Below are 230,686 nucleotides of genomic sequence, written 5' to 3' on the forward strand. Positions count from 1 at the left end.
TGGCATTTCAATCACGGGCTTCCAGCCCGCTCAATCAAAGCCGCCTTGCGCTGCATCCAATCTCTACCCCACCTGATTCGGCCAATCTAGATGAAAAGTGCTCCAGAGATTGTCTGAAGGCTGATATTTTATCCCGCTTCGCGTGTTACATTGTTGACTCAAAGGCGTGGGTTACAAGCTTGGTGCCTGTGGCAGTTCGTTACAAAAAAAGACGCTCACGCATGCCCCTCTTTCTGGCGGCGGCGTTCATGTTGCTTATCCTCGCTGTCGGGGCTATCTGGTTGATGAATCAATGGAAACCGGAGGACACCGTCACCGAGGCTGCGTTGCTCGATGTGGAGCCAGAACCCGATGCCGAGACTCTGGAGTTGATCCAATACGACAACGCCCCCCGCGACTTGCAGGAGCTCATTGACCGCTACGGCGCAGCGCAGGGCGGCCCGGATAAAATTGACCAAATCCGCAGCCTCCGACTAAAAGGGGTAATCCACCAAAATGACGAGGAACTCGAATTCCAGCAAATCAAACGCGTTCCCAGCAGCAGCCGCTTCAGCATTGCAACAAACGATCTGGAGCTCGTGACCTACACCAATGGCGTTGAAGCCTGGCGCCAATACGGCGGCCATCCCGAAAACTATCGGGTAACCGGCGATGAACGCGACAGTGTGATCCGCGATTCTATCATCATCAGCCCGATCTGGATTTACCGGGATGATCCCAATGTCGTCTCGCGCATGTCTGATGAAATGCTCGATGGCGTCGTTTACCACCGTGTCAAAGTCATCCTTCCCGGCCAACGGGAAGCCGTCTATTGGATCGACCCCGAGACCTATGTCGAAAAGCAGATCGTGACGACCAACGCCGACGGCAAGCAGAACGTGACTCAATTCAAAGACTACCGTAAACTCGGTTGGCTCACGATTCCCTACGAGATTGATTTCACAGTCGACGACAAAGTCATTTCCAAAATCGAACTGGAGAAAGCAGAGCTCAACATCGGCGTTTTCGAGTCGTATTTTGACCCGCCGGAGATGGTCGGGGACTGGCCGCCCCAATCAGGCGCTAATTAATGTCCCCAAGGTAAATCGGATCGACCGACAAGGCGCCTTCACGGATAAATTCCAGTATCTTGCGCGGATAAAAATTCGCCTTAGGCAGGTCCTCCAGCGGAAGCCACTCAATGCCAATCTGGTTCTTGTCGCCGTTGGTGCTCAGGTCGATGGTCACGCCCTCGGGAAGGCGACAGAAGAACACAACCTCCAACTGATGGAAGTGCTTGTGCTTACTGGCAAACGAATGGTTCCGCCCAATGTATTCGCGCACATAGGCGACCGTGCCGACGATCGGCTCGATGCCGATCTCTTCCCGGCACTCACGCATGAGTGACGTCACCAGGGTTTCCCCGTGCTGCTGCCCTCCCCCCGGCAAGATGTAGAAGACCTCCTTTTCGCGAGGACGCTTCATCTTGATCGCCAACAGCTTGCCATCCTCAATGATCAACGCGCGCGATGCGCTGCGCACATTGCGGGAGTTGTACGGGAAGATGTTGTCGCCGGCTGGAGGCATAAGCGATACAGTTCTATGCTTGGCTCGCTGGCTGGCAAGCGTGGATTCCGCCAGCGGCGCAAGCACTCAAGAAAACACGACTTAGGCGTCCAGGATCGCGCCTTCCTTGATCTTGGGCTTCGGGTTGAGCGACTGCCAGCGGTTGACGAATGCCTCCACGCTGTCGGCGAACTTCGGCGTGATTTCAAACGTAATGCTGGGCAAGCCCTTTTCGTCCGTTTCAATGTCCACACCAGCGGCCTTGGCCCAGGCGGCAAACTCCGCCAATTGGGCTTCCTTACAGGTCTGCGGGGAGTCAAGGCCCTCCGCGTTTTTGACCGGGGCAAAATCTTCTTCACGCGCCGTTTCAATGATCACCGGATTCTTGGCGAATGGCAGTGCGTCGAACACAAACATTTCAAACTTCACGCCATTGGGCGTCTCCGGCTTAAAGGGTTCGCCGTTCTCATCCAACGTGGCGACTTTCTTATCGGCGCGGTGGAAAGGCAGCGCGGCGTCGGGGTTGTCCCCCCCCATGCTCTCCACAAATGCCCGATCCAGCACGTGGATCGCGATAGAGCCCGCGATGTAGCGCAGCTCGCCTTTTTCGTTGGTCTGCTCAACGAGCTCATCCGGCATGTCACTGTATTCCACGACGACCGTGCGCCCGTGCTGCTTACAGAAGTGGCCGACTTTTTCCTTCGGGTACGCCTTGGGCAGCATCTTGGAAGACATCTCGCTCCCGACCTGGATGTGGAAGCCGATCAATGCCGGATCGAGGAATTTAACCAGCGGATTGTCCACCTGGAAGTAGGAAATGATGTCGATGCCGGCTTCCTTCATTTTGGCCGTCGCGCCGCTGCGAACCAGGGCGCGTAGGGAGCCGCCATGGCCGTCCGGGCTCATCGCGATCTCATCTTTGTTGGCCAGGATGATCTTGCCCTCCAAATCAACGGCGGGCATCAACCCCTGCTTGAAAAAGCTTACGGTGTCCGAGCCGAGGCCGAAAAAGTCGTTTTCCTCAAAAAATGCGACGGTGGCCTCGTGGTTGAGGTTACTCGTCATCAGGAACCACGGAATGTCGGCGCCATAGCGCGCGCGGGCCGCAAAAATCTTTTCCGCGAATACTTGAAACAGCGTGGCCTCGCGAATCGGCGTCACCGGATAAGTGCCCTTGGGCCCGTCGTATCCCAGGCGCGTTCCCTGGCCGCCCGCCACGGTAAAGGCCGCGACCCGACCGGCTTCCAGCGCCGCCACGCCCTGCATGCGGGCTTTATGCCACTGCTGCGGATCGCCGCCGCGCTCGGGGCGGGGGATGTAAGGCGCGGGGCTCAAATCGCTCAAATCCACACCATGCGCATTGCCACCGAGGACGAGGGTCTCGTTCAGACGGGCGATTTCCTGCAGGTCGATCAACCCGGCTTGCTCGACGAGTGCGGCCTTGCCGGCGTCATCCAAGTCATCCCAATAACGGAACACCTGGCCTTGTCCGGCCTGCTTGAAAGATTCGATGAGGCTATCAGCGGTGGCGGTTTTCATAAACCCCGAAGCTAAAACCTCACGCGCGCCAAGGGCAAGTGAAACGTCACCCGAAACTTTGTCTAAATGGTTAGCGCATTTTCACTTTGCATTGCCGGACCAAGCCGCAGCGACCTTCAAGAATGCAGTTGGCGAGGCGTGCCGCCTTAAGCGGAAAGATAAAAAGAGGCCGCGCTAAAATTCGACCACGTCGCCGCATTCCATAATGCAGACTTCGACGCCCGTAGAGGCAGCATTGTCGGCAAACGCCTCCGGATTCTGGTCGATCATGCCCGGAAAGGTATTGTAGTGCATGGGCACCACGTAGCGCGGGCGAAGGAGCTCACAAGCAGTGACGGCGTCGTCCGGCCCCATGGTGAAACGGTCGCCAATCGGGAGCATCGCCAGCTCGATGTCAAACTTGTCGCCGATGAGCTTCATGTCGCCGAACAGGCCCGTGTCGCCAGCGTGGTAAAAGCTTTTCCGCTCGGCCGTGACCACGATGCCAGCAGGTTGCCCCATGTAAATCGGCAGGCCGTTCTCGTCCGGATAACTGGAGCTGTGGTAGGCAAAGGTGAAGCTCACACGACCAAAGGGGAAGTCCACGCCGCCCCCCGGATTCAACGGGCTGATCTTCACGCCGTGCTTGGCGTTGAGAAAGCTCGCGAGTTCGAAATTGGCAATAATCGTCGCGTCATTGGCCAAGGCGATTTCCACCGCATCGCCCACGTGGTCCTGGTGCCCATGCGAGAGCAAAATGAAGTCGCACTTCACGTCCGCTGGAGCGACGTTGCACTTTTCATTGCCCGACAAAAATGGATCAAACAACAGTTTAGCGCCCGCTACTTCCAGCAGGCACGCAGAATGGCCAAGGTATTGAAGTTTCATCGCATGGCGATGTATCACGGAAAAACCCATTGCGCAATGATGGATTCCACCACGGTTTTAAAACGCTCGTTTTGAATTGATTTGCCGGACCAGATCCCTACGATCATTCCTAATGGCAGCGGTAAATTCTACTATGCTCCCCTTGGGAACCCCCGCCCCGGAATTCGCGTTACCCGACGCGGATGGGAACACCGTTTCCCTGGGGCAGTTCGACGGCGCCTCGGCTTACCTCATTGCGTTCATCTGCAATCACTGCCCTTACGTTTTCCACATTCGCCGCGATTTCGCGCGCCTGGCCGACGAATACCACGACCGCGGAGTCGCCGTAATCGCCATCAACGCCAACGACGTGGAGAGCTATCCGGATGACAGCCCGGAAAAAATGAAGTCCCAGATCTTCGAAGCCGGTTACACCTTCCCCTACCTTTTTGACGAATCGCAGGAAGTCGCCAAAGCCTATCGCGCCGCCTGCACGCCAGACTTTTATGTCTTCAACCGCGACCGCTACCTCTGCTATCGCGGCCAGTTTGACGACTCTCGCCCCGGCAACGGCATTTTCGTGACCGGCAGCGACCTGCGCACCGCCTTGGACGCCACCCTCGAGGGCGAACGTATCGTCGACGACGTGCAAAAGCCGTCCATCGGCTGCAACATCAAGTGGAAGCCCGGCAACGAACCGGACTACTTCGCACAAGCTTAGCCTCTGCTGCGCCGCTATCGCGAAAGCTTTAAAATGGCGTCCCGCCACTCTGGATATTCTTCGACCAACGTGTCTGGATCGCCAAGGGCAAAGTCGTCCCAAATAAATTCCGGCGTGACCACCACCGACATGAAGGCGAAACCGTAATACGCGGTGTCATCTGACAAACGCGCACCCTGCCAAACGCCGCGCGGCACAATCGACATTGGCGCATGACCGCAGTCGAAATCATTACCCAGCGTGATCTTTTCGCCGCTCCCATCAGGGTAGAGCAACAGCTGCTCCATCGGGTCGCCCGCGTGCCAGTGAAAAGTCTCGGTGGAGCGGATCAGCCGGTGCATGGCTGAGTAACCCTCGGCCGTGATCAAGTAGTAGATCATCGATGATAAAGCGCCAGGCGGGCCCTTGACTCCACTCGGGATTTGCGCATCGTCGGTATAAATGCGGCGAAACCAGCCGCCCTCATGAGGCAAAGGCTCAAGCCCAAAATTCTGAATGATCGATTCAGCGTCCATGAGAGAAAATACAGTAGTTTTGAATTAAATGCGGCTTGACAGGGGTGGCGGCAACCTATTTTTTCCTCTGTTTTCCATTTAATCCAGCACTCGAAAACACTTTTCAGTCCTCATTTAATCATGGCACTCAAAATCCGACTCCAGCGTCACGGCGCCACCCACAATCCGGTCTACCGCATCGTGGTTGCTGAAGCGAGCAACCGTCGCGACGGCCGTCACAACGAAGTTCTTGGCAACTACAACCCCTGCGCACGCGGGAACGACGCCGAATTGAAGATCAACCTCGAGCGCGTTGACTACTGGGTCAGCGTTGGCGCCAAGGCGACCGACACTGCACGCAGCCTGATCAACCGCGCCCGTCGCGCAGAAGCCGCCGCCGTCGAAGCCTAAGCTTCGATTGCATCAGACTTCCTGTCCTGCATTTCGGCCCCGGCGTTCGCGCCGGGGTTTTTTGTTGGCAAGAGAGGGCTAGACGTTGTTTTAAAACCGCAGAGAACGCGGAGGACGCAGAGACCGCCAGATAAATAACTATGCACACGAGCTTAAAGGATCTGAAATCCGTCGCTCAGCTCGTTGTGCTGGGGCTAATAACGATAGCCAGTTGCATCTTCGTCTTTGATTTTGCAAAAACAATTCTTTGGATCAAGTCTTTTAACGAGACCCCTCTAATCGATTTAATCATGCAGCCAAAATTTATGGTCTGGGAACCAATGGATGGCATCGTGGGCGCAGAACCAGGATTCGCGACCATGCTTTTCTCGGGTCCACCTGAAGGCACAGCTCCAATCATTTCTTTCCCGACATACTACTTGGCGCTAGCGGCATGCCTCTTCATCGCTTGTTTTTGTATATCAATCTGTCCAAATGGCAGTAATCTCCTTAACAGCGCTCAAGAAAAGAAACTTCATCACTGATCCAATCCAACAGCTCTGCGCTCTCCGCGTCCTCTGCGGTTAAAAAAATCGTTCCATCCAGCCACCAATCCACCCATGCGCTTCGACCTAATCACCCTTTTCCCTCGCATGGCCGAGGGCTACTTGCAGGAAAGCATGCTCGGGCAGGCCGCCAAGAAAGGCCTGCTGGAGGTTGGCGTGCACGATTTACGCGATTGGTCCCAAAATAAGCACAAAACCGCCGACGATCGCCCATTTGGCGGGGGCGCGGGGATGCTGCTGTCGCCCGAGCCGCTCTTTCTGTCGATAGAAGAGGTCGCCACGCCGGGCGCGGAGGTCATTTATCTATGCCCCGACGGCGAGCAGCTCAACACGCCGCTGGTGAAGGAACTCGCTCAGAAAGAACACCTTGTGCTCGTGAGCGGCCACTACGAGGGTATCGACCAGCGGGTCCGCGACACGCTGATCACGCGGGAGGTCTCCATCGGCGATTACGTGCTGACCAACGGCACCCTGCCGGCCTGTGTTTTGATCGATTGCGTGGCCCGTTATGTGCCCGGCGTTTTAGGTGAAGAAAAATCCTTGACGCAGGACTCCTTTCACGACACTTTCCTCGGTTTTCCTCAATTCACGCGTCCAGCTGAGTACCGCGGAATGAAAGTTCCCGAAGTCTTGCTTAGTGGCGACCATGCGAAAATCGCAGCGTGGAGGCAGGAACAAAGCTATTTAAAAACCAAAGAACGCCGGCCCGACCTGTTGGAAAACTCCGACACCGAAGGCCACCAGTAATTCCAACACCAGTCATGCAAGCCACACTTGAAGAAGTCACCTCGGACCAACTCGACTCCAGCCGCCTCAATTTCAAGGTAGGTGACGGCGTGCGCGTCCACACCCGCGTTCGCGAAGGCGACAAGGAACGTATCCAGATTTTCGCTGGCATCGTTATCGCCCGCAAGGGTTCCGGCATCCGTGAAACCTTCACGGTCCGCCGCATCAGCTTCGGCGAAGGCGTCGAAAAGGTATTCCCGATTCACAGCCCGAACATCGACCAGATCGAAGTCGACCGTGAGTCCATCACCCGCAAGGCTCGCCTCTACTACCTGCGTGAGCGCATTGGTAAGAAGGCTACCGAGGTTAAGGAAAAGCGCCTCATCGAAGCCGGCCGCAAGAAGTAACCCCCGAGACGCAATTTACCAATGAACCAAGACGTTTTACTCCTCGAGCCCGTCGAGAACCTCGGCCACGAAGGCGACCAAGTCTCCGTTAAGGCTGGTTACGCCCGCAACTTCCTGCTGCCGCGCAAGCTGGCCCTCCCGGTCAACCGCGCCAACAAGAAGCACATCGAAGCCCTCCAGGCCCGCAAGGAAGCCCGCCTCAAGCAAGAGCGCGAGCACGCTGAGCAAGTCCTCGCCCGCCTCGAAACCGTCTCCATCGCCATCGCCGTGAAGACCGGCGAAGGCGGCAAGATGTTCGGCTCCGTCACTTCCCAAGACCTCGTTGACCGCCTCAAGGAAGACGGCATCGAAGTCGAGCGCAAGCAGCTCAACCTCCACACTCCGGTTAAGACTCTCGGCAAGCACACCACCAAGGTGAAGCTTCACCCCGAAGTCTCCTACGAACTCGAATGGGAAGTCGTTTCCGAAAACCCGATCGAGGAAGTTGCCGAAGAAGGCGCCGAGGAAAAGACCGAAGCCTAAGCTTCCGCTTAAATCCTTTCAAAATTGCCGTCTGGAGTCATCCGGGCGGTTTTTTTGCGCCTAGCCGGAAGCGCTTAATCTATAGTTAACATTAGATATGCTACAATAGCGTTCCATTAATCGACCTCCCGCCATCTCAGGGCCACCATGCGACTCCGGCCAACAGGGACATCGATTTAACGCCAAGCACCCCAACCAAACCAGCCAACCATGAGTGAGAACACTACCATCAGCGAAATGCGTCAACGGCTCATCGACCAATCCCTTCATGATCAGTGGTGGTTGGCCACGGACGGCGTCACTCAGCCCGAGCCGATTACCCTGCTGGCCATCGAGTCCGCATTTCGCAGCAGCCCGCGTTGCAAATATCAGCTCTGCCACGCCCAGGATGACGCCGCCAACCCCGATAATTGGCGCAAACTGACACTCCCCTCGCCTCCCCGTCGCAAAATGCTCTCCCGCGGTCATGTCACCGTCTTTCGTGGAGGCATCGGCCATGAAGCGGACACAAAGTCCGTCACCCCATTTCCACAAAACCTGTCGAAGGCTCTGGAAAAACACCAAACCATTCCCACGCAGCTCCATCAGCTCGCGGAAATGGTGGAGTCACTCCACCAGACGATGCAGCACCTGCTCCAGTCCAGCGAGCGGGCACAGCAGTTTGACGAGCGCGAACGCAATCTGCGTGAAATGGAAGACCTGATCTGCGATAAAGCGAAAGAGCTTGAGGAAGAGCGAGTCGAACTCCAGCAATTGCGTGACGAGCTGAAACGCCAAAGCTTCCGCGTCGGCTCAGCCTAATCTTCAGCAACATCAGTGTTATCAGCTAACGAGATTTGCCAGCCATAAAAAAATAGAGGCCCCCCTCTCCCAAGGGGGACCTCCCGCCATCTCTACTGTGTTATCATTCCGTCGGGCTTGCGCCCGAGAAAATTCTCTCTGATGTGAGGATATATCGTCAGTTAGCTCAATAGCTTTAGAGCTGATAGTGACTTTTTTTCAAAATTTGTTTCAACGAGGCTAATTAAACGAACGTTTTGAAGCATGAAGCTAAAGTTTTACTTTTGCACGCATAAAAATGACTTTTTCCCCTAACTTCGATACGGGAACCACATCAGAAAATCTGATCAAATTAAACGCCTTCAGGGCCAATCTCGGCCAATGCAGCACGCACATTAGCGTCGGTTAGCAGCTCTGGCAAAATCACTGGCTTCTCGCGACCAGGGATATATAAAATATTAAAAGGCACTGCGCTGCGATCAAATTCGGACAAGGCGCGGGCAATCTCCGCATTGTGGTCCGTCCAATCCGCCTTCAACGTGGCGACATTGTATTTCTGGAATTCCCGCACGAGGTCCAAGTCGTTGTAGACACGCTTGTTGACTTGGCAGGTTGCGCACCAGCGCGCCGTGAAGTCAATATAGACGGGCCGCCCTTCGGCGAGTAAATCCTGCACCGCTTCCGGCGACCACTTTTCCCAGACCAGGAAGTCCAGTTGCTCGCCGGATTCCTTAGCCTGCTCAATCAGCGCCGCCCGACGCTCGTCTTCGCTGATCTTCGACCACGCAAACGCCAGCGGACCACAAATAAGCAGTAACGCCGCCGCAGTCGCCGTCCACCTCACGGCCTTGGACTTGAGCAGTGTGCCCCAGCGCCCAAAAATCCAGCAGCCCATCGCCGCCAGCACCAGGCCGAACAGCACCGCCAGCAACGTGTAAGGCTCCACCTGATCGGCCAGCACCCACACCAGCGCCGCCACCGTGGCATACAGCAGAAACGCCATCCCTTGCTTAAACGTTTCCATCCAGGCGCCCGGTTTGGGCAGTTTGCGCGTCAGTTGCGGGAAGAACGAAAAGAGCAAATAGGGGAACGCCAGGCCCAGCCCGATCACCGTTAGCAGCACTTCACGCTGCACAAAGGAGGTTTTCACCAAGGCCCCCAGCACGGGCGCCAGAAACGGCGCGGCGCACGGCGCGCCAACCGCCACGGCAAACAGCCCCGAGCAAAATGTGCCCACCAGCCCGGCGCGCGAACTCCACTGCGATCCCAGGCCGACCGCCGAAACGCCGAATTCAAACAGACCGCTCAAACTCAGGCTGAAAACAAACACCAGCACGATGAGGAACGTCACAAACTTAGGCGTCAGCCAGGAGGCCCAACCGCCTGCAATGTCACCCGAGCTCATAAACGTCTGATGCACTGGCTCAAACAACAGCCCAATCGCCCAAAAGCTCACCAGCACGCCCAGCGTGTAGACGAGGCCATGGACAATCACTTTGCGGTGCGACTCGCCCGCCTGGCTCACAAAGCCCATCACCTTCAGCCCGATCACCGGGAACACGCAGGGCATCAGGTTTAAAATCATGCCGCCAATGAACGCCAACGGGATCAGCCCAACCCATGAGGCGCCGCCCTCTCCTGCGGTCGGCGTCGATTCACCGCTCGTCGGCGCAGCATCACCGCTTGGCTCAGCCACCGGCGCACTGCCAGCGCTCAGTGTCGGGTCAACCGACAGGCCAATGACGCCACCATCGGGCAGCCAGCCATTCGCCGCGCGGATGACGCCTGGCAGGGTCGTGGGTTGATCTCCGCCAAAAAATTCACTCTCCGTCAGGCTAATCTTGATGACGCCATCCGCGTCGCGCTGAACGGTCTGCTCTGACGCCGGATCGATGTAGGCGTTGACGGAGAAAAAGATCAGTTCGCCCGGGTCAACCCCTGCTGCAGCGGCCTTGGGCGTCAGGGTTAAAGTCACCACATCGCCACTCTGTGAAGCCGTGGCGGCCCAGGCGTCGGGCATTGGCTGCGGCCAACGTTTTTCACGCGTTTCGTCAAGTTGCGGCGCCCACTCGGTCAGTTCCGGGGACATCTTGGAGATCGGCAAATCCAACGCCAGATCCACGCCGCCCGGCACGCACATTTTGTCATCACATTCCAGCCAATCAGCCCGCGCCTTCAGCGCCAAAGTCCGACCGGCGAGATCTGGCGAGAGCGAAACTTTCATCATCAGGAACACCTCGTCCTCGTAGACGTAATTCATGATGCCTTCCTGGCTGAAAACCTTGGGCGTCGGCCAATGAATTTCACCGATCTCCACCCCCGTCGGCAAATCCTGCCAGGTAACCGTAGTCTTGATGCCCGCGTCACCCGGGTTTTCCCAGTATGTGTGCCAATGCGGGTCCATTTTCATCCGCAGCGCCACCCAAAAAGTCGCTCCTGGCTGCACGCTCGAGACATAGGAAACCAGCTCGGCCTCCACATGCTGACTCCGCTGCGGGGCCGCCGCCAGCGCTACAACTCCCACCAGCCAGAGGGCTAAAATACGCAAATTTTTTTTCATGAATCAGTTACGTCGCATCCTGCTAGAAATCCTGACACGGACCTTAGCCAATTGTTCGACGTTTGTCTAATCCAATGGCCACAATGCGCTCAGACCTTATTCCACAAACTGGATCGCCATACCGCGGAAAATCGAGCGCGAGCGCACGGTGTCCTGATAAATGACGCCCCAGTCCGTGATGTAAGTCGGCGAACTCCAGGTGTCGATGGTCGTCTGCGGGTCCATGATGATGACGCCATCCGCGCCGACCTCCGCCGCCTTCGCCCGGAAATGCTGAAACAACGCCTCCTCGTCAGGCACGCTCTGATAGGTCGGGATGCTGATCACGCCAAGCTCCCGGTAGCGTTTTTCCGGCCGCTGCACCAGAAACAGCGTCACCTCTTGCGGGCTAATCGGCCCACGCGCAGCCATTTGCTGCGCCAATTCCTCGCCAGCTGGCGTCTCAGGGTTATTCAACGGCGCATAGTAGACATTATAAGTGCAACCAGTGAGCCCGAGCATCCCGATGAAAAGCATAAGGCAACGAATCATCCCGCTAAGCTAGCGCATTTTCAGCGAGATGCGAACCGAATTCGAAGTCGAAGTCGTTGATTCCCAACATGGGTTAATAGTCAGAGCCATTCACTAATAAAATGCTCGGGCGTTCACTTTTTAGTTGTGAGCGCATCTTCCATGATTAGTATTCAATCGATCACCTAAGCAAGCAAAGGAAATCTCCCAATTACAGCTCCTGAAGGTTGCGCGGATCGTCTCGATCCGCAGTTACATCCTGTTGGTAAACCGGTGGGGCAACGTAATGCGGATCGAGACGATCCGCGCAACCCTTGCCACTCCAATTCTACACCAATTATAACCACCATGCACCACTCTCCCCATCATCACTCCCACCCGCCATAGCGACCGCCGCTGAGGTATCCCAGTCGACGCCATGCGAGGCCATTCGGACCGCGCGCGCCGCAACGCCATGCAAACGGGCCCATTCGTCAACTGATTGGTGTAAAGAGTCAGTTGAACGACGCCCAAGCTCTGTGTGAATCCGTTGAGCGCGCGACGTCCTATGCCAGCCTGGTCAGCGCCGCGTCGACGTGTCGCAGGCAACCCCTGAGTCGCCTGCACCCCCACCTGCGCCGAATCCCGGCGAACGGGCGGGAATTTTTATGTTCTTTGAAAAGAAAAATCCGGGCCGGAGCCCCCCCCTCCCCGGCGCGAGCGCCGGGAAATTAAAAATTAAAGTGAGCAAATTAAAGTTCAGGCAGGAACTTAAACATGACATGAAATTACCGGGTGGAGCAAATGCAGGCCCTCGTAACCGTCATGCCAACTCTAGCAGAGGAACGATATGCCATATAAAAAGGCCCGGCAATTCAGCCGAGCCCTTCTCTTTAATTTTTAATTTGCTCACTTTAATCTCACTTCGACAGCAAGCTGTCGAAGTAAGGAATCGTCTTCTTCAAGCCTTCTTCGAGCGGGACAGTGGGCTCCCAGCCGAGGTACTGCTTGGCCAGAGTGATGTCCGGCTGGCGCTGCTTGGGATCGTCCGACGGCAGTGGCTTGTAGACGATCTTCGACTTGCCGCCAACGAGCTCGACGACCTTTTCGGCCAACTGCTTGATGGTGAACTCGCCCGGGTTGCCGATGTTAATCGGGCCCGTAATGCCGTCCTTGTTCATGAGGCGCATCATGCCCTCGATGTTGTCGTCCACATAGCAGAAGGAACGCGTCTGCGAACCATCTCCATAGATGGTGATGTCCTCGCCGCGCAGAGCCTGGCAGATAAAATTAGAAACCACACGGCCGTCCTGCGGGTCCATGCGAGGGCCATAGGTGTTGAAAATCCGCATCACGCGGATGTCCACGCGGTTCTGTCGGTGATAATCAAAGAAGAGGGTTTCGGCGCAGCGCTTGCCCTCGTCATAGCAGGAGCGAATGCCGATCGGGTTGACATTGCCCCAATAAGTTTCGGGCTGCGGGTGCACGCTGGGGTCACCATAAATCTCCGAAGTGGAGGCCTGGAGCACACGGGCATTGACGCGCTTGGCGAGGCCGAGGCAATTGATCGCCCCCATGACGGAGGTCTTGATCGTCTTGATCGCGTTGTATTGGTAATGCACGGGCGAAGCCGGGCAAGCCAGGTTGTAGATCTGGTCAACCTCGGCCTTGAAGGGATCGACCACATCGTGGCGCATGAACTCGAACTGGTGGGAGTCCAGCAAGTGGTCGATGTTCTTTTTGCGGCCCGTAAAGCAGTTATCCAAACAGATAACGCTGTGGCCTTCGGCAATCAGTCGTTCGCAAAGGTGGCTGCCTAGAAACCCGGCGCCACCGGTAACAAGAACTCGCATAGTAGTCAGTATTGAGGATTGAAAATTTAGTCGCCGTAGCCGTCTGGATGCGCGGAATGCCACTGCCAAGCGGTTTCCACGATCTTGTCAATGGAGTCAAACTCGACCTTCCAGCCAAGTTCTGTCTGGGCCTTGGTGGAGTCGGCAAAAAGCGCGGGCGGGTCGCCCGGACGACGCACATCTTCCACGACTGGAACGGTCTTGCCCGTAACGCGCTCCACCGCAGAAATAACTTCACGGACCGAGTTCGGCGTGCCTGTTCCCAGGTTATAAAAGAAGGATTGCCCCGGCTCGCTCAGTTTGTCGAAGACGGCAATGTGCGCGCGGGAAAGGTCGTCTACGTGGACATAGTCGCGCAGGCAAGTGCCATCGGGCGTATCGTAGTCCGTGCCGAAAATCTTGATATTCTCGCGCTTGCCAACGGCTGCGTCGATAATGAGCGGGATCAGGTGGGTTTCCGGCTGGTGATCTTCACCAATAGAGCCATCCACCGAAGCGCCAGCGGCATTGAAGTAGCGGAACGCGGCAAAAGACAACCCGTAGGCATGACTCAGCGCCTTGAGAATATTCTCCACATCAAGCTTCGTCTGGCCATAAGGATTAATCGGCGCCTGCGGCAAGTCCTCGGTCATTGGCAAACGCTCAGGCACGCCATAGGTCGCGCAAGTCGAGGAGAAGACAAACTTCTTCACACCGGCTTCATGCATCGCCTCCAGCAGATGCAGTGTCGCGACAACGTTGTTCTCGTAATACTTGAAGGGCTCGGTAACGGACTCGCCTACGTAGCAGTATGCGGCGAAGTGCATGACCAGCTCAATGGACTCGTCCTTGAGCACTTTGCCTACAAACGCTTTGTCGCCAAGGTCGCCCTCGTAGAACGGAACTTCGGGAGTCAGCGCCCCCTTGTGTCCGTAGACCAGGTTGTCCAACACAACTGGTTTATGCCCCGCCGCAATGAGCTGGCGGACGCAGTGACTGCCAATGTAACCAGCGCCTCCTACGACCAAAACTTTCATAAGTCGCTAGTGAATGCCAAACACTCCAGCCCAAGGCAACCCCAAAGGCTGAGTGGCGCCGGATTGACGCGACTAACCGTGAGGATATTAGGAAAACTCACCTGTATGGCGTCAGGCCTCATTCACCTTCAGAGGAGCACTTTTTGGGAAACGTCATTTCGAACTTCGCGCCACCGAGGTTCGAGGCCAAGCAGACGATCTCGCCATCGTGCAGGTGCATCGCGGCGCGCGCCGAAGCCAGCCCCAAGCCAGCTCCTTCCGGGTGTTGCGAATAGTAAGGAGCAAAAATGCTCTCGCGCTCACTCGCGGGCACGCCTGGCCCGTCGTCCTCCACCGTCACGCAGACTGTATCCGCCAACTCGGTAATGCGAATCAGCACCCGGGAACCCTCCCCAGCATGCCGCGCGACATTGGTCAGCAAATTAAGCAGCACCTGGAAGTATAGATGCCGGTTCAGTGGAACGATGCAGTCCCCCTTGGATTGACATTCAATGTTGAGCCGGGACACCGGGTGATCGTGGTCTAAAAAGTGAATCACGCGCTCGGATTCGTTCTTCAGACAGCGCGGCTTCAGCTCTCCTGGCTGATCCGCCCGCCCGCCCCGGACCAAGCGCTGATTAAGGGCCATTAGCTCGTCCAGCGACTCACTGACAGTATTGAGGATGGATAACATCCGCTGGGGGTCGACGCCGCGGCCAAGGATATCCACCGACATGCGCACTGCGGTGAGCAGGTTATTGGCGTCATGCCCGATAGCGCTGGCCAACAACCCGGATGACGCGCGACGGTCAAGCACCTCGATGGAGCGGCGCTGTTTTTCGATTTCCTCATATTGCCGGGCAATCAACGACATCAGGTAACGGCTCACCAAGAAAAGGAACACGCCGGTAATGAAGATGAATATAAGCCCTTTGGCTAATTCGACCTCCGCCATGCCTGAATCCTCATGAAAGGCATTGGCCACCAGCAGCGTGGAAATCACCAGATACAAGCTCGCCAGAACGATATAACCACCTGCCAATATCAGCCCAAGTCGGGTTGGACTGCGTTTGCTTTTTGGCACTGTAGTGGCGTCTTCTATGCGCTTAAGGAAACTAGCCCAAGTTTAGTTTTCAACTGTAATATTAATAATTGAGCGCTTAGGGCATCTGCGACATAGAAAAATGCTCAAACCTTCTCTGGATCATGCACTTCACGCCCATCACTGTAGAGATATTCGGGGAGTATGTCCAGGACTGCAGAGCGGATTTGCTCTGAATCGTTCATTGAGGCCAAGTCCTTAATCTGGGCAAGCAGCCTTGCTGCTTCCTCAGCGGAAAGTGGAGCGGCTGTCAGCCGGTAAACTTTGGGGTGGGTGGTCGTTTCATGAATCTCCGCATCGTAGCTGAGTTCTTCGAAAAGTTTTTCGCCTGGGCGCAGGCCAATAATTTCGATGGTGATATCCCTGCCGGGCTCCAACCCACGCATTTCGATCATCAGGCGCGCGACCTCCATCACCTTCAAAGGCTTTCCCATATCGAGCATGAAGATCTCGCCGCCACTGCCCTGCGTGGCGCTTTGCAGCACCAGCCCAACCGCTTCAGGAATGGACATGAAATAGCGGGTCACATCCTGATGAGTGACCGTCACCGGCCCGCCCCCGGCAATCTGCCGGTCAAAGATCGGGGCCACACTGCCCGACGACCCAATCACATTGCCAAAACGCACCGCCACAAAGGCCGGCCCGCCATTGCCCCGAGGCCGCGACTGCAACAATTGCTCGGCAAGGCGTTTGGAAGCGCCCATCAAACTCGAAGGGTTAATCGCCTTATCCGTGGAAATGAAGACCATCCGCTCAGCGCCATAGCTCGTCGCCAAGTCCGCCAAATCGTTCGTCGCGAGGGTGTTTGTCCGGAAGCCCTCAGCGGGAAAAAGCTCCATCATCGGCACGTGCTTCAAAGCAGCGGAGTGGAAGATAATCTCCGGTCGCTCAGCCTTGAAAATGGCTTCCATGGTCGCCTCATCTCGAACATCCGCCAAGACAGGAAAGACCAAATGCCCATTGTCCTCCTGCCGCAGCCTTTGCTCGATCTGAAACAGCGCAACTTCGGAGTTATCCAGAATCAGGAGTTTGCTGGGGCCCATGGCCAAAATCTGGCGCGCTAACTCGCTGCCAATGCTGCCCCCGGAGCCGGTTACCAACACACGTTTGTTGCCCAGCAACCGGTGAATGCGAGGCAGGTCAATTTCCAGCGAATTGCGCCCCAACACGTCGTCTAGCCCAACGGGGCGAATCGCATCCACCCGCAAGACGCCATTGGGCATTTCCTGCACGCTGGGCACGATGTAAAGCGGCACGTGCAAGCGACGGCATTTCCAGACCAAATCCCGTATCTGCTCCGCAGGCAGCTCTGGATCCGTGATGATGATGCGGTTCGGGTCAAAGCGGCGACATATCTGCTCTAATTGCGCAATCCCCCCACCCACCGGCACGCCTTGCCAATGCTGACCGCTCAGCAGTTTCCGGCGACTGCTGATCAACCCGACAACCCGCATGCCAAAACCACGATGACTACGGGTCTGCTCAATCAGTTGATACGATAAAAAGCCCGTGCCAACCAGCACCACACGTGACGCTTGCACCGGCAGCTCAGCCAAGTTTCCGGTCAGGATTTGCCGCAGGCTCGTGGACAAAGCCATGATAAAGCTCAACGATACAAAAAGAAGCAGCCCGTTGATTAAGATGACCGAGCGCGGAGCCGTTTTATCGCCCGAAAAGATAAACCATAGATAGAGCAAAAAGCAGCTCAACAGGCCTATGGACAAGGTAATGCGCATGAAGTCCCACCAGCGAAAACGAGCCACCAGCGGAGAAAACAAGCCAAAGGCGTAAAAGACAATGTACTCCAGCGGCAAAATCCACTGCATCGTCTCCCACATGCGTGACTGCCAGTTGACTGGCTCCACTGGTAGACTAAACTCGAAACGAATCTGATAGGCTAGAAAGAGCGAAAAAGCGCTGGCTACCAGGATCGAAGCCCAGTGGATGAGTCGGGTTCTGCGGATTCCGCGTTTCATTAAATATCCAATCGAGAAAAAGTATTTCTAGCTCACAGGCAATGTCGTTTCCAACTTCAGCATCAGAGGCCCAGACAACGACCGGCCACAGCGATCACGCGATCCTGCTGTTCAGCGGTCATGCCACCGCCACTGGGCAGGCAAACACCGGTCTCATAAAGCCGGTCCGCCACACTGCCGCCAATAACCTCGAATTCCGCGCAGACCGGCTGCCGATGCATTGGGCGCCACACCGGGCGCGCTTCAATGTTTTCCGCTTCCAGCGCGTCGATTAAGTCACTGGCAGTGCAATGCGCACGCTCCTCTAGCGTCAAACAGGTCAACCAACGATTACAGCGTCCCCAGGGAGCCTCTGGCATGAATGACACGCCATCAACCGCTCCCAACGCTTCCAGATACCGATTAAAGATTGCACGACGCCGGGCAATGATGGCTTCCAGCCGGGACAGCTGGCCTAACCCCAGGCCCGCCAGTAGATTACTCATGCGGTAATTGTAGCCAATTTCGTGATGCAGGTATTCCCGAACCGGCGCACGCGCCTGAGTCGCCAAATGACGGGCATGGGCCGCGATTTTCTCGTCGTTGGTCAACAATGCCCCGCCACCAGACGTTGTCACCAGCTTATTGCCGTTAAAAGACAGAACGGCAGCTTGGCCAATCGAGCCAGCGCCACGCTCACCGTGGGTCGCGCCGAGCGCCTCGGATGCATCCACCACTAGAGTGACGCCATATTCACCACACAGCTTTTCAATCGCATCGTAATCCGCACACTGCCCATAGACATCCACGACCTGTACGGCCTTCGGCAAATGCCCGGAAGCGGCGTCGCGCTTCAGCGCTTCGGCAAGCAGGCCAGGGTCCATCTGCCAACTCCTCGATTCGCAATCGATGAATACCGGTGTGGCCCCGCAGTAGCGGATCGCATTCACAGAAGCCACAAAAGTAAGCGTCGAGCAGTAGACACGGTCGCCGGGCGTCACCCCGCACTCCAAAAGCGCTAGGTGCAGCGCGGCGGTTCCCGAAGCAAGCGCTACGGCATGCCCTGCTCCGGTGATGCGGCACAACGCCTCCTCGAACTCCGTCAAATGCGGCCCCATTGGCGCAACCCAGCCGGAATCGAACGCAGCCAGCAGCGCGTCACGCTCAATCGAAGTCATGTCTGGGGCAGAGAGGTATATGCGATCACTCATGGGAGAGGTAAAAGTTACGGTTGAAAGTTTGGAACCCATGGCCGATAATGCCATCTCTATTTCCAGCTCGTAGCAGCACAATCTTGTTTTCGTCCAATTTCGTCATGCGCAAAATTTTCCTCATTATCGGAGTGTTAGTGGTCCTGCTCAGCGCAGTGGCCTTGGCCTACACGTCCCTGCTCTATACCCCGGCCAAAACGATGTCCGGTGACTTGAAAGAGCAGTTGGTCTCGGAATTTGATGGATGGCAAATCGAAGAAAAGCCATTGGCGGAAACTGAGGCAATGGAAGAGACCGTGGAAGGCATTCTTAATTTTTCTCAGGCCGTTTACCGCACTTACCAACGCGGGGGGACGACGATCGGCGTTTATGTGGCTTATTGGGAACCCAAAATGATGCCAGTGCGCTTGGTCCAATCTCATACGCCAGATGTATGCTGGGTTCGCAGCGGCTGGACCTTGAAGCCCGAAGAGAGTGGTTTCTCGGTTGCCTGCGCCGTGGATGAACAACCAATTTACCCAGCGGAAATGCGCACGCTCGAAAAGGACCATCACACTGAGTACGTTGCGTACTGGCATGTCTTGGGCGACCACCTCTACGTCAATCGCACCAAGCCAGGCCAATGGGACCGCTGGGACCCAATCAAAACACTCTTTACCTACGGTTTGCATCAGCAACGTGAACAATTTTTTGTGCGCATCAACAGCAACAAGCCAATCGATGAAATCTGGGATCTGCCCGTCATGCAGGAAATCCTCAAAGATCTGGCGGACTTAACCCTGACCCCGCCCGCTGCGCCAGAGCAGGCCTAAAGCGGACCGCCGAGTGTATACCACTTGACGAAACGATCCAGCGGGAACAAGCCGTCCCAAGGCGACTCAAAAAACGTCATGCGCCCGATGTCGGGGAAGCGCTCGGCGCCACGGCGAGCCGCCTCGCGCGCAAAGTCCAACCGCTGTTGTCCAGTCAAGGCCAAGCCTACCGTTTGTATGCCATCATGCACCAGCGGCAAAACATCTTCGGCCAGATTCACCTCTCGCACCGTGATCACACGGCCGTAACATGGAGTCGCCAATTCGACGCCGGGCTCCTCTAAAATCACCGTCCAGGCAGTTCCCTCAGAGCGCCAGACTTGCCCGGTTAATTCACCACGTATCCGACGCGCTTCGATGCGTGATGCGTCATCGGGGCCAACCGGAGCCGGAGGGAACCGCACCATCGCTTTTTCAAGCTCTTCAGCCAATTGCTCTGCAAACACTTGGGCGGAAAACGTGTCCCCCCGCTCGATAAATATCGTATGTGGCGAAGCGCAACCGGTCTGTTCAAAGACACAGACATCTGTCGCCGCACGACGAGCCAGTCGCTTGAACGTCCGCTCATTTTTAAGCGCGCTTTGCCCAATCACCATGAAGGATAGTTTTGGTCCGAAAATAATGTCTTCAGCGCTAACTTTGCGGGGTAAAGCAACAACAGCTTCGACGGCCTCTCTCCCCCCCCAAGCCAGACGCACATCTGCCTCTCGGGATATTTTTTCCGCCGCTTTCAAGTCATGCCGGTCGCAGTAAACGACCGCGATGGACTGCAGGATGTCATTGCCTTCCAAAACGCGCCCCCCAGGCGTGGTCACCCGCAAATCACGAAACGCATCCAACAGCATAGGCAACACGCGCGTGAAGCGACTGGCCGCCTTAAGTAAATTCGCATTCCGCGCCAAAATCGACTGCACCAAAGCCAACATGCCCAGCACGGGCACATTTCCCGCCAGCCAATGGACAACGAGTCCACGATGCCGGGCGCCCAACTGACGCACACGGTTACCGCCGATCGGCAACGGGCCATCCAGATACCCACGGCGTCCACGCAAGCTTTCATCGGCCAGACGCGCCAAGCGCTCGGGTCGACACCAAGAGCTTAAAAACAACAAGCCCTGCTGGCGCAATTCGCGCAAAGGTGAATCCGGCGCGGCCCACCGCTCCGCCGCAGCGACGATTAGCGCAATCAAATCATCGACCGAATATTGATCCAATCGTTCGCGCCCACGCATTAATTCCGCAGCCTGCGATTCAACTGAATCCACGGTTGGTAACGAGTTCATGGCCAACGGCGCATTCCACGCTCCGCCGATGGCCGGTGAAGCTGCTGACGAGAACAGCAACCGCACGTCTCCCAGCCCACTGTTTGCTTGCTGGCGTGCAGCCGCAATTTTATCGCCCAGGATATCGCCACAGCCACGGGCCTCAGCTTGTTTGGCGCGGCCAAGCACCCGGAACTGCGTGCCCCGCCACTCTCCATCGCCACGGCGATTGGTGACGACCCCGATATCATCCGTGAGCACAGAGATGCCTGGATAGCTGTGAGGAAGCGGCGTTAGAAACTGCAAAAGGCCGACTTCGCCATCTGGCGTCGGCAGCAAAGTCTGCGGATCTCGCACGATGACTTCCGCAAAAGCCGGAGCGATTTTTTCGCCATTCGGCGCGTCGGGGTACGTCACACCCATCTGCTCTGTGAATCCGTAAAAATCGACGATATTTTCCGCCCGTAAGCCAAACACCAGCTCCGCTTTTTGGGCAAAGACTTCCCGGGAGACAGCTTGGTCGGCAAGCTTCTTCCAGCCACCCAAATGGGCAAGGCGAGATCCCGCGGGCAACGCCAACTTGACGCCCGCGTCTGCCAGCGGCTCAAGCACCATGGAATACACCAGAAACGTAAAACCAAACAGCAAAACGGGCTCATCCGATTTTGCCCAATGCGCAACAAGATCATCCAATACTTTGCGCTGCAAAGTAAGCACGCCATCCTCGGGCGCCATGGAGTAAGTCACCTCACGAGCCAGATTGAGAAAGCCCTGCACCGCTGCACTGCGCGCGCCCATGGCTCCCCTGCCCGACCTTGGGTCGGCGTCGAACACCAGCAAGGGTCGGCGCTTGGGCCCCAAGGACGCCCCCAACACTGAGGCCAGGGCTCGGACTTGACGCTTCGCGGTCAGGGCATCGATCGCCACTGAGCTTGGCGCACCGCTCGTCGCCGATGATTGCAATGTCGTTTTAATCGCCTCATCCGGCGCCGAACGCAGCAAGTCCGCCGAGTCCTTAAACGCCTGCACCGGCAGGTAGGGAAAATCGGCCAGCGCGACGAATTGCGCATCAGCGTCCAAGCCACGCGCTTGGCAAAAACGCCGATATGCCGGACAGTTTTCAAAGTGATGCCGATAAGCCTCATGCATCGCCGCCAAGAGCTGCGCCTGACGCATTTCCTGCGTCAAACTGTAAGGCGGCGTTTTAATCAGATCGTCGATCATCGCGCGTTTTCGAAAACAAAACTCACCGCTTCGCCATCGACGGCTCGCGGATTAAAGCGGGCGCACGGGTCTTCCATCGCACCGATGGTAATTGCTTCCAACTGGTTGAATACTTCAGCAGGAATTGGCGAAATAGGAACTTCTGCCAGCAAAGCATCCACCTGCGCAATCAACGCATCGGAGTCATCCAAATTCAATGCGCCCGCCAGGGAATCATACTTCGCGCGGACTTTTTCATCACCACAATTATAACGCATCGCCGCTGGAAGCAATCGACCGGTCGCCGCCCCATGCGGCATGCCGTAGGCCCCCAACTGATGCGCAATGGCATGCCCGATGCCCGGGATTTTCTGGTTTTGCACCCATCCGGCCAATAACGACGCATGCAGCATTCGCAGACAGGCAGCCTCGTCATCTGGATGTGCAACTAAAGTTGTCAAACCCGCAAAGATTTCCGCTGCAGCCTTCTCCGCAAGGATGTCCGCCAACGGATTCTCCAAGCACGACACATAGCTCTCCAACGCATGCGCCAACGCATCCAGCCCCGATTGCGCAACGACCTCAGGAGGGCAACCAACCGCCAAGCGAGGATCGAGCACGGCGACATCCGGCAGCAGTTCCAACGAAACCAAAGCCTGCTTGCGCCCGGTCTCGTCATCAACCAGTAACGCTGATGAACTGACTTCCGAGCCGGTTCCTGTAGTAGTGGGAACTGCGGCGAATTTTGCTTTGCCACGCAAAGTTGGAATGCCCCCCAGCAGTCGAAGACGCTCACGGTCCACCGCCGGGTGTTCGTAAAGAACCCACGCGATCTTCGCGCCATCGATCACCGAACCGCCACCAATCGCAATGATCCAATCCGGCTGAAAGGTTTCCAGTTCATGCATGACCGGCTGGAGCGACTGCAAGGTTGGTTCGCCCCGTGGCATTTCCACCAACTTGACCGCCTCAGCGCGAATAGAGCGTTCAATAACAGCAGCATGTTTCTGCAATACCGTCGACGATACAAGCACCGCCGCCTTGGACGCATCCAGTGCTCGCAGCGCGCCCAAGGAGCCGCTCCCACTGAAGATTTCTCCAGCCGACACAAAACGGGGCAATGGCAAACGCAGTTGAAGCATTGAGGAATTACAAATTTAGGAGCGATCCACGAAAGGTCAATCGCCAGTAATGTGGAGCTCCCGGCGCTTTAATTTACCACTATCCGTCCGGGGCATTGCTGCAACACGCTGGAACCGTTGCGGCGTTTCATGGACCGGCAGATAGCGGCGGCAATGTTTGAACAACACTTCTGAATCAAGCTCCTCCGAAGCGACATAAAAAGCGCAAAGCGAATCCCCCCCCGTAACGGCTGCTTCACTCAATCCAGGGTATAGTTCCAACACACGCTCCACGTCTCGTGGGTTGATTTTATAGCCGCCCAAGTTAATGATGTCGTCGGCTCGACCGATGATGTAAAGGAACCCCTCGTCATCGAATCGCCCAAGGTCTCCAGTGTGCAGAACGCCATTGGGCAACGCTGCATTGGTCAATTCCGCATCTTGCCAGTAGCCCGGCGTCACCGTTGGCCCGTGGATCAGGATTTCCCCAGACTCGTCCAAGTCAATGCGCACATCAGCCATTGGTTGGCCAACCGATGCATAGCGCTTGGGCCCCTCATGAGTCAGCGAAATAAAAGTCGAGCGCGACGCTTCCGTCAGTCCGTAGTAAACATGGATATCCACCCCCGGCAGCGCATCCTGTAGTTGGGCGGTTCTCTCTGGTGGCAGTGGCGCTGAGTTCACCACCATAAACCGTAAACCCTTTGCGCGCTCAATGAATACCGCGCGGTAGCGATCCAGCAGTAGCGCAACTCCAAGCGGGGTGGTGGGAAATCCCGTGGCGCCGAACAACTCAATCGCCTTTAGGACACGTCCTACGCGCGTCAGCCCCGGTTCCAAATAAACGGCGCCGCCTGAGACTAAATTACACAGCACATGCCCCAAACCGAAGTTATGCGAAAGCGGCAGCGTAATCACTTCCCGATCCTCTGGCCCATAACGCAAAAAGCTCACGATGTTGTGGATCGCGGCAAAGACATTTCTGTGGGTGAGCATCACACCCTTCGGTTGGCCAGTGGTGCCCGTGGTAAACATGAGCGAGGCTAGGTCTTGCGGTTCTCGCTGTGACGATTGCGCTTTCGGTGGAGTTGCAAAGATTGCCTCCCAAGGCGACTCTGCGGTCAATACGCATTTGGCGCCAGTTCGCTCTAGGATCGCCACACGTTGTGACTCCGGCAACGCAGGGTCGAGCGGCGTAGTCACCGCCCCTGCCCATTGCACGCCAAAGAACGCAACAACGTAGCGCACGCTGTTCGGCAACGACAAAACCACCCGGTCTCCTGGCACAATGCCTTGCTGGCCCAACCAAGCGGCAACCCGCATAACCTGCTCGGCCAACTCTGCGTATGTCAGCGTGCAGCCAACATCGGCGACAGCCAACTTTTCCGGCCATTCACAACGACCACGTGCAATGATGTCGGCCAGTTTTTCCACGCTTACTGTGTGCGCAATGCGCCACTCAACAAATTACGAAATCTGATATCGGCGGAGGGCATCCTGAAAATCACCGACCGTTTCCAAATCGACCGCGTCAGCGACATCGAAGGTCACTTTGAACTCACGCTCTACGGCCATAATCAGATTCATATGCGCCAGAGAATCCCACTCGGGAATATCTCCCGCTCCCAAATCATCCGAGTATTGGCTCGGATCGATTTTGAGCTGGGCAATGATGAGGTCGCGAAGCTTTTCTTCCATGAGCTAAGGGAGTGCCGATTCTGCCAGCAGAAGTCAAGCGCGCTAGCCTTTACGCTTACGGGCAAACACTGGACGCCCGGGCATCGTAGCCAGCGTCACGCCGGGTTCGACATCTGTCGCGGCAAAAGTATTGGCTGAGATCCGCGCCCAATCGCCGACCGAAACGCATGGCTGCAACACGGCGTTGCTGCCGAGAAATGCACCCTTGCCCACCCGGCAACGCCCAGTAACCACGGCGCCGGGGCAGAGCTGAGCGCCAGCGCCAATAAAAGCTTCATGGCCAACTACCGCATGCATGTTAATCAAAGCCTGCTCCTCAATGACTGTTTCTGGAGCAATCGACGCAAAGTGCCCGATAAAGCAACCGCTGCCGATTTGAGCGTCGGGAGCAATTTCCGCACGTGGACTAATGAGCGACGCTGGCGACATCCCCAGACCAACACACTCCTCGGCCAAGCGCAGGCGCACCTCGTTATTGCCGATGGCAACGTGGAATGCACAATTTTCGGGCAGTTGCTCCGCCGCCTCAGTCGGTGTGCCGATTACGCGAAAGCCTCCCATCTGCTTACCCGACGCAACCTGCTCATCAGCCAATCCGACCAACTCCCAACTGGCGGTTTTCGCAGCATTCATTGCTTGCGCAATCCAGATGGCTTCGAGTGAAAAGCCACCAGCGCCAATGATAAGGAGGGGTGTAGACATATGCAGAAAATTACAGGCGACGCGTGTGCATTCAATCCAATTGATACGGCCCTTCGCCAGCAGCAATCAGTTCGACTAAGCCTTTGAGCGGATCGTGAAACCACATGATTGTGCGCTGAAACGCGGCGCCAATGACTGGCTTGGACAACGGAAGGCCCCCAGCCGCGCGCAGAGATTGAGCCGACGACATCATATCCTCAACTTGATAGGCGACATGATGTAGGCTTACTTTGCGCTGCAAAGCTCCATGCAAATGGCTTTGTTCAGAGTCTGGTGAAATCAGTTCGATCCAGTGGCGCTCACTCCGTTTGCGTAGCAGCAAAACGCGCGCTTGTTGACCGACATCCTGAATCGTCTGACCATGAGCGTGATAGCCATACGCCTGTTCCCAATGTTGTTGGGCAACGACGAGGTCCTTTACCAAATAACCAATGTGGTGCAGTTGGAGTTCGTCACTTGCGCTCATGCCCGGTCCCCATAAATTCTGGCATCGTCGCCTCCCCGCTAGCCGAAATACCTTCGCGGCGAATAACTTTGGCCAAGGTTGAAAATAAAATTTTCAGATCCAGCAAGAACGACTGATGCTCCACGTACCAAACGTCCAAGCGAAACTTTTCCTCCCAGGAGATTGCATTCCGACCATTGATCTGAGCCCAACCAGTTATCCCCGGGCGCACTTCGTGGCGACGCGCCTGTTCGGGCGTATAGCGCTCCAGATAACGCACTAATAAAGGCCGGGGACCGACGAAGCTCATCTGCCCCCGCAGGATATTGAGCAACTCCGGCAGTTCATCCAGACTGGTTGCGCGCAGCCAGGTCCCAAATGCAGTCAGACGTTCTTCGTCAGGCAAAAGTTCACCCGCACTGTTTTTTTCGTCGGTCATGGACCGGAACTTGATTAGCTCAAAGACCTTTCCATTCAGGCCGGGGCGCGGCTGGCGGAATAAAACCGGGCTGCCCAATTTAACACGCACCAGTAGCGCGAGGACAAGTAACACCGGCCACAATGCCAATAGCAACAGAAGCGCGAAAACGAAATCAAACAGGCGCTTCATGTATCCAGTTAGATTATGCAGTTGATGCGCTACAGGCGCCAGTAATCGAAACCGGCATCGATTGAAGCCTGACGATCAAAAACACCACGCACATCAACTAAGCTGGGCTTTTCGCCCACACAAAGCGCACGGAGTTGAACCGGCGTCAGTTGTTCACAGAACTGCCGATGACGGACGGCCGCCAAAACTCCCTCAAACTGGGTATCGCTGGGCAGCTCTTCCACGATTTCGACGCCATACTCTTCCTGGACTTCTTCTGGATCTGCGAAGGGATCACAGACAACTGGTTCAACGCCAAACTTAGTTAAATGTTGATAGACCTCGACAACGCGTGTGTTGCGGACATCGGGCACGTTTTCTTTAAAAGTCCAGCCGAGGATGAGCACTTTAGCGCCTTTAACCGTGCTGCCTGAACGGATCAGACCGTGAATCATTTGCTGACCGATGTAAGGTCCCATGCGGTCATTGATGCGACGCCCGGCGAGGATCAAGTCCGGGTGATGCCCCACTTCCTGCGCCTTATGCGTCAGGTAATAGGGATCAACTCCGATGCAATGCCCTCCGACCAAGCCCGGCTGAAACGGTAGGAAATTCCACTTCGTGCCAGCTGCCCGCAGCACGGCGTCAGTGTTAATTTCGAGGCGATCAAACAACACCGCGAGTTCGTTCATCAGCGCAATGTTCAAATCACGTTGCGTGTTCTCAATAACCTTGGCGGCTTCGGCGACTTTAATGCTTTCAGCACGGTGAACACCGGCCTCAATCACCGCTCCATAGATTTCAGCAAGATAGTCCAGGGTATCAGCCGTATCGCCCGCCACAACCTTAGTAATTTTGTCGACCGTGTGCTCGCGATCTCCCGGGTTGATTCGTTCAGGTGAGTAACCAACGAAGAATCCGCTCTGCCATTTGTAACCGCTGCTGGATTCGAGGATCGGCACGCACACTTCCTCAGTCAGACCTGGATACACCGTGGATTCATAGACAATGATCGCGCCTTCTTTCATGTGCTTGCCAACCATCTCGCTGGCAGAGCAAACCGCCCTCAGGTCAGGTCGGCGATGCGCGTCGATCGGTGTTGGCACTGTGACGATGAAAACATCAACATCGAGCAAATCTGAGTGGTCTCGCGTAAAGGACATCTTGGATGCCTCGAGCTCTTCCTTCGCGGCTTCGCCCGTCACGTCTTCACCCGATTTCAACTGTGCGATTCGCGCCTCACTGATATCAAAACCAATGACCTGAAACCGGCGCGCCAAACACAATGCCAACGGCAGACCAACATAACCAAGGCCGATAACCGCAATTTTGACTTCGTTCAGAGGGCGAAACATTTTCATAATTCAGCGTAGTAATATTCGTGCATGCAAGTAGCGCTGTAGCCAATCAAGTTAACTTAGGGGAGTTTATCGGGGGATCATCTGCGGCATGAAGGATTTCTTCAAAATTAGTGCTCCAAGCACTCAAGTGCACTCCCTTTCGGGCCGCCAATTCACTCAATCGCTCGCGGTTGGCTTCATGTAGGTCTGCGGTAATGATGATCTCATCGATATCATGCTCTTCAAGCACGGCTTCAAGCTCATCAAGCGCACCGAGAACGCGAACGCCTTGCACATAGCGGCGACGTAAATTGAGATCGTCATCGAGAAAGCCAACAATTTTGCGCGTGGCCATTTCGTCTGGATGAATAAGACGCAATTCCCGCAAGAAAAGCGAACCGCGGTCACCAGCGCCATAAAGCAAAATATGACGCACCACGTAGCGATTGCTGGTGCGCTCTTCCAAGGCGGTGACCAACATCCATTCACGCAAAGTTTGCATGATCACCCGTGGGCCAAATACGCCAAACATCGAAATGTAGGAAAAAGCCACGCATATCTTAATGTTGGCTGTTCGGATGTCCGCCTCCGCTGCTGAAAGGAATGCAAAGGTGAGTAAGATGCCGATGTTCAACGAAAAGAACAGCAACATGTAGTCTCGAAAATTACCACGCGACCAGACGCGAGAATACGTATTGCCCAATACCAACATCAGGAACACTGGCGAAATCCATACCGGCAACAACCTTGCCCAGTCGCCGATTTGTAACTGATGCATTTGCGGGATTTCCAGTAGCATGGCAATCACCAGACTGATGGACAGCCAAACCAAATCCCAAACCGGATAAAAAAGCATGCCATAAAGCGCGCGCCCTGGTCGCTTAATTCCTTGAACCAATAGTCGGCCCGTATCCCAAATTTCAACATGCACCACGTGACGAACCACCACGTACACCCCGGCAATGAAGACGATCAAAAACAAGCCTACCATTGCCTTGTTGATGAAGATGGTGAACAGCCCAATCGTAACTAGCAGGAAATTACCCACATACATCAAGAGGGCGACCTTCCGCTGGGAAAAACCTGCCTCCAAAAGTCGATGGTGCAGGTGGTCCTTATCCGCTCCCATAATTTTCGGGCCATCCTCTTCACCTGACAGCTTCGCAGTAAGCCTTCGTGCAGAACGGCGCCAGATCGCCAGGATTGTGTCCATAATCGGCACCCCAGCTGCCAGGAACGGAACGCCAATGCTCACCAACACCGTGGATTTCCCCGCGCTTTCCATTGCGAGTGAGGCGAGCGTAAATCCCAGGAACATCGAGCCCGTATCTCCAAGAAAAATCTTCGCCGGGTGAAAATTATAACGCAGAAACCCAAGCACCGAACCAATCAAGGCCAATGCCACCAACGAGTCAGACGATTCTCCACGCAGCAAAAAAGCCGCCCCGATACCCAAGCAGGAAATAACCGCTAACCCACCACATAAGCCATCTAAACCATCGATTAGATTAAATGCATTAATCAGCGCTACACACCAGACAATGGTGAGGACCAAATTTAGAAACCAAGGAAGCTCAATGCCCAACACCGTGTTGAACCCCTTATCCGTCAACATAAACAGAACGACACTGGCCAATACCTGCCCACCCAGCTTAATGATTGGCCGTATCCCTTTGATATCGTCCCAGATTCCAATCGCACAGAGAATCGAAGACGCAATGAGGAAGCTCTGCCACCAATCCATATCCAATCGCCCAGTAAACCAACTAACAGCAACATATGAGCTTGGGAAGATATATGCGTACAATATCATCACTGTGAAATTGAACGCCAAAAAGACCGCTACGCCACCTGCTCGTGGAATCGGTTTGGTGTGAATGCGCCGTTCATCCGGCAGGTCGATCATCCCCAAGCGCGGGCCCAGCCAGACCATGACGCGCGTCAAGATCAGAGACAGAATGAAGGCTACGCCAAATACGGCAAAGTATTTGGTTAGATCATTCATTGCAAAATTTAGGGATTTCAGTAAACATGGAAAGCAGAACTCCCTACCTTCGAATGGATACGCGGGGCAAGCCGAAACCACCCTCAATGGCATACATCTCAGAGATGAAAAGCATCATTCTTGACTGCGAAACTGTAAATCCAGGTATTGAATCTCAAGCCAATCGCCTGGATACTGTTCAGCAATGCGGACACCGACACATACGCGCGACGCATCTGTAGGAATTTGAGTCTCCCTCGCCAAAACAAGCCAGTCATCAAACTCCCCTGGATGCAGTCGATCACTGTAGATCGACTCCGAGACTTGGCCTTCAGTATCCATAAAGTAAAGATTGATCTCCACCTGAGCACCAGGACTCACCTTGCCGCGCACCCCTACACTAAGCTTGAATTCACCTGAGATACCAGAGGCTATATCCAACCAACGATATAGATTGAAATAGTCTGCTCCTTCAATCCGAACATGTGGCGCTGGCTCTAACTTGCGTTTCACACTTAATCCCTCGGCATGTGAGGCCAAAACAGCCCAAGCGCGACGAAAACGATCAGGCCCAATGCTATCTGGACCGGCGCCCATAAGATCGCCTTCGAAAATTGGTTCAGCAAAATTCTCCAAATCAACCGTCTCCCAGTCGGAACTCCAGCGTGACAGCGGGTCCAAGCCATCCATGATTTGGATGATGTCCTGGTGCCGCGTAAATGAGCTTTTATCGACCTTAAGCCAATCTGACCGCTTATCTTGAAATTCCGCTATTTCTTCTGTGCTAGGAGCAACGTCTTGACCAGGATAGGGCATTTTCAGCCAAGCATGGTAAAGAACAGCGCCAGCCTCAGTTACCGCCAAGGCACTTTCCGTTTGATTAATTAAATCCAGAACCTGATCGCGAAAGCGCGCATCTTCAATCTCTTCCGCTGCCTGACTGGCCTCAGCCAAGCATTGCCTCATCAACATGCATCGTTCCGCTGGATACAAAGCAAACTGATCCGGATTGTTCCAATATTTCAACCACATGCCCTCACCAGGTTGAGTCAGCCACGCAATTTCCGCCTCTGCAAAAAAACGCTTCATGGCGTCGGCGGCTGGACCATAGGTAATTGCAAAATACTCCGCTAAGAGTTGCTCATAGTCCTGCGAAACATCCCAAGCCAACCTTCCCGCCAACCAATATTTTGGCGCATCATATTCCCATACCGGATGCCCGGAAAAAAAGACTCCACGCGTCCGGTTTTCCCAAAGCCATTTCAAGCTTTCCGCCTCCAAAGAAGGAAAGTATCTCGGAATCAAGTAGGGTTGCCCCTGATAGTATTCCCAAGCTCCAAGCATCAACGGACCAGCCGTCCCCCATGCTTCGATTAATTCCTTATCATCACGGCGATAACGGGGATCGTACCATTGGCTTTGATCCGTGCAGATGTAAGGGATCACGTTTTCAGCCACCGAAAACTTTGGCGGTCGTTCCGTCCACATGTAAGCCAACTGAGTGATGAAAAGTGGATGCGCCGCACTGCCAACTGCCGCCGCGACTTCATTGGTAAAGTTGAAAACGAGATCCGAATAATTTGGCTTCCCACGAAAGTATTCGAGCGGTTGAAGGTATGTCATAGTCGTTTCTGAACCATCATACCGAATTGAATCATTCGTCGCGACAGAGAGCGTCAACAAGTCGGCATCTTGCTCGCGTTGTCCAAGCGCATAATCGGTAGCGAAATCGATAACTTCGCCGTTCAGCAAATCAGGTTGTGCGCCATTCCCCCTGACATCACGTAGTGAAGAACGCTTTCCAAACCGCACCGCCCGCCACTCTGGATTCTCTCGCAATACTTCCTTGGTAAAAATACGATGCAGCGAATGGTTAAAAGAAAAATGGCTACTGGCCCCGTTACGAATCGCCCACAGGCCTTGCTCATTGGGTTTATTGAGTGAGCCTGCGAGTAAAAATTTTCGATCCAGGAAATCCGGTTTCAGATCACGCCAGCCAACTCTTAGCGTGAATCGCGTGCTGTGCGGAATTCGCTCACCGCTCTCCCCAGGGAGTATCCACCGGCAACCCAGCGTCTTCTGCAACAACTGGTAAACGCCATTTCGCGTCGCCTCAGGCGTACTGCCATTAATCACCAATCTACGCGGATGCGCCAAAACAGTCGTCCGATCCCACGATCCACTCGTCAGCAATTCACGACGACTCATACCCGTCGTGGGACGCGCATCCCAGGACCCATAAACGCCATCTAATCGAGAGCGCAATGTATCACCGATGAAAATACCGTCCGCCGCAACTTCCGCACTGGGCTCAGGCAAAACACTCCACTCACAACCAGAAGCAATTTTCAATATACGCCCCAAATCTTCGGCAACGAGCCTGGATGGCGAGTCCGCATCCGCGTTTGCCGGATAATAAATCGGGCCAATCACCGCGTCACCGCTCCACACCACAACAGACTCCACCGCTGCCTCACGATGGTTGGGTGCGGCCATGAGCCATCCAAAGGCAAAAACACAGCAAAGGATGTATGTTTTCATCGTTCAATGATCTCGACAAATCGTTGAATTAAGGCGCGTTTACTCAGGCCTGAATCAACGGCCTGACGCCCTGCATCGCCCTTAGCTTTCACGTCAGACGAGTCATCAACTAGTGATCGAAAAAGGTTTTCCGCTGCGTCTACGTCGCCATGATCCACCCGCCAACCGCAATCATGCTCCTGCAGCACATCGCCGATGTGGCATTCACTGGGACCGATTAATAGTATCGGCTTGGACAGAGATAGCGCATTGTAAAACTTGCAGGGGTGAACCACGCCCACCATTTTTTCCCCCATGCTGACCAAGTGCAAATCCGCAGCCGACAGTGAATACTTGATTTTATCGAGCGGCTGATAAGGAAGCGATACGATGTTGTTCGGCTGATGTTCCGCGATAGCATCCTCCACGTCCTGTTTTCCCAGCCCCCCACCAATGAAAACAAAGACGATCTGCTCACAATCCTGCATGCGCAACGCAGCCTGAATAACGGTCCCGAGCGGATGAACCACCGAATGGTTGCCACTATACATAACCACGAACTTCCCCTCGAAGCCATGCTCTACACGAAAGGGATTTTCTGCATGCTCAACACGCTCCAGGTATGTCTCCATCGGCCAAGGAGGGATTTCATGATAAGCGCATTTCGCTGCAGGTAATTTCCGCTGCATCGATGTCTGCATGAAGCGATCCAACGAAATCACATCCGATGCTGAGGCCAAGGCGCGTCGATTCAGCCAATCGAACGCTTTCACCATAGGATGAGTTTCTGGCAAAATATTCTGCACGACCACTTGGTCCGGGTTGATGTCCATCACCCAAAACTTAACCTTGATGCGGCGCAACAAACGCAGGGCCACAGCCACACCACTGCCCATTGGCGGGGACGTCGTCACCAGCACGGCATCAGGCTTACGCATGAACAAACCATGCAAAAATGCCTGAAAACAAAAGAGCAACTGCCCCGCCAAACGCTGCTTAATGCTCCCCTTCCCCAAAGATGAAAACGGCAAACGCCGGATCTGCACGCCATTGAGGACTTCGCGCTTGGGAAATTGCTCCTCTGGGTTATCGTAGCCCCGGTCAGCTGTGAGCACCACCACTTCCCAGCCACGGGCCGCCATTTCCTCGGCTGCATCCGCCATGTATTGGCCAACTGCCGCAGGGTCCGGCACATAAACCTGAGAAATGAGTAAGAGACGTTTCGACATCAAATTCAGCTTTCGTTTAGAACACGTTCGTAAAGCGACGCATATTGCCCAGCAATCGTCTCGGCCGAAAAACGCTGCGCATTAACAAGTCCCTTTTCGATCAGCGCAGCTCGCAAACGGGCATCATGTAACAATCGCTCAAAGCCTGCGCGCATCGAGCCAACATCCATGGGGTCCACCAAACACGCGCCATCACCAGCGGTGTCGATCATCGGTTCGATATTGGACGTAATGACCACGCGACCGGTTGCCTGCCCTTCCACGATCGGCAAACCGAAACCCTCAAAGGTAGAAACCAGCGAGACAATGTCCGCTGCCCGGTATTCTTCAACGATCTCCTCCGCCAACAAGTTTTGGGCCGTGCTCAGCTTGATCTTATTTTCTCTAAATGCATTCGCCTGTTGCTCAGTTGGCTCGCCAATCAAGCGTAGTTCGACATCTAGCCCGCATAACGCTTCTGCCAGCCGCTCAAGGTTTTTATTCACCTTCGTCCCCAGACACAAAATGCGCGGCGTGTGCTGCGGAAAGGCTTTAGGCTCATAGCAAAATGCTGGCGAAACCGGATCCGGAATTACCTCCGCAAGTGGAATCCGCCGCCCGATCAACTGCTCAGTCGCTCGACGCGAGCTCTCCGAAATAAAGGTAACTGCCTGCGCGCGTCGAATTGGCCCGGTGAACCACAAATATTCGAACACCCGCTTCTTCCACCCACTGAAGGCATTGGTGTCGCCAGTGTCATGAATCGTCAACACGAGCCCCCGCCTCGGTAAAGCCAGCGCCAAATAATGCACCTCGCCAGTGATGTGATTCACCTCGCCAACATGCCGTTTGGCCTGCTGGCAATTTTCCCACATCGCCCGTGGCGCAGCAGCTCGATGCGGACAAAAAAACTCTGACTGCACAATATCCTGCGGCAACGCGCCCCGCAAATCCGCAAACACCTGCTCCATGCTAAACGCACAGCCTTGCTTACGGTAATGGAAAGTAACGTTCATTCAAACTGGAGGGCAGGTTGCTAAGTGGAGTTTTCTCAGCCTGAAGACGCATCATTGAGTAGCATAGGCGTCCCGCCTGTGCCTCGCTCGACGATTTTGATACTTTGCCATCTTTTGCTTGAATCAAACACAGGCGAGACGCCTGTGCTACAACCAGCTACTGCGCCAACTATTTGGCACGTGAGATTGCCCTCCAAAAACGAGAATCCTTACCCTCAATAATAAATTCTTGTTTATTATTTAATATAATAGTAAATTTAGTGAATTCTTAAATACGCAATTAGGCACTTTCGAGTGCAAACCCAAACTAAAATAAACAACACAAACCATAAGACTATACATATGAACCACTAATGCGCAGATTCTCGGCTCCAATCCGACAATCTGCATCCAAATACCACTAAAGCCATGTCACTAAAATACGCACTATTCCCCAACACCCTCACTCCCGAGGGCAACCAGTACCGGGCAATCACCCACGTCAACGACAGCAAGGACCTCCAAGCGGTCGTTGACCGGATGATTCTGCTCGGATCGACCATCACGGAGGCGGACATCCTGGCCGTCCTCACTGAATCGATTCGCGCCGTCGAAAGCCTGCTGATCGACGGCAACCGGGTCAACATGGGCGGCCTCGTCCAACTTTGGCCCGGCATCGTCGGCAACTTCGACAGCAAGAACGACTCCTTCGACGCCACGCGCCACCGCGTGTCCCTGAACGCCTCCGGCAGCCGTCGCCTGCTGGAAACGCTCCGTCGGAAAGCCTCGCCCGAACGCGTGGATGGCATCCCGCCGGCCCCGCTGCTCTTCGACTTCGTCGACGACGGCAGCGGAACCATCAATGAGCAAATCACGCCGGGCGACATTGCGTCCATTGCAGGCAGTCGCCTGAAGTTCAACCCCGACGTCCCGGACGAAGGTCTGTTCTTCATCAACACCGCTGACAGCTCGGAAACCCGTCTGGCCCAGATCAAACGTAACACGCCTAAGGAGCTGATCTTCCGCATCCCGGAAGCCCTCCCCACTGACCAGACTTACCGGGTCGAAGTGCGTGCCCGCATTCGCGGCGGTGAAACCCTGCGAACGGGCGTCCTTGAAGCCGAAGTCGTCAGCTAACTCGACAGTAAACAACATAAGCCAAAGGCTCGCATAGGCTAAACAAGCCCTTAGCACAGCCTAAACAACGGTTTAACACAGACCAAACAACGGTTTAACACAGACCAAACAACGGTTTAGCAGCGCTTAAACAAGCCTTAGACACTGCTCGAACTACACGCAAAGCCACGGACTGGGCAGTCCGTGGCTTTTCTTCGCTCGTGAAAGCTGAAGGGCAACGCTTAGTCGTTGCCGCATCCGTCGAAGTACGCATTGTTGTTAAAGTAAAACAATCGGTCCAGCGGGACGCTGGCGGCAACGACGAAGCGTTGCCCTCCACAAAAACGTTACTCACCACGCTCAACCCACTCGGCTTTGCGCTTTTTGATGAATTTGGCTGGATTTCCACCGACTACTTCATATGGCGCGACTGATTTCACGACCAAGCTACGAGCGCCGACTATCGCGCCTTCCCCCACCGTAACGCCTGGCCCAACAAATGAGCCTGCAAACACCCATGAACCACGCTCCAACCGTATCGGCGCCGTTTTCAAGTCTCGTGACGGGCTTTCGATGTCATGTGATGCTGTGCAGAGATAGACGTATTGGCTAGCGGTTGCATCTACTCCTATGTAGATTTTCGAGACACAATAGCAGTCCACAAAATCCCCCAAACACCCACGATCACCGATTTCTAAATTCCAGGGGGCAAAAATGCGCACCGACGGATACATGTGGACGTCTGCGCCAATTTTCCCACCAAAACAGCGTACTAAAAAACGTCGCCACCCGAACAAGGGCCGGGGACTAGGTCGAAACAGCAACAGCCAAGCAACAGCCCAAGCCACTCGGCCAAGCTTATTTTTCAGGCTTAGCTCAGAACGGTATACTTGTGGATAAAAACATCTATGATTTTGGGCACCCATAGTAGAAACAACTACTCACCAACAAGACAAATAGCAATCCATTGAATAAACATTACAAAATTTATTATCGAAATTTCAACAGAAACCCGAAGCAGTTCATAGAAATCAGCAACGATACACTTAGAGCCTCCATGATGCTAAATCCCTAGAAATTAATTTCTCCAGCTGATCAATGTCACTCTCATAATAGCCATACATTTTTCTCTTAAGACCAGTCGATATATTTGGCTTGGCATTGGAAAACAAACGAGAGGCAATATGACGATCAAAAAGCGTTATCCCCCCTGCAATCAAATAATCGCTTGGTGACATTCGCTTCACGCGCAGCCTTGAATTCCCATCAAAATATTCATACATAAATCGGTTCCTTAGACTAAGCAATTTTAGACGAGAAATATTATACACAACCTTCTGTGGCCTAGAACTCAGGCTAACGGGAGTATAAGCATCATCTACCTCTAAAAATGAATAAGCCTTTCTGATCGCCGCATAAGGATCAGAAAGAATATCTTCATGCAAAAAGCATAACAGTCTGCCTCTATCCAAATAATACAAATATCGCTGCATACACTTTCCATAAAAACCGAACTCCAGTATTTCAGATGCACGCGGAAATCTCGTAAGATAATCGCAATCATCAAAGCACTTCGGAAGTCCAACCTCGGCATCTAGAGGTGGGATAAAACCATAATTAATCAAATGAAAATAGGCAGAAAGAGCTCGTTCAACTGGGTTTCTTAAAACAACTATCAACTTTGCTTCAGGCAAGTGCCGCATCAAACGAGTAGGAACCTCTGTCCTAGCCAGATAGTTTGGTCTTTTGATTCCCAGACACGACTCGTTTCGCCCATTGAATAGAGCTTCAACCATGCTAATATCACCACTTTCATAGTCTGGCGTCTCGAAAAACGGTATTTCTCCGTTCGGCATGTAGATATCTGGATGCTCTGCCAGACAGGACTGAACAAAAGTAGATGCAGATTTTTGCGCACCGATAATAACGAAGTCAGGTAACATAAACATTCCTCCACCAAACTCTACAAGACCTCGTAAGCATAACCTAACCCACGTAACACATCTTGCGACACGATGGAATTGATGTGGTTCACATCACTCTCATCAATGTCAGCTAAATATCTCTTATCCTTATAATACTTCATTCGATCATCGGTAAAGGTAGAAGATTGACCAACCTTCGCCACTCTCTTAGACATTAGGAACGAAAGCAATCGATCTTCCAACCCACATTTTTTCTTAACATCAGAAATCACTGATTCAGGATCAATTAACAAATCGATATAACGTATAAAGAAAACTCTTGAATCTTCACTACCGATATCGAGCCATTTTTTGTAAAACAACTGATACTCTGTTGCATAATGAAAACCCGGTTCCCTCCAGCCACACTTCTTTGCCCACCTCATATAGCTCACTAGCCAACTGTAGGGATCTTTAGACATTATAAAATAAAAACGGGGAATATGACTCAAACCACACTCTAGATCGTTCAACGATTCAATAAACAAATCATTACGATAAAGATCGTCTGGTACTAATTCTTTTTCATCATAGATTCTAAAATGCTTGTTATGCGGACTATTTCGAGCGATTCGATTTCCGTATACCTTCACTCGGAATCGACGCTTCATGAGCGCCTCAAAATAGTTTGTACCGCTGCGTTGCAGGCCATAGTGGGCAATTTGACATACACTCATAAGTCAGATAAAATTAAATACGAATAACGCTCATTCACGCAAGTTTATGACATAAAATCTAATCACCGAAGCTCAAAGCATATTAAAGTTCAAAAATTTTTGTAATCAACTTCTTCAAATGGACATCGCGTGTAAAGTTTCTTAAATACTTATTTCGAGCATCCCGCGACATCTCATCATAAGCCCCACCAGACCAAACAATTTTCTGTATCGCGCTAGCGATAGATGATGGTGATTTACCATCTACCCAAACGCCGTTTTCTCCATCCACAACTAATTCGGGAATCCCTTTATGCTTAGTAGTAACAACAGGCAATGCATACGCCATTGCTTCGATGATACTCAAAGGTTGCCCCTCCCACGGATAATAGGTTGGCAGAAGAAAAACGTCTGCCTCTAAAAAGACTTTCTCTTTTGACGCCCCATCAACTTGCCCATGATAAGTGATCGCCTCACTAAGGCCCAATTCCTCTATATATTCAATCAAAGCAGACTCACTCGTTATAACTTCTTGATCCTCAGTTATAGCGTCCGCAAACCCACCACACAAATCAAATTCGAACATACCGGGAAACTTTTTATGCAAAACAGCCACCGCCTTAATCACATCCAGATATCCCTTACTAGCCATGAGACTCGAAACATAGAGCAACTTTACTGGACGACCTCTTGGCGCGCAGCGCTGTACGCTTTCTGGCTCTTCAACGCCTAAAGTAAGTCCATTGGGCACCACGACCAATTTGCCATCAATATCAACATTTGTAACGCGGAATTGGTCCTTCAGCAACTCACCTAAAACGATTATTTGATCAATTCGCCTAAGATTTGCTTCAATGCGCCGTCGGACCCATGCTCCTTGTGAATTATAAAGGTCAGCAAAACCACCACCATGTAAATGCATTATGACCCGTCGCCCCAAAAGCCTTGCCCCAAGCACACACAAATAGTCGCGCCAAAACCCTGGCAATGATGTCGACATCGTCGCGTACAACCGTTGGCACTTCAGCAGACCAAGCCACACCTGAAAGATCACAACAGCAGTCTCCAGCAAACGCCGAATAGATACCGCTCCGGGCCTACTGGGTGCTCCAGCAAAAGCGGTGTCAACAACAACACAGGGCATATCACGCTCACGAAAGCCTCTCACGAGCAACTCAAATGCTAACGAGACTCCATTCATTTTCTCTTTGAGACGAGGCCCCGAAAGTAATACTTTATCACGCATTTCCATGCCTTTATCAATCAAAAAACATTATGCTTAGTTAATTCAATGATATGGACAAAGGAATTCGACATTGCCTCAAACGAATAACGCTCCTTCGTCCATTCCGCAATTTGCTTCCGTGAGTGAAAGTAGCGATGCAGCATTTCCTTCCCTGCCATTCTCTCCAATCCGAGCGCCAATTCTGTCGGATCATCCGATGCAAAGAACTCAGCATTAAAGCCCTCCAAACAGGCCTCGATTTCTGGAGAATGAAATTCATCCTTAGCGACTAACATCGGTACACCAAAGCTGAATGATTGCGTGGCGGAAAGTCCAACATAACCAGGCGACACCGAGCATATTGCGTTACCGTATAGCACTCTTAACTCTTTCACATCGGACACATGGCCAACAAAAACCACGGAATCGCCACACCCAGAATCATGCGCCTGAGTTTCCAAACGTCGCCGCTCGACACCATCACCAACGAACACCAAGCGAACTTCATCATTAAGTAGCCCAGACTTTTTAGCATGAAGAAAAGCATTCAGCAAGAGTTCAACTTTTTTCTCCGGAACGAGACGCCCTACATACAGAAAGGAATTCAAATCGGAGAGCTGCGATTCAATTGATTGGCAATCCTCAGCATGAACACAAGCATTGGCAGCAACCTGGACTCGCAGCCATTTGTAGCGATCCTCTAAATATTCCGCCTGACTCTCGGTGTAGGCAATAAAGCCAGAACACATTCTTAGGTAAACCCCACGAAACTTATCAGCGAATACACATTGGCCTTTCGCATGCCCCCAAAGCAGCGTTGGACGCCTCAGCATAAACCGCAATACCATGACCACGGTATTGGAAAGCATTCTCATATTCGCATTGAGAATCGCCACATCAGCCTGGACAAGCTTCAGCAAACCACCTTTTTGCCATAAAAACCCACCACCAAAGAGATACAAATTCTGAACCCTTTTAAAATGCCGCCAGGCTTCAGGCGTAGATACAGGAGAACCACCAAAATCAGAAACGCCAGCATAAATCTGAAACCCATCGCCATAGCGCTTCCGCAACAGCAGAAAGACCCCCATCCGGTAGTCGGTAATGATTGGTTGCTGCATTGCGATTTTCATCATGACTTCTTCAGCCCAAAGCATAGCTCAGTATCTACAGCTTCATAAAAGCGCTGGCGGTCAATCTTATATCGTTCAGCGCGGCTCACCACTCGCTCTTGCATAATGTCCCCATCCCACTGCAGCAAACGATGCTCCATTGCTGAGATGACAGAAGCTACCGTTCGCTCCACAGCCACAACGCCCACAAAATCCTCAGCCAAATCCCGACAACCACGTGCATCTGAAGTAATAACCGGCAATCCCATTGCAATTGCCTCCATTACACAAACTGGCATCCCTTCACGATTGCTGGGAAATACCATACAATTTGCAATTGCCATGTATGCAGCGGGATCCTCTTGCCAACCACAGATATGCATTCCTTCGAGTATCATCGGGACACCTTCAGACAAAGGGTGTAGCTCATCGACTTCGCCAACTACAAGCAACTCTACATTTTTGTATTTCCTTCGTAGCTGCACGAAGGCGTCAATCACTAATGCGAAGCCCTTGAACTCAGTAAAGCGACCAAGAAAGATGAAAACAAAAGCATCATTCGTAATTCCGACGCCCTCTCGCAATGACAATCTATCTTCAAAATTGAACCTAGAGTAATCAAAACGATCAATATCACAACCAAACCCGTAGCCCGATTGCACTTGAACTCTAGCCTTCAGCCAACTTGGAACAGCCCGGTAATCATCTTTGGTCAAGACCCAACTAAGATCCAATCTATAAATGCTAAAGCACTCAATGCATTTGTACAAGAACCGACTGAGCCCGGTTACCGGCGGAAAGCGCATGCCTTGAAAGGTGCCAAAATAACGAATCCCTGGCTGCCTTCTTGTCAATGCCAGCACCAGCAGACTAATAGAGAAATGCGCGTGAACAACATCAGGCTTGAGCTGCTGAATAAGCTTCTCCAGCGCTCGACTAGCCTGCAATATCATAATCGGATTTGCGCCTCGCGGCATACAAATCGAGTGCACATCCACACCACACTCACCTACAACTTCTACACCTTGAGCGTCGGTCGCAACATGCACACGCCATCCCCGATCAGCCAACCGATGTGCCATGCCATTTAAAAAAGCAGTATAACTCCGATACACCGGAACGATTAGCAGAATTGTCCCCAATATATCTTGAAACTTTCCTTCCGTCCCCAAAGACAAAACAGCTGTTTGCGCGCTAGACTGCATAGCGCCTCCAACGTAGCCAATAAAACGCAACTAGTGGGCTGAAAAATGTGCGCCTCGAACTGAATCTTGAGAGATTCAGTATAATACGAAGAGCATACAAGCGGTGTAAATGCCATATGCAGGCAAAGCTCCCGAACCGTAATTTATGCTTGATGTACAAACGTCGAAGCCCCCTGTATTTCGACCATAAATTATGCGTTATCTTCCCCGGGCTAGCCAATGCATATGACACCCCAACAATACCACTATACCAAAACTGACTCCGACCAACAATACGCATCCACAAATCCCAGTCCTGCATTGAAACTAGAGCCTCATCAAATCCACCGATATCATCAAATAGCTTTCGCTTAATCAAAAATCCAGAACAGCCAGATACCGCGTTCACAAAGTTTACATCACAGTCCCTTACTCGACGGCGAGTATGCTGGCGTCCTTCACGGTAACTAGGAGCCCACGCCTCAACCTCAGGGTGTGCACGGATTACACCCGCCATTTCTTTTAAATATCCATCCAACAGGATGTCATCATCGTCTAAAAACAATATCCACTCACCGTCACTTAGTCCAACCCCAATATTGCGACAGGCGGCAGCGCCTTTCGCTATATCATTCCTAAACAAGGTTACATTCCGATGGGAATCAGCTAAGTCCGATACGACATTAGCCTCTTCGCTTGCGTCATCAACAACAACGATGCGCTCAACACCAACCAATGAAGCAATGGCGTCCGCCAGAAGACCAATACGATTGCGCGTTGGCACCACCGCACTAATTACAAACATCTTGGAATATATTTATCTAAAACTTGAGTGCAAAAGTCCATCAGTCCTTCTTATTCCGTTATTGTAAAAACTACATTATGCGCGTATCAGCGATTGGGTGCCGGAAGCATGGTGCGATTCTTGGGATTGGATTGAGAGCATAAACATCGCGACCTTGACGTTGGTTGCCCTTGAGGACATTTTCGCAATGCCCTGGTTTCGCCTTAAAAGACTCAAGCCTAAGGGTCTGGTCGAGGTATTCGTCGGGGAGGGATCTGCGCCATAACTCGACAGGAAGAACAACTCGACGCCCTCTTTGCTTTTCTCCAGCCACTGCTTGACCTTCAGTTGACCACTGCTCACAACAGCCCCCCCCCCCCCCCCTGATAAACGCCACGCCACCACAGCCACATGCAGCCGGAAAACATCGAACTGGCGGCGACCGAAACACGCATATGAAATGTAATCTATATTGTTAGCTGGTTAATGTGTATGAATGCGCATAGGCATATTGCGCTTCATTCGCCTACGATTTACAAACATGTACCCTAAAAAATACCCAAAGCCAAGCCACAACGCTCGATTCATGTGTAAACTCAGGCTGCTCATAGATTGCAGATAGGAAAAAACAAATAATGTTGCAATTACGCTATACTCTAAATCTGGGTGAAAGCGAAACCTAAGAGTTCTCCACATTAAATTTGACAGAACCAAAATTGACATAAACAGCATCGGTAGCCCTAAAAGCCCAAAGCGCACAAGCATTTCCAGCCACTGATTATGCGGATAGCCCTGATAATTCCTTTCCCCCAAGAACACCCATTCACTAAGACTATTCAAATAGCTTAGCCACATATACTCCCTAGACATAGAGGAGCCATCCGTCACCGGACCGCCAGCAAGCGATAAAAACATAAGTTCAAACCTATCAATTAAAACATCTATACGTTCAGCAATGCCATAATTAGTCTTATAAAACACAAATAAAATCGGAACGACTATAGCAATTCCAAGAAACAAAAAGCCTAGATTCTTGAGAGAAAAATATCTTCGATGGCGAGTGAGTATAACAAAATAAACAATAGCTCCCGCCCCCCACAACACCGCCCCCTTAGAGGCGGAAGAAAGAACAATAAAGGATGCTAAACTCCCCACAAGGATATACAACACCTTTCGCCAAACACTTTCGCTCAAGACACCAAGAACAAGAAATATCAAACTCAAACACATGTTCGCATATGCAACACCTACTGGGTTCAATCCCGTTTCAGCATAATCTCGAGATGCACCAGCAAAGCTAATCTGTTTTACAAACCTCATAAATGCCATAAGAGCTACAGCAGCAACCAAAGCAACAACAACAAAGGACCAATGTTTAGAACTAAGAAAATCTTCTCCCTTCTCTACTGCTAACACATAACCAGCACAAAACAGCATCAAACACATAATATTAAACACAATCTGCGTTGAATCATAGACTATCGCGTGATTTTGCACTTTTGAAAGTAAAGCTAAAGCGACAAAGTAGGCCCCAGAAAGCAACAGCATTGGTAAATGATTAAGAACCGAAAATTTAGCGCGAATGATAGATGCCAGCATAATTAAAAAGAAGCCTGCAACTATACTACCAACCCGAATAGCGTTACCTGCTACAAAATATATACTTTGACTCCAATACATAAGGACAAGGCCAACGATCACCAACGCACCTGATGAGGCGTAGAGTTTTGCCCAAACAGACAACTGTTTCTTTCCAACATTACGTACCATAAACCACATTCCAACTTAACGAACAAACGAAACTAGCGCAATGCATAAGCTTACAACTCACCGCGCCAATAGCTTAACAAAACTTTCATAATAAAGATCACCAACACTCTGCATTGAAAACTTACTTTCAACTAGCATACGAGAACGCATCCCCATACCACCACGCACAGACCCATCGAATGCAAGCCGATCCAAAGCAGCAGCAAACTCTTGCGAAGTATTTGCAATGAAGCCATTGGAACCATCACACAACAGGCGCGAACTCGAAAATGAAGAAATTACAATAGGCAAACCACATGACATAGCCTCCAACACACCATTCGGCATTCCCTCGCTTAGTGAGGGCAACCCATAAACATCTGCATTCGAATAATAATCGCCTAATTCACGTTGATAGCCCTCGAACTTGACATCATCTTTCATACCGATACATTGGCTAAGTTCTTTAAGCTCTACTAAATAATCCTCTTCCTGAAAAGGCCCAACGAAAATTACGCGCCAAAGAGCTCGAGATTCCGCAAACGACATTGCCTCCAATAACAGATGTGGCCGCTTTCGTCGACACAATGCCCCAGTAAACAACAAACTCAACTTTCGATCAGCGCTTCCATTACAAGGATACGAAGACGATGGCTTGAAACGTCTATGATCCACACCGTTGTATGTAAGAATCAGCTTTTCCTCAGAAATCCCAACACCTTTTAATTCCTCATAAATTTCTTCGCTGATAACAAAGTACAAATCCATTTGGTTTGCAAATATACGCCGCAAGAATAGCAGAATGGAATTCTTACTAGAAGTAAATCCAGTTGGAGCAGCTGCAGCTTTCAAACAAACCGAATATCCAAGCAATTTTGCAATAATCGCTGGTATAAATATTGGTGAATACACATCCAATCCATGAAAAACATATCCACGGTCTCTATATCTCCATAACAATGAGAAGGATCTAAAAACATAGAGCAAGAGCCCCCAGCCCCACGAATGATATCCTCCCTCCAATTTAACTACCTCACAATACGCATCACGGTCCTCCTGCTCATCGCACGAATGAACAAGCACTACATTCATATTTTTCCTACGCACCATTTCCGAATACATATTATATGCATTAGTGCCAGGCCCATAATAATGCCCCCCGGCTCCCTTAGGACTCCACAACAATACGTTCAAGACATTTCCTGAAGACATTTTTCTAACATTAGATAATTTTTTAACGATGCCTCCACTACCTCAGTTGTCAATTTTACTGGCTCCAGTCTCCCAATCGACAACATATAAATGAGGCGTTCAAATTTCTCTGCATCGAAACCATTTAAGGTTACACAAAGGTCTTGTCGTTTAATTTGATCAAAAAACCTTACATTCTTTGGATGCTTGGGTACAGAAATAACAGATTTTCCGTATGCACTAGCCACAATAGCTGTGTGTAATTTATTAGTGATTACACAGCCTGAGGCCCGAATCAATGCACAAGTCTCCCACGGACCACTATATTCAAAAATCTGACTATGACATGCGCCAAGGTAGCTCGCCCACTCATCTAACATCACGCGAGAACCGGCACGGTCAGACATTAAGCATAATTCAACTTCAGAATTATCTGCCAAGTATCTCTTAACTATTTTAGCTATTTCCGACGAACAATTCGAAGCCCATGGCCCACCCGACGGATGAAGCAAAACTCTTTTAGAATTCGCAGAGACTTCACTTAAATCAATTTCTGGAATCTCAACCACCCCCATAGACAATGCTATATCAGCAGTCTCACAGCACAAGGTACGATCAACACCAAGCGACTCGACAAAATCAATCGATTCACGATTCCGAAGCGCAAGGCATGCAAACCGCTTCATACACAAAGCAGTTAATCTTCGAGAGAGAAAGGAACTCATAGGTCCGGCCTCTACACCTAGCATGTAAACAGACTTTTTACGCATCAAAAATCCATAAGCTATTGGCAGGTGAGTTCTGGCAAATCTTAAATTCCAACGAATCCTACGTAATGGTTGCTCCCCAAAATAACCGCCGCCGCCGTAAACCAGACAACTACACTTATCATAATCAGAAGCCTGATTAAACCTACGAACACCACCAATGCTTTGTAAACGCGCGAGTGTAAAATCACACACATTAGATATCGCAATATCATGGCCCATTTCAACAATTTTACGACACAGTAGACCTAACAATAATGTATCGCCAAAATTATCACCGCAATAGGCACCATGGACCGCAATCAGACTCATTTTTTAAGCTTTTGAATGTATTGTGATGCAAACTTTAAAATTGGCAGCAAAGCAGATGCTGATTCTTTCCTAATTAAAAAAGCATGAATAGCAAAAAACAAAGCAATTAAAGCGAAAGCTAAAAAAACACCAAGCTTTACAACACCCATTGCATAGACAAACAGAAACACGATAAAAGCCAACGCATATATCACATTAATTTTAATAACCGACAAAACTATGCAAGGTTCCACTTTCTTAATATAGGCACAGGAGACTACTAGGCAACCCAAACCATAGGTCAAATACGCTAGAGCCATTGCAATTGAAATAGCATTAATTGAACCTATGATAGCCCCTCCCGCAGCAGCAATAAACAATATAAGAGCGTTTATAACCATTACGAAGAATGCTCTTTTCCATAAGCCACATGACTCAAAAAATGCCCGAAGCATGTATGAAGACATCCGAATAGGCATAATCAACAACAACGCCTGAGCAACAATCACAGACTCCAACCACTTCGCGCCCCAAATAAATTCAATCAATTCACCTATCAGGGCGGCTGAAATAAACATAATTGGATAAACTACTACCAAAACAGCAAGCAAAGCCTTTCCATAAAACGCACGCTGAGCATTCTCATCTTCCACCAAAGAACTCATCCTTGGCATCAAAACATTTCCAATAATAGCCCCCGAAATCATATTGCCAAATGCCGCAACCAACTGAAATCCAAAATAATAAACACCAACCACCTCAGGCGAAACAAACAGCCCCAAAACCATATAATCCCCATTTAGCAAAAAACCAATAAGCCCACCAATCAGCATCAACCAAATCAATGATTTATAGTTTTCTAAAAGATAGTGCCCAAGATCTGAAACCGATACATTGTTTCTAAAACTTAAGGCACTCAACCGCCAGTAAGCAAACATCTCAAGTATAGAAATCAAAGGACGTTGAACAACAAAACTGAATGCACCAAAACCAATCATTGCCAACGGAACAGACAGGATACTCGCCAGACTATTTTTGTAGAAATCGATCCTAGCAACCGAAGAATAATTTGAGGAAACCATCAATTTTGCACGGCAAGCAGGTGCCTCATAAGATAACAATGCAGACGAAGCAATAAGCATTACAAGCCATATAATTAAGGGTTCTCCTCGGGCAGAAGCATATAGAAAGGAACCAATAGTCAGCAAAAAACTAAGAACAACAGCAAAAAGCAATGACAGACTCGAATCGACAGATTGTAACTTACAAATGCTCTTATGCTGTTGAATAAATAACTTTTGGAGGCTAGTGCCTCTAAAGCATGAGCCAATTACAGTAACAGAAACAGCGATACCATACAAACCATAATCACTTTTACTCAAATACCAGCCTAAAACTATCTGCACCCCAAATGCGATAAGCCGAGAGAGCGAAGTAGAGAAAGCAAATGCAAAAATCCCAGTAACTACTTTCAAATTATGACGCTATTTTTCAGCAATATGCATACTATTACCAATACTTTTAGAAGCTCTTCGATAAGTAAGTCCACTAACCAGCACCAAAACAATCAGCAATGACATCAGCAAAATAGGGTTACAAAGGATAAAATCGGCGAATGAATGCAGCAGGCAAACAAACAGAGCTCCAGTAGACATAAATAATTCAATCGATGCAAACCGACCGACCCAAATCCAAATGCACCATGCGGACACTACGACTGCCAATAAAGAGTAACCTACAATGCCATATTCAGCCAAAATTTCAAAATGATCATTATGAGCATGCGAGAATTCACGTTTTCGTTTACCATAATTTTTCTTCAATGGATTACCGATAAAGTGAACTTCTGGGTATGATAACGAATAGTAGGGCAATCGGTAACGAAAGCTTCCAGCTCCCCAACCTATTGTAGGCTTATCTTCAAACATTTCCCAAGTCATTTCTGAAAGAGCCATGCGCATTCGAAGTGAAGCATCCATTGCTTCATCATTATCTAACCTCTGCCACCTTAGCTTCATTTCAGAAAAATCCATCGACTTTAAATACCATCCCCCCATTATCAATATCGAAATAATTATTACGCCAGCGCCAATAACACCTCCAGTGCTAGGTCTATCTTTCCAGCGTATAGCAAAAGGCAGCAAAAACAGAAAACATAAGATTAAGGCAGCTGCACCCAACCAGCCACCACGTGATGTATTTAATCCCAAACCAGCTAGACAAATTACTGCGAATAAAATTGCCAACCATGGTATCCCAGTTACCAAAAACCCCTTTCTAACCATATGAAGTGCCATAGCAAAGCCCAACCCCATCGTGAGGTATAAGTATACGGCAGCTTGGTTACGATAGACAAAGGGACCAAAGGCTCCTCCGTTCCGCTCATATTTTTCAATCCAAAACAAATGCTCGTTGTCAGACAAGTGATGCGCGATGCTCGCAAGGCTAAGCACAGCGCCCGTCGCCAAAGCCATCCAGCCGAGTGCTAGCCAAGCCTTACGGCTATTAAGGCTCATCCACAAGCCGCAGACGAAAGCCCAGGCGCCAGCCCAGAAGATGACCATGCGCCAGGCATTCATCATATAGAAATTTGATAAAATGCTTTGTGGCAACCATGCGATGAAATACTCTGGTTTTCGGTCGGCAACGAAGTAACTCGTCTCGTCGACATACACTTGCTCCATGCTCGGATTGAGCGCCTGAATGATCACGTAGAGGACGAAGAGACCACCGAGCCAAAAGGGTGGCAATTTAACCAACTTCACCAATCGTTTTCGCCAAGCTGCGAATCCCGAAAACGGCGTTAACGCCACTAGGAAAATCAAAGCCTGCATGCTGGCGATCGACACTTGGCTCCACCAAACCATCCCACCGAGCAAGAACGGAGAAATGCAAACAGCCGGCGCAGCAACTCCCAGAATCACCCATTCGTCACGGCTAATCTTTGAGCGGGAAGATCTGCGCAAGTGTTCGCCTTTGCGGAAGGCTTCAACTGTTAAAGCGTCACTCACTTATTCGTGTATTTAAGCAATCCGCAAAACGGATTCTAAATAATCTCCATAGCCTGATTTGGCAAATTTAGCAGCAAGCATCAAAAGCTGCTCTTTGCTAATGAAGCCTGATCGATAGGCGACTTCTTCAATGCACCCAATCTTAGTGCCTTGTCGCTCTTCAATGACACGCACGAAAGTAGAAGCTTCATTGAGCGATGCAAAGGTCCCAGTATCAAGCCAGGCAATGCCGCGATTGAAAACGCCGACCTTCAGCTTCTTGCGCTCTAGATAGATCTGATTGACCGTGGTAATTTCGTATTCACCCCTGGGAGAAGGAGCAATGCTTTCGGCAATCCCAACGACTTCGTTGTCATAAAAATAGAGTCCTGGAACCGCGTAATTGGACTTCGGTAGATCAGGTTTTTCCTCAATAGAAATCGCGTTACGCGCCTGATCGAACTCTACGACGCCATAGCGCTCAGGATCTTGGACTGGCGCCGCAAAAATAACGGCCCCATCTGGATCTGTGTGTGCTCGCACCAAATTACTAAAGCCAGACCCATAGAAAATGTTATCGCCAAGAACTAAAGCCACCTTTTCGGCGCCGATGAATTCTTTGCCAATGACAAATGCCTGGGCAAGTCCATTGGGCGACTCCTGCACGGCATAACTAAAAGCGCAACCAATCTCAGATCCATCACCCAACAAACGCTGAAAGGCTGGCTGATCCTCCGGCGTCGTGATGATTAAAATTTCGCGAATGCCCGCGAGCATTAGCACCGAAAGCGGATAATAAATCATCGGCTTATCATACACCGGCATGAGCTGCTTCGACACCGCCAGCGTAATGGGGTGCAAACGCGTCCCTGATCCGCCAGCTAAAACAATCCCTTTCATCCGCTTAATTGCAGCAAGCCTTGCCTTGCCGTTCGAGGCGATACGAACCGCTTAAAATCTGTTCCCACCAAGCTTGATTTTCCAAATACCAAATCACGGTTTTGCGAAAGCCGCTTTCACTCTCTTCCGATGGCTCCCAGCCAAGCTCGTCGCGAATTTTGGATGCATTGATCGCATAACGCATGTCATGCCCCGGTCGGTCCTTCACCATGGTAATCAACGACGCGAATCCCTCAACTGGCGCATCATCGACCAAGTCATCCATGATCCCGCATAGCATTTTCACCAAGTCGATATTCCGCCACTCGTTATTGCCGCCGATATTGTAAGTCTCACCAACAGAGCCACGAGTGACGACACGATAGAGTGCTTCGGCGTGATCTTGGACAAACAGCCAATCACGCACATTTTCGCCCTTGCCATAAACCGGGATCGGTTCGTGGCGCAGGCATTTGAGAATCACTACTGGAATGAGCTTCTCAGGAAATTGATAAGCGCCGTAATTGTTCGAGCAATTCGTCACGATAACAGGCAAACCAAAAGTGTCTCCCCAAGCGCGCGTCAAATGATCAGCCGCAGCTTTACTTGCTGAATAAGGCGAATGCGGATCGTAAGCGGTTGTTTCCGAAAACGCGGGGTCGGTCGCCGCAAGCGAGCCATAAACCTCGTCAGTCGAAACATTCAAAAAGCGAAACGACTCACGACGCTCTTTATCCAAACTTTCAAAATACTCACGCGCTGCTTGGAGCAAGGTGTAAGTGCCGATAATATTGGTCTGAATAAATTCGCCTGGACCATCGATTGAGCGGTCCACATGGCTTTCCGCAGCCAGATGCATCACGGCGTCCGGCTGATGACGCTTAAATATTTCACGCATCGATTCAGCGCATGCAATATCGGCATGTTCAAAAGCATAGTTGGCGTGGGACTCCACGTCAGACAACGAGGCTCGGTTACCGGCATAAGTCAGCTTATCGACATTGATAACCTGCTCGCCTTTATCTTGCACCAGCAAACGGACAAGGTTGGAGCCGATAAAGCCGCAACCACCAGTAACTAAAATCTTCACTCTGCTGCTTTCAAATTCGCGTTCTAGCTACAGCCCCTTCGGAGATGAATCCGCAAACACATCGTGCATGCGCAGAAGCCCAAGTAATTTGCGCTGAGGCCCATCAATTACGGGTAAGACATAGATCTTGCGAGACTCCATCAGCTCAAGTGCGGCATTGATCGACGCATCGATCTCAATGGACACCGGATCTTTAGTCATTATTTCCTCGGCGCGTGAATTGAGCACACCATCGTTTAGTAGCGAACGACGCACATCGCCATCCGTCACAATCCCCAGCAAAATGCCATCGGCGTCCACCACACATACCGCACCAAGATTTGGGCGGGTCGACTCGGCTATGACATCACGAAATGACGCATGAGGCGATATGCGAGGAAGCTCGTCGCCGCTGTGCATCAGGTCTTTCACCTTCAGCAAAAGGCGCACGCCCAATGCGCCACCTGGATGGCGTAAAGCAAACTCATCCGGGCGAAAATCTCGGGCTTTCATCATGGCCGCAGCCAAGGCGTCACCAATCACCAATGCACAGGTTGTGCTCGTCATGGGCGCCAAGTTGAGCGGGCAAGCTTCCTTTTCGATGGTCGCATTGAGCACGTGATGGCAACGGCGAGCCAACGGCGTATCCACTTTCCCGAAAATTCCAATCACCGGCGTATTCAATCGCTCCAGAGTAGGCAGCATCTTAACCAATTCTACGGTGCTGCCACTGTTAGATAACATGAGGACTGCATCGCCTGGCGACACATAGCCCAAATCGCCATGCAACGCCTCAGCGGCGTTCATGAAAATCGCTGGCGTCCCAGTGCTTGCCAAAGTCGCGGCAATTTTAGAGCCAACCAGGCCCGACTTACCCAGGCCCGTCACTACAACTTTGCCCTGCAAAGTAAGCAGCAACTCCACAACATCATTAAAGCTGGATTCCAGCTGCTCCAGGACCGCATTTAGCGACGTAATTTCGTCGCTGAATACTTGCCGGGCTGTCGAATAATAATCCACCTGCTTCAAGTTACTTTCTATTGCAAAGCTTCCCATAAAGCCACCAGCTTCGGCAGTTCGCGAACAAGCTCATCCAACGGCACCTGACTTTGCGCATCGGAAATCGCCTCGGCGGGGTTGGGATGCGTTTCCATGAACAAACCATTGGCGCCAGCCGCCAACGCGGCCCGTGCTAGAGGCAATACAAATTCACGTTGGCCACCGCTCTTGCCACCCGCCCCCCCCGGGATCTGCACACTGTGCGTGGCGTCGAAAACAGTAGGATGCCCCCACTGCCCCATGATGCTAAAGTTTCGCATGTCGGCAACGAGGTTCTGGTAGCCGAAAGTTGAGCCACGCTCGGTCAACCAGATTTCCTTTGCATGCGCACCTTCAAGCTTGTTCACCACAAACTCCATTTCGAAGGGCGACAGGAATTGGCCTTTCTTCACGTTGACGATACGCCCGGTCTCTGCCGCAGCGACGAGTAGATCCGTCTGTCGGCAAAGAAAGGCTGGCACTTGCAAAACATCGCATACTTCCCCCACCGGCGCAGCCTGATCGGGTAAGTGGAAGTCCGTGAGCACTGGCAGTCCAAACTCTTTTTTGACCCGAGCCAGAAGCGCCAACCCTTCATCCATACCCGGACCGCGGTTACTGCCCAGTGAAGTGCGGTTCGCCTTATCGAAAGAGCCTTTGAAGATGATATTCAGCACGGGAAACTCGTCTCGCCAACGCACGACTTGCTCCGCCACCGGAGCACAAACATCCCAGCTTTCCAAGGCACAGGGCCCAGCAATGAAAATCAATTTATTCATATCTGAAAGAATGGCTTAAACGGGAATATCCTTCAGCCAAGACTTGTTGGCTAAATACCAGTCGACGCATTTTTGCAGACCTTCGCGGACATCCATTTTCGGAGTCCAGCCCAGCAGATTCTCTGCCTTAGAAATGTCTGCCCAAGTCTCGGTCATATCCGCACTATGAAATGGCTTGTAGTCAAACGTGGCCCGTTTGCCCAATGCCTCCTCGATCCAAGCAATGAGCGTGTTGAGCGAGATAGGATTCCGGCCTCCGCCAATGTTGATGATCTCGTAGCCAACTTCTTTCGCGGCAGCAATCGTGCCCGCAGCAACGTCTTCAACATACGTAAAGTCACGGCTTTGCGAACCATCGCCAAACAGCGTCAGCGGCACGCCTTCATCGATCCACTTGATGAAACGGTAAATGCTCATGTCTGGACGTCCGCAAGGACCAAAAACCGTAAAGTAGCGGACCACCGACACATCAATGCCATACAAGTGATGATAACTGTAAGCCATGACCTCGGCCGCCTTCTTCGAAGCTGCATAAGGAGACAGTGGCGTGTTAACTGGCAGGTCTTCGGTAAAGGGCATTTCCTGGCCAGCATAGAGCGAGGACGTCGACGCCAAAACAAGTTTCTTCACGTCATTGCGACGCATCCCCTCTAACAAGTTTAGGGTCCCTTCCGCATTCGTGCTCAAGTAAACATGCGGATTCTCCATGCTGTAGCGCACGCCAGCGCGCGCCGCCAAATTAAACACGACTTCAAACTCAAACTCTTCAAACAGCGCATAGACCAAAGAGGCCTCTTCGATGTCGATTGTCCGGAAAATGAAATTGTCAGATTCCAGTAATTGGTCGCGGCGGTACTCCTTGAGGCGGACATCGTAGTAATCATTGAGGTTGTCCACCCCGACTACGACATCGCCCCGAGCAAGTAGCTGAGCCGCTGTTCGCTGACCAATGAATCCAGCAGCGCCAGTGACTAAGTATATTTTTTGAGACATGGTCTATTCACAGTTAGATTTCGATGAGCGGGAAATTTGCCTCAAGCGCTGAAGCAACCCGCAACTCTGCAGGGCTCACGGTGGCGGCGCCAAATTTCCCCACAACCACACCTGCGGCGGAATTCGCCAGATGTGCTGCCTCAAGCAAAGTAGCGCCTGCGGCCAGACTCGCAGTCAGCACCGCAATCACGGTGTCTCCAGCGCCAGACACATCGAAAACTTCCTGAGCGCGAGTCGGCAGACGTCCCAGGATTTTTCCCTCTTCTACCAATATCATGCCGTCAGCGCCCAGCGTCACCACGAGACGATGCGGTTGATAGCGCTCATAGATTGCCCGGCACACTGCCTCAGTGGGAAAGGCGTCGTGCAGCCCCACGGAAATTTCCGCCAGTTCCAAGGCCTCGCTGCGGTTCGGAGTCATTAGCTCCGCGCCGTGATAATTCAGCCTACGGCGTGGTTTCGGATCCACAGCCAACATCGCGCCATCTGCCTCACAGATTGCGGATAACTCCGCGAGCAATGATTCGGTGACAACCCCTTTGGCATAGTCCGACAGGATAACGGCATCCATGCCCTCACATGCGCGCTTCAATGCTTCGCCGGACGGGAAGGCGTAATCCGCTGGCGCGGACTCACGATCAATACGGCAAATTTGCTGTCGCTGCACCACAACACGAGTTTTCAAGATCGTCGGCGCATCAGTGGTGATGTGCAATGAGTCTGCGGCAACGCCTTTGTCGCTAAATATCTGCCTCAAACGTTCTCCTGCTTCGTCTTGAGCACATACTCCAGCAAGGGAAGCCGACGCTTGAAGCGAGGTGAGATTCAACGCCACATTCGCGGCGCCCCCAGCCGACCAAGTGTCATTGAAAACATTCACTACGGGCACTGGCGCCTCCGGAGAGATGCGAGTCGCATCGCCCCAAATGTAATGGTCGAGCATGACATCCCCGACGACGAGGACCTTGACGCCTGCGAGCTTTTCAATAATGCCGTTCAAATCCATACAGCTACCACTGTTCGGCTTCCACCATCTCCAACCAACAGTGCAGGATCAAGGTGTGAATCTCCTGCACTCGGGCAGTCGTGTTACTCGGGGCAATAATCTCGTAGTCGCACTGCCCACTTGCTTTACCACCGTCTTTTCCACTCAGGAGCATCGTCTTCATTCCCTTGACCTTGGCGGCCTCAAAGGCACGCAAAACGTTGCCAGAGTTACCGCTGGTGGTGATGCCCACAAGGACGTCGCCCGCTTGGCCGAGACCTTCCACAGCGCGTGAAAAAACTGCGTCAAACCCGTAATCATTAGCAATGCAGGTCAACACCGACACATCCGCGCTGAGACATATTGCTGGCAGCGAAATGCGTTCGCCCTTGTAGCGACCGACAAATTCCTCCGCAAGATGCAATGCGTCCGTGGCGCTGCCGCCATTTCCACAGGTCAGGATCTTGTTGCCGGTCCGCAGGGTGTCGATTAGGCACTGCCCAGCTTCAGTAATGGCTGGCGCCAGCGAGCGGGTCGCGATAACGACATCCGCTAGTTCATTGATTTGGTCTAGTGTGCGATTGCCCATACTGGAAAATTAATAAGCTGCCGCCCTTGGCCGGAACCATTTACGGAAAGCCAATTAAGTGCGGGTGTTTCTCTGTCGATGCCCATTGGGGGGCGGTTCTGGCCAGCCTTCGTCTTAAAACGAAAACCGTCAGAACGGATATTTAAAGCAGCTTCCGGACGATGGGTAAAATCGTCGTCATCTTGCTGTGCCAAGAACCCAGCGACTGGATACGCTGTTCGGCGAATTTTCGTTGTTCTTCAGGAATTTCCTCCAGCAGCGATTCCATGTGTTTGAGTCGCTCGCTGCCACTGTCCAGATGCGGCTGCACTTGATCGCTGATGAAGCCAGAGACTAGTTTACGCAAACGAAGTTCCGGCGAGTAATGATCCCGGCGGTCTCCAATCACGAACACCGTCTTCACTGCGCCAATCTGACGCAAAGTTTTCAAGCCCATGCTCGCAGACCCTTTACTAATGCCCAGCGATTCAATGATGCTGTCCATCGGCAGGGGGTTCTCGCGGCAGTAGAGCAACCCAAAGATTTGCCCAACTGACTTGGGAACGCCAATCAACTGGGAAGCATGAACAAATGTTTCAATAACGGACAGCTCCCACTCTGCCACAACCGCGTCTGCCGGAAGGGCATTATTTTCTTCCGGAGTCGCATTCGTTGAAATGGGAGCTTTGGCCACGTGTAATAGGACATAGGAAAAATGAAATAGGTTCAAGAAAACTTGAACATATTTTACCGAATTGGCCTTCACTCGATTCTCGTTGCTCCAGAGACCGCTATCAGGTAGGGATTGCCCATGAAAATCTCACGCCTTTTTGCCCTATTAATCTTGGCTGTATGTGGGCACTCGCTCAACGCTGCGACCGCAACCGCAACGCTCCAAGTGGTTTGGCCTGATGAGGCGTTGGGCATTAACCAATCTGAGGCCTTCGCCAAAGCGGTGCAGTATTTGAAATCGTCGGAGTTTGTCGACCAGGTTGCCCGCATGCCACAAGATCGACGGGCGCAATATGCGATGTTTGCCCGCATCAACAACGCGCGGAACACCAACGCGATTGCCCAAAGCATTGCGGACAACTTGACCGTTACGGGCCACGAGGAACAGGGCTCAATTGCGATCACCTTCAGCAATAATTCTCCCGACCTGGCCGTATATGTAGCGCAATTCGCCGCTGAGCAGGCCGTCACCAAGTCTCGCTACTACATTGCGGAAAAAGCGGACCCAGCAGTGCAGTCGATCAGCAGACAGATGGAGGAAGTGCAGGATAATATCCAGATGATTCAGGCGCAGATTCGCACGACAAATCAAATTAAGAACAACCCCAACATCCGTGGCGCCAGCATCGGAGCGCCAATTGACATGGGGCGCGTCGTGCATCCCGAAAAGACTCAGGCCCGGGCCCAAATCAGTGGCTTCGAAGGCCAACTGAAGGAACTACGCCAGCAATACAACCAGCTCAACCAGCAACTGCGCCAGCAAGTCAACCAAGCTTGGAAGGGCAAACCCAAGGCCGGGTTGATCCTCATCGACCACGCCGACCTCGACGGTGGAAGCCTGTGAGCGAAAAGCCAACAACGCTGGCGCGGAAAAGCACTCGGTTTAGGGCCGGGGCCAGATTGGAAGTTCGCGGCGTTGGCATTTCAATCACGGGCTTCCAGCCCGCTCAATCAAAGCCGCCTTGCGCTGCATCCAATCTATACCCCACCTGACTCGGCCAATCTAGATGAAAAGTGCTCTAGTCGCCCAGTCGCTTATCCGGCGCCAGGTAATGCGACACGTAGTCCTTCACCGCCTCGGACAAAGTGAACTGGCAACCGCCAAAACCACTGCCTTGCAGCTTTGCGGTGTCCGCCTGCGTGAAATACTGATACTTGCCACGGAGTTGCTCCGGCATCTCGGTAAACTCGATGTTCACGGGCAAGTTCAAGGCCTCAAAAATTGGCGTGACCAGCGATACCCAGGTATTGGCCTGCCCACTGCCCAAATTGTAGAGTCCGCCCGCTGATTCGGCTTCAGCCAGATGAAGGGTCATCGCCACGGCATCCTTGACGTAGAGGAAATCGCGCATCTGCCCGCCGTCCTCGTAGTCCGGATGATAGCTTTTAAACAGCTTCACGCCGCCGGTTTCCTGAATCTGACCGAAAGCCTTGTGAACGACGCTGCGCATGTCGCCCTTGTGATCTTCATTGGGCCCGTAAACGTTGAAGTACTTCAGCCCCACGATCTGGTTAAGAAAGCCCTCGCGCTGCGCATACAGGTCGAACATGTGCTTGGAGTAGCCATACATGTTCAGCGGGCGCAAGGAATGCAGGTCCTCCAACTGGTCGTCCATACCCTGAGCTCCGTCACCATAAGTTGCTGCGGACGAGGCGTAAACAAAACGCGCCTCCTTCGAGAGCGCCCAGTAAGCCAGCTCCTTGGTGTACTCGAAGTTGTTGTGAATCAGGTAACGCGCATCGCGTTCGGTCGTCGCCGAACAGGCGCCCAGGTGCAACACGGTGTCGATTTCGGAGAGAAACTCGTCATCGAGCATTTCGACCAAATCATCCGCCTCGACGTAGTCTGCATATTTGAGCGGCACGAGGTTCTTCCATTTCTCGTCCTCTCCCAGGAAATCCGCCACCAGGATGTCGTCGCGTCCACGTTCGTTGAGCGCCCAAACCAGCGCGCTGCCAATGAAACCGGCGCCGCCAGTCACTAAAATTTTCGGCTTACTCATAGGTTCGAAAGTTTGAATGTTCAGGGTTGGAAAGCAACTTGTTAGAAATTTGAAAGGTCTTTCCAGCCTTCAAACCTCGCTACTTTCGAACTTCCTCTATTCAACCGTGACGCTCTTGGCGAGGTTGCGTGGCTTGTCGACGTCGCAGCCACGGTTCACAGCGATGTAATACGCCAGGAGCTGCATTGGGATGGTCGCCAAAATCGGCATGATGCAGTCGTGCGCATGCGGGATGTGGATAATTTCGTCGGCGCCTTCCTCTGGAAAATCCTTTCCGGCGCTGGTGATCGCGATGACCTGGCCCTTTCGTGCACGGGTTTCCTGGATGTTCGACAGCACTTTAGCAAACGTGTCTCCATGGGGGGAGAGAATCACGCTCGGGCAATCTTCGCTGATCAGCGCAATTGGGCCGTGCTTCATTTCCGCCGCAGGGTAACCCTCGGCGTGGATGTAGGAAATCTCCTTGAGCTTGAGCGCGCCTTCCAGAGCGATCGGGAACATCGACTGACGGCCCAGGAAAAGGAAGTCGTCGTAGTTGGTGTAGCGGGCGGCGATTTCCTTAATCTTCTCGGCTTGCCCCAACACCTGACTCACCAAGCCCGGAACGCTGCGGAACGCCTTCACCATCTCGCGGCCGTCGCTGAAGGACAAATCCCGCATACGGCCTAGGTGCAGCGCGAGCATGCCGGCAATCAACACCTGCGAAGTGAACGCCTTGGTCGAGGCCACGCCGATTTCCGGGCCAGAGTGCTGGTAAACACCGCCATCGGTCTCGCGCGCAATCGTCGAACCAACGCCATTGGTGATGCCCAATACCCGGTAGCCCTTGCGCTTGGCTTCGCGAAGCGCCTCCAACGTGTCGAGCGTTTCGCCGGACTGGCTGATCACGAAGACCAGCGTGTTCTTATCCAGCGGGGCATTGCGGTAGCGGAACTCGCTGGCATACTCGACTTCCACCGGAATGCGCGCGTATTTCTCAATTAAATACTCCGCGACGAGGCAGGCGTGCCACGCAGTGCCGCAGGCCAGGAAAACAATGCGGTCCACGTGACGGAACTCGCGCGCATCGATGTTCAAGCCGCCAAATTTCGACGTGGATTCGTCGTCCGAAAAACGACCACGCATGGCGTTTTCGAGGGCGATGGGCTGCTCGAAAATTTCCTTCTCCATGTAGTGGTTGAAGGCGCCCATCTCGGCTTGCTCGATCTTCCAGTCCACTTGGTTGATGACTGGGTCGATGGCCCCGCCGGCCTCACTGACCGTGGTGATTGAGAAGTCGTCGGCGGTCAGGTGGCAGATCTGGCCATCGTCCAGGTAGACCACATTTTGCGTGCGCCCAACAAAGGCGGCAACGTCACTGGCGAGCAGGTTTTCCCCGGCGCCAATGCCCAGGCAAAGCGGGCTGCCCTTGCGCGCGCCGACGATGTCTCCGGGCAGATCCGGGCAGATAACGGCGATGCCATAAGTGCCCTCAACCAGTCGCAAACTGTGGCGCACGGCGGCAATCAGGCGATCCGCGCCCACGGCCTCCAGGGATTCGCGCGAGTAGTGGTAGGCAATGAGGTTGGCGAGGACTTCGGTGTCCGTCTCGCTGCTGAAAGTCATGCCCTCCCCGATCAGGAAACGGCGCAGCGTTTCGTGATTTTCGATTACCCCATTGTGCACGAGGCTGATGCGCTGATCACAGGAAAGGTGTGGGTGGGCGTTCGCATCCGTTACGCCGCCATGGGTGGCCCAACGCGTGTGGCTGATGCCAATGTGGGAGCTGGAATTTCGCTGATTAACGAGGGCGGCGACGTTTTCCACCCGCCCGGTTTTCTTCATGACTTCGACGCCATTGCCATTGAGGACGGCGACTCCGGCGGAGTCATAGCCCCGGTATTCCAGCCGCTTTAATCCCTCTACCAGAATGGCGCTCGCCTTCTGCTTACCGATGTATCCAACAATTCCGCACATAAAATAAACTACCGATTATACCCGACCAATGCCCGAAACCTCAAACCCGATTTTTCGCAATGCTTCTGCGTCCAGAATATTGCGGCCATCAAAAACAAACGCCGGCTTGAGCATCTTGTCATAAATTCGCTGCCAATCGAGGTCCTTAAACTGATCCCACTCCGTCAGGATGGCCACGGCGTGCGCATTCTCGCAGGCGGAATAAGCGTCCGTTTCAATGATAATGCTCTCGTTGGGCTCGCCTTCGGCGTTGGTCGCTTCCTGCCCCAAGTCGGTGAAGATCTGCGCTGGCTTCACCTTGGGGTCATAGATGTGCACGTTGGCCTGCTCTTCCAATAAATCTCGGCATACGTAGATGGCGGCGGACTCGCGCGTGTCGTTGGTGTCCTTTTTAAAGGCGAAGCCAAGGATCGCGATTTTCTTGTCCGACACGGTATTGAAGAGCGTCCGCACCAGACGGCGCACGAAACGACGCTTCTGGTAGTCGTTCATGATGATGACCTGCTCCCAATAATCAGCGACTTCCTGCAAGCCGAAGTGCTGGCAGAGATAGACGAGATTCAGGATGTCCTTTTGAAAACAGGAGCCGCCGAAGCCAACCGAGCTCTTCAGGAATTTCGGGCCAATGCGGCTGTCCGTCCCGATGGCGCGGGCCACTTCATCCACATCCGCCTCAGTCGCTTCACACAGCGCGCTGATAGCGTTGATGGACGAAACGCGCTGCGCCAGAAAGGCGTTGGCGGTCAGCTTGGAAAGCTCGGACGACCAAACATTCGTCGTCAAAATACGCTCGCGTGGCACCCAGTGTGCGTAAACATCCACCAGCGTTTGCGCCGCCTGCTTGCCCTCTTCAGTTTGCTCGCCGCCGATGAGCACGCGGTCCGGATTGTCGAGATCCTTCATCGCCGTGCCTTCGGCCAGGAACTCCGGATTGGACAGCACCTGGAAAGTGAAATCGCCGCCGCAGCCTTCCAGAATCCGCCGGATCGACTCCGCCGTGCGCACTGGAAGCGTGGACTTCTCCACGACGATGATGTTGCCCTTGGCCACATCTGCAATTTGCCGCGCGCACTTTTCGATGTATTTCAAGTCCGCAGCGCGTCCGGCGCCCACGCCATAGGTCTTGGTTGGCGTGTTCACGGAAATGAAAATCATGTCCGCCTCGGCGATGACCTCATCCACCTTCGTCGAGAAGAACAGGTTACGCCCGCGGGCTTCGCTAACCACCTCATCCAAACCCGGCTCGTAGACCGGCAGCTCAGGAGAATTCCAGGCCGCGATGCGCTTCTCGTTGATGTCGACCACCGTCACGCGGTGCTCCGGACATTTCAGGGCAATCATGGCCATCGTGGGGCCACCCACGTAACCAGCTCCGATACAGCAGATATTCATTGTAGGGTTTGGGAATCTTATTTGCAGCGCTAGGTGCGCATAAAAAACTCTGTGGCGTAATCAATTGAGCAAAACGTGGCGATAAAAAAAGCCGTTTTAAGCGCCCTTCACGTTGTGTCGGCCAAATCCGAATCAAGGAAAGGTCTCTCCTTTCTCCAGCATGGCCACTGCCCGCCGGATCCAGCGTTGACGCGTTTCTTCCCGCTTCGCCGTGACAATGCGGAAGAGAAAGGAATAACGCTTGGTCTTGGTCAGCGACGCGTAAAAGGCCGCCGCAGCCGGGCAGTCCTGCAACGCTCGTTGGAACTCCTCTGGCGCTTCAATGGACGCGGATGAGGCGTAAGCGGCCTCCCAACGACCATCGGCCTTGGCCCGATCGATCTCTAGCTGCCCCCGCGCCTGCATGCGCCCGGCTTTGGTCAGTTCCTCGACCAGCTTCACGTTGCGCTGAGACCACAAACTCCGACGGCGACGCGGCGTAAACCGCTGCAGGAAATAGACTTCGTCACACTTAAGCTTTTGCCCGTCTATCCAGCCATAGCACAGCGCAACGCGCAGCGCCTGCTGATAGTCGACCGACTTTACCCCGCTGCCTTTCTTCCCAATCTTCATCCAGATGCCCAATTCATCCTCCTGGTTGGCGGCCAACCACTTTTCCCAAGCGACAGCACTGGCAAAGGCGCGATGGGGCGGATCTTTTTTCGACACGTTGCTCACCTCCAAAGGTTGCCGTAATCCGGAGCAAAGACTCAAGCCAGTTCGGCGTCTGCGGCGCGCTCGATATCGATTTCCTCTTCCGTTGGGCGCTGTCCGATGTGCTCGAGGTTCAGCCCTTTTGTCTCGATGCCGAAGATCAAGGTGACAATTGCCCCCAACACCGAGCTGCCCACCAGGCAGTAAAGCAGGACCTCTGTGCCGATATGCGCCAGGAGGATCGGGAATAAAAACGCGGTGAGCACGGCGCCGATCTTGGCGAAAGACGCCGCAAAACCTGCCCCCATGCCGCGCACGTGCGTGGGGAACACCTCGCCCGCAAGCAGGTAGGTCATCGCATTGGGCCCCAGGTTGGTCATGAAGAAGAAGAGCATGAAGCCCACGAACAAGAGCACCATGTTGTTGCTCCCGTCGGCATTCATCGACAAGGCCGCCAACAACAAGCCCAGCGCGCAGCCAACGAAGCCCACGATCTGCAACTTAATCCGCCCCACTTTGTCGACCAGGTAGATCGCGAAAATGATGCCAAACACGAACAGCAAGTCCATGATCGCCGACCCTTTGGCGGCCAGCATGTCGTTGTGAATAATGGCCTTGAGCGAGCCCTGCGCCGCTTCCGAACCAATCAGGGCGGCCAGGATGGTCGGCGTAAAAATTCCGATGCCATAGGTGCCCAAATCCTGCAAAAACCACGGAACCGACGCCAAAATCGTCGCCTTGCGATTGTCCTTATTGAACAGCGCAAAATAGTGCGACTTCGGTTTTTCCTGCCCCGCAATGTGCGGGCTCCGCAGCTTGACTTGCTTCGGGTATTGCGGGTGGCGCTTGAGCAGTCGATGCGTCTCATACTCGGCCTCCTCCATCCGTCCCTTCGACACCAGCCAGTGGATGCTGTCGGTGACAAAGAAACGCCCGAACACCACAAACGCCGCTGGTAAAATGGCCGTCGCATACATCCAGCGCCAAGCCGTAACGTCGGGGTCGCGCATCAAAAACAAGCAGCCGATCAACGTGCCAAACAACGCCCCGACCGCCTGAAACGCAAACGCGCTGAGCACGAGACGCCCTCGCATGACCGAGGGAATGCTTTCGGAAATCACCAGGTGCGCCGTTGGGTAATCGCACCCCAAGGCCACCCCTACGCCCAGCAGGCAGATGACCAGCGTCACAAAGTTTGGCGCCACGCACAGCGCGCTGAGGAACACCGTAAAGATGATCATCTCCGCGATAAACATGCGCTTGCGGCCCAAGTGGTCAGACAGACCGCCCAGCGCCGAAGCCCCCAGAAGTATGCCCGCCAGCGTCGCCGACGTCACAAAGCCTTTGTCCGATGCGGTGAGGCCAAACTCTTCGGAAACCAGCGGCAGCGCCACGCCGGTCATGAACACCACCATGCCCTCAAAGAATTTTCCCGCCGTGGCCAGAATCCAGATCCGCCACTGCATAATGGTCATCGGCGTCGTGGGCGCAACCGTCCCATCGGCCCAAATTGGGCGCTCATCAATGTATTCCTGGGCAGTGCGCATTTGCTGTGGCTGCCCTGGGTCAGGTTGGAGAAGTGCTTCAGTGCGTTCGGACACGGGAAAACGATGTTGCGCAGGTGATCGGCGATGCCCAACAGAGCACCCGAAGTCCACCCTGACAAGGTGTAAGGCCTTCCGTAACCTAATCATTACATATTCGCCCGCGCTGATGGCGCGGAGATTAAAGTGAGCAAATTAAAAATTAAAGTGGAGGGCGCAAGTGGGCGCAACTTCCGGGAGGCCGTTACTGTGCTAGCTCCGCTTCACCGACAGGCTCGCGCTTCAAGCCAATCCATCTGCCGACCTTTAATTTGCTCACTTTAATTTTTAATCTCCCGGCGCTCAACGCCGGGCCAGGGGGGGGGGGCAAAACCCGCCTTTTTAATTTTCAAAGAACACAAGAATTCCCGCCCGCGCCGATGGCGCGGAGATTAAAGTGAGCAAATTAAAAATTAAAGTGGGGGCGCGAATGGCGCAACTTCCGGGAGGCCGTTACTGTGCTAGCTCCGCTTCACCGACAGGCTCGCGCTTCAAGCCAACCCATCTGCCGACCTTTAATTTGCTCACTTTAATTTTTAATCTCCCGGCGCTCAACGCCGGGCCAGGGGGGGGTAAAACCCGCCTTTTTAATTTTCAAAGAACACAAGAATTCCCGCCCGCTCGCCGGGCACCGACGCAGGAGGGGGTAGCGCGGCTTAGGGGCCACGTTGAAACGTCGACGCTGCGCTGGTCAGGCTGGCATAGGGCGTCGTGCGTCGGGCATTTCCGCGCAGGCATTGGGCGTCGCATCCGGGTTGTCTACACCAAGCCCGACGGCGAATGTGCCCGCTTACGCGGCGCTCCGACCCACGCGATCGAATGACCTCGCATGGCGTCGACTGGGATACCTCGGCGACAGTCGCTAAGGCGGATGTTTTGGGGGGAAGTTCATCTGTTTGTAAGGTGAGTAAGGTGGGGAAATGTTGGTAAGGTGGGTAGTGTGGGTAGGGTGAGAAAGGTGTGTAAGGTGCGTAGGGTTTTGGGAGGTTGAATTGGAGGGCATGACACTGTTGGGCGGGCGGGCGCCGTAGCATAGGCGTCCCGCCTGTGCCCTGACTCCATCTAACCGAAACAACACAGGCGGGACGCCTGTGCTACGGCAATGCGTGATGCCTAGTCTAGTGATCAATAAAACACTAACAACCCCAAGCCCGGCCACAAACAAAAAGTGAACACGCGAGCATTTTATTAGTGGGCGCCGCTTACTAATAATCCACCTTGGCAATCAACGGGTTACGCAGTTGCAAAGCTACGATTTGGCCAATGGCGGCCACTCATTCGAGTCAGGTATCCGCCAAGGGCAAACCGCTGAAAGGAACGCCCACCCTACTGATGCATCGGCACGTTGCCGCTGGCGAGATCTTCCTCGTCGAGCTCGTCGAGCCAGATGACGTTGTTGTCTTCGGCTGCGACCGTGACTTCCGCGCCGCCGCGAACGGGAGGCAGCGGGGTTTTCATGGATTCCAGGGCCGCCTTTTCATGGAGACGGATGCAGAACTCGCCGTAGTCCAGGACTTCCCAGTTCCCGTGCTTGTCTTCCACGAGGGCGGTCAGCGACTCGACCCAGTCGCCGGAATTCAGGTAATGCGTGTCGCCGATCATCTTGTCTTCCGGCGTGTGGATATGCCCGCAAATGATGCCCACGCAACCGCGCTTGGCGGCGAGCGCCTGCAGGTGTTTTTCAAAGTCGGAAATGTGGCTGACGGCCTGCTTGACCTTGGCCTTGATCGCCTTGCTCAGGGAGAAATACTCCTTGCCGCGGAAGGCGCGCCATCTGTTGTAAACGCGGTTGATGCGCAACAGCTGCTGGTAGCCGACGTCGCCCAGGATCGATACAAACTTCGAGTGCGTCGTAACTGCGTCAAAGCAGTCCCCGTGGACCACGAGGTAATCGCCCTTTTTGCCATGGTGAATGTGCTCTTCGACGATCTGCAGACGGTCAAACATCAACGGCAAATAACCCGCAAGGAAGTCGTCGTGATTACCCCGCACATAAATCACCTCGGCCTTACGCTTTTCGGCTATCTTCAAGATACGGCGAATAAACCACGTGTGACTCTTTTGCCAATTAAGCTTACGTTTAAGGCTCCACCCATCGATAATGTCTCCGTTTAAGATTAACTTATCGCAGCGGGTGTGTTTCAGGAAAAAGTTCACTTCCTCGGCCTTGCAGTCATTGGTGCCGAGGTGGACGTCCGAAAGGACTATGGTCTTGTATTTAAGGACAGGCTTTTTCATTTTCAGTCGTCATTGAGCTTGTATGGGGCCCAAATGTTAATAACTGTGAATAACCGGGTCAAAGACCAATTAATGAAGCAGTTAGGAGTTTACTTCGTCGTGACTCTACCGCCTTTAAAACGACACAAAACCCCGCTGTAAGTAACATTAAGCAGGAGTCGAGTCGTCATTAGTGAAACGGCGCAACGCTCTGCATAACCTTATTCACAGGCAAATAATTATTCACCATAAGCCATTCCAATTGGCCTATGATCACTATCCAAAGCACTGTCACGAATCAATGCAGACTGTATATTGCGCTAATGCCGAAGCCGCCAAGGGATAGTTATTAACGAGGCCCAGACACTCTCCAGGACGTGTCCGAAAATGCAAAAAAGCTATTCCTAGAGAGCACTTTTCATCAACAGCGTCATCCCAGGGTAGGTATTCAACCGCTATGAGGCCTCGCGCCAACCTCAGGCTATTCATAGGTAGCCCGTTGCGGCAAAATTGACTGAAAGCAGATTTTCCAGCCCCGACCTAATCCGAATCGTCGCTGCCCAGCAGTTTATAAGCGCCAAAGGCGGCGGCGCCGAGGGCGGCGACCTTAAAGATGCGTTTTTTCCCTCCCCCGCTCAAGCTGCGCTGCGCGATGGCAAAAATAACGGGGCGCAGCAGCGGCGCAAAGCGCTTAAGCGCAAAAGCGGCGCTGCCCATGGCGGCGGCCTTGCGCGCCTGTGGCAGGAGCTCGCGCGTCTCCAGCCCCAGCCGAATGCGCTCGGCGCTGATCTCCTCTTTGAGGCGGGCTATTTCTTCTTTTTCATGACGGAAGATAGACATTGAACATCCTTCCTGAGTTCGCGGCGGGTTTCAGTGAATGGCGTGCGCTTGTGATCCATGAGGTAAAAGGCGGCCCCAATGCACAGGCCGAGCACCAGCAGGAAAAACAAACAAACGCCGAGCATGACGAGTGTCTGGTAACGCTCAGGCGTGGCCATGGCCAGCCCGACAATACCCGCCACCCCCGCCAGGACAAGGCTCGCTGCGGCCAGGCAGGCAACGCCCACCAAGGCCGCCAGGCGGGCCTTCTCCAAACGGTATTCCACGCCAAAGAGCTCGATGCGCGACTCCAGCATCTGGAGCAGCGTCTGGCCGATGGCGCTGGCGGATTCAAGCGGGCTCATCCCTAATCGCGCATGAAGCGATCGATGACGATGCCCGCGAGCACGGCGACGCCGAGAGACTGCCAGGGATTGTCCTTGATCAGTTTTTCGAGGTCCTTGGTGGTGTCCTTGGCCTTGGCTTTGACGTGCTCGCCCTCGGTTTTGAGCTTGGCCATGATCTCGGACAATTGCTCGCGCACGAGCTCGGCTTTTTCGGTGGCGAACTCCGAGGCGCCATCGCTGGCGTCGGCGGTCAGGTGCTTGGCGTCTTCCATAAGTAGCTTGAGATCAGCTACGAGTTTGTCGCGGTCTTCCGCGAGCTTATCAGCGGTTGTTGCTTTACTAGGCATGTGATGTTTCGGTTGGTGGTTCTTCAGTTATGTTAGGATCCGGCCGGTCGATGCGCTGCAGCAAAAAATAAAAATTACTCCCCTGCCCGAGCACCGAATCGCAGCCAATCTCACCGCCATGATCGACGATGATTTCTTTTGAAATATGCAGGCCCAGGCCCGCGCTGCCGTGGCGGCGGCTGTCTTCGCCCTGGGCGTAACGTTCGAAAATGACTTCGCGGGAATCCTCGGGCACTCCAGGGCCTTCATCGCAAACGGCGAAACGCACACGCTCTTTTTCCACCACGGTTTGCACCACCACATCGGAGTGCTCAGGCGCGTGGCGCAGGGCGTTGGAAATGAAGTTGTTGACCACGATTTCGACCCGTTTTGCATCGGCCAGAATGTAGGGATCGCCCTCCGAAGGCTCGGGAACGAGCTTCACGCCACAAGAGTTGGCCAGCTCGCGGTGCGCCATGATGGAGCGCTCGATGATGGCGTTGGCGCGGCAGGGCTCCTTAACGAGTCGCTTGTCGCTTTGCTCAATCCGGCTCAGGTCGAGCAGGTTTTGGATGGTCGCCAACTGGCGCTCCAGGTCTTCCTTCGCCGTATCGACCAGCTCACGCTGTTCTTCATTGAGCGGCCCGACGGACTCTTCACTGAGCAAATACAGCGACATGCGGGCGCTGGTCAGCGGCGTCTTCAGCTCGTGGCTCACCGTGGCCACGACATTGCCCTTCAAGTTGTCAGCGAGCTTCATCCGGGTGACGTCCTGCAGGAAAATCGCAACGCCCTCAGCGTTAAACGCGCCGGAATCAAAGTCTTCCGTGTCCACCAGGTCGACCGGGAATGCGGCCACCAGAAAATACATGGGCTGGCCGCCGATATTGAGCCGCAGCGCCTCCTGCAGACGGTCCTGCACCACGATGTCCCCCGAGTCCATGGCGTCCTGGGCGAACTTGCGCAATTGCTTGGGCAGGTGGTTTTTAAACTCGGGCGTCTCCAGGAGCTCCCCCGCCGGCGGGTTGGCGAAGAAGACCTTAAAATCACTGGTCAGGAAAAACGTGGCGTGGGGCGTGCGCTGGAGCACGCTGCGAAACGTGCGGGTGGTGGAGAGGAGTTTCTGGTCGGTCAGGTTCTTGTATTCACGCAGCTTGAGCACCATCTGGTTGAAGGCGGTGGCGAGCTTGCCGATCTCATCGCGGCGGTTCAGCACCGCTTCCACCTCCAGGTTGCCGCTGCTGACTTCCTCCAGGTTATCCTCGAGCTCCTCCAGCGGGCTCAGGATCATGCGGCCGATCTGGCGGCTGATCAACAAGGTGCCAAAAACCCCAAGCAATATCCCCACGCCCAGCACTGCGAACGACAGCCGCAAGCGGTCACGGAAAGCGTCCTGCAGATTCAACAGATCATCGATTGCCGCCGTGGAAAGTCGCTCCAGCAAGCTCTCCGCATTGCTGAACAATTGGATGAGCTCTCCGCGCTGCTGAGCGATCATCGGGTCGTTCATTTCACGCAACAGGCGCGTGAGGCGTGGCTGCATTTTCTCATTCACTGCGATGAGTTCGGGCATCGATTCCTCGTCATCCGAATGCGGGTTGAGGCGTATCACCTCGATGGCCCGAAAATAATCCTGACGCGATTCATCGATGTCTGAACGCAGCCCGCGGCCATCGACTTCGGCCGTCATTTCCACCAGCACGCTCATCTCGCGCAGGCGAAAAAGCGCGGTGTCCAGCACCTCGGCAAACTCCTCGTGGGAGCTCTTCGCGTCGGAAACAAGCTCTTCCAGATTGGCGAGCAGGAAAAAGGTCCAAACGGCCAGCCCCACCAGCAGCAACTGCAGGGGCAGCAGGGCGACGTAAAGGCGGTTGCGGAGCTTTTTCATGAAGTGTTGCGCCAGGCGTCAGGCCACCGGCTAGGTGAGGCCAAGACGCTTGCGCTTGCGGTAAAGCGTCGCCGTGTCGATGCCCAGAACGCTGGCGGCCTGGTCGAGGCTTTCCGCCTTGGCGAGAATGCGCCGGATGTGCGCCTCCTCCAGCTCGGCGAGGGAGATCATTTGGCCGGGTCGCGGACCGCCATTGCTGTCCTGCGAGAAATCATCGGGCAAATCGTTGGCCTCAATCTGGTCTCCTACGGATAAAATGACCGCGCGCTCCACCACATTGCGCATTTCGCGCAGGTTGCCAGGCCACGAATAGTCGACCAGCGCACGGGCGGCTTCACTGGTGTAAGCCAGCCCCTTGCGGCCTTCGCGCAGGGCAAAGTGGTTCAGGTAATTCTCGGCCAGCGGCAGAATGTCCGACGGGCGGTTGGACAAGGGCGGCATTTGCACGGAAATCACCTTGAGGCGGTAATAAAGATCTTCGCGAAACGTCCCCGCCTCGACTTCGGCAGCGAGATCGCGGTTGGTCGCGGCAATGATGCGGATATCGCATTTGCGGACACGATTCTCGCCCAAGCGCTCGTATTCTCGGTCCTGCAACAGGCGCAGGAGCTTGGGCTGGATCTCCATGGGCAACTCGCCAATTTCATCCAGAAACAGCGTGCCTCCCTCGGCGGCGGCCACCTTGCCCCAAGTGTCTTTGACCGCGCCCGTAAATGAGCCCTTCAAGTGCCCAAAGAGTTCACTTTCGAGCAGCTCGCGCGAAAGGCTCGGGCAATTGACGGTGATAAAGGGTTCCTTGGCCCGGGCGCTGCGCTCATGGATGCTGCGCGCCAGCACGGTCTTGCCGGTGCCGCTGGGGCCCAAAATGAGGATCGACGCCTCGGAATTGGCGGCCTTGAAGGCAACGTCGAACGTTTTCTGCATCTCCGGTTCTTCGGACTTGAGCCGAATCGTGGCGTCCTTGTCGGCCACCTGCTCTTCCAGCGCTTCCACCTTGCGTTCCAGGGCGATGCTGCGCTCAAGCTTGGCGAGCATTTGCCGGATTTCCTCGGGGATAAACGGCTTCTGAATGTAATCGTAAGCGCCGCGCTTCATGGAATCGACCGCAGACTCGATCGAGGAGTGGGCAGTGAAAACAATTACCGGTATTTTTTCGCCCCGCGCCTTCAGCTTGGTCAGGTAATCCAAGCCATTTTCGTTACCCAACATGACGTCGAGGAACATCGCGTCGATCCGTTCTTCGGCGAGCACAAATTCCGCGCGGCGTGAGGACTCCGCCGTAAAGGGCGTGTGCCCCATGCTTTTGAGCGCAATGGAGGTCGTCCGCAGGATGTTGGCTTCGTCATCAACAATAAGAATGTTCATTCCGCGTGTAGATGACGCTAGTTCCATGCCGTCGTCGTCATCGTCGTCAAGGCTACCCGGTATGTAACCAGGGCCGTTTGGCGGCGCCCCTGACATGACATGGTCGTGGAAGCCTTTGTTTCTGCCGGTTTCGGCTTTGTAGCGGTAAGCCATGGGATGCCTTTATTTTGAGGGATTGAAACCCGGGTTAAAGAAATGCGCAAGCGGAGATAGTGCATTTTGCAATGCATCCAACTACACTATCGTGCAAAATGCAGTTATTCAGTTTTCCCTACAATTGATCGCGAAAGGGCGTCATCAACTGTTGGAGCAACACCTCAGTTGCACTGGGGCCTCGCCACTGCTTCGGGTCAAGCCGGACTGCATGCTTGAGGTCGCCCTCATAGATTTCGCGCATGCGTTGGACAAAGCTGCTGCTGCCCACGACCACACCGATCTCTTCATCCTTCAAGAGGGAGCGGCGGTTGAAATTGATCGATCCAAACAAGCCAAGCTGCTCGTCACAGAGGACCATCTTGGTATGGATCATGGTTTTTTTATAAAGGTGTATTTCGGCGCCGGCCTGGAGCAGGTCGTCAAAATAGCGGGCGGACTCCACGCGCTCAAAGCGCTTGTCGGTGTAGGTGTCGGGGATCAAAATCCGCACGCGGACGCCATTCTCGGCGCGCTCACAAAGCTGGCGCAGGAGAGTCGGCTCCGGAACGAAATACGGGCTGACGATGTCCAGGCGTTCGGTGGCCAACGAGATCAACGCGCAAAGCACCTTGTAAGCGTCGCTGGTGCGGTAGCCGGAATTGGAACGCACGACCTGCAAGGGAATGCCGTTGGGGCGTTCATTGGGGTTCGCGGTCATGAGCTTAAGCGGGATCGGGCTTTCCTCGACCCAGTTGTCCCAGAACGCGCCGCTCAACGCCTTCACCGCAGGACCGCGGATGCAAAAATGCGTTTCACGCCACTCGTCGGGATTGCGCGCGTCGCCCTCCCACTCTGCGGCAATGCCCACGCCCCCGGTGAAGCCAATGCGGCCATCGCAAATCAGAATCTTCCGATGCGTGCGCCAATCGAACTTGAGGACAGATTTGCGCACCGAACGAAACCACTGCACATGGACGCCGGCTTCGATCATTTCGTCGATAAATTCGCGCTTCATGTCCGCGCAGCCAAAGGAGTCCAAAACGACGCGCACGGTCACGCCCGCCATGGCGCGTTCGCTCAGCGCGTCCGCAAATTCCTTGGCGACGTCCCCCGTCCAGTAAATGTAAGTCAGCAGCTCAATGTGATCATGACTGCTGCGGATGGCCGACAACATGGCGGGGAAAATTTCATCGCCGTTTTCGAGCGGCTCCACCGTATTGCCATACGTAAAGGGGATGCCGAGGGCATTCTCCATGTAGGCAATCCGCGATGGCGCGGCAGGTTCGTGAGCAGTGGGCTCAGAAAACGATGTTTTCGGTCCAGGCATGGCAATTTCAAGCATAACAGGTCCAGGTTTGAAGTTAACAAATGCCCGGCCGGGATTGGAACCACTGACCGGGCACTTGGTGTATGCGTGTAATCATTGATCGCGTTACATTGGTTTCTTACCCTGCAATGCGCCGACAAGAGCGGAAACAATCAGCAGGACCAGGAACACAAAGAACAAAATCTTAGCAACTCCCGCTGCGGCGCCTGCGATCCCAGTGAAACCGAGAAGGGCGGCAATCAGTGCGATTACGAAGAATGTGAGTGCCCAACTTAACATGACTTATCCTTTCGTTTAATTATTGGTTGATTGGATTCGGATAAGTAATTGCAGGCACGATGCCAACCACCTCAATTATTCCACAACCAGTTGCTATTAAGCATTATAGGAAACATCCCAACACGCTTCATTTTGTAACCCATTGCATTCTGCATGCTCCACAAAGCTGTCTGTCTGGAAAATTGCAGGATGCTAGACGCTAGCCATCAGGGCTAAAATTTAAGTCTGACATTCCCTCCGTGCTCCGTTTTAACTGACGTTTTCATGAAGGTGACCATGCAGACCATTGCCGAGCGGGTAGGCGTTTCAAAAAACGCGGTTTCGCTGGCGTTCAAGCATGACCCGTCCATCCCCGCCAAAACGCGGGAAAAGATCATCAAAACCGCCGACGAGCTGGGCTACCGCCGCAATCAGATCCTGAGCGAACTGATGTCGCAAATGCGCAAGCAAAACCGCGAGTCCGTCTACGCGACTGTGGCGTTGATCAACGGGCACCAGGATCGACAAGCCTTCGCCAACCACCGGACGATTCCCAACTACGTGCGCGGTTGCCAGGAGCGCGCCCAAATGCTCGGCTACGCGATCGACCCGCTCTGGCTGCACGACCCGGAACTCAGCGGGAAGCGCTGGCTGGAGATACTTGAAGCGCGCGGCATCCGCGGCGTCATCGTGATCGGTTTGATGAAAGAGAACCGGCTGCCGTCGGCCTTTCTGCCGGTGATCGACCAATTTCCTTGTGTCGTCACTGGCGTGCGCACGCGCGAGCCCGCCCTGCCCTTTGCCTGTGTTGATCATTACATCCTCGCCTTGCGCGCCTTTGAGCAGGCGCTGCAACTGGGCTATCGCCGCCCGGCGCTGGTCCTCGATTCCGTCATCGACGAGTTGGTGGACCATCGGTTTTCGGCGGGCTTCCACACTGGGCAGCAACAACTGCCGCCCGAGCGCCGCATCACGCCCTTTTTCGACGTAACCGGCGCGCGGGAAAAGCGCGCATTGTTCAACAGCTGGCTGGGGCAGGAAAAGCCGGACGTCATTTTCACGCTCTATAATGAAGTCCAACTCTGGTTGGAAGACCTCGGCCTCAAAGCGCCCGGAGACATTGGCCTCATCCAGTTGGAGTGGCGCGAAACGCGACCAGACTGGGCGGGCATGAATCAACACAACGACATCGTCGGGCAAACCGCGTTCGACATGCTCGTCGGCATGATTCACCGCGGCGAAGCCGGCGCCCCGCCCTACCCACGCGCCGCCCTGATCGGCCCCAGTTGGGTCGACGGCCAGACGGTTCGCGCGCAGGCATGAGCAGCCAAGTTAGCTGAAAACAAACCCTAACGTCTGTTCGAACAGGTGGAGCCCGGTGTCCCTACCGGGCTTGCTATTGCCTCTCCGTCAACCCGCTGGATGAAACAAGCCCGGTAGGGACACCGGGCTCCACCTTCTGAAATAGCTTTTTTGCATTTTCAAACACTACCTAGAGTGTGCTCACCCGCTCGCGCATTTTGCGAAGCACCACCCCCTTGGGATTCGGGTCGCGCTCGCTGGGCGGAATGTCGACCACAAACAAAGTGGTCCGCGTATCGGCGCTCACCGGCACGGGGCTGCTCTGCGTTAAAATCCAACCGGACTCCGCCGATTCAATCGCCACCTTGATCCACACTTTGCGATCAGCGGGATACGGAATCAGCCCCGTCTCGCCCGGCTGCAAAATCAGGTCATGCTCCCCCACCCGCATGGCGATGCGACGCTTGGAAAAGTTGTAGGCTTTAAATTGTCCGGATGGATGCGACTCCAATGACTGATCGAAGACAATCGCCGAGTACGGCAAACCCTGTCCGCTTTCAGTGGACGATAAAACCGTCAGAAACGGCCCCACCCCGGCAGGCAACTTAAACTGCGCCAAGGGCCGCTTGATCGGCGGCAACTTTGGGTCCGGCGCATCGATGTAATCATAGTACTCAACCTTGCGGTTATCCGGCGCAACCAAGGCTGGCGAAAGCGCGCCGAGGCTCGCGTAGACGGTTCGCTCATCGCCATCTATTTCACATAGGAATTCAGAAATATTGTCCAGTGAAGTAACGCGATACTCCACGACATCTTCCGCTCGCTGCGCCTGAACCGTCAGCGGCAATATAAGGAGGACGAGCCAATGACAGATTAAACTTCTTCGGGTGTAAGCCATTTAAAGGAAATGATTTTGAATTTACGGCCGAACTTCTGGTTGAGCAAGGTTGTCGGCGAGTCTTCAGGTTGGTCGGCGTTGGAGTCAACGTATTCGGGAAGGCGCTGCACAAGCGCTTCACACCAGGAGCGAGCGCGCACCTCGCCGGAGAGTGGATCGTTGCTTTCTCCATAAGCGCGGATAACGAAGGTGTCTGACCGAGCCGTAATCGAGGAGCCAATGAGCGAGAGCACATCCGCCTGCGTCAGGTGCTTGGGCGCAAACGCTGAGCGATTGCTGACGGTCGAGGTGCGGGTGTCGCCACCCCAGAATTGCTCTGCATTGTAAACATAGCCGGGCTGAATATTCGGCACGTAGTCTACGTTCATTTCCACGCCTTCGTCATACCAGGCGTCCAGGCTTGGGTCATTGACCGTGAAGTCCGCGCCTTCGGCAATAGATGCCCGGTTGATCGCGGCCTGGATGACGCCGCTCAGGGTTTCATCCTCCTCCGTAGCGGGGTTGTCCACCAAGCGGCGGTTGACAAAATCACTGACCGAAGTGAACGGACCGCGGTTTTTAATTTCTTCGACGATGAAGTGCGCGAGCTGCGCAATTTGCTCCGGCGTGAGTGTGCGGTAGCCGTTCCAGATTTGCCCGGGTTCGTTGTCCGCCGTAGGGCGATAATAGCGGGAAAAGGCGGAATCCAGACCAGTCGCAGTAGCCCCAGTGATCGGATTATATTCCAGTTGGTTCACCGCGCCCAACACTGCGCGCCACGCTTGCTCGGAAGTGGAATTGATGTTGAAGCCGCCTTTAAGCATCAAACCGCTGGCGCTGACATCCGGGTCCCGCCAATCCACTGTTTCGTGGACGACGTGGCGCTCAAAGGGCGGCGTGGCGCCAGCAACATCATCCATGGCCAGCGCAGACATGTAGTACTGATCCCAGAGCATGCGATTCAATAAAAAGGAAATATCGTAGTAGCCTTTTTGGTTCACCGCCAATCCAGTCAGATTGTTATTGCTGTCCAGAACGTGATCGACCCGCGCGAGTTGGTAGCCATCGGGCGCATCAGAAAACATCGGGCCCGACTCCGCATGCAGGCGGAAGTCCGCCAGGCTATTGCCAATTGGGTAAGACGGATAGGCGCCAATGAACGACAGGTTTGCATGCTGCAGTTGCCCGATGGAATACAGGTGCTGGTCTTCATAGGGGAACTCAAAAAGCACTGCATCCTGGGGAGCGCCGTCGACCCAGTCGTGCCCAAATCCCGCCGAGGCGCGATGCCCTTCACTGTTGTCATCACTGAGAAATTTATGCCAGGGCGTATTGACGTTTTGCGAGCCAGCCGTCGCGGTGAACAGCACGTTGTAATTACGGTCTCGGCGCGTCCGCGAAGTTCTCAAAGCACGCATATTTCCCTGAGCGACCCAGCGGGAAGGCAGGTCATGCTGGTTAGTCAGGATTTGCTCGTTCAGGCCATAGCCGGAGAACAGCGCCTGCATGAGAAAGACGAACGCAGGCTCATCTGCGACACTGGGATCATAGTAGGCCAGCACCTGCGGCACTTGTTGGACAGAGGTCCCCCCCTGCTGGACAACTAATATATTATCCCAGCCAACCCGCTGGTTCGTTTGATACCATTCGCGGTTCGATTCAGCAGGGTCAAAGGCCGTGTTCGTGTTGGCGGAGACGCGCGTGGCAACCGGCTTACCGAGATACGTAAAGAGCTCCCCTCCTCCGCCATTGGAGAAGCTGGATCCGAAGTAGTGCGTTTTCTCCGGCGTTTCATGCCAGGTATTTGGCGCAACGCGAAAGAGGTTATCCTCCTCGCCTTCGTCGAAAGTGCTCAGCGGAATGGAAACGTGCGCGGATACTTCCGGCGAAATATTCTCCAGGACATTTTGACCAGTGTAAACATCACCGCTGCTGCCGATGGGCAGACAGAAAATCAGACTCTGCCCGGGCGGAATGTCGGGACAATTCAACCGAAAGCGGAAGAACTCGTGGTTGCTGTTATTGCCATCGCTGTCTTTGAGGAAATCGAACCGGGATTTGATGGCCCACTCGCCAGTGTCGTCATCGAGCACTTCCAGATTCAGCTTCACATTGTAGGTGGGATAAATGCCAACCTCATAATTGCCACCGCCCTCCAGGGTCGGCGCTTTCAGCGTGAAATTATAGGGATTCCAGAGAACCACCAGTGGATACAGGTTGAGGTTTATGTCCACGCCAGCTGCGGGAATCGAGCCGGGCGCCACACGAAAGCCCATCGAAAAATAAGTCAGCACAGGGGCCACGCCTACGTCGTCCAGTTCACTGTTTTTATCGTGAATGGGCAAACGGGGAAGCAAGCTATAGGCGTCCGTCCCCGTAGTCGGCACGCGGGTATTGTAAAATGAGCGAAGGTGTCCCCAGGTTGGGATCGCATAGTTGGATCCGTCGTCCAGGTGAGGGACAAATAAGAACTCGCTGTTCGCGGTTGGGTCCGATGCGTTGAGCACGAAGTCGTTATCCAGCAGGATCGATAGATCGCGTTTCACGCCGCCCGCATAGGAGTCCGTCAACAGAGACATAGAGTCCGTCGTCATGTCGTGGAAACGAAAACGGATCGCGCTTTGCGCTTCGTTGGGCAGCCCGCTGGCCAGCACGAGTTCATCGATCGTGGCCAGGTTGTCCACGTTATCGGTCGCGTCGTAAAGCTCACCGATTCTCTCGGCGTCTAATTCTGGCGCATCATTTTTGGCCATCAGCTCGACCGCAGTGCGTGTGGCGTTGAGGAAGGCTTCCTGCTTTTGAGTTGAGGACTGCTCCAGCGGCATGGTGATGTTGGCTTTGACGCCTTCCTCACCGACCCACCAGGCGTAGGCGCCTTCGACCATGCCTTCGCTGTTGCGCACATCGACTAATGGCGCCGTCACAAAATCCGCGACCTCGTCAACCGATCCCGCGCCCACTACAATGCGCGCCGGGGTCTGCACGCCGTATTGATCCGTCAACTGGATGTCGTCTTCAATATCCGTAGCCGCCGTGATGCTCTCAACGCTGCCAGGATTGAAACGGATTTCGTCTGCGGCGGGATAATTTGTAATCGCGCCCGTCGGCCCGATATCATCTGACGGAGAAAAGACCGTCTCTTCATTGCCACTGACCAGCCAGTTGAGCAGCTTGGCGGAGGAACCATTTGTGGCGACCAACGTCGGGTCAGTCAACTCGTTGGCGATTTCCACTGGAGTTGCATCATAGCCCACGACCGATGCCGCGCCGTAAACGCCAGTCCAATACGGATTCGCGGTATTGCCCGCATCGATGTCGGCGCGCGTGGTGATGCGCTGATCCGCGCCTGCGTATTTCTGGAGCTCTCCCATGGCGACGGAGAGCGCGAGCAGCGCATTGGCCCGCGATTGTTCCTTCTGGGTTCGGAACAGGGCGGTTTGCAATTCTACCCGGGTAATCGTCGAGATGGATATCACCAGCAACACCAGCATCGCCATCAATGAAATGGCGATGATTAGCGCGAAACCCTTGGAGCTGCGATCATTGACGCATGGTTGTTTCATTTATCGGGGTATTGATCTTGTCGTTGCTCGCCTAGCTCATGTCGGGTAGGCAATCAGCCAACTGGCCCACACGAACGTAGTCGATTTGGAAGTCCTGGGGCCAGGCGGCGCCGTCCACGCTTTTCGTCGCCCAGTTGCCCATTTTTACGGTAAATTTGAGGTTGGAAGGAACATCGTAAATACGCTCATTGCTCCATTCGTCACCCTTACCCCCATCGAGAAAACACGTCGGTTGATTCGGTTCCCCTAGAGCATTCTTCATCGAACTTGGCCTAGTCAGGTGGGGATAAGATTGGATGCAGCGCAAGACGGCATTGATTGAGCGGGCAGGAAGCGCAAACGCCAAAGCGCGGAGAGGGGGGAAACTCGCAAAGTTCGAGAACATGCTATCAGTATATAGACTTGCTCAGGAGAATGCCAGTTGTTATCCGACTAATTGATTGTCTAAACGCGACCCCAAAAGAACAATAACTGGCGTTACCCACAAGTGCGAAGCTAACTTGATCGGCATAGTTGTCATTACCTGAAGGACCAAACCAATGAATTTCCCGAAAGACTTTATCTGGGGCGCTGCTACCTCATCTTTTCAAATTGAAGGCGCGCGACGTCAGGATGGCGGCGGCCCATCCATCTGGGAAATGTTCACCGCGCAGCCCAATAAGACCTGGGAGGGCGATGGCGGCGAAGTTGCCTGCGACCACTACAACCGCTACGAGGAAGACGTGGAGTGCCTGGCGCAAATCGGCGTGCAAGCCTATCGCTTTTCGGTTTCCTGGCCACGCATCCAACCGGATGGCCTCGGCCCGCCCAACAAGAAAGGCCTGGATTTCTATGACCGCCTTGTGGATCGGCTGCTGGAGAAAGGCGTCGAGCCCTGGATCACGCTCTACCACTGGGACATGCCGTATGGCCTCTTCCTCCGCGGCGGCTGGCTCAACCCGGACAGCCCGGCCTGGTTTGAGCGCTACACGACCTGTGTCGTCAAACGGCTGTCCGACCGTGTCACCAAGTGGATGACAATTAATGAACCTCAAGGCTTCATCGGCTTGGGTTACCTGAGCGGAGAACAGGCGCCTGGGCTAAAGCTCGGCTTGCGCGAAACCCTCATCGCCGGGCACAACAGCCTGCTCGCGCATGGGCGCTCGGTTGCCGCGATTCGCGAACACGCCATTGCAAAGCCCATCATTGGCTGGCCGACCGCCTGCTCAGTTTACCAACCCATAACCGAGACCCCGGAAAACATCAACGCCGCCCGCAAGGCCAGCGCCGCGATTTACCCGGACGGCGTCTGGAACAACCGCTGGTGGGGCGACCCGGTGATCCTCGGCCACTATCCCGACGAAGGGCTAAGCGTTTACGGCAAAGCTGTCCCCAAAATTGACCCGAAGGATTTTGAAATCATCTGCCAGCCGCTTGATTTTCTCGGGTGCAATTTGTTCCATGGCATCCACATCAAAGCCAACGATGACGGCTCCCCTGCGGCCGTGAAAGTGGAGCCCGGACACCCGCAATCCACCTACCATTGGAAGACCACGCCGGAGTCCATTTACTGGGGCACGAAGTTTATGTCGGAGTTCTATCGACTGCCCCTGATCATCACTGAAAACGGCTATGCGGACAACGACATGGTCGGCTTCGACGGGCGCGTGCGTGACCAAAACCGCATCGAGTTCATTAGCCGTTACCTGATCCAACTACACCGCGCCATCCAGGAAGGAATTGACATACGCGGCTACTTCTACTGGTCGCTTCTGGACAATTTTGAATGGCAGGAAGGCTATCGGCAGCGCTTCGGGCTGGTGCACGTGGACTACCAAACCCAACAGCGCACCATGAAGGACTCCGCCTACTGGCTGCACGACATCATCAGCACCAACGGGGAGTCGCTCAGCCAGTTTAAGACCAACGACAACGTGCAAGTCCCCTACATCATTCGGGAAACCAAGCGCTACATTTATAACCACATCGGCGAACCATTTAAGATCAAGGAAATCGCTGACCACCTGCGCTGCCACCCCGACTTCCTGAGTCGCGAGTTCAAGCGCCACATGGAAGTGATGCTCAGCTCCTACATCCGCCAGGCGCGCATCGACCACGCCAAGGAAATGCTGAAAAACCCCAAGACGCTCATCGACGACGCCGCTTACCAATCCGGTTTTTCGGACCGCGTGCACTTCACCAAAGTCTTTCGTCGGCTCACCGGGCAAACGCCCGGGCAGTATCAAAAGCAATTCCGCGAAATGGACATCAAGCTGCTGGAGTCCGGCTCTCTGAAAGTAAACAACCCCCGCTCGACCAAAGAATAAGGCTGACCGGGGATCACGCGCCCCAGCCAGCCTTATACCGTTAATATACCCCCAAATGTAAACTACCGGCGACGGCGGTAAAGCAGTCCGCAAAGCGCGACCAAACCAAGCCCCATGCCGGTAAAGCCGGGCTCAGGAATCGTCGCGATCGCCACGTTGACATTGTCGATGTAAGTCGTAGCGCCAGGTGTATTGGCGTGGCGGAAAGCAATGCCCGTAATGTCCACATCGCCCATGGCCGTAATGACGCTGCTGGAAACGGTCAGCGCAATGCTGCTCAATAATTCCGAGTCACGATAGTAAGCAATCGTCCAGTCACCGTTCAGTTCACGCGTCACATCAATGGCGAAGGTGTAGTTGGTGTTCGCAGCGGTGGCGGGCTCAGTCCAGCCTGATCCGACGATCAAGCTGCCGCCGGCGTCGGACATATTGAAGCTGCCTTCGCGATAACGGAATTCCGACACGTAGGACGAACCAGTCAGGTCGACGTTGGCGTAAAGGATGGAGTCCGGCGAGGAGTCGTTGATGAAGCCGAAGCTGAAGTTGTCTCCGCTAAATGGAACCGCGCTAAAGCGAGCGTCGAAGGAAAGTGAAAGCGTCTGCCCAAGGCTTAGGCTGTTAAGCGAAGTCGTCGCCCCGCCATTGAACTCGCGGTAATAATTGTTGGAGGAATTGCCCAGAGACAACACATTGCCCGTGCCGAAACCACTGACCGTCGTGACGGTCATGCCGCTGGAAGCAGACTGCGTCAAAATGCGATCATAAGTCCCAACGCCAGACGACTGCGTGTTCGAAACCGTCGCCGCGTCCGTGCCGGTCGAGTTCGTGAAATTATCCGCCACCAAGACCTGACCATGCGAAACCGCAGGAAGCGACAAGGCAGCAAGGGTAGTTAGTATGAGGTAAGAATGCTTCATGGCCTCATACTAACGCAATTCCGCCCAAGCGTCTATGGACAAACACGACGCCAAATATGTCTACAGGCGATTAACCGACCACCAAACAAACAGTAAACGACAAGCAGAAGCCTGCCCAGTAGGCATTACACGTTCTCCTTGGCGACAATCCGTTCAGCCATTTCACCGGCTCAGTTGGCAAATTGCTTGTAGGCCAGAACAGCCCGGGCGCCGCCAAAGCCCATTGCGGTTTTCAGATGAGTCTGATGCTTCAGCGGCGTCGTTTCCTTCTGCAGGGAAATGCCGACTTCGGGATCCACTTCGGTCAGTTGAGGATTACCTGGCAAATACTCGCCCTGCATGCTGAGGATGCCGCCAATCAATTCGAGCACCGATGTCGCCCCGCCAGAGTGGCCCATGAAGCCCTTGAGCGCCATGACCGCCGGCAGCTTATCGCCAAAAACCCGTTTTAAGGCGCGCGCCTCCGTGAGGTCATTGTATTGCGTGCCAGTGCCATGGGCGTTGTAAACATCGACCGCCTCGATCGGGCATTGCCCCATCTCCAGCGCGGCCATGAGCGAGTCTGCCAGTTGCTCGCCGCTGGTGTCGGGTGATGTAAAGTTCACGCCCGGTGAACGCTCCTCATCAAAATGGTCATGCCGCTCATCAAAGCCAATGATCTCCACCAATGGCGTGGCGCCGCGCTTGAGCGCGTCACTCTTGCGCTCGAGCACCAGCACGCCAGCGCCCTCGGCTGGCCCAAAGCCATTGCGGTTAATATCAAACGGACGCGAAATGCCTTCCGGGCTCATCGCACGCGCGGCCAGGAAGCTGGCCGAAACGAAGTCGGTCAGCGAAGCTTCCGTGCCACCGGCAAAGACCATCTTCGGACCACCAGGGCGATTCAGTTGCAGCATGTCGCAGGCGCGGATGATTGCGGTCAGCGACGAGGCGCACGCGGTGTTCACCGTAAACGGCGACCCTTGCAAATTGAAATAGGTGCTGACCACCGAGGCGGAGGCGTTGGTCATGTACATCGGCACCGCAAAGGGCGACACCTTCTTGCCGTCCGCAAAGTCCTGATGCAAGCGGTCATAGCTCTCCACGCCATTGAGGGCAATGCCCAGGACTACGGCGGCTTGGGCGAATTCCGGCTCCCGCAGAAAGTCGTCCTCCCCCAGCAGCCCCGCCTGCTCCGCCGCCAGCTTAGCCGCCACGAGGGCATACTGCGACATGCGGTCCAATCGCTTCGAGCGCACCGCGCCACGGTATTTCGCGCTGACGGGAAAGCTCAAATAATCGTCGGGAGCCATATTAGCAATCGACGCCCCGTTCATTAGAGAATATTTTGCACTAGTTGCAATACTTGAGATATCCTTATATCCGTGATTGCATTCGCGCAAACTTTCGTCCATAGCTAAGTTTCCAATGCCAATTGGGGAGACACCTCCCATTCCGGTAATAACGATCGATTCCATGATAAATATATCTAATTCAGAGAGTGCGCAGAATTACGCAATCGAAAAAGAAGAAACTCTTGAAGAAGCGCAAATTCGCGACTGCGAGACAGGAGGACTCTTTGGACCCGAGTTTGGCAAATTGCCCAACGGCCAGTTCCTGCTAATTAACCGCGCCCACTTCCAAAAGTTCCAGAAAAATGATGACGGCATTTACGGTAAGGCTCGGGCGGAATTCGATTTCTCTCCGAGCACGTGGTTTTTCAAGAATCACTTCCATGGAGACCCCGTCATGCCCGGCACTTTGCAGATCGAAGCCGTGTTGCAGCTCGCTGGCCTTTACTTGGCTTGGGCAGGCATCCCCGGCGTCGGCCGCGCGCGTGAAGTTGGCCGAACCGTATTTTTCGATGAAGTCCGCCCCGACACTGGCTCCAAGTTCTGCTTTGAGCTGACCGTCGCAAAAATCCAAGGCAAGGGTAAGCTTTCATTCCTCGCCGGCAACGCGCTGGGCTTCCTCGAAAACGGCGTGCGGGTCATGGCGATGGAGGGCATCAAGCTCATCAAGGCCATTCGCAGCTAAAGCCCCCCAAAACTGCAGCAAGCAAAGCACAGAGAGAAATCCAGGCCACGTCAGCAGGTTTAATTTGAAAAAACTCCTGCGACGTGACCACCTTGCCACATGGATTGGGTAACTCTCGGGCTGTTCTCTGCAGTCGTCCTCGGCTTATATGACCTCGGCAAGAAGCATGCAGTGCGCGACAACGCGGTGCTGCCCGTGCTTTTTTGGGCCCAGGTGTTTGCGGCGACGATCTGGGCTCCGTGGGTAATAATCAGCCACTGGCGCCCCGACCTGATCCCTTCGGACTTCCTGTGCATTGGGTCACTGGACGCCTTAGGCCATGTGCGGCTGTTCGCCAAATCCGCCTTGGTCGGGACTTCATGGGTGTTCGCGTATTTCGCCTTAAAGCACCTGCCCATCTCACTCGTGGCGCCGATTCGGGCAACGAGCCCGGTGTGGACATTGCTGGGCGCCTACTTCCTCCTCGGCGAACGGTTTACCGCCGCGCAATGGACGGGCATCTGCATAACCCTGAGCGGCTTTTATCTGCTTTCGATCGCGGGTAAAAAAGAAGGCATCCAGTTTCACCGGGATCGTTGGGTCTGGTACATCATTGCGGCAACGTTACTTGGAGCAACGAGTTCGCTCTACGATAAATACCTGCTCAACACCCTGGGCTACAAAACGCCAACCGTGCAATCGTGGTTCGCGATTTACCTGGTCGTCTTTTTCTTTCCGTTTTTCTGGGGATGGAAACGACGCTGGTGGCCGCGGGGAGAATTCGAGTGGCGCTGGTCAATTCCGTTTGTCGGCGTCGCACTGCTCGTTGCCGACTTTGCTTATTTTCGCGCCCTGGAAATGGAAGGCGTGCTGATTGGCGTGCTGTCCTGTTTGCGACGCGGCAGCGCGCTGGTGTCATTCGCCGGAGGGCTCTGGCTCTTCAAGGAGAAAAATGGCCTGCGAAAGCTCCCGGCCCTCTTGACCATTTTAGTCGGCATCATCGTGCTCGTCTTGGGCTAAGTGGCGGCGCGTTAGGCTCAACTTAGGTAAAACTGATCTATTATTGATAGGATTGAGGCCCATCTAATCAGTTTTTCCTGTCCAAGGCGTATTGGCAGCTAGTACGTTTCTACGATATAACAACCACTTCCCCCACTGCATGAACCCAGTGGCGCACTGCCTGTCTCTAACTGTTGAGGCAACCACCCTGCGTCACCCCTTCTTGCAGACAACCCCCTCAAACCGATGAAGTTAGCATCCACCCGACTCCTTGTAATTAGCCTCTTTTGCTTCCTTGCCCGCAGCGAAGCCTCACCAGTCAATCCGCACCTTCAACTGATCGAGGAAATCGACGTATCCCGCACGCCAGATAAAGATGAGTTTAGGGAGTATCCGGCAGGCGTCAGTCAGGTGGAAACGATTCTGGGCGAGCGCGTCCGCGTGCTTCCCAACGACGAGCCCGGCGTCAAATATTTTGGCTATCTGCTCGGCAAGGGCGAGGGGCTCAAGGCCAACGAAAACTACGTATTGGAAGTCGTCTATCCGGAGGATGCGCCACGCTCCGCCATTATCCTCAATCGCGGCAATGGCACGATGCGCGGCTTTTACACCGGCAACGCACTGGGCGACTGCATGCACCCGCGCTATGTCTACCAAAGCCCAGAGTCTCTGGAGGTCCCGCTGTCCGGAAAATATGAAGCCGTGCAAATGCTCATGCGCTTGCAGGACCGCTTTTCCGTAACCGGCGGCATTCGCCACGCCGAGGTGCCCAATGAAGCAGACACCAAGCGAACCATGACTCCCAAAGATGGATTCTGGGTCTACATTGCCCAGTATGAACCAGAGCAGGATCCGCTGTCGCAAGGGGCCGCCATTTCCAAAATTCGCCTGTATAAAGCACCGGACTATGAAGACTTCGCGGTGAAAATCAACTACCCGCCCAGCGACTTGCCACGCCGCCATTTGTTCTTCCGCGAAGAAATGGCCGACGGGGTCATCGGTGGCGATCCCTCCGGCTGGGGTTGGATCGACGAGTTGGATTACTACCGTGGCAAAGCTGAGATGATGCGCTTCCTGGGCATGAATACTCTGGCCAAAGACTTGCTCGAATTCGGAGCCAACCAAGGCTGGGATTCCTCAAAGTACGGCGGCAATGATTGGGTCTATCAAAGCCATTCGCCCAAACGCTGGGAGGGCATCCTTGACGTCGCCGACGACTATGATCTCTACGTATTACCCTATTATGAATACTCCGGCAGCAAGGGGAAAAATGGCCTGGGCTTTGAACGACGCGCAACCCCACTGAACGGCGACACCTACACGCATATCAAATGGACCGAAACCGCGCGGGCCGACTTGACTGATCCCGATACCTTTGAAGACCTGCGCAAGATGCTCGAGATCACCATTGTCGACGAACAGAAAAAGGCGAAATTCATCGGCGCCTGGCTGCGCCCACGCTCCAGCCAATTGGCGATTAGCTTTGCCGACGCCACCATCCAGCGCTTTGCCGATGAAACCGGACGCAAGCAAGTCACCCGCGACGAGCTGAAGAAACGAGGCGAAACTTATGAGGCCTACATCGACTGGTGGTATGGCAAGCGTAAGGAATTTTTGCTGAAGCTTAGGGATTACCTGCGCAGCGAAGGCCTCGAAGACGCCACCATATTTTATACCGCAGACCCATCGGAGCCGGGATGGATTCACCCCGAAGGCTACGGCACAGGTCTCGTCGCCGAAGATCCGGACGCCTGGAAAAATGTGGATTTGAAAAAGCCGCCCGTTCCGCTGCAAGAAACCATAGACGAACAATGGTCTTACAAGGCGCTGACCAGCACCCGGAAAACCTGGGGCCAATGGGAGCACGAACACGCAACGCCCATCTACGACCCGGAAAATTACGAGGACACCAATGGCGTGCTTTCAACCTACTCTTTCAATCGCCTCTCCTCGGTTTCCGATCCCATGGCGCTTGAGGCCTTTGAAACAGAATCCGGAATGGCCATGATGCGCCACTACGGACTCAACGAAAACATGATCCGCATTGAAAAAGGAAAAAACGGCAAAGACCTCGATCCACTTGGTTATTTCGTCGCCGACATGGAGCGCGTCGGGCCCTACATCATGCTGCCGGAAGCCAACGCGATGGCCAACGGCAACCCAACGGCAATCGGCTACTTGGCCTCAAACAACTTTAACCGCCTCTCCCCCGCTTATGTCCGCCGCTTCAATGCAGCCTACCTTGCGCTCCCAGCTTTGCCATCCAAAGTAATCGACGGCGCAGCCTCCAACCCCCAAGTCGTCGTGCGCCGCATCGACGCTGGCAAGCATGGCGCGTACTATGCAGTGGTCAACCCAGGCTATGAAGGTGCGAGCGAAGTCACCCTGGAGCTCCCCGACAATGGCCGCGTAATCAATGCCGCCACTGGAGAGACGCTACAACGATCCGCCACTGGCGGAGTTCGACTCAGCCTGGACCCTTGTCAGCTCATCGCACTGCATGTCCAGTAGTTAGCGCTTATAAAAGATGCGAATTGATCATCAGCTATTTTTTATAGTGCATTTTCCAAGGCGCCTCGTTGGCAGGCAGGCAGAGCTTGAGAGAGCCATTGAAAAAGCCGTACGCCCGCATTAGCGAATCATAGTCGATATCCCTTTAATATTCGATTCGATAGAAGCGAGGTCCATGGGTTGATATTTGATCTTCAAAAGGGGGTGTTGGCTGTGGCGTTACCGGCGACCAGCTGTTGAGGTTATCGCTCACGTAAAGTTGCCCTGAACCGGTCCAGTCGATGATGAAATCGTTGCCCAAGCACACTGGTTGATAAAGCACGGGAACCCTAGCTCTCTGGTTGTCGATCACCACTGCGCCGATGTAGAAAAAGCCATTCCCATTCGAGTTGTTAGCCCCTTTACTTACGATTAACGTGATGTCGCCGGAAGCATTCGGCAGCATATCGGTGATTTGCACTGTGGAAGAAACGTTGTTAGCGACATCAAGGGTGACAGAACTACTGCTGGCGCCAGCCAATGCATACTGCGTTTCCCGATTATCTGTGACCGAAGTTCTGGATGCATAAAAGGTAAAATCATAGGAAGTCCCGGGGTCTAGATTTGAGAAAACAAAGACGGCCTGGCCATTATCCGTAAAGCCATTAAAGGTCCCGCTATGACCATATAAGCTGTCCGAAGTAGCGCCACTGGGATAGGGTCCTGACGTCGCGCCAGCCTGATTAGTGCCGCCGATCGCGTCCGTCATGGTCAGTGAGACGCCGGTGGACTGTCCACTGGCGTCGAGAAGGTCGCTGATTAACTCTGCGGGAACGCCAGCGCCATTGCCAACTGCGCTACGGATTTCGTCATTTACCGTCACCTGGTTCCATGTATCGCTAGAGGAGACCGTGTTCCCGCCACCGAAATCCACATAAACAAGATTCAACGACGCCTGAGCACCCTGAAGACTCATGCGGGTCGAATCCTCCAGAGCATTGCCCGCATCATCGCTGATATCGGCAGAGATTTCGACCAGTAAGTTGCCAACGATCTCTGTGGTGGTCGTGATCGTAACGATACGGTTCATGCCCGCCAGAGCCACACTCTCAATCGCTACGCGACTGCCGCGGTTGATGATGACGTAGTTGGCAGGATCAAGGGCAATGGTTTCATCCAGCGGATCGTCAAATTGGAGCACGAGGGTATTGGCATCTTCTTGAGCCAAACTAGTCCATACAGGGGGCGTGGTGTCCGGCAAGTCGTCGGCCAATCCTGCGTCGACAACGGTTTGCCAAGCGATGTTCTCGACGAATGCCGCTTTACTTGAATTGAGGCCCAGGTTCAAGGCTTCGACCTCTGGCGTATTATAGAGGCCTACTGGACTGTCTTGATAAATCACTGCGTAATGCACACAGGCCGACAGATAGTAGCCCAGGTAATTGCCATGGTATTCGTCGTCAGCGAAAAGGTCGATGTAGTGTGGAGCGCTCGGGTGTAGATTGCCGCCTGCATGATCCCAAGCCTGACCAACCGGATTGACTTTAACCGGAGGATTATCCGGATGATCTTCGTTCAGCAAATCTGCGAGTTCCTGATAGTTTAAAACTAGTTCGCTGAGCATTTCATCGGTAGACTCAAACGTGCTCGCACTGGATGTTCCAGAAATTAGAGAGTGTATCGCTGAGCGCGCCCAGGTTTGGTAGAGATGGACATGCGTAGCAGGATTGTTGGCCATGATCGAATCGTATAGCAACTCACCATAAGTCATGTGGTGCGCAACATTGCCAACATGAGTTGGCTCCGTGGAATAGTTTTGCATCACCACATGAGTCCAAGACTGCGAAGCGATCTGAGTTTGATGATTTTCGTAGTGGTATTGATAATCCTTTCCACCGACGGCGGCCATGACCGTGGTGGGATCATCTTGGCCTGCTGCGCGAGCAAGGGCATCAAAAATGCCAGGAACGCTACGTGCCCCGCCGCCGCCCATCGTGAAGCTGTTGCCCAAGAACAACACTTTGTTCTCCGCGTTAGCCAGGTTCGTTTGGATGAAGAAAATCAGAATGGTTGCAATGAAGCACTTACGTAATGCAGTCATGTCGAAGGGGAAGTTAGGCAATCGATCTGCAAACATTGCAGATCCATCGAGACAAGTGGGCCGTATTGGCTTGGATCGGGGACTTCCTTAAAGAATGCTAGCCGGAAGCTGGCTAGTGGCTCTCATCGGGCCACAAACAAAAATGGCGGGTCTAGCGATAGACCCACCATGGGAAAAAACTTTTCTCTGAGGTGGGCGTATTAACGACGGCGACGCCACATGACGAAACCGGTCGCGAGGGCGCCAACGAGTAATGCCATATAGCCGGGCTCGGGGATGACGGTCATTTCAATCGCGCCGAGGTAGGCAAACTGTTGCGATGTGGTGTTATTGGGCCCAGCCGCCACGGTTAGCGTGATGATGCCACCCGCAGTCGGAGTAAGGCCACTGGCGATGACGGTATTGGAAACGTTGCCAGCAACGTTGAGGTATACCGTTGAGCTGTTTGCACCGTCGAAGGCGTATTCCGTTTCGCGGTTATCGGTTCCACCAATGCGCGAAGCATACACGGTGAAGTCGTAAGTTTTCAATGGATCAAGCCCGGAGAACTCGAGGATGCCGAAACCATTGTCAAGAGTCTCACCTGGGGTTGGCTCCCAAGTGTCATTGGCCGTGTAGAAGCTGTCGTAAGTCGCGGTGCCCGGAAAGGGGCCAGAGACGGAGCCAGCCGTGTTTCTGCCATGAAATGCATCGTTGATGCTCAGAGTAATTCCCGTTCCTGAACCAGTACTATCCAGAAGATCTGCGACCAGTTCATAGGGGATAGTCACATCGAGGCCGGGGTTGACCGGGTTGTTCCAAGTGTCCGGTTGGCCGGTTGTTGGATCACTGTCTTGACCGTTAAAATCGATCAGGACCGTCGTTTGCGCGGTAAGCAAGGCTGGCGCGAGAGCCAGCACAAAGAGTGATGTTTTGAGGGGATTCATCATTTTAATGAGTGAGGTTTGGTCTGCTACTAGAGCAGTAGGAAGAGTATCGGCTGCTTAGAGATAATTGTTAATACACCTATGCGTGTTACTGTCACGAAACCGCAAGATTTTTAAAGCAGCAGCCCTGGATTCAAAAATTTTTTTGTGGGAGTAACCAACGATGAGATAGTGCTAAGATAAGGAGATTATCGACGACGGCGGATCAAGGCCATCGTCAACGTGCAGATGCCGAATAGGGCCGCATAGGTAGACGGCTCGGGAACGGCGCTGATTAAATCACCATATTCCGTGGCGATCACAATGTTATCAAGCGATCCTGTCATCCGCTTGCCATTTGATATAATTCGAATCGAGTCGATGGAAGAGATCGGAGCGCTGTTCGTTAGCAAAGCAGAGCCAAGTGTCGTCGGCAGGCCGTCAGTGAAGACCCAGGCACTGATGTTTTCGTCACCACCAGCATTGAAATCAATTTCTAGCACGAAGGTGACTTCTGTGCCCTCCGTGTAGACACCACCCGAGTCGGACCCACTGGTGCTGTCTGCGCCTCCGTAGAGTAAGAAATACTCATCGGTAGCATTCGAAGTGCGAAATTGAAGGCTAAATTCTTCAGTTGAGTTATTGTTGCTAAAGCCAGAAAGCGCCAATACTTGCGTCTCAAGTATGTCTACTGTTCTTTCTTTAACGCCAGTCCACGCGAAATAAAGCGTGCCGGTTGACTGAGACTCTGCCAACGTGCGGAAATTAACGAATGCGTCCTGGTCTCCAGTGAACGCAGCGCCATCAAGCACTTCAAAGCTGGTCCCGTTCGTTGTCCAACCACTGCTCCAGCCAGAACCGCCAGAGCCGACGGAAGCAAGGCTATTGCTATTGGCATAATCAAAGTATTCAGTTGCGATGAGCTCTGCGTTTGAGCTAAGAGGCAAGAGGCTTAGGGCGGCAGCAACCAGCAAGCAAGGGGTCTTAACATTGCGTTGTTTCATAATTAGAGGGGGTGTTGTTTGTGAAACACTTATTTCGCGGTAAGTGAGTGAATGATGAGGTGATCTTCGGGCTTAAGTTTATCATTTTTATCTAACCACGACAATGGCGATAATTGCTTAAAGTGTGTTGATTACGCCCGCCTAATCGCCTCAATTCCAAGTGACAATTACCAAAAGACAGCATAGAGCGCAATGGTTGCCAGGACGACTCCGCTGCCGCAGATTTTAGCCAATCGGGAACCTTCGAGTTGGATTGCGTGATTCTCCGGCAGAGTAACTGGCGACTCCATGGGCTTCAATTTGGTTAGTACAAGCCCCGCCAGGATGACGATGAAAAAGCAAATCGCCATGCGGTCGAGAAACGCCATTTGGTCCGAATGCCACCACCCCTGCGAAATGAGCAAGGGACCGCCGATCCACTTGAAAAAACCATAGGCAACGACGTTGAGCCCGATCCCAATCGCGCCAAAACAGCGGGGAGTTTTCGGTGAGAAAAAACCGAAAATAAAGACCGCGAGAATGCCGGGAGAAATGAAGCCCTGAAACTCCTGAATGTAAGCAAAAATGCTCGTAAATTTATCCAGTTGTGGCGCAACCAAAGCAGCCAACAGCACAAATAATAGAACGAAGCCACGCCCGACCCGCACCAACTTGATCGGGTCCTTCTCTCCACTGAACTTAGCGTATAAATCGATCGTCGCAATCGTCGACGCCGAGTTCAACATCGACGCCAAGGAACTGATGACTGCTCCGGTTAAGGCTGCTAAAACGAACCATGAAATGAGTGGCATCGGTTTGATCAGATTACGCACCAAGACAGGAAAAGCGCGGTCGTAGTCATATTCGCCAGTCGTTGCATTCAGCAAATCATTGCTGAATAAGTTATATGCGAGAATACCAGGTATCACCACCAGGAAGGGCACCAGCAATTTCAGGAAAGCGGCGAAGACAATGCCCTTCTGACCTTCGGCCAGTGACTTCGAGCCCAAGGTTCGCTGGACAATGTACTGATTCAACCCCCAGTAGAAGAAGTTCGGAATCCACAGTCCGATCAAAAGTGCGGTCCACGGGAGATCTGAATCTGTTTTGGGACGGACCATGTGCACTTTGCCTCCACTGCCATTTTCACCATCGATGGCATCCGCTTCGCCATCCACTCCGTCATTGAGTAGCATGAAACGCTGCCAGGCATTGGCCTGTTCGAGATCTTCGACTGTAGCCGTCGAGTTGGAGACTTTGGTCAGAATGAGTTCCTCGGCGGGCTTCTCGGCCAGGACTGAAAACGCCAATGCCGTCACAATGAGTCCGCCAATAATCAAAGCCGCCCCCCAGACCAAGTCAGTCCACGCACAGGCCTTCAAACCGCCCACAAAAACGTACAGCGCTGCAAAAATGGCAATGAGCCAACAAACTGCAGTCAGGTTATTTAAGACGGGAACTGTGTTATAATACTCCGATACAAACTTACCACCAGAGAAGATAACCGACGAGGTCGTCACGAAGACTAAGGTAATAATAGCAGGGATCGCCATTGCCAGACGAGCGACTCCATCGAAACGGTATTCCAGGAATTCAGGGATGGTGTACAGCCCTGTCTTTAAAAATTTAGGCAGGAACCAGAACGCGACAAAAACCAATGTGATCGCTGCGATCCACTCGTAGGAGGCGATAGCCATGCCCAGCCAGTTCGCTGCGGAACCGGACATCCCAACGAATTGCTCCGTGGATATATTCGCTGCGATCAAAGAGAAACCGACCAGCCACCAAGTCAGCCCACGACCGGCGAGAAAGTAATCCGAGGCGTCTTTCTTATCGGGGCTTTCATGACCGCTACTTTTCCAGATACCCAGGGTAATGACGCCAACGACAGAGATGACGAATAAAACAACTTCCAGTATATTCATGAGACAAATTGAGACGGATAATTTTTAAGAGGAATAACAAATTGGGGAATACGGGTCGCTCGACCTTGCGGCGGCGGGGGACTGTCCGGTTCTCACGGATTGATGACAAACCGCGCAAAGACGTAGCCAAGACTCTCCGGGATCTTCACCCACAAAAGGTCATGGTTTGTTTTCACGTCACCCTCGGGACTCAGCAACTGCCAGTGAGCTTTTCCGAGGCCCAGCCCTGCAGGAATCTCGACGCATGCATGGTCTTCGCTGTTCAGCTCACGGAACACCAGAATGTAGCCTTGGTTATTCTTGGGCGAGATTGACATGAATCCCGTGTAAGCGATCCCATCCGGCTCTTGGCCAATCGGTAGGATTGTGCCGCGAAAGAGTTCCTCACGATGGCGTTTCCATGTCTGAATGAGCGGGGACGCTTTCGCGACATACTCCTCTGACAGGTTCGAGCACTCAAACCAACCCAATGGATTGGAGAACATGACGGTCGCGAAGAGGGTATCCGGCTGATAGCGCGCCGGCGCCAAGGGATCGTTCCGGTATTTTCCGACGTTGCGCTCGTTATTGAGAAATTCCATGCGCAAGCGCTTCGGGTCGACCCAGCGGGACAGTTGCCAAAGATTCCTGAGCGTTTGGTGCGGCCAGTAGTTGCGCCAGTCCGTATAGCGGTTCTCGACAAACAATGGGCCAACGCTCATTTCACCGAAATAGCCTGGGCGTTTGCCCGCAGTGATATCCAGATCGAATACGATTTCGCCCTGACTCTGGGTGAGCACCCGATCAAAGAATGAGTGTAGGTTCGCGCGAGCGAGATCTGAAGTCGCGTTGATGCTATCGACCTTAAAATGTGTGATGCCGTAGTTTCGATACAGCTCTAGCATCTTATCCGCGTCTTTTTGCCAGTTCGCCAAATGATTCCACGAGTCCGGGGCATACCATAGGCCTAGCTTGACGCCCTTGGCCTTAGCGCGTTCCGTAACCTTCGTCAGCCCATTGGGGAAACGCTCCTGGTTGACCGCCCAGAAGTTCGGATCGGCATTCCAGAAGCCCTCCCAAACGCCGCCTTTTTCTTTGGCGTCTTTCGAATTAGCGCTAGCGCCCTGTTGCCATCCGTCATCCAGTTGAACCACTTCGACACCCAACTTTTCGGCGGCATCAATTTCGGCCAGGATAAAGTCTTCGCGCATGCGGCTATCCCGTGAACGGTCGCCCCAGGTGTTACTCAGGAAGCGGGGGAGTTGATGCCCATCGGTGTTTGGGCGGCGGGTCGCTTGCCAATCGTGCAACACTCTAGTCCGCTCTAAAACGCCGCCATTGTAGGTTAAAACGGTCCAAGTGCTTTCTGAGTCGTTTTCATACATCGCGACTGTTGTTTTGCCACTGCGCTTGGTCGTCACTTTGAAGTCGGCTCCCTGGGGGACAGGTCTGGCGTTCGGGAGTGGCGCACGCTTAATGAAAATGAGCCCATTCTGGTTCAGGAAATCCTCAATCAGGAATAAGTTTCCAGTAAGCGTGATGCTACCTTCGTTTGGGTGAAGTAACCACTCATTTTCCTGCACCAGTTCATCGCTGTGATCCGTTGCGTCATGCAGAATGACCTGCGTTAGCTTCAGATGTGGAGACGTGAGTTCCATCGTCTTAACGGATTGCGCTGAATCAGTGGAAAGCCCGGCATTGATGACTGGCTCTGACTCAATGCCTAGCGGGCTTTTATCATCCGCCGACACAGTCTGGCTACCCAAGCCCCAAGAGGATATTCCGATGCTGAGAATCATTAAACTGCGGTTAAATAGATGAAGGGGCTGCTTGGAACGCATTGTTAGGTATCAGGGAGCTGCGGCATTCACCACGTACTCCTTGTGCGCGAGATCGTTCGACGAGTGTAGGAACCCATAATAAGCTATTCGCTGCCCTCCAACAATAGTGATAAGAATCCAAAATGTGTCGATTTCGCTCAAAATGGGGTTGATCTAGCTGACATCCTCATCGACAGTTCAGCATGGTCGCCTCGGTGCTGCATGTTGGAATAACCATCGACGTTTCGAGTGGAGAGGGTCGTGAAATGCTCCGGGGCGCCTCTGATTATGCGCGCCAGCGCGCCAATTGGGAAATCGTGCTGCCTTGTTTTGAGTCTGCGCTCGGGCCGGTCAATGTGCCATATTGGTGCGACGGTCTCTTAATTCGCCCATTGAAGCCGGCCGACCTGGACGCATGTTTGAAGTTTAACGGACCAATGTTCGGGCTGGTCGCAGCCGGCATGGTCGACCACGGAGTCCCTTGCCTAACCAGCAATGGTTCGGAAATCGCGCTTCAGGCCTTTGATCATCTTCGGGGATTGGGCCTGAAATGCATCGGCTATGTCGGATACGGCGGCATCGGTTACTCCGCAATCCGGGAAAGAATATTTTTGAATGCAGCCGAAGAAGCCAACCTCAAGGCGGACATATTCAACATTACGGCGCCGCTCGACCGTAACGATTTAATCACTTGGTTGAAGAGTTTAGCGCCGCCTTTCGGCATCTTTACAGCCAACGATCTACTGGCTAGGGAAATCATTAACTGCGCTCATGAGGCGGGCATTCGCATTCCCGGTGAAATGTGCGTCGTGGGCGCCGGTAACGATGAAGCCATTTGCACGATGTCAAGTCCCACGCTGACCTCGGTCGACCCAGGCGCCTATCAAATAGGATTCGAAGGAGCCCGACGGCTGGATCTGTTAATGCAGGGAAAAAAACCGAAGCAATTTGAAATGATTTCGCCGCTGGGCGTCGTCGAGCGTGAATCGAGTGATATCCGCCTCCAAGACCCATTGATCGCTCAAGTCCTAAGCGTAATTCGAAGCGACGCGCAACGCGGACTAAGTGTCGCGGACCTGTTGGATCAATTTCCCATTTCCCAGAGTTCGCTAAATCGACGTTTCCGTGAGGCGACTGGACGCAGCCCGTATGAAGAGATTCAACGGGTGCGGGTAGAACGAGCCAAATATCTCCTGCGCAATTCGGATTTGAGTAACGAATCAATCGGCGAGGAAAGCGGGTTTCCCACAACCAAGGCATTCTATTTGGCGTTTCGTTCCGCAACAAAACTCACACCGCGAGCCTATCGATTCCAAACCGGCTAGCTTATCAAGCCGTAGACAAGCTTGCACATGGTCGTTTTATTATTTTTCGGGCCAGCCAACCAGAACAGTTTTACCAATAGCTTTACCACTTTCGAGCAGATCATGTGCTTCACGCAAATGCTGGGCGCAGATTGGCTTGTATTCGTTCTTGTTGATAGGATGTAGCTTTCCAGATTCAATGAGCTCAGAAATCTTTCGCAGAATCATTCCCTGTTTGTCCTGGTCTGCAGTTTTAAACATGGAGCGCGTAAACATGAACTCCCATGCAAACGTTGCGCTTTTGCTCTTGAGCAGATTGAGATCAAGCGGGTGCTCGTTCTTTACAATGGAAACGATCTTTCCCTGCGGCTTAATTGCTTCGGCCATGGTTGTCCAATAGGCGTCGGTGTTGTTGAAGTTTGCAATGTAGTCTACATCGGAAAACCCATGCCCCTTGAGTTGGGCCATGATGGACTCCCGGTGGTTGATAACGACGTCGGCCCCCAGCTTCCGCACCCAATCCGTGGTTTCCGTCCGTGAGGCGGTGGTAACCACGGTTAACCCCGCCAACTTCGCCAGTTGAATGGCGATTGAACCCACACCGCCTGCGCCACCGATAATGAAGATGGAGCTACCTGTATGTTGTCCATTGGGATCGATTCCCAGGCGCTCAAAAAGCGCTTCCCAAGCAGTGAGCGAAACCAAAGGGAAAGCGGCCGCCTCCGCTGGCGTCAGGTTTTGAGGTTTGGGCCCGGTAATGCGGGCATCGACCAGTTGATATTCGGCGTTCGATCCTGGGCGGGTAATGTCCCCGGCGTAGTAAACCATGTCGCCAACTTTGAATTGAGTGACATCCTGACCGATGCATTCGACCACGCCAGCTGCGTCCCAACCGAGGATTTTCGAGGCAACATTGTCCTCATTGCCACTGGAGCGCACTTTTGTGTCCACAGGGTTGACGGAAACCGCTTGGACTCGGACCAGCATATCGAAACCGGTTGGCTCCGGCCACTTGGGTAATGTGACGTCAGCCAGAGCCGATGCCTGCGTAATTGGGGAATGTGGTTTCAGAGCGATCGCTTTCATAATCATAATTTTGGTTAATTTGATAAATTCTCAATCTTGCCGCGCTATTTTGTGAACGAAGCCTATGTGGGATCGTAATTCGAGGCGCCATCCAGTGTATTCATATGCTAGGCCAACTTCCTGACAAACGGCTAACTACTTGAAACAGAGTCCATTAGGAAACTTCTCAGCTCATGGCGTTGGGGTTGAAAATTCGTCTCGGACAATTTCTCGTCTCTGCTCACCCATCTTGTCCTCCCTGTGCGGTCCTGTCACGGAACAGATCAATCCGCGGAATTAAGATAGCGGCCCTCAACAGGAGCGGATTTTTGCGCCTGAGTGGGTTCCAGATTTCGGACGGACGTATTTTCAAACCCTATCAATCGCAAGCCTCATATATGTAATTCACTTAAGTTAAATGACTTATGAAATATCGATGTCTGGCATGATTATTGAAATGAGAGCAGGCGCAATTCGCACATCAAAAATCAAATCGCATAATCATGAAAACTACAGAGATCATCGATCCCGCAGAAAATCCAAGTGTCGACCACCACGTGCGCGCCTTTCTGAAGGCGCTCAATTCCAGTGGCGGCCAGCCTATTGAAACACTCTCTGTCGCCGCTGCGCGGCAAGTGCTGATCGACGCCCAGGCAGACGCTGGCGTCACGTTGCCACCCGCCGATGTTGAAGAAAAAATCATCGTGCAGGACGGCATCGACATCAGTTTAACCATCGTTCGTCCGGTCGGCTTGACCGAGAAAACACCGGTATTCATGTTCTTCCACGGCGGCGGTTGGATACTCGGCGACTTCCAGACCCATGAACGATTCGTGCGCGATCTGGTGGTCGGAAGCGGCTTTACCTGCGTGTTCGTCAACTACACGCCCTCGCCCGAGGCCAAGTATCCGACCGCGATTCATCAGGCTTACGCCGCCACGAAATGGGTGGCTGCACACGGTGATCAAATCAACGTCGATGGTTCGCGCCTGGCTGTGGTAGGCAACAGCGTCGGCGGCAACATGTCCGCAGTAGTCGCCTTGATTGCACAGGAGCGCGGCGAACCGGCGATCGCCAGCCAAGTGCTTTTCTGGCCGGTTACCGACGCCAACTTCGACACCGATTCCTACCACGAATTTGCAGAGGGTTACTTCCTGACCCGCAGCATGATGAAGTGGTTTTGGGACGCCTACACCACCGATGAAAACCTGCGCCGGAGTATCTATGCTTCGCCGCTTCAGGCCAGCATTGATCAACTCAAGGGTTTGCCGCCCGCACTAGTGCAAATCGCCGGCAACGACGTCCTGCGCGATGAAGGCGCTACCTATGCCCGCAAGCTGGATGAAGCCGGCGTGGACGTGATCGCTGTTCGCTACGAAGGGCTCATCCACGATTATGGGTTGCTCAATGCCTTGAGCGAAATACCCGCTGTCCGTGCCGCCATCCAGCAGGCGGTGGACGAACTCAAACTGCGCCTGCAATAGGCCCAGTGAAGAACTCACTATCCAGCCATTCACGACGATGAACACAACCTTAGCGATCCAAGACACGAAGCGCCGCATCACCACGCTCTCCCCCTCAGGGGTGGAAGAAATCGGTGAAGCGCTCCGCGACTTGCTGGCCGACGTCTATGCGCTCTACGTGAAAACGAAGGGCTTCCACTGGCATGTGAGCGGTCCGCATTTTCCGGATTACCACCGCCTGCTCGATGATCAAGCCACACAGATTCTGAGCATGGTTGACCCGATAGCGGAGCGGGCGCGAAAGCTCGGGGCGCCGTCACTGCAGTCTATCGGCGAAATCGCGGAGCGCCAACGCTTGCACGACAGCGAGGGCAACGCCCGGGTGGCCGAAGACATGCTGGCCGTATTGCTCTATGATAACCAGGAGCTGACTGGCTATCTGCGATCTGTGCATGAGGTATGTGCGCGTCATCTCGATGTCGCCACTGCAAGCCTCATCGAAAACTGGATCGATGAGAGCGAAATGCGCACCTGGTTTTTATACGCAATTCTGCAACAATAGCAGGGGAAGCAGCTAAGGAAACCCCGCGATGAACCTACCCGGCCGAGCTCAATGCTTGGCCGGTTTTTTTATTCGGAGGGCGGCAGACGCCAGTCAGTCAACCCAAGCTTGTCGGCCATATGGACTAACTCGACAAGAGACTCGGCCTGCATTTTCTGCATGGCCTTGCCGCGCTGAATTTTTACCGTGACTTCGCGGGTGCCCAACTCGCCGGCGATCTGCTTGTTCAGCAGCCCACGGACGACCAGCGCCATGACTTCACGCTCGCGCGGCGTCAGCATCTCATAGCGACTTTGCAGCTCAAGCAGTTGGGACCGCTTTTGGCTGGCGCTGGCGTCGTGGGCGATCGCTTGGCGAATGGCCGACAGTAAATCTTCGTCGGCAAAAGGCTTGGTCAGGAACTCCATTGCGCCAGCCTTCATGGCGCGCACGCTGGTGGGGACATCGCCATGGCCGGTGATGAAAATGATCGGGATTGGAGCGCCTTCATCCACGAGTTCCTGCTGCAAGGTCAAGCCGCCTTGATCCGGGAGGCGCACATCGAGAACCAGGCAACAGGGCGCTGCTGTCGGGACACGATTCAGGAATTCCCGGGCAGACCCGTAGGCGATCACCTGAAAGCCATCCGAACGAATCAGACTGCCCAGGGCTTCGCGCACTGCAGGATCATCATCAACCACATAAACCAGTGGCTCGCTCTCACAGGGGGATTCCATCAATTGCTCTTGTTAGTTGAGTTCACTGGCAGCGTAAATTGAAAGACTGCGCCGCCGCTCTCATGGTTTTCCGCCCAGAGGCGGCCCCCATGGGCTTCGATAATGGACCGGCAGATGGACAATCCGATGCCCAGGCCGTTCTTTTTGGTGCTGTAGAACGCTTCAAATAACTGCTCCGGCAACCCTGCGATGCCTGGCCCGGTGTCACGAACAGCGACAATGATCTGGCTGGCTTCCTCGTGAGCGCTGATGTGGATTTGCTTCGTCGTCCGCGCCTGATTGGCCATGATGTCGGCGGCGTTCAGGATCAGATTCAGGAGCACCTGCTGGATTTGCACTCGATCGGCAATTGGATTGGATAAACCGTCCTCAAGTTCGACCTCGAGCGCAACGCCTTGCAGCTCGCTGTGGGTCAGGGCAAGGATTTCCTCGACTGCGTCTTTTATGCTGAGTGTTTCGCGTTCGGTTTCTTGCTTTTTCAACAGTGCGCGAATGCGAGCGAGGACCTCGCTGCCGCGTTTGCCATCTCGGATAATGCGCTGGATCGCCGCGCAGCCCTCCTCCAAGTTGGGAGGTTCGCGGTTGAGCCAACGCTGCGCGGCGCTGGCGTTAGTAACCACGGCCGCCAGAGGCTGATTGATCTCGTGCGCAATGGAGGCGGTTAGTTCGCCAATGGTTGTCAACCGCGCCACTCGCGCGAGCTCGGACTGCGTTTTTTTAAGTTCCGCTTCGGCGACATCGTGCTCCTGGCGCATTCGGAAAAGAGTAACACCCTGGGCGATATAGTTGGCGGCTTGCTGGAGCAACACCGCTTCTTTCTCGTCAAAAGCCTCGGTTTCCAGGCTGTATAGCAGTAGGCAGCCAAGTGGCTTATCCGCCAGCTCAAGCGGCAGGGCAATGACGCTGTGGGCGCCGCAGGCAGTGGTCCATCCATCATAGTCTGGGTCGTTGCGGCTGACTTTCGCGAAGCTCGGGGCATCTGGCGCTTGTATGGCCTGCTTTGCGAGACGTAGGCCGATGCTGCCCGGGGACCAGGCTGGCGAGCAATCTCCCATATCATCCTGGCAAGCATAGGCCTTTGGCGTAGACCAGTCCGCCGCATCCGCCATCCAGGCAATATGGCAACCGCCAAGCTCCACAATGGTCCGGCAAACCGTGGCCACGAACTCTGCTTCACTTGAGCTGCGAGTGACGGAGTGGTTGATGGCGCTGCGGACGCGCCAGATGCGGTTCAATCGCTGCAGTTCCTTTTCTGCGCGGGTGCGCTCTGCCACTTCTTCCACCAGCCGATCATTGGCGTTCTGCAACTCCGACGTTCGTTCGCGGACTTTTTCCTCAAGCCCCTCCCGCGCCGCCAGCAGCGCAAGTTCGTCTTCGCGTTGCCGACGCGCGAGTAAACCAATAAACGAACCGGTCAGCAGGAAGACGAAAAACTTCGGCAACTCATCGAGCCGGAAGCCGATGGTGAAAAGCGGTTCGGTAAAAGTGAATTCGATCAGGAAAATCGAGAGCAACGTGGCGACGATTGCCGGACCGAAGCCGCCGATCCAACTACAGAGCACGATAGCGCAAACGAAGAAAGGCGTTTGGAAGGACGGAGCGTCAACCGAAGTGCGAAGGGTGTAAGTGATTACCCAGGCCAACGACACCAAGCACAACGCGATCGCCATCCGCACCCCAACGGGGCAACGATAGCGCCAGGAGCGAGAGAGGCCGGCGGCCAAAATTGGAGTCTGTCGTGCTTGCGTCTTCATGGCCCCGGCGTCGATGCACCTGTAAATTTTTTTCGCTTACACATGCCGATGTCTTAAACAGCGCTCAGCTCAGAAGCCGCATTTTTATTGCGAAGACCCATCTTTTTTATGCGGGAAAGCAGCGTGGTGGGCTTGACGCCCAGTAGCTCGGCCGCGCCGCTGGGGCCTTTGATTTTCCAATTGGTTTTTTCAAGCACGATGAGCAGATTGTCCCGCTCGCGCTTGAGCAGCTCTGGCTCGGTGAGAAACTCAGGCTCCGCTGCATGACTTGTCGTTGTGAGTTGAGCGGCTTCCACGGCGACATTAATGGGCAGATCAAATCCCAGCGCGCCGCCTTGGGCGAGGATTACCGCACGTTCTATCACGTTACGCAGTTCACGGATATTTCCGGGCCAGTTGTAATGGCGCAATGTCGCTTCCCCAGCAGGAGTCAGCCGCGGACGCGGGCAACCGGACTCGCGGACGACAAGATTAACGAAATGCTGGGCGATGAGCGGTATGTCCTCGCTACGCTCCCGCAAGGGGCAAACTTCGAGGGGGAAAACATTGAGGCGATAGTAAAGGTCTTCGCGAAAGCGCCCGGCAGCAACTTCGGCCTTCAGGTCACGATTGGTGGCGGCAACGATGCGCACGTCGGCATGCTTGGTGCGGTCGTCACCCACACGCTCAAATTGCTTTTCCTGCAGGGCACGTAAGAGCTTGCTTTGCAGGTCCAACGGAATCTCGCCCACTTCATCTAGAAAGAGGGTGCCGCCGTGAGCGGCTTCGAATCGGCCCACCCGGTCTTTGAACGCACCGGTGAAGGCGCCCTTCACATGGCCGAAGAATTCACTCTCATAAAGTTCCTTGGGAATGGAAGCGCAGTTTACGCGGATGAGAGGCGCGTCCGCTCGCTGACTGCGGCGATGTATCTCCCGGGCGATGAGCTCCTTGCCCGTGCCAGTTTCGCCGAGGATCAACACGGTGGAATTGGTGGGCGCGACCACGGACAATCGACCCAGAATCGATTTAAGCGCCCGGCTTTCCCCGATAATATCCCGGGTGTTATTGATCGTTTCCACCTCGCCGCCATGCTGGCTGCGCATGACTTCCTGCAAGGCCTCCAGCAATTCGTCGGCGTCAAATGGCTTGGTGAGGAATCCCGCCGCGCCGTTCTTCATTGCGCGGACGGACATCGGAATGTCGCCATGGCCGGTAATGAAAATGATGGGGATATCCAGACCCGCCTCAAGTAATTCGTTCTGTAGCCCCAGGCCACTTTGCCCAGGGAGCTCCACATCAAGGATGAGGCAGGACAGTGGACCCAGACGGGCGCGGTTGATAAACTTTTGGGCGGAGGCATACATCTCCACGTCGAAGCCCTCGGCAAGGAGCAGACTTTCAATGGCTTCGCGGACATTTGGATCATCATCGACGATACAGATCGGTGCAGGTTTGGCGGACATGGCGGTTCATTGTTTTATCAAAAATCGGAATGACGCGGTGAGGCCCCTCTCAAGGCGGTTTCCACGCAGGACAAAAGGGCCTCATCTTCGAATGGCTTGGAGAGGCAGTCGACGGCCCCCTCGGCCTTTACCCGGGCTCGCATAGTGGCGTCGCCATGTCCAGTGATGAAAATAGTGGGCACTGCGCGACGCTCCATCGTTAAGGCATGGTGAAGCTCAATGCCGCTCATGCCGCCCAGACGGACGTCCAGAATCAGGCAGTCGACTCGCTTTTCTGGAGCAGCCAGAAATGATTCGGCAGACGGATATAGCTGCACTTGGAAGCCGACTGATTTCAGCAGGCTTTCGAGCGATTCGCGCACCGATTCATCATCATCCACGACACTTATATTAGCGGGGTCATTCATTGGTTGTTCGAGTCCCATTATGCCAGAAATGAGCCAGCGCCGCAATTATACCTTGGTATGATGCCGTCAATGCCTATCGCTGGAACTGCTTCACCTCGGCGCCCAGACCCATCAACACAGTGTGAGCCATGCCGAGAAACAGGCCGTGCTCAACCACGCCTGGAAACCGCAATTGTCCAGCCAGCATTGTTGGATCCGTAATGACGTCGATGTGCAAGTCGATGATGTAGTTGCCTTCGTCCGTGATGAATGGCGTCTGCTTTTGAGCATCATGCCGGATGGCTGGATTTAAGTTGAGTCTACCAAAATGCCGCCACACGGGACGGACGCCAAACTTGATTACTTCTACCGGCAGTGGAAAACCGCCAAGTGGCGTATGGAGCTTCCCGGAGTCCGCGATAATGACTAATCTCCGCGAACAGGCTGCGACGATCTTTTCACGAAGCAAGGCGCCTCCGCCTCCTTTGATCAGGTTTAGCTGGCGGTCAAATGCATCAGCCCCGTCAATGGTCAAATCGACCACTGGGTGCTCTGCCAATGTGGTGATTGGAATGCCCAGACTGCGGGCAAGCGCCTCAGAATTACGTGATGTGGGCACGGCTTTGATTTTAAGTCCCTGGGCAACCCGCTCTCCAATGGCTCGAATGGCATACGCCGCGGTGGACCCTGTGCCGAGTCCAATAACCATGCTATCAGTGACAAGTTTTACCGCCTCCATGGCTGCATCCTCTTTTTCCTCTGCAATCGCTCTCATGCTCTTGGATGATTATTACCGTTTGTTCGGTGAGTCCATGTGAATTGATTGGAGTAATCGCTTCACATCACGCTTAAGCCCGACTTTGGCGTTGAATCCATTATCGTGATCATGAATTAGGCCAATATCGAAAGTATGGGTAAGTCGTTTTCGGCCAATGCGATGGGCGTTGCCTTGCTGATTTGGATTAAGTGGAAAATTCGAACGGTGCGAAGATTCGGCCTTACAGGAATGAGATAATCAGCCCTGATGCGGACCTCCCTGATTAACGTTGTTTAGCCTGTTTGGCATTCGTCGCCAAGGATCGGTTTCATCCAATACGAGCTTTCGTCCACTCGTGGCCAAAGTTTCGAACTATACGATAAATCCTCCTGGATCAGCCATTAGACAATCTCACGCTAGTTGCTCATTTCCAATGAGATATGAAACAAAAACCCATTGGCACGCGGATTGATATAGTTAAGGCCGAATGTCTTCCAACGACGAATCAATGCCTTCTCCATTTGTTTGGCGCCAGACCAAACGGTGAGTTCACCCTGGTGGGTAAAGTTAGGCGTCTCGTATTGGAAACTCAATCCAAACTCAGCCATAACAAGAATCAATAAATAAAATGAAAACCACTGACAACACAATCCTCATTACGGGTGGCGCCTCGGGCATCGGACTTGGCCTTGCAGAGTCGTTTTACGCTCTGGGAAACAAAGTCATTATCGCCGGTCGTCGCGCGGAACTGCTTCAAACCGTCGCCAAGGAGCACCCGGGCATGGAGTGGATCCAGCTCGACGTTTCCAACTCGGATGATATCAAAGCCGTTGCGTCCAAGGTTATCCAGCGGTTTCCCAAGCTGAATGTCTTAATCAACAACGCTGGCGTCATGCGCTTTGATGATCTATCAATGCCCATCGATGAGCGCCTACTCTCTGAGATGGTCAACACGAACCTGCTTGGGCCCATTCGCATAACGAGCGCCCTGATCGAGCACCTGAAAAAGCAGCACCGCGCCACCATTGTCAATAACTCCTCGGTGGTGGCATTTACCCCGCTCGCCTACAATGGCATCTATTCCGCCACCAAAGCCGCCATGCATTCCTACACCATGTCGCTGCGCTTCGTGCTGCAGGACAGTTCGGTGACCGTCCAGGAAATCGCGCCGCCGTGGGTGAATACTGACCTGATCAAGAAGACCGACGATCCCCGCGCCATGGACCTCGATGCGTTCGTCGCGGAAACCATGAAGGCATTGAAGTCGGATGAGCCTGAAGCCCTCGTTGATGCCGCTCGCCCCCATCGGGACAATGCCGGACCCGGCGAATACGCATTCTTCAATCAACTCAATGAGGCGATTCGGCAGGAGCCGCTTCCAGTATAATCCCCGCAAAGTCTGTCATGCTCATCGCCCAATGATCTGGGCGGTGGGCAAGCAGTAAATCAATTAACACTCTATCATTATGAAGCCTTACAAGAATATCGTCATTGGCAGTGGTGAGGGCGGAAAGTTCCTTGCCTGGACCTTGGCCGCCGCCGGTCAATCTACCGTGGTTGTGGAACGCAGCATGATCGGTGGCGCCTGCCCAAACGTGGCGTGCCTTCCTAGTAAAAATTTGATCTACAGCGCTAAGGTTGCTTCGCTGATGAAGCGGGGTGATGAGTTTGGCCTCCCCGCGATGAGTGGGGCTGTCAATATGCACGCAGTTATCGCCCGGAAAAAAGCCATGGTGGAAGGACTCGTCGCGATGCATCTTGATCGATTCAAGTCCAGTGGCGCGGAGTTAATGATGGGGGAAGCCAGGTTTCTGGATGCAAAGGCGTTAAGCGTCACGACACATGATGCACAACAAAAGATCATCACCGGAGAGCGCATTTTTATCAATGTCGGCACGCATGCCTCAGTACCCGATGTGCCGGGCCTGAAGAACTCGCGGCCACTCACGCATGTAGAGGCTCTAAACCTAGAGAATTTACCCAAACATCTGGTCATTCTTGGCGGCGGCTATGTGGGATTGGAATTTGCCCAGGCTCTAGCTCGTTTCGGGAGCAAAGTTACGCTTTTACAGCATGGCGTGCGTCTTTTGGAAAAGGAAGATGATACGGTTTCCACGGCGATGCTGGACCTGATGAAAAATGAGGGAGTCGATGTCATTCTGGGCTGCGAAATAACCGAGGTAAGAGGGCAGTCAGGATCTTCCGTGGCGATTGATTACACAACACGGGGGCAGTTCCAAACCATCGCGGCGACTGATATTCTCGTTGCGACTGGTCGCACGCCGAATACCGCGAGTCTCAATGCTAATGCAGCTGGCATCGAACTGGATACCCGGGGCTACATCTGTGTTGATCCATGGCTGCGGACCAGCGCCCCCGACATTTGGGCATTGGGTGACTGCGCTGGCACGCCTCATTTTACGCACGCTTCATTGGACGATTTTCGGATCGTAAAAGATCAGTTGCTTGGCCCTGGCCTTCGCACTACAGATAATCGAAATATACCATTTTGCCTCTTTACTGATCCCGAGCTTGTGCGAATCGGGCTGAGTGAGCATGAGGCCATTGAGCAGGGGCTAAAATATCGGAAATTACAGATTCCCGCCGAGGCTATATTGCGGACACGAACCCTGTCCGCCACGCGGGGTTTTGTCAGCGCCTTGATTGATGAAAATGAGCGAATTCTTGGATTCACGGCATTTTGCGCTGATGCCTCCGAACTGCTCGCCGCAGTTCAAATCATGATGGCGCTGGATGCCCCCATTACCGCAATTCGCGACCTGATCTTTACCCACCCCACCAAGGTGGAAGGTCTCGGAAGCCTGTTTGCTCAGGCGGTGAAAGAAGATGCTGTTGCCTCATAAGAAAAGTTGAGCCAGAGCAATTCTATCGGCTAAAAGAAAAGCGGTATGTGCCTGATCAGGCAGAAAAAACAGGCCTGGTCACCTATTAGCAATGTGACCAGGCCGGATAAAACGCTACTGTGGGGACTATGATAAAATAGCGCCCTATGCGCTTAAGGACAAGGGCTCGTGGATAAGCGCTTCATATTCATGCGGCATGGTCTCAAGCACGCATTCGACTCCCATCACAATGGAATATGCTTCTCGGCTTTCCGCAAGGTGAAGCAAGCGAACATACTCAATGGCGATATGCCGCGAAATTTTGTTGAACGCCAAAGCCAGTTGCTCACCACCGACATTATCGTTCATGAGCTCAAAGGCCAAGCACTCGAAGTCATATGACAGCACGCACTTTGGCACAATCCAGTCAAACGTAATGCGGCACCCTTCCAAATGTGCTAGCTGCTTGAGCATCTCGCAACGGTCACGACTGCCGTCGATGAAACGCTGCCAGCCACTACCCACAGTGCTATAGGCGGCAGCTTTAGCATGCTCCTCACAAAGTGCGAGCAACCAACGCTCAGTGGCGTAGAGGTTGGAGATTTTAGTTTCGATTGCGTAAGTTGGTATTTTCAGGTTCATGCCAGCGACTATCGCAAAACGCATGCCCGCTCATCGTTAGCTGAGCTAAACATCAGTCTTTCAGAGAGATACAATCTTCGAAAAAAATTTCCGCTAAAGAACCGGCACACCGATCGGATATTTTGCAATGCGAGTTGACTTCACGATGTTGCAAGTTGCCAAAACAACGCGCCACAGCACCTCCAACCAACGACCATGCACTCTGCCTGATCTTCTGCAGAACTCATCCAGTAAAGTGCATGATTCAATTTCCAAGCCAAACATCCAAAAACTCGCTAAGCGCTCTCAGTCAATGACTTAAAAACCCAAACCCGACATTGGCATGTGTCATGATAAGTAGTGGGTGAACCAAAAACAGATTATTATGAAAAACAAAACATCCATCATACTCGCACTCATATCATTCGGCATCATCGGCCTTTTTGCAGGTTGTGAAAAGGATGCAGGCGACCACTTGGAAGACGCCGGTGAATCCATTTCGGATGCAGCAGAAAGCGCTGGTGACTCCATTAGCGACGCCGCTGAAGATGCTTCAGACGAAGTTAAGGACGCAACGAATTAACCAGCATCTAACTAAGTAACGAAGCTGCAATCTTGATATAAATAAGTTAGGTTAGCTAGTAATCAATTCCGATCCCGGAAACATAGATAGCAGCAGCAGGCGGCCGATCCACTCAGTTGGATCGGTCGCATTTTTTATGCGATAAGACAACTGTTCATATCTCAAACAAATTTAGAACTCAAGTAATGCAAAACGAACAGTAGCGACATCTTTTCGATTGCGCATTGCATGAATAGAAAATCCACCGAAACAAAATCGATTACACATCCACATCAATAACAACATCTTACAAATCACAAAACCACATTGGCACAGTTCAAGTTACTTAAGAGGCGAACATTAACTCAACCACGATACCGATATGAACAACAAGATCATCATTACCTGTGCCGCTGGCATTATTGGAGTTACTTCTTTGAATGCTGCTGAATCCGCAGAAGCGGAAGAAAGTAGTTTTTTTGACGATGTAGCTAATTTCTTTACCGGCGATGAATCCACCAAGGCTGAGCACGCCAAGGGCCCCGGCGACCATGAAAGCAAGCACGCTCCTCACAAGGAATATCCTAAGCTTGCACTCGATAAAAAGGCTTCTGCTGAGGAGCGTTATGCGATCACCGACGAAAGCAAGCACCTGCCCTTCCCGGAAGACGCTGCGGTCAACGAATGTTATGCCGAAGTAATCGTTCCGGCCAAATTCGAAACCGTGAGCGAGCGCGTGCTACAGCAAGAAGGGTCATCCCGCATCGATGTGACGCCTGCATCTTACGAGTGGACAGAGCAAACCGTCATGATCAAGCCCGAAGAAACGCGCCTGGAAGTCGTCCCGGCCCAATACAAAACCGTTTCGGAGAAGGTCATGATCGAACCAGCCCGTGAGGAAAAAATTTCCATTCCGGCTACGTACAAGACGGTGAGCGAAAAGGTCCTCGTGCGCCCAGCCACCAAAGTGTGGATGGATGGCGAAGTTGAAGTTGAAAATCCGAACGAGTTAACTGGCGACATCGTATGCCTCGTTGAGAAACCGGCAGAATATCAAACGGTGACCCGTCAGGTTGTCGACCAGCCTACACGCACGGAAGTGAAGCAGATTCCAGCTCAATACAAAACGGTGCAAAAGCAAGTAATGGTTTCCGCAGCCACCACTCGTGAAATCACCATACCTGCCCAGTATGACACAGTGAAGGTGCGCACGGAAAAGACCCCGGAGAAAACCGAGGAAGTCTACATCGAGCCACAATATGCAACCATGACGCGTCAACAGTTGATCGAACCTGCTCACACCCGTTGGGAGCGCGTTCTCTGCGAAGACACAATCTCACCGGAGTTGGCCTGGGAAGTCGAAAGCCGTTTAAACAAGGCTGGCTTCAATCCTGGACCGATTGATGGCGACATCGACGAAACGACCGAGCACGCAATCGAAGAATACCAGATGGCCAACAATCTGCCAATGGGCGGCCTCACGCCCTCCACGCTGGAGCAGCTTGGCATTGTGAACTTCAAGGAAAAGACCTCGGCTCAAAAAGTCGCAACTCTTAATTAATACACGATAACTGTCGATACCACAGACGATAGGCTACGACGCCCAGGGTTAATCCCTGGGCGTTTGGCGTTTTAAAAAGCGGCAATTTCTGCCCAACGCAGCACTGAGAACAGGAACTGACGGACTCAACAAAGCAGCGCGCTGAATGCCTTGGCTGTGTCAGCGACTGGAATGCGATGTGGGGTAACATCACCTTATTTTTCCATTTCTCAATGGGCCCGAATAGCCATCTCAACGACATAGTCTCAGGCAAAAACAATCGCCCGCCTTTGAATAAAAAAGCGGGCGATTTCGTAAAGAATCGAGTGAAAACTAAGTGAGCACTAAAGCGCAGGCTTCTCTTCCGCCTCCAGCTTCTTGTTCCCGATTTCAATCAGCTCGTTGACGATACTCGCCTCGGTCGCCATCGCAATCTGGGACTGTATCTTGCCCATCTCGGATACGACTTGCTCGGAATCGGCGCTAATCTGTGGAACATCAGCCTTTTTCACGTAAACGATCGTGCCAACGTCACTGAAACCGACGAGATTCGAAACCTCCCCCTCAGTCATTTCACTCACTGTGCTCAGCACGAAGTTGTCGATGGCCTTATCTTTGGGCGGCGACATCAGGGTGAAATCGTCAAAGCTCTTGACCGTGAAACCAAGCGCCTCGGCAGCCTCGGTGAAGTCCTTGCCATCGTCCACCGCGGTTTGCAATTCGGCCTGAGCCTCTTCTGCTTTCGCGTTAAATTGGCGCCCCTTCTCATAGGTCTTATAATCGGCCACAACCCGGTCACGCACATCCGCGAGCGGAGGGATCGACGTAGCGCCCTTCTCCACCAAAATAAGCACCGCTGCGCCATCGGCAGTCTTCACGCCGCCATCGGTGAAAAAACGATCTTCGTGCACGTTGAGCAATTGTCCTAAACCGGAAGCCGGGACGACTCCACCAACGTTGAGGTTGCCTTCGCTGAAGGGCGGCAGCTTCTTCAATTCATAACCCTGCTCACTGACAAAAGCCGCCAACGACGGGTCATTCTGCTTAACAGTTCCCTCATAAGCGGCATCGTAGAGCGCCACGGCAAACTTGTTGGCGTCGTTCAAGGCCAGCTCCTGCGCCTTTTCCTGTTTATAAAGCTCGGTGACGTGATCCTTCACTTCAGCCAGCGGCTTGGTCGCGCCTTCATCTGTCTTCGGCATCGCCGCGCGGTTCTTGTTGTAAACCGTGGTCAACTCCGCCTCGGTCGGCTCGGCCACCTGGTCGATGTAATTTGCCGCTGGAAATGAAACGTACTCAGCTACGATCTGCGGCTTGGTTTCGTAGCGAAACTTAGCCTGCTGGTAAAATTCTTCCAACGCTTCGTCTGTAATCTCGATCGTAGGTTCAAAAGTGTCGCGGTCCAACTCCGCCAGATCAATCGACCATACGGTGTCGCGGCGCTTGATTTCCTCCAAGGCTAGATAGGGCATCACATAACCCGGGCCACCCAAGGCACTGGAAACTTGATCGATGCGGAAATCCTGCGACAACGTCGTGATGAGCGTTTCCTCGCTCATGTTCGGGTTGTTCTTAAAGCTGTCGATGAAGCCAGCATACATCTTCTGGCTAAATTGGCCCGTCTGCCAGTCTTGAAACGCCGGACGCTCGCTGACATATTTCTGAAACTGCTCCTGGGTCGGCTCAGGGATCTGCAAATCAGCAACGATGGAGAGTAACACTGCACGCTGCATGGCGCCATACTGAACAGCTTCGTCCGAGATACGCTGGCGATCCAGGGCCAACGAAATCGTGGTCCACTGCTCCAGGGCGCGCACGTCGCGAGCGGAGTTCAGATTAAAGCCGTAGAATTCACGTGGGCCGGCATTGGGATTGGTTGGATTACCAAAACCGCCGAAATTGCCGATCGTGAAAACGAAGGAGATGATCACCACCACCAGAATGATGCCGAAGATAATCTTGTGGTGCTTCTGGATGTGGGTTTGTAGCCAAGTGAACATGGTCTAATATAGGTTCGAAAATTGGGAGATTGGAAAGTTGGAAAGTCGGGGTAAGAGATGTTCGTTCGAAGATTCGTCGCAATCGCTTTCGAACCTTCAAACAATCAAACCTACGAACTTAATAAAGAGTCGTCGATGTCGTAGTTGGACCAGACGGCTTTCACGTCTTCGAGGTCGTCGAGGGTTTCGGTTAGGCGAAGGACTTGTTTGACTACGTCGGCGTCCGTCACGGGCACCAGCGTGTTGGGAATATAAGCCAGCTCCGAGCTGTCGGGCTCGATGCCCTTGTCGTTTAGAGCTGTCGAAACGGCGTCAAACTCGGACATTTCGCAAGTGACTTCAAAGTGGTCCTCGTTGTTGACGATATCTTCAGCGCCAGCTTCGATGGCGACCTCCATCAGAGTTTCCTCATCGGTCTTGTCCGAAGAAATGATGAACTGCCCCTTGCGCTGAAAGTTGAACGCCAAGGCGCCAGCGCCAGCCAAGTTGCCGCCGCACTTGGTGAAGGTGGAGCGGACTTCCGAAGCGGAGCGGTTCTTATTGTCAGTGGTGACTTCGACGATCACGCCGACACCGCCCGGGCCGTAGCCTTCGTAAACCAATTCTTCATAAACCACGCCCGGCAGCTCGCCAGTGCCCTTCTTGATGGCGCGGTCCACATTGTCCGCCGGCATGTTCGAGCCCTTGGCCTTGATGATGAGCATCCGCAGGCGCGGATTAAACTCAGGGTCGCCGCCGCCGTCGCGTGCGGCAATGGTCAGCTCCTTGGAAATGACGCTGAAAATCTTGCCACGCTTGGCGTCGATCGCCGCCTTGTGGCGCTTAATGGTGGCCCATTTGGAATGTCCTGACATGGTAAATGCGGGGTTTTAGCGGTTCTTTCGATAATTTTCGGCGGCAGCTTTCAATTATAAAAACTTAGGCTTAACGCTTTTTCTTGCCGCCTTTGGAAGAAGTTTGCGGGGATTTCTTCGCGGTTTTCTTAACTGGCTTGGTCTCCGTCACGTCGATGACTTCGGTGTCTTTGGCCTTTTCTTCCTCATCGCGCTTACGGTTGGTGAGCCACTGCTGGAGGATGGAAATGCAGTTTTGCACGGTCCAGTAGAGCACGAGGCCGGACGGAAAACTATAACAGAACACCAGGAAGATCAGCGGCATGAACTGGAAGACCTTGCGCTGCATGTTGTCCGTGGTCGGCGTCGGCGTCATCCGCATTTGGATGATCATGGCGCCTGCCATGAAGAGCGGCATCAGGTGGAACCAGTCCGGCATGAATGGCAAGGTGTCCGGCACCGACAGGTCCTTGATCCACATGAACGGCGCAAAGCGCAAGTCGGACGAAGTCCGCAGCATATAGAACAGACCAAAGAAAATCGGCATTTGGAGCAGGATCGGCAAGCAGCCCGCCGCCGGGTTGACCTTATGCTCCTTGAAAAGCTTCATCGTCTCCTGCTGAAGCTTGGTCGGGTTGTCTTTGTATTTCTCCTGGAGCTCCTTCATCGGCCCCTGGATCTTACCCATCGCCTTGGCGGAGCGCACTTGCACCTGCGTCAACGGCCAGAGCATGCCCTTAATAATGCAAGTCAGCAGGATAATGGCAAAGCCCCAACCCCAGGTCGGAGCCAACGGAACAATCAGGCCATGGATACCAACCAGCGCCCAAAGCAAGATCTTGCTGATCCCGCCGAAAAAGCCGAACTGCATGATCTCATCCTGATCCTGCCCCATCGCGTTGAGACGGAAATATTCCTTCGGACCAACGTAAAACTTGGTGCGGATCGACTTCATCTCACCCACCGGAACCGCGCCGAGATCAAATTCCATGGCGCCAGTCATGCCCTGTTGCAGCTCGGGGTCTTCGATCGTCGCGCTCAAATCGATGGGCTTGGCAAAGATGCCGGAGCCCATGGCGTCAGTCGGCGTCAAAACGGTCGTAAAGAACTGATTTTTGATCGACGCCCATTGCACCTGGCCACCGCCAGCGCTGAGGCCTTCGTAAACAAAATCTCGCGGCGGGCTCGCTCCAATGCCCAGGAAGCCCTTCGAGCCAGTAAACTTGCTCATTTTCAGGAATTCCGCATCACCGTCGGCATAGTAGCCAAAGTTAAGGAATTCGTGACGGACGTCGCCCTTGGTGGGGGGGGCCGAACCAACATTGAGGAACATCGCCTGCAAGGGGAACGGCTTCGAACCGGTGTTAATAAAATACGTCTCGTGTTCTATTATATAAGGGTCCGCCTCGCTGCCGATCCCGGCGATCACGTAAGCCCGGCGCACTTCGACGCCAGATTCGTCCACGTAGGCCAGTTGGATGCGGCCCTTCTCCTGATCAAATTCCTGCACCTTATAGTCGGGCGCCACTTCGTCGGGAATCCCGTCCTCATCCTGGTCAATGCTGATCGCCAATGCCGGTTTTTCCGAACCGGCTCCAAAAATATAAGGCTCCTCGCCGTGTAACACCGCTGGGTATTTGAGGCGGCCATCGGGCATCGTGTCGATAAAGGCGACGTTCTTGATCGCGCCCCCTTTACTGGTGAAAGTCACACTGATGTATTCGTTCGCGAGCACGTAGGTCTCTTCGGGAAGATCGGTCTCCGTAGCCGCAATCGCCAGCTCTGGAGCATCCACCTCGCCAGCGGAGAACACACTGCGAGTCGGCTCGCCGGGCTTCGCTGGCTGTGCCTTAGCTGCTCCTTGCCCCTCAACCGACGCCCCATCTGCATCTTCAGGCAACGATTCGACGAGTGGCTTCTCGTCGTATTGTTCTTCGGCAAGCTTTTGATTCTTCCGGACCTCCTGTGTAAACAGGAACATCGCCGCTCCCATGAGCAGGATTCCGATAATGGTGTTCTTTTTATCCATGAGGTTTTTGCGCCAAATGCGGCGCGTGTGAAAACGGACTAGCGAAACGGTTTCCGGGCTCGCTTCAATGCTAATCTTTGCCCCACGCCAAGGCGTGGGAGATTAAAGGAAACAAATTAAAAATTAAAGATTCAGACTCCCTAAGCGCCAAAGGGTTATGAATAAATCTAACAGATCACCTGAATCTTTAGTTTGTTCACTTTAATTTGTTCACTTTCTCCGTTTCCGGCTTGCCGGGAACGGGATCACATCCCCCCGCATGCCAGGGGCCGCATTTGAGGATGCGCCGGAAGCCCAACCAACCGCCTTTCAGCAGGCCATGCCGTAAAATCGCCACGCGCGTGTATTCAGAACATGTTGGATGAAAACGACATGCGCCGCCTGGCCCCAGCAGGATCTTTTTCAACGGCGAGAGCGTGATCTGGTAAAGCCGGACCAGCGCTGCAGCGCCGCGGGCGAGTAAGCTGGCCTCTGAGTCACTCATGACGGGGGCGGCTTCTCGCGGCGCGCCCAACGCTTCAGCGCCCGCTGCGCGGCATCCTGAAAACGGGCCTCCAGCTCGGTAAAATCCTGGGTAAAGACATCTCTGCGGGCGACAAAGATCACATCGCAATGCTCTGGCAATGCGTCCTGGTGGAGTCGAAATACTTCGCGGAGCAGGCGTTTGGCGCGGTTGCGGTGCACCGCATTGCCTACTTGCCGACGACTGGCAATGACCCCAATACGCCGGCAAGGGCGAGCCGTCGGGTCCATCGGCGGCAATATACGGCACAGAAACGCCGGACACTCATAGCGCAGTCCGACGCCACGCTCACGGTCAAATTCGCGGCGCTTGCGGAGACGTTGCCATGGACGAAGTCGGTGCATGGGAGCAGGAAAAAGAAAAAAGCTTAAAGGAAAAAGAAAATATTCTCCCACCAATGATAACCAAAGTCAGGCGGCCCCGATCTTCCTACCGGCATTTGCGCCCTGCGCAAATCATTGAGCCAAGCTTCGCCGAACTCAATCGAGCCGCATGATTACTGGTACTCGGGACAGGGGTCGAACCGATACAACCCCTCCTAGTAACAAGCACTCACCTTTAATATACAACAACTTGCGCATGATAGTTCATTTTAGTCCTCATAGGTTCACGTAAAATAGGTCAACGATTAGTCAACGATTTTCATTCTGAAATAAAAAAGAGAAAGAAAGTATTTTTTTGTAGTGATTTTCACCCGCGTTAGGGATATTGACCATTATATTAGATAAAATGAATTTTACATTAATATTCCTTTCAGCAATACCCCTGTTCGCTAATGCTGAACCTCTCCTAACCACAATAGAGGCAGATGCCATAGTCGCAGCCGAAGAGGCAACTAGAGAGGCTAAGCGTGACGCCCAAAAAATCGACTCCCAAATTCTACAGCGAAGGACTCTCAGCATGGGTGATCACTCCATGACTTTGGAGCACATCGCCCCACCGAACCTCCCCAGAAAGGAATCGAGCCCCCAAAAGACTGAGTTAACACAGAAGGAGCAAGAGGCGCTTCTGCGGCAACTGTCAGAAATGCAGGAAGCAAAGATCATCTCACTCATTGCCGTAGTATACGATTTTGCCAACAACTCGCCAGTCACTCATCTAAGATGGCAGCATGAGGGGCAACTCTATGAAGCTTGGAGCGAGGCCGACTTCCGATATCTTCGCACGCTCCCCAATTTCTCAGCCGATAAATCACGCTACCGACTCTCGCTTTTAGTATTCAGCGAATCCATCGAGGATATGGAACACCAAAGGCAAGCTGCGGAAGCCCATGGCGTTAAAATGAGACTACCAGAGATTCCGAATTTGCCGACGACACTTTCTGGAGTCTCAGAATATTTCGTCGTGTCTGACGATCCCGACGTATTTGAGCAGGAAGCCGCCTTTATCCCATTGGACGATATTCATGCATACTACGATGGGAACCTTGAAAAATTAAAGCAAAAGCTGGCTAATCAAGAGGCGATGAATGACGCCAGAGCACGCTACCGAGAAGCACACCCCCAGTCGAAAGACACCACGCTAACTTATTGGATTGAAGAAAAATGAAACGAGAATTCACTATTACCCTAGCATATGCACTGATGCAAACAATCGGGCATGGGCAAACCTCTAGTGATCTAAACTCTGGCCTAATAATTTCACATGACGAAGACACAGGCGCAAACACAGTTTCGTGGTGGGGTATTAGGGATCATGCCTATACAATTCAGACAAGCGATGACTTAGATAACTGGACGTATATTAATAGCATATTCGTCGGTGAAGACAGGGTGGAAGATAGCTTCAACTTCTCTCTTCAAGGTGGAGCCCAAAGGGCATTCTTCAGGCTCAAATTCACAGATGCCCCCGTAGGCACCGTAGATGTTGGCGTTCTAGACTTTGATGGTGATGGCATCCAAAATCAAACAGAACTAGATAACGGAACCGATCTTTTTTCAGCATTAGACCTTAATGGCAACGGGATCCCAGACGATGCAGATGTTCTCTGGGCAAACGTCCCCTCGGCATGGATCAATGAAATTATTACTGATCCCAATTCAGAGTACTACGATCCAAACAATACGATTATTGTCATTTCAGATGTCAGCCCTATCGACGATTACGATGGTGACGGACTCTCCAATCTACAGGAGTATTTAACAGGAGCGTCAGGCGACGCATTAGACTACTTTAATGGCGACCAGCCAACACTACGCATCATCCAAGGCGACGGGCAAATAGCAATGCCAGGAGCATTTGCGGAAAAGTCCCTCTACATTCAAGTCGAAAATTCCGAAGGCCTACCCTACTATAATGCTCCAGTCATTTTTGAAGTCGCCGATGGGTATGCAGGGCTATCAGATACAAAATCAGGCGAAAACTTACAGGCAAAACTAGTAAAAAAGACTGCCCTGCTAGGCGCATCAACCTACTTTCTCGCCCCCATCACTTCATCGTCAATAGAAACCATAGTAACTGTCTCACTTCCTACAACCACGATTCAAACGAATCACTTTACATTGACGACAGACCCCGCCTACTCACCCCCGCCGTATGAGTTTCGCGAATACGACATTGGAAATGGAATGACCAAATTTACATGGCGCACTTATGCGTCTTCGAATAGTGAATTTTTAATTCGCGAGGAAGAAAATGGAGAGATGATCACTAGGCTCACGCTGAAATATAATGAGCTAAACTCTCCAACAGATGGCAACCTATACACAGTTACCGTAGATCAGGACTACAACATAATACAACAATGACATCGATAAAGCGAGTTTTGGTTACCTTCCTGTGCTCAATCGCACCTATAGCCCTCCTTAGCATAGACGGGCAAAGGCTAGTTGAAGATGAAAATGGAACCTCAAATAAAAGCGCATCTACTGTGTTCGATACTGATGGCGATGGCTTAAGTGACTATATTGAAGTCTATAGGCGAGGAACTGATCCAGATAATGCCCCAAGTTGGAATACAGATGGGGACCCTTCCAATAGAGACGATTATGACGATGCAGTCGGTTACGACGCAAAGCTTAACTTTGATGCGGCTCCCGAAGTAGTTTACTCGGTTGTCCCATTGGGTCCCAAATCCTCATATGGACAAATCTACAGCCTTAATAATAAAGGAACTGTCGCGTTTGAATCTCTCGATACCGGTGAGTTTAACTTAAAAAAACTGGGCAGCACGCCCTCATCGATTAGTGGGTATTTTCTCGACCTCAACAATCGCGGAGACTGCATGTATTATGAAACAGGCCTGCACCCAAAAGTTTATGCAGTCGATTCAGCAGGCACATTATTCAAGACCATTGAACTCGATGAATTTAGAGACAGCTTCGACTATAATTTAGATGTAAGCTTTAAACAAATTGGAAGCGGGGATAAGGCTTTTTATAATGCCGTCCAGAGAAGCTCAAATATTTTAATTGAGAATGGCACCTTGGATGAAAATCGCCATGCCTTTTTTAACGTTTCAGCCTATTATTCGTACGAAGAGTTTTCTAACTACGAGCTAGTGAACGGCGAATGGCAACTAAGCCAGGCTGTGTGGTGGGAGTTATTTTTCTATGGGCTTACCTACAGCGAAGACCAGTTGTTAAATGACTCAGTCTTCACATATGCATACTTTCATCAGAGTAGCTATTCGCCTGAAATAGTCAACCCCGCAGACCACCCCCTAGGAGAAATGACAAGTCATTTCACAGATGAAGGAATTCCTGAAATCGAAGGTTTTAGCCTAATAAAAGCAAATCATTCTGGAGATTTTCAAATCGTAAGCGGTCAGCGAGCAGGTTACGAGGGGTTCTCAGGTGACACCAATATAGAATTTAGCGATGGATACTCCTTACAAGTAAGTTCTGGCTCTGAAAACTGCCCAGCATTTGGTCGTATCAATGAAATGGACGGCCTATGGAAAGCTTGGAGTGAAGAACAAACAATGTCACTTACTGAACCAGAACAGGGTTCCACGATTTTAAGCCAATTCGAAGGAGATCCGCTTGATGTCACCAAGATCACCGAAAAGGGCCTGCTACTTACCGAGCAAGGACTTTGGAGAAATGGTAGATTGCTAACTGAAGCAGAGATCCTAGGGAGCGAATCAGAATGGTCCAACCTAAACATCGACGCAATCTCTGACGATGGCTCTTTCGTGGTTGGCCATGCGTTGAATGAATTCGGAGAAAGCTATTATCTATTACTCTTTCAACTAGAGTACATTCAATCAAGCGGAGACTCTGAGAATAGTCCACTTGACTACTTGGCAATGTTTTCACCCAACAACCCTAGCGGAAAAGGATTGCCAACCTATGGTGAAATACTGCCAACCCTAAGCCTGACATTAGAGGACCTAGACGACAGCGAAATCGATACAATAAGTATAACATTCGCTGGTGAAACACAAACCATGACAGAAACAGGAGTAAACAATCTATCATTTAAGAACAACACTGACAGCATTCTACTTACACTTAGTGAGCCACCAATCCTGAGCCCATTAGATGAAGAAGAACTAGTAGCACAACTTACATTAACCGATATAGGCATTTTCGACTATTCAATTAAACTCTACGAAACCGAAGTCTCGTCCAATACATTCCTTAGCAGCAACTCTATCGGTATAAAATTATCAGAATTAAGAATTGACCACGGCTCGACCGACATACTAACCGGCTCCCTGTATATAGACAACATAGCAAATCCATTTTCATTGATTGAAGACGGAGCAGAAAGCAATAACTACACAAGCGATGAGATAACAATTGAAATCCTGAGCAGTTCAATCGATAACCATATACTCATCAATCTTAGTGACTTCAATTCAGGCATTAGCAATTCGTTGATTTCATTATATACATATGACTCAATCACATTCAGTAACATAGCAGAATCCACAAACACAAACCTAAGCCATGAACAAATTGATGTTCCCGAATTTGCTGCGTGGAAGGTGCGAATCCATGCAAACATTGAGGACATCGCCTCCGCAGGAATCAAACTCTTAACGAATGCATCCGATGAGGAAAATCGAACAATTCAGGTTGATTTCCAGAAGCAAATGCCGAACATTTACGATTCTACTGCTACATATGTTGTTATCGATGAACAGAGCGATAGCAATTTTCTTGATAGTTCGTATACTCCAGTAAAAGTTTCTACATCTTCTCTGTATTATGGGTCAAATATGGATATCACGGCAACGGGCCCTTTCGTGCTACTTGGATCGTTTGAAAATCTTTTCGGAAATAAGATAAAAGTTGAGCCAAACGCAGTTGTATTACAATCACTCGATTTTATTTCAAAATTTGGACAAGGCCTCGATCCCGAAGACAGGATTGCAGAGCCAATTGAAAACTTGGGCTATACAGTACTTCGAGACTTCAACGCAGGCACAGAAGATACAATCTCAGATTATATTAAGGGCAAAAAAATCTGGTATTCAATGTCTCATGGCGTTACAGACGATGGAACGACCAAAACTGACTTTATTGGACTTGCATTTAAGGATGCCGAGACTAGAGCCGATGATTTAATTTCATCGACAAAACTTACCCAATTACAACTCGATTATAACTTGGTAATAGTAGATGGTTGTATGAGCGCGCAAACCTCAAAAGTGTCAGAGGATGATGCAATCCTTAAAAACACCCTTCTCACGGGATCAAGTGACTTCGCACAGTCATTCGGGAGTAATGCGGCCTACTTAGGCTGGGGTTGGACAATGGGCCCAAACGCTGCACAAGTATGGTCCTCAGAATTTGTAAATAACCTGAACGGAAAAAAAACCGTCAAAGAGGCCCATGAGAAGTTCCTCACCGACAATGCTGCGGCACCAGCAGCTCGCTTATTAAAACTCTTCGGTAACAGCAATCAAATCATCGATCTAAACTAGTACTTTATGGACAATTTTTGTTTAACAATAATAGTGCTCGTTTTATTTTCGAGCCCTATAGCCAGAGCAAATAGCTCCAATAACGTCGACTATATAGAGAGATTCAATCACATAGACTCTGTCATTAGATCGAACTCTTCTTCATACAAAAAAAATGAAAAACCTGGAACCTTACATATCGAAGAGGAATTTCAGTTATCAAGGATCACAAACATTGTCACTTATAACAATGAGATGACACAATGCATTTTTGGGAGAGATACCGGAATCATCTATCAGGTATTCAATAAAAGCCTAAATAAGTATTTGGAGAGCTCTCCAGATGTTGCCAGCAGCATCTCAATAGGCGATGTTTCAAAGAATGCTTTGGAGTTGCTTAAAAAATACGACTTACACATTCCAAATGGCTATGAATTATCGTCAATTAACTACAGTAAATATTTTCACAATTGCTGGGAGTTAAGATACTCACACTACTTTGAAGGGTATGAATACTACGAGCCCAATAGAGCCATAGAGGAAGGGCTATTAATAGCCTTCAGCGAGGAGCACGGCCTATTACTTTTTGGATTAAAACATTTTGCTCCCCATCCACTAGAGCTAAAAGTAGACATCAGTCGAGATGAAGCTTTGCTAGCAGGCGCAAATTCAATCCCTTCATTCTTGAATTCGCCATATTTTAAAAATTCTAACCCGGGTAAGTATACGACGAATGAACTAACTGGAATAGACCTAAAAATTATCGTTCCGAACTGGTTGAATGATTCTGAGAGAGCAATTTGGATAAGGAAGGAACTTCCAGACAGAAGTCGATTGTGTTGGATTTTGGAATTTCACACTAAAGCAGCTTCCCGAGGTCAGGAAGAAGGCGATCTACAATATGGAACCTCTGCAACTTCTAGTTTAATAATATTTGTTGATGCAAAATCCGGCGAAGTCTTAGGAGGCAATTTTTTGTAAATGCTATATCAGCAGAAAACTCAAAGATATTTTCAAAGCTGAAATTCAAAGCCCCCGCTCGATATCGTTCATCTCATCCATCATTTCTCGGATTCGCTGACGGTAATCCTGATCCCCTAAGAGCGCCCGCTGAGCAACGACAACCTGCATTGATTCCAGTTGCTTAATCTGATCATCCAGTTGGGCGATCTGCACTGGCGAAATGTCCGAACGCTCGCGGGCTTTGACTAACTTCCGTTTACGTCGGCCTAGGCTAGCAATGTCATTCTCCGCTTCTGCCAAATGCGACAATTGATCCAATTGGACGCGAAGTTGCCGGGCATCCTTACTTAATTCATCGGTTGGGACTCCACTATCAAGCGCCGCAATACGCACGCCCGCAGAGTCGAGTCTCCTCTCTATGCTTTCCAGTTGGTTGTCTATCTCATCGACGCTTTGAACGCTCGCTGAACTCCAACCTATCGGGTCTTTGTAGAACAACTGGCCAACTATGGGCCATTCTGCTTTTTGAGTACTGATTGGCTTCCCTTGCTCAATGCGGTCAATCACCTGAATCACTTCATCTGCCTGCCGGGCAATACCCTCACGAACAACATACTCAATTTTAATGGGGCTCAAGTCGAACATCCGCCCCATCTCACGATATAGTCGAGGAGTGTCATCACGGACTTGCTCTTGATTGGGCAGAGTCGCCAACCACGGAGGAACAATCTCGGATTCGTAGAACGGATTGTAATTAGCCTCAGCCTCACCCAAAGCCGCCATAAACGGCCCCTTGAGGTTGTTGAGGTCCAAAAGGTCGCCATAGCTTACAACACGCTCGATCAGCATCTTGCGGCGCTTTGTATCATCCCCAGGATCACGTTCTAGCAAATCATCCATCACCGCATTGTACGCCATCGACGCAGCAGCTCCCTCCAGTCCATAGGGGAATGAGAGACGAAAAGGTCCAACCCCGTAGCTACTCATGCGCAGTCCCAAGGATCGCTCCTTTTCCTCTGCCCGGTCATCGTCATCCATCATCAGGTAGGTGACGATGGCGGCAGCGGTAAATTGCGCAGTGATCCAAGGCATTTTAAGCCACGCCTGATTGCGGACAGCCGGATCAGGATGGGAAAGCAACTCTGCCTGCTGACGGACGCTCTGAACCATCGGATTCGCAAAGGGGATCAAGCCAGACACTCCGCTGACAAACCAATTCCCACGCTCGTTGAACTGCCCGGCACTCTGCCAATAGCGAAGCTTTGCCTCAGAGTCGGTTGCCCCACTATCCTTTGCCTGAGCCGCAGCCCCCTCGCGTGTCACCGTTTCACCCAAGCGAGCAAGAGCGCGTCCACCAGTAATAACATTTAAGACTTCAATCGGCTTATAGAGCATGACCGACGGAACATTCACCACGAAATTAAGAAAACCACGTATGCGGGGATCAGGATGATGACTGCGATATAGGTTATCCGAGAAGAATTTTACTATCGGGCTCTGTGTTAGTTCGCGCACTAGCTCACTATGTGAGGGCTCCAATCGAGAAAGCAGTAAGCCGTCATCCTGAATCTGCGGATGCTTCTTTTGGAACTTCTCGACCATGCCCCGGAACTGAACTGCGCCAGGGATCCAACCGAACTTATCCTTTCCAAAAATCATGCTACTGAAAACGTCACGCGGGGGGTTGCGCACCGCAAAGGGCAAGCTCTCCGTGATCGCCTGTTGAAACAGTTTGGAATAGTGAGAAACCACCCTATAGACCTCTTTCAGATTAGAGTCCGAGCCCAGAGTTCGACGGCCCATGAATAGCTGAAACAACTCCGGCGAGTTGAGCTGCACAAACTTGCGCTGACCATTCTCCAAATAGCCCAGCACTTGGACATCATTGGGGCGCGTTGGGCGCCATAGCTGTTGCGGTCCCATCGACACAACCAGATCATCCTCGTTGAATTCTATTTCACTGACATCAACCCCTTCATCGGCAGCACGTTGCTCCCGGATAGCAGTGACAATCAGCTTGTTCACCTCTTCCTCGCTGATGGTGGCCGCGACCGTTGTTTTCATCCGAAGTGGAACTGCGATGCGACCAGCAGCAGCCCGAGCATCAAATGGCAGGTCTTTGTCTTTGGACAATTCACTCATCTTTCCCACCAAAACATTTGCCAGATCGTTCCAGTAGAAAGCGCGGAAAGCAGCCCGAGCGCGATCCTCGGCAACGTCCACCAAATTTTGAATAGGCAGGGCGCTACCGTGTGCCGATTTGATACTACTCTCAATGTCCGCCCGAGCGGTAGGACCGCCGGTAATCCCACGATCCTCCATGATGCGAGGGAGCGGCCAATAATCTCGGTAGGCTAACGAAATCTTGAGCATTTCATCCTGCGACTTCAGTCCGCCCAGAAACTCTACGGCCAACAGGTCATTGAACCACCGCTCAACATCTTTGTAGCGTTCATTAAACTCGGTCTTTCCCATCGCCTGTTCCGCGTCAGAAACGATTTCACGCAAGTCCTGCGTCGAAATTCCTGCCTCTCTACCGGGGTAATCACGCTGCCCATGCTTCAAGCGTTCCAAAACGGTTCGAGCCCAACCAGCTTCTTCAAACAACTTCCAATGCTTAGCCCCGACGTTATCCACAATCTCACGGAATGTCTTATCGGTAACTGTGATATAGTCTCCACCCCGAGGCTTAATACGGATACCCTTTCGACCTGCCTCTGTCCCTTCAAGCGCCTGCCTCACATCACTGGTTATGCCTAGAATGCTATTATAGATCGCTTGTAGGGTCTGACCTGGCTTCGATGCTTGGCGGGCCAGGTCGAGTGCTTCTTCGCGGGACCTGCCTTCTATCTGGGCATTTCTACGGACCACCCGAAACAGCCTGCGTTCAATCGTTCGAAGCGGTGCTGCCTCCGAAAACCATGCAGGGATTTTCCCCGTAAGGAAGTCACTGGAAGTAATGGCACTGGACTTGGGAGCTAGGTTTGCTGAGCGCCATTGTGCAGTGCGACTACGGGAGAATTGCGCGGCTTGAAGCCGGGTAGCATCACGGATACCTTGGGCAATCCCTGGAAAGTTCTTTTCCAACATACTGTCGATGGCCTGAGTTACGGCCATACTTTCAACCGACGAGGGATTGACCACTCGTAGTCGCAACCATTCCGCAATACCCTCGTGAGTATTCTTAGCACTGGCTCGGGAGCCATGGCGGGTGACAAGTCCCATTAACTCACTTTTGTGCGCCTTGAAAAACTTATCTTCCTTTGAACGTATCAGATATTCCAGACCATGACCCGCTTCATGATAATTTAACTCTCCAGATTCATCGCGGGTCATTGCTAGGTGTCCACGCTGACGATAATTTGCTGGGTGCTTTTTAGATGTCTGCGAAGTGCTACGACGCATTTGCACCCGGATCAACTTATTAAGGTATGACACAACATCACCAGGACCCACCTTTGCGCCGTCTCGGTCCTTGGAGAACTTTACCAACAGATTCCGACCTTCTCTGGTTTCTCCACCTTTCTTCACCCAGTCGGGAGTATTATTTGGAAAAGCAGAAGCGGTCCCAAATGCTGACGATCCATAATGAACATCGGAATCGGATTCACTCGCTTCAGACGCAGGTTTTGGATTGTTCAGTAAAACCTTCTTAGCCTCTGGGTAGGTAAGCTTATTTCCATCGCGGTCGATCAACTTGCCTCGATTCGCTACACCTTCTGCGACTGTCATTTCGGCGTTCCAATTTTCTTCAAGCGCACGAGACAGGACTTCCCCCTGAGTCTTTGACATCACATACTTTCCACCTGACCACTTTCCACCAATAGCTTCTGCTAATTTGCCATCACGATTTTTCAGGCCATGAGTGCTGGGACGCGGGGTGAAATGCGCTTTCTTTCCCTGGTTGGTGACTCGGGGCGTAGGCAAACTGGAATCATAGCCATTCATTGCGTCCTCTTTCGCCCTTCGGGCTTCATCCCCTGAGTCCAGAATTCGCTTAACGATGGTCTCCTTTTTGAGTCCGCCAACTTTCATGCCCATCGACTTTGCCCGCTCGACCAGTTCGGGCTTTCCCAGTTCCATTAGGGATTCCAGAGTGTCAGTTTGTGAATCGTTCGTGGAAGATGAATCAGTCTGTGGATCACTTTCGGCTTTTGCTGATCCAGTATCCTGCGCCTCGTGATTGCTGTTTAGTTCCTCCCCAGTATTTGAGTCGCCAGCTCTCCCAGTAGGTCCGTTATTAACCACGGTCTTTTCCCCAGATGCATTGGTAGTGCCATCTGTACTGCCTGAACTCTCGGACTCGGTCTTTCCGGCGTCAGGGTTACTATCATCAGTTCCTTGTCGTTCGTTAAGAGTGTTGTCATTGTTTCCCTTGGTTAGCCGATGTTCGGCAAGCTGTTGAACCTCGTTGACGGTCTGTGTAGAGACTGTGCCAACTTGGCCCACCAGACCTCCTACTATAAAAGATTCCAAGGCGCCTTCGGTGATCTCGCGATCCGGGTCATACTCGGAGAGCTTAGAAATAGTGTTGAGTAGGATTTGCTGGCTAGCCTCCGTAGTGCCTTCTGCGAGAAAGCCCTCGGCGCTGGCCAGTCCCAGGCGCTTGATCGCTTCACGCATCGTAAGCTTTCCAGCCGAGCCCTTGAATACACGACTCAACACTGGACCAAGACCGGCACGCTCCAAGGCCATCGCAGGCATGGCATAGGTGATTCCCACCGTTGCCGCAGCTCGCCGTTGATCTTCGGTCGCCTTGGTCTTGTCGATTCCCATTGCGTCAAAGTAATCGTCAACAGCCTCTTGGTAACTACTGGCGCCCATTGCACCAATGCCACCCGCGCCAGTCATACCCGCCGGAATATAGAACCCCAACTGACCAATTCCGTTAACCACCTTGCCGGTCATGCTTTGGTGAAACTCAGAGTCGATTCGATCAGTATAATACTGTTCGTTGTATTCCTTAAACTCGCCAGCGGTTTCGCGGAATGCACCTGCCACTTCGACCATACCCTGAGTTGGATTTGCTTCCGTCACTTCGCGATGAATACGTTGACGCTCCGGATCAGAAGCCGCACCTTTAAGTCGGCGCTCATAGAGCATTCTCATTGCTGCCTCCGCTTGGATCGGTCGAGCGCCATTAAAATCATGCAAACTATCAAATCCCAGCTCCTTGAAGAACTCTTGATTGTGCTGATATGCTTGGGTTCGCTCGTACTCAGAGAATTCACGTCCCAAGGGTTTCGATAACTGATTTTGTAGAAAACGAATCTCACTTGTTGGGCTACGACCTAACTCACGGAGTTCTTGCCCAATGTTACGAGTCTTAGGAGCACGGGCGCCCTCCTCAACGAATCCCGCTGCGCCCTCAGCAGCCGACCACGCAGCGCCACTACCGCCCAATGCAGCCTCCTGCACAACGTCGCCTACAACACCACCTGTCGGGCTGGCAAAAGGATCACGATTCACCGGCACCAATCGCGAAGCCTGGGAAGTCTTTGGATCAAAGGGATTGTAATCTACTTCAACTAATTTCATTGCTGCACTAAGTAATATTTTCCATCTCGCTCGACATACCAGTTCCCATCGGGCGCCTGTCTCGCTCCGCTAACTTCACGAACCTTATCCGCGTATTCCTGTCGCTCTTTAGCCGACATCCGAGGAAGCCCAGCCGCTTCAAAGTCCTTACGCGAAGGTGACTTCTTAGCTATTAATTTTGCGGCCAATTCCGGTTCAGCAATCGCCCACCGATAGGGGTCATCGCCCCAATACCCCAACTCATTAGATTCTTCGGATTGTGGATCTTGCTGTGGACTTTGAGGCGTATTGCCAAGTAACTCGTTTGCTAATGCCATAACTTCCCGCTGTGTGGGCATAATTTTGCGCGTAGATTCCTTGAATCCGTTTTCGGCGCTACCTTGAACAACTTCCTCCCGAGTCAACATATCACGGGCAAGCTTGTTGGCCTCCAGGCGATCCTTGTTGGTGATGTAATCGCGATCCTCGCCAAGCTTCTTGAAGGCCACGCCCCCCTTTCCATCCGGTTCAGGAGTGTAAAGAAATCCTCCTTGGGAAAAAATCTCGCCAACCTTTCGACCACCAAGCTCCAGTGTTGGTTCTTTGGCGCGGCGCACCGGCTGAATCCCCGACTGCTCAGCATCTATCTGATTGCGAATGTCGGCCAGTTCTTCGGGCGTATAGTTACCCGACGTAACAGCATTCTCGTAGGATTCCTCAAGCTGATTGATCTTAGCTCGCTGACTTTCAGTAAGCTCGTAGGTATAGTCTTCGTGCCGACGATCCTGCGCTTCATCCGCAAGCTGGGTCTGCACATCGGCATTGTGAGCGATGCGATCAAGACTGCGCTGATGACTAATGTCGCCCATATATAGTTGCCGGTCAAAACTAGCTTCATCACGAGCCTGAGATAACTCATGAGCGCGCGCCTGGGAGCGACGATTTGCTTCGGTCACTTGCTGCTGTTGCCCAATCCGGCTACGAGCGCGTCCCTGGCCCGAGGCATGAGCCGCCGTCACCACGGCCCCTGGTCGCATTCCTGATTTTACTTCGATTGCCATAGTTTCATTAATCAGATAAATCTGGTTTGGTTAGGTTCCAATTATTTCGGTCATTCCAATAATACACATCAACTCCAGGTAGATGCCCGGTAACAAAATAGCAGTAACGAATACTTCCTCCAAGAGATGGATAAATAGGACCAAAATCGCCAAACCCATCATCGAAACCCTCATGATCGGGGTGCTTCAACAGGTCCGAACTTTCGATTAAATCTGAGTAATATCCAAAGACGCCACTGAGTTCATTATTCAGATTTGGGAAAGACATAACCTGATAATTAGCGGACCCCTGGATTTCAAGAACAGCCCCTTCTCCTATTGAAACCTCTAGGAGTTTTTGACTACTAAAAGCATCGATTCCATGGCTTAAGAAATCCACGTAATCTATGAATGGGCCTAGTGGATGAAATTGTGAGCTAAGTTGAATTCCGCGAATAGCAACTCCAACCGCTCCACTAGGGATGTCATTCTTTAAAGATGATGAATGAAGTTTTTGAACGATGTATTCTCCGTTTCTTGAAGCCAAGGCTATCAATTCACCTTTTCCATAATGGTAATTACCATCATCATGAACGGCTATAACCCCCTGAGATATGGGGTCTTCATAAAGGCTTTCAAAATCAGAACCATAGACATCAACATAATAAACTTCCGAAGACGAGGACGTGTCCTCATGGACCACTCCAAATCGAACATCTCCAGATGTTGAGTCTCCAACCTGCATCCACCATTTCCCATCTATTCGGTGAGCAATTGTAAGAGATCCAATTGCCAATTCTCCTTCGATATTAGTTGTCAAGTGATAGACATCTACGGTGCTCGTCGTCACCGCACCTGATTCGTTCACCACATAACAGGTATAAAGAAGTCCTGTCGAATCCGACTGCTTGGCGCCCACGGAAACCAGAAGCGACTCACCGTTATCCGGCCCTAGAGTCAGATACTTTCCCGTTCGCGGATCGAACGGAGTGTTGGGCATCCCAAAGGGACGATTCTTTTTTAGGCGTGATCTCATTAGGGTTGCGATCCTTGAACGGTTCCTGCGCCCAGCTCTGATGCGATTTGAGCAATGCTGGCCAGGTCGGGGTAAGAGTCGGTTCTACGTTCCATGAAATTCGTAAGAGCCTGAATGACGCGAGTGCGCAGTTCTTCGCGGGCAAGCCCATGCGAATGAGAGCTACCATACATCCGGTCTCGGGCAGCAAGCACTTTGGAACGCATGGTAGACTTCGCAGCGTAGAGACGTTCTTTGAGGTTGGTCTGAGTCAGAAGAATCTTATCCTCAAGGTCAGTGAGTGCGACAGCCCGCTCACGCTCAATTCCCGACTCTACGGAGTTCCATAAGGTCGAGTTGAACATGCCCCGAGAAACTAGGCTACTGCGAGCCTGTGACACCTTAGCATTGAACTGTGTGTTGATCCTCGTGCGCTGACTATCGCCATAGTCATCCAGGTCTCCGCCAATGTCCGTGCTATGCGTTGTGAAGTCTGCCTCAATACCGGCAACCAATGAATCAACCAAGGCGTCGTAATCAGTGCCCTCAGCTTCCAGAGCAATGAGGCTGTCCTGGGTCTTGTCGGTGATCGCCGCATGGATCGATACAATGTCATCGTAACGCTGATCATTCAGGGTCCGACCTTCGTTGTAAGCCGAGGTAAAATCAGCCAGCAAATCATTAAGGATTTTTTCCCCTTTGATAGTCCGCCGCTTCAAGCCCCAGCGATAAGCTTCACCGCTTCCGGTCTGGTAGGTCTTGTAGATTTCCCACCCTTGCGCCTGGAGCCAGCCCATCTGGCTATCATCGTCAACCGTAAGGTATTCTGTCTCATACCAGTTCGACGCCAAGTGCGCGGCCTGACTGACCGGATCATTTTCCGTAATATGTTCTGATGGGTTAATTTTATCCATATCTTTCTCTAGGTTGCGTATCGAATTATCACCACTCCAGAGCCACCCGCGTAGCCGGTGTTTCCGCCTCGGTTTCCACCACCACCACCACCACGACCATCTGTCCCTACATAGGGCGTATCACTGGCAGATTGTCCGTTTCCATTGCCGCCGCCGCCTGCGCCTCCTGATGATTGTGACGCGGTTCCTGCCCTGTTGTAACGTGCGCCCCCACCGCCACCTGCGTAATAGACTTCGGTGCCTGTGATAGATGACGACAGCCCATCCCCACCAAGAGAACCATACGTATTACCATTGGAACCTGCCTCTCCAGCACCACCGCCGCCCCCCGCATAAGATTGGTCAAGGTTAGAACTACTTCCATCTCGCTGCCATCCAGCTCCGCCATCATAACCTTGGCTAGACGTTCCCGCCCCTCCAGTATAGTCTATACCGTCATAATCGGTAACAAATCCGCCGCCGCCTGATCCACCGTCGCCTCCCGTTGGATTTGTAGAATTACCACCATAACCACCACCAACTGCGGTATCCCCAAATGCACTTGAATCATCTCCGGCAGTGTTCGCAGCGCCCCCTGAACCAACGACAATTGAATAGGATGTTGCAATTACACTAGTGCTACCTTCTACAAAGCCGCCACCACCGCCGCCGCCGCCAGACGCATATGAGCCACCACCACCGCCGCCGCCGCCACCACCGCCGACAATTAGGTAATCAATATCACCTTCACCTGAAAGCACATTGAAAGTCCCACTTGATGTAAAGGTATGCACGTTATAAGTAACTCCTCCATCCTCATAGGAAGTAATGGTTCCCCCGGTAGCCAAGAGGCCAGTGCTAATACCCTCCCACACGGTTTGATCGTCGGCTGAATCAGAGGCAATGTGCTCCGGCCACTCAGTATTATTTAACTCTACGCCATTGCTCACTGAAGCGTCGTAAGTAGTGTCATATATAGAATCAGGGGAGTAGGTTATCTTGACGTTTCTGGCACCACGAGTTGTGGAGCCACCGATAAGATGAGAATTATTAATTACGATTTCGTCAAAAGTCTGCGCGATATCAAAAACAACAATCAAACGCTGGTTTGTTGATGTAGAATTTGCTGCCCACTCAGGAGAATCGGAAGTGTTCCAACCTCCAGTTTTAGTTTTCGAAGTGTCAAATGCGTGCTCGGGGTTGTACCAGCCATTTGTGGAAATTTTTGAAGTAGCATAAGCTGTAAAGTCGGCCTCAAGTAGATCGATCCGAGATCCTTGATACCAAAATTCAATAGCTCTTACCTGGACAGGGGATGCGCCCCAGCTATCCGCAATATCGAACACCACAGACTTTGCGGTCACGGGTTCCCCGCCTCCACTTGCCTTTTTCCGTGCCACCGATGCTAAAAAATGGTGTATCATTTTATGCGCCTCCGTCAGTCCATCCATTAGTGGCGGCATGCCATCCATCGCCGGTGTAGTATGTCAAAACTGCAATGTCCCCTGACGCGCTTCCATTCGTGATTTTATCGCCATCATCCAATGCAGTCCCATCCAACATTATCAAATCGGAGGCATTGGGATCGATGCTCACTTCTACGTCGCCTATCGTGATGACCGTTACACTCATACCTGATGCGATGGCAGGAAGCGTAATCGTGCAAGCAGCGGTCACATAGATAACATAGCCATTGCATTCGGCTACCGTAAGCGTCTGGTTTGCGGAGTAAGAAGCGGTGTTGAGCTTATTGGAGTAAGTCTTCACGCGACTCATGGCCGACTTGCGGATAGTGCCTCCAGCGCCGTCGTCCACTACAATTAAGTCGCCATCCTCCAGATCAGCTCCAATGTCTGTCCCCCCAGCAATGTCAGTATCAGTAATGTCGCCATCCCAACCCGCTGCCGATTCGGTGATAGACTGCCATATTGCTGCACTAGCGGAATTATCCAGACAAACAAACCCTGTATCCGAAGTCGTATTCACCCAGAGTGATCCGACTGAGTATCCGTCTCCAGAGTCATCCCCTGCTGTCGGATCAGACGTGGCCGTGAAGTTATTCAACACACCGGCCACCGCATCAACGTAAGCTTTCACGCTCTGTTGAGTGGGAACCTTGGTAGCGTCATCTGAGGACAGTGTATCTTCATCCAAAACAAACGAGTAACCGGAAACGTCCGTAACGGCTGTTATCTTGGCGAGAATGTAAGTCCAAATGCGAGATAAAGCACTTTTCCGGTTCGTTCCTCCGGCGCCATCATCAACTAAGATTAAGTCCGAATCTTCTAGATCGGCGCCGATGTCTGTAGCCCCGTCCAGATCAACTACAGTCGCATCAAGTCCATTACTTGAAATCTTCCCTAAGACATAGGTCCAAACTCGGGACAATGCGCTTTTACGATTCGTTCCGCTGGCTCCATCATCTACCAATATCAAGTCCGCGTCTGCCAAAGCTGCACCAATGTCTGTGGCGCCATCCAAATCAATATCAGAAGCATCACCATCCCAACCAGAATTCGCATCGACATATGCTTTGACACTCTGCTGACTGGGAGCCTTGGTGGCGTCATCTGAGGACATGTCATCCTCATCGACAAACCAGCCGTAGGTTGAAATGTCTGTGACTGCGGCAAGCTTCGTAGTGATGTAGGTCCAAACGCGAGTTAGAGCGCTCTTCCTCTGGGAGTCGGCGCTATTGTCATACACCAATAGCTCATCGGCGTCGTCTAACGCTGCACCGATGTCCGTGGAATCATCGATAAGAACGTCCATCTCATCACGGACTGCTTTGGTCGTTGGTATGGCAGAGTTCGACCCAGCATCAAACGACTCTGCAATCGCTGGACCAGCTTTCAAAGTGTCCTCATCCACCCACTGAGCAAGTGCGTCCGCAGTGCCCGTTCCGCCAATTCCGCCTTCAATATGATCCGCAATTTGCTCCAACGTGATCTTTTTAGCAGCACCGCCTTGAATGACATAGAACACGTCTGAGTCAGTTGGAGTCGTGACTGCGTCCTTGCCCGTTACGTGGGTCGCCAAACTCTCATAAATCGAGCTGATGATTTCAGAGAAATCTACCTTCTTCGCGGTCGTTCCTTGGGTGACAAGTAGCTCGTCTGTGTCATTAAGAGAAGCAACCGCATCTAAATCGGAGATGTCCAAAATAGCTGCTTCTATGGCGCCCTTAACGTAAGTCGCCAGGTAAGCCAGCGTAATGGTCTTTTCCGTGGTTCCGCCGTCTTTGAGTGGAATAACATCCGCACTGTCAGGATCAGTTTCGGCGGTCTTTCCCCAAACGGTATCGATAGCGTGCTGAGCCACCAGATCGATATCAACAGGCTTAAGGGATCCGCCTTGCATAATGAACACACTGTCGGCGCCAGACACGGCAAGCGCCGCAGTGATAGCCTCGATCTCATCAATGGTGAAATTCCTGACCTGGGTAATGGTTACATGCTTGGGCGATCCACTATCTGATACCGGGATTAACTCCGCCCCAGTTACGCTTGCATCATTATCGCTGTTATCGATCTGTAGTGACATTATCGAATTCTCCCAAGTTGCCGGGCTGTGATAGCAATTGCCTCAAACGCCCATTGATTCGTTGATTCTAAAATAACCGCAGCCCATGCCCCACGCACTCGGGGTCGCACAACTCGGTTACGCAGTTCGCTCCATGTGCCTGTTGCGACAACTGTGTTGGCTACCGCGTTATCCGTTGCCTCTTCTGCGGTTTCTCCCACCGCAATTGACCAGATAACATCACCTGAATTATCCGCCAGCATGCCATGCATCTCGGCGAGCATGGCGTTCTTAGCATCGCCCGAAGCAAGACGGAAGGGGCCGATGATCACCCGACTGGTCAAATCCTCGCCGTCATCATCACTGGCCGACTCGCTGAACTTGCGCCAAGTATCATCACGACCAAGAACGGCGACCTCTTGTAGTCCGTCATGCTTAATGCGTCCCGTTGCAATTGGCTGATGTCCGCCGTCCGCGAAAGAAACCGGCCAGATGGCGCGTGTGTCTTCATCGACCTCCAGCCAGTAATGGCTACCGGTTCCGGTTTCAGGCGTAATGAACAAGTGATAGCCACGCCCTGTTGGGTCATAGGCCATCGTTATTGTATTAGACTCTGGGTCAATATTGCGAAGTGAATCCGGTAGGCGATCTTCGCTGAATCGCTTAGGCTTACTCGTAGGCCCACCATAATAGACACCGTCATTGCTTAGGAATATGAGCAATCCCTCATGGTCATTTAAAGCCCAGCCAAATGGCGAAGTTATGCCCACCTCACCTGAAAGCTCATCCATACTTCCCGTAGCCGGATCGCCCTTGAGCACCCACAGTGAATTGCGGGTAGCGAAAACCAAAGCAGCATCACGAAACGGGATGGCTGCGATGATGGGTTCGCTGCCATTACCCGCCAGTCCGACCGCGCCTGCGACAGCTCGGGCCGCATCATCCATATCATCCGCAATACTCCAGTCAGAGTGATCTCCCATGCGAGATGCCCACCACAAATTGCCCTGAACCAAGATAAGTCGATCACGGTAAATGCAACTCACTGTGTAGCCAGTCGGAGCGGTCCCAATCCCAGAGATGGCAGTGATTTCGGCGTCATGTCGAACCACCTTTGTCCCACTTGGCAATGTCAATTCAGGTGAAGACAATGCATAGGTCATATCTTCGCCATTGGGCCATTGGATCGCTTCTCCGTTGGGCCATTGCCAGACTGCCTCGTTGGCGGTTGATACGGTATCGAGTTCAACCAAGCCCGGACGACTGCCACCACGTTCCCGAGACTCCAACAGCCCATATCCCCGGACATTCGTGGCGCCGGGGCTTGAATAGGGGCGAGTCTGTTTGCGGTATGCCCCCTTTCGAGCAACACCGCCAAACGGAAACGAAAGCGTTTTTTCAGCCGTCCGCACTTCGATTAAGCTACCGTGATCGCGTTAAAGTCGCAGCTCGTTTTAGAGCCTTCGTTGACGTAGAGCGCCGTACCGTCTCCGCCGTCAGTGTGGCGGAAGATGCAGCCAGTCGCATAGCCCTCCGAGCCATCAGCTGGGACCGTGGCGCCATAGGCGTCCAAGATGCCAACGCCAGGTGCGCGGGTAATCACTCCATCGGAAGTGTGTAAGTTGACAGTTCTCATTTTCGTAAATCTCTTAATTAACATTATTTCCCACTGGCAGCATCTGCTTGCCAGTGGGGAGGAGAAATTGAGCAATAGGCGTTACCTCATTGCGTGATGCTCAACACCATTGGGATGATGCAGGTAGACGTATATCATCGAGGCCACTTCGATGTATGCTGCCTTAGGCCAACATCGCCAGTTCTCCCCAAATTCAGAAGCATAGGTCGCAACCGTTCGGTTTATGGATTCACGGTCGGGAACACCAATTGGGCGGGACACAAAATCTTTGGCCTCGGAATCCAAACCATTGATCCCCGTGTTGTATTGGACTTCGAAGCTGTCCAAGTTTTCAACGATAAGATAATCAACACCCAACTGAGGTTCAGTCCAATTATCGAGAGTCGAATCAAGCGTAGATGCTTGCTCGGCAGGACAAGACTCAATAGTCGAATCCGCGTGAATGGATGCAGCAAATAGCCCCATCGCAGTTGATACAATAATGATTAGCTTTTTCATGATTATTGATAGTTGTTAGTGGAGATCATTTTTACGCTCGTCGCGCAGCCTGGTTACTAAAGTAGAAACCAATGATAGAAATCATCGCGATGTTCCGAACCGGGTCCAAAACAGACACAACGGCATTTGGATCAGAGCTGCCGACCTTGATCCAATGGATTTGCTCCATACTGACTTGCCAAGGCCAGGTTGCTCCAACTGTGTCGTAGTAACCAACAGCGATCTGCACTGGCAGCCCCTTGAAAGCCGCGATAATTACGGGGAGCATTGGCCAAAGGAAGTAAGCACAAATTACGATCAAGGCGATAGCACTACGAACCCAATAGAAACCATTCCACTTAGCTTCGTAGTTTCTAGCAGCTTGAGTGGCTTCGACCGTCGCCTTGTGCTGGTTTGCATGAGCCATGTCCAACTCATGACGATCCTTGAGGCTGTTGCCCCACATAGTTATGGCTGCTCCAAAAAGTGTTGAGAAAGCTCCAGCTAGAATCTCAGGAGATAGAAAAGGACTCATGGTTTGGTAAAGTCGGTCACACGACCTTCATTGGTTTGAAGAGTGAAGTGGGTAGAGGTTGAAGCACCTCCCGTCTGAGGAGCAGTAGGGTTGGTCCAATCGATGGTCCTCCCCTGCTGAGCACACCCTACAGCGAGGGCGGCGAGGCCCACACTTAGGCCAATTAGAATTTTTGTTTTCATGATACTATTTAATAAAGAACGAAAGTCCCATCCCCACGATAGTGAGTGCGGATGGGACAGCTAAGATCAGAAGCCCCCACAGAATTTTAATCCCGGTATCCAAGCGGGTCTCAATACGCTCCACACGGGTTTTGATGCCAGGTGATCCATTGCCGTAAACAGTGTGGCGCAATTCACTCACATCTCGTTTGATTATTTCCAAGTCGCTCATTACCAAGTTGACCCTTTGTAAGTAACCTCTCCGCTTCTCATTCGGCAGGGTTCGTTAAAATCGATGCTTCCCCCCATGTGACCATAGTTTCGAGCGCCTTGACGCTGATCTTGGCTGATGGCGGAAGCTAGAAGTCGTTTAAAGGCAGTCGTATGAATACCCACTTCGTCATTAGCCCGTTGCTCGGCGACCGATAGACATGACTCAACAATCAGCTCTGAGAACTTCATGCCTCCCAATGGGTAGGGCTTATCAGTGGTCAGCTTGCCATTGTATGCTTCATAAGTATAAGTAAGCGTGTAAGCTTTATCTGGCGTTGGATACCAAACCACTTCAAAGCGCTGCCCATCGGAACCATCTGCCTCGGCCTTACGACGAATGCAGGCATATTGCGGAGGGCCAGAATCAGTGTTGAGCTGCCCCAGGGCATAAATGCGAGCCTCACTCACAATCACCACTGGGCGTCGGGTTACGTTGGGCTCAAAATAAAAGTTTCCAGCAATGAATCCAAAGTTATCTGGAAGATCGTCAATCGCCTGTTCCGCCGTGGTGTCCAACGTTGTTGTTGGTTTCAAGAATGACCACTCATGATTAACCTCGGGCGGGTAATAGAACTGTCGAATTCCTGATTGAATGTAGCGATCAAGCTCAGCGACTTGTGCGGAAGTCCAATCTCCATCATCCACCCCGTAGCCCAGGAATGCCCCCACTTCTTTTTGGAGGTCAACAAATGTAATCGATAACGCGGACTCACTCATGGTTAATCGAATTTAATGGGGGCGTATTCCACATCCTTTATTTTGGAACCAAGTCCACGTTTCTTGATGCGACTATTGGCGATCTTGCGTGCCTCCGACTCGCTTGGAGAACCACGATTGCAGACGTGCATCTCTGTGCCGTCTGAGCAGGTGATTTTCCAGGCAGAGACAGTCATATCTTACTCGCCTTCGCTAAGGGTGAACTGACCGTCTGCCATATCCGCAAGCATGGAGATCATAACAAACTCCCCTGCGGTAGGACGGGACGGAGCCAGGCGACTTTTGCGCTGCATGAACTCTCGGTGTGTCTTGACCAGTGAGTCGGGCAATCGCTCCCCAGTATAGCCGAGGTGCCGGTAAACATTGATGGCGTTTTCATCAAGGCGTGTTTCCGGTTGTGGCTTGGGTTCAGGTTTGGTTGAAGATTTAGACGACATGATAAATAGATTTACGAATCGACAATTATTTACAATATAAAAATGCCGGAGGCAAATAAAAATCGCCCCCGGCATTTGTGTAGTATCTGATTTATCGGGTTAAGCCTGTGTGGCTCCGCCAATCAGGCCAATCGTTCGCCAGATGCCCTGCCACTCAAGGAACACCGCATCCGCGGCAGCATCAATCGCGTTGACTTCAGCAAGGGCCGAGCCGTCCAACTGGAGGCCAGCCGTCACCAGATCAACCACGAAATCACTGGTCGTTAAAGCGCCCAAAAGGACGAATCCCTTGCGCTCACCATAGCTGGCGCCATCGGCCAGTTCGCACTCTGCGTCAGCCGCGAGCGTCAAACCTCCGCATACGTAGGTGATGCCACCCGTAATGTAGGCTTGGTTGTCTCCACCAGCGTTCGGCAGGCTGATGAACTGAACGCCACCTGATTCGGGGCCTTCCAGCAAATCGGCCTGACAGGTCGGATTACCCGTATAGGCATAGCCAGTGCAGGTCAAGGCAGCAGCAGGCTCATCGCCAACTGCCGAACTGGAGAGCACGAGCACAGTGCCACTGGTGATCGAGGAAACGGTGTATTTGCCGGGCACGATGGCCTTGCTATCACCTTCGTCCTCTCCACCAAGCAGAACCACGGTATCACCCGCAGAAATGCCCGTAGTATCCGAGACCGTCAGCGTTACGCCGTCAGTGGCCAGCGACCAGCCGCCCGCCATGCTTGCTTCCAGCACAGCAGAAACAGTCTGGCGCGGGACAATGGAGCCGCGACCAGGGAAACCCGCTTTGACGAATCGACCTGCCTCGGTCGAGCTTCCAACCGTGAAGGTCAACATGCCCACACCAATGACCACATCGGCGCCAAGAGCGACTTCAACACCACGGCTACCCGGAATGTAGATTTCGATGAGCTGACCACCCGTTTGCGCCGAGTAGTCACGAGCGGCAACGCCAGCGAAGGCGTTGTTGTTGGAGGTCGAGGGACGCTCAACGCGCTGGGCGCGGCGACCATCGACGGCGGTTGCGGTGCCATAGTCGGTATTAAAACAAACCGCTTCACCCTTCTTGAGTGCATCGGTGCCTTCATACCAGACAAAATCAACCACCGGCTTCGGAGCCTTTTGATAGGCATTGGAACTTGCGTTCATATCAATGATTTCCTTTCCGTGTTTGAGTTTACTTCGAGATGACTGCCTGACGACGAAGGTCGGTGCAGATCATGTTCAACGAAGCGTCGAGGTCCACGCGGCGAACCAGGTGCTTATTGGGAACCATGTAGGGGGCACCCACATTGTTTTCCCAGCCAGCCATGGCGCCACAGACCAGCCACTTCCAATCTAGCATGTAGATCGGGTCCGTCGCGTCCTCGTCCAGATACGGAGCATACTGCACCGGAGTGGACTTGAACACCGCCTTGCCGTCCTTGCTGGCCAGATCGTTGCCAAGGTTCATATTCTGGGCTTCCAGGATTTCCTCCAGCAAACCAATGACAGTGTCGTTGGTGTAGATGCCGTTCTTCATGGAGCCCAAATCATGGGTAGCATGGGAAACCGGGGAGCGGAACTTGGTCTTGCGGTGGGCGCGGCGCATCTTGCGAAGCAAGTCTTCCTTGCTAACGTCTGCATACTGCGCGGTCCAGTTGGCCCAACGCGGGTAGTCCACGGTGCTGATGCCTGCGCGACCATCGGAGAATCCTGCCGGGTTGCCTCCGTTGAAGCCCTCGGTTGCGTGCTTGGTGATCCAGTAAGCGATACCGAACGGGGTCTTGTCGTCGCTGGAATCCGTAGGCTTGCCCCACAGGAGTTCTTCCAACAGTTCATAGACGCTGACGATCATCGCAGTGTAGCGGGTCTTGACCAAATCAACAATGGCCGCGCCGCCGCGCTGGAAATCGGGTTCGCGCTGGTCGTAGATGTAGTGAGCGTTGACATGACGAACCGGGACTTCGCCCTTCTTCATGGTGTCGCTCACACTGGAGCCGTCGTTCTCATAGAGGCCAACGGTGCGTGCGGAGTGGTTGTGATCCATCTGCACGTCGAAGCGCCAGTTGAGACCACCACTAAAGACCTTCTTTCGGTCTTTCCACATTTCACGGACGGCGACATGGTCTTGCAGATCGGTCTGCATATCCACGAAGGCGCCCTTTTTGATGAAGTTGCTCTGCGTCAGCAGAACCGCGTCATCGATGTCGCTGTAATTCATTACAAACGTTCCTTTCTATGGTGATTTATTATGATTAACTTTGACCAAAGAATTTACGGTCAAGTTGCTTTGCTGTCTCCGATTCGACATCGGAGGAGGGTTTGGGCTTCGCCCCTGTGGGGCGTTGCGTGTGTTGGCCGTTGCGCTTCTTGAGCGCGTCTGCCTTCTTTTGCTCCTTGGATTCGCGGACGGAATCACCCAACACCATGCCAACTGCTTCTTCAAAGATGGTGTCCTGGCTAACGTCTTGACCGGCAGCTTTGTAACCGGCAGACAACACATCGAACTTGGTTTTCAGGTCGTCACGTTTTGCGGTCTTATCCGAGTCTGGCACTTCGAGTGCTGAAACTTGGGAATCGAACCACGACTGCTGACCACTGCCCTGAATTGCCTTGATGGACTCACTTTGTTCACGGATGGTTTTTTGCTGGGATGCGATAATGGATTTCATCGCATTAAATCCCTTGATGATTCCTTCATCATATTCCTCGGGATCAAGGTCGGGGATGTCCGCCAGCGGATCACTCTCGCTTGCTTCTTCCTCCTTGGGTTTGTCCGCACCCTGATTTACGTCCTTCTGTCGGGCCTCCAACAGTCCAACGATACGCTCAAGGGACTTAGCATCCTTGAATGAACGCGCCTCAGAGATAGACATGCCTGCCTTAATAGCGCGCTCAACGTGGGCGTCGGTAATATCCGATTCCTCCACCTTCTTGCCGTCAGGCTCGTCTTTGGTGTCGGTCTTGGGTTTGCCTTCGCCCTCGTCGTTATTCTCTTCTCCAGGGGAATCCTCCTCCTGGTTATCACCACCCGGAACGTCGTCATCGGGGGTTAAAATTTCTTCCTCGGACTTCGGCTTATCGCCGCCCTTGTCCTCAGCGGGCTCAACCTTCAGGGAGTCCTCCACTGCCGCATTAATTTCGTTGGCGAGTTCGGGCTCTACCTTCGTGTCGGTTTCTTCGTTTTTTTCTGCCATGTTATGATGTGTGTTGAGTTAAGAAAAGGATGAGCGGTCATGAAGCCCACGCACCTTAAGCGCTTTCTTCCGATGATTCGCATCACGGTAGATAGGGTTGCCATCGCCAGTAACTTCCGTGGGGACTCCCTTGCGAGCCAGTTCGCTACGCAACTCCCCGGCCTGCTCGGAATTCACTCCGCTGGCCACGCATTCGAGCGGCCATCCCTTTGTCGGGGGAACGCCCACTCCCTCAGCGCCAAAGTCGCGCTTAGCTGGGCCTGCGTCCGTGTCGATGACCTGCGGAGCCTCGCCCATGTGATAGACGCGTTCGTGAATGATCCCATCCGGGTCTCTGTAGCAATATACTGGCATGATTAAATACTTCCGATTGTGGCCCCCTCAGCCTTTTGAACGTTACCTCCCATAAGTAAGCGGCTCATCACGTCATCCTTGCCGTGTCGAGTAGCGCCAGATCGGCTGATACGCTCGTAGGTGCGTTTTGTTTGTGCTGGAGAGACCTGGGGCTGAGGGTTGCCCTGAACGGGGTCTCCAGTTGTCACATTTTGAAAGACAACGATATCGTCCAGCTCTGGTATATTCCCCAAGCGACTCACCATTTCCACTAGGGATTGCATGTTGATCTGACCGCCCTGCTGTTGAATGTAAGGCATGAGTGGCAGAATATAATTCTGCAATGCCTCTGCCACTTTACGGAGCTTCGTAGTCGGCGAATCGTCCTGCATCGAATGCACGTCGATATCGAAGTTGTATTGAACGAAGTCACCTTCGCGGGTGTCGGCGCTCCACTTGCTGACTACCTTGATGCTTGTTCCAGGAACGTCTTTTTCGATGATACGCTCGCGTACTGGATCGGTCCATTCATACCACGCCAGCGCTTCAAAAATCTTCTTCACGAAGTCGATGACCTGTTCCTTCATGAAGGAAAGACGGGCGCCCGACGCCTCGGAAAGTAGCCGATCCTGACCAACGGTTTCCGATGACGCCGCCAGTCCGCCTAGACTGTCCAGGTTGCCCCCGAAGTAGTTAAAGAGATCACGTACTTGCAGGTAGAAAGCCAGCGTTGGCGCATCAATGCCACCAACTTGAATCTGCTCTGGTTTCTGGCCGTTGTAGCGAATGCCATCACCGTCATCGGCTCTCTTGAGGGCGTTGACATCATCATCGTTGCCACCCTGAAATGCGGCCACCGATTTCTTGCTGTCAGCCTGACGGCCCAACTTACGGAACAGTGAATTACCAAGCTCATGTAAATCACGCCATAGTGCAACCGGCGGAAGCGGTAGAAGATTTCCAGGAACCTCCGAAAAACCGAGAGTGATATAGGGTCCGCATTCAGGGCCATCCCAGTCGATCACGCGGAGTAGCTTGCCAGTCTTGACGGTATAGGTGACAAGCTGGCCGGTCGATGGAATCCACACGTCGCGGAGCCAAACCTTTTCCTTGTAGAGATCGGCTCCCTCATCCGAGGAAATGCCTTCGGCACGAGGTTCGCCTTCGCTGCCTTGGACGGTGAAAGAGTCATGCTCCAGCTTCTTTCCAAAGATGCCTTCCACCTCATCAACCGGGAGCCAGTAGTCGTTTCCTTCAAACTGGATGGCTCCCGGCGACTTAGCGGTCATGTCGCAAAAGTAGTCATCGATCGACACGAGATCGACATAGGGCTCACCATGATCATGCCCCAGGATCGCTGTGCCACTGGAAGCAATGCCGACCTTGACCACTGCGAAAGAGAACATGGCTTCCACCACGGCGCGGCGCAAAGTAGCATCGAGTCCGATTTCCTTGGGCACCTGATTCAGCGCAACTTGCATGGAGCGTGCTTGCGGGCGCAACTGGCGGTTGGCCGCAGACACCATCACGCGTGGAGACCGGGCAATAAGTTGGCGGGTATAGATCGTCACTGCCAACTCAAGAAAGTTTGTTGGCACACGCTTCTCGGAGCCGTTCTCGGCATAGTGCATCCCCACATATTCGCGGATCGCCTCCACTCGATTACGACGCGGCTTATCCAATTGGCTAACACTCCAATCGACTGCCGTCTTTAGCTGCTCAAAGTTAATGCCAAGGTCTTTCACCATCCTGCTCCTAGTTGGTCTTGTTTCTTAGCCGCTTCTTTGTCGGCCTTTTGCTTCATACGCCAGGCGAGTGACCCGACTGGAATTTCTTGTTCCTGTGCATCTGGTGTGTAGTGGCCACGAGCTTCCAAGCCCAAGCAGGCCAGTGCATCGGCAATCACTTCGTCGCCGTGGGCTGTTCGAGCGCCAGAGGGGTCTTGCGAATTCGCAGAGGCGCTATGCTCAATGGTGCCATCCGGTTTGCGAATGAACTGCATACACTCACGCATCCCCATCTCTGAGCGATTGATATAGCTGAACTTGGAAAGAGCCTCGCGGTAGTCTTCAAGAACGGCTTCACGCGCCTTGGGGTTCAGGTAGTATCCGGGCTCGCTCGTAATGTCCTGAGTAACCTTGGTTTCTGCACGACGGTAGTAAACATTGCCGTAGCCATTCTTGATGACTCGCTGTGTGTAAACCTTCCCAGTTGGCCCGCTGGCGTCCCAGGTCTTGAATGCCTTGTTGAAGAATTTCCCCAAAGCTATCGAGTAGCCTGCAAAGGGGTTGGGTCGAAGGTGCGGTGTCCTGAGCACCGCAACCTTCTCCCCGGTATTTCGATCAACAACACAGGAAACGGAATTAGATGCGCCGGTCCCAGCGGAAACGTCAGTTCCCATAACGTATTCGCGGTCTTTGGGTGGACGGCCCTCGCTACTCAAAGTGTTCCAAAGCCACAGGTCTCCGCGTTCATCCTCAACAAAACGCTTTGGCTCCAAAGTCTCGTCATCATACTCCAGGCGTCCCTTTAAAACTGGGCTCTCGCAATGACGCTTGATGTAGAGCTCAATAAACTCGTTATCAAAAAACTGATAGTCGGAGCCTAGAAAGTCGATGTCCAGTTCCTGGGCGATTTCCATCTCCGATACACAACGGGCGCACTCGTTGTCATACCACGGCGAGCGGAGCTTCTTATCCAGACGGAAAGGATAATCCTCGGGATAGTTGTAAGTGCGCTTACCAACTTCGCCCTTGATGGCGACCTCTACACGTCCACGGAAGTTGTCCAGGAGCTTAAGGTTCCCTTGCTCGTCAGTCGTGTAGAGTCCCTTGTTTTTCTCGGGGTGCTTTGACCAGTGCAGGCGAATCTGACGAGCGGCAGTCTTGTGGACTACTTCGTAGAATCCATTATTGGCGCCCTGGGGGGTCGAGTTGAACCCACGACACTTGGTTGTATCACGCGTTGCCCGCAAAACACGGAAACCATCGTTCAGTTCAAATGCTGCATGCTCGTCAATGAACATGGCTGTCCGGCGGTCGCCTCGACCTGCATCGCCAGTAGTGGATTCACCGTCGATCACGCTCTTATTCTCAGCGTTCGCCAAGTGAAGCATCTTGCGATTCGGGTCTTTCCACCCCTGCCAACGCCCATCGGGCAACAGCCAACGCGGTTGATTCTCGTGAAGGAAATCGATCTTCCAGAAAAGGGACTTAGGATTTCCACGCTTATCCACGTAGTCCTCATTTCGGCTGATCAGCAAGAAGCTGAGATTTTCACGGAAGTGCCAGAACCACTCAAATACCGTAAGGCCAATCCAGCTCGCGCCCATGTCACGGCTTTTGGGCATGGAGAAGTCCTCCCCACGCTCCACGCACTCAACGATACTCAACATCGCATCATCCTGAAATTCAGGATACGTGATGAATGGCATCCGGCTTACTGGGCATCGCGGGTCATAGGTCCAGCAGAAGGCATTGACGTAGAACAGCAGATCCTCAGCGCACATCTGTTTGATCTGTTTCGCCGCTGACGGGTCCGTGCTGGCCATCATCAAAAGATCGCGGCGGAACAGCAAATTCGCGTCCATCGACTTCGGGACCAGTCCGTAATGGGGGCACTTCACTTGCGTGCCCTCCGGTTTTTGACGAACAGACGCTCGACCTTACGGAAGCCAAACAGGGTAATCACGATAGCAACGATCCAGTCAGGAAGCCTCATTAGTTTTGCCTCCGATCTATCACTGCATCAATAGCGCTGTCGCGAGCCGCACGGATGCGGTCGATAACGCCCACGATCTCGGCGCCGTCTTCCTCGCGCTTGTCATCGTCCTCGTTGAACGTTGAACGTGCCGGGATCAATTTAGCCCAGAGCTTTTCCATGAAGAAAAAGCGGGTCTCCATGCTCACGCGGCAATCCTTAAGCAGCGTCCATGCAAATGGAGAGGGGCAGTTCTCTGGGCATGCCAACGGATTATCGATGTTGTTTGCTACCCAGCGGATGATCTCAGGCTCAGAGGCAGTACGCCCCGAAAGGCACGACGTGTCGAAGTGATCAAGGTCAGTAGCAGCACCCGCCGATTCCTGACTCTTGTCATCGGTATCATTGGTATCTACTTTGCCTTTACGACCCATTGCGCATTTACGTTGTGCAAATAATTTACCATTCGTCAATTGCCATTTCATGACTTTTTGACGCCCTCTGCATTGCAACAGACGCCACCGAAAAGTAGGCACACGTCGGGCGGGGGGTAACTTAACTTCTGGTGAGCAGATTGACCGGGGGGCTTGGTAAAGATTCCGGCCATGCCTGGGAGTCCCGTTTCCTTTACCTCCCCCATGCCCTCAGGGCCTACCAGCGCTCCCTCAAGCCCTTGGGTGCACTGATCCCGCACAATACACGGTGTGCAAATACGCGTGTCCACAGAGGCAAATACAAGCGCAAGGAGGATTCAACCCTTGCACATAGGGAACCCTATGAGCCAAAGCGATCACAACATATCACAATAGCAACCTAAGATACATCATCAGAATTTCAAAATTATTTCGCCTCAAGCTGCCCCCGCCGAGATCGATGAGCAGTGCAAAAGTGCTGATGAGTGAGAGAGATAATCGCTGAGGTTGCACCAACGCATAAGTAGAGGAGAAAAGCGGCTGGACTATGGTCGAGAACCGGCTGAGCCATAATGGCGCACTGAAACGTTAGGAAAGTTAGTAAAAGTAGTATAGTAGTAATATGTTAGTATATGTTAGTAATATAAGTATATATACTTACCTAACCTCTGGGGTATCTCTGCAATCCTAGGGTGTTCTAATTAGCTACTACAGTACATACATGCCAACAAAACTAACAAAAATTCAAAAATAATTGAACCCTAGCCCTCTGGGAGCCAATAGCCATCCTCAGTCACTGGTAGGACATCTAAGCCATGACGAGTATCAAACCATCCGCGATTCTGATCAATGAAGCGCCATGCATCATCCGGAGAGTCGAAACGCTGAGCGTCCTGAGGATCACACACAGAGTAAAATCGCTCTTGGTTGAATCCCCAGGAATTACAAACAGAAGCTAGCCATCGATCTCGCCGCGACTTCCCCCCGTGATACCAGCCCTTAGACGTTTGAATAATAAACTTTTGCATAGTATTCATTTGAATACATAATGAGTGCCGAAGCAATCCACGAAGGGAATAGACAAGAGATTGAAAAATTGTCGATGCGTTGAAAATTTACGAATCGTAAATTATTTACGTTGACACAAGGCAGCCTATGTGCAACTATGGCAGCACAATGAACACTCAAACCACACCTGACCTACCGAAAGCAGAGGCTTTCTTTTACAAGCACGCAGGGTTCGGCTATGCACCCGCCCAAGAGACTGAGGAACAAGGCAAACTCCGTCACGCCCATGAGTTGGCCAACGCTGAGAACGCAGCCTTAGAGCATGAGCTTGATTTCAATTGGACTCAGGATGTTTGCGACTCCAGCGAATGGAGCGACGAAGCCCCGGCATGGGAGCAGTGGGTTTGCACATGCCGCGATGCACAGGGCAGAATCTTGGTTGCACTCGGCTGTATCGACTTTGGCCGTGATGGCGCACCATGGGGAGCCCCCTACAAGCGCGTAGTGGAAGCCGAGCTGGCCGTTGAGGCGCTTGAGGCATTGGCAGCAATCCAAAGCGAAGGCTAACCCATGAGCTACGGATTTATGACCTACGACGAAGCCGTTACCGCCCCCGTGACCATGAGCCGCGAGAGCGCCATTGCCGAAATCCGCAAGCACAATGCCAGCATTGAGGAATTTCTAAGCGAAGTCGGCGACCGTCAAAGCTACTCGTCCGCCGACGTTCTTATCTGGCTGGGGTACTAAATTTACGGGGCATGGCTCGCCGACACCGACGAGCCGCAGCGCGGCAACGCTGGCCCCTAACCGAAACGACACCATAAAATGAAACTAGATCAATCAGAAATCCAAACCGGGGAAGCAACTTATTGCCCGGAGGATAACAAGCTAAGGCTCTACGTTGGTAGAGTCCCACGCGAAGAATACATTGCGCTTAAAGATGAGGGGTGGACTTCCACACCTAAGCAAGAGAGCGATTTCGTTGCGACATGGTCCACCAGACGCGAAGACACCGCCTTAGCCTATGGCGAGGGAGTAATCGGAGACGAGGACCAAGAGCCCGCAGAACGCGCCGCAGATCGCGCCGAGCGTTTCGGAGGTTACTGCGATAAGCGGCTTGCCGAGGCTCACAACCATGCAGGCGCCTATGCTGGCCAGCCACTCGCCCACGGCTTCCAGAACGAAGCCAAAGCCCAACGCGCCGCCAGAAGACACGACCGCCTAGCAGACCACGCCGTCAATGCATGGGACAAGGCCGAATATTGGCAGCACCGTACCGCCGGAGTAATTCGCCATGCGCTCTATATCTCCTCCCCCGGCGTTCGCATGGGGAGAATCAAGCGCCTAGAAAGCGAACTGCGCGACGTAGAGCGCACGATTATTGAATGCCGCCAGCGTTGGCAAGCATGGGCAAAGGTGGGCGACGATATGCAAGCCGCGTTGAAAGCATCCAGCATTGGCAACGGCCTAGCTCGCTACCTACACCCACGCCCAGAAGAAGTGACGAATTCTTACATTCGTGAAAACGGTTCAAACCTCTACAGCCTGCTAACGATGGATAAGGACGGCTACGGCAAACCGATCACACCCGCCGAAGCTGTAGCAATCTACCAAGCCCGCCACCACAACCCAGACGCCGACGAATGGCACGACACCAGAACCGCCCGCCGGCATCGTCATTTGCAAAACCGCATTGCCTATGAAAACCAAATGTTGAAAGCCCAAGGCGGACGCCTGGAGCAATCCGACATTGAGCCCGGCGGTAAACTTGGCGGTAAGCTCATTTTGCGAGTCAACAGAAGCAACGCCACCAAGCGCGTAACTTCCGTTGCTGTGATCGGTCCCAAGGTCGAAGGCTACACCTATAAGGCCCGGAACATCAAAGGCACTGAGTGGGCAGAATACCAAATTGACACCCAGCGCCTAGACCCTGCTGCCTACAAGGCCCCGACTGACGAAAGTAAAGCCGAGCTGGCCAAGGTCAAAAAAGCCATCAAAGCCGCCAAGGCGAAAGGTCCAAAGGCTTTGCAACTCATCAATCCGACCGACGCCGACGCCGAGCGCCTGCAAGCAGTTTGGAATACTGATCCGTTCTACAAACGAGACAAGCCCGCTGAGGTCCACCGTATGACACAGGCCGAATATTCCGCACAAAGCAAAGGAACATATGCCGCTTGTGAATCCGTTTGCATCGAAGAAGGCGGGCAGAAAGACACAGGCCGCGCACTCCGCCCCAGCCCATACCGCAATCTTTGCAAAGTCCGCTGTCATCATCGCCATGTGATCATTTTGACCGACAAGCCGCAAAAGCCACTTCCCCCGGAAGTGTTCACCAATCCCAAAGCCGAAGCCCGCGCATGGTGCAAAGAAAACCTTGAGCTATGCCACTTAGCAGTCATCGCCAAGCGCAACGAGTCCGAGCTTACCGACGAAACACTGAATGCATGGAACCAACTCAACCGCGCCAAGTGGGCAGAGTCGCGCATGTGGCGTCATGCTGAAATCTCCGACGAGTTAGACATGCTTTTCCGCGAGGCTGGAACTTACCAAAAGGCAACCGCATGAACCCGGAAACCCTCCACCGTCTGCAATCGCTTCGCGTGCAAAACGATCAACGACGTGCCGACATGGACGCCGCTCGCCCTCTCTTCGAGGGCTTGCGGCAACGCCATGAGAACGGGACCGCCCCCCGCGCCGTGTCAGCCTATCAGCTTTTCCAAACGCCGCCGAGTATAGCCGCAATGATGGTTGATGCTTTACGCTTCATACCTTTTGCAGGTCAGCCCCCGCGCATTCTTGAGCCCTCCGCTGGGCTAGCTCGATTGATCGACGCAGCAAGGGCTCGCTTTCCATCCGCTGAAATTACAGCGATTGAAGAAGCGCCACAGCTAGCCGCCGAACTGTTCCAACAGGAACGCAAGGGCGTCACTCTTCTACAGCGTGACTTCCTCACTCAGTCACCAAACGAACTCGGGTTGTTTGATATAGTGCTCATGAATCCGCCCTTTCACATGCGGGCAGACATTCGGCACATCAACCACGCTCTGCAATTTCTGTCTCCAAGCGGAATGCTGGCTGCAATATGCATGAACACCAAGCACCGTCGCGAAGCCTTTGAGGGTATCGCTACGACTTGGCAACCACTGCCAGCGTGCAGCTTCAAAGCCGAAGGAACCAATGTGGAAACAGTATTTTTAACCCTAACCAAATAAACCAGAAATCAACAACACATCATGTCTAAGAAGAAAAACACCAAGACCAACCGGGCACCCGGAAAAACACAAATCAGCATTAGCTTGCCACAAGACCTTGTGAAGAAAATCGACAAGCTAGCCGCGACCGAAAACCGCAACCGGAGCAATTTCATTGCGACGGCTCTAGACCGCATCACGTCCGAATCCTGACGTTCTACCGGCGGGCTGCTTACCCGGCCCGCCCATAGAGCGCCAAGGCTCTATTTTAACCATCAAATATAGCATTATATGAAAACAGAAATACAACATACTCCAGGACCGTGGACCACGACATTTGGAGGAGCCAAGCAGATCGCTGTAATTCACCAAAAAGGGGGTAAGTATATCGCAAAAGTCGATGGGTTCCCACTACGAAATCTGGACGAGATTGAAACAAACGCCCGTCTGATTGCTGCTGCTCCTGAGCTACTGGAGGCTCTTGAATCGCTTCAGGATTTTGCCGCAATGAGAGTTGCTGGTGAAATGAATAATCCAATTTGGTCAAAGGTTGCTAACGCCATCGCCAAAGCGAAAGGGCAGCAATGACCGAAACAAATAAGCCTGTCACCCGTCGCACACGTAGCTCTTACCGCTTTGGGGGATTCGTCAACAAGGTAGTAGTCACTATTGGAGAGGGAGACGTTCTGCATCTGCGCGAATCAGGCCGCAGAACGTCTTTCACTCTGCCGATTGACGCAGTGTATCGAATCGCAGTAAAACGCCACACCGACGCCAACCGACCTAAGCGCCGACGCACTAAAACAGCCCGCCGGTCGAAGCTCTTCTAACCATGCCCAAATGCACCATCTATACCCGGTTCTCGCCTCGTCGCAAAGCTGACGAGAGCGAGAGCTGCGAGACCCAAGAGGCGCTTTGCCGTAAGCATGCGGAGGCACAAGGCTGGGAAGTCTCACGAGTCATCTACGATCCCGACGCCAGTGGAGCCGACGAATACCGGCTCAAGTTATGGGAAGCGATCGAGGGCTTGGAAATTGGGGAAACCTTGCTCGTCTATAAGCGAGACCGCCTCGCACGTAACGTCTACCTATCCGAACAGATCAACCGTGCAGTCAAAGCTAAGGACGCCAGTATCGCCGCCGTATCTGGAGACATCGAAGGCGACGGCCCCGAGCACGAAATGGTGCGCCAGATACTGGCCAGTATTGCCGAATACGAGCGCAAGCTGATCTCCCTCCGCACACAGCACGCCATGCATCACCATCAGGCGAATGGGCGGAAGATGTCGAGCAACTGCCCCTACGGATTTCGTGATGACCCCGAACGTCCAGGGCATATGGTTCAGGATGAGGTAGAACAAGCAGCCATCTCCGAAATTCAGCGACTACACTCGGAAAGGCTAAGCCTCAACGCCATTGCCAAGCAACTGAACGAAACACACGCCCAAGCTTCCCGCTCTGGGACATGGCGACATGCAACAGTTGGACGCATATTAAAGAGATCATAGAAAAGTAATAGCAAAAGCTAAAAATAAAAGACCACTACCAGCTACACCTAAAGTTTAAAGACAAGGTATAGCTGATAGTGGTTTTCTAGTCACTAGAAAGTCATTGACATCTAGTTGGTGAGAGAGCTATTGTAATCTAAATAAAGAAGTGGAGGTGAGGGGATTCGAACCCCTGTAGCATGGATTAGAAGGCCCGCTACGTGTCCACACCACCCCCTCGAAAATAGTCCCCCCTCTCAAGCTCGCTTTCCACGGTTCGCTCGGTCGGGGGATTATTTGTGTCATCGCGCCTAGACCATTAAAAGGCGCTTTCTACTCTTCTTTTCATAACTTTTAGTTGGTTGTAAAATCATAGCCCATCGAGTTCATCTTGATGGATTCGATGGAAAATTGTCGGAGCACGCCCCTGGCCTTTACGCAACACAGAGAGCTTGCCCTCATCAACCATCCCAGCAAGTATGGTGCTGACATTGGCCCGGTTGATTCCTCCATACAACATCTCCATGTAGTCACAAATCTCACTGGTCGAGAAATCTTGGGGCATTTCAACCACCGAGGCATCTACTTTCTCAGCTAAGGTCATGGAAGCAGCAGCTAGAGCGCGCCTCAAGTTATCCTCATCCGACTTATCTTCATCAATGATGATTTCAAAATCGATCCCCTCTACTTCTCCGAGCAATTCCATGACATCGCGAACAGAAGCAAGGGATCCTTTAAGCTTCTGCAGTTCGGCTTCTTTTTGTTTTATTTGGTTTTGAAGCTTAAGAAACAAACTGTGTAATTCTGGTAGCATTTCTTTAAGTATGCACCTTATCATAAGAGCAATTGCCTTTTTGTCAAGAGCAAAAAACACACAAACTCACACACGAGCCAATTCGTTCTAGTCAGTAGAAAAAGAGCCAGGCGCTTATGCATCTGGCTCGCCATAGGTCACTAGCAGCTCCACCCTCGGACATCGTCGGTCGATCTCAAAAATAGGCGGCAAAGTCTTTAGGTGATCCGAGTCATCATCGACCAGCAGGCCAGCATCTACAATTCCGTCGTAGGCAGGCTTGAGCATAGCAAGGTGATTCACATCATCCCGGCGGCGCTTCTGCTTATGGTAGAAAGTTGCCTTCACGGTCGCCAGCTCCCAACCACCTTCAATCTCCAGGGCCGCAGTGGCTTCTTTCGCTTGGCGCCGATACTTCTTAACAGCAGCGGCTTTCTTCATTCGGCCACCCCGCGAGCCCGGCGGATTATTTGGTGACAGGCAAGCAGGTGGCAGTGGGAGGACGATGGTTGCGGTCTCTAGGGTGTTTTTTTTCATCTGAAATTTATTGTCGATAAATGGTTTGCTCATCCCATAGTGTCCCATCCGTGAAAGAGATTATTCAGCAATGCGACTTATGTGAGGCAGATTATGTACATGGTCCTCATCGTTATATGGGTAAGAAAGCAGACCTATACGGAATTATGGTCTGCCGCACCTGCTGGGATAGCAATGCTGACGGATGGCATCCGATGCATGAGGAGAAACTGTTAGCAGCACTTGAAAGAAACGGTCTCCCTATTCCCGCGCGAAATGAGAAGGGATGGTTGCCACGAGATTGATTGAAGATTTTCATATTAGCTGAATCTCCGTCTTGCTGTTCCACTGAGCCTTGCCCGCTGATACGAGCATTCCCATGAGCTGCTTGCAGTGCTTCGCATCCACTGGCATCCCAAACTTGCGCGGGAATCCATTCTGTTGAAGCTTTCGGGATGTCACCTTGCCGCCGTAGCTCTCGACTGCCTGAAGGATGTCGTTAATCATATCATCCTTGGTCTGAGTCTTAGCGAATCCGAACACGCGAAGCTGTTCCCGCAGTGACCAACGCGCCCAAGCCACCCCGGCTTGCATCGACTCCAGCGGGATTTCACTGGGCATTTGCTTGCCCGAAAAGTTCGCCGACAGACCGCAGTGAATCAGAGCTAGGCGAGCCGCCGCCGTCGTGGACTTCGACATGAAGGCGCGAGGAGTATCCTTGGCGCTCTCCATCTCTTCACCGTTTTCATTCACGTAGGCAATGAACGCCTGCTTGGCGTTACCCTTCAACTCGATCACGTTGGGCGAGTAGATTCCCGTATTAGTATCGAGCTGGGCAAAGGGACGAGACTTGAGCCATTGCACCGTATCCCTCCAAACCAGCTTTGATTCCTCACTCACCTCATCCTCGCTCCAATAGCTGCGTCTGGTCGGCGGACAGGCGACAAGGGTGCGCGGGACAAAGCCGGAATCGAATTGCTCAGGAGTTAGCAGGCGCGCCATAACCTTTGGCTGAATGCCCCCCAACACGGATACAAGGGCGTTGTGAATAATCGTGGGTTGATCCTGAGTCTTGCGATCCACCCGATAAGTGCCACCACCCCAAAACTCCAGCCATGCCGCCTCATCTCCCCCGCCTTTCTTATATTGGTTGAAGCTTCCCAACCAACCGGCCAGTTCGTCACGAAACGAGAACAACCCTCGCTTGCTCTCTTGTAGACGTTGAACCACAGCCTCCATCGTCGCGTCACGCACGACCATCGGATTTTGCGGGTTGAGCATCGGCTTATCGATGTCACCCAAGGGAACGGCCTCCTCCAGTGGCGCTAGCAGTTCACGCAAAGGCGCTGACTTGTTGGAACCGGACGGAGCCACAAGCCCCACCCAAATGCAAGGACGCTCGATCCACCCCTTCTTAAGTTGAATGGCCCAAGCGTTACCCATCGCGCCACCAGCGACACATAGAAGCGGCAAACCAATGGCCGACACATCCACCACCATGCTCTTTGCCAACTCGACTGCATACTGGTGAATCGGGTCAGGTAACAGCTCAATCGGAAACGGCTGATATTCAAAATTGAATTCCCCCTCTTCAGAAGTAGGCGCTACGGACTCGTCTTGAATAGTGTAAGCAGCCTGCAACAGATTCTCCGCACTCTGACGGCCAAGAGCTGCGAGGGCCGCATCGCCGTCTCGTAAGTCATACTCATCAAGTAACCATCCACGAGGTTTCAGACAGCCCGTTTCCCGCGCCTGAATAACCTTTCGCTCAAAATCGCGAACATCCTTGGGGTCGCTTCGGTCCCACGCCGGTACACAACGTGGATTATATTCCCCCCAGAGCAACGTAAGCGCAGTCCCATCATCCAACTCAAAGCCAATAACGAGCGATCTCGCTGCCCAGAGCAGTTTATCATGTCCTCCTTGCCCCTGAACTGCGGGCTCGCACTCTTGAAGGTAAAGGCGGGCGCGATCCTTGATCTTATCGCCCGATGGTGTGAAATCCGAGCGCTTGGGCTTAGGAGGCTGTTCCCAGGGCGCAATGCGCTTGGGTTTGGGGGCAATGATGTCCAGCAGCTTTACGGGAGCCTCAGCCAATGGCGTATTCTCCCCGTAAGGCCAACGATAAGCTTGCTTGGTGTCTGGGTGGATCGATGGCGCCATGACGATGTAGCCGCCATCCGCACGAATGTCCAACTTGGGACGAAAGCCAATCCGGTTCCCGACCTTGCGCCCTTCTGGGTATTTGAAGAGTAGATGGCGCCCGCCGGTCCCGGTAGTTTGCTCCAGCGTTTCTGGCAGTGGGCCGATTTCGGATTCCAGCGCAGTTAAGGAACGCGAACCCTGTTCACCATCAACATCGAGCACAAAGAACCCCGATACCTTGCCGCATGCCAGTCCAATGTTTGCTTGCGGCTCATTGTTCCACCAACGCCGAATAACCATCGTATCCGTGGTGGCGTCCAGGCACCCGTTGCCCCCTTTTGCTTTGGGAATGAGCGGCTCCTTTCCCCCCGGAGTAAGGGGAAACACCGGCCAGTTGCGGTCTGAATAGTTAAGGGCATGATCTAAGAAGGTGGACATTAATGGTAAACGGTTTCGGTCTTAGCTGTTGCTAGTTCGCAATCGGTAATTTCGGTATGCTTTCCGCGACGGATAATCGTGATTGTCTTAGTTACGCCATGGATGCGCTGAGCCAGGAATAGATCGCTCAGGGCATCATCAACACAGGTGCTTGCGGCTTCTTCACGGCCAAAACGAACCGTCCACCATGCGCGGGCTTTCTGCCCAGCGAAGCCGTCATGATCGAGGCAAACCCATTCCTTAAAGGTGGACAGACCACATCGGTATTGCACGCGAATCGAGTCCGGCTTACCTTCCTTGCGATGGCGATGCACGGACACGCTATCGACAGTCAACGTCTCTGGTTCACTTCCCAGAATCGCACGTCGCGAAGCCTCAGCCTCATGCATACGCTTTTCACGCTCCTCGGCTTCCATCCGTTCAATCTCTTGTGGTGGAATTTCCCAACCACAGTTGGGGCAGACTCGGGCATGGCGTGAGAACACATCGCCACATCCGCCACAGGTGGCCAGCTTGACCTCTCCTGCATCGATACAGTCAATCGGGCCGTGCTCGTCAATGCAGTGCGCATAATCGAGAACAAGGCAATCAGTCTTCGATGGATGCAGGCGCAGGCCACGGCCCACCATTTGAACATACAGCCCCTTGGACAATGTCGGGCGAAGCAATACCACACAATCAACGCGTTTGGCGTTAAAGCCCTCCGTGTAAACATTGACATTACAGATGGCGCGGTAGCGACCCTGTTTAAATTCTTCGGCAATGCGGTCTCGTTGAGCCTGGGGCGTCTTGCCGGTCACACAAGGTGCGTCGATTCCATACTTTCTCAACTCGGCGGATACCTGCTTACAATGTTCCACATCCACGCAAAAGAAAACGATGCTTTGGCGGTTCTCGCGAATAATGTGCTCCATCGCAGATTGCACCGCCTTACAAACGACTCCATCGGCTTCGACCGCTTCCGCCAAACTTTTGACGATGTAGTCACCGCCAGAATTCCGCCGGACTTTATCCAACTCTGGCTGCACATCGCCAACTTTGGATCGCAAAGGACAAAGGAAGCCATCGCGAATCAGATCACCAACGTTCGCCTCGTAGCAAATTTCATTTAGGATATGATCCTTGTGGCAAATAGGACCGCAGCCCATGCGGTAAGGTGTGGCAGTAAAGCCAACTACACGAAGATGTGGAGAGAGCTTTTTGCACCCCTCAATGAACTGACGATACTTACCCTCACCAGCGGCAGGGATGCGGTGCGCCTCATCGATCACCAGGCAATCAAACGGCGGAAACTCCCCCCACTTATCAAAGATGGAATCAATGCTAGCATAAGTGATCGAGCAATCTACATCCCGGCGCCGAAGCCCTGCGGAATACTGACCGATGTCTCCCTCTGGCCATACGCCCATAAGCTCCTCAGCATTCTGTTGAACAAGCTCTTTACGGTGTGCGAGGATGCAGCAGCGAAACGGCGCGTATTGCGCTTTCCATCTTTGTATCGCCCACGCCATTATAATCGACTTCCCCCCGCCCGTTGGAATTACCACACAAGGATTACTAACCTTAGTGCGCAAGTGGTCGTCTAAGGAGTCCAGGGACTCACCCTGATAGGGGCGAGGCTGTATCGGCCCAGCTTCGACCGGGGGAGGTTGAAACAGGTAGCTCATTGCTTGGATTCAATATAGGCGGGTTCTGGCACATCATCTGAAGGCAACGCAGGTTCACTAATCCTCGACCACCACCCGCGCCAAACTTCATGTGACGGAGGGCGTGCTTGAGGATCATAATGGATACATACCCATAGGTGATTTTCGTTTCCCATGATGAGCAGCAGACCGGGCGCATCATCTTTGTTGCCGTTCCACCACCAGTAGTAACCGGGTTCTGTGGGTGTCTCTTGGGTGTAACAGTTCATAAATTATACTGGTTGAGTGCTCTTGTCATACACTATGCCCTTCCTCATGGCGCTGAGATGCAGTGCGCAACGAAGCTTGTAGCTGTGCTCAACTGCGAATCGTCGCCAAAGAAGATTGAGACTTTTAAGCTCTAGTGCATTGACGCGAAAAACAAAGGGACGAGTGCTGCGGGTCCGAAACTCCAGACCGAGGATAGCTTCTGGATCTTCAAACTGGTAGGCCATCGCTACACGGATTGCCTTCTTCATTGCATCGGTGCGCGTCGAAAGGCGATAGGAGTCCTTCAATCCGTCAAGCAACGCATACTCGTCGCTTGTCAGTCTTACTGGTATCCTCTGACTAACCATGATCATGCCGACGCCTCCCCGTATTCCTGCATGTCCAACTCCATCTGCGCATCATTGAGAGAAGCACGAACGTCGCAGTAGTTGGCCTCGGCAATTTCGAATGCCATGTCGTAGTCAATCGCCCACCGTCCTGAAATAAAGTTAGCAACTTCTTCAGCTTGTGGGCGCTTGACCTCGATAGTTTGAAAGCGACTTTGAAATCGGTCAGAGAGATGATCCAAATCGCAATTGCTTGTGCAGATCAGGGCATGAAATGGCCCCATCTGATCCATGTATTGTAATATCAGTGTTTGGGCTGCTTTGCTAAGCGAATCGACTTCCTCAATAACCCAAATGATCCAACTCTGTTGACTATATTTCGTGTCCTCAATCCAGCTACGAATGTCATCCGCAGTGAGATGTTGACCACTTAGGCGGTTGCGTTGACCGACCGGAGATAGAGCCTCCGATATGCATTTAGCAGTTTCACTTTTTCCACAACCGGGCTCACCGTAGAGTAATAACTTAATTGGAGTGCCAGCCGTGTTCTTGGATGCCTTTCTTACTTGAACCCTGGAGACCTTACCGGCCATACCAATTAAATCGTCAGGGCTACTAGCTCCACTAATAATGAATTCTTCGGGTGTCATGGCTTAAAACCTCTTTCCGCCATGCCGATATGGGCGAGTTTTGTTGTAGGCATGTTTTTCGAGTATCGCAGACTCTAGTTTAAACCCGAGAGCCTCGGCTGTGCTCATCGTCCGAAGAATGACATCTGCAAGCTCCACTTCCAAAGCGTCTCGATCTGGCAGGTGAGTATCCTTCATGTTATCGCGATGCCCCTGCCATGCTTCCGCAAGCTCTGATACGATATTCATTATCCAAATTCCAATATCGCCATCACTAGGATGCGTCCCGTTGTGCTCGTAGAAACCATTATTGTAAGCGGTTTTATAAGCATCCATCGACAGTGAAATCCAAGCCAAAGCAAAAGCGGACAACAGCGAATAACGCTCACGAAGATCGGAAGCCAACTTTGGTAATTTGCCCTCAATGGAATCAACGTAAGCACTAAGCGCTCGAAGACTCGCTTTATGATGGTCTTGATCGCCCCCTGAAGTCAGGCGTAGAACAAAATATTCCGCCCCTGGATCAACAGGCGAACCATCCGCCTTGCTGATGATATACTTCTGATGATACCCATCTGGGTTGTCCTCGCGAGTAGGTATCGGTTCTTTTACTGTGTTCATTGATCGTAAGGTGTTTTGCGTTTCTTGATCTTGATTGAGCCGGACAGCACGGACAGGACCGCGCCCGACTCATTGGCCAGCCATGAGCGACCGGCTTTGAAAAAATTCCCCTCTGGAGAAATCTCCATAATCTCGCCTTCACTGACCACGGCTTGGTTAGGGAGTCGGTAGAGAATACGTTGCCCGATATGATGGCGTGTTACCTTGGAGGGGGCGTTGGTTTCAGGGAGGTTCTTCACTGCTTCCCCTCCAATATGGTAGCTTCATTGGCTTCCTGATTTACGACAACTAGGACGTTGCCGTATTCAAAGTAGCGCATGGCTCCACTGTCGTCAGTGTGGTTAGGCTGGTGCTCCATCAATGCCCCAAATCCAAGCTCATCCATTGCGGCGGTAATCCCTTCAGGCGAACCTACCCATCGGCAGTAAGCGTCTTCATAACCTGCCACGATAACGGGGGGATTGGATGGTTCGCCACTACCAGGAGCCAACGGCCCAAGGCTATTGATGAGTGCCTTGGTGCTATATTGGCCAGGATGAGGTCCGTGCTGCCAAACCGCCCCATCTGACTTGTTTTTAAACTCAATGTGATCCTCGCCTGCGTCCACTGGATCGGCGAAGTGAATCAAGCTCGGTAAGAGCAAATGGTCATCACATGGAACATTCTCCGGAATGTCATATTTCATCCGTGCGCAACTCCAGCGACAGGGGGCTCCGGTAAGCTCGGCGGTGGCATGGCAACATGTCCGACAGGATACATCCGGTAAGGGAACTGCGACTTCGGACTCGCCTCCCCAGCAAAGTGTTTTGGCGTCACAGAATCGGCAGCGAAAATCATCGGGACGTGAAGCGCAACGTTCGGGGGCTTCGTTCGCCTTGATAATCCGCTCAGCTCGTGCCATGAGCCCCTTGAACTCCTCGGCATTGTAGCGAATACGCTCGCCGTAAAGATCATCGTTGTCTTTGTTGCGGGCCAGGTAGAGGGCTCGGCTCATGCCGGTCAGGCCCATGTAGCTCATCATCTGCGCATAGTGCTGAGGCTTCGACGCCTTCACACCGGTCTTGCGCAACTTCTCAAAGCTCTTGGCATTGTGGGTTTTGAACTCTAGCACATGCCATGTCTTAGGTGCCTCAGGAATCCCAGAGGCGCAGCCATCCATGTGTCCAGAGAAGTGACCATTGATGGCGTTGACTTCAAACTGCTCGCCAGTCTTAGGGTCCACCTCATGAACTTCACAGCCAATGGCACGTAGTTCTTTAACAAATCGGATTTCCTCCAAGTCACCGGTTTCAAACAGACGATACAGGCGTCCGGAAAACTCAGGCTTCAATGCTTGGCGGAAACAATACCAAAGGTATCGGTCGCAATCATGCCCGATGATTGAAGCGCCAAGGTAGCCTCGCGGCGGCTCAGCAACGCCTTGCTCTTTGTGCCAGTCAAAGATACGGCGGATTGTCTCCGTTTCCTCGGGCATGAATTGCGACAGATTCCCCATGATTGGTAATGTTGTGATCGGTGTTGGTGTTGTTGCGAGTAACCCGTTACCGGGCCAGTCAGCCACTATGGCTGTCACTGTTTAATCTTGATATTCAGCAGCGATCTCGTCTCGGACATCGAAGACATCGCGACCAGAGTAGTAGTCTTCACGTGCTGAGTCCTTATTGGTGAAGTAGATTCCGCCCTCATCGGCTAGAAGCATGGACAGGGTTTCAAACCACTCGTCAAAGTCGTGTGTCTTGTTGTCCATACTATGCCACCTTGATCGTGACGGTTGGCTTGCGTGGAGTGACCTCCACGAACTCAGCAAGCTTTGTCGCCGCCGTCGGGTCTGCGATGATTCGCTCGTAAGCCTTCTGGTCGAAGACGTATCCAGCGGGAACCGGATCAGTTTGCTTGAGAGGTAGCATTTCATCGGGCAACCCGGATTCGCGCATTGCCTCGACGTTGACCTTATAACCCAAGGCACGTTTGACTGTTACCCTGAGACCATCGCCACTGTCCACGGTCTTGCTTCCGTTCGCGGAAGTCTCGACCTGCGAAGCGATTTGCTCTTCGACCTCTACGCGCTTGGCCTTTGCTGTGTTTTCAGCCTGTTTGGCCTCAAACAATTTTCGTGATAATTCGCTAAGTGATTTCATAAATTTCATCATTTAAAGTAAAAGTAATGACGGGTGTTCAACCTGGGCCTACTGTTCCCCATCCGGCGTCATCCACCGACTTTATGCCCCGCCAAAATCGATTAGCGTTCCCAGGGCATTTTACCGCCGCCACCTACAGCAGGTGCGGGCTGTTGTGGTGCGGGTTGCTGAACGGGAGCGGCTTGTTGCTGAGCCGGTTGCTGAGCATGCTGAGTCGCAGGCTGCCCGCTTGGTTGATGGTGTGCGGGAGCTGTCTGCTGACCAAGTGGCCTGTAGGCCGTTACTTCGTTGTCGGGCTCGTAACCTTCATTGGCCTTACCGATCTTTACACGGGCTTCGATGCGTTTGCCAAGCAGCTCCGAGGTATCGGTGATCGCCTGAAGCTGACACGCTTGCCCCAGACTGGCCAGTTCGCGCATGCCGATTTCGACGGCCTTAGCACTCGGGTTCTGGAGGTTGATTTGGACGAATAGCTTACGGCCCATATTTGCAGAGTCTAGCACATCGAACTCAATCTTGAGGTAGCTACCTGTGCCTGCCTTGGTCGCCTTAATTTCCGCGTCTTTGATTTCAACGGGATACCATCCCGGCTTAAGGGGCTCATAACCTTGAGCCGCTTCGTGTTCGTAGGGGTTGAAGGCCCCGCCCATTGCTGATGCGATGTTACTCATAATATATTTTATTTTGTGTTATTGATTTGAAAGTGCGTCGATGGACGCTTGTGAAATGCGGAGACTACGTTTGGAATCATTGAGGTATCGCCCTTGAATCTTACCTCCGATACGCATTCGCCGAACCGTGGCGCTACAAACGCCCAGTTGCTTTGCGGCTTTGGCCACCGTCACCCATTGATCAGTAGTCTTTTGGAGAGTCTTGCCAGGAGTGTGACCTCGTAATATTGCCACAGCATTCTTGCGCTCACTCTCGACCAAGGCGCCCGCCGAAACGAGTGGACCGGTGATCTGGGCAATTAGCTCTACGGTTGCAGACGATACCTGCATAGTTTTACTTCTGCTTGGAAATTGAATTCCCTCCCTCACAACATCCGGCTGAACTCTCACTCAATACGCTACACTGCATTTAATTTAGCCTGAGTTTTGGGAGGGAAATTGTTTACTGCGCTACGCTGGCTACAGCTTGTTCAAATTCTGCCCAATCAAGCGGAAGCTCATAGGGCAATTGACCATAGGCCCCTCGACCACCGCCGGGGTGTGCTGGGCGCTTCTGCGTAAAGAGGAATCGGGCACCCCCGGTCAGATCAATGCCCTGGGCCTTCTTTTGACCAAAGCCCTTGTCCTCTTTTTTAACCACCACCTTCGTGTTGCAAAAAAGGATGACATCCGCCCAACGAAACAGCAGGTTCGCCGCCTTGTCATTGATGTCGAAAGTGTACTGATCGTAAGAGTCGCCTGCCGGATCATCGAAGCGCTTCACCTTCACATGACCAATGATAACGCTAGCCATGTTTTTTGCAGCGCGCAAGGCGTCCAAGCCCTCAAGTAGCTGGCGCCAAAGCCCGAGAGCTTCGGTGTAACCCTTTCCGTATCCCCCGCCAACGTCCTCAATGCCGTTGACATTATTAGCACTGCAAACGGCATCCCAAATAAGCGGCTCCAAAGCGCTAGCTGAATCGAGAACAGCCGTACGATACTCATGTTCTTCAGTATAGAGAGAACCAATAGCTTCCATTACTGAATTGTAATTCATCATCGTGGGGAAGCTTGCCACGTCGAGGGAGTCTGCGCCTTCCTCACCCTTAGTGGGGATGACGATGGGAGCATTAATGCCAGTCTCCGCAATTTGTCCATTTTCAAATCGGGAACCACAAGCGAAGGTTGTCTTACCAATCTTCTCAACTCCTAGGATGATAATTCTCGGGGCTCTGATTGTGGCCCCCTTAGTGATGTTTTTCAGTGATACTGCCATGTGTTGTGTGTGTTTGATGTTGTTGTTGAAATTCTTCGGCACGCATTTCTCGCCAGCGCTCATAGGCTTCGTCAGGGTCAGATTTGGGTCTCAGCAATGATTCCTCGTAGTCGTATGGATGCATTCCCACCCACGGAGGGTCAGGCTGGCTCATTGGCGCTATTTCCTTGCGAGGGATTCCATTTATCAAAATGCGACTTCGCGCTCTCGGCAGCGCGTCTTACGTCCTCGTCTCCATGTTTGCATTTGCGGGATAGCATCTTGAGAACACCATCAACGCCTCTCCTGACTTTATTGATTGCTTCGTCGTTTGCTTGATCGATCGTTGTCATCTCGTAAATAATTTTCATTTAGTAAATACCTTCAAGAAAAAAAATTGACGATGTGTAAATTTTTTTTAGCTTGAGAATTATGCAACACACCCAAGAAGCGCTGCGTAGCGCGATTAACATCCACTACAAAAGCCAGGCTGAGTTTGCTGAAGCCTGTCAGGTTGACCCATCGAGGATAACATTTGTCCTCAAGCGTGACCGTGCCCCTGACAAGGATTTGCTGGCTAAGTTTTGCGGAGGTTGGCCAATCGGGGAAAAGCCACCCGCAAAACCAGTATGGCCCGACCGCGAAACGGGGCTGGAAATTGCCAAAGCATGGCTACTTGACGAACTGATCAAAACTGGTCGCGCCACGGACGAAATCAGCATCACCATCAAGGGAGATGACGCCGAAGCCCGTTCCCTCCATGAAGACTTGCGCATAATTGCTAAAGCGGCCCCTGGTGACGTTGATCTTCGCCAAATGATCTCATTCTTCGCGGACCTCGTCCGAAACCAAGAGAGCGAATCGAAGCCGAAGAAGTCTCGTCAGTCCAAAGTCACCCCATTCCCACAGAATACAGACGTGGAATGGTTCACGCTCCCATGCTTTGGTGTGGCTGCGGGCTCTCCGACCCCAAGCGATGAAACCGAAGCCCAATTCAAGAAAGATTATGGCAAAGATTATATTGCCCTTGAAGTTTGTGGTGACTCCATGGAGCCAATGATTGAAGATGGTTCCATTGTGGTCGTAAAGCAGGCTAAAGCGCTCAAGAACCCGATGCCAAAGAAGGGTCTAATTTATTGCTTCGTGCTGAACGATGAACGAACACTCAAGCGCTACAATACGCGCCCGGCAACCCAAGAGGAAATCGAAGAAGGCAAAAGCTACACTTCACCACGTGGCGGCGCTCCCCGTGTCAAGGTGCTAGAGTCCATCAATCCAAAGTATCCGGAAATCGTGCTAACCGAAGGGGACGAGCCCCAGATGTGTGGGTGGTATAATCCCGATGATCAACCCGTCAAGTAAGGCCCAACCCCCGGGCATGCTCAATGAGCTCTTTCACGGATTCCAAAGACAATACTTCAGCAAGTCGTTTCAGCTCAGACCTATCGCCCTCCTGTCGGCCAGTCACCAACTCCTTCAAAGCCTCAAAGCCGGGAGCAGCGATCTCTTGGAGACCAACTTTGACGTAATACTTTTGCAAAGTCTGAATTGTGTCACCCGTCATGAGCTGCAAATACGCAACTGGGACATCGGCTTTAGCTGACTCCGAAGCAAACGTGTGGCGCAAGGAATGAAATCCATAGAGCGACCGCTTTATTTGGTGCTGCGCTACCGTGTCTTGGGCACCTTCTCCCGCAGCTTTTTTAATGACTGCAACTAAGCGGTCGCTGACATTACCTCGCCGAACATTGTATTTCTCAACTAGGCTGGGCGTAAGGTAGTTATCTGATTTCTCAAGCTCACCAATCGCCTTTAGCAACGGATCGAGTATTGGAACCTGCGCAGTCGCGCCGGATGTGCGAGCAGTCTTGATAGGTGTATATGTAATACGCCTGGAAGTGAGGTTCACGTCTTTCCAACGTAGCATTACAGCATCCGCCATCCGCATACCTGCGAACAGCCCCAGATATAGCACACATTTTTGCTCTGGGTCTCGTTCCTCCGACAGCCCAACTAGCGCAGAAACTTGGTCGGGAAATAGAGGTAGTCGCTTCTGTTGGACTCCACTTCGAGGTTCCGTTTCCAGCCAAGGATTCTCAATACCAAACCTACGGCCTACTTTTTTGGTGATGTGCAACAATGATCCACGCTTATCATTGAATGTGCTCGCCGATAACCCCTGCCCCCAGAGGTGGTCTAGAAATTCGTTCGCCACATCGGGCGAAACCATTTCCCAGGAGGTGATGGACGGGTATCGTTCTCCTACCCACTCAAGGAAGTCCTGTAGGGCGCGACGATACACCTTAAGCGTACCGGCACTCCCAGTTGGCCCGCTCGCCTCGAACTCGCTCCAAACCTCATTAAGAGGCAGAGCCTTGGTCTTGATCAGCTTCCGTGCGCGTGCAATCTCCATGCGCACCTCGATTTCGCTGTCCGAATTCAATACTCGCGCCAGATCGTCAGCTTTCGCATTTGCCTCCTTAAGGTTTTTAGTCCTCAGGGATTGGGTCTTTCGCTTCCCATTGCTATCGAGGTATTGAAAGGCGTAATTTCCCGAAGCTTGGCAAATAACCTTGCCAGTTCCTTTGGCTCGCCGCCTTTGTGTCCTCTTGGGTGCGCTTACGTTCGCCATAGTTGCAAATTACCCCAATAACGGAGGAATAAGTCAACGATAAGTCATTGAAAGCGCGGAAAACCGCATGATTACTGGTACTCGGGACAGGGGTCGAACCTGCACGTCGTAAGACACTGGAACCTAAACCCAGCGCGTCTGCCAATTCCGCCACCCGAGCATGCGTAAAGGAGATAAGTTGAAGAAGCCAAACTGATTTGTCAACCCGTGCTTAGCACCTTGATTGCAGCAAAATTTAAGTCGATGCTGCGCCTTAGCCTTCCGCATCCTCCACGTAACGCTGGCTGATGGAGCCCAGGGTCGTGCGGCCAGCGCGTTTGGCGATGCGGAGTAATTTGATGAATATTTGCGCGGTGATGAAGGCGTCGCCAGCGGCGGTATGGCGATCATGCGGATCAACGCCAAAGCGGCGGCACAGTCCGTCGAGGGAGAAATCCCGCGAACGCGCGAAGTCCGGCGAAGATCCCGGAGACCGCTGAAAAGGGGCCGGTGAATCCATGTCCTCAAACATATTGTCGCGCTCCAGGTGAAGCGTCAGGTCCATGGTGTCGAGCCAACGGTTTTTAAACTCCAGGCCGAAACGACGCTGGCAGGCGTTCTTAATGACTTCCACGTCAAAGCCAATGTGGTGCCCGACGATGAAGCCATCCCGCAAGTAACCCAGCAGCCCGGCCAGCGCCTCGGCCTCGTCCTGACCATTTTCGGCGGCTTCCTCCGCCGTGATGCCATGAACCACGACCGAGGAGGTGTTGTAGGAAAATTTGACCAGGGCCTCGTATTGATCGTCGAGCATGATCACCCCATCCTGCACGGTCACCGCGCCCATGGTGATGATCGCGTCTTTCTTCGGGTCAAGCCCGGTGGTTTCGCAGTCTAGTGAAATAAAACGGATGCTGCTGACCGGCGCATCATCACTCCAGGTATTCTCAAACGAGTCACGGTAGACTGAGATGACGTCATCCTCACCAAACAAGTTCATGAAAGCGACTTTCCTTCGAGTTCAAAATACTGTGACGCGAACTCCATGAGCCGCACCACGGTCTTGAAGATTGCCTTGCATCGCTGGACTTCAGTGCGCGGCAAGTCCTCCGGCTTGACGTATTGGCCATCATCGCCACGCCGCAACCCGAGTTTGGTCTGCAGGCGAATGGCGTGGCTAAAGGCCTCGGCAGCTTCCTCAAACAACTCACGCTGCTCGACTAAATGCCGCGCCACGCGCTTGAAACGAATCGGCGTAAACGTCGTATCGTCAAGGTTGAGGCTGAGCGCGAAGACCCGGGCAATGTCCACCAACGGCAGCATGGCGTGCATTTTGGTGTCAATGCTGGTCCACAAAGTGCCGGACTGGTCCATCACCGAATCGCGGAAAATCGTGATCGGCGGCAAGTTGTCCATCGCATCATTGGCCAGCAGTGGAATGAAGTTCGGATTATCGTGAATGCACTCCTGAATGTGGATTCGCAACTCGTCTAATAGCGACTGCGAGCCGTAGATGCAACGGGCGTCAAAATACGGCGTCTTCTTGAGAATGTCGCTCTCCACCGGCCGCGCAATCCAGTCCTGATAACGGGCTTTCCAGACGCTGAGGGAACCGCGCCAATCATAGTTCGTGGCCATGCGGCCATCCGGGTCCAGCGTGAAGCCACACGGCGCCAGCATGGAAGTGACTTCGTTCGCCAGGCTCTTAAACCAGATTTCTGCGTCCGATCCATCGGGGCCATCGGGCAACTCGTCGTAGAGCATGGCGGTCCGCTGAGATGAGCGCAGCAGCCGCTCCTTGCGCCCCTCACTGTGCATCCCCAGCCAGCACCAGCGAACGCTCGGCTCCACATAGCCCTGCTCTTTCAGGTGGCGTCGCGAGAGCTCAATCGCCCGCTGCAACACGGCCCCATCCACCTCCGCAATGAAGTCAGCCAACCAAAATACCTGCGCATCTCCCTCGATGTAGTGCAGCAAAAGCTCATCGGCGCGGTCACGCAGGATCGCCAGCGAGTGCGCGTCTTCGGCAACCGAGATTTCCTTGGCCAAAAAAGTCGGGATGCTTCCGTGAAGCATTTGAATGGAACGGTCGCTGATGATTCCCAGGACCGGCGAGTTCACCGTGCCATCTTCCGTGACGATCAGGTGATGCAGCCGGTGATGCAGCATTTCCAAAATCAATTGGCCTGCGCTCATGCCTGGGCGGACCGTAATCAACTTGGTCGACGTAATCTCCCGGGCAGGCGCATCCACTGGCGTCAATCCAGTCGCCACCCGAGCCGATAAGTCAGACTCGGTAATGATGCCCAGCGGATGCAAGTTGTGATCAACGGCCACAATTGCTTCCTGCAAGCCGGGCGCCAATCTACGGGCCACGGTTTGAATTGGCTCATCCAGCTTATAGGTGAGCAAGCGGTTGGACGCCCGCTCATTGACCGGGCCGGATTTCTGAAGCCAATGCGCAGGCCGCTCATCGATGCCGCGTGCATTTTCCGGGGTGTTCGCATTGTGTCGGCGCGGCTTAAAGCCTTCCCCAAAGTATTCCCGAAAATAGTCGCCCACCTCGACATACTTTTCGCCCATCTCCCGCAGGAGCTCCTGGGGAATCGCATAAATAATCGTGTCACTGGCGGTCCTGACCGTGCAACGGTAAGGCGTGCCAGGCTCATCAAAAAGAAACCCAAGCAGATCGCCTTCCACCCGGACATCGATCAAGTCTTCACCGCGGGAGGACTTGCGAAACAGATTAACGGTGCCCTTTTGCACAATGAACGCGTAGCGTCCGCGATCATCGCCCTCTTCGTAGACAATTTCGCCGCCTTCATGGAATTTCACCCGACCGGCGCCAGCCAGCAACAACAGGTCGTCCTCCGAAATCAGGTCAAATGGAGGATGTCCCTTAAGGAAGTCAGCGACTCGGAGGGAAATACTGGAAGTTCTCATACGTGACAGTAGAGCGGCGCTTTGAAAAAAGCTCGCAAGTAAGCAGACAAGAATCTAGCCCTTTGACGAATAATTCAAACACTAAAACCAACACCTGCTATGGACACAGATTACAATTACATCATCTCCAAGTTGCTGGATTATACCGAAAACGTTATTTTCGCGCTAATCATCTTCTTTGTCGGCAAATGGCTGTCAAAACTCGTCGTAACGCTCTTCCGCAAAGCGATGGAGGCCAAGAAGCTCGATGAGACAATTGTGAAATTCCTTAGCAACGTAGCCTACGCGCTGCTCTTGGTGATTGTGGTGCTCATGGCTGCTGACCGCATGGGCTTCGACACCACCAGCGTCATCGCAGTGCTCGGCGCCGCGACCCTCGCCATCGGCCTCGCCCTGCAGGGTTCTCTGGCTAATTTCGCCGCTGGAGTCATGCTTATTTCCTTCCGCCATTTCCGCGTGGGCGACTTCATCGACGCAGGCGGCGTCGCAGGCATCGTCGAAGAAATCAACATCTTCGACACCAAGATGCGCACCCCGGACAACAAAGGCATCGTTGTTCCCAACGGCCAGATCATCGGCGGCCCGATCACCAACTTCTCCGCCAAGGACACCCGCCGCATGGACCTCGTAGTGGGCGTCAGCTACGACGACGATATCCGCAAGGTGAAGGAGATCCTCACCGAAATCGTCAAAAACGACCCCGGCACGCTCGACGATCCCGCCCCCACCATCGGTCTGCTCGAAATGGCCGACAGCTCGGTCAACTTCGCCGTCCGCCCATGGGTCAATCGTGCAGACTACTGGGACGTCTTTTTCCGCCTGCAGGAAACCATCAAGCTCCGCTTGGACGAAGAGGGCATCACGATCCCCTACCCGCAGCGCGACGTCCACATGTATACCGTGGAAAAGGCTTCGTAAGCAGCCATTGCATCAAGTTTGGTCAAACCGTCCCGATTGCCGGGGCGGTTTTTCTTTGGCCCAACTTCAGCTCAGTTCGCCGCATCGCTGGAGGTCGCGGGACGGAAATCCGCCTGAGAAGCAGGCTGGAATCGAAAACTGTCGCCCGTCTGTAAGCCAGAGCCGATCTCAGATTTCGGCAGCAGTTTAATCTCCCCACTGTCCAGGAGAGAGCCCGACGCGGCCTCCCCCTGCTCCAGCAGACTTTTTTCTGACGCCTTCAAATCGACAAGCTGCTCTTCATAATAGCCTTGGCTGCCAATATTGCCTGAGTCGGCAGCCAAGCTTCGCAGCCCCGTAGCCGCAACCGCCTCGTCCCGAACAAACTGCTCTGGGGCGTCTTTCATCCGCAGTTGCTGGCTCTCCTCCTCCTGAGCTTGCGCCAAATGCTGCTGGTAGCCCACGTAACCGCCCACCAGAGAGATGGGTAGCACCAGGGCAATTGTTTTAATCCACAGCGGCAAGGGGTCAGCAGCGGCGCGTCGAGGCATCAGGTAAACGACAGTGCCATCCCTTATAAGTTCCCTTAAACTATCACGACCATATCGTAATACCTCGACTATCCCAAGCGCCCCTCATCGAGCTCAATCATGTCCGCGACAGATTTCACCTCGGTCTCCCAATCCAGGCAGCCCATCTTTTCCAAAGACTCGCGGATGAATTCACGGCCCGCCTCGGTCATGCCTTTTTGGACAACTTCGCGATTCCACTTGGCGGCCTGCACGTCGTCGGGGAATAGTTCGAGCAGCCGCTGATCCATCTCAGCGTCATCCGCGCTTTCGCAGACGATGGTTTCCACGTCGCTTGGCTCTACACCCAGGTGCATGCACAGAAATCGGTCAAAGCCGCGCTTGTAATTCTTGCGATAGCTCTTGGGCAACTCGCCATGCTGTTGCGTGTAGCGAATCTTGGCGATGAAGCGCGGCAAATGCAGCAGACCTGTCGCCGGATGCGGCAAATAGGGGGACGGCAGCTCGGTCAGCACTTCGCCAGTCGAACCAGGTATCGGACGAGATTTCATGCCGCTAAACAAACAGATGCCGCACTTGGCGAAAAGTGTGAAACATAAATATTTTAGCTGCGGATGGACGCGGATGAAACACGGATGCCAGGATGCGTGATATTCTCTCGCGGAGGCGCGAAGCCGCAAAGACCAGCGAATGATCAAACAGGAGTATCAGGAATGAACATATACTAACTTTTAATTCCTCCAGTCCTTAATCTTCGCGCCTTCGCGAGAGACGAAAACCGCCATGCTGGCGTCAAGTATCCCTCGCCTTTAAAGCATCCGCGTTTAATCCGCGTCCATCCGCGGCTAAACCTTACGCATCAGCCACTTGGCCAATAGTTGGCAAGCATGCGCCCGGTGGCTGATGCGGTCTTTCACCGCGCCACCAAGCTGGGCGAAGGTTTCTTCATAACCATCGGGCGCAAACAGCGGATCATAACCAAAGCCCGCGTCACCGCTCGGCGCATCCAAAATCTGGCCTGGGCAATGGCCGGCAAACGTCTCGTCCACGCCATCGCCCAACAGGACCAAGGTGCAGGTAAAGCGAGCGCCACGCTCGGGCGGCGGTTTGCCTGCCAGCGCGTTTAAAAGCTTGGCGTTGTTGTCGGCGTCCGTCGCGCCCGGCCCGGCGTAACGCGCAGAGTAAATACCCGGCGCGCCATCCAGCGCATCCACCTCCAAACCGCTGTCATCGGCGAGCACCCAGTTTGTGGCAGCATCTAGTCCCTGCTTGGTGACTTGAGTTAGCAGCGCCTCAGCCTTCAACCGTGCATTGCCCGCAAAAGTCACGGCGTTTTCTTCGACCTCTGGCATGCCGCCGACCGCCTTGGCGCTAACCACTTCGATGCGGACGCCCGCCCGCTCAAGCGCGGCGGCGATCTCTCCTGTCTTATGGGCGTTGCCCGTGGCGACGATGATGCGGGGCTGGCTCATTCGAAGGGATACTCCAAGTGACCGCGGGTAAACACATCTTGGCCGAAGAGCACATTTTTCGCATCGCGCAGCACGATGGCGTCCATCATTTCGCTGGTGTTCAGGCCGCGAAACGCGGGCACCGCCTGGTCATCAGCCAGCAACTTGGGCGCGCGATAGCAGAGCAGGTAATTGATCAGACACTCCGAAAGCATATCGCTCAAAAGGCCACTCCCCCCCTCCACGAGGATGCCGGTCAGGTTCTCGTTGAGGCACTTTTTCTGAAAGATTTTGTAGAAAATATGCGGCGGCTCCAAGGGGATTTCCCACACCTGCACACCTGTAGCCTGGATCCGGCTGAGGCGATTGCGATCCGCTTCCGTCTTGGTCACCACGATAGTGCGCGCACGAAACTCATCGGCAAAGACCTGATAGTCCAGGTAATCCGCCGTCAGCAAATGGCGGTCAAAAATAAAACGCACCGGGCAATAAACCGCTTCCCCTGCACGTCGCGAAGTCAACGCCGGATCGTCCTCGATCACCGTGCCTGCGCCCACGGCGATGGCCGGGAATAAACGCCGCCACTGATGAACATCCGCCCGTGACTCCTCACCCGTAACCCAACGGGAATGCCGGGTGCGCGTCGCGATTTTGCCATCGAGCGTCATGGCGATTTTTGCCGAAATGAAGGGCGTTTGCTCGACGATGTAGTGATTAAAAATCAGGTTCAGGTCCATGCATTCATCCGCCAGTACGCCCTCGATGACCTCAATCTCCGCCTCCCGCAGGATCTCGATGCCACGCCCCGCATGCGCAGGATTTGGGTCCCGCGCGCCAATCACCACCCGGGCAAAGCCACGCTGGATAATCGCCTCGGTGCAAGGTCCAGTGCGGCCATGAGTCGAGCAAGGCTCAAGCGTCACATACAGCGTCGCATCATAGCGCGGACGGTGCCCCAGGGCTTTGATGGCCGCGACTTCCGCATGGTCCCCACCGGCCCGCTCATGCCAGCCCTCGGCCACCACGCGACCACGCTCGACGATGATGGCGCCGACCATGGGGTTGGGATGCGTGTCGCCCCAAGCGCGTTTGGCCACGGCAATGGCGTGGCGCATAAAAGATTCATCTGTCTCGTCTTCCAGGGGCATGAAGTTAGTAAAAAGACAGGTTGCGCGCTGGGATTCAATCACTAAGAGTAGCCGCCAATGATACACCGCCAATGGCTACAGATGCTGCTCCTGTGCCTTGCTGTGAGCATGACCAGCTCTGTGCATGCCGCGAATTTATTTCGAGGCATGACCGAGCAGGAAGTGATCGAGGCAATGGGGCCACCCGAATCGGAAATGGGACGCGCCGCCAAGCGCGTCATGAACTACCCCGGCGGCTCGCTCGAACTCCGCTCTGGCCGACTCTACAGCGCCGACGGTTTTGCGATGGACTACATGGCGCCAGATGGAACGTCCCAATTCTCCTTTATTACTGGCCGGGGCTGGACACTCAACGGCAACTTCATCGACAGCCAATTCCGCTTCACGCCAGAGCCATCATTTGGTCCCCAAACGCCGCAAACGAGCGGCACTGCTTCGCCCTCAGTTGAGGACAACGAAGCGGAACCCACGCCCACTCCGAGCCTGCCCCCCGCTACCCCAAGCGAGGACGAGGAACCCCTCCCCCCCATGCCCGAGGCGCAACCAACCATCCAAGAGTTTGCCATGGACATGGAGGACATCCCAACCGACTCCTACGAGGACTACATCAGCGAAGATCTCGAGATGTTCCTCAACGGCGAGGGCTACCCTGATGAAGAGGTGGAGGAAGAGCCTTCAACCCTCTTCATGGTCGTCAGCTACATCGTGCTGTTTTTCGTCGAGTTCGGCCTGACCATTATCATCCTCAAACTGAGCTTTGAAATGAAGGGCTTCCCGATTCTCTTTGGTCAGCTCATCCTGCTCAGCTTGCTCATGTCCATCTTTGCGATCACGTTGGAGGTCATCCTGGACTTGATTGGCATGAACGGCTGGATGATCAAAGTTCCGCTCAACCTCTTTGCGCTCACCGGCTTGATCCTGTTGATGACCGACGTGAAGGAGTTCGCCACCGCATTTTCCATCGCCCTGATTTCCCGCGTGGCGACGATTATCGTGGTTGTGGTGACCTTCCTGCTGCTGGCCAGCATCTACTCTGCCTTCATCGCGTAGTTTTTCGCTTTGCCACCGCAGCGAAATTCTCAGACAGTCCCTAAAGCGTAACCTCCATGAAACCTTTCACCTTTATCTGTGGCGACGACGACTTCCTGGTGACCCGGGAAGGCCAAGCCGTCTTTGCCGAAAAGGCCAAGGACATCACGGACGATTTCTCCAAGGAGACTATCGATGGCGCTGCGCAAAACATGGGCGAGGTCGAAACAGCGCTCAACCAGTTCCGCGCCGCCACCCAGACGCTCTCCATGTTTGGCGACAAGAAAGTCGTCTGGCTCAAGGACGTGTCATTCTTTGCCGACAGCGTCACGGGCCGCGCCGAGGGCACGAAAAAACTCGTCACCGAATGGCAGGAGGAGCTGGCCAAGCTCGACCCCAGCGCCGTCGATGTGCTGATCACCGCACACCCCGTCGACCGTCGCCGCAAGGAGTTCAAGTGGTTCGCGAGCAACTCCGACTACAACGACCTCAAGTCCGGCACCAACGACGACTTCCTGCTCGATATGATCGCCACCGAGGGCAAGCGTCTGAAAACCACCTTTACCCACGGCGCCTCACAATCTCTCATCGGCCTCGTAGGCGGGAATACCCGGCTGGTGCTTGAAGAAACGCGCAAGCTGGCGACCTACGTCGGCGAAGGCGGTGAAGTCACTGACGAAATCGTCATCCAGATGGTGCCGCACTTTGGCGAGGGCGATTTCTTCGAGCCGGTGGAAGCGTTTTTCTCGCTGGACCTCAACTGGACCCTCGACGCGCTGCGCCGCTACTTCTTCATTCACAAAGAGGCGCGTCCACTCATCGTGAACCTACAGGGCCGCAACCGCCTGATGATCCAACTACGCGTCCTGATGGACTCCGGCGAAATCACCCTCGGCCCACGCGGCTTCTCCAAGCCAACCTTTGAAGCCGCGCAGCGCAAATACGCCCAGCACTTCGGCGGCTTTGACGACAAGAGCAACTTCAACGTCTTCACGCAGAACCTCTGGTATCTCGGCAACAAAGTCGCCCCCCCCTGCCGTCAATTAAAACTCAAGCAGCTCGTGGATTTCCAAGTGTCGTTCACCAAGGCCTTCGAAGACCTGATGCGCAAACCGCAGGACCAGGACGCCGTCATGCGCGACTTGGCCATCGCCTGCCTGGGGTAACTCGATCCGAACAATACGTGAGTTTTAGCCGCAGATGAACGCGGATTGAACGCAGATTCGGTGAGGCAGGTTAGTTGTCCAAGTTGGGCGCTGAGGCGCCATTTTCGATTCTTGGATAATCGTATCCCACGCACTCCTTCTACTTGATGATAATGCATACCTTGCCCTCGTGTTCTCCGTGCCTCAGTGAGAAACATGCACGCCCCACCAGCATCCGCGTTCAATCCGCAGCTAAATCATTCCAACGCGTGCTCGGCAAAATACCGTTTTAGTTTGAACCGCTGCCAAATGCGGGTTTGCTGGGAGGTTTTTATGGCGACACTCCTTGACAAGCTGGAAAAGCGTTTTGGCCGCTGGGCGATACCAGACCTCACTTTCTGGGTAATGGTTACCCAGATCGCGATCTTCGCGTTCGACGCCTTTACTCGTTTCGACGTCACCCTGCTGATGCTCCAGCCAAGCGAAGTGCTCCAAGGCCAAGTTTGGCGCTTGGCGACATTCATTGTCGTCCCGACAAGTCTGCCACCGATCACGACGGGCATGATGATATTCCTCGCGTTTGAGTGGTATCTGTTCTGGCTGATGGGCAGCACGCTAGAGAAAGAATGGGGCGAGTTTCGCTACAACATGTTCTTCCTCTGCGGTGCGGCCGCCACGGCCGCGTTTTCCTTCCTCGCCCCTGACGGAGTCGGCACCAATGGCTTCCTCATGGGCTCGGTGTTCCTGGCCTTTGCCCGGCTCTACCCGAACTTCGAGCTGCTGCTGTTCTTCATCCTGCCGGTTAAGATCAAGTGGCTGGCGCTGATCACTTGGATATTCTACGGCATCATATTCATTGCTGGCGGCTGGATGGGCAAGCTGATGGTCCTTGCGGCCACCCTGAATTACTGGATGTTCTTTGGCCGAGAGATTTTCGTCCAAGCCAAGGCTGGCAAGCGTCGCATGGAATACAAAGCCCAGCGCGCCGTGGAAGAAAAAGAACCGTTCCACAAATGCGTTATTTGCGGCAAGACAGATCAGAGCCACCCCGACATGGAATTCGCCTACCTCGACGGCGAAGGCTACTGCGAAGAGCACTGGCCGGAAATGGATAAACGCCAGGCCGCCAAAACTTAACGCTTCGGCAGCAGCGCGAGCAGCTCGGCATCCGTCATCCCTTCGACCGCCAACACCTTGTGCCGACTCCCCTCCCCGCTCACCAGCGTGATCTCACGCTTGGCGACGCCGAGGTATTTCGCGAGAAACTTGACCAACTCCGCATTGGCTTTGCCATCGACCGGCGGGGCGGCAATCCGCACCTTCAGCGCGCCCTCCTGCCAACCCACCACTTCACTGCGGGATGCTTTCGGCGACGCTAGAACGCTTAACTTGGCGGACATGACGTCATGCTCTGAAACGAATCGCCGATGTCAAACCGTGCTTAAAACTCAACGATGACCGAACCTTGGAAACGCTGGCTGTCCGCAGTCGGCAGTCCAACGTAGCCCGTGGTCAGGTAGCTGTATTCACCCGCAATGGTCAGGTAAGGCGTCAATTTATAGAAAATCGAGGTCGTGGCGGTGGTGTTAAACTTCCGCATGCCAGGGCTGAGGTCCGCGTCACGCGGGTTGTCGATGCCGGCGCCAATGTTCCAATTGATGTCCTCCCAAGGAAACGTTTGTAACTGAACCCAACCGCCCCAGGAGTCAATGGACGTGCCCTTGGCGAGATTGACCGTCTGGCCGACGCCGCCATTGAAGCTGCCCAAATCCGTGCCAGACCAAACGGCGCCCAAGAGCTTAGCGTGGTTTTTCCAATTGAGCACGCCGGTGAACATGCCGACGTATTGATCGTAATCCGTCTCGCCGCCGCCCAGGGTGTCGAAGGCTTCCTGCCCATACATGCCGCTGACGGCAGTCGTGAGGGTCCAGTCTTCGGCAAGGTCGATGTCGTAGGCAATGGCCAACTCAGTGTTGGGCACTCCGGAGTCCATGCCGTCGGGCGTGCCGCCGCCATCGATGTCGCCGCTGACCGCAGAAGCAAGCGCGCCAGTGATTTTCAGGTTACCGGGGCCAACCTCATCCTGCCACTGCGCCTTGAGCAACGGGCGCCGGGACCAAATGGCGCCTTGATAGGCGAAGGAACCGCAATTGACGTTGCGTGGAAGGGCAACGGTGACCGCATCCCAATCCTGCCCGGCGCGAAACAGCCAGTTGCCCTTCTCCATCTCGGCATAGGCCAGGCGCATGCGCAGGGCTGGCGTGGAGCTGCTGTAGTTGCCGTAAAAATCGGTTTCGATCCGGGCGCCCGTCCGCCAACCATCCCATTGTGGACCATTGATTTTGAGGCCCAGTCGGGTTTCGCGGGCGGTGAGGCTCAACTGGCTGTCGCTGCGCGGCCCTTCCGGGTATACGTAGCGTACGAAGTCGCCATTGAACACGCTGTGTGTGTCGTAGGCGATGTCGAACTTGACGAAGCCATAAACCTCGAAACGCCAGTCATGGTGGGTGAAGCTCAAGTCGGGATCGAGCGGCTTAACCGGGGGGGGAGCCAATTGCTCATTGGCGGCAACCACAGCGCTTGGGTTCGTCGGCGGCTCCACCGAGACATAACCCTCCCGCACGGTCGCCAGCTCACCTTTGAGCGACTTCACCTCCTGCGTTAATTCGCCGATGACTTTCTGCTGCGCCTCCAACATGGCGCGCAGCTCTGCCAGCTCGTCCGCACTCTCACCCGCCCATAAACTGCACGCGCCAAACATCCCCATCAGCGCGAGCAACAGGGCCTTCCCTCTCTCCTGTTTTCGCATAACAAGAGAGAAACATAAACTTATTCACGGAACCATAAAGTTCAGTTTTACTTATCCCAAAGTTTGCAGCATACCTGATCAGGTCGAACAGTTGCGCTTGTGCCCCTGGCGCGCCAATACTTAAGACCGCACCAGGCTTTGCAGCGTCTTCACCACCACATCGCGCAGTTGCTCGGCAACGGATTTCTCCGAAGCATGCTCGAATTGACTGAGCAATTTGAACGGCGGATAAGTCGGCGCTCCGTTCATTTGTAAGATTGGCGAAGAGTAGCCCCGCGACTGACGCTCGTTGATGCCCGTGCCCACCGTAACATGGGTCCAGTAGCCAGACGTTTTCCAGGTAAACGCGCGATCGCCGTAGCAAAGCTGAAATCCCGTCAGTGCGCCTTGGTCATCATACCATGCGGTGAACTCCAAACCGTCGCCGCCCCACCAACGCCGTTTACCGGCGCCAGGCTCCTGCTTCACGTATTTGAATTCACGCAACATAATACCGGGTAAACTACCCAATCCAGCAACGCCCAGCAATCCCACTGTGATAAGAATACGCTTTTTTACAATTTGCTGACAGCCGCAGCATGCAAAGAATTAGAGCACCCAACATTGCCTCGCTACATTTGCGCACTGCGCAAATCGATGGGAGCAGCCGCACGCAGCTAGCGGTCGAACTTGAAGATGAGTTCGTTGTCGCGGGAATAGCCCAAGCGCTCACGCACGGCGCGTTCAACGAGGGCGGGATTCGTCTGCAGCTCAGCGAGGTAAGCTTGCTGGGCGGCATTGGTTTCCTTGAGCGCGATCAAGCGGGACTGCGCCTGCTCGTAACGCTGGTTAAACGCCTGATGCTCGCGCCAACTCTGCATCAACACCACCCCAAACACCGCGCAGGCGCAGGCAAGCGCGACAGCGAAGGTCGGCAGGATGATTTGATATTTACGCATTTCGTTCATGGGCGAGCAGGTTACGACGCACAGACTTTGCAAAACAAAGCTCCCATTGCCAAGGAAAAAACCCTCGCCATTATAATTCTCATGACTAGGTCTAATGACCAGCAAGGCGCATGGCTGCTGCGACTGGCCCGTTAGAAGCGGTTGGGCGCGCCAATGTGCGCCGACACGTCGAATATTGAAAATTTTGGAAAAAAATTACGCGCTATTGTGCTCGGCGATAACTTCCGCTTTAAAGGCCGTAAGTTAAGCCACCACTTGGCGACAGCCAAGCCCGCCAACTGAAGTTAAGCCCACACTATGTATCAGGAATTTTTCGGACTCAGCGAAATGCCGTTCAATGTGACGCCAGACCCGAAGTTTCTCTATTTGAGTCCCACTCACCAAGACGCGCTTGCCCACCTGCGCTACGGGATTCAGGAGAAAAAGGGCTTCATTGTGCTCACAGGCGAGGTTGGCTGTGGCAAAACCACCCTTTGCCGCACGCTGTTGGGCGAGCTCGATGAAAAGCCCGAGGTCGAAACCATCCTGATTCTCAACCCGCGCATTTCGGAGCAGCAACTGTTGTTCAACATCCTGCACGAGCTCGGCGAGAAGATCCCCGAAAGCAGCAATGTCGACCTGACTGCCCGCCTGAATGAAGCGCTCCTCCAGCGCATCTTAAGCGGCAAGGAAATCGTCATGATCATCGACGAGGCGCAAAATTTGTCGTTTGAGGTCATGGAGCAGTTGCGGCTCTTGTCCAACCTCGAAACCCACGACCAAAAGCTGCTCCAAATCATCCTCATGGGCCAACCGGAGCTCAACGACAAGCTCCGCGAAAAGCGGCTCCGGCAATTCCGCCAGCGCGTGCTGGTTTACTACGACCTCAACCACCTGACCCGTGCGGAAACGCAGGACTACATCCAGCATCGCTTGACGACCGCTGGCGGCAACGGACGGCCACGCTTCACTTTTTGGGCGCAATGGCGCATCCACCATTGGACGAAAGGCACGCCGCGCCTCATTAACAATCTGTGTGACAAAGCGCTGCTCGCCGCCTATATTCGCGATTCCGAAGAAATTTCCCATGGCGATATTTCACGCGCCATCAAAGACCTAAAACGCCTCGGCTAATTCTGTTATGTCCCTCATCAACGATGCATTGAAAAAGGCCCAGCGCGAGCGCGAGGGCGGCAGCAAACCAGCCAAACAAGACATCCCCAGCGTGGGAGGCGCACACCCGAGGCGCAGTGGCAACCCAGCCGATAAAACCAGCTTCAAGCTGATGCGCGCACTGGTCGTCGGCGCCATGGTGCTCGCGGTATTCATCGCCGCATTGGGCATCTTAATCAATGCGCTGAAGAAAGAGCCCGCCACAGCGGAGCCCGCCATCACAGAAGTGCCAGTGACGATTAAACCCCTAAACGACACTGCGCCGTCAGTTGCGCCCGCGCCCGCCACGCCAGCCCAACCCACCACCGCCATCCCGCGCACCGCTGATCGCATGGAATCGGCGCCCAAGCCGGTCAAGCCGCTGATCGAAGCCCCTGTCGTCCCGCCACCAAGCACCCGTGTCGCGGTCAAGGAGCCAACGCCAGTCGCAGAACCGGCCAGCGCCCAACCAAGCCAGCCTGCGGCCCCGGTTGCCCCGACGCCCGCTCCAGTTGTGGCGAAGCCAACCCCCGCTCCAGCGCCAGAAGCCAAGCCAAGGCCAGTCGCCGAACCGACCCCAACGCCAGCGCCTCAACCCGTGCCAACACCGGTGGCGTCTACGCCAACGCCTGAGCCAGTTCCTGTTCAGCCAGCTTCAACGCCGGAGCCAGCGCCAAGCGTTCAACCAATCCCCGAGCCTGTCGTGGCGGCGGCCAGCCCGGCGCCCACGACTCCTGCCCCAACAGCCCCCCCCGTTGAGCCGACTCCTTCTTCCACGCCAACGCCTGCCACCAACGCCCAGCCCAAGCCCGCGCCAGTCGTCATTCCCAATGAGCCGATGATGATCGCGGTTGCGGATACGCCACCTGCGCCAGAACCAGCCATCGCCCCGATGCCGCAACAGCCCGTGTCCACCGATGCTGAGCCCGAAGCCGCGCCTGCGCCAGAACCAGTTGCCCAGGAAGCAAATCCGAAAATCATTGCGTTCCTGCAAGCTTCCCGCATAACAGGCATTAAGGTTGCGGGTAACAAAAGTCGGGTCCTCATGAACAATCAAGTGTTCAAAGTTGGATCGATCGTTGAAGCGAGCAACCAGCTCACTATCACTGCTATTAAACCTAACGAAATTCAGTTCGTCGATGAGTCAGGAGTCGAATACCGGAAGCAATTCCAGCGGTAAGCGGAAGTTGATTCTGCGCAAAAAGGGCGAGTCCGCCCCCCCCGAGCCACCCGCAGATTCACCCGCCGAACAGCCTGCGGAGAAGAAGCCCATTCGCATGAGCTTCAAGCGCTCGCATGAAGAACCCGCTGAGCAAGAGCCGACCCCCGTGGAGGAATCGGACGATGTGGAGCTGACTGCGCCACAACCACCAAAGGTAAGGCTTGGCCTAAAACGGGAATCGGAAACAACCGAACCCGACGAGCCTCAATCTGCCGCGCCTCCTCCCCCTCCGCCGCCTGCCGCGCCCCAGCCTTCCACCCCAGAACCAGTTGCCGAGCAACCGAAGAAAAAGGTAAAGCTGGGCCTGAAGCGAGGCGTCACCCCAGAAGAGGACTCTTCCAGCAGCGAGCCTAAGGGAGACATGAGTTGGGGGCTCTCCGAAACCGAGCAAGAAGCCGATATCTTTAACCAGGCTCCCCCTCCGCCAGCCGCTGGACCGCAAGGCCTTGCCGCGCCCCCACCACCAGGCGCAGGCCCAATGCCGCCTCCTGCCGGAGGACCACCACCGCCACCGCCAGTTGGCGCGCCACCGCCCCCCCCTGGCGCACCGCCCACCGGCAATGCCGGGCCTCCGCCGCCTCCAACCGCAGGCGGTCCGCCCCCCATCCCGGGAGCAGGAGCCCCGCCACCACCACCAGGAGCCGCGGCGCCACCACCGCCTCCCGGCGCAGGCATGCCACCCCCACCACCAACCGGGGCTAAGGCGCCGCCACCCCGCCCCGGCAGTGCGCCCAAGGAAGATTTAGTCGGTCAAGAGCTCGAAAAGAAATCCGGACACGCCAAGCACATCATCATGGCGGTCGGCATTCTGCTATTTCTACTGGTCGCCATTGGCGCCGTGGGCTACTTGATTTTCAGTGGTGACAGCAAAGAAGCCATCGAAACCGCGCAGCAAAAAGTCGACAAGCCCGCCAACGAGCTGACCCGCATTGCCGACATTCCCAAGGAGTCCATCGACAAGGCCAAGGCTGCCGTGGATCAGGTCAACGCGAAAGCCAGCACCGACGAAATCCTGGGCAGCGACGAGCCAGTAGCGGCTCCAGCTGAGGAAGAGAAGCCTGAGCCATCCGCTGAAGTGGCGGAAACGCCGGCGCCCGCACCAGTTCCCGTCGAAGAAGGACCACGCGCAGTCACCTATGGCCAGCAGAATCCAGACGTGCTCGATTGGATTGAAGACTTGGGCGGCATTCAGGTGGGTCGCGGCAAAATGATCCTCAACGGACAGACCTACTCAACCGGCGCTGTCGTCAACCAATCACTGGGCATCCGTTGGATCGGCGAAGACAAAGCGCTCGGCTTACTTTATTTTCAGGACTCCCAGGGAGTAAAGTACGAGAAAGAGTTCTAGGTAGACTCGAGCTTGGGCCAACCCGACTTTCCGAAGCTGGACCAATGACGCCCATGCCGCTGCCAGCCGTGATTGAGGAGACGAACCTGGTGGAGTTCACGGACCGTGGACGCGTCCACCAGCTTCACTCCGAGGCCTTCGCCGCCTGGAATGCCATGCAGGCGCAAGCGGCATCCGACGGCGTAAACCTCATCCTGATTTCCGCATTCAGAAGCATCGCAAGGCAACAGGCGATCATCGACGCCAAGCGCGCCAAAGGCATCAGCGATCAGGAAATTTTTCGCGTCAACGCCCAACCTGGATTCAGCGAGCACCACAGTGGACTGGCCATTGACCTTGGCGCTGACGACTGCCAAACGCTTGAAGAGTCATTCGAAGAAACCGATGCCTTCCAATGGTTGATGAAGCGGGCTCGGGAATTCTCATTTTACCTGTCATACCCACGAAACAACCCGTATGGCATCACTTACGAGCCCTGGCACTGGCGCTTCAAAAAGTGAGACCTGCGAATCAAGCCAAGCTATAGGAGCCAACCAACTCTGCCGCAAACTGCTCCCTGTCCAGAGTCTCGGCATCAATGACACGGCAGTCCTTTTCCTGCGCGGTTGGCATTTCCAAATCCCGATATTGCCCATCGAGCAATGCGGGGTATTTCGCGGGCTGGAAAAAGTGATCGCCGTCTTCCATGAGGCGGCGGGCGGCACGCAGCTCCGCAAGAGCGCGCGGGATGCTGAGGAAAATGAATTCACAGCTGCCATAACTCCGCAAGGTATCCCGCGTATGCTTCGTCAAAGCCGAGCAGGTGATGACGCGTAGCCGATCCGATGGGCGCTGCGCAATGCGCACGCCGATGCGTTCACGCCAGACATTGCGGTCGTTTTCGTCCAATGGCTCACCGGCGCGCATCTTGGCAATGGCGACCGAGGTATGCATTTCATCGCCTTCGAGCACCTGCACCCGAAAATCCGCCTTCCGCTCAATCGCGCGCGCCAGGGAGGTTTTGCCCGTCAAACAGACGCCACCAATGATCAACGCTGGCAACATCAGCCCAGGAACACACGCTCCAACGCGGATTGGCTAACGTTGCCTTTCTGGTCAATCGCCGTGATGAAGTAACGGCAATCGCCTGCCCCAACCGGCAACTCAAACGTCAGGTGATCCGCCGTGCGCGATGGTCCAGTCTGCGAAGGATACGGCTCCTGCAAGCTCGGCTTGATCTTCTTGGCCTTCTTACCTTTGCAACGCAAAGTAAGGTAAACATCTTTCAACCCGGAAATGTCATACACGAAGGTATGCACCGTGGCTTCACGCGGCGCGTCCTGCAGGCAATGGTTGCCCCATGTCTTGCCGCCTGGATTTTCCGGCATGACCCATGGCGCGAAAATGGTCGGGCCAGTCTGGTCACTTTGCAATGCAGAGTCCAGGTCGCCGCCGATCAGGTGGAGCGCCTTGTTCGCAGCGTTGGTCACTTGCTGATCCCAGTTTTGCTGGCCAGTCCAATACCAGTAGCAACTGGTCTCAGCGGTCAGCATGAGTCGCTGCGCATCGCCGAGTTTTCCATTGTCCGGCTGCGCATCCTCCAAAGTATGCACGCAGTTTTGCAGCGCGGTCAGCACAGCCCAGCTATTGAGGTCAGGTGAGTAAGCCTGATCATAACGGCTGAACCACTTCATGAATTGCGGGTCGCCGTTGTCCGCGCCAGCCCAACTGCCGGGCTCGACATGAACGGCGTTCTTCGGATCGGGCGGGAATTGATCGAGGTAGTCCTTAACCGTGCACAGCTCGAAACGCGGATCGTTCTGCAGCCACTCAACCATGCGCTGGGTGTTATGCCCGTAGTAGCTGTCGGTGCCGCCACCATAGTTGTCGCCATCGCTATGGAGCAGGAAGAAAGGCGGATGCTTCGGATCGAACGTGCCCATCTCAATCATGTGGTCGTGCAACTGTCCCAGGATCGACGGATATTGCAGCGCGCCAAAACCACCGCGCGCGTCCTCGTTGCCGATGTAGCGCTCTGCCGGAACGCCAATGATCTTATGCTCCTTGCCGTCTGGATCAGTGTAGACGATGTATTCGGGACGCAGCAGGGAAGCGCTGATCTTGCTCGCCGCCCAAATGTTATTGAGCTGCTGCCAGTCATCGACCGGCGGGTTGACCTGCTCACTTTGATTGGGCGGCAACATGCCTTCCTCAAACCCTGCATAAGGATACTCCTGACAGGCGCGAAAGCGGTGGATGCTGTCGTAAATGACTGCCTTGACGCCGGCTTCGTTGAGCGCCGGAATCATGCGCACATGAAACGCCGTTTCGGGCGGGAAGAGCACATCACTGGCGGGTTGGCCAAATGTCGACTCGATGAGCCCACGATGCCACTCGATCTGTTTGACGATGTTGCGGCCCGGCGTCAGCGCCATCAAAGGATGAAAGAAACCAAAGGCCGTGAAGTCACAACGTGGGTTGCCGAGCGTCGTCTTTTGCTTCGCCACTTCACGTAGCTGATCCGCCCAACCCGGGAAACCGCCTTTGCCATTAAGCTGCTCAATCAACGAACCACTCCAACTCGTGGAGAGGCCGCCGTGGGGAAGCCCACCGTTCGCATAATGCCAAACTGCCGTTGGAATGAAACTCGAATAAGCCCCACGGCGCGTGCCGAAGATTTCGCCCTTTTCGCCATCCCAATAGTCGGGGTTCGCGGCATCGTAATACGGCTGATGCATGTGCTTGTGAATGCCGTAGTAAATCTTAACGGCGTTCGCGTCGCTTGTCGTAGCACGAGGACGCGGAGCTGGCTTGACTTCAAAGCTGGCAAAGGCCTTGACCCAATCATCGCCGCCAGCCTTGCGCCACTTGACTTTGCGACAGCCCTCAAACTGCACCTCATAGCGCCCCACGCCCAACTTGCCCGCCGGAATGTCCACCGAGTAAACTCCCTTGATGTCGTCTCCGTGTAGTTCCTCGCCGTTGAAGACGATTTCACCCGCAGGACCACGCAGGATTATCTGTGGAAAAGGCACTGCCCCGTCGGCAGTGAAGGACAGCGTGACCTCCGGCGCCCGGCGCGTGTCCGCCAACGCCTCAATGTATTCTGGACAATCAGTGGCAGTGATTGATGAAAACGTAGTAATGGTGCTCATGATTGAAATCAAATTTCAGCGACAGGCTACAGATTCCTTTGCGCAAGAGGAAGCTCCGAGTTCCATGGACCGTTAATTTAACTCAGCTGAATCAATGCCGCCGAGCAGAACAACCGTGCAGATATCATTTGCTGTCATACCGTTTTAGCAAAAACTTTACCAACGCTTGACCTGATTTAAATTGACCCAAGCAGCCCTATTAAAGTAGAGTACAAGGCATTTCCTACTAAATGTAAGGGTGTTCAAAACGCTCTGCTAGCCTTTCCGTGTACCATGAACATTTCTCCCAAGAGACGAGGTTTCTCCTTGGTTGAGCTTCTCATCGCATTAGCGTTGTTTGGCCTGATGGCGGCTGGTCTGGCCAGTCTTACGCTGCAAAGCCGCCGCATTTCAGAAGGCATAATTTTCGAGGATCAGGTAAACCGTTCCATCCAGAATTTCGTCGAGGAAATCCGCGGCATTGGCTTTGAGCGCATCCGAAACACTTACAAAGAGCCTAGTGCAGGGTTTGATCTAACGCTGCCTGGCCTCGATAGCACCGGGGCCGTTGAAATCGTCAACTGCCCGGTCGCGATCATCGACGAAAAGGAAATTTCGTCACAGTGGACCACCGTCGACATCGAAACCACCACGATGGATGGCGATTCCGCCACCGTGCCGGTCGGCCTGCGCATTGAGTTAAATGACCACAACAACTTGAGCAGCGAAAACACCAACGGCATCGAAGTAATCATCCACTACAGTTGGAAATTCCCTTGGGCCAACAGTGACGAGATGAAGACTAACGAAGCGATTGCCTACATGGCGGATGAATCCCCCTAAGCACCTTTTAGCATGAAGCAAAATCTATCTACAGCGAGAACCGCACAGGGGTTCACTCTCTCCGAAGTCATGATTGCGGTGGCGATCTTTTCGGTAGTCATCGCCATTTCCAGCTCCTTTTTCGTCGACTCCTACAAGACGCTCTACAAGAGCCAAACGGCTTTGGAAGCCAACCGCTCTTCCAGATCCTTCCTCGACTTTCTGTCTCAAGACGGCATGGAGGCGGATTCTTTCGTCGTCTATCCGAGCTACTCAGACAAAAATCAGAAGAAAAACCGCGTCGCCAGTGGTCAATCTGGAGATTTTCTGGTTCTCGCCGAAACAGAAATTGGCACTCTGGAGACGGAGTACCTGCGCCTCATTGGCTACTACGCCACGAAACGCACAACCGACGAATATTTCGATATCCTGGTCTTCGAGTATGAAGTGCCAGAGGCCAACAAAACCAAGTCTCTGGAAAGCCTCGTGAGCGAGGCAGTCAACAAGGCCACCGATCGCGTGGTGTTCGCGCAAATAAAGCGCATTGGAGAGGAAGGCATGTTCATCAATGTGGACAGCGGTAATGTCTTCTCCTTCCACGGCATCCGCGTGCGCTTTCCCGAACAGGCTCAACCTTCCAAAATCCTTCACACCACCATAAACGTCCGCTCCTAAATCATCATGTCATCTTCGACCAGTTCTTCACACAGGGGATCCGCCATTTTGGTAGTGTTAATCCTCTCGACCGCCATTGCGGTCATCGCCGGCAGCGTGCTGAGCTCGAGCATCACCGAGAAGCGCGTCAATCAGCGCAATTTCCTGCGGTCAGAAGCCTTAAGGGCGGCCGAAGTCGCCTTGGAGCTCGCTTTCGCCGAGTACGTCAACGACGTGGAAACCAACTCAGGCCTCTACGCATCAGCAGTCACCAGCCCAAAACAGAAAATCACGCTCTCGTCCCGTGGCCAATCCATGGTGGTCCGCAACAACATTACCAACGTGGAGATACGCTCGGAATTCGTTCCACTGCCAGTGCGCCGCTTCATTGATGGAGATGACCCCGCCAATGACGACGACCCGCTGAAAAATAAATTTGTGATCGAGACGAATATCAACCTCTACGCGCAAGTGACTGCGTCCAGAGGGGGCGAAGAAGTCGAAGTGTTCCTTGCCAAAACCATGGCTATCCGGGACGCGCCGCTCTTTTCACACGCCATCTTTTTCAACGACGACCTGCTCTTTCACCGTAACTTCGACATCGTCGGCGATGTTCACACCAATGGCGACCTGGAGCTGGATACGCACAACGGCGACGACCCGCTCAAACTCGGCGTCATGACCACTGCCGTGGGTGACGTCTACCGCCTGACCACCGTCGACTCCTACAATATGGGCAACCGCCTTTCCAATGGCGACAACCTCGTCAAAGCGGATGGCAAACTGGACCTCGACAACATGTATTACAACTCTGGAGGCACCGTTTACTCGAACGGCGAACTCGTGGAAAAGGGCGTCGATTCACGAATGAGCAATTGGCTCGAATACTCCCAGGAAAACTTCAACGGATCGCTGATGGACAGCTCCTATGGAATCCCGATGTTTAAGCCAGTTGGCGCAGAAGACGCCCGGAAGGATAACATCTACACCAAAGACGTTAATGAAATGAACAACAGCGGTTACGCGCTGATAGAGCCGCTGCTGCCTTCCACTCATGCCGCCGCAAAGAACTCTGCTGTCCGTGAAGGCAAGATGGCCGCCAAAGCAGGCCTGCTTCTCCGCGTGGAAGCCAATCAGGAGTGGACGCCCAAAGACCGATACGGCAACTACACCAGCAATCCCAATAAAATTGTGAACGACAACGAATACTTCGTCGTCAAGGGTTACAAATACTCAACCCGGATTGAGGATGGAACGCCTCAACTGAAGTCCGTCCCCCTCCCCGACCGTCTGATTGGCTCCTCCAACTCCAACATCAGTGCAGTCAACTCCGGCCAACCCTATCCCGAGAAGTTTACGGAAACCAGCTCAACGGGTTACCGGGAGGGCAAGTATTACGACAGCAAAATTACTGGCGGTTTGGAAGACACCCGCTCTGGGCGCAGCATGGACCTCATTACCATGGATGTTTCCCGCCTGAAAGAAGTCCTTGAGACAGACTACAACAGCTTGGATTCTACGGGTAAATCCTTTCGCGACAACTTCAGCACCTCCAGTGACTGGAATGGCATCGTTTACGTCGAGCTCCCCACATCGCTCACCGTAGATTCCGGAGCCTCCAAAAACACGACGGATATCGACAGCAAACCATTCGTCTATGGCAGTGCGGAAAAAGACATTCCTGAGCTCGCCAGCCAATACGGCACCGCCAGTTGGAAACACACGCCGAAGGACCGAACCGATAACATCGTGCCCATTGCAGAAGAGTTTCGCACGCTGGATACGTCGGATACCGGCATGGGCTTGCAGGTCATCAATGGCTCAAAGCTCCCCAGCGTTGGTCAAAACGAAGGCTTCACCCTGGCAACCAACACTTCCATGTATGTGGTGGATCACTATAACGCAGATGGTAATTTCCGCACCGGCACCGGACTCGTCGAGGGCGACGGGAGCAATGCCACTGCAGATAAAAACCATGGTGAAGTGCCAGCAGCGCTCATGGCCGACTCTGTCACCCTGCTCAGCGGCAACTGGAAAGACAATCGTCAGTATAGTCACATGGGCTATGGCGGCCAGTCCATCACCCGCAAGGCCAAAGAGCCGCTCGAAGTCTCAGCCTGCATCGCCTCGGCTGACTACGCGGTCTATGAGTTCTTCGTCCGCTCATTGGAAAACTGGAATCACTTGCTCAACCACTCGGACGTCGGCGGGCTCGACCATAAGAACCCAATCGTCGTGAAGGGTTCGCTCGTCTCATTCTGGGATGCGGAAATCCCGCTCATGAAAAGCGTTTATGGCCGCGACAAGACCAAGCCAGTGGACAAATACTGGAACGAATTTGCCGCTTACGCGTTCACTACGCCACGCTTCCACCAGTTTCTGGCCGATGGCCGCTTCCCCCCCGGCACCCCCACTGCACGCTTCTACGACCTACGCGAGTATGACGTGATGCATCTTGCGGATTCTTCGGACAGTCAGGAGCTTAAAGGTGTTGGCTTCTCAATAAACTAAGCCGACCAAATGCTCATGACACAGCTGACGACATTCATGCTGGCGGTGTGCTTGATCGCGCCGACTCTTCAAGCACAGCCAAAAGTGGAACTGCCCTACCCGGAGGCATCCACGTTCATGCCACCCAAGAATCCCGACCTGTTCTTTGATTCCGAAACGGTCACTGTTCGCGATGAAATAACTGGGCAACCGCTCAATTTTTACCTCATGACATCGCCGGATTTCACGATCGAAACACCCCCGATGGAAGATTGGATCGTCGACAAAAGTGATCGCTCTCACTCAATGGTCGTCAAGCACACCCTCGTCGAGGACATCGAATTTACCTTCGATTGCTATGAGAAAGATTCGTGGCCAGAGATTACGCCCAAACTCATCCAGAGTAAGATCAATCAACAAGCCTTCCTCCTGACGAAACAGGGCTTCAACCGCTTCACAGTCATCACGGAAGAAGACGACTTCACGGCCACCCTCCCCACGCGCAAATTTCAAATGGCCAACGGCGAATATGTCGAAGTGCTCAAGCGCGGCCGCGTGAAGCCACTCCGGGTCGCAGACCAATACCTGTACGACCTCATCGCCGAAAAGATCGACCCCAATGGCAAAGTCACCGAGCAAGTGATGATTCACGATAACATCTGCGTCCATCCAATGGGCTACATCCTGGAAGTTCGCATCCAAGGCGACCCCAAGGCAACCACTTCAATTAAGTCCTGGCTAATGGGGTTTTTACGGCATTCACAGGAAAATGCCGGGCTGCTCGACCTCAGAAACGAGAGAACCTGACGCATTCGGAACGCGACTTGCTCATCAGCATTCGTGATTGCCAGCAGCAATAACGCTGCTAAGGTGACCCCGCGCGTATGAGCCACAAAATTCTCCACATCAACGAGCCGACGCCGGTTCCACCCTACGAAGAACGCGGAAACATCCCCGACATCCGCAAAGCCGGCCTCGATCCGGACTTCTGGTACCCGCTCGCCCGCAGTCAGGACGTCAAGCCCGGCAAGGCGCACGCCGTGTCGTTCGCCGGCGAGCCTATTGCGCTCGTCCGCAGTAAGGAGGCCGGGCTGTTCGCCGTGGAGGACCGCTGCGCCCACCGCCAGGTGCCGCTCAGCGTCGGCGTCGTGGAAGATGGCGGCATTAAGTGTGGCTACCACGGCTGGAAATTTGACTGCACCGGCAGTTGCACCAGCGTCCCGTATTTAGACAAGTGCACGCTCCACCCGAACAGCATCAAGTCCTACCCGTGCAAAGAGCGCTACGGCCTCATTTTCGTATTTCCCGGAGACGTGTCCAAGGCCGACTCCGTTCCCTTCCCCGAGACGCCCGCCGCCGAAAACCCGCGCTATAAAGTGCGCACGCTCGACCGCCGCATCGAATGCCATTGGTCGTTCATGCACGAGAACCTGATGGACATGAACCACCAGTTTCTGCACCGCAAACTCATGGGCAAGATCCAGACCCGCTTCCTCGGCAAACGCGAGGGCGACAACTGGGTCGAAGTCGACTACTGCTTCTACCGCAAAGGCGGCAAACAATCACTCGGCGAAAAGATCATGATCCAACGCAGCGGCGGCGCCAAAGAGATCAAGGAAGCCGACGCTAAAGCCAAAGCAGAAGCCGAGGGCATCAAGACGCGCGACATCATGACGATTCGCACCGAGTATCCCTACCAGCGCCTCAAGTTCTGGACCGCTGGCAGCAAGGAGCCCGCGCTCGATTTGTGGAATCTCTATTATCCCGTCGACCGCGAACAGCGCATCAACCAAACCTACGGCCTCATGTGCATTCAGCGCCCGGAAAAAGTCGGCTTCCTGCTCGATGTTTTCTGGCCAGCCGTCGTCTGGTTCACCAACGGTATTTTCAGCGAAGACAAGTGGATCTGCGAGCTTGAGCAAGCCGCCTTCGACGCTCAGGGCGAAGACTGGAACCACGAAATTTTCCCGGCGATCCAAAGCGTGCGCCGCGTCATCACCAGCAACAGCGTGCCGATCCGCACGAGTTGGAAAGGCAGCAAATCCTCCCCCGAGCACGTCCGCGCCCGCCACGAAGCCGCAGAGCAAAAAGCCGCTGGCGAGGGATAATTGCGGCCTAGAGCACTTTTCATCTAGATGCCCCATGGAGAGCATCAAGGCTTGCCTTGGCTAGGCCCAGCCCCGGTCCCCGCCTGCGGCGAAGTCTAGAATCATTTGGGCGATACGCGAATTGACCTCAGGGTGTTCCCGAAGCTTTTCAAGCGCTTGGGTTTTATTGAGATTTTCGCGGTAAAAAAGTTTGTAGATCGCGCGGGCTACGGAGATTTCCTCAGCGGTGTAGCCATTGCGTTCGAGGCCGACCTTATTAATGGTGCGGACTTCGGCGGGATTGCCGTCAGCGATCATGAAAGGCGGGATGTCCTGCACCGCTTTGGCGCAGGCGCCGATCATCGCATAGCTGCCGATACGGCAAAACTGGTGAGTGCCCGCGTTCCAACCCACGACGACGCGATCTCCCGTGATGACATGGCCACCGAGCGCGGCGTGGCTGCTCATGATCAGGTGATTGCCGACCTGGCAGTCGTGCGCAATGTGGCTGTAGGCGAGGATGTTATTATCGTCACCGAGCGTCGTAAACTCGCCGTCCTTGGTGCCGCAGTGAACGGTGGAATACTCGCGAAAAACGTTACGGCTGCCGATCTTCAAGCCCGGGCGCCCGCCATCATATTTGAGGTCATGCGTTTTGCCGCCGACCATGGCGTAGGGCCAAACCTCGTTGTCTTCGCCCATGCTGGTCCAGCCTTCGACTGTGGCGTGATGGTGGATCACCGAGCCCGCGCCAATCGTCACCTCAGCGCCGATGTAGGCATACGCGCCGACCTGGACCCCTTCAGCGAGCTGGGCGCCGGATTCGATGATTGCGGTCGGGTGGATGTCGGGCATGAAAACTTATCAGGTGTCGCTCGGTGCGTCGGTGATGGTGAACATCAACTCGGCCGAAGACGCGATCTTGCCGTTGACCTTGCAGGTGCCTTCCGCAACGCCGATCTTGTTGCCGCGATTTTTGGTGAGCTTGACGTGAATTTCCACGGTGTCGCCCGGGATCACCGCTTGACGGAACTTTACCTTGTCGCAGCTCATGAAGAACGCGATTTTGTTTTCGGAACTGATGCGGCGCAGCATGAGGATGCCCGCAGCCTGCGCCATGGCTTCGATCTGCAACACGCCCGGCATCACTGGGTGCCCCGGAAAGTGGCCCTGGAAATACGGTTCGTTGATGGTGACGTTCTTGATCGCGGTCAGCTCATCCTGATTGGGGATGTCGATGACGCGGTCAATCATCACAAACGGGTAGCGGTGCGGCAAGGTGTCGAGGATGCGGCGAATGTCGAGCGCAGTTTCGTGCGCCATGATTTGCTGCACTGTCTTTTTCTTTTCGCGCTTGGCGGCCTTTTTCTTGGAGTCGACGATGGCCTGGCAAAGGTCGGCGTTGAGCGCGTGGCCTGGGCGCACGGCGACGATGTGCGCCTTGAGCGGCTTGCCGAGCAGCATCAGGTCGCCAATGATGTCGAGGATCTTGTGGCGCGCGAATTCCTCCTTAAAACGGAGGGGCTCCTTGGAGAGGATTTTGTCGCCCTTGATGACGATTGCGCTGTCGAGGCTGCCGCCCTGAATCTTGCCCAACTTGAGCAACTCCTCGATATCTTCGTAAATGGTGAACGTGCGGGCGGGGGCAATTTGCGCCGGATAGGACTCGGGGTCGATCTCCAACGAATAATGCTGAGTGTGAATGCCGCGGTCGTCCGCGCTCGTGCAAGTGACCTTGAGCTTGTCGCTGGGCAGGGCGATGATGGAGCTGGCGCCCTTGGTCACGCTGATCGGCGCATCGAGCTCGACGTATTCGCGGGGGGCGTCCTGCTCGACGGGCTCCGCTTCCTGAATGAGGTTTACGTAGTGCTTGGCGGAGCCGTCGAGAATCGGCGGTTCGCTGGCGTCCATTTCGACAACACAATTATCGACCGCGCAGCCGTGGAGGGCGCTGAGCACGTGCTCGATGGTGTGCACCTTGGCGTGACCATTGGAAATCGTCGTGCTCCGCACCAGGTCTGAGACGAGTGAAACATCGGGCTTAAGCTCGGGCTTGCCGTAGAGGTCGATGCGCCGAAAGACGATGCCGTGGTTTTCCGGCGCGGGTTTCAGGGTCAGCGTAACTTCCTCTCCGGTGTGGAGGGCTTTCCCCTTTACCGAGGCTTCGCGCAAAATGGTCCGTTGCTTCATGTGTTGGGCAGAATCGTTTCCAAAAAGCAATGAAAGTAGGGCCCAACGCCGCTGTGTAAAGCGTGGATTGTGTTTATAAAGAAGGCAGAAGGGGTTGGGGGGAGAGGCAGAAGGCAGAAGGGAGAAGGCAGAAGGGAATTGATGGAGTAGATGCCACGCTGCCAGAATTTGATAACTGGTCAGATTCTCCCAAGCAGGCCTCCATTCCATCTCGACGCCTTCTGCCTTCTGCCATCTCCCTTCTGCCTATCCTCCCCCCATCTCCCTTCTGCCTCTTTCCAAATCTTGACACCGGGCCCGCAATCCCACACAAGTCATCGTTTTTTCAGCAACGACAATCTCCAAAAGGAATCCCAATGGCGTCACCCACCGAAATCCGCAAAGGCCGCGTAATGAACTTTCAGAACGCCCCGCACCTCGTGCTCGATATGCAGCACCGCACGCAGGGCCGTCAGGCTGGCTTTGTGCAGGTAACCATGCGCAACCTTAACAACGGCGTTTCCACCAACGCCAAATTCCGCTCCACCGATAGCGTCGACTTCTGCCACACGTCCAACGTGAAGCTCGAATACTCCTACATCGACGAGATGGGCTACCACTTCATGGACCCGGAAAGCTTTGAAGACCACGTACTTCCGGCCGAAGTCTGCGACGACGCCAAGATGTACCTCGTCGAAAACAACACCTACGAAATCCTTTTCGTGGACGACAGCCCCGTCTCCGTGAACCTCCCGGCCGCCGTGGAGATGGAAGTCACCGAGTCCGCTGAAGGCGTCAAGGGCGACACCGCCTCCAACGTGCAAAAGCCCGCCACCATGTCCACCGGCTTGGTGGTCCAGGTGCCGCTGTTCATCAAGCCTGGCGAAATCCTCAAGATCCGCACCGAAGACGGCAGCTACCTCGGCCGCGCTTAAGCGTCACACAGAGTTCTTTGAAAAGCGTCAGCCGGTTGGTTGGCGCTTTTTTTGTTACAAAAAAGTCATGGGCAATCGGCAAATGCCCCATTGCAAATTGGGAGCAAATGACCTTACATATTGCCATGCAACTGCCTACTGTCGTTCAATGCTCCTTAGGGAGCCTACTCCTTCTGGGCTTCTCCTCAGATGTCGCCAACGCAGATGACACCTACCCAGACTATGCCGCAGATTCAGTGGAACTGCTCATGCCCTTCAGCCAACTCCTCAGCACGCCAGAGGGCGTTCAGGCGCTGCAGGACAACTTGGACACCTCATTCTACATTCAAAACAACGCCACCGCCGCCGAGCAACAGCAGGCTATTCATGACTACAATATCGACTCCGAGCTGGCTACGACGATGGCGACTGGATTGGGCAGCACTTACAGTAACCGCTATTTTGCCGCGATCTACGCAGGGGATATCACCACCTTGAGTGGGGGCAGCATCTACGACGCCCTCTACAACAGCATGGAATACACCTGGTCGGGTCTCGATCTGAGCAAACAATTCTTCGGCTCCGGAGACAGCTCAAACCTGACCATCGATTTTCCTTCTGGCGGTCAGGCAAATATTTATCAGCTGGCCTACATCCCATCCGTATCGCCTGATCCCAATTCGAGCGGCGACCCGCGTCCGTTTCAAGTGGCGCCCTACGTGGGCAAAAGCATCGTCGAGTTTAGCGGCCCGCAGTTTGCCATTCCGGTTTCCGGCGGTACGCCGCCGCCAGTCGGGTCCGACATCAGCAACGTGGGCGAAGAGACCAATTTGGCTGACAGCGCGTCCTTCGCCAGTGGCCACACGAACTTCGCCTTCAGCAGCGGTCTCTTGTTCGCCATCATGGTCCCCGAAAAATTCCAGGACATGATGCTCCGCGCCTCCGAGTTTGGCAATGGGCGCATCGTCATGGGCCACCATTACACGCTCGATGTCATGGGCGGCCGCACCAACGCGATGTACACCATCGCCCAATACCTTCAGGATGAGGATAACTACAACGCGCTGATGGATGGCGCAGTTGATTTCCGGGAGATCATCGGCGCGGGCGACGGCACGGATATCTTCAACCAAGGCATGTCGGGCGCAGAGCTGAATGAGGCGCGGGAATTATATCGCTACCGCATGACCTACGACCTCACCCCCACCCACAGCACGGACCTTGAAGCTGTCGCCCCCGAGGCTTCGCAGGTGCTCTTGGCGACTCGTTTTCCCTACCTGACGACTCAGCAACGCCTGGATGTCCTCAGCTCGACTATGATCGAGTCAGGCGCGCCACTCGACAACACAGATCCCGACTATGCGGGCTGGTTCCGGCTCAATCTCTTCGACGCTGCTGGCGGCTACGGATCACTGGATGGCGACACGACTGTCGTCATGGACGCGTCACAGGGCGGTTTTCACGCCAAGGACCTCTGGAACAACGACATCTCCGGCCCTGGTAAATTGATCAAACAAGGGACCGGCGAGCTGCACCTGTCGGGAAGCAACACTTTTGCCGGTATTGATGTGCAGGCGGGCAAACTGGCCTTGAGCGGCGTCAATCAATACTCGGGCGCCAGCACGGTCGGGGGCGCCGGGAGCGAAGCAAAGCTCGCAGTGACCGGCTTTCTGGGCAGCCAATCGCTCAACGTTAGCGCTTCGGGCACGGTGAACATCTCCAACGGCGGCGGCGTCATGACGGCGGACGACATCCACATCGAATCCACAGGCCGCGTAAACATCATCGTGTCCGGCAATGATATGCTGGAAGCCGGCGCCGACGGAACAGGCAGCGTCATCAATAATGGCGGCATCACCTTGGCGGCGGGTCCGTTGATGCCCGCCGGGCTGGCGACGCCCATCAAGGCGAGCTCCGGCATCACGGGCTCAGAATTCATTGGCGTCGGCGGCAGGTGGAGCAGCGCGCAAGGCGGCTTTCTGGTGAGTGATTACACTGGCTTGCTCCTGGATTCGGAGACCAAATCCGCCAGCTTGACGGACTTTGACGCCGGGGCCCAACGCCTTGCCATCCAGCAAACGCCGGGCGAAAGCGATTTCATCATCAGCTTTGGCGAGCCGATCGGCGTCATCGACATCACCGTTGCGGAAATCTCGGTTGGGGCGATCGCTGGCGAGACGGTGCTGGGGGCTTATGCGATCGATTCTTCCATCTCCAGCGACTTCCTGGGCTTACTTTCGTTCGACGTGGGCGAGGATATCGAGTCGATCAATATCTACTACCAGCTTGACGATTCCAGCTCATGGGCTGCCTACGATCCCGAACTCGGCGAATACCTCGACGGCTGGGTGAGTTTCAGCATCGATACGTTCGGCAATTTCGCCGTGACCGGGGTCGTGCCGGAACCAAGCGCCTACGCATTGGCGGCCGGCCTCCTCAGTCTAGGCTCAGTGGCCTTGATTCGCCGCCGTCGCGCTACCGCTGTCTGACTAGGTTCTGTTCGAAAAGGTGGAGCCCGGTGTCCCTACCGGGCTTGCTATTGCCTCTCCGTCAACCCGCTGGATGGAACAAGCCCGGTAGGGACACCGGGCTCCACCTTTTGAAATAGCTTTTTTGCATTTTCGAACACTCCTTAGGGCCAACGGACATTCATTCTGAGCGCCAAAGGCGCGGTCTCATTCTAGCCTAGGGTCAGCAAGGAGCGAAGCGACGAAGCGCAGCCCTAGGAATAATCAACAATGTTTCTTTGGAGTGCTGAAAGCACGGCCTCATGAAGCCGCCCCTTCAGGGCTTAGAGGTTTGTTTGTGTCCTGATTCCTAGGGCTGCACTTCAGTCGCGCTGCGACTTACGTTGACCCTAGGCTAGAATGAAATCGCACCTTTGGTGCTTATCTTCAGGGACTTATGATAATTCTACTCCTGGACGAATTGCTATTTTGAATGTCCGTTGGCCTTAGGCTCTGCTTTCAATTTTCTGGCCCCAAAATGCTTTATTCCTCCTCTTCCGGCTGACGAAAAACCTTCAGTGAGGCAGGGACGCACTCTGCCTCGATGGGAGTATTGAAGCCGGTTTCGCCGTCGATGATGATGCTCTGCTCGGGCTTGGTCGTGACTTTCACTTTACGTCCTTTGAGGCGGACGATGGAGCTGTTTTCGTCGGCGTCCTCGTCACTGGGGAAGACCAGATCGGCGACTGACGCAGCGCTCAGCGGGTCGCGATCTTCTGAGGCTAAAATGATGGTGACTTCGAGCAGCCCATCGCTGAAATCAGCAAACTTCAGTCCGCCCGCAAACACCGAAGTTGGCGGCGCTGCGTTGGCGATGACAATGCTGCCAGTTTGGTAAGTGTGGGTTTCGCCGTCGATCTCGACCGTGGCGTCAAAGGCTTCCTGCTCCGCGATGTGCTCGAGCCCGCCCATCAGGTAGGCCATTACGCCGCTCTTGTCCTTGGCGCCGCGATCCGCCTTTTCGACCATGCCAGCTTCGAGCCCGATGCCCGCCAGCAAGAAAAACGTCCCCCGGTTAGATTGAGCGCCGTCAATCTCGGCGATGTGCCCCTGTAGAATGCAGTGGCAAGCGTGGCGGATGGGGTCGGCCTGCACAGCGGTTCCGTAAAGGCAGGTGGCGAGCGAATTGGCCGTGCCGCCTGGCAGAATCCCCAAGGGCGTATCCGTGCCCATCAACTCGCCAGCGACTTCTCCCACGGTGCCATCGCCGCCATAGGCGAGAATCTGCGCGTAGCCCTGCGGCAGCACTTCCCGCGCGCGATCAGCGCCATTGATGTCCGGCGTCGTCTCGACAACATCGATGTCCATGAACGGTCCAAGCAACTCAAGGATGTGCGCCTTGGTTTCTTCGCTGGGGACGCCATCTTTGCCAGACGCAGGGTTGTAAATCAGGCAAGTGCGTGGTTTCTCGATCTGGTGCTCTTCTTGGGCAAAGCGCTCCAGCAGCTTCATTTGTAAAGCGTTGGGGCGGGCAATCGGGCGGATATCCTTAATTTCCTGCAACAGGCTTTCGTAGCTACGCTCAGGCTCCAACGCCTTAAAATAGGCCAGCACCGCCATGACCGAGCGGCCCTTGCCCAAGGCGCAGTGGATGAGCACTTGGCGGCCTGCGCGGCGCTGCTCGTGCACCCAACTGACGGCGCGCTTGAGCTGGGCGAGGCTGAGGGGCTCGTGGTCCATGACGGGCACATTGAGGTAGGCCACGTCGCTCGGCAGCATCTTGCGCGGCAGGGTGTCAAACTCCGCCGTCACGTCGAGGATGGCGTTAATCGCGCTTTCGTCGATGATGGCCCGGTCGGTAGGCAGGAGGCGGCGGCCCAGCCAGACCCCATGGCGAAGCTTTTGCATCGCAGGCTGCCCATCGCGGGTACGGGCAATGATGTTATAGACCGTCACCCCGACCAAAATGGGAAACAGCAAAGCCTTGATGAAGCCAGGCAAACGCCCCTCTTCGGTTTTAAAGAGCAGCCCGCCACGGCTGGTTAAGTAGGCAACTCCAAACCAGGCCGCCCCGAGGGCGATCCACAGGAAGAGAATCAGCAAAGGCCAAGGGAGTAAGCAGCCAACGATTGCGGTGGCGATGGCCCCAATCAGGTAATACACGCCGTGGCTTAATTCTTTGAGCATAGCGGACTTAGGAGTGTCTCAGGTTAACCAAGGTTGGCAAAAACGGCCGATTTTCAACCCACCGCCCACGTTTTCCGGATTGGCGACCCGTATATTCTGAGGGAACCCTCAACAAACTCTCCCCTCAGCCACTAGGGAGGGCCTAAAATGTATGTTCGGCCCTCAAACTTGCGTATGTAAGCCGTTGATTATCAGCGTGAGTTAATAGTGAAAGCCACTCACTAATAAAATGCTCGCGCGTTCACTTTTTGTTTGTAATCAGGCTCCCATAGATTAGTGTCTTATTGATCACTCAAAGCGCCTTCCTGCGTTGCCTCCCGGCCGTAGCATAGGCGTCCCGCCTGTGCTCTACCCCATCTAATTCACACAGACGCATCACCGTAGTACCGGTGTCCCGCCCGTGTATTCAGACAGTTGGAAGTCAGGGCACAGGCCGGACGCCTATGCTACATTAACCGCGCCACTCAAACTCCCAACTCGTCCAACCTTACCCACCCTACCCACATTACCCACATCCCAACCTTCGAACCTTCGAACTTCCAAACCTTCAAACCCATGAACCTCCCCTCCCCCCAACACCCGCCTTAGCGACCACCGCGAAGGTATCCCAGTCGACGCCATGCGGGACCATTCAGGCCGCGTGCATTGCGTGACGGGTAAACGGGCTTATTCGCGGGCTGACTTGGTGACAGCAACCAGTCCGCGACGCCCAGTTTTGCCCGACCCACTCTTTGCCCGACGCCTTATGCCAGCCTGGTCAGCGCCGCGTCGACGTGTGGGCGACGGAGTCATCCGTCGCTCCGGCCGGCGACCCCTGAGTCGCCTGCGCCCCACCTGCGCCTCGTTTCCGGCGAGCGGGCGGGTCGAGCAATGTTCTTTGATATCCATTTGAGGCGGATTTACCCCCCCCCCGGCCCCCTCGGCCAAGTCATCCGCATGCTAGAGACGCCCTCCAGTGTGGTGTCAGTGAAGTTCTATACATTCACAAAAGGTGGAGCCCGGTGTCCCTACCGGGCTTGTTTCATCCAGCGGGTTAACGGAGAGGCAATACCAAGCCCGGTAGGGACACCGGGCTCCACCTTTTCGAACACACCTTAAGACTTCTCTTTCGGCATGATCAGAGGCACGTAGCGATAGCCGCCATCATAGTAGACATACAGTCGGTTCAAGCCGTCTGGGTTGAGCGCTGCTTTGGCCTCGTCTGCATTGTGGACGGGTGCGTTGTTGATGGACTCGATCACCATGCCGGGTTCCAGAAGCTCACTGTATTTCTCGCCGACGCCGGACACCAGCAAGCCATGCACGTTGCCAGGGATCTCGTGCTCCATGCGGTCACGCGGCGTAATCGGGGTCACGCTGAGTCCTTTGGTCAGCACAACAGGTTGGACAACCGGTTCAGGCGCGGGCCTGGTGGGCGCCGGAGTCGGCCCATTGAGCAATTTTTCGCGGTCGCCGAGGGTGACATCGATGTTCAGCGGCTCGCCATTGCGGACCACCGCCAAATCGACCTCACTGCCGGGCGCACGACTGGAAATCAGGTAGATCAACTCCTGCACGGAGTCGACGCCTTGCCCGTCAACCGCCGTCACCACATCGCCGTGCTGCAAACCAGCCTGATCGCCAGGCATGCCCGGAGTAACTCGCACGACCAGTGCGCCGCGGGTGCTGTTGAGCCCGAAAGCGAGCGCGAGCTGCCGACTAAGCGGGTCCAGTTGCACGCCAATGAAGCCGCGGCGGACCTCCCCGTCGTTCACCAGGCTGTCCATGATCTGAGCTGCAAAATTAATTGGGATGGCGAAGCCGATGCCGATGCTGCCCCCCGTCGGGCTGGCGATGGCGGAATTGATCCCCACCACGCGGCCTTGGGCGTCCACCAGCGGGCCCCCGGAGTTGCCCCGGTTGATGGCGGCGTCGGTTTGAATGAAGCTTTCGACGCCTGGACTGTTCCGCGTGTTTAAGATGCCAAGATCGGTCCGCTCCAGGGCGGAAACGATGCCCTGGGTGACGGTTAACCCGATCCCCAGGGGATTGCCAGCGGCGAAAACGATGTCGCCCACGCGCAGTTGCGAACTGTCGCCGAGCGGCAGAAATGGCAGTGATTCGCCTTCGGTGTCGATCTTGATCACCGCCACATCGGACGACGGATCAGCGCCGATCACCGTGGCTTCAAACTCGCGCCCATCATTGAGCTGCACGATGATCTCGTCGGCTTCGCCTCGCCCCGGACCACCGGCAACAACATGGTTATTGGTCAGCACATAGCCGTCGGCAGTCACCACGAAGCCCGAGCCAACCCCTTGAACGGTGGGATTATCCTCCATGCCATAATAGCGGCGCAGCATGCGCTCCTGCCGACTGAGCTCGGCGTAGCTGGAGGTGTGGACGCTGACCACGGCGGGCGTGACGCCGTCCAAGACATCAGCAAAGCTGACAATGCGCGGACCATTCCGCTCAAGCGGCGTGGTGTCGCGCTGGAGCTTGGCTGCGGGCAAGTCGTTGTCGGCAAGGAGTTTATTGCCAGCAAACCCGGCCACAATCGCCGACGCTGCTGTTATCGAGAATGCGAGGGAGAGTTGGAGGGAACGATTCATGATGTTGATTTAAGAAAATTATTCACTGGGCTCGGGAATAGTGATGGTTCCCACCAATTGCTGGAGTTTCGGATCTCCATAGTAGACCCGGTAATGGCCGGAGCGCAGTTGGGGGAGCTTGCAGGTGTGGAGGGTGCTGGGGCTGGCCCCCGCCTCGATGGCGGAAGTGCGGATTTCCAGGTCGATGTAGTCGCTCACCGTCGGTTTCGCAGTTACGCGGTGCACCATCATGCCTGAGTTCATTTGCTCCGGTTCGCGGGTCACCTTGGTCAGGCCCGTTACATCGTAGCGGATCGTCAGCAACCAACCACCTTCGGTCGGCGCGACGCTTTCAACGCGCACGCCACCGGTTTTCTGGATGAAATCCCAGTCAGCCCGCTCCTCAGTCAACCAACCAACGATGCCCGCAGAAGCCGAGGTAACGGCTAACAGCGTTATCAGGGCGAAAATGGATATCCGCGATGAATGCATGCCTGCTAGAAGGACATTCATTCTCGCCGAAGGTTTCGAATTTGGCAAATCGCAGCGGCATTTCTCTCGAAATCGAGGCATTGGCGACAAAATGACCCGATAAAACGGACGTTTAGTTAGAAAAAGCTCGACAAGAAGGCGCTTTTCCTTCTCTTTAGAAGGTTTACGCGCAGTAGCGCACAATCAACTCACAAGCTATCAAATATATCAATGGCGCAGAAATCGTTATTGGCTTCTCGCAAGTTCATCAAACCCTCTTTCTCGTATCTCATCGAGAAAAAGCGCGACGGGGGTGAATTCACGGATGAGGAAATTCGCTTTATTGTCGACTCGATTCTCGACAAGGAAATGCCCGAATTCCAAATGGCCGCATTGGCCATGGCCATCTACTTCCAAGGAATGTCCGCTCAGGAAACGGCCGTTCTAGCGGAAGAGATGATGCTCTCCGGCGAGGTTATCGACCTTTCTAAATTAACGCGTCCCAAGATCGCCAAGTATTCCACTGGCGGCGTTGGCGACAAAACAACTCTGGTGCTCGCGCCTTTGGCCGCCGCTTGTGGCGTGATCATGCCCGCGATGAATGGCGTGGACGAAAATTTCGTCATCAGCAATCTCGATAAGCTGAACGCAATTCCGAAGTTCAAGCCCAACATGGAGCTGAAGGACTTCATCAAGCAGCTGGACGACGTTGGTTGCGCAATCGTCTCCCAGCATCCGGAAATTGCTCCGGTCGACGGCATCCTTTACAACCTGCGCCAGAGCACGGCCACCATCCCGAGCCTTCAGCTCATCACCGGCAGCGTCCTGTCCAAGAAGCTGTCCGAAGGCGCCGAAGGCCTCGTGGTCGACGTCAAGTGGGGCAATGGCTCCTACATCAAAGACGTTGAGCAGGCCAAGCAGCTCGCCCGCAGCATCACCCGCGTTGGTCGCAGCATGAAGCGTCGTTGCGTAGCCCTCGTCACGGATATGAACCAGCCCCTTGGCGACACTGTCGGCACCGGTCTGGAACTGCTCGAAGCCGTAAAGCTGCTCAAGGGCGAAGGCCCGGAAGACCTGCAGGAGCTCGTGCTCAAGCTCGGCATGGAGATCGTCCGCCTCGCAGGCGTGGCTGGCTCGACCCTGTCGGCCAAGCAGACTGTGCAAAAGCACCTCAAGGATGGCTCGGCGCTCGACAAATTTAAGGAAATGATCGAAGCCCAGGGCGGCGAAACCAACTGGATCGACGATCCGGAGAAAATGCCCGCCGCCAAGTATGTCCGCAAACTGCCAGCCCCGAAGCGTGGTTACGTCCACACGATCAACGCTGGCCAGATTGCCCGCGGCGTGCAGATCCTCGGTCAGCGCAAGAACGGCAAGTACGATCCAGCCGTCGGCGTATCGGAAATCAAGAAGGTCGGCACCCAGGTCAAGCAGGGTGAGCCGCTCATGATGATCCACTACAACGACGAGTCCAAGCTGGACAGCGCACTTGAATACTTGCGCAGCGCCTATCGCCTCGCGCCGAAGCGCCCTAATCCGCCCGAGCTCATCGTCGAACGCGTCGCTTAGGCGTCGCAAGCACCTCGATGCTGCGCATCGCAGCGTCCAAAGTTTGGGTCGCACGGCGAGGCAAGCACAGAGGAGACGGTTACAGTTTAATGCAAAAGCCCCCGGTCACTCCTGGCCGGGGGCTTTTTATCTGTTTCGCTACTGTGATGACTCCTGTACTCTATTTCAGGAAAGAGGTTACATCGGTTTGTTGCCGCGCAGAGCGCCAGCGATGGCGGATACGATCAGCAAAACCAGAAAGACAAAGAATAAGATCTTGGCGATGCCAGCCGCTGCCCCGGCGATGCCGGTGAAGCCAAAAACGGCGGCAATGATTGCGATGACTAAAAATGTGAGGGTCCAGCTTAACATGGTGTGTGTGGGTTAAGGTTCAATATGAGGGTTAAATGATCGGCCGCGTTGACTTAGTAAGCTGAGCTAACGTAAATAACGCGTCCTTCATCTGGGCTGAGGCCAAACGCTGCGAGCGAGGCCCCGAAATGGTATTCACCGTTCTGACCTTCGAGATTGTCCAAATCCGTAATCACGTAGTGAACGATGTCTCCCTGAGGCTCATGGTCGAGGTGCACGCTGTCTTGGACAACCGTCTTGGCGCTATTGCCGCTTGTTGCCTTTTTCAGCTCTGAGATGACGGCGATTTTGCCGTAGAGCTCGACCACCTTTTTGATTTCCAGGTCGTAACCGGGCTCATCTACGTCGACTTTGGCGATGATCGGGTAATGCGAAAGTTCGGCGTCGTCATCCTGACCAGCAGGCCGATTAACAGTCGTGGCGTAAGTGCGCGCTTCAGTTTTCGCGTTCGATACAGTGGCGCCATTAACGGGCGACTCACTGGCTTTCTTTTCCATGCCGACAGCGACGTCAACCTGCTCGACTGCCTTGGCTTGGTCAGCATCGCATCCAACACCCAGTAAAGTAACGGCGCTTGCAGCGATAAAAATGGATAATGGCTTCTTCATGGTGGGGCCTTTCAGGTTAAATTTAGAAATCGCTTCACGCTAGTTCGTGGCGTCCTTGATATTGTCTCCAGCCTCTTCGAAAGCGTCGCCTACATGCTCGCCAGCATTTTCAACTGCATCCTGCGTGTTGTCGGCGGCAGTTTCAGCGGCATCAGAAATCGAGTCGCCAGCGTCTTCCAAGTGATCACCCACTTCGCCATCACAGCCAGAAAAGGCCAAGGCAGAGGTCAGGGCGAAAGCAATGGTCAATACAGTGATGTTTTTCATGATGTGTTATTTGGTTTGTGCTTGATAATTTGCACGCCCCCTGCCAAACCCGACACCAAATCCATAACTCACTGAAGATCAGCAACAACAAACTTAACGATGCGCGATCAAATCCACGTAATCATGCAGAACGCGAGCCGCTCACCGCTGCCAATCACGCAGATTGCATGGTAAAGCAATTTGCATCTGAATTATAGGTGAGGGCCAGAAAACGCCTCAGAAAAACTCACCCTTTGCCGCCGGTGGTGGCGATGCCTTCGACGAAGTAGCGCTGGCAGAAGAAATAAAGCACGATCACCGGGAGCACAATCAGCGTCGAGGCAGCCATCAGGTAATTCCAGCTCGTGCCTCCACCCTGCGATTGATAAGCCTGCAAGCCAAGGGCGAGCGTCATGTCCTTTTGATCGTTCAGGTAAATCAGCGGCCCGATAAAGTCATTCCAGGTCGCCATGAATTGAAACAACGCCACGACGATCATCGCGGGCTTGGCCAAGGGCAGGATGACGTGCCAGAAAATCTGAAACTCATTACAGCCATCGATACGCGCGGCCTCAGAGAGATCTTTGGGAAGCGTCAGGAAGAACTGTCGCAGGAGGAAGACATTGAAGGCGCCGGCGAAGAAGGTCGGAACCCACAACGGCTTAAAGGTGCCGGTCCAGCCAATGACTTTGAACAAGGTGTAGATCGGAACCATGACGACCGGGAACGGAATCATCATCGTCGCCAGCACGAGAATAAACACCTGGTCACGGCCACGCCATTCAATCCGCGAAAAGCCATAGGCCGCTATCGAGCTGCTCAGCACCGTGCCGATGACGGTCAACACGCACAGGAAAATCGTATTGCCCAAATAGCGCCAAAAGAAGCGCATCTCGTCGATGGCCTCCGGGTAGTTTGACCATAGGAACTCGCGCGGGAGCCATCGGGGGGGGATGGACATGGTTTCGTTGAGCGGCTTGAGCGACGTGGACACCATCCACAGAAACGGCGCCAGGAAGGCAATTGCCCCCAGCACGAGCAATGCATAGAGGCAGATCATTTGCGTTTTTCTGGCGGCTTCGGACGTCATTTGCCTTCGTAGTGGATGTGGCGCGCGGAAAGCTTGGTCGCCGCCAGGGTGAGCCCGAGGATAATGATAAACAGCACCAGCGAAATCGCGCAGGCATAGCCCATACTCAGGCTACGAAAGGTTTTATTGAAAATGTAAGTCGCCGCAAACAGCATCGACCGCCCAGGCCCCTCCCCCCCTTGCATCATCACATAAGGCACCGCAAAGACTTGGAAAGAACCAATCAGCGACATGATGCCGTTAAAGTAAATGACCGGCGAGATAATCGGCAGCGTGACGTGACGCGTCTTCTGCCAAAAGTTGGCCCCGTCGAGGTCGGCTGCCTCGTAAAGCGTGCGTGGCACATCCTGCAGGCCTGCCAGGAAAATGACCACCATGTTGCCCACGCCCCACGCTCCAGCCAAAATCAAACCGAGCTTGGCGAAGGCCGGATCAGCCAGCCAATTGGGCGGCATGAAGCTCGTCCCCAAGGCGCCATTGAGCAATTCCGTCACGGGCCGCAGGGCGGAATTTACGAGCCCAATGCGCCCGTTGAGCATCCATTGCCAAAGCACCGCCAGGCAAACCATCGGCACGAGCGAGGGCAGGAAATAAATTGTCCGGAAAATCTTTTTCCCCGGCAGATCGAAGTTGAGCAAAATGGCGAGAAACAGCGCAATGCCGAGATTGAGCGGAATGCTTAAGGCAGCGAAGTAAGCCGTGTTCCAAATCGACTGCCAGAACAACTTGTCGACGGCCATATCCGTGTAATTTTCCACCCCGATAAAAACTGGTTTGGAAAGCGTGGAATAATCGGTGAAGGACAACGCAAACGAACTCACCAACGGATAAAACGACATTAGCAGAAAGCCAATGATCCACGGGCTGATGAACAAGAGCCCCAGGCTGAGATTGGTGCGCTCACGTCGGGTCATTTCGCCGCCTCCTCGTTGAGCGCGGTCCATTCCTGCTGACGTGATTCCTGCACTTTGTTCCAGCGCCGTTGCATGCGGTCGAACAGCTTTTGTTGGCGCTGCTCCACCTCAGCCAGCGCTTGCTCCGGCGTGGCGTCCCCACGGCTGACGCTGTCGTTGGCGTTAATCATGTCCGCCTGATATTCGTGCATGGTGGTCAGCGGCGGCCGGGCGGTGGCTCGGGGATCGGCGGCCAGATCACGGTAGATTTTGATAAACGGATTCGGGTGCTCCGCATAGAACGTTTCGCTGACCTCGGACAATGGCGAGAACTTGCGCTGCAGCAGGCATAGCCGCTCGATATTTTCAGGCCGCTGCATCCACGCAATGAATGCAAACGCCTCATCGGGATGCCTCGCGCCCCGAGGAATCACCAACAGGTTCGTCTCAACGACATTCACGCCATAGTCCTCTGGGCTCTCGGTGGGAAATGGCGCCACCCCCCACTCAAAATCGTCCGGAGCAAAGTTATTGATGAAATTATACATCCACGGCCCCTGAATTTGCATCGCAATGCGCCCTTGGAAAAACGGATTCTGCGGCGAGGCGAAATTACCGCTCAGGTCTCTAAAGGCAAGGAGCTGCGCATACCCGAAGCGTTCAGGATAGGAACCGATCCACTCCAGCGCGCGAACATTGCCAGCGGCGTCAGCAGTAATCTGCTCGCCATCCCAATATTGACCGCCAAACCAGTAGCACCAGGCGTCCTGCCACCAACCGGGATCGGATGGCAGATGCCCGAGGACTTCGATTTCTCCGCGCTCATTGTAGCGGGTCAACTGGTCGTTGAAGGCTTCGAGCTCCGCAATGGTCACTGGCGGTTTTTCTGGATCAAGTCCGGCTTCGCGGAACAGCTGCTTGTTCCAATGCAGAGCCGTGTTCCCTGGCGTAGTAGGCAGCCCCCAGATCCACCCATGCAGCGTGTGCAAGTCCCACACGACGGGCAGGTAATCCGCCTCCTCGACACCATAAAGCTCCGCGTAGCGATTAAGCGGCGTCAATGCGCCATTCTCGGCAAACACTGGCACATCGGCGGAGCGAATGCCCGCCACATCGGGCGGGTTCCCACTGGCGGTCGCGAGCAGCAGTTTACGCTCCATCTGGCTGACCGAGAGGAAATTGACATAGATGCGGTCCTGAGAGGCGTTAAACTCATCGACCAGCAATTGCATGGCGTCGCGTTCGAAGCCGCTCCACACTTCCCAGTATTCGATCCGGATGCGGCCGTCCTGCTGCGCCTCGTCAACACACCCGCCCAAGAAAAGCGCTGCAATCAGTAAGGCTGAAAGAAGCAGGCAATGGGGCAAACTGGCGACGGCGTTACGCCCGGTCATGCCACGGAATTCAAACGGCCCAACCTACAGAAAGCAAGCGAGGTTTATGACAATGTGGCTGTACAATAAAATCCTATCCGCCATCAACATTATCAATTCCCAGCACTCCCTATCCTGGCGCCAAAATCTGTTCACGGAGCCAGTGATGATTCCGCTCAAGGCGCTCCCAGCTTGCCTCGCCTTCTTTACAGAATTCCACAGCAACGCTGTGCGCATAGCCAGTGGCCGCCAGATGCTGAAGCAGCGCCGCGTAGTCGACTCCGCAATCACCAAGGTCTCCATGCGGATGGTCGCCAAGGTGTGGATTCAGGTGAACCTGACGCACGCTGGGTTTGATCGCCTCGTAATCACCAATGATCTCGCCGCCCTTGAAAGCCTGGTAGGTGAAAAGAAGGTTTTCTGCGCCCACGCACTTCCTTAACCGCAAACAGGCAGCAGGCGTATCGGCCAGCGTCTTTTCGTGCGTTTCGACTGAAAAAATAAGGTCCGGCGCGCGCGCTGTGATGGTCTGCAGCGACTGCACCGCAGTGGCCCACTGCGCTTCGGTGGCCGCATGACTACCGATTCCCGTTGGGCCTGAGTCGGTGAAGGTGCGCACCATCCGCGCACCTAATCGGCATGCAATGTGGGTGAATCGCTCGGCGATGTCCATGGACTCGCGCCAAAGCTTCTCGTCCTGCGTGAACCAAAAATAGGGCGCGACGCCGGCAATTTCGACGCCATGATCCACCGCACAATCGCGAATCGTGTCGAGCTCGGCGTCGGACTTGTCCTCCACCTGCTTGCCGATGATTTCGATTTCCTCAAAGCCAATGCGCGCGGCATGCGGGATGACCGCGCACACGTCGAGGTTACGGTAGGCGATGGTGCAAAGGCCGATTTTCATACCACAGGTTAAGCGCCCGCGTGGGACGGCCCAGGCAGTTGGTCAAAGTCATAGCGTGGCGTCCAGCCGAGCCGGTCGATGGTGTGCTGGGAGCCCCAGAGCTCATGCGCTTCGTGCGTGCTCATCACCGGGAAAACGTCGAGCGCAGCGTCTTCACGCTCCAACGCGAGACGGGCAACTTCCCCGACATCGCGACGATCACAGTCCAGCGGCGCGCGCTCCCCGATTTTCCGTCCGTATTTGTCGAGCATCGCGTCCGCATCCACGATGTAGCCAATGCGCAAAATGGAAATTGCCATGCCATGCTCACGGGCAAACTGCTGCCCCAAAGCTTCCTGACAAACCTTCGTGGCCCCATACAGACCACGCGCCGTATCCTGAGGAATGGTGCGCACCCACTGGCGATAATCGGTCGGCGGAATCACGCCCGTTGTCGATAAAATGACCACACGCCGAATCCCCTGCTCCACTGCGACATGCAACACATTGGCCGTGCCGGTGACGTTGATCTCAAAGCATAAGTCCGGCGTCTCGTAGGCATTGGGGCTACGCGGCGCCATGTGATTGATAATGATGCCGTCAACGCCATCCACAGCACGACGCACATCATTGAGATCCGACACGTCGCCTTTCAGGCATTCGTAGGGGGGCAGGTTCAGATCGAAGACGTCCATCAACCGCAGCTCATGCCCCGCCGCCACGATGGGTTCAATCATGCCACGGCTCAAGAAACCGCCGCCTCCGGTGATTAAAATCTTCATAGCGCCTCCTTCAGCCGCTGGATGACCAGATCGTAGTTGGCCATGTTGATAACGCCGTCATCGCCCATGCGAACAATGATCGCGTCGCACTCGGGCACAACGAGGCAGATTTGGTTCAAGTTGCCCTGTGCGGCGAATACCCGCTCGGACCCCGCAGGCCAGAGACGCTGACCGTTCAACTTGACGCCATTCACCCAATTGTGCAGCCCATAAGCGCCGGGCAGCCAGGCGCGATACCAGCCATCCTGCGCGTCCCACGGGGGGACCGCCGTGAGCTTTTGCGAGCTGGTCGCCTCCTCAATCCAGGAGCGGCTAACAAGCTGTTCGCCATCCCACTCGCCCCGCTGAAGCAATAGGCGGCCAACCAGCAGCAGGTTACGTGGACTCAAATGAACACCAGCCTGCAAAGCGCCGCTGCCGCCGTTGTTTTTCCCATCGGGGGTATCCAATGCGCCCCAGCGAAAGTAATCGTAGTCAATGCCGACTTTCTCGCCTATTCTTTGACGAAACAGATCCCCCATCGGCAAACCGCAGGCGCGCTTAACCGCCAGCGCAAGCCACTCTGATTCCGGCGAATAGTGCAAGCAGCGCCCCATGGGAAAACGCGGCTCAACCACGTCAAACGGATTGAGCGGCGAGCTCGGATCAGCTTTGCTGGCCCTCGTCTGGATGCCCGATGTAAACGTGAGCAAATGCCTCAGCGTGACAGTCGGGTAATGCGTTTCGAGCTCAGGCAGCCAGCGTATCGCCGGCGCATCGATGTCCAGCTTGCCCGCATCCACCATCAGCCCAACACAAAGCGAAGTGAAGGATTTCGTGCACGACCAGGCATTGTAGACACGATCAGTCGCCACGCCTTCCCAACGGATTTCGCCTGCTTGCCACAGGAGTGCTGAGTCAGCGCCATTGCCCAGCGAGATTGCGCGCAGCACGGCCATGACTGCGGCTGCATCACACTGGCCGATCACGTTAGGCGTTGAGGCTGTAGATTCCGAAAAAAGCATAATCAAAGGATGTATCCCCACTTGGGGACCTTTAAAAGTTGCCCCAACATGGACTTCGGTCAAGCGAAAACATCACGCGTTAGGTAGTGCTGAATTCATTTCAAAACTCCATTGACGCGCCCGGATTTGCTCAAAAAGTGATAGGCCATGATTCAAAACGTACGCCAGTTTGCTTTGCTCACCCTGCTTGTCTGCTCATTCGGGGCGGGGCTCCTGAATGCGCGGACCTGGACACATCAGGATGGACGCACGTTTGAGGGGGATTTATTACGGGTCGAAGGCGATGTCGCCGTAATTCAACGGGACTTAGACCAGCAGGTGTTCCGCGTGAAGATGGAAGTTCTCTCGTCAGAGGATCAGGACTATATAGAGAACTCTGCTACATCGCACTTCTTCGCAGACTTTGTAAAATCCGATCTGCCCTTTCTGCTCTTAATCGCACTATTAATTCCTCTGGAATTAGCATTAGTGTATTACGCGGGCAAGCTGTTCAGGCTGGATTCCTGGACTTTCGGACGCTCTGTCCTATGGCAAATATATTACGCATTCATTAATGTGGTGGGCAACGTTTTGGGAGGAATCTGCTTCTTCATTTACGCTTCAATTGAGCAGGCGAATGGGACATCAATCGATTCGCTACTTCAAAATGCCTATCACCCATTCTTCATCTTTTTATCGATTATTATCTACCTTATCAGCCTCTACCTTAATGCGATCTTCCTGAGGATTGGGATGATCCGCACCTTTTTCTTTATCCTTTGCTGTAGCTTGATAGTTGGGCTCGGATTCGCAGCTTTAGTGGTCATCAGCTTGCTAGCCGTCATGATTGCTGGGGGGTGATATCTCAAACTTTGAATTCTAATACCGCAACCTGAGCCAAATCGCCATTGACCTGGTTGCATTGTGCTGAATGGTGATTGCCCATGATTTCGCCGCTTGTCCGCATCTGGATTCTGTGCCTCGCGCTGAGCTTGACCCTCGGCGCGCTGGATGCCCGCACGTGGACGAATCAGGATGGGCGCACGTTTGAGGGGGAGTTCGTCCGCATCAACGGAGAGAACGTGACGATCCTTCGGTATGCCGACAACCGCGAGTTTACCATTTCCACCACGATCCTCTCCGAGGCAGACCAGGAATTTCTGCGTGAAAAAACGGCGCCAAAGCCATCCGTAAACCCCTTCGCTGATTTCAAGGACTTTGAAACAGAACGAACCGAACAAAGCGCGGACCCAGCGACCGATGCCCAACTCTCCGATGATCCACAGGAGCGCCTGGCGCGCATTCAGGAAGCGCTCCGCTCGCTGACTGATAATAATTCCGAGGATGCCGAGTATTATGCTGACGAACTGAAAAAACAGTTTTCCGGAGAAAATGTTGATCTGCTCATCGAGCGCACTCGCAAATTCGCACTCCTGGGCTTGATCGCCGTAGCCATTTTCATCCTGTGGGATGTGCTGCTCGTTTACCTGGTGGGTAAATTCTTTGACATCGCCCGCTGGTCAGTGTTTCGGTCAATCATTTGGCAAATGCTGCATTGGCTGCTGACGCTATTGCTGATCTCGGGCGTCACTTTCGCATGCGCCGCCCTGCTGCCTTATCTCGGCGTGACATGGGACCCAGAAGATCTGCCAACATTAGCGCAGACAAATCCCAAGGCGCCCCTGCTCTTCCTGAGCCTGTACTTACTGGGATTTACCGTGGCGCTAAAAATCCACTCCATATTCCTGAAGCTGCCCGTTTGGAAGACCATGCTTTTCCTGGTCGCAGCCATGTTTGGAGTGACCCTGGCGTGGGTGCTGACCGTCGCCATCTTCGTGGGCATATTCCTGGTCTTTGGTCCCACAGGCCTCGTGTGAAAAATATTCATCATCCTCATCAATCTCACCGATGATCCTGCGACAATGGGAACCTCACGGGACGTTACTTGACTGTAACTTACACGTGTGGGATAACTTTTTCTTTCCATCGGCTCAGAAACCGATAAACCCCTATTCCTACCATGTCACTCAATACAGAAGCTCTATCCCGCGCCGCAACCGAAGCGCGCGGTCTTTCCATGGACGCCGTTGCTGCCGCTAATTCCGGCCACCTGGGCCTGCCACTCGGCGCAACCGAAGTTGGCGCTGTGCTGTTCGGCTCCGCGCTGCAATGCAATCCCAAGGAACCGAAGTGGATCAACCGCGACCGCTTCATCCTCTCCGCCGGCCACGGCTCGATGTTCCTCTATTCCTGGCTGCACCTGTCCGGCTACGCTGTTTCCAAGGAGGACGTCGCTAATTTCCGCCAGTTGCACAGCATTACGCCCGGTCACCCGGAGTTCGGTGAAACTGACGGGGTCGAGTGCACCACCGGCCCACTTGGCCAGGGTGTCGGCAACGCCGTGGGCTATGCGGTGTCCGCCAAAATGCAGCAAGCGCTCTTTAACACCGCCGATGCGCCGATCCTCGATTACCACATCGTCTGCCTCGCGGGCGACGGCTGCCTCCAGGAAGGCGTTTCCTGCGAAGCCAGCGCCTACGCCGGTCGCTTCGGCCTCGATAACCTGATCCTGTTCTACGACAGCAACGACGTCACCCTCGACGCCATGGCCGACAAAACTCAGAACGAGGACACCGCCATGCGCTACGAGTCCTACGGCTGGGACGTCGTCACGCTCACCGACGGCAACGACATTGCCGCCATCGCCGCCGCCTACGAGAAGGCCAAGGCTGACGACAACGGCAAGCCGAAGATGATCATCCTGAAGACCGAAATCGGTCGTGGCATCCCCGAAGTCGCCGGCACGCAAAAGGCCCACGGCGAAGCTGGCGTGAAGTTCATCGACGCCGCCCGCGCCGCCCTCGGCCTGCCGGAAGAAAAGTTCTTCGTGTCCGAGGACACCAAGGCCTACTTTGCCTCCCTCACCGCTGAGCGCGAAGCTGCTTACGCAGACTGGAAGAGCAAGTTTGCCGCTTGGGAATCCGCCAATCCCGAAAAGGCTGCGCTCCTCGCCAAGGGCCTCTGCCACGAGCACCTCACTGCCGAGGAACTGCTCGCGAAGATTCCCGCGCTCGGCGACGAAAAGCCAGCCGCAACCCGCGCCACTGGCGGCAAGATTCTCAACGAAATCGCCAAGCACAGCCCGCTCGTTATTTCTGGCTCCGCCGACCTCCACGGCTCAACGAAGAACTACATCGACGGCGCAGGCGACTTCGACACCGACAACTTTGCTGGCCGCAATTTCCACTTCGGCATTCGCGAGCACGGCATGGGCGCCATCATGAACGGCATCGCCTACGACGGCGTGTTCAAGGTGTCTGGCGCAACCTTCTTCACCTTCTCCGACTACATGCGCCCGAGCGTTCGCCTCGCAGCGCTGGCCAAGCTGCCCTGCGTTTACATCTGGACGCACGACAGCGTGGGCGTCGGCGAAGACGGCCCAACTCACGAGCCCGTGGAAACCCTGACCGCAGTCCGCGCCATTCCGAACCTCGACGTGCTCCGCCCCGCCGATGGTGAGGAAACCGCCGCTGCCTGGGCGCACGCCATCGAGCGCGACGACGGTCCGACGGCCCTCATCCTGTCCCGCCAAAACCTGCCGGGCATGGGCGAGCTGAGCATCGAAGAGCGCCGCCAAGGCACGCTCAAGGGCGCCTACGTCGCCAAGAAGGAAACCGGCGAGCTCGACACGATCCTCATCGGCACTGGCTCCGAAGTGCAGCACTGCATCGCCGCCGCCAAGGAGCTCGGTGACGGCGTCCGCGTCGTTTCCATGCCGTCGATGAACCTCTTCGACGCCCAAAGCGACGAATACAAGGAGTCCATCCTACCCTCGTCCTGCCAGAAGCGCGTTTCGATCGAAGCCGGCATCACCATGCCATGGCACAAATACGTCTGCTCCAGCAAGGGCAAGATCCTCGGCATCGACCGCTTCGGCATCTCCGCCCCCGGCGACACCGTGATGAAGGAACTCGGCATGACCGCCGAAGACGTCATCGCCGCCGCGAAGTCCTTATAAGCCAGCATCCTGCTGGACCCGAGAGTTTTCTCTGCAACACAAAGTAACTTTGCAATACAAAGCCCCGTCAGTTCGCTGGCGGGGCTTTTTGCTATGCTTAGACTTCGAAGTTATTAATAGCTCCTACCTGCTGAAAATCCTTGGATTTCGCGACATGCGATCGCTGATGTCCAACAGCAGTTTACGTGAGCTATGCGGCATAGACCGTTTCCTTGGTCTGTTCGACTTCGGCTTGAAACAGCGGGTTGCGAAACTGATTTTGTGTCATCAAGTCCACGGGGCGTTTAAGAATTTTCTCCAAGCGCAGCTTGAAGCCCATGAATTGCTCAAAAGCTCCCTCAAAACCTTCACGCTCAAACTCAACTGTTAGATCAATGTCCTGAACTTGCTCCAGTGGTTTTCTCAGCACGGACCCAATCGCATGCAGTTGCTTCACGCGAAACAGTCGGCAAGCTTCGATAAACGCGAGATCGCTGAATATGCCTAAAGGTATGGATGACATTTTTCATCATTTGGCAGGTGATTCAATTTCACTGTTTATCGCCTCAGCGTCTTTGCGTCTTGAGCGAACAAAGTGAGCGGGCGTGAGATATATTGCGTATCTACTGAGCCTTTTACTAACAAATGACTTCCATTGCTCGTTCGATGACTGTTAGTCCATCCGGCAAAGCTGGCAGTCCATTACGCCCAGTCCCATACAACCAGCATCGCACGCCGACTTCGGCGCAGCGGGCCTGGACGGCGCGGGCGTTGCGGGGGTGGTGGATTAAGTCGAGGCGGCTGGAGCGCGTGTGCAGGAAGATCGGCGCGGAGCCTGCGGTAATGTAAGGCAGCACTTGGTGGACGCCGTATGGCTGCTCCAGCGCCAGGCAGAACGAGACGCCCAGCGGCTCGGCGTAAGTGGCCCACTCGGCAATGATCGCGCCAGCGGAACTGCCGCCGACCACGACCCGCGTTGGGTCGAAGTTGTATTCGTTGGCGCGTTCTTTAAGCAGGTGCACCGCAGTCGTGGCGGCGCGAATGAGCTTTAAATATTCCTCCTGACCAGCGGTGCGCTTGGCGCCGATGTCGCGCAGCAACGGGTAGCCGACACTGGCGATTGCGAAGCCGTCGTTCAGCAAGTTAAGAAGCTCGTCGCGGTAAGGCATCCGCGCCTTGTTGCCGCTGAGAAAGGCGCCGCCGTGATACATGACAATGAGCGGCGTGGGCGCATCGCTTTGCGGCAACCAGAGGTCCAGCGTGCAGCGGGCAAAGGCGTCGTTGTAGCGCAAGTCCGCGTGTGTTGGCGCTGGCGATTCATTGCCCTTCGCGGTAACAGGGTTCACCAAGCTGGAGATGAAGCGCTTCATGTTCGCCGCATTTATCGCGGCTGAGCTTCAGCATTTCAAGAGCGACATCGGGAAGTTGTTGAACGACCGTTGCCGTTTACTCGACCTCGCCCGCCCAAACAGCACGGATGATCTCCATTGCGTGGGGGATGAAGTTATCTTGGCCTCCCGGCAATTCGGGGAGCGCGTTGTTGTTCGTGCCGTAAAGCCAACAGGTGACGCCGACTTCGTCGCAGTGTTTTTTAACCGCTACAGCGTAGTTCGGATGATGGGTCATGTCGTTGGCGCCGGACTTGGTGAAGAGCATCAGCGGCGGGTCACCTTGCTTGATGTGCGGGGTCACGATTTCAACTGCGTAGGGCTGCTGGATTGCCAAACAAAAGGAGACGCCCAGCTTCTCAGTGTAGGTGATGTATTCCGCAATGACGGCGCCTGCCGACGAACCGCCGACCACGAAGCGCTCGGGGTCCAGGTTGTAGTCTTCGGCGTGTTCCTGAAGAAAGCGAATGGAGTTCGCGGCTTCGCGCATACAGGCGAAGTAAGGCTCGGCTTGCGTGAAAGGGTTTGCCGTTTGGCCATCGGGGACGTCCTTGAGCAACGGATAGCCAATGCTGGCGACCGCAATACCCTGATCGACCAGCGGCAGCAACTGGTGGCGAAACGGCATGTTCTTATCCTTGCTCCCACCCTTGAAGCCACCTCCGTGAAACACGACCACGAGTGGCGTTGGTTTATCGCTTTCGGGGAGCCAGAGGTCCATTGTGCTGCGCGAATAAGCGTCACTGTAGCGCAGGTCGTCGTGCGTGGGTTGGCCTGCGGCAAGGGCGGCGCAGGGGATTAGCGCGGCGGGCAGAAGGGTGCGAAGCGAACGTTTCATGGATAGATATATACCCTGCCGACGGCGAAAAGTTCAATTAGATCGCCACGGTGTATGGGCTGTTCCGGATATTTCGCCCACATCGCGCTTGGGGTTTGCGCAATACATAGCATCAATTATCGTGGCCTTATGTCCGCTGTCGAAATTGGCCAACCGCTGCCTAACTCTATCCGCGCCCTGCCCCTGCTTCGCGGCGATGGCGAGTCTGTGTCCGTCGAGTCGTTGATCGCCCAGCCGGCGCTGGTGCTGGTGTTCCTCCGCCACTTCGGTTGCCTGGCGTGTCGCGAGCATGTGGGCTTGTGGAAGCCGCATTTGGCGACGTTTGCGGAACTCGGCGTTCGTGTGAATTTCGTGGGCAATGGCGACGTCGATCATCTACGTGGCTTCATCGAAAAGGCAGGCTTAGCCAATGAGCCCGCCGATGTGCTGACCGATCCCGAGCAAGTGGTCTACGCGGCGCTGGGATTGGAGAATTCTGTGGCCTCCGTGCTAAGCCCGGGCGCCATGTTCAACGCCCTGCGCGCAGTGGCTCGCGGCAACCTGCAAACATCCGTCGAAGGCGACCCGACTCAACAGGGCGGTGTGCTGATCGTCGATGGTGAGGGCAAGGTTGCGCTGCTCCACCGCGAGGCGCGGCTTGGCGATTACCTGCCAGTGGAGCAGGCCTTGCAGACGGTCAAAAGCCTCGCCTAAAGCTTCAGGCGACTGAGGCCGATTTTCACGACGACTTTTTTCACGCTCACGGATGCATCGCCAGGATTGAGCGCGGGCATGTGGGCATCCTGCGGCAGGAGCAGGGCAAAGGTTCCGGGCTCCATGGTTAGCTGGAGCTTGGCGGGCGACTCGTATTGATAAAACTCTACATCCTTGTCTACAGAGTAAGGCGTCTTGACCGAAAGCGTATGCGTGGGATAGACCGCGATTCGCTCGGCTTCCACGAGGGACATTTGGATATCGGCAAATTTTCGGTGCGATTCGAGAACGGCGTCGGGGGCGTCGGCCGCCTTGGTGTCGTAGGTCATCACGCGGGCAAAAAGCGTATCGCCATCGATCGGGTATTCGCCATCCGGCGTGTCGGGGCCGATGCTGTTCAAGAACGCAAAGGCCCGCTCCCACGCCTCGCCAAGCGTGTAAGTCTGCCAGTTGGAAATGTGGTCAACGATCATTCCGCCAGCAGACTCGAACCTCGCCTGAAACGCAAGCCGCCACCTTGGCTAATGCTAGCTGGGCACAAAAAAATTCGGCTCGCTGGACTTCAATCCATCAAGCCGAACTTTAATCTTACTCCTTTAATCTTTAATCTCCGCGCCAGCGGCGCGGCTAAAGCTCCCGGGCGAACTCCTGCAGGGAACGCACTTCGAGCGGGCTTTCCTTGAGGGCCTTGATGCCGTTGAGCGCGCCTTCGGCGAAGCTGAGCGTCGTCATGATGCACACCTTGCGCAGCACGGCTTCTTCGCGGATCTGGTTTTCGTCGATGCGCGGAGTCTGGCCGCTGGGCGTGTTGATGATGAGCTGCATCTGGCCGTTCTTGAGCATGTCCAGCACGTTCGGGCGGGCGCCCTCACTGAGCTTGAACAGACGCTGAACCGGGATGCCCGCTTCTTCGAGAACGGTCGCTGTGCCGGAAGTGGAATGAATCTTAAAGCCGAGCTTATCCAGCTCACGGGCCAGTTCCACAGCGCGTGGCTTATCGCGATCACGGACGGACAGGAAGACGTTGCCTTCGGTCGGCAAGGCAGGTTGAGCGGCCATCTGGCTCTTGGCGATCGCCAGGCCGAGGTCGTAGTCGAGGCCCATGACTTCACCCGTCGAGCGCATTTCCGGCGACAGCGTGATCGGCGCGCCCGGGAAACGGACGAACGGGAACACGGCCTCCTTAACGGCCCAGTAATGCGGCGTCACTTCCTCGGTGAAACCGATTTGCTGCAGCGTCTCGCCAGCCATGACGCGAGCGGCGTATTTGGCCAGCGGCGTGCCGATTGCCTTGGAGATAAACGGCGCGGTGCGCGAGGCGCGCGGGTTGACTTCGAGGATGTAAAGTTCGTCGTCTTTGATCGCGTATTGGACGTTCATCAGGCCCACCACTTCCAGCTCGCGGGCCAGAGCATAGGTGGCCTCGCGAACCGTGTCGAGCATCTCCTTGGAAAGGGTGTGCGGGGGCATGACCATCGCTGCGTCACCCGAGTGAACGCCGGCGTATTCGATGTGCTCCAGCATGCCGCCGATGACAACCGTCTTGCCGTCACTGATGGCGTCCACGTCGAGCTCGATGGCGTCTTCGAGGAACTTGTCAATGAGGACCGGATGACCAGGAGCGACATCAAAGGCCTGGCGAATGACGCGCTTCAGCTCCTCGGTGTCATACACGATGAACATGCCGCGACCACCGAGAACAAAGCTCGGGCGCAGGAGGATCGGGAAGCCAATCTCACCCGCCAACTCGTAAGCCTGCTCCGGCGCCAGGGCCGTGGCGTTGCGTGGCTGCTTGAGGCCGATGCGGTCGAGGATCTGCTTAAAGAGTTCGCGGTCTTCGGCGGCGTCGATCATTTCGGGCGAGGTGCCGATGATGTTTACGCCGTTTTCCTTGAGCTGCGTGGCGAGGTTGAGCGGGGTTTGCCCGCCGAACTGCACGATGGCGCCGCAGCAACCTTCCTGGTTGTAAATTTCGAGCACGTCTTCAAGCGTGAGCGGCTCGAAGTAAAGGCGGTCGGAAGTGTCGTAGTCCGTGGAGACGGTTTCCGGGTTGGAGTTGACCATGACGGTCTCGTAGCCAGCGGCGCGCAGGGCGTAGCTGGCGTGGACGCAGCAGTAGTCGAACTCAATCCCCTGCCCGATGCGGTTCGGGCCGCCGCCGATGATCATGACCTTCTTGGTGTCGGTCTTGATGATCTCATTTTCCAAACCATAGGTGGAGTAGTAATACGGCGTGTAGGCCTCAAACTCCGCCGCACAGGTGTCGACCAGGCGGTAAACCGTGTTGATGCCGTATTCGTCGCGCAGCTTCTTGATGTTGCGGATCTTGGTGTTGACGATGTGGCTGAGCTGCACGTCGCTGAAGCCGCTCTCCTTGGCCATGCGCAACAGCTCGGGAGTCAGCCCCGAAATACGGGCGTCGCGCAGCTTCTTTTCCAGCTCGACGATTTCCTGCAGTTGAACGAGGAACCAGCGGTCGATCTTGGTAAATTCAAATACCTCGTCGAGCGACATGCCTGCCAGCAACGCGTAGCGTATATAAAAAACGCGCTCCATGGTGGGCTTGGCGAGACCGGCGCGGATGGCGGTCTTGTCGGGCAGGTCGTCGTCGCCGTATTTGCCGCCGCCACCGAAGCCGCGGGCGCCGATTTCGAGCGAGCGCAGCGCCTTCTGGAAAGATTCCTTAAAGGTGCGGCCAATGGCCATGGCTTCACCAACGGACTTCATCGACGAGGTCAGGGTGACGTCGGCGCCGAGGAACTTCTCAAACGTGAAGCGCGGCATCTTCGTGACCACGTAGTCGATGGTCGGCTCGAAGGAGGCTGGGGTCTCGCGTGTGATGTCGTTCTTCAGCTCGTCCATCGAGTAGCCAACGGCGAGCTTGGCCGCGATCTTGGCGATCGGGAAGCCCGTGGCCTTGGAGGCCAGCGCCGAGGAGCGCGATACGCGGGGGTTCATCTCGATGACGATCATGCGGCCGTTCTCGGGATTGACGGCGAACTGGATGTTCGAGCCGCCAGTCTCAACGCCAATCGCGCGGATGACGGCGAACGACGCGTCGCGCATAAGCTGGTATTCCTTGTCGGAAAGCGTCATCGCTGGAGCGATGGTGATGGAGTCGCCCGTGTGGACGCCCATCGGGTCAAAGTTTTCAATGGAGCAAATGACCACGCACTGGTCCTTGTGGTCACGCATGACCTCCATTTCGTATTCTTTCCAACCCAGGAGACATTCTTCGACGAGCACTTCGTTGACCGGAGATGCGTCCAGGCCGTAGGCGATCATCTTGTCGAATTCTTCCTTGTTGTAGGCAATGCCGCCGCCGGTGCCGCCGAGGGTGTAGCTCGGGCGGATGATGAGCGGGTACTGGCCAATCTCCAAGGCGGCTTCACGCGCGCCTTCGAGCGTGTGGACCGTCTTGCTCATCGGAATGTCGAGGCCGATTTCGAGCATGATCTGGCGGAACTTCTCGCGGTCTTCGCCGCGCTCGATGGCGTCCTTCTTCGCGCCGATCAGCTCCACATTGTATTTCTCGAGGATGCCCAGCTCGTCCAGCTTGAGCGAAAGGTTGAGGCCGGTCTGTCCGCCGAGGGTCGGCAAGAGGGCGTTGGGCTTCTCGCGCTGGATGATCTTTTCAACGATCTCCGGGGTCAGCGGCTCGACGTAAGTCGCGTCGGCAAAGTCCGGGTCGGTCATGATCGTGGCCGGGTTCGAATTGACGAGCACTACGCGGTAGCCCTCTTCTTTAAGCGCCTTACAGGCTTGTGCGCCGGAGTAGTCAAATTCGCAAGCCTGGCCGATAATAATCGGGCCAGAGCCAATGATCAGGATGGTTTCAATGTCGGTGCGCTTGGGCATGGTCGGGTTCTAGATTTGGGCAAAATTTCGCGGAGTTTTGGCGCCTACTTGCGCGGGGGCAAGTAAGATTAAAGGAAAAAGGAAAAAGATTGAAGGGGGGAAATGCGGCTTTTGAGGGCGCGTATCTGCAAATGACTGATGATGAATTATTTCAGCAACCCATCGGCCACGGCTTGGTCCAGCTTGCCCTTGACCACGGCCCAGACCGCCTCGCTGCCTTTGGCAATGCGGCTGTTGACCGCGTAAACGCTCTCGGCTGGGATGTTGTGCGTTTTCCAGCTGTGGCCGTCACTGTTGATGTTTTGCAGGATGGGCGGAATGCGGTCGATGCCGCGCGCGTAGCGGGAGTCCGCCGTTTCGCCGGCCTCAAACTCATACCAGAGCGCGAGGTATTCCTCGGCCTGATCGGCGGGCAGGTAGGCCAGGAGGCGTTTGACGCCCTCGGCTTCCTCGGCCTTCAGCTCGGGCGCTTCACTGGAGTAGATAATGGTGTCGCCCACGTCGATCTCCCCCAGATCGTGGATAATGAGCATGCGGATGACGCGGTCGATGTTGATCGGCTCGTTGGCGTGCTCACGGAGGGTTAGGGCGAGCAGACATACGTGCCAGCTGTGCTCAGCCGAGTTTTCATAGCGGTCCAGCCCCGTGGGCTTGGTCTTGCGGTGGACGTTTTTCAGTTTCTCAACCTCAACAATGAAGTCCAGAATGCGCGTAATTTCCTCCATAGTGATATTGGATATAAGAGACGCTGAACAAACCGCCAACGCCTTTGTCGCAAAAATCGTGAAAGAAGACTACGTGATCATCCTCCTGGGTTGGGAGAAACGCCGCCTGGTTTACAATGGGTTGCTGATCGCGGTGACGGTGACGCTTTGTGCGCAGCTAAATTTGTGGGGGCGCTTGGGCCGCGAGTTTTTCGAGCTAAACCTGCTGGTTCTGGCGCTGGTGGCAAACGTGCTTTACCTGCTGGGCCCGGCAATGGAGTGCTTCCTGACGCACCGTGGGCGTGACTGTTTTTGGATTCGCCGCGGCATGTTCTGGGGCGGCACGCTGCTATCCATGGCCATGGCCGCCTACCTGCTTTACTCGTTTGCATTTCCACTGGAAACACGGCTGTTTAACTAAGAACGGAAACGAAAGAAGGACTAGGCAGTGCCTGGAAACGCATGTTCGGCGCTGAAATTTGCGTATGTAAGCCGTTGATTATCAGCGTGATTTAATAGTGAAAGCCACTCACTAATAAAATGCTCGGGCGTTCACTTTTTGTTTGTGATCGAGCGCGGTAAGTTTAGTGTTTTATTGATCACCATACACATCATTGCGCTGCCGTAGGATAAGCGTCCCGCCTGTGCTGTTTCGGTTAGGTGGAGTCGAGGCACAGGCGGGACGCCTATGCTACTTAACCGCGCCACTCAAACTCATAACTCATCCAACCTTACCCACCTTACCAACATCCCAACCTTCAAACTTTCAAACTTTCAAACTTTCGAACCTCCAAACCCATGAACCTCCCCTCCCCCTACCATCCGCCATAGTGAACACCGCGAAGGTATCCCAGTCGACGCCATGCGAGGCCATTCGGGCCGCGTGCATTGGGTGCCGGGCAAACAGGCTCATTCGCGAACTGACTTGGTGACAGCAATCAGCCTCGCGACGCCCAGCTCTGCCCGACCCACTCACTGCACGACGCCCTATGCCAGCCTGGTCAGCGCCGCGTCGACGTGTGAGTGGCGGAGTGATCCGTCGCTCCAGCCGGCGGCCCCTGAGCCGCCTGCGCCCCACCTGCGCCTCGTCACGGCGAGCGGGCGGGTGGGGCAATGTTCTTTGATATTAATTTGTGGCGGCTTTACCCCCCCCCTCCCCGGGCCCCTCGGTGCAGGTCACTGAAAATTTTAGACGCCCTCTGAGAGATTGAGTACTCCCCGAGTTGCCTTTAATTTTTAATCTGCTCACTTTAATCTCTTCATGCCCATTCCCCTACATTGGCACACGGAGCCGCTGTTGCTCCTGCTGTTGATTGGCGCTGGTTGGCTCTACGCCCTGGCGACAGGGCCACTGCGTGACAAACTGGCCTCCGGCGAACGATTTGACGCGCTCAAGGCCGTCAGCTTCTACCTGGGCCTGATTGCGGCGTATTTGACAGTGGGCTCGCCACTTGACCAGTGGGGCGAGGACTTCCTGTTTTCCGCGCACATGGTGCAGCACATGCTGCTGGTTTACCTCGTACCGCCGCTGTTGATCCGCGGTTTGCCGACCTGGCTCGCTGATTGGTTGCTGGCGACGAAGGTGATCCGCGCGCCGGTGAAGATCCTGGTTCACCCGTTTGTGGCGTGGCTAATTTTCACGGCGCTCTACACGATTTGGCACAGACCGGCGCTCTACGAACTGGCCCTGCAGGATAAGACCGCCCACATCCTGGAGCATTGGTGCATGTTTATCCCAGCCCTCATGATGTGGTGGCCAATCATCAGCCCGAGTAAACTCGTGCCGCCGATCAACTACGGGCCACGCATGATTTACCTATTCTTATTGATGGTCGGTCAACTGCCGGTGTTTGGGTTCCTGACCCTCTCTGACACAGTCCTCTACCCCACTTATGAATGGGCGCCGCGCATTACGCACCTGTCTCCACTGCAAGACCAGATACTCGGCGGACTGATCATGAAAGTCACTAACATGGGCGTCTCACTGACGCTGCTCGGCTGGTGCTTCTACGCCTGGTATCGGCAGGACAATCCAGATACCGCCTAGGAGCTTCTGATAATATTATTATGTTTTAATTAAAAACCAAGGGAACACATCATCAGTCTTTTATACATGACTGACTGCGCGCAAGTTGCTCCACTTTGGCCCGAATGCTTGGCCGCCTTCTCGGCGATTGTTGAAACGACCAGTCCGCCGAGCTAACGATAGGTCAGCACGGCAAAACCATGTAGCGGCGCTCCTGAACCTGCTCGCAGAGGCGGCAATGGGCACGTTGACGCTCTTGATCGATGATCAAGCGGTAATTCGTGCAAAATGCTTGCATTTCGCTAATAGAGGCTATACGGTTAGCTTATGCCAACCCCAACCGGCTTTGATTTACCCCCCGAGCTGTTAAAACGGCTCAAATTCCGCGCCAAGCGGGATAAACGGACACTGGAAAATGAGATCCTGCACTGTCTGAACCTCGGCCTGACTCGGGAAAATCCACCCGAGCGCTTTCAAGACCGCGCCCGCCGCCTACGGCAGGTCTCACATGGCGTACTCCGCGTCGACGACCTCAAGCACCTCATTGAGGACGGCCGCCGATAGCCAACCTACTCTGCCAGCCAGCCTACTGTGGCGAATGCTGCCTGGGCCCGGCCTCTTTCCGAGGGGTCGAGCCGCCCAGGCGGTCATCCGATTTTTGTCCTGTCAACAGCGTTGGATTGACTGACTTGCTTCTGGCTGACTCCATGGGCCCGTGATCACGTTAGCACAGCTGCCGCCCAAACCGGAAACCGGGCATTGGGTCCATGACTTGGATCCGTTCATCATCCGCTTTCCTGAAGGTTGGCCGATTGACGGCCTGCGCTGGTATGGTCTCGCCTACGTGGCCGGGTTCGCCGTCGCCTTTTTCCTGCTCCGGCTCTATTACAAGCGCGGGCGCTCACCATACAATCCCGACCAACAGGCGGATTTTCTGTTCGCCATTATTCTGGGCACGTTAATTGGCGGGCGGCTGGGTTATTTCCTGCTCTATCGCTTCGACGAACTGCTGCAAAATCCGTTGCTAATTCTACGCGTGTGGGAGGGCGGCATGGCGAGCCATGGCGGCATGATCGGCATAGTGCTCGGTATGCTGTGGTTTGCCCGTAAAACCAAGACCTCGTTCTGGCGGGTGGCCGACATCACCTGCACACTGGGACCACCCGGAGTCTTGTTTGGCCGCATCGCAAACTTCATCAATGGCGAACTCTATGGACGGCCTACCGACTCCGCCTGGGGCATGCATTTTCTGGACTACCGCTACAATCCCCTCACCGGCTACAATGAGTGGTTCTGGACTCAACCAGTGCACCCATCACAGCTCTATCAAGCGGCGATGGAGGGACTTGTATTGACCATCTACATGCAAGCGCGTTTTTGGCTCAGCGACCCGAACAAACGCTCGCTCGGTCAGCTAACCGGCGAATTTCTCATCGGCTACGCCCTGCTCCGCATCGCGGGGGAAGTCTTCCGCGAGCCCGACGCCTCACTCATCCTCGGCATGTCGCGCGGCGCATTTTACTCGCTCTTCATGATCATCGCCGGCGCAGCAATCATTACTTTGCGACGCAAAGCAAAGCCAGATACTTTGCAGGACAAAGTAAAATAGGATTAGATCCGCGAGACACGACCAAAGTCGAGGCGCGTATAGCTGATATTGCCGCGCAACAGACAAGCCCAGTCATATGGCCCATCGGTTGGCGGCTCGCCATCGGCGTATTGGAAGTCAAACGACGCCGGACCAGAGCGCTTAAACAGGCACTTGATATTAAACGGTGACAGCGCGGTTTCCTCAACTTCAGACGCAGCAGTGGTCATTGAGGGAAAATTATAATTGTGCACCACCAGCCCATCTTGTCCTTCGCGTAACCTTTGCAATGCAAAGTTGGAGGCCCATTCTCCCGCCGACTGTAGGCTCGTCACCAGCTCGCCCTCGGCCATGCCATGGTTCTGCCGCAAATGCTCATAGGCGGTATCAGGCACCTGATGAGAAAATGCCAACGACGGCAGGCCCCAAGCTGCGCCTTCCAATGCGCCCGCCACCGTGCCTGACGAGAAAATAAGCGGCGCCATGCAGTTAAAGCCCAAGTTAATGCCAGAGCAAACGCCATCGGGCATGTCATCCGAAAGCAGATGCCCGAGAGCGATGTTCACACAGTCGCTGGGCGTGCCATCGAGCGCAAAAGCCCGGCATGGGAAGTTCTCATACTCAGCAAGGTGCACTTGCCCCTGGCGGCTCATCGCGCGGCCAATCCAACTCTTTTCGCCCATCGGTGCGGCGACGGTTACGCGAAAATCCTGAACCAGCGCATCCACCAGCACACGCAGGAAAAACGAATCGATTCCGTCATCATTGGTGACGAGGATGTGTTTTTTTTCAGACATAAACTCAGGCTACCCAAGCTCGCACCAAGGTAAACGCCTAAACCAGCGGAGCAGATAATTGCCGGGAATGCATCCTCCCAAACAATTAAGCAATTCTCAGCAACGCCTGCTACTTGCGGCGACGCAGCCAAGCGAAAGTCAGTACGCCAAGTCCCAAAACAGCGGCATAGGTAGACGGCTCTGGCACAGCAGAAGCGTAGCCCTGCAGTGGTCCCTTGACGACATCCGGAAAAGTCCCATCCGAGCCCAGATAAATGCCGGTTACACCATCCATGAACATTGAATTCGTCAACTGATGCGGCACGTTAAAAGTAATCTCACCCGAACCATTGGCCACTTGACCATCTTGAATGTAATTGACGAAGCGCAACTGCAGAGGCTCGTCATACGCCAACGAATTATAACCTACGTAGACTTGATCGAGGTAATTGGAACCAAAACCAATACGGCCACCTCCCGAGATGCTGCTAAATGAGGCCTGAACCGGCCCGGAAATATCCACCAGCAAAATGTAGCCTTCGTTTTCTGGAAGCGTCGGCGCATCGATAGTCCCTTCGAACGAATACTCAAGAGTCGTCGGGCTCGAAACATTAAACTGAAAATTAAGTGTGCCAAACGCATTCGCAGCGGACACGGTTAGACCAACTAGCAGCAAGGTTGATTTAATCATATAGGGACTAAAATAGGCACCCAACAAAGAAGGTCAATCTAAAGAGATAAGGCCTAAAGCAATTAACCCAACAGCCTCAAACCTCTGTATATAATTCAAGCACTCCCTATCCCCATGCCTTCGTTGGATAGCCAGTCGCCTTGACGTCCGCAACAAACACTTTGCCAGCATCGGGCTGCTTGCCTCGATCCTCATCGGACAGGCCATTGATCGCAGTCGTAATATAGAGCTTGTCGTAATGCTCGCCACCAAAGCAGCAACTCGTGCAATTTGCCGCCGGCATCTCGACCTTACCGAGCTTTTTGCCAGTGCGCGGATCATAATGCGCAATTTGCCAGCCCGCCCAATGGCCGATCCACAAATTATCGTCCGAGTCGATGCACATGCCGTCCGGCTTGCCATCTTCGGGCGGGATCTCGATCACGACTTCCTTATTGCTGAGGTGGCCGTTGTGCAAATCGTAGTCAAACTTCCACACTTGGCGCGAAGGCGTGTTGATGTAGTAGAAGGTGTGCGCATCCTTGGTCCACGCCAGTCCGTTGGAGTTACAGACCTCGCCCAGGATTTTCTGGCAACTATCACCACTCGCAGAGAGCGAATAGAGCGAGGCGCCAACTGGATCGCGCGCATAAGAAATCGTGCCCGCCACAAAGCGACCTATCGGATCGCATTTGCCATCGTTAAAGCGATTGGCGTCGCTGCCTGCTTCTGGGTCAACAATCAGGATCAACTCGCCGCCGACGGTCAGGTGATGCAAACCATTTTCCAATCCGCAAATAAACCCTCCCTGCACGGCTGGGGCCGCCACGCCAATCGGCGTGGGAAACTGATGCACGAGCACAGACTCCTCGCCTTCCAGCCGACGAAGCTGTTTGCGGTCGATGTCGACATAGTGCAATTTTCCCTCGTGCCAGAAGGGCCCCTCCCCCAACTGGGCAATGTGATACGTAGCAGGTCGTGGTGTGTAGATCTCCATGACTCCATCCCAGCTACTTCGCTTTGACTTGGCAAGGCCAAGACGAGCCATTAAACGCTACGCTATGTTAGAAAAAGCCCGGGTCGTTTCTGCGCTCATCGAAAAACTGGAAGCCGAACTCACCGCCGCCGACCATGCCTCGCGCGACGCCGCTGCCTACGCAACCAGCGAGGAATCCCGGGCCGAAAGCAAGTGGGACACCCAGGGCCTCGAAGCTTCCTACCTCGCCGCTGGGCAGGCTGGCCAAGCGAAGCAGCTCGCAAGCGCTCTGGGCATGATCAAGGGGCAGGCCTCCGAACTGGCGCGCCCCTGCACCTCCATCCAGAGAGGCGCCTTGTTTAACTGCAAGCTAGGGCGCACAACGGAATGGTTTTTCTTTGCCCCCAGTGGCGGCGGCGAAACGCTGCATGTCGATGAGACGGAAATCACCGTCATCACGGCGGACTCCCCGCTGGCTCATCGTTTACTCGGCCTGAGCAGCGGCAATGACTTTTCCTTGCCCAATGGAGCGCCAGGCCAAGTGCTTACGGTCAAGTAAGCGAGCTATATTTAATAGCGGTCGCCCTGAAGGCCAGTCTGGCCAGGCTCTTCGCGATCAAAAGGCGATTCGTAGGATTGTTCGTGCTGGCGCGCCTTGTTGCCTGCTTCGACTTTTTTCAAGTAGCCTTCAGTCGTCGTCGTTTCACCGGTTAGAACCGAGCCAACCGGAGTGGCTTCGATGTCTTTCTCTGGCTCATCGCCGCAACCAGCAAAAAGAAATACGCCCAATGTCAGGCAGGAAGAGAAAATCAGTGGCATACGCATAGCGTGTTCGATTGTCACCGAAAGGGCTCAACCGTCAAGCGTGTAAGTCAGGCGGATTCGGTGGTTTACTTCAGGGCGATGAAACGCGTGAGCTTGTTGGTTTCGGGGTGCCGTTCGAGCTGATCCACCACGGAAACCCTCACTTGTGGGTTTGCTAAACCGGCCTGCGACAGCTCTGCGCCGATGTCACGCGCCAATTCCGCTAGGTCAGGCGTCTCGTGAGCAATCAAGAACACGTCAGCGCCCAGCGGCGTCTGGCGCACCTGATATTCTATGATCGCCGCCTGCTGGCCCAACACGCCACGGAATACCATCGGGTGGATCTTCAATCCACCATAAGTAAACCACACATCAGCGCGACCGCGGATTTCCGTAATGCGCCGATAGGCGGGAGCCTCCCCCTGCCCTGACGGCGCAGCGACCACCGGCGAATCCGTCATGACGTAGCGAATGAGCGGCATTGCCCGGCCGTAAAAACGCGTCATGACCAAGTGGTCCGCCTCACCAGTTTCTATCGGAGCGCCGTGTTCGCTTATGGCTTCAAAAATGCACACGTCTTCCGCCAAAAGGATTCCATCAAACGCATCGCCTTCGACGCCAGTAACGCCAAATTCCACCGAACCCCAGCCATTGTGAATGCCAATGCCCCAAGCGCGCCGGGCATTATCCCTCGCCTCATCGGTCAGTGGTTCAGAATTAACTGAAATGCGCAGCAGCGGAATTTTCAACCGTCCTTCCAAGGCCTCGACGCATAGCTCTTCCACCAAAGATGAATACCCCACGAGGCGATCTGGTTGGTAGTCGTTAAGCTGATCCACTAAATCGCGAATTGACGTGTTTGCCGGAAACACGCGCACATCTCGCCCTGGGTCTGCCGCCACCGGAAACAACATCCGGCTACCGTGCAAATAACTCCCTGCACAGATAACCGCAGTGCGACGGGGGTCGCGGGGCGGTTTGGTCGCATCATGCAACGCCTCAATCCGGTTCGTGGTCGCCAGCGTCGCTAGAAATAAGTCTTCGTCCCAAACGTAGAGACCGCGAGTTCCCGATGAGCCACCCGTCGCGGAGAGGTAAAATCGATCATCCAAATAGTAGTTCGATTTCACGCCATCGCGCAAAG

213 protein-coding genes and 2 tRNA genes (1 of these 215 cut by a window edge) are annotated in these 230,686 nt (G+C 54.0%); 62 read left to right on the top strand and 153 right to left on the bottom strand.

Going from position 1 to position 230,686, the window contains the following annotated elements; all coding sequences use genetic code 11:
• The first annotated feature begins 221 nt into the window (after positions 1 to 221).
• Positions 222 to 1,070, top strand: coding sequence for a hypothetical protein (locus RBB63_RS05115; RefSeq protein ID WP_309381757.1), 849 nt, complete (start codon positions 222 to 224; stop codon positions 1,068 to 1,070).
• Here the strand turns inward: RBB63_RS05115 and RBB63_RS05120 are convergent.
• The 3 genes from RBB63_RS05120 to RBB63_RS05130 all read right to left on the bottom strand — a co-directional run bounded on the left by RBB63_RS05120 (position 1,063) and on the right by RBB63_RS05130 (position 3,951).
• Complete coding sequence (locus RBB63_RS05120) at positions 1,063 to 1,566, bottom strand: NUDIX domain-containing protein (RefSeq protein ID WP_309381759.1); 504 nt, start codon at positions 1,564 to 1,566, stop codon at positions 1,063 to 1,065. The genes RBB63_RS05115 and RBB63_RS05120 overlap by 8 nt on opposite strands.
• An 81-nt stretch (positions 1,567 to 1,647) precedes the next feature.
• Complete coding sequence (locus tag RBB63_RS05125; protein ID WP_309381761.1) at positions 1,648 to 3,084, bottom strand: UTP--glucose-1-phosphate uridylyltransferase; 1,437 nt, start codon at positions 3,082 to 3,084, stop codon at positions 1,648 to 1,650.
• Positions 3,085 to 3,258: 174 nt separating this feature from the next.
• On the bottom strand, positions 3,259 to 3,951 hold the full coding sequence (locus RBB63_RS05130) for a metal-dependent hydrolase (RefSeq protein ID WP_309381762.1): 693 nt from the start codon (positions 3,949 to 3,951) through the stop codon (positions 3,259 to 3,261).
• A gap of 112 nt (positions 3,952 to 4,063) precedes the next feature.
• Between RBB63_RS05130 and RBB63_RS05135 the strand changes: the two genes are divergently transcribed.
• Positions 4,064 to 4,651, top strand: a complete 588-nt coding sequence (locus RBB63_RS05135; RefSeq protein ID WP_343219121.1) for a thioredoxin family protein — start codon at positions 4,064 to 4,066, stop codon at positions 4,649 to 4,651.
• Positions 4,652 to 4,665: 14 nt separating this feature from the next.
• On the opposite strand, the gene RBB63_RS05140 is transcribed toward RBB63_RS05135, so the two are convergent.
• Entirely contained in the window at positions 4,666 to 5,166 is a 501-nt protein-coding gene (locus RBB63_RS05140) for a cupin domain-containing protein (protein ID WP_309381766.1), read from the bottom strand.
• A gap of 120 nt (positions 5,167 to 5,286) precedes the next feature.
• On the opposite strand from RBB63_RS05140, the gene rpsP reads away from it, so the two are divergent.
• From rpsP to RBB63_RS05170, 6 genes are all read left to right on the top strand, one after another.
• Positions 5,287 to 5,556, top strand: a complete 270-nt coding sequence (gene rpsP / locus RBB63_RS05145) for a 30S ribosomal protein S16 (protein WP_309381768.1) — start codon at positions 5,287 to 5,289, stop codon at positions 5,554 to 5,556.
• A 140-nt stretch (positions 5,557 to 5,696) separates the two neighbouring features.
• The gene (locus RBB63_RS05150; protein WP_309381770.1) at positions 5,697 to 6,080 is read left to right on the top strand and encodes a hypothetical protein; all 384 of its coding nucleotides are present in this window, start codon (positions 5,697 to 5,699) and stop codon (positions 6,078 to 6,080) included.
• Between the two features lie 75 nt (positions 6,081 to 6,155).
• A complete protein-coding gene (trmD, locus tag RBB63_RS05155; RefSeq protein ID WP_309381772.1) occupies positions 6,156 to 6,848 on the top strand; it encodes a tRNA (guanosine(37)-N1)-methyltransferase TrmD in 693 nt (230 codons plus the stop codon).
• 14 nt (positions 6,849 to 6,862) lie between these two features.
• Positions 6,863 to 7,234 carry a 50S ribosomal protein L19 gene (gene rplS / locus RBB63_RS05160; protein ID WP_309381774.1) on the top strand — a complete coding sequence of 124 codons (372 nt, stop codon included), beginning with the start codon at positions 6,863 to 6,865 and terminating at the stop codon, positions 7,232 to 7,234.
• Between the two features lie 21 nt (positions 7,235 to 7,255).
• Entirely contained in the window at positions 7,256 to 7,756 is a 501-nt protein-coding gene (gene rplI, locus RBB63_RS05165; protein ID WP_309381776.1) for a 50S ribosomal protein L9, read from the top strand.
• Positions 7,757 to 7,966: 210 nt separating this feature from the next.
• Positions 7,967 to 8,557: a hypothetical protein gene (locus tag RBB63_RS05170; RefSeq protein ID WP_309381778.1), complete on the top strand. Its 591-nt coding sequence runs from the start codon at positions 7,967 to 7,969 to the stop codon at positions 8,555 to 8,557.
• A gap of 331 nt (positions 8,558 to 8,888) precedes the next feature.
• Here the strand turns inward: RBB63_RS05170 and RBB63_RS05175 are convergent, their stop codons facing one another.
• The 7 genes from RBB63_RS05175 to RBB63_RS05205 all read right to left on the bottom strand — a co-directional run bounded on the left by RBB63_RS05175 (position 8,889) and on the right by RBB63_RS05205 (position 18,701).
• Positions 8,889 to 11,096 (bottom strand): protein-disulfide reductase DsbD family protein, encoded by a 2,208-nt coding sequence (locus tag RBB63_RS05175; RefSeq protein WP_309381780.1) that lies wholly within the window; start codon positions 11,094 to 11,096, stop codon positions 8,889 to 8,891.
• 96 nt (positions 11,097 to 11,192) lie between these two features.
• A complete protein-coding gene (locus RBB63_RS05180) occupies positions 11,193 to 11,627 on the bottom strand; it encodes a hypothetical protein (protein WP_309381782.1) in 435 nt (144 codons plus the stop codon).
• 878 nt (positions 11,628 to 12,505) lie between these two features.
• Complete coding sequence (locus RBB63_RS05185) at positions 12,506 to 13,438, bottom strand: UDP-glucuronic acid decarboxylase family protein (RefSeq protein ID WP_309381784.1); 933 nt, start codon at positions 13,436 to 13,438, stop codon at positions 12,506 to 12,508.
• A 26-nt stretch (positions 13,439 to 13,464) separates the two neighbouring features.
• Positions 13,465 to 14,454, bottom strand: a complete 990-nt coding sequence (galE, locus tag RBB63_RS05190) for a UDP-glucose 4-epimerase GalE (protein ID WP_309381786.1) — start codon at positions 14,452 to 14,454, stop codon at positions 13,465 to 13,467.
• A gap of 118 nt (positions 14,455 to 14,572) precedes the next feature.
• Positions 14,573 to 15,517, bottom strand: a complete 945-nt coding sequence (locus RBB63_RS05195) for a sensor histidine kinase (RefSeq protein WP_309381788.1) — start codon at positions 15,515 to 15,517, stop codon at positions 14,573 to 14,575.
• A gap of 104 nt (positions 15,518 to 15,621) precedes the next feature.
• Entirely contained in the window at positions 15,622 to 17,511 is a 1,890-nt protein-coding gene (locus tag RBB63_RS05200) for a polysaccharide biosynthesis protein (RefSeq protein ID WP_309381790.1), read from the bottom strand.
• 62 nt (positions 17,512 to 17,573) lie between these two features.
• Positions 17,574 to 18,701: an aminotransferase class I/II-fold pyridoxal phosphate-dependent enzyme gene (locus RBB63_RS05205; RefSeq protein WP_309381791.1), complete on the bottom strand. Its 1,128-nt coding sequence runs from the start codon at positions 18,699 to 18,701 to the stop codon at positions 17,574 to 17,576.
• A 104-nt stretch (positions 18,702 to 18,805) separates the two neighbouring features.
• Between RBB63_RS05205 and RBB63_RS05210 the strand changes: the two genes are divergently transcribed.
• Positions 18,806 to 19,513, top strand: a complete 708-nt coding sequence (locus RBB63_RS05210) for an exosortase-associated EpsI family protein (RefSeq protein ID WP_309381793.1) — start codon at positions 18,806 to 18,808, stop codon at positions 19,511 to 19,513.
• Here the strand turns inward: RBB63_RS05210 and RBB63_RS05215 are convergent.
• The 12 genes from RBB63_RS05215 to RBB63_RS05270 all read right to left on the bottom strand — a co-directional run bounded on the left by RBB63_RS05215 (position 19,510) and on the right by RBB63_RS05270 (position 34,601).
• The gene (locus RBB63_RS05215; RefSeq protein WP_309381795.1) at positions 19,510 to 21,999 is read right to left on the bottom strand and encodes a LuxE/PaaK family acyltransferase; all 2,490 of its coding nucleotides are present in this window, start codon (positions 21,997 to 21,999) and stop codon (positions 19,510 to 19,512) included. The genes RBB63_RS05210 and RBB63_RS05215 overlap by 4 nt on opposite strands.
• Positions 21,996 to 23,120, bottom strand: a complete 1,125-nt coding sequence (locus RBB63_RS05220; RefSeq protein ID WP_309381797.1) for an iron-containing alcohol dehydrogenase — start codon at positions 23,118 to 23,120, stop codon at positions 21,996 to 21,998. Before RBB63_RS05220 ends, RBB63_RS05215 begins: the two co-directional genes overlap by 4 nt.
• 36 nt (positions 23,121 to 23,156) lie before the next feature.
• Positions 23,157 to 24,533 carry a class I adenylate-forming enzyme family protein gene (locus RBB63_RS05225; protein WP_309381799.1) on the bottom strand — a complete coding sequence of 459 codons (1,377 nt, stop codon included), beginning with the start codon at positions 24,531 to 24,533 and terminating at the stop codon, positions 23,157 to 23,159.
• Between the two features lie 33 nt (positions 24,534 to 24,566).
• Positions 24,567 to 24,797 carry an acyl carrier protein gene (locus tag RBB63_RS05230; RefSeq protein ID WP_309381801.1) on the bottom strand — a complete coding sequence of 77 codons (231 nt, stop codon included), beginning with the start codon at positions 24,795 to 24,797 and terminating at the stop codon, positions 24,567 to 24,569.
• Positions 24,798 to 24,839: 42 nt separating this feature from the next.
• The gene (locus RBB63_RS05235; RefSeq protein ID WP_309381803.1) at positions 24,840 to 25,499 is read right to left on the bottom strand and encodes a PglD-related sugar-binding protein; all 660 of its coding nucleotides are present in this window, start codon (positions 25,497 to 25,499) and stop codon (positions 24,840 to 24,842) included.
• 31 nt (positions 25,500 to 25,530) lie between these two features.
• Entirely contained in the window at positions 25,531 to 25,965 is a 435-nt protein-coding gene (locus tag RBB63_RS05240; protein WP_309381805.1) for a VOC family protein, read from the bottom strand.
• The gene (locus tag RBB63_RS05245; protein WP_309381807.1) at positions 25,952 to 26,554 is read right to left on the bottom strand and encodes a sugar transferase; all 603 of its coding nucleotides are present in this window, start codon (positions 26,552 to 26,554) and stop codon (positions 25,952 to 25,954) included. Before RBB63_RS05245 ends, RBB63_RS05240 begins: the two co-directional genes overlap by 14 nt.
• Before the next feature lie 29 nt (positions 26,555 to 26,583).
• Entirely contained in the window at positions 26,584 to 27,894 is a 1,311-nt protein-coding gene (locus tag RBB63_RS05250; RefSeq protein ID WP_309381809.1) for a nucleotide sugar dehydrogenase, read from the bottom strand.
• Between the two features lie 46 nt (positions 27,895 to 27,940).
• Positions 27,941 to 29,779, bottom strand: a complete 1,839-nt coding sequence (locus tag RBB63_RS05255) for a hypothetical protein (RefSeq protein WP_309381811.1) — start codon at positions 29,777 to 29,779, stop codon at positions 27,941 to 27,943.
• Between the two features lie 213 nt (positions 29,780 to 29,992).
• Positions 29,993 to 32,398: a DUF4838 domain-containing protein gene (locus RBB63_RS05260; RefSeq protein ID WP_309381813.1), complete on the bottom strand. Its 2,406-nt coding sequence runs from the start codon at positions 32,396 to 32,398 to the stop codon at positions 29,993 to 29,995.
• Positions 32,395 to 33,606 (bottom strand): glycosyltransferase family 4 protein, encoded by a 1,212-nt coding sequence (locus RBB63_RS05265; protein WP_309381815.1) that lies wholly within the window; start codon positions 33,604 to 33,606, stop codon positions 32,395 to 32,397. Before RBB63_RS05265 ends, RBB63_RS05260 begins: the two co-directional genes overlap by 4 nt.
• A gap of 5 nt (positions 33,607 to 33,611) precedes the next feature.
• On the bottom strand, positions 33,612 to 34,601 hold the full coding sequence (locus tag RBB63_RS05270; RefSeq protein ID WP_309381817.1) for a glycosyltransferase: 990 nt from the start codon (positions 34,599 to 34,601) through the stop codon (positions 33,612 to 33,614).
• 408 nt (positions 34,602 to 35,009) lie between these two features.
• Between RBB63_RS05270 and RBB63_RS05275 the strand changes: the two genes are divergently transcribed.
• Both RBB63_RS05275 and RBB63_RS05280 read left to right on the top strand, forming a co-directional pair.
• On the top strand, positions 35,010 to 35,717 hold the full coding sequence (locus tag RBB63_RS05275; protein WP_309381819.1) for an HU family DNA-binding protein: 708 nt from the start codon (positions 35,010 to 35,012) through the stop codon (positions 35,715 to 35,717).
• A gap of 200 nt (positions 35,718 to 35,917) precedes the next feature.
• The gene (locus RBB63_RS05280; RefSeq protein WP_309381821.1) at positions 35,918 to 36,130 is read left to right on the top strand and encodes a hypothetical protein; all 213 of its coding nucleotides are present in this window, start codon (positions 35,918 to 35,920) and stop codon (positions 36,128 to 36,130) included.
• Between the two features lie 612 nt (positions 36,131 to 36,742).
• Here RBB63_RS05280 and RBB63_RS05285 read toward each other — a convergent pair.
• The 19 genes from RBB63_RS05285 to RBB63_RS05375 all read right to left on the bottom strand — a co-directional run bounded on the left by RBB63_RS05285 (position 36,743) and on the right by RBB63_RS05375 (position 56,686).
• A complete protein-coding gene (locus tag RBB63_RS05285; RefSeq protein ID WP_309381823.1) occupies positions 36,743 to 37,639 on the bottom strand; it encodes a sulfotransferase family protein in 897 nt (298 codons plus the stop codon).
• A gap of 20 nt (positions 37,640 to 37,659) precedes the next feature.
• On the bottom strand, positions 37,660 to 38,337 hold the full coding sequence (locus RBB63_RS05290; RefSeq protein ID WP_309381825.1) for a hypothetical protein: 678 nt from the start codon (positions 38,335 to 38,337) through the stop codon (positions 37,660 to 37,662).
• 82 nt (positions 38,338 to 38,419) lie between these two features.
• Entirely contained in the window at positions 38,420 to 39,583 is a 1,164-nt protein-coding gene (locus tag RBB63_RS05295) for a glycosyltransferase family 4 protein (protein WP_309381827.1), read from the bottom strand.
• Positions 39,580 to 40,698 (bottom strand): glycosyltransferase, encoded by a 1,119-nt coding sequence (locus RBB63_RS05300; protein ID WP_309381829.1) that lies wholly within the window; start codon positions 40,696 to 40,698, stop codon positions 39,580 to 39,582. The genes RBB63_RS05295 and RBB63_RS05300 overlap by 4 nt, the downstream gene beginning before the upstream one ends.
• Entirely contained in the window at positions 40,674 to 41,858 is a 1,185-nt protein-coding gene (locus tag RBB63_RS05305; protein ID WP_309381831.1) for a glycosyltransferase, read from the bottom strand. The genes RBB63_RS05300 and RBB63_RS05305 overlap by 25 nt, the downstream gene beginning before the upstream one ends.
• The gene (locus RBB63_RS05310; RefSeq protein WP_309381833.1) at positions 41,848 to 42,642 is read right to left on the bottom strand and encodes a glycosyltransferase family 2 protein; all 795 of its coding nucleotides are present in this window, start codon (positions 42,640 to 42,642) and stop codon (positions 41,848 to 41,850) included. Before RBB63_RS05310 ends, RBB63_RS05305 begins: the two co-directional genes overlap by 11 nt.
• A gap of 462 nt (positions 42,643 to 43,104) precedes the next feature.
• Entirely contained in the window at positions 43,105 to 44,400 is a 1,296-nt protein-coding gene (locus RBB63_RS05315; protein WP_309381835.1) for an O-antigen ligase family protein, read from the bottom strand.
• 48 nt (positions 44,401 to 44,448) lie between these two features.
• On the bottom strand, positions 44,449 to 45,582 hold the full coding sequence (locus RBB63_RS05320; protein WP_309381837.1) for a glycosyltransferase family 4 protein: 1,134 nt from the start codon (positions 45,580 to 45,582) through the stop codon (positions 44,449 to 44,451).
• The gene (locus tag RBB63_RS05325; protein ID WP_309381839.1) at positions 45,561 to 46,640 is read right to left on the bottom strand and encodes a polysaccharide pyruvyl transferase family protein; all 1,080 of its coding nucleotides are present in this window, start codon (positions 46,638 to 46,640) and stop codon (positions 45,561 to 45,563) included. Before RBB63_RS05325 ends, RBB63_RS05320 begins: the two co-directional genes overlap by 22 nt.
• Positions 46,637 to 48,094, bottom strand: a complete 1,458-nt coding sequence (locus RBB63_RS05330) for an oligosaccharide flippase family protein (RefSeq protein ID WP_309381840.1) — start codon at positions 48,092 to 48,094, stop codon at positions 46,637 to 46,639. Before RBB63_RS05330 ends, RBB63_RS05325 begins: the two co-directional genes overlap by 4 nt.
• A gap of 9 nt (positions 48,095 to 48,103) precedes the next feature.
• Positions 48,104 to 49,630, bottom strand: a complete 1,527-nt coding sequence (locus RBB63_RS05335; protein WP_309381842.1) for an O-antigen ligase family protein — start codon at positions 49,628 to 49,630, stop codon at positions 48,104 to 48,106.
• Positions 49,631 to 49,642: 12 nt separating this feature from the next.
• Entirely contained in the window at positions 49,643 to 50,509 is an 867-nt protein-coding gene (gene rfbA / locus RBB63_RS05340; protein WP_309381844.1) for a glucose-1-phosphate thymidylyltransferase RfbA, read from the bottom strand.
• A 4-nt stretch (positions 50,510 to 50,513) separates the two neighbouring features.
• Positions 50,514 to 51,578: a dTDP-glucose 4,6-dehydratase gene (rfbB, locus tag RBB63_RS05345; RefSeq protein ID WP_309381846.1), complete on the bottom strand. Its 1,065-nt coding sequence runs from the start codon at positions 51,576 to 51,578 to the stop codon at positions 50,514 to 50,516.
• A 27-nt stretch (positions 51,579 to 51,605) separates the two neighbouring features.
• Complete coding sequence (locus RBB63_RS05350; protein ID WP_309381848.1) at positions 51,606 to 52,613, bottom strand: KpsF/GutQ family sugar-phosphate isomerase; 1,008 nt, start codon at positions 52,611 to 52,613, stop codon at positions 51,606 to 51,608.
• The gene (gene kdsA, locus RBB63_RS05355; protein ID WP_309381850.1) at positions 52,595 to 53,374 is read right to left on the bottom strand and encodes a 3-deoxy-8-phosphooctulonate synthase; all 780 of its coding nucleotides are present in this window, start codon (positions 53,372 to 53,374) and stop codon (positions 52,595 to 52,597) included. Before kdsA ends, RBB63_RS05350 begins: the two co-directional genes overlap by 19 nt.
• 15 nt (positions 53,375 to 53,389) lie before the next feature.
• Entirely contained in the window at positions 53,390 to 54,367 is a 978-nt protein-coding gene (locus tag RBB63_RS05360; protein ID WP_309381852.1) for a GDP-mannose 4,6-dehydratase, read from the bottom strand.
• Between the two features lie 13 nt (positions 54,368 to 54,380).
• Positions 54,381 to 55,373, bottom strand: coding sequence for a bifunctional heptose 7-phosphate kinase/heptose 1-phosphate adenyltransferase (locus RBB63_RS05365; protein WP_309381854.1), 993 nt, complete (start codon positions 55,371 to 55,373; stop codon positions 54,381 to 54,383).
• Positions 55,374 to 55,377: 4 nt separating this feature from the next.
• A complete protein-coding gene (gene gmhA / locus RBB63_RS05370) occupies positions 55,378 to 55,941 on the bottom strand; it encodes a D-sedoheptulose 7-phosphate isomerase (protein ID WP_309381856.1) in 564 nt (187 codons plus the stop codon).
• 142 nt (positions 55,942 to 56,083) lie between these two features.
• Entirely contained in the window at positions 56,084 to 56,686 is a 603-nt protein-coding gene (locus tag RBB63_RS05375; RefSeq protein WP_309381858.1) for a GbsR/MarR family transcriptional regulator, read from the bottom strand.
• Positions 56,687 to 56,731: 45 nt separating this feature from the next.
• Between RBB63_RS05375 and RBB63_RS05380 the strand changes: the two genes are divergently transcribed.
• Positions 56,732 to 57,496, top strand: coding sequence for a GumC domain-containing protein (locus tag RBB63_RS05380; RefSeq protein WP_309381860.1), 765 nt, complete (start codon positions 56,732 to 56,734; stop codon positions 57,494 to 57,496).
• Between the two features lie 175 nt (positions 57,497 to 57,671).
• On the opposite strand, the gene rfaD is transcribed toward RBB63_RS05380, so the two are convergent.
• From rfaD to RBB63_RS05405, 5 genes are all read right to left on the bottom strand, one after another.
• Positions 57,672 to 58,655, bottom strand: a complete 984-nt coding sequence (gene rfaD / locus RBB63_RS05385; protein ID WP_309381862.1) for an ADP-glyceromanno-heptose 6-epimerase — start codon at positions 58,653 to 58,655, stop codon at positions 57,672 to 57,674.
• A gap of 96 nt (positions 58,656 to 58,751) precedes the next feature.
• Positions 58,752 to 60,611, bottom strand: coding sequence for a glutamine--fructose-6-phosphate transaminase (isomerizing) (glmS, locus tag RBB63_RS05390; protein ID WP_309381864.1), 1,860 nt, complete (start codon positions 60,609 to 60,611; stop codon positions 58,752 to 58,754).
• Between the two features lie 15 nt (positions 60,612 to 60,626).
• Positions 60,627 to 62,003, bottom strand: a complete 1,377-nt coding sequence (locus tag RBB63_RS05395; protein ID WP_309381866.1) for a UDP-glucose 6-dehydrogenase — start codon at positions 62,001 to 62,003, stop codon at positions 60,627 to 60,629.
• Positions 62,004 to 62,135: 132 nt separating this feature from the next.
• Positions 62,136 to 62,711, bottom strand: coding sequence for a YdeI/OmpD-associated family protein (locus tag RBB63_RS05400; protein WP_309381867.1), 576 nt, complete (start codon positions 62,709 to 62,711; stop codon positions 62,136 to 62,138).
• A 41-nt stretch (positions 62,712 to 62,752) separates the two neighbouring features.
• On the bottom strand, positions 62,753 to 64,297 hold the full coding sequence (locus RBB63_RS05405; protein ID WP_309381869.1) for an MFS transporter: 1,545 nt from the start codon (positions 64,295 to 64,297) through the stop codon (positions 62,753 to 62,755).
• A 650-nt stretch (positions 64,298 to 64,947) separates the two neighbouring features.
• Between RBB63_RS05405 and RBB63_RS05410 the strand changes: the two genes are divergently transcribed.
• Positions 64,948 to 65,145, top strand: a complete 198-nt coding sequence (locus tag RBB63_RS05410; RefSeq protein WP_309381871.1) for a hypothetical protein — start codon at positions 64,948 to 64,950, stop codon at positions 65,143 to 65,145.
• Positions 65,146 to 65,605: 460 nt separating this feature from the next.
• Here RBB63_RS05410 and RBB63_RS05415 read toward each other — a convergent pair whose 3' ends face one another.
• The 8 genes from RBB63_RS05415 to RBB63_RS05450 form a co-directional block, all read right to left on the bottom strand.
• Positions 65,606 to 66,517 carry a UDP-2,3-diacylglucosamine diphosphatase gene (locus tag RBB63_RS05415; protein WP_309381873.1) on the bottom strand — a complete coding sequence of 304 codons (912 nt, stop codon included), beginning with the start codon at positions 66,515 to 66,517 and terminating at the stop codon, positions 65,606 to 65,608.
• Positions 66,518 to 67,036: 519 nt separating this feature from the next.
• Positions 67,037 to 67,336 (bottom strand): hypothetical protein, encoded by a 300-nt coding sequence (locus RBB63_RS05420; protein ID WP_309381875.1) that lies wholly within the window; start codon positions 67,334 to 67,336, stop codon positions 67,037 to 67,039.
• Positions 67,303 to 67,680, bottom strand: coding sequence for a phage holin family protein (locus RBB63_RS05425; RefSeq protein WP_309381877.1), 378 nt, complete (start codon positions 67,678 to 67,680; stop codon positions 67,303 to 67,305). The genes RBB63_RS05420 and RBB63_RS05425 overlap by 34 nt, the downstream gene beginning before the upstream one ends.
• A gap of 2 nt (positions 67,681 to 67,682) precedes the next feature.
• Positions 67,683 to 68,009: an ElaB/YgaM/YqjD family protein gene (locus RBB63_RS05430; protein WP_309381879.1), complete on the bottom strand. Its 327-nt coding sequence runs from the start codon at positions 68,007 to 68,009 to the stop codon at positions 67,683 to 67,685.
• Positions 68,002 to 69,876, bottom strand: a complete 1,875-nt coding sequence (locus RBB63_RS05435) for a sensor histidine kinase (protein ID WP_309381881.1) — start codon at positions 69,874 to 69,876, stop codon at positions 68,002 to 68,004. Before RBB63_RS05435 ends, RBB63_RS05430 begins: the two co-directional genes overlap by 8 nt.
• A gap of 30 nt (positions 69,877 to 69,906) precedes the next feature.
• Positions 69,907 to 71,394, bottom strand: coding sequence for a sigma-54-dependent transcriptional regulator (locus tag RBB63_RS05440; protein ID WP_309381883.1), 1,488 nt, complete (start codon positions 71,392 to 71,394; stop codon positions 69,907 to 69,909).
• Positions 71,395 to 71,512: 118 nt separating this feature from the next.
• On the bottom strand, positions 71,513 to 72,718 hold the full coding sequence (locus RBB63_RS05445) for a phospholipase D-like domain-containing protein (RefSeq protein WP_309381885.1): 1,206 nt from the start codon (positions 72,716 to 72,718) through the stop codon (positions 71,513 to 71,515).
• 90 nt (positions 72,719 to 72,808) lie between these two features.
• Positions 72,809 to 72,982, bottom strand: a complete 174-nt coding sequence (locus tag RBB63_RS05450; protein ID WP_309381886.1) for a DUF1328 domain-containing protein — start codon at positions 72,980 to 72,982, stop codon at positions 72,809 to 72,811.
• Between the two features lie 264 nt (positions 72,983 to 73,246).
• Between RBB63_RS05450 and RBB63_RS05455 the strand changes: the two genes are divergently transcribed.
• Entirely contained in the window at positions 73,247 to 74,284 is a 1,038-nt protein-coding gene (locus RBB63_RS05455) for a LacI family DNA-binding transcriptional regulator (RefSeq protein ID WP_309381888.1), read from the top strand.
• A gap of 169 nt (positions 74,285 to 74,453) precedes the next feature.
• Here RBB63_RS05455 and RBB63_RS05460 read toward each other — a convergent pair whose 3' ends face one another.
• The 3 genes from RBB63_RS05460 to RBB63_RS05470 are packed head-to-tail and all read right to left on the bottom strand — an operon-like array spanning position 74,454 to position 78,965.
• The gene (locus tag RBB63_RS05460; RefSeq protein WP_309381890.1) at positions 74,454 to 75,161 is read right to left on the bottom strand and encodes a hypothetical protein; all 708 of its coding nucleotides are present in this window, start codon (positions 75,159 to 75,161) and stop codon (positions 74,454 to 74,456) included.
• Positions 75,137 to 78,703 carry a hypothetical protein gene (locus RBB63_RS05465; protein WP_309381892.1) on the bottom strand — a complete coding sequence of 1,189 codons (3,567 nt, stop codon included), beginning with the start codon at positions 78,701 to 78,703 and terminating at the stop codon, positions 75,137 to 75,139. Before RBB63_RS05465 ends, RBB63_RS05460 begins: the two co-directional genes overlap by 25 nt.
• A gap of 31 nt (positions 78,704 to 78,734) precedes the next feature.
• Positions 78,735 to 78,965 carry a hypothetical protein gene (locus RBB63_RS05470; RefSeq protein WP_309381895.1) on the bottom strand — a complete coding sequence of 77 codons (231 nt, stop codon included), beginning with the start codon at positions 78,963 to 78,965 and terminating at the stop codon, positions 78,735 to 78,737.
• 277 nt (positions 78,966 to 79,242) lie between these two features.
• Between RBB63_RS05470 and RBB63_RS05475 the strand changes: the two genes are divergently transcribed.
• Positions 79,243 to 81,009 carry a GH1 family beta-glucosidase gene (locus tag RBB63_RS05475; RefSeq protein ID WP_309381897.1) on the top strand — a complete coding sequence of 589 codons (1,767 nt, stop codon included), beginning with the start codon at positions 79,243 to 79,245 and terminating at the stop codon, positions 81,007 to 81,009.
• Positions 81,010 to 81,071: 62 nt separating this feature from the next.
• Here the strand turns inward: RBB63_RS05475 and RBB63_RS05480 are convergent, their stop codons facing one another.
• Both RBB63_RS05480 and RBB63_RS05485 read right to left on the bottom strand, forming a co-directional pair.
• Positions 81,072 to 81,926, bottom strand: coding sequence for a hypothetical protein (locus tag RBB63_RS05480; protein WP_309381899.1), 855 nt, complete (start codon positions 81,924 to 81,926; stop codon positions 81,072 to 81,074).
• Positions 81,927 to 82,096: 170 nt separating this feature from the next.
• Positions 82,097 to 83,383 (bottom strand): beta-ketoacyl-[acyl-carrier-protein] synthase family protein, encoded by a 1,287-nt coding sequence (locus tag RBB63_RS05485; protein ID WP_309381901.1) that lies wholly within the window; start codon positions 83,381 to 83,383, stop codon positions 82,097 to 82,099.
• On the opposite strand from RBB63_RS05485, the gene RBB63_RS05490 reads away from it, so the two are divergent.
• The 3 genes from RBB63_RS05490 (at position 83,382) to RBB63_RS05500 (ending at position 87,431) form a co-directional block, all read left to right on the top strand.
• Positions 83,382 to 83,942, top strand: coding sequence for an ApeI family dehydratase (locus tag RBB63_RS05490; protein WP_309381903.1), 561 nt, complete (start codon positions 83,382 to 83,384; stop codon positions 83,940 to 83,942). The two genes, RBB63_RS05485 and RBB63_RS05490, sit on opposite strands and share 2 nt — an antisense overlap.
• Positions 83,943 to 84,041: 99 nt before the next feature.
• Positions 84,042 to 84,941, top strand: coding sequence for an EamA family transporter (locus RBB63_RS05495; protein ID WP_309381905.1), 900 nt, complete (start codon positions 84,042 to 84,044; stop codon positions 84,939 to 84,941).
• Positions 84,942 to 85,166: 225 nt separating this feature from the next.
• Positions 85,167 to 87,431, top strand: coding sequence for a hypothetical protein (locus tag RBB63_RS05500; RefSeq protein WP_309381906.1), 2,265 nt, complete (start codon positions 85,167 to 85,169; stop codon positions 87,429 to 87,431).
• A gap of 145 nt (positions 87,432 to 87,576) precedes the next feature.
• Here RBB63_RS05500 and RBB63_RS05505 read toward each other — a convergent pair whose 3' ends face one another.
• The 5 genes from RBB63_RS05505 to RBB63_RS05525 all read right to left on the bottom strand — a co-directional run bounded on the left by RBB63_RS05505 (position 87,577) and on the right by RBB63_RS05525 (position 95,102).
• Positions 87,577 to 89,511, bottom strand: a complete 1,935-nt coding sequence (locus tag RBB63_RS05505; RefSeq protein ID WP_309381908.1) for an autotransporter outer membrane beta-barrel domain-containing protein — start codon at positions 89,509 to 89,511, stop codon at positions 87,577 to 87,579.
• 200 nt (positions 89,512 to 89,711) lie between these two features.
• The gene (locus RBB63_RS05510; protein ID WP_309381910.1) at positions 89,712 to 90,440 is read right to left on the bottom strand and encodes a PEP-CTERM sorting domain-containing protein; all 729 of its coding nucleotides are present in this window, start codon (positions 90,438 to 90,440) and stop codon (positions 89,712 to 89,714) included.
• A gap of 185 nt (positions 90,441 to 90,625) precedes the next feature.
• A complete protein-coding gene (locus RBB63_RS05515) occupies positions 90,626 to 91,420 on the bottom strand; it encodes a PEP-CTERM sorting domain-containing protein (RefSeq protein WP_309381912.1) in 795 nt (264 codons plus the stop codon).
• Positions 91,421 to 91,587: 167 nt separating this feature from the next.
• Positions 91,588 to 93,324 carry a sodium:solute symporter family transporter gene (locus tag RBB63_RS05520; protein ID WP_309381914.1) on the bottom strand — a complete coding sequence of 579 codons (1,737 nt, stop codon included), beginning with the start codon at positions 93,322 to 93,324 and terminating at the stop codon, positions 91,588 to 91,590.
• Positions 93,325 to 93,416: 92 nt separating this feature from the next.
• On the bottom strand, positions 93,417 to 95,102 hold the full coding sequence (locus RBB63_RS05525; protein ID WP_309381916.1) for an alpha-galactosidase: 1,686 nt from the start codon (positions 95,100 to 95,102) through the stop codon (positions 93,417 to 93,419).
• Positions 95,103 to 95,326: 224 nt separating this feature from the next.
• Here RBB63_RS05525 and RBB63_RS05530 point away from each other — a divergent pair, with 224 nt between their 5' ends.
• Positions 95,327 to 96,448: a substrate-binding domain-containing protein gene (locus RBB63_RS05530; protein WP_309381918.1), complete on the top strand. Its 1,122-nt coding sequence runs from the start codon at positions 95,327 to 95,329 to the stop codon at positions 96,446 to 96,448.
• Between the two features lie 39 nt (positions 96,449 to 96,487).
• On the opposite strand, the gene RBB63_RS05535 is transcribed toward RBB63_RS05530, so the two are convergent.
• Complete coding sequence (locus tag RBB63_RS05535) at positions 96,488 to 97,513, bottom strand: zinc-binding alcohol dehydrogenase family protein (RefSeq protein WP_309381920.1); 1,026 nt, start codon at positions 97,511 to 97,513, stop codon at positions 96,488 to 96,490.
• Between the two features lie 482 nt (positions 97,514 to 97,995).
• Here RBB63_RS05535 and RBB63_RS05540 point away from each other — a divergent pair, with 482 nt between their 5' ends.
• Positions 97,996 to 98,976 carry an alpha/beta hydrolase gene (locus tag RBB63_RS05540; protein ID WP_309381922.1) on the top strand — a complete coding sequence of 327 codons (981 nt, stop codon included), beginning with the start codon at positions 97,996 to 97,998 and terminating at the stop codon, positions 98,974 to 98,976.
• Positions 98,977 to 99,013: 37 nt separating this feature from the next.
• Positions 99,014 to 99,517 (top strand): Dps family protein, encoded by a 504-nt coding sequence (locus RBB63_RS05545; RefSeq protein ID WP_309381924.1) that lies wholly within the window; start codon positions 99,014 to 99,016, stop codon positions 99,515 to 99,517.
• Between the two features lie 68 nt (positions 99,518 to 99,585).
• Here RBB63_RS05545 and RBB63_RS05550 read toward each other — a convergent pair whose 3' ends face one another.
• The 6 genes from RBB63_RS05550 to RBB63_RS05575 all read right to left on the bottom strand — a co-directional run bounded on the left by RBB63_RS05550 (position 99,586) and on the right by RBB63_RS05575 (position 105,183).
• Entirely contained in the window at positions 99,586 to 100,233 is a 648-nt protein-coding gene (locus RBB63_RS05550; protein WP_309381925.1) for a response regulator transcription factor, read from the bottom strand.
• Complete coding sequence (locus tag RBB63_RS05555; RefSeq protein ID WP_309381926.1) at positions 100,233 to 101,987, bottom strand: ATP-binding protein; 1,755 nt, start codon at positions 101,985 to 101,987, stop codon at positions 100,233 to 100,235. Before RBB63_RS05555 ends, RBB63_RS05550 begins: the two co-directional genes overlap by 1 nt.
• Positions 101,988 to 102,040: 53 nt before the next feature.
• Complete coding sequence (locus RBB63_RS05560) at positions 102,041 to 103,432, bottom strand: sigma-54-dependent transcriptional regulator (RefSeq protein ID WP_309381928.1); 1,392 nt, start codon at positions 103,430 to 103,432, stop codon at positions 102,041 to 102,043.
• A 17-nt stretch (positions 103,433 to 103,449) separates the two neighbouring features.
• Positions 103,450 to 103,839, bottom strand: coding sequence for a response regulator transcription factor (locus RBB63_RS05565; RefSeq protein ID WP_309381930.1), 390 nt, complete (start codon positions 103,837 to 103,839; stop codon positions 103,450 to 103,452).
• A gap of 73 nt (positions 103,840 to 103,912) precedes the next feature.
• Positions 103,913 to 104,593 (bottom strand): ribose-5-phosphate isomerase RpiA, encoded by a 681-nt coding sequence (gene rpiA, locus RBB63_RS05570; RefSeq protein WP_309381932.1) that lies wholly within the window; start codon positions 104,591 to 104,593, stop codon positions 103,913 to 103,915.
• Positions 104,594 to 104,991: 398 nt separating this feature from the next.
• Complete coding sequence (locus RBB63_RS05575) at positions 104,992 to 105,183, bottom strand: hypothetical protein (protein WP_309381934.1); 192 nt, start codon at positions 105,181 to 105,183, stop codon at positions 104,992 to 104,994.
• Positions 105,184 to 105,203: 20 nt separating this feature from the next.
• Here RBB63_RS05575 and RBB63_RS05580 point away from each other — a divergent pair, with 20 nt between their 5' ends.
• Together RBB63_RS05580 and RBB63_RS05585 are read left to right on the top strand one after the other, a co-directional pair.
• Positions 105,204 to 105,962 (top strand): SDR family oxidoreductase, encoded by a 759-nt coding sequence (locus RBB63_RS05580; protein ID WP_309381936.1) that lies wholly within the window; start codon positions 105,204 to 105,206, stop codon positions 105,960 to 105,962.
• Between the two features lie 79 nt (positions 105,963 to 106,041).
• The gene (locus tag RBB63_RS05585; protein WP_309381937.1) at positions 106,042 to 107,439 is read left to right on the top strand and encodes a dihydrolipoyl dehydrogenase family protein; all 1,398 of its coding nucleotides are present in this window, start codon (positions 106,042 to 106,044) and stop codon (positions 107,437 to 107,439) included.
• A 144-nt stretch (positions 107,440 to 107,583) separates the two neighbouring features.
• On the opposite strand, the gene RBB63_RS05590 is transcribed toward RBB63_RS05585, so the two are convergent.
• Positions 107,584 to 108,084, bottom strand: a complete 501-nt coding sequence (locus RBB63_RS05590; protein WP_309381939.1) for a hypothetical protein — start codon at positions 108,082 to 108,084, stop codon at positions 107,584 to 107,586.
• Between the two features lie 340 nt (positions 108,085 to 108,424).
• Between RBB63_RS05590 and RBB63_RS05595 the strand changes: the two genes are divergently transcribed.
• Positions 108,425 to 108,622: a hypothetical protein gene (locus tag RBB63_RS05595; RefSeq protein WP_309381941.1), complete on the top strand. Its 198-nt coding sequence runs from the start codon at positions 108,425 to 108,427 to the stop codon at positions 108,620 to 108,622.
• A gap of 361 nt (positions 108,623 to 108,983) precedes the next feature.
• A complete protein-coding gene (locus tag RBB63_RS05600; RefSeq protein WP_309381943.1) occupies positions 108,984 to 110,162 on the top strand; it encodes a peptidoglycan-binding domain-containing protein in 1,179 nt (392 codons plus the stop codon).
• Between the two features lie 323 nt (positions 110,163 to 110,485).
• Here RBB63_RS05600 and RBB63_RS05605 read toward each other — a convergent pair whose 3' ends face one another.
• From RBB63_RS05605 to rnpA, 5 genes are all read right to left on the bottom strand, one after another.
• On the bottom strand, positions 110,486 to 112,141 hold the full coding sequence (locus tag RBB63_RS05605; protein WP_309381945.1) for a SurA N-terminal domain-containing protein: 1,656 nt from the start codon (positions 112,139 to 112,141) through the stop codon (positions 110,486 to 110,488).
• Positions 112,142 to 112,251: 110 nt separating this feature from the next.
• Positions 112,252 to 112,995, bottom strand: coding sequence for a YebC/PmpR family DNA-binding transcriptional regulator (locus RBB63_RS05610; protein WP_309381947.1), 744 nt, complete (start codon positions 112,993 to 112,995; stop codon positions 112,252 to 112,254).
• A 70-nt stretch (positions 112,996 to 113,065) separates the two neighbouring features.
• Positions 113,066 to 115,003: a membrane protein insertase YidC gene (gene yidC, locus RBB63_RS05615; RefSeq protein ID WP_309381949.1), complete on the bottom strand. Its 1,938-nt coding sequence runs from the start codon at positions 115,001 to 115,003 to the stop codon at positions 113,066 to 113,068.
• A 196-nt stretch (positions 115,004 to 115,199) separates the two neighbouring features.
• Positions 115,200 to 115,487, bottom strand: coding sequence for a membrane protein insertion efficiency factor YidD (gene yidD, locus RBB63_RS05620; protein WP_309381951.1), 288 nt, complete (start codon positions 115,485 to 115,487; stop codon positions 115,200 to 115,202).
• Positions 115,484 to 115,870, bottom strand: a complete 387-nt coding sequence (rnpA, locus tag RBB63_RS05625; RefSeq protein WP_309381953.1) for a ribonuclease P protein component — start codon at positions 115,868 to 115,870, stop codon at positions 115,484 to 115,486. The genes yidD and rnpA overlap by 4 nt, the downstream gene beginning before the upstream one ends.
• Before the next feature lie 385 nt (positions 115,871 to 116,255).
• On the opposite strand from rnpA, the gene RBB63_RS05630 reads away from it, so the two are divergent.
• The 4 genes from RBB63_RS05630 to RBB63_RS05645 are packed head-to-tail and all read left to right on the top strand — an operon-like array spanning position 116,256 to position 122,361.
• A complete protein-coding gene (locus RBB63_RS05630) occupies positions 116,256 to 117,074 on the top strand; it encodes a hypothetical protein (protein WP_309381955.1) in 819 nt (272 codons plus the stop codon).
• Positions 117,071 to 118,273, top strand: a complete 1,203-nt coding sequence (locus RBB63_RS05635; protein WP_309381957.1) for a hypothetical protein — start codon at positions 117,071 to 117,073, stop codon at positions 118,271 to 118,273. Before RBB63_RS05630 ends, RBB63_RS05635 begins: the two co-directional genes overlap by 4 nt.
• On the top strand, positions 118,270 to 121,401 hold the full coding sequence (locus tag RBB63_RS05640) for a thrombospondin type 3 repeat-containing protein (protein ID WP_309381959.1): 3,132 nt from the start codon (positions 118,270 to 118,272) through the stop codon (positions 121,399 to 121,401). Before RBB63_RS05635 ends, RBB63_RS05640 begins: the two co-directional genes overlap by 4 nt.
• Before the next feature lie 6 nt (positions 121,402 to 121,407).
• Complete coding sequence (locus tag RBB63_RS05645) at positions 121,408 to 122,361, top strand: hypothetical protein (protein WP_309381961.1); 954 nt, start codon at positions 121,408 to 121,410, stop codon at positions 122,359 to 122,361.
• 45 nt (positions 122,362 to 122,406) lie between these two features.
• Here RBB63_RS05645 and RBB63_RS05650 read toward each other — a convergent pair whose 3' ends face one another.
• The 20 genes from RBB63_RS05650 to RBB63_RS05745 all read right to left on the bottom strand — a co-directional run bounded on the left by RBB63_RS05650 (position 122,407) and on the right by RBB63_RS05745 (position 146,268).
• Entirely contained in the window at positions 122,407 to 127,881 is a 5,475-nt protein-coding gene (locus RBB63_RS05650) for an LPD38 domain-containing protein (RefSeq protein ID WP_309381963.1), read from the bottom strand.
• Positions 127,878 to 128,921: a hypothetical protein gene (locus RBB63_RS05655; RefSeq protein WP_309381965.1), complete on the bottom strand. Its 1,044-nt coding sequence runs from the start codon at positions 128,919 to 128,921 to the stop codon at positions 127,878 to 127,880. The genes RBB63_RS05650 and RBB63_RS05655 overlap by 4 nt, the downstream gene beginning before the upstream one ends.
• A 7-nt stretch (positions 128,922 to 128,928) precedes the next feature.
• The gene (locus RBB63_RS05660) at positions 128,929 to 129,936 is read right to left on the bottom strand and encodes a hypothetical protein (RefSeq protein ID WP_309381967.1); all 1,008 of its coding nucleotides are present in this window, start codon (positions 129,934 to 129,936) and stop codon (positions 128,929 to 128,931) included.
• A complete protein-coding gene (locus RBB63_RS05665) occupies positions 129,936 to 130,829 on the bottom strand; it encodes a hypothetical protein (protein WP_309381969.1) in 894 nt (297 codons plus the stop codon). Before RBB63_RS05665 ends, RBB63_RS05660 begins: the two co-directional genes overlap by 1 nt.
• A gap of 8 nt (positions 130,830 to 130,837) precedes the next feature.
• Entirely contained in the window at positions 130,838 to 132,280 is a 1,443-nt protein-coding gene (locus tag RBB63_RS05670; RefSeq protein ID WP_309381971.1) for a glycine-rich domain-containing protein, read from the bottom strand.
• Positions 132,234 to 134,351: a hypothetical protein gene (locus RBB63_RS05675; protein ID WP_309381973.1), complete on the bottom strand. Its 2,118-nt coding sequence runs from the start codon at positions 134,349 to 134,351 to the stop codon at positions 132,234 to 132,236. Before RBB63_RS05675 ends, RBB63_RS05670 begins: the two co-directional genes overlap by 47 nt.
• Complete coding sequence (locus RBB63_RS05680; RefSeq protein ID WP_309381975.1) at positions 134,351 to 135,742, bottom strand: hypothetical protein; 1,392 nt, start codon at positions 135,740 to 135,742, stop codon at positions 134,351 to 134,353. The genes RBB63_RS05675 and RBB63_RS05680 overlap by 1 nt, the downstream gene beginning before the upstream one ends.
• 5 nt (positions 135,743 to 135,747) lie before the next feature.
• A complete protein-coding gene (locus RBB63_RS05685; RefSeq protein ID WP_309381978.1) occupies positions 135,748 to 135,966 on the bottom strand; it encodes a hypothetical protein in 219 nt (72 codons plus the stop codon).
• An 81-nt stretch (positions 135,967 to 136,047) separates the two neighbouring features.
• Positions 136,048 to 136,464: a hypothetical protein gene (locus RBB63_RS05690; RefSeq protein WP_309381980.1), complete on the bottom strand. Its 417-nt coding sequence runs from the start codon at positions 136,462 to 136,464 to the stop codon at positions 136,048 to 136,050.
• A 31-nt stretch (positions 136,465 to 136,495) separates the two neighbouring features.
• Positions 136,496 to 136,978, bottom strand: coding sequence for a hypothetical protein (locus tag RBB63_RS05695; protein ID WP_309381982.1), 483 nt, complete (start codon positions 136,976 to 136,978; stop codon positions 136,496 to 136,498).
• A gap of 186 nt (positions 136,979 to 137,164) precedes the next feature.
• Positions 137,165 to 137,371: a hypothetical protein gene (locus RBB63_RS05700; protein ID WP_309381984.1), complete on the bottom strand. Its 207-nt coding sequence runs from the start codon at positions 137,369 to 137,371 to the stop codon at positions 137,165 to 137,167.
• Positions 137,371 to 138,129 (bottom strand): phage adaptor protein, encoded by a 759-nt coding sequence (locus tag RBB63_RS05705; protein WP_309381987.1) that lies wholly within the window; start codon positions 138,127 to 138,129, stop codon positions 137,371 to 137,373. Before RBB63_RS05705 ends, RBB63_RS05700 begins: the two co-directional genes overlap by 1 nt.
• Positions 138,130 to 138,308: 179 nt before the next feature.
• Entirely contained in the window at positions 138,309 to 138,566 is a 258-nt protein-coding gene (locus tag RBB63_RS05710; RefSeq protein WP_309381989.1) for a hypothetical protein, read from the bottom strand.
• A gap of 99 nt (positions 138,567 to 138,665) precedes the next feature.
• On the bottom strand, positions 138,666 to 139,721 hold the full coding sequence (locus RBB63_RS05715) for a hypothetical protein (protein ID WP_309381991.1): 1,056 nt from the start codon (positions 139,719 to 139,721) through the stop codon (positions 138,666 to 138,668).
• Positions 139,722 to 139,749: 28 nt separating this feature from the next.
• Positions 139,750 to 140,775, bottom strand: coding sequence for a phage major capsid protein (locus tag RBB63_RS05720; protein WP_309381993.1), 1,026 nt, complete (start codon positions 140,773 to 140,775; stop codon positions 139,750 to 139,752).
• 34 nt (positions 140,776 to 140,809) lie between these two features.
• On the bottom strand, positions 140,810 to 141,751 hold the full coding sequence (locus RBB63_RS05725) for a hypothetical protein (protein ID WP_309381995.1): 942 nt from the start codon (positions 141,749 to 141,751) through the stop codon (positions 140,810 to 140,812).
• 18 nt (positions 141,752 to 141,769) lie between these two features.
• The gene (locus RBB63_RS05730; protein WP_309381997.1) at positions 141,770 to 142,105 is read right to left on the bottom strand and encodes a hypothetical protein; all 336 of its coding nucleotides are present in this window, start codon (positions 142,103 to 142,105) and stop codon (positions 141,770 to 141,772) included.
• 2 nt (positions 142,106 to 142,107) lie between these two features.
• Entirely contained in the window at positions 142,108 to 143,832 is a 1,725-nt protein-coding gene (locus RBB63_RS05735; RefSeq protein WP_309381999.1) for a hypothetical protein, read from the bottom strand.
• Positions 143,826 to 145,709 carry a terminase large subunit gene (locus RBB63_RS05740; RefSeq protein WP_309382001.1) on the bottom strand — a complete coding sequence of 628 codons (1,884 nt, stop codon included), beginning with the start codon at positions 145,707 to 145,709 and terminating at the stop codon, positions 143,826 to 143,828. The genes RBB63_RS05735 and RBB63_RS05740 overlap by 7 nt, the downstream gene beginning before the upstream one ends.
• 94 nt (positions 145,710 to 145,803) lie before the next feature.
• Positions 145,804 to 146,268: a hypothetical protein gene (locus RBB63_RS05745; protein WP_309382003.1), complete on the bottom strand. Its 465-nt coding sequence runs from the start codon at positions 146,266 to 146,268 to the stop codon at positions 145,804 to 145,806.
• A 1,104-nt stretch (positions 146,269 to 147,372) separates the two neighbouring features.
• Between RBB63_RS05745 and RBB63_RS05750 the strand changes: the two genes are divergently transcribed.
• From RBB63_RS05750 to RBB63_RS05780, 7 genes are all read left to right on the top strand, one after another.
• The gene (locus RBB63_RS05750) at positions 147,373 to 147,771 is read left to right on the top strand and encodes a hypothetical protein (RefSeq protein WP_309382005.1); all 399 of its coding nucleotides are present in this window, start codon (positions 147,373 to 147,375) and stop codon (positions 147,769 to 147,771) included.
• A 3-nt stretch (positions 147,772 to 147,774) separates the two neighbouring features.
• Entirely contained in the window at positions 147,775 to 147,951 is a 177-nt protein-coding gene (locus tag RBB63_RS05755) for a hypothetical protein (RefSeq protein WP_309382007.1), read from the top strand.
• A 78-nt stretch (positions 147,952 to 148,029) separates the two neighbouring features.
• Complete coding sequence (locus RBB63_RS05760; protein ID WP_309382009.1) at positions 148,030 to 149,769, top strand: DUF3560 domain-containing protein; 1,740 nt, start codon at positions 148,030 to 148,032, stop codon at positions 149,767 to 149,769.
• The gene (locus tag RBB63_RS05765) at positions 149,766 to 150,416 is read left to right on the top strand and encodes a methyltransferase (RefSeq protein ID WP_309382011.1); all 651 of its coding nucleotides are present in this window, start codon (positions 149,766 to 149,768) and stop codon (positions 150,414 to 150,416) included. Before RBB63_RS05760 ends, RBB63_RS05765 begins: the two co-directional genes overlap by 4 nt.
• A gap of 21 nt (positions 150,417 to 150,437) precedes the next feature.
• Positions 150,438 to 150,608 (top strand): CopG family ribbon-helix-helix protein, encoded by a 171-nt coding sequence (locus tag RBB63_RS05770; RefSeq protein ID WP_309382013.1) that lies wholly within the window; start codon positions 150,438 to 150,440, stop codon positions 150,606 to 150,608.
• Positions 150,609 to 150,686: 78 nt separating this feature from the next.
• Positions 150,687 to 150,983, top strand: coding sequence for a hypothetical protein (locus RBB63_RS05775; protein WP_309382015.1), 297 nt, complete (start codon positions 150,687 to 150,689; stop codon positions 150,981 to 150,983).
• Positions 150,984 to 151,227: 244 nt separating this feature from the next.
• Entirely contained in the window at positions 151,228 to 151,902 is a 675-nt protein-coding gene (locus RBB63_RS05780; RefSeq protein ID WP_309382017.1) for a recombinase family protein, read from the top strand.
• 149 nt (positions 151,903 to 152,051) lie between these two features.
• On the opposite strand, the gene RBB63_RS05785 is transcribed toward RBB63_RS05780, so the two are convergent.
• From RBB63_RS05785 to RBB63_RS05860, 16 genes are all read right to left on the bottom strand, one after another.
• Positions 152,052 to 152,119, bottom strand: a tRNA-OTHER gene (locus RBB63_RS05785).
• A 132-nt stretch (positions 152,120 to 152,251) separates the two neighbouring features.
• Positions 152,252 to 152,695 carry a hypothetical protein gene (locus tag RBB63_RS05790; RefSeq protein WP_309382020.1) on the bottom strand — a complete coding sequence of 148 codons (444 nt, stop codon included), beginning with the start codon at positions 152,693 to 152,695 and terminating at the stop codon, positions 152,252 to 152,254.
• A 114-nt stretch (positions 152,696 to 152,809) separates the two neighbouring features.
• Positions 152,810 to 153,211 (bottom strand): hypothetical protein, encoded by a 402-nt coding sequence (locus tag RBB63_RS05795; RefSeq protein ID WP_309382026.1) that lies wholly within the window; start codon positions 153,209 to 153,211, stop codon positions 152,810 to 152,812.
• Between the two features lie 294 nt (positions 153,212 to 153,505).
• Positions 153,506 to 155,773 carry a DUF3987 domain-containing protein gene (locus RBB63_RS05800; RefSeq protein ID WP_309382028.1) on the bottom strand — a complete coding sequence of 756 codons (2,268 nt, stop codon included), beginning with the start codon at positions 155,771 to 155,773 and terminating at the stop codon, positions 153,506 to 153,508.
• Positions 155,773 to 157,440: a DEAD/DEAH box helicase family protein gene (locus RBB63_RS05805; RefSeq protein ID WP_309382030.1), complete on the bottom strand. Its 1,668-nt coding sequence runs from the start codon at positions 157,438 to 157,440 to the stop codon at positions 155,773 to 155,775. Before RBB63_RS05805 ends, RBB63_RS05800 begins: the two co-directional genes overlap by 1 nt.
• A 251-nt stretch (positions 157,441 to 157,691) precedes the next feature.
• Entirely contained in the window at positions 157,692 to 158,042 is a 351-nt protein-coding gene (locus RBB63_RS05810; protein ID WP_309382032.1) for a hypothetical protein, read from the bottom strand.
• Complete coding sequence (locus RBB63_RS05815) at positions 158,039 to 158,665, bottom strand: AAA family ATPase (protein WP_309382034.1); 627 nt, start codon at positions 158,663 to 158,665, stop codon at positions 158,039 to 158,041. The genes RBB63_RS05810 and RBB63_RS05815 overlap by 4 nt, the downstream gene beginning before the upstream one ends.
• Before the next feature lie 3 nt (positions 158,666 to 158,668).
• Complete coding sequence (locus RBB63_RS05820; protein WP_309382036.1) at positions 158,669 to 159,265, bottom strand: nucleoside triphosphate pyrophosphohydrolase family protein; 597 nt, start codon at positions 159,263 to 159,265, stop codon at positions 158,669 to 158,671.
• Positions 159,262 to 159,504 (bottom strand): hypothetical protein, encoded by a 243-nt coding sequence (locus RBB63_RS05825; protein WP_309382038.1) that lies wholly within the window; start codon positions 159,502 to 159,504, stop codon positions 159,262 to 159,264. Before RBB63_RS05825 ends, RBB63_RS05820 begins: the two co-directional genes overlap by 4 nt.
• Positions 159,501 to 160,760: a hypothetical protein gene (locus RBB63_RS05830; RefSeq protein WP_309382040.1), complete on the bottom strand. Its 1,260-nt coding sequence runs from the start codon at positions 160,758 to 160,760 to the stop codon at positions 159,501 to 159,503. The genes RBB63_RS05825 and RBB63_RS05830 overlap by 4 nt, the downstream gene beginning before the upstream one ends.
• A gap of 81 nt (positions 160,761 to 160,841) precedes the next feature.
• The gene (locus tag RBB63_RS05835; RefSeq protein ID WP_309382041.1) at positions 160,842 to 161,012 is read right to left on the bottom strand and encodes a hypothetical protein; all 171 of its coding nucleotides are present in this window, start codon (positions 161,010 to 161,012) and stop codon (positions 160,842 to 160,844) included.
• A gap of 1 nt (position 161,013) precedes the next feature.
• Entirely contained in the window at positions 161,014 to 161,403 is a 390-nt protein-coding gene (locus RBB63_RS05840) for a hypothetical protein (RefSeq protein ID WP_309382044.1), read from the bottom strand.
• A gap of 101 nt (positions 161,404 to 161,504) precedes the next feature.
• Complete coding sequence (locus RBB63_RS05845) at positions 161,505 to 162,074, bottom strand: DUF669 domain-containing protein (RefSeq protein WP_309382047.1); 570 nt, start codon at positions 162,072 to 162,074, stop codon at positions 161,505 to 161,507.
• 18 nt (positions 162,075 to 162,092) lie between these two features.
• Positions 162,093 to 162,404, bottom strand: coding sequence for a helix-turn-helix domain-containing protein (locus RBB63_RS05850; RefSeq protein WP_309382049.1), 312 nt, complete (start codon positions 162,402 to 162,404; stop codon positions 162,093 to 162,095).
• 112 nt (positions 162,405 to 162,516) lie between these two features.
• Positions 162,517 to 163,392 (bottom strand): ATP-binding protein, encoded by an 876-nt coding sequence (locus RBB63_RS05855; protein WP_309382051.1) that lies wholly within the window; start codon positions 163,390 to 163,392, stop codon positions 162,517 to 162,519.
• A gap of 77 nt (positions 163,393 to 163,469) precedes the next feature.
• The gene (locus RBB63_RS05860; RefSeq protein WP_309382053.1) at positions 163,470 to 163,679 is read right to left on the bottom strand and encodes a hypothetical protein; all 210 of its coding nucleotides are present in this window, start codon (positions 163,677 to 163,679) and stop codon (positions 163,470 to 163,472) included.
• 61 nt (positions 163,680 to 163,740) lie between these two features.
• Here RBB63_RS05860 and RBB63_RS05865 point away from each other — a divergent pair, with 61 nt between their 5' ends.
• Positions 163,741 to 164,670 (top strand): LexA family transcriptional regulator, encoded by a 930-nt coding sequence (locus RBB63_RS05865; RefSeq protein ID WP_309382055.1) that lies wholly within the window; start codon positions 163,741 to 163,743, stop codon positions 164,668 to 164,670.
• Here RBB63_RS05865 and RBB63_RS05870 read toward each other — a convergent pair.
• The 4 genes from RBB63_RS05870 to RBB63_RS05885 form a co-directional block, all read right to left on the bottom strand.
• The gene (locus tag RBB63_RS05870; protein ID WP_309382057.1) at positions 164,663 to 165,721 is read right to left on the bottom strand and encodes a tyrosine-type recombinase/integrase; all 1,059 of its coding nucleotides are present in this window, start codon (positions 165,719 to 165,721) and stop codon (positions 164,663 to 164,665) included. The genes RBB63_RS05865 and RBB63_RS05870 overlap by 8 nt on opposite strands.
• A gap of 294 nt (positions 165,722 to 166,015) precedes the next feature.
• Positions 166,016 to 166,100, bottom strand: a tRNA-Leu gene (locus tag RBB63_RS05875).
• A gap of 93 nt (positions 166,101 to 166,193) precedes the next feature.
• Entirely contained in the window at positions 166,194 to 166,919 is a 726-nt protein-coding gene (locus tag RBB63_RS05880; RefSeq protein WP_309382059.1) for a 3'-5' exonuclease, read from the bottom strand.
• The gene (locus tag RBB63_RS05885; RefSeq protein ID WP_309382062.1) at positions 166,916 to 168,862 is read right to left on the bottom strand and encodes a DUF294 nucleotidyltransferase-like domain-containing protein; all 1,947 of its coding nucleotides are present in this window, start codon (positions 168,860 to 168,862) and stop codon (positions 166,916 to 166,918) included. Before RBB63_RS05885 ends, RBB63_RS05880 begins: the two co-directional genes overlap by 4 nt.
• A gap of 99 nt (positions 168,863 to 168,961) precedes the next feature.
• Between RBB63_RS05885 and RBB63_RS05890 the strand changes: the two genes are divergently transcribed.
• Complete coding sequence (locus RBB63_RS05890) at positions 168,962 to 169,780, top strand: mechanosensitive ion channel family protein (protein ID WP_309382064.1); 819 nt, start codon at positions 168,962 to 168,964, stop codon at positions 169,778 to 169,780.
• A gap of 71 nt (positions 169,781 to 169,851) precedes the next feature.
• Here RBB63_RS05890 and RBB63_RS05895 read toward each other — a convergent pair whose 3' ends face one another.
• The 4 genes from RBB63_RS05895 to ribD form a co-directional block, all read right to left on the bottom strand.
• Positions 169,852 to 170,310: a hypothetical protein gene (locus tag RBB63_RS05895; RefSeq protein WP_309382066.1), complete on the bottom strand. Its 459-nt coding sequence runs from the start codon at positions 170,308 to 170,310 to the stop codon at positions 169,852 to 169,854.
• 68 nt (positions 170,311 to 170,378) lie between these two features.
• Positions 170,379 to 170,840 carry a DUF5069 domain-containing protein gene (locus tag RBB63_RS05900; RefSeq protein WP_309382068.1) on the bottom strand — a complete coding sequence of 154 codons (462 nt, stop codon included), beginning with the start codon at positions 170,838 to 170,840 and terminating at the stop codon, positions 170,379 to 170,381.
• Between the two features lie 294 nt (positions 170,841 to 171,134).
• Positions 171,135 to 171,761, bottom strand: coding sequence for an RdgB/HAM1 family non-canonical purine NTP pyrophosphatase (gene rdgB, locus RBB63_RS05905; RefSeq protein ID WP_309382070.1), 627 nt, complete (start codon positions 171,759 to 171,761; stop codon positions 171,135 to 171,137).
• Positions 171,758 to 172,888, bottom strand: a complete 1,131-nt coding sequence (gene ribD, locus RBB63_RS05910; protein WP_309382072.1) for a bifunctional diaminohydroxyphosphoribosylaminopyrimidine deaminase/5-amino-6-(5-phosphoribosylamino)uracil reductase RibD — start codon at positions 172,886 to 172,888, stop codon at positions 171,758 to 171,760. The genes rdgB and ribD overlap by 4 nt, the downstream gene beginning before the upstream one ends.
• 57 nt (positions 172,889 to 172,945) lie before the next feature.
• On the opposite strand from ribD, the gene RBB63_RS05915 reads away from it, so the two are divergent.
• The 3 genes from RBB63_RS05915 (at position 172,946) to RBB63_RS05925 (ending at position 176,199) form a co-directional block, all read left to right on the top strand.
• On the top strand, positions 172,946 to 173,938 hold the full coding sequence (locus RBB63_RS05915; RefSeq protein ID WP_309382074.1) for a hypothetical protein: 993 nt from the start codon (positions 172,946 to 172,948) through the stop codon (positions 173,936 to 173,938).
• Between the two features lie 56 nt (positions 173,939 to 173,994).
• Positions 173,995 to 175,083: a DNA polymerase III subunit delta gene (gene holA / locus RBB63_RS05920; protein ID WP_309382076.1), complete on the top strand. Its 1,089-nt coding sequence runs from the start codon at positions 173,995 to 173,997 to the stop codon at positions 175,081 to 175,083.
• Between the two features lie 312 nt (positions 175,084 to 175,395).
• Entirely contained in the window at positions 175,396 to 176,199 is an 804-nt protein-coding gene (locus RBB63_RS05925; protein ID WP_309382078.1) for a rhomboid family intramembrane serine protease, read from the top strand.
• Here the strand turns inward: RBB63_RS05925 and RBB63_RS05930 are convergent.
• From RBB63_RS05930 to RBB63_RS05945, 4 genes are all read right to left on the bottom strand, one after another.
• Positions 176,196 to 176,462 carry a DUF167 domain-containing protein gene (locus RBB63_RS05930; RefSeq protein ID WP_309382080.1) on the bottom strand — a complete coding sequence of 89 codons (267 nt, stop codon included), beginning with the start codon at positions 176,460 to 176,462 and terminating at the stop codon, positions 176,196 to 176,198. The genes RBB63_RS05925 and RBB63_RS05930 overlap by 4 nt on opposite strands.
• 41 nt (positions 176,463 to 176,503) lie before the next feature.
• Positions 176,504 to 177,871, bottom strand: coding sequence for a hypothetical protein (locus tag RBB63_RS05935; RefSeq protein ID WP_309382082.1), 1,368 nt, complete (start codon positions 177,869 to 177,871; stop codon positions 176,504 to 176,506).
• 120 nt (positions 177,872 to 177,991) lie between these two features.
• Positions 177,992 to 178,360, bottom strand: coding sequence for a hypothetical protein (locus tag RBB63_RS05940; RefSeq protein ID WP_309382084.1), 369 nt, complete (start codon positions 178,358 to 178,360; stop codon positions 177,992 to 177,994).
• 167 nt (positions 178,361 to 178,527) lie between these two features.
• The gene (locus RBB63_RS05945) at positions 178,528 to 178,818 is read right to left on the bottom strand and encodes an FtsB family cell division protein (protein WP_309382085.1); all 291 of its coding nucleotides are present in this window, start codon (positions 178,816 to 178,818) and stop codon (positions 178,528 to 178,530) included.
• 297 nt (positions 178,819 to 179,115) lie between these two features.
• Here RBB63_RS05945 and RBB63_RS05950 point away from each other — a divergent pair, with 297 nt between their 5' ends.
• Genes RBB63_RS05950 through RBB63_RS05965 form a run of 4 tightly spaced genes read left to right on the top strand, consistent with a single transcriptional unit; the run spans position 179,116 to position 183,019 of the window.
• Complete coding sequence (locus RBB63_RS05950) at positions 179,116 to 179,931, top strand: ExeA family protein (protein ID WP_309382087.1); 816 nt, start codon at positions 179,116 to 179,118, stop codon at positions 179,929 to 179,931.
• 7 nt (positions 179,932 to 179,938) lie between these two features.
• The gene (locus tag RBB63_RS05955) at positions 179,939 to 181,129 is read left to right on the top strand and encodes a hypothetical protein (RefSeq protein WP_309382089.1); all 1,191 of its coding nucleotides are present in this window, start codon (positions 179,939 to 179,941) and stop codon (positions 181,127 to 181,129) included.
• Positions 181,089 to 182,519: a flagellar basal body-associated FliL family protein gene (locus RBB63_RS05960; protein WP_309382090.1), complete on the top strand. Its 1,431-nt coding sequence runs from the start codon at positions 181,089 to 181,091 to the stop codon at positions 182,517 to 182,519. Before RBB63_RS05955 ends, RBB63_RS05960 begins: the two co-directional genes overlap by 41 nt.
• A 53-nt stretch (positions 182,520 to 182,572) precedes the next feature.
• Positions 182,573 to 183,019 (top strand): M15 family metallopeptidase, encoded by a 447-nt coding sequence (locus RBB63_RS05965; RefSeq protein ID WP_309382092.1) that lies wholly within the window; start codon positions 182,573 to 182,575, stop codon positions 183,017 to 183,019.
• 10 nt (positions 183,020 to 183,029) lie between these two features.
• Here RBB63_RS05965 and RBB63_RS05970 read toward each other — a convergent pair whose 3' ends face one another.
• Positions 183,030 to 183,563 carry a hypothetical protein gene (locus RBB63_RS05970; protein ID WP_309382094.1) on the bottom strand — a complete coding sequence of 178 codons (534 nt, stop codon included), beginning with the start codon at positions 183,561 to 183,563 and terminating at the stop codon, positions 183,030 to 183,032.
• Positions 183,563 to 185,653, bottom strand: coding sequence for a hypothetical protein (locus RBB63_RS05975; protein ID WP_309382096.1), 2,091 nt, complete (start codon positions 185,651 to 185,653; stop codon positions 183,563 to 183,565). The genes RBB63_RS05970 and RBB63_RS05975 overlap by 1 nt, the downstream gene beginning before the upstream one ends.
• 273 nt (positions 185,654 to 185,926) lie before the next feature.
• Between RBB63_RS05975 and RBB63_RS05980 the strand changes: the two genes are divergently transcribed.
• The 5 genes from RBB63_RS05980 (at position 185,927) to RBB63_RS06000 (ending at position 191,706) form a co-directional block, all read left to right on the top strand.
• Complete coding sequence (locus tag RBB63_RS05980) at positions 185,927 to 186,475, top strand: PilW family protein (RefSeq protein WP_309382098.1); 549 nt, start codon at positions 185,927 to 185,929, stop codon at positions 186,473 to 186,475.
• Positions 186,476 to 186,487: 12 nt separating this feature from the next.
• Positions 186,488 to 187,129 (top strand): PilW family protein, encoded by a 642-nt coding sequence (locus tag RBB63_RS05985; RefSeq protein ID WP_309382100.1) that lies wholly within the window; start codon positions 186,488 to 186,490, stop codon positions 187,127 to 187,129.
• A gap of 6 nt (positions 187,130 to 187,135) precedes the next feature.
• Complete coding sequence (locus tag RBB63_RS05990; protein ID WP_309382102.1) at positions 187,136 to 189,619, top strand: hypothetical protein; 2,484 nt, start codon at positions 187,136 to 187,138, stop codon at positions 189,617 to 189,619.
• Between the two features lie 9 nt (positions 189,620 to 189,628).
• Complete coding sequence (locus RBB63_RS05995; protein WP_309382104.1) at positions 189,629 to 190,405, top strand: hypothetical protein; 777 nt, start codon at positions 189,629 to 189,631, stop codon at positions 190,403 to 190,405.
• A gap of 77 nt (positions 190,406 to 190,482) precedes the next feature.
• The gene (locus tag RBB63_RS06000) at positions 190,483 to 191,706 is read left to right on the top strand and encodes a Rieske 2Fe-2S domain-containing protein (RefSeq protein ID WP_309382106.1); all 1,224 of its coding nucleotides are present in this window, start codon (positions 190,483 to 190,485) and stop codon (positions 191,704 to 191,706) included.
• Positions 191,707 to 191,766: 60 nt separating this feature from the next.
• Here RBB63_RS06000 and lpxA read toward each other — a convergent pair whose 3' ends face one another.
• Positions 191,767 to 192,540, bottom strand: coding sequence for an acyl-ACP--UDP-N-acetylglucosamine O-acyltransferase (gene lpxA / locus RBB63_RS06005; protein ID WP_309382108.1), 774 nt, complete (start codon positions 192,538 to 192,540; stop codon positions 191,767 to 191,769).
• Positions 192,541 to 192,549: 9 nt separating this feature from the next.
• The gene (locus tag RBB63_RS06010; protein WP_309382110.1) at positions 192,550 to 193,875 is read right to left on the bottom strand and encodes a bifunctional UDP-3-O-[3-hydroxymyristoyl] N-acetylglucosamine deacetylase/3-hydroxyacyl-ACP dehydratase; all 1,326 of its coding nucleotides are present in this window, start codon (positions 193,873 to 193,875) and stop codon (positions 192,550 to 192,552) included.
• Positions 193,876 to 194,231: 356 nt separating this feature from the next.
• Between RBB63_RS06010 and efp the strand changes: the two genes are divergently transcribed.
• Both efp and RBB63_RS06020 read left to right on the top strand, forming a co-directional pair.
• A complete protein-coding gene (efp, locus tag RBB63_RS06015) occupies positions 194,232 to 194,789 on the top strand; it encodes an elongation factor P (protein WP_309382112.1) in 558 nt (185 codons plus the stop codon).
• 125 nt (positions 194,790 to 194,914) lie between these two features.
• Entirely contained in the window at positions 194,915 to 197,257 is a 2,343-nt protein-coding gene (locus RBB63_RS06020; protein ID WP_309382114.1) for a phosphatase PAP2 family protein, read from the top strand.
• 501 nt (positions 197,258 to 197,758) lie between these two features.
• On the opposite strand, the gene RBB63_RS06025 is transcribed toward RBB63_RS06020, so the two are convergent.
• From RBB63_RS06025 to RBB63_RS06035, 3 genes are all read right to left on the bottom strand, one after another.
• The gene (locus tag RBB63_RS06025; RefSeq protein ID WP_309382116.1) at positions 197,759 to 199,402 is read right to left on the bottom strand and encodes a diacylglycerol kinase family protein; all 1,644 of its coding nucleotides are present in this window, start codon (positions 199,400 to 199,402) and stop codon (positions 197,759 to 197,761) included.
• 1,094 nt (positions 199,403 to 200,496) lie between these two features.
• Positions 200,497 to 201,993: a trypsin-like peptidase domain-containing protein gene (locus RBB63_RS06030; RefSeq protein ID WP_309382118.1), complete on the bottom strand. Its 1,497-nt coding sequence runs from the start codon at positions 201,991 to 201,993 to the stop codon at positions 200,497 to 200,499.
• An 18-nt stretch (positions 201,994 to 202,011) separates the two neighbouring features.
• Complete coding sequence (locus RBB63_RS06035; RefSeq protein ID WP_309382120.1) at positions 202,012 to 202,485, bottom strand: hypothetical protein; 474 nt, start codon at positions 202,483 to 202,485, stop codon at positions 202,012 to 202,014.
• A gap of 189 nt (positions 202,486 to 202,674) precedes the next feature.
• Between RBB63_RS06035 and RBB63_RS06040 the strand changes: the two genes are divergently transcribed.
• Positions 202,675 to 204,012, top strand: a complete 1,338-nt coding sequence (locus RBB63_RS06040; RefSeq protein ID WP_309382122.1) for a thymidine phosphorylase — start codon at positions 202,675 to 202,677, stop codon at positions 204,010 to 204,012.
• Positions 204,013 to 204,189: 177 nt separating this feature from the next.
• Here RBB63_RS06040 and RBB63_RS06045 read toward each other — a convergent pair whose 3' ends face one another.
• The 9 genes from RBB63_RS06045 to RBB63_RS06085 all read right to left on the bottom strand — a co-directional run bounded on the left by RBB63_RS06045 (position 204,190) and on the right by RBB63_RS06085 (position 211,245).
• On the bottom strand, positions 204,190 to 204,363 hold the full coding sequence (locus tag RBB63_RS06045; RefSeq protein ID WP_309382124.1) for a DUF1328 domain-containing protein: 174 nt from the start codon (positions 204,361 to 204,363) through the stop codon (positions 204,190 to 204,192).
• Between the two features lie 53 nt (positions 204,364 to 204,416).
• The gene (locus RBB63_RS06050; RefSeq protein ID WP_309382126.1) at positions 204,417 to 204,971 is read right to left on the bottom strand and encodes a hypothetical protein; all 555 of its coding nucleotides are present in this window, start codon (positions 204,969 to 204,971) and stop codon (positions 204,417 to 204,419) included.
• 39 nt (positions 204,972 to 205,010) lie between these two features.
• The gene (locus RBB63_RS06055; RefSeq protein WP_309382128.1) at positions 205,011 to 205,238 is read right to left on the bottom strand and encodes a hypothetical protein; all 228 of its coding nucleotides are present in this window, start codon (positions 205,236 to 205,238) and stop codon (positions 205,011 to 205,013) included.
• Positions 205,239 to 205,464: 226 nt separating this feature from the next.
• The gene (locus tag RBB63_RS06060) at positions 205,465 to 206,307 is read right to left on the bottom strand and encodes a carbohydrate ABC transporter permease (RefSeq protein WP_309382130.1); all 843 of its coding nucleotides are present in this window, start codon (positions 206,305 to 206,307) and stop codon (positions 205,465 to 205,467) included.
• On the bottom strand, positions 206,304 to 207,221 hold the full coding sequence (locus RBB63_RS06065) for a carbohydrate ABC transporter permease (protein WP_309382132.1): 918 nt from the start codon (positions 207,219 to 207,221) through the stop codon (positions 206,304 to 206,306). The genes RBB63_RS06060 and RBB63_RS06065 overlap by 4 nt, the downstream gene beginning before the upstream one ends.
• Positions 207,218 to 208,594 (bottom strand): ABC transporter substrate-binding protein, encoded by a 1,377-nt coding sequence (locus RBB63_RS06070; protein ID WP_309382134.1) that lies wholly within the window; start codon positions 208,592 to 208,594, stop codon positions 207,218 to 207,220. The genes RBB63_RS06065 and RBB63_RS06070 overlap by 4 nt, the downstream gene beginning before the upstream one ends.
• Positions 208,595 to 208,703: 109 nt before the next feature.
• Positions 208,704 to 209,480: a sugar phosphate isomerase/epimerase family protein gene (locus RBB63_RS06075; protein ID WP_309382136.1), complete on the bottom strand. Its 777-nt coding sequence runs from the start codon at positions 209,478 to 209,480 to the stop codon at positions 208,704 to 208,706.
• A gap of 8 nt (positions 209,481 to 209,488) precedes the next feature.
• Positions 209,489 to 210,241, bottom strand: a complete 753-nt coding sequence (locus RBB63_RS06080; protein WP_309382138.1) for an NAD-dependent epimerase/dehydratase family protein — start codon at positions 210,239 to 210,241, stop codon at positions 209,489 to 209,491.
• Positions 210,238 to 211,245 (bottom strand): serine hydrolase domain-containing protein, encoded by a 1,008-nt coding sequence (locus RBB63_RS06085; RefSeq protein ID WP_309382140.1) that lies wholly within the window; start codon positions 211,243 to 211,245, stop codon positions 210,238 to 210,240. The genes RBB63_RS06080 and RBB63_RS06085 overlap by 4 nt, the downstream gene beginning before the upstream one ends.
• A gap of 147 nt (positions 211,246 to 211,392) precedes the next feature.
• Here RBB63_RS06085 and RBB63_RS06090 point away from each other — a divergent pair, with 147 nt between their 5' ends.
• The 3 genes from RBB63_RS06090 (at position 211,393) to tkt (ending at position 215,242) form a co-directional block, all read left to right on the top strand.
• Entirely contained in the window at positions 211,393 to 212,085 is a 693-nt protein-coding gene (locus RBB63_RS06090) for a hypothetical protein (protein ID WP_309382142.1), read from the top strand.
• An 83-nt stretch (positions 212,086 to 212,168) separates the two neighbouring features.
• Entirely contained in the window at positions 212,169 to 213,101 is a 933-nt protein-coding gene (locus tag RBB63_RS06095; protein ID WP_309382144.1) for a hypothetical protein, read from the top strand.
• A gap of 143 nt (positions 213,102 to 213,244) precedes the next feature.
• Positions 213,245 to 215,242 (top strand): transketolase, encoded by a 1,998-nt coding sequence (tkt, locus tag RBB63_RS06100; protein WP_309382146.1) that lies wholly within the window; start codon positions 213,245 to 213,247, stop codon positions 215,240 to 215,242.
• 190 nt (positions 215,243 to 215,432) lie between these two features.
• Here the strand turns inward: tkt and RBB63_RS06105 are convergent, their stop codons facing one another.
• The 3 genes from RBB63_RS06105 to RBB63_RS06115 form a co-directional block, all read right to left on the bottom strand.
• Positions 215,433 to 215,744: a nucleotidyltransferase domain-containing protein gene (locus RBB63_RS06105; RefSeq protein ID WP_309382148.1), complete on the bottom strand. Its 312-nt coding sequence runs from the start codon at positions 215,742 to 215,744 to the stop codon at positions 215,433 to 215,435.
• Positions 215,745 to 215,859: 115 nt separating this feature from the next.
• Positions 215,860 to 216,591, bottom strand: a complete 732-nt coding sequence (locus tag RBB63_RS06110; protein ID WP_309382150.1) for an alpha/beta hydrolase fold domain-containing protein — start codon at positions 216,589 to 216,591, stop codon at positions 215,860 to 215,862.
• A gap of 76 nt (positions 216,592 to 216,667) precedes the next feature.
• Positions 216,668 to 217,447 carry an alpha/beta hydrolase gene (locus tag RBB63_RS06115; protein ID WP_309382152.1) on the bottom strand — a complete coding sequence of 260 codons (780 nt, stop codon included), beginning with the start codon at positions 217,445 to 217,447 and terminating at the stop codon, positions 216,668 to 216,670.
• A gap of 129 nt (positions 217,448 to 217,576) precedes the next feature.
• Here RBB63_RS06115 and RBB63_RS06120 point away from each other — a divergent pair, with 129 nt between their 5' ends.
• Positions 217,577 to 218,140, top strand: coding sequence for a peroxiredoxin-like family protein (locus RBB63_RS06120; RefSeq protein WP_309382154.1), 564 nt, complete (start codon positions 217,577 to 217,579; stop codon positions 218,138 to 218,140).
• Here RBB63_RS06120 and RBB63_RS06125 read toward each other — a convergent pair.
• The 3 genes from RBB63_RS06125 to RBB63_RS06135 all read right to left on the bottom strand — a co-directional run bounded on the left by RBB63_RS06125 (position 218,137) and on the right by RBB63_RS06135 (position 222,723).
• Positions 218,137 to 218,613 carry a NanQ anomerase/TabA/YiaL family protein gene (locus tag RBB63_RS06125; RefSeq protein WP_309382156.1) on the bottom strand — a complete coding sequence of 159 codons (477 nt, stop codon included), beginning with the start codon at positions 218,611 to 218,613 and terminating at the stop codon, positions 218,137 to 218,139. The two genes, RBB63_RS06120 and RBB63_RS06125, sit on opposite strands and share 4 nt — an antisense overlap.
• A 154-nt stretch (positions 218,614 to 218,767) precedes the next feature.
• Complete coding sequence (gene carB / locus RBB63_RS06130; RefSeq protein WP_309382158.1) at positions 218,768 to 221,998, bottom strand: carbamoyl-phosphate synthase large subunit; 3,231 nt, start codon at positions 221,996 to 221,998, stop codon at positions 218,768 to 218,770.
• A 146-nt stretch (positions 221,999 to 222,144) separates the two neighbouring features.
• Positions 222,145 to 222,723 carry an HD domain-containing protein gene (locus tag RBB63_RS06135; protein WP_309382159.1) on the bottom strand — a complete coding sequence of 193 codons (579 nt, stop codon included), beginning with the start codon at positions 222,721 to 222,723 and terminating at the stop codon, positions 222,145 to 222,147.
• Between RBB63_RS06135 and RBB63_RS06140 the strand changes: the two genes are divergently transcribed.
• From RBB63_RS06140 to lgt, 4 genes are all read left to right on the top strand, one after another.
• Positions 222,704 to 223,123 carry a hypothetical protein gene (locus RBB63_RS06140; protein WP_309382161.1) on the top strand — a complete coding sequence of 140 codons (420 nt, stop codon included), beginning with the start codon at positions 222,704 to 222,706 and terminating at the stop codon, positions 223,121 to 223,123. The two genes, RBB63_RS06135 and RBB63_RS06140, sit on opposite strands and share 20 nt — an antisense overlap.
• An 840-nt stretch (positions 223,124 to 223,963) precedes the next feature.
• Positions 223,964 to 224,749, top strand: coding sequence for a cytochrome c oxidase assembly protein (locus tag RBB63_RS06145; RefSeq protein WP_309382163.1), 786 nt, complete (start codon positions 223,964 to 223,966; stop codon positions 224,747 to 224,749).
• A 306-nt stretch (positions 224,750 to 225,055) separates the two neighbouring features.
• On the top strand, positions 225,056 to 225,292 hold the full coding sequence (locus RBB63_RS06150; protein ID WP_309382165.1) for a hypothetical protein: 237 nt from the start codon (positions 225,056 to 225,058) through the stop codon (positions 225,290 to 225,292).
• A 151-nt stretch (positions 225,293 to 225,443) separates the two neighbouring features.
• Positions 225,444 to 226,337: a prolipoprotein diacylglyceryl transferase gene (gene lgt, locus RBB63_RS06155; RefSeq protein WP_309382167.1), complete on the top strand. Its 894-nt coding sequence runs from the start codon at positions 225,444 to 225,446 to the stop codon at positions 226,335 to 226,337.
• 2 nt (positions 226,338 to 226,339) lie between these two features.
• On the opposite strand, the gene surE is transcribed toward lgt, so the two are convergent.
• The 3 genes from surE to RBB63_RS06170 all read right to left on the bottom strand — a co-directional run bounded on the left by surE (position 226,340) and on the right by RBB63_RS06170 (position 228,759).
• On the bottom strand, positions 226,340 to 227,113 hold the full coding sequence (gene surE / locus RBB63_RS06160) for a 5'/3'-nucleotidase SurE (protein ID WP_309382169.1): 774 nt from the start codon (positions 227,111 to 227,113) through the stop codon (positions 226,340 to 226,342).
• Between the two features lie 109 nt (positions 227,114 to 227,222).
• Positions 227,223 to 227,783: a PEP-CTERM sorting domain-containing protein gene (locus RBB63_RS06165; RefSeq protein WP_309382171.1), complete on the bottom strand. Its 561-nt coding sequence runs from the start codon at positions 227,781 to 227,783 to the stop codon at positions 227,223 to 227,225.
• Positions 227,784 to 227,889: 106 nt separating this feature from the next.
• Positions 227,890 to 228,759: an SMP-30/gluconolactonase/LRE family protein gene (locus RBB63_RS06170; RefSeq protein WP_309382173.1), complete on the bottom strand. Its 870-nt coding sequence runs from the start codon at positions 228,757 to 228,759 to the stop codon at positions 227,890 to 227,892.
• Between the two features lie 64 nt (positions 228,760 to 228,823).
• Here RBB63_RS06170 and RBB63_RS06175 point away from each other — a divergent pair, with 64 nt between their 5' ends.
• Positions 228,824 to 229,297, top strand: coding sequence for a hypothetical protein (locus RBB63_RS06175; RefSeq protein ID WP_309382175.1), 474 nt, complete (start codon positions 228,824 to 228,826; stop codon positions 229,295 to 229,297).
• 11 nt (positions 229,298 to 229,308) lie between these two features.
• Here RBB63_RS06175 and RBB63_RS06180 read toward each other — a convergent pair whose 3' ends face one another.
• On the bottom strand, positions 229,309 to 229,557 hold the full coding sequence (locus tag RBB63_RS06180) for a hypothetical protein (RefSeq protein WP_309382177.1): 249 nt from the start codon (positions 229,555 to 229,557) through the stop codon (positions 229,309 to 229,311).
• A 71-nt stretch (positions 229,558 to 229,628) separates the two neighbouring features.
• Positions 229,629 to 230,686, bottom strand: the 3' portion of a protein-coding gene (locus RBB63_RS06185) for a phenylacetate--CoA ligase family protein (protein WP_309382179.1). 319 nt of this gene lie beyond the right edge of the window; only the last 1,058 of its 1,377 coding nucleotides appear in the window; its start codon lies beyond the right edge, outside the window; it ends in the stop codon at positions 229,629 to 229,631.

The organism is Cerasicoccus frondis (assembly GCA_031296915.1).
GTDB lineage: Bacteria > Verrucomicrobiota > Verrucomicrobiia > Opitutales > Cerasicoccaceae > Cerasicoccus > Cerasicoccus frondis.

Excerpts from the sequence above, each read along its gene's own strand:
- RBB63_RS06170 (WP_309382173.1), bottom strand. The coding sequence starts at position 228,759 with ATGGAGATCTACACACCACGACCTGCTACGTATCACATTGCCCAGTTG.
- RBB63_RS05715 (WP_309381991.1), bottom strand. The coding sequence starts at position 139,721 with ATGAACGCAAGTTCCAATGCCTATCAAAAGGCTCCGAAGCCGGTGGTT.
- RBB63_RS05265 (WP_309381815.1), bottom strand. The coding sequence starts at position 33,606 with ATGTCGAAACGTCTCTTACTCATTTCTCAGGTTTATGTGCCGGACCCT.
- RBB63_RS05505 (WP_309381908.1), bottom strand. The coding sequence starts at position 89,511 with ATGACTGCATTACGTAAGTGCTTCATTGCAACCATTCTGATTTTCTTC.
- yidD (WP_309381951.1), bottom strand. The coding sequence starts at position 115,487 with ATGAGTGACTCAGAGGCCAGCTTACTCGCCCGCGGCGCTGCAGCGCTG.
- rplS (WP_309381774.1), top strand. The coding sequence starts at position 6,863 with ATGCAAGCCACACTTGAAGAAGTCACCTCGGACCAACTCGACTCCAGC.
- RBB63_RS05150 (WP_309381770.1), top strand. The coding sequence starts at position 5,697 with ATGCACACGAGCTTAAAGGATCTGAAATCCGTCGCTCAGCTCGTTGTG.
- RBB63_RS05130 (WP_309381762.1), bottom strand. The coding sequence starts at position 3,951 with ATGAAACTTCAATACCTTGGCCATTCTGCGTGCCTGCTGGAAGTAGCG.
- RBB63_RS05180 (WP_309381782.1), bottom strand. The coding sequence starts at position 11,627 with ATGATTCGTTGCCTTATGCTTTTCATCGGGATGCTCGGGCTCACTGGT.
- RBB63_RS05880 (WP_309382059.1), bottom strand. The coding sequence starts at position 166,919 with ATGAACTTGTTTGGTGAGGATGACGTCATCTCAGTCTACCGTGACTCG.
- RBB63_RS05980 (WP_309382098.1), top strand. The coding sequence starts at position 185,927 with ATGAACATTTCTCCCAAGAGACGAGGTTTCTCCTTGGTTGAGCTTCTC.
- RBB63_RS05475 (WP_309381897.1), top strand. The coding sequence starts at position 79,243 with ATGAATTTCCCGAAAGACTTTATCTGGGGCGCTGCTACCTCATCTTTT.
- RBB63_RS06060 (WP_309382130.1), bottom strand. The coding sequence starts at position 206,307 with ATGACGTCCGAAGCCGCCAGAAAAACGCAAATGATCTGCCTCTATGCA.
- RBB63_RS05950 (WP_309382087.1), top strand. The coding sequence starts at position 179,116 with ATGTATCAGGAATTTTTCGGACTCAGCGAAATGCCGTTCAATGTGACG.
- RBB63_RS05555 (WP_309381926.1), bottom strand. The coding sequence starts at position 101,987 with ATGAAGACGCAAGCACGACAGACTCCAATTTTGGCCGCCGGCCTCTCT.
- RBB63_RS05395 (WP_309381866.1), bottom strand. The coding sequence starts at position 62,003 with ATGAATATCTGCTGTATCGGAGCTGGTTACGTGGGTGGCCCCACGATG.
- RBB63_RS05205 (WP_309381791.1), bottom strand. The coding sequence starts at position 18,701 with ATGAGTGATCGCATATACCTCTCTGCCCCAGACATGACTTCGATTGAG.
- RBB63_RS05215 (WP_309381795.1), bottom strand. The coding sequence starts at position 21,999 with ATGATCGACGATCTGATTAAAACGCCGCCTTACAGTTTGACGCAGGAA.
- RBB63_RS05120 (WP_309381759.1), bottom strand. The coding sequence starts at position 1,566 with ATGCCTCCAGCCGGCGACAACATCTTCCCGTACAACTCCCGCAATGTG.
- RBB63_RS05140 (WP_309381766.1), bottom strand. The coding sequence starts at position 5,166 with ATGGACGCTGAATCGATCATTCAGAATTTTGGGCTTGAGCCTTTGCCT.
- RBB63_RS05885 (WP_309382062.1), bottom strand. The coding sequence starts at position 168,862 with ATGAGAACTTCCAGTATTTCCCTCCGAGTCGCTGACTTCCTTAAGGGA.
- surE (WP_309382169.1), bottom strand. The coding sequence starts at position 227,113 with ATGTCTGAAAAAAAACACATCCTCGTCACCAATGATGACGGAATCGAT.
- RBB63_RS05725 (WP_309381995.1), bottom strand. The coding sequence starts at position 141,751 with ATGGCAGAAAAAAACGAAGAAACCGACACGAAGGTAGAGCCCGAACTC.
- RBB63_RS05805 (WP_309382030.1), bottom strand. The coding sequence starts at position 157,440 with ATGAGCTACCTGTTTCAACCTCCCCCGGTCGAAGCTGGGCCGATACAG.
- RBB63_RS05450 (WP_309381886.1), bottom strand. The coding sequence starts at position 72,982 with ATGTTAAGTTGGGCACTCACATTCTTCGTAATCGCACTGATTGCCGCC.
- RBB63_RS05745 (WP_309382003.1), bottom strand. The coding sequence starts at position 146,268 with ATGAAATGGCAATTGACGAATGGTAAATTATTTGCACAACGTAAATGC.
- RBB63_RS05845 (WP_309382047.1), bottom strand. The coding sequence starts at position 162,074 with ATGAGTAACATCGCATCAGCAATGGGCGGGGCCTTCAACCCCTACGAA.
- ribD (WP_309382072.1), bottom strand. The coding sequence starts at position 172,888 with ATGCCCCTGGAAGACGAGACAGATGAATCTTTTATGCGCCACGCCATT.
- RBB63_RS05640 (WP_309381959.1), top strand. The coding sequence starts at position 118,270 with ATGACATCGATAAAGCGAGTTTTGGTTACCTTCCTGTGCTCAATCGCA.
- RBB63_RS06125 (WP_309382156.1), bottom strand. The coding sequence starts at position 218,613 with ATGATCGTTGACCACATTTCCAACTGGCAGACTTACACGCTTGGCGAG.
- tkt (WP_309382146.1), top strand. The coding sequence starts at position 213,245 with ATGTCACTCAATACAGAAGCTCTATCCCGCGCCGCAACCGAAGCGCGC.
- RBB63_RS05235 (WP_309381803.1), bottom strand. The coding sequence starts at position 25,499 with ATGTCTACACCCCTCCTTATCATTGGCGCTGGTGGCTTTTCACTCGAA.
- RBB63_RS05850 (WP_309382049.1), bottom strand. The coding sequence starts at position 162,404 with ATGCAGGTATCGTCTGCAACCGTAGAGCTAATTGCCCAGATCACCGGT.
- RBB63_RS05955 (WP_309382089.1), top strand. The coding sequence starts at position 179,939 with ATGTCCCTCATCAACGATGCATTGAAAAAGGCCCAGCGCGAGCGCGAG.
- RBB63_RS05485 (WP_309381901.1), bottom strand. The coding sequence starts at position 83,383 with ATGGAATCGATCGTTATTACCGGAATGGGAGGTGTCTCCCCAATTGGC.
- RBB63_RS05690 (WP_309381980.1), bottom strand. The coding sequence starts at position 136,464 with ATGAAAAAGCTAATCATTATTGTATCAACTGCGATGGGGCTATTTGCT.
- RBB63_RS05795 (WP_309382026.1), bottom strand. The coding sequence starts at position 153,211 with ATGAAAAAAAACACCCTAGAGACCGCAACCATCGTCCTCCCACTGCCA.
- RBB63_RS05430 (WP_309381879.1), bottom strand. The coding sequence starts at position 68,009 with ATGCCTAGTAAAGCAACAACCGCTGATAAGCTCGCGGAAGACCGCGAC.
- RBB63_RS05210 (WP_309381793.1), top strand. The coding sequence starts at position 18,806 with ATGCGCAAAATTTTCCTCATTATCGGAGTGTTAGTGGTCCTGCTCAGC.
- RBB63_RS05990 (WP_309382102.1), top strand. The coding sequence starts at position 187,136 with ATGTCATCTTCGACCAGTTCTTCACACAGGGGATCCGCCATTTTGGTA.
- RBB63_RS05125 (WP_309381761.1), bottom strand. The coding sequence starts at position 3,084 with ATGAAAACCGCCACCGCTGATAGCCTCATCGAATCTTTCAAGCAGGCC.
- trmD (WP_309381772.1), top strand. The coding sequence starts at position 6,156 with ATGCGCTTCGACCTAATCACCCTTTTCCCTCGCATGGCCGAGGGCTAC.
- RBB63_RS05415 (WP_309381873.1), bottom strand. The coding sequence starts at position 66,517 with ATGAAAAAGCCTGTCCTTAAATACAAGACCATAGTCCTTTCGGACGTC.
- RBB63_RS05935 (WP_309382082.1), bottom strand. The coding sequence starts at position 177,871 with ATGCGAAAACAGGAGAGAGGGAAGGCCCTGTTGCTCGCGCTGATGGGG.
- RBB63_RS05175 (WP_309381780.1), bottom strand. The coding sequence starts at position 11,096 with ATGAAAAAAAATTTGCGTATTTTAGCCCTCTGGCTGGTGGGAGTTGTA.
- RBB63_RS05675 (WP_309381973.1), bottom strand. The coding sequence starts at position 134,351 with ATGTCACTACAGATCGATAACAGCGATAATGATGCAAGCGTAACTGGG.
- RBB63_RS05700 (WP_309381984.1), bottom strand. The coding sequence starts at position 137,371 with ATGAGCGACTTGGAAATAATCAAACGAGATGTGAGTGAATTGCGCCAC.
- RBB63_RS06065 (WP_309382132.1), bottom strand. The coding sequence starts at position 207,221 with ATGACCCGACGTGAGCGCACCAATCTCAGCCTGGGGCTCTTGTTCATC.
- RBB63_RS05420 (WP_309381875.1), bottom strand. The coding sequence starts at position 67,336 with ATGTCTATCTTCCGTCATGAAAAAGAAGAAATAGCCCGCCTCAAAGAG.
- RBB63_RS06055 (WP_309382128.1), bottom strand. The coding sequence starts at position 205,238 with ATGAAAAACATCACTGTATTGACCATTGCTTTCGCCCTGACCTCTGCC.
- RBB63_RS06025 (WP_309382116.1), bottom strand. The coding sequence starts at position 199,402 with ATGCTCAAAGAATTAAGCCACGGCGTGTATTACCTGATTGGGGCCATC.
- RBB63_RS05940 (WP_309382084.1), bottom strand. The coding sequence starts at position 178,360 with ATGTTGCGTGAATTCAAATACGTGAAGCAGGAGCCTGGCGCCGGTAAA.
- RBB63_RS05565 (WP_309381930.1), bottom strand. The coding sequence starts at position 103,839 with ATGAATGACCCCGCTAATATAAGTGTCGTGGATGATGATGAATCGGTG.
- RBB63_RS05695 (WP_309381982.1), bottom strand. The coding sequence starts at position 136,978 with ATGAGTCCTTTTCTATCTCCTGAGATTCTAGCTGGAGCTTTCTCAACA.
- RBB63_RS05605 (WP_309381945.1), bottom strand. The coding sequence starts at position 112,141 with ATGTTCACTTGGCTACAAACCCACATCCAGAAGCACCACAAGATTATC.
- RBB63_RS05320 (WP_309381837.1), bottom strand. The coding sequence starts at position 45,582 with ATGTCTTCAGGAAATGTCTTGAACGTATTGTTGTGGAGTCCTAAGGGA.
- RBB63_RS05350 (WP_309381848.1), bottom strand. The coding sequence starts at position 52,613 with ATGGGAAGCTTTGCAATAGAAAGTAACTTGAAGCAGGTGGATTATTAT.
- rpsP (WP_309381768.1), top strand. The coding sequence starts at position 5,287 with ATGGCACTCAAAATCCGACTCCAGCGTCACGGCGCCACCCACAATCCG.
- RBB63_RS05590 (WP_309381939.1), bottom strand. The coding sequence starts at position 108,084 with ATGCGTTTTGCGATAGTCGCTGGCATGAACCTGAAAATACCAACTTAC.
- RBB63_RS06145 (WP_309382163.1), top strand. The coding sequence starts at position 223,964 with ATGCCCATTCCCCTACATTGGCACACGGAGCCGCTGTTGCTCCTGCTG.
- RBB63_RS05810 (WP_309382032.1), bottom strand. The coding sequence starts at position 158,042 with ATGATCATGGTTAGTCAGAGGATACCAGTAAGACTGACAAGCGACGAG.
- RBB63_RS05755 (WP_309382007.1), top strand. The coding sequence starts at position 147,775 with ATGAGCTACGGATTTATGACCTACGACGAAGCCGTTACCGCCCCCGTG.
- RBB63_RS05490 (WP_309381903.1), top strand. The coding sequence starts at position 83,382 with ATGATAAATATATCTAATTCAGAGAGTGCGCAGAATTACGCAATCGAA.
- RBB63_RS05300 (WP_309381829.1), bottom strand. The coding sequence starts at position 40,698 with ATGCTTTGGGCTGAAGAAGTCATGATGAAAATCGCAATGCAGCAACCA.
- RBB63_RS05915 (WP_309382074.1), top strand. The coding sequence starts at position 172,946 with ATGATACACCGCCAATGGCTACAGATGCTGCTCCTGTGCCTTGCTGTG.
- RBB63_RS05835 (WP_309382041.1), bottom strand. The coding sequence starts at position 161,012 with ATGGACAACAAGACACACGACTTTGACGAGTGGTTTGAAACCCTGTCC.
- RBB63_RS06070 (WP_309382134.1), bottom strand. The coding sequence starts at position 208,594 with ATGACCGGGCGTAACGCCGTCGCCAGTTTGCCCCATTGCCTGCTTCTT.
- RBB63_RS05760 (WP_309382009.1), top strand. The coding sequence starts at position 148,030 with ATGAAACTAGATCAATCAGAAATCCAAACCGGGGAAGCAACTTATTGC.
- RBB63_RS05470 (WP_309381895.1), bottom strand. The coding sequence starts at position 78,965 with ATGAAGAATGCTCTAGGGGAACCGAATCAACCGACGTGTTTTCTCGAT.
- RBB63_RS05995 (WP_309382104.1), top strand. The coding sequence starts at position 189,629 with ATGCTCATGACACAGCTGACGACATTCATGCTGGCGGTGTGCTTGATC.
- yidC (WP_309381949.1), bottom strand. The coding sequence starts at position 115,003 with ATGGATAAAAAGAACACCATTATCGGAATCCTGCTCATGGGAGCGGCG.
- RBB63_RS05365 (WP_309381854.1), bottom strand. The coding sequence starts at position 55,373 with ATGGATTTGAACGGCATTATTGAAAAGCTCGCAGGCGTCAAGGTCCTC.
- RBB63_RS06040 (WP_309382122.1), top strand. The coding sequence starts at position 202,675 with ATGGCGCAGAAATCGTTATTGGCTTCTCGCAAGTTCATCAAACCCTCT.
- RBB63_RS05865 (WP_309382055.1), top strand. The coding sequence starts at position 163,741 with ATGCAACACACCCAAGAAGCGCTGCGTAGCGCGATTAACATCCACTAC.
- RBB63_RS05255 (WP_309381811.1), bottom strand. The coding sequence starts at position 29,779 with ATGATCGACCTGCCGGATGAACGGCGCATTCACACCAAACCGATTCCA.
- RBB63_RS05870 (WP_309382057.1), bottom strand. The coding sequence starts at position 165,721 with ATGGAGATTGCACGCGCACGGAAGCTGATCAAGACCAAGGCTCTGCCT.
- RBB63_RS05985 (WP_309382100.1), top strand. The coding sequence starts at position 186,488 with ATGAAGCAAAATCTATCTACAGCGAGAACCGCACAGGGGTTCACTCTC.
- RBB63_RS05635 (WP_309381957.1), top strand. The coding sequence starts at position 117,071 with ATGAAACGAGAATTCACTATTACCCTAGCATATGCACTGATGCAAACA.
- efp (WP_309382112.1), top strand. The coding sequence starts at position 194,232 with ATGGCGTCACCCACCGAAATCCGCAAAGGCCGCGTAATGAACTTTCAG.
- RBB63_RS06110 (WP_309382150.1), bottom strand. The coding sequence starts at position 216,591 with ATGAAGCGCTTCATCTCCAGCTTGGTGAACCCTGTTACCGCGAAGGGC.
- RBB63_RS05545 (WP_309381924.1), top strand. The coding sequence starts at position 99,014 with ATGAACACAACCTTAGCGATCCAAGACACGAAGCGCCGCATCACCACG.
- RBB63_RS06020 (WP_309382114.1), top strand. The coding sequence starts at position 194,915 with ATGCAACTGCCTACTGTCGTTCAATGCTCCTTAGGGAGCCTACTCCTT.
- RBB63_RS05520 (WP_309381914.1), bottom strand. The coding sequence starts at position 93,324 with ATGAATATACTGGAAGTTGTTTTATTCGTCATCTCTGTCGTTGGCGTC.
- RBB63_RS05580 (WP_309381936.1), top strand. The coding sequence starts at position 105,204 with ATGAAAACCACTGACAACACAATCCTCATTACGGGTGGCGCCTCGGGC.
- RBB63_RS05530 (WP_309381918.1), top strand. The coding sequence starts at position 95,327 with ATGGTCGCCTCGGTGCTGCATGTTGGAATAACCATCGACGTTTCGAGT.
- RBB63_RS05800 (WP_309382028.1), bottom strand. The coding sequence starts at position 155,773 with ATGTCCACCTTCTTAGATCATGCCCTTAACTATTCAGACCGCAACTGG.
- RBB63_RS06135 (WP_309382159.1), bottom strand. The coding sequence starts at position 222,723 with ATGGAGGAAATTACGCGCATTCTGGACTTCATTGTTGAGGTTGAGAAA.
- RBB63_RS05310 (WP_309381833.1), bottom strand. The coding sequence starts at position 42,642 with ATGTTTGTAATTAGTGCGGTGGTGCCAACGCGCAATCGTATTGGTCTT.
- RBB63_RS05380 (WP_309381860.1), top strand. The coding sequence starts at position 56,732 with ATGAAAATCTCACGCCTTTTTGCCCTATTAATCTTGGCTGTATGTGGG.
- RBB63_RS05360 (WP_309381852.1), bottom strand. The coding sequence starts at position 54,367 with ATGTCTCAAAAAATATACTTAGTCACTGGCGCTGCTGGATTCATTGGT.
- RBB63_RS06105 (WP_309382148.1), bottom strand. The coding sequence starts at position 215,744 with ATGTCATCCATACCTTTAGGCATATTCAGCGATCTCGCGTTTATCGAA.
- RBB63_RS06180 (WP_309382177.1), bottom strand. The coding sequence starts at position 229,557 with ATGCCACTGATTTTCTCTTCCTGCCTGACATTGGGCGTATTTCTTTTT.
- rdgB (WP_309382070.1), bottom strand. The coding sequence starts at position 171,761 with ATGAGCCAGCCCCGCATCATCGTCGCCACGGGCAACGCCCATAAGACA.
- RBB63_RS06150 (WP_309382165.1), top strand. The coding sequence starts at position 225,056 with ATGCCAACCCCAACCGGCTTTGATTTACCCCCCGAGCTGTTAAAACGG.
- RBB63_RS05655 (WP_309381965.1), bottom strand. The coding sequence starts at position 128,921 with ATGGCAATCGAAGTAAAATCAGGAATGCGACCAGGGGCCGTGGTGACG.
- RBB63_RS05270 (WP_309381817.1), bottom strand. The coding sequence starts at position 34,601 with ATGAACGTTACTTTCCATTACCGTAAGCAAGGCTGTGCGTTTAGCATG.
- RBB63_RS05780 (WP_309382017.1), top strand. The coding sequence starts at position 151,228 with ATGCCCAAATGCACCATCTATACCCGGTTCTCGCCTCGTCGCAAAGCT.
- RBB63_RS05665 (WP_309381969.1), bottom strand. The coding sequence starts at position 130,829 with ATGGATAAAATTAACCCATCAGAACATATTACGGAAAATGATCCGGTC.
- RBB63_RS05900 (WP_309382068.1), bottom strand. The coding sequence starts at position 170,840 with ATGAAATCTCGTCCGATACCTGGTTCGACTGGCGAAGTGCTGACCGAG.
- RBB63_RS06090 (WP_309382142.1), top strand. The coding sequence starts at position 211,393 with ATGATTCAAAACGTACGCCAGTTTGCTTTGCTCACCCTGCTTGTCTGC.
- RBB63_RS05325 (WP_309381839.1), bottom strand. The coding sequence starts at position 46,640 with ATGAGTCTGATTGCGGTCCATGGTGCCTATTGCGGTGATAATTTTGGC.
- RBB63_RS05960 (WP_309382090.1), top strand. The coding sequence starts at position 181,089 with ATGAGTCAGGAGTCGAATACCGGAAGCAATTCCAGCGGTAAGCGGAAG.
- RBB63_RS05315 (WP_309381835.1), bottom strand. The coding sequence starts at position 44,400 with ATGTGGTTTATGGTACGTAATGTTGGAAAGAAACAGTTGTCTGTTTGG.
- RBB63_RS05630 (WP_309381955.1), top strand. The coding sequence starts at position 116,256 with ATGAATTTTACATTAATATTCCTTTCAGCAATACCCCTGTTCGCTAAT.
- RBB63_RS05170 (WP_309381778.1), top strand. The coding sequence starts at position 7,967 with ATGAGTGAGAACACTACCATCAGCGAAATGCGTCAACGGCTCATCGAC.
- RBB63_RS05965 (WP_309382092.1), top strand. The coding sequence starts at position 182,573 with ATGCCGCTGCCAGCCGTGATTGAGGAGACGAACCTGGTGGAGTTCACG.
- RBB63_RS05535 (WP_309381920.1), bottom strand. The coding sequence starts at position 97,513 with ATGAAAGCGATCGCTCTGAAACCACATTCCCCAATTACGCAGGCATCG.
- RBB63_RS05610 (WP_309381947.1), bottom strand. The coding sequence starts at position 112,995 with ATGTCAGGACATTCCAAATGGGCCACCATTAAGCGCCACAAGGCGGCG.
- RBB63_RS05290 (WP_309381825.1), bottom strand. The coding sequence starts at position 38,337 with ATGAGTGTATGTCAAATTGCCCACTATGGCCTGCAACGCAGCGGTACA.
- RBB63_RS05540 (WP_309381922.1), top strand. The coding sequence starts at position 97,996 with ATGAAAACTACAGAGATCATCGATCCCGCAGAAAATCCAAGTGTCGAC.
- RBB63_RS06050 (WP_309382126.1), bottom strand. The coding sequence starts at position 204,971 with ATGAAGAAGCCATTATCCATTTTTATCGCTGCAAGCGCCGTTACTTTA.
- RBB63_RS05135 (WP_343219121.1), top strand. The coding sequence starts at position 4,064 with ATGGCAGCGGTAAATTCTACTATGCTCCCCTTGGGAACCCCCGCCCCG.
- RBB63_RS05650 (WP_309381963.1), bottom strand. The coding sequence starts at position 127,881 with ATGAAATTAGTTGAAGTAGATTACAATCCCTTTGATCCAAAGACTTCC.
- RBB63_RS05560 (WP_309381928.1), bottom strand. The coding sequence starts at position 103,432 with ATGTCCGCCAAACCTGCACCGATCTGTATCGTCGATGATGATCCAAAT.
- RBB63_RS05970 (WP_309382094.1), bottom strand. The coding sequence starts at position 183,563 with ATGTTGCCAGCGTTGATCATTGGTGGCGTCTGTTTGACGGGCAAAACC.
- RBB63_RS05750 (WP_309382005.1), top strand. The coding sequence starts at position 147,373 with ATGAACACTCAAACCACACCTGACCTACCGAAAGCAGAGGCTTTCTTT.
- RBB63_RS05710 (WP_309381989.1), bottom strand. The coding sequence starts at position 138,566 with ATGTCGTCTAAATCTTCAACCAAACCTGAACCCAAGCCACAACCGGAA.
- RBB63_RS05460 (WP_309381890.1), bottom strand. The coding sequence starts at position 75,161 with ATGGCTTACACCCGAAGAAGTTTAATCTGTCATTGGCTCGTCCTCCTT.
- RBB63_RS05685 (WP_309381978.1), bottom strand. The coding sequence starts at position 135,966 with ATGAGAACTGTCAACTTACACACTTCCGATGGAGTGATTACCCGCGCA.
- RBB63_RS05455 (WP_309381888.1), top strand. The coding sequence starts at position 73,247 with ATGAAGGTGACCATGCAGACCATTGCCGAGCGGGTAGGCGTTTCAAAA.
- RBB63_RS05930 (WP_309382080.1), bottom strand. The coding sequence starts at position 176,462 with ATGTCCGCCAAGTTAAGCGTTCTAGCGTCGCCGAAAGCATCCCGCAGT.
- RBB63_RS05705 (WP_309381987.1), bottom strand. The coding sequence starts at position 138,129 with ATGAGTGAGTCCGCGTTATCGATTACATTTGTTGACCTCCAAAAAGAA.
- RBB63_RS05245 (WP_309381807.1), bottom strand. The coding sequence starts at position 26,554 with ATGAAGCGCCTGTTTGATTTCGTTTTCGCGCTTCTGTTGCTATTGGCA.
- RBB63_RS05735 (WP_309381999.1), bottom strand. The coding sequence starts at position 143,832 with ATGGTGAAAGACCTTGGCATTAACTTTGAGCAGCTAAAGACGGCAGTC.
- RBB63_RS05500 (WP_309381906.1), top strand. The coding sequence starts at position 85,167 with ATGAAGTTAGCATCCACCCGACTCCTTGTAATTAGCCTCTTTTGCTTC.
- RBB63_RS06140 (WP_309382161.1), top strand. The coding sequence starts at position 222,704 with ATGCGCGTAATTTCCTCCATAGTGATATTGGATATAAGAGACGCTGAA.
- RBB63_RS05855 (WP_309382051.1), bottom strand. The coding sequence starts at position 163,392 with ATGAGCGCTGGCGAGAAATGCGTGCCGAAGAATTTCAACAACAACATC.
- RBB63_RS05585 (WP_309381937.1), top strand. The coding sequence starts at position 106,042 with ATGAAGCCTTACAAGAATATCGTCATTGGCAGTGGTGAGGGCGGAAAG.
- glmS (WP_309381864.1), bottom strand. The coding sequence starts at position 60,611 with ATGTGCGGAATTGTTGGATACATCGGTAAGCAGAAGGCGAGCGCCATT.
- RBB63_RS05765 (WP_309382011.1), top strand. The coding sequence starts at position 149,766 with ATGAACCCGGAAACCCTCCACCGTCTGCAATCGCTTCGCGTGCAAAAC.
- RBB63_RS05645 (WP_309381961.1), top strand. The coding sequence starts at position 121,408 with ATGGACAATTTTTGTTTAACAATAATAGTGCTCGTTTTATTTTCGAGC.
- RBB63_RS05550 (WP_309381925.1), bottom strand. The coding sequence starts at position 100,233 with ATGGAATCCCCCTGTGAGAGCGAGCCACTGGTTTATGTGGTTGATGAT.
- RBB63_RS05480 (WP_309381899.1), bottom strand. The coding sequence starts at position 81,926 with ATGAAGCATTCTTACCTCATACTAACTACCCTTGCTGCCTTGTCGCTT.
- RBB63_RS05660 (WP_309381967.1), bottom strand. The coding sequence starts at position 129,936 with ATGAGATCACGCCTAAAAAAGAATCGTCCCTTTGGGATGCCCAACACT.
- RBB63_RS05575 (WP_309381934.1), bottom strand. The coding sequence starts at position 105,183 with ATGGCTGAGTTTGGATTGAGTTTCCAATACGAGACGCCTAACTTTACC.
- RBB63_RS06030 (WP_309382118.1), bottom strand. The coding sequence starts at position 201,993 with ATGAATCGTTCCCTCCAACTCTCCCTCGCATTCTCGATAACAGCAGCG.
- RBB63_RS06000 (WP_309382106.1), top strand. The coding sequence starts at position 190,483 with ATGAGCCACAAAATTCTCCACATCAACGAGCCGACGCCGGTTCCACCC.
- RBB63_RS05240 (WP_309381805.1), bottom strand. The coding sequence starts at position 25,965 with ATGAGCGCAAGTGACGAACTCCAACTGCACCACATTGGTTATTTGGTA.
- rfaD (WP_309381862.1), bottom strand. The coding sequence starts at position 58,655 with ATGAGTAAGCCGAAAATTTTAGTGACTGGCGGCGCCGGTTTCATTGGC.
- carB (WP_309382158.1), bottom strand. The coding sequence starts at position 221,998 with ATGCCCAAGCGCACCGACATTGAAACCATCCTGATCATTGGCTCTGGC.
- RBB63_RS05425 (WP_309381877.1), bottom strand. The coding sequence starts at position 67,680 with ATGAGCCCGCTTGAATCCGCCAGCGCCATCGGCCAGACGCTGCTCCAG.
- RBB63_RS05830 (WP_309382040.1), bottom strand. The coding sequence starts at position 160,760 with ATGGGGAATCTGTCGCAATTCATGCCCGAGGAAACGGAGACAATCCGC.
- RBB63_RS05305 (WP_309381831.1), bottom strand. The coding sequence starts at position 41,858 with ATGCAGTCTAGCGCGCAAACAGCTGTTTTGTCTTTGGGGACGGAAGGA.
- kdsA (WP_309381850.1), bottom strand. The coding sequence starts at position 53,374 with ATGAATAAATTGATTTTCATTGCTGGGCCCTGTGCCTTGGAAAGCTGG.
- RBB63_RS05975 (WP_309382096.1), bottom strand. The coding sequence starts at position 185,653 with ATGAGCACCATTACTACGTTTTCATCAATCACTGCCACTGATTGTCCA.
- RBB63_RS05775 (WP_309382015.1), top strand. The coding sequence starts at position 150,687 with ATGAAAACAGAAATACAACATACTCCAGGACCGTGGACCACGACATTT.
- RBB63_RS05230 (WP_309381801.1), bottom strand. The coding sequence starts at position 24,797 with ATGGAAGAAAAGCTTCGCGACCTCATCATTGCCCAGCTCAAAATCGAT.
- RBB63_RS05440 (WP_309381883.1), bottom strand. The coding sequence starts at position 71,394 with ATGGCTTACCGCTACAAAGCCGAAACCGGCAGAAACAAAGGCTTCCAC.
- RBB63_RS06120 (WP_309382154.1), top strand. The coding sequence starts at position 217,577 with ATGTCCGCTGTCGAAATTGGCCAACCGCTGCCTAACTCTATCCGCGCC.
- RBB63_RS05895 (WP_309382066.1), bottom strand. The coding sequence starts at position 170,310 with ATGCCTCGACGCGCCGCTGCTGACCCCTTGCCGCTGTGGATTAAAACA.
- RBB63_RS05515 (WP_309381912.1), bottom strand. The coding sequence starts at position 91,420 with ATGAAACAACGCAATGTTAAGACCCCTTGCTTGCTGGTTGCTGCCGCC.
- RBB63_RS05770 (WP_309382013.1), top strand. The coding sequence starts at position 150,438 with ATGTCTAAGAAGAAAAACACCAAGACCAACCGGGCACCCGGAAAAACA.
- RBB63_RS05445 (WP_309381885.1), bottom strand. The coding sequence starts at position 72,718 with ATGCTTGAAATTGCCATGCCTGGACCGAAAACATCGTTTTCTGAGCCC.
- gmhA (WP_309381856.1), bottom strand. The coding sequence starts at position 55,941 with ATGGGCAATCGCACACTAGACCAAATCAATGAACTAGCGGATGTCGTT.
- RBB63_RS05250 (WP_309381809.1), bottom strand. The coding sequence starts at position 27,894 with ATGAAAATGTTTCGCCCTCTGAACGAAGTCAAAATTGCGGTTATCGGC.
- RBB63_RS05285 (WP_309381823.1), bottom strand. The coding sequence starts at position 37,639 with ATGTTACCTGACTTCGTTATTATCGGTGCGCAAAAATCTGCATCTACT.
- holA (WP_309382076.1), top strand. The coding sequence starts at position 173,995 with ATGAAACCTTTCACCTTTATCTGTGGCGACGACGACTTCCTGGTGACC.
- RBB63_RS05790 (WP_309382020.1), bottom strand. The coding sequence starts at position 152,695 with ATGCTACCAGAATTACACAGTTTGTTTCTTAAGCTTCAAAACCAAATA.
- RBB63_RS05510 (WP_309381910.1), bottom strand. The coding sequence starts at position 90,440 with ATGATGAATCCCCTCAAAACATCACTCTTTGTGCTGGCTCTCGCGCCA.
- RBB63_RS06115 (WP_309382152.1), bottom strand. The coding sequence starts at position 217,447 with ATGAAACGTTCGCTTCGCACCCTTCTGCCCGCCGCGCTAATCCCCTGC.
- rnpA (WP_309381953.1), bottom strand. The coding sequence starts at position 115,870 with ATGCACCGACTTCGTCCATGGCAACGTCTCCGCAAGCGCCGCGAATTT.
- RBB63_RS05595 (WP_309381941.1), top strand. The coding sequence starts at position 108,425 with ATGAAAAACAAAACATCCATCATACTCGCACTCATATCATTCGGCATC.
- RBB63_RS05840 (WP_309382044.1), bottom strand. The coding sequence starts at position 161,403 with ATGAAATCACTTAGCGAATTATCACGAAAATTGTTTGAGGCCAAACAG.
- RBB63_RS05815 (WP_309382034.1), bottom strand. The coding sequence starts at position 158,665 with ATGACACCCGAAGAATTCATTATTAGTGGAGCTAGTAGCCCTGACGAT.
- RBB63_RS05670 (WP_309381971.1), bottom strand. The coding sequence starts at position 132,280 with ATGGATGGCATGCCGCCACTAATGGATGGACTGACGGAGGCGCATAAA.
- rplI (WP_309381776.1), top strand. The coding sequence starts at position 7,256 with ATGAACCAAGACGTTTTACTCCTCGAGCCCGTCGAGAACCTCGGCCAC.
- RBB63_RS05890 (WP_309382064.1), top strand. The coding sequence starts at position 168,962 with ATGGACACAGATTACAATTACATCATCTCCAAGTTGCTGGATTATACC.
- rfbA (WP_309381844.1), bottom strand. The coding sequence starts at position 50,509 with ATGAAAGGGATTGTTTTAGCTGGCGGATCAGGGACGCGTTTGCACCCC.
- RBB63_RS05820 (WP_309382036.1), bottom strand. The coding sequence starts at position 159,265 with ATGAACACAGTAAAAGAACCGATACCTACTCGCGAGGACAACCCAGAT.
- RBB63_RS05945 (WP_309382085.1), bottom strand. The coding sequence starts at position 178,818 with ATGAACGAAATGCGTAAATATCAAATCATCCTGCCGACCTTCGCTGTC.
- RBB63_RS06035 (WP_309382120.1), bottom strand. The coding sequence starts at position 202,485 with ATGAATGTCCTTCTAGCAGGCATGCATTCATCGCGGATATCCATTTTC.
- galE (WP_309381786.1), bottom strand. The coding sequence starts at position 14,454 with ATGAAAGTTTTGGTCGTAGGAGGCGCTGGTTACATTGGCAGTCACTGC.
- RBB63_RS06075 (WP_309382136.1), bottom strand. The coding sequence starts at position 209,480 with ATGAAAATCGGCCTTTGCACCATCGCCTACCGTAACCTCGACGTGTGC.
- RBB63_RS05260 (WP_309381813.1), bottom strand. The coding sequence starts at position 32,398 with ATGAAAACATACATCCTTTGCTGTGTTTTTGCCTTTGGATGGCTCATG.
- RBB63_RS05730 (WP_309381997.1), bottom strand. The coding sequence starts at position 142,105 with ATGCCAGTATATTGCTACAGAGACCCGGATGGGATCATTCACGAACGC.
- rpiA (WP_309381932.1), bottom strand. The coding sequence starts at position 104,593 with ATGAGAGCGATTGCAGAGGAAAAAGAGGATGCAGCCATGGAGGCGGTA.
- RBB63_RS06085 (WP_309382140.1), bottom strand. The coding sequence starts at position 211,245 with ATGCTTTTTTCGGAATCTACAGCCTCAACGCCTAACGTGATCGGCCAG.
- RBB63_RS05115 (WP_309381757.1), top strand. The coding sequence starts at position 222 with ATGCCCCTCTTTCTGGCGGCGGCGTTCATGTTGCTTATCCTCGCTGTC.
- RBB63_RS05275 (WP_309381819.1), top strand. The coding sequence starts at position 35,010 with ATGTCACTAAAATACGCACTATTCCCCAACACCCTCACTCCCGAGGGC.
- RBB63_RS05860 (WP_309382053.1), bottom strand. The coding sequence starts at position 163,679 with ATGAAAATTATTTACGAGATGACAACGATCGATCAAGCAAACGACGAA.
- RBB63_RS05185 (WP_309381784.1), bottom strand. The coding sequence starts at position 13,438 with ATGCGAGTTCTTGTTACCGGTGGCGCCGGGTTTCTAGGCAGCCACCTT.
- RBB63_RS05720 (WP_309381993.1), bottom strand. The coding sequence starts at position 140,775 with ATGAATTACAGCGACATCGATGACGCGGTTCTGCTGACGCAGAGCAAC.
- RBB63_RS05600 (WP_309381943.1), top strand. The coding sequence starts at position 108,984 with ATGAACAACAAGATCATCATTACCTGTGCCGCTGGCATTATTGGAGTT.
- RBB63_RS05925 (WP_309382078.1), top strand. The coding sequence starts at position 175,396 with ATGGCGACACTCCTTGACAAGCTGGAAAAGCGTTTTGGCCGCTGGGCG.
- lpxA (WP_309382108.1), bottom strand. The coding sequence starts at position 192,540 with ATGCCCGACATCCACCCGACCGCAATCATCGAATCCGGCGCCCAGCTC.
- RBB63_RS06165 (WP_309382171.1), bottom strand. The coding sequence starts at position 227,783 with ATGATTAAATCAACCTTGCTGCTAGTTGGTCTAACCGTGTCCGCTGCG.
- RBB63_RS05495 (WP_309381905.1), top strand. The coding sequence starts at position 84,042 with ATGGATTGGGTAACTCTCGGGCTGTTCTCTGCAGTCGTCCTCGGCTTA.
- RBB63_RS05465 (WP_309381892.1), bottom strand. The coding sequence starts at position 78,703 with ATGAAACAACCATGCGTCAATGATCGCAGCTCCAAGGGTTTCGCGCTA.
- RBB63_RS05220 (WP_309381797.1), bottom strand. The coding sequence starts at position 23,120 with ATGCTTCAACTGCGTTTGCCATTGCCCCGTTTTGTGTCGGCTGGAGAA.
- RBB63_RS06045 (WP_309382124.1), bottom strand. The coding sequence starts at position 204,363 with ATGTTAAGCTGGACCCTCACATTTTTAGTCATCGCAATCATTGCCGCC.
- RBB63_RS06080 (WP_309382138.1), bottom strand. The coding sequence starts at position 210,241 with ATGAAGATTTTAATCACCGGAGGCGGCGGTTTCTTGAGCCGTGGCATG.
- RBB63_RS05435 (WP_309381881.1), bottom strand. The coding sequence starts at position 69,876 with ATGAAAAAGCTCCGCAACCGCCTTTACGTCGCCCTGCTGCCCCTGCAG.
- RBB63_RS06095 (WP_309382144.1), top strand. The coding sequence starts at position 212,169 with ATGATTTCGCCGCTTGTCCGCATCTGGATTCTGTGCCTCGCGCTGAGC.
- RBB63_RS05200 (WP_309381790.1), bottom strand. The coding sequence starts at position 17,511 with ATGAAACGCGGAATCCGCAGAACCCGACTCATCCACTGGGCTTCGATC.
- RBB63_RS05525 (WP_309381916.1), bottom strand. The coding sequence starts at position 95,102 with ATGATTCTCAGCATCGGAATATCCTCTTGGGGCTTGGGTAGCCAGACT.
- RBB63_RS06010 (WP_309382110.1), bottom strand. The coding sequence starts at position 193,875 with ATGAAGCAACGGACCATTTTGCGCGAAGCCTCGGTAAAGGGGAAAGCC.
- RBB63_RS06175 (WP_309382175.1), top strand. The coding sequence starts at position 228,824 with ATGTTAGAAAAAGCCCGGGTCGTTTCTGCGCTCATCGAAAAACTGGAA.